Origin of the sequence: Mycobacterium saskatchewanense, from assembly GCF_010729105.1 — a bacterium.
Classification (GTDB): domain Bacteria; phylum Actinomycetota; class Actinomycetes; order Mycobacteriales; family Mycobacteriaceae; genus Mycobacterium; species Mycobacterium saskatchewanense.
The window spans coordinates 1191295-1421980 of record NZ_AP022573.1 but is presented as its reverse complement, the minus strand read 5'-3'; the positions used below and the strand labels follow the sequence as shown (position 1 = coordinate 1421980).

219 protein-coding genes, 1 tRNA gene, 1 other RNA gene and 3 pseudogenes (2 of these 224 running past the window's edge) are annotated in these 230686 nt (G+C 69.1%); 116 read left to right on the top strand and 108 right to left on the bottom strand.

Translation table 11 applies throughout. The features are described 5' to 3' along the window. The 3 genes in view from dmpG to G6N56_RS06605 are tightly spaced (each overlapping or abutting the next) and all read right to left on the bottom strand, a layout consistent with a single transcriptional unit that may run on beyond the window. Positions 1-986, bottom strand: the 5' portion of a protein-coding gene (gene dmpG / locus G6N56_RS06615) for a 4-hydroxy-2-oxovalerate aldolase (RefSeq protein WP_085258537.1). Its footprint begins 25 nt before the window's first position; only the first 986 of its 1011 coding nucleotides appear in the window; the start codon lies at positions 984-986; the stop codon falls past the left edge of the window. Then, positions 983-1939 carry an acetaldehyde dehydrogenase (acetylating) gene (locus G6N56_RS06610; protein WP_085258538.1) on the bottom strand — a complete coding sequence of 319 codons (957 nt, stop codon included), beginning with the start codon at positions 1937-1939 and terminating at the stop codon, positions 983-985. Before G6N56_RS06610 ends, dmpG begins: the two co-directional genes overlap by 4 nt. Continuing rightward, positions 1936-2562 carry a TetR/AcrR family transcriptional regulator gene (locus tag G6N56_RS06605; protein ID WP_085258539.1) on the bottom strand — a complete coding sequence of 209 codons (627 nt, stop codon included), beginning with the start codon at positions 2560-2562 and terminating at the stop codon, positions 1936-1938. Before G6N56_RS06605 ends, G6N56_RS06610 begins: the two co-directional genes overlap by 4 nt. A gap of 46 nt (positions 2563-2608) precedes the next feature. Here G6N56_RS06605 and G6N56_RS06600 point away from each other — a divergent pair, with 46 nt between their 5' ends. From G6N56_RS06600 to G6N56_RS06585, 4 genes are read left to right on the top strand one after another with little or no spacing between them, the layout of a single operon-like run. Continuing rightward, positions 2609-4237, top strand: a complete 1629-nt coding sequence (locus G6N56_RS06600; RefSeq protein ID WP_085258540.1) for a bifunctional 3-(3-hydroxy-phenyl)propionate/3-hydroxycinnamic acid hydroxylase — start codon at positions 2609-2611, stop codon at positions 4235-4237. Beyond that, a complete protein-coding gene (locus tag G6N56_RS06595) occupies positions 4234-5106 on the top strand; it encodes an alpha/beta fold hydrolase (RefSeq protein WP_085258541.1) in 873 nt (290 codons plus the stop codon). The genes G6N56_RS06600 and G6N56_RS06595 overlap by 4 nt, the downstream gene beginning before the upstream one ends. Next, positions 5103-6104, top strand: coding sequence for a VOC family protein (locus tag G6N56_RS06590; RefSeq protein ID WP_085258542.1), 1002 nt, complete (start codon positions 5103-5105; stop codon positions 6102-6104). Before G6N56_RS06595 ends, G6N56_RS06590 begins: the two co-directional genes overlap by 4 nt. A 17-nt stretch (positions 6105-6121) precedes the next feature. Next, entirely contained in the window at positions 6122-7150 is a 1029-nt protein-coding gene (locus G6N56_RS06585; RefSeq protein ID WP_085258543.1) for an amidohydrolase family protein, read from the top strand. Positions 7151-7156: 6 nt separating this feature from the next. Here the strand turns inward: G6N56_RS06585 and G6N56_RS06580 are convergent, their stop codons facing one another. From G6N56_RS06580 to G6N56_RS06555, 6 genes are all read right to left on the bottom strand, one after another. Then, positions 7157-8062, bottom strand: coding sequence for a haloalkane dehalogenase (locus tag G6N56_RS06580; protein ID WP_085258544.1), 906 nt, complete (start codon positions 8060-8062; stop codon positions 7157-7159). A 145-nt stretch (positions 8063-8207) separates the two neighbouring features. After that, positions 8208-9410 carry a MalY/PatB family protein gene (locus tag G6N56_RS06575; protein ID WP_085258545.1) on the bottom strand — a complete coding sequence of 401 codons (1203 nt, stop codon included), beginning with the start codon at positions 9408-9410 and terminating at the stop codon, positions 8208-8210. Positions 9411-9546: 136 nt separating this feature from the next. Then, positions 9547-10536, bottom strand: coding sequence for an alpha/beta fold hydrolase (locus G6N56_RS06570; RefSeq protein WP_085258546.1), 990 nt, complete (start codon positions 10534-10536; stop codon positions 9547-9549). Between the two features lie 136 nt (positions 10537-10672). Further along, positions 10673-11188 (bottom strand): lipoprotein LpqH, encoded by a 516-nt coding sequence (locus G6N56_RS06565; protein ID WP_085258547.1) that lies wholly within the window; start codon positions 11186-11188, stop codon positions 10673-10675. Between the two features lie 99 nt (positions 11189-11287). Beyond that, entirely contained in the window at positions 11288-12013 is a 726-nt protein-coding gene (locus G6N56_RS06560) for a hypothetical protein (RefSeq protein ID WP_085258630.1), read from the bottom strand. A 5-nt stretch (positions 12014-12018) separates the two neighbouring features. Continuing rightward, a complete protein-coding gene (locus tag G6N56_RS06555; protein ID WP_085258548.1) occupies positions 12019-12801 on the bottom strand; it encodes an SDR family NAD(P)-dependent oxidoreductase in 783 nt (260 codons plus the stop codon). An 89-nt stretch (positions 12802-12890) separates the two neighbouring features. On the opposite strand from G6N56_RS06555, the gene G6N56_RS06550 reads away from it, so the two are divergent. Together G6N56_RS06550 and G6N56_RS06545 are read left to right on the top strand one after the other, a co-directional pair. Next, positions 12891-13490 carry a TetR family transcriptional regulator gene (locus tag G6N56_RS06550; protein WP_232069225.1) on the top strand — a complete coding sequence of 200 codons (600 nt, stop codon included), beginning with the start codon at positions 12891-12893 and terminating at the stop codon, positions 13488-13490. An 11-nt stretch (positions 13491-13501) separates the two neighbouring features. Beyond that, positions 13502-14761, top strand: a complete 1260-nt coding sequence (locus G6N56_RS06545) for a cytochrome P450 (RefSeq protein WP_085258632.1) — start codon at positions 13502-13504, stop codon at positions 14759-14761. Here G6N56_RS06545 and G6N56_RS06540 read toward each other — a convergent pair. Next, a complete protein-coding gene (locus G6N56_RS06540) occupies positions 14758-15558 on the bottom strand; it encodes an alpha/beta hydrolase (protein WP_085258549.1) in 801 nt (266 codons plus the stop codon). The genes G6N56_RS06545 and G6N56_RS06540 overlap by 4 nt on opposite strands. Before the next feature lie 247 nt (positions 15559-15805). Here G6N56_RS06540 and G6N56_RS06535 point away from each other — a divergent pair, with 247 nt between their 5' ends. Beyond that, positions 15806-16141 carry a DUF732 domain-containing protein gene (locus G6N56_RS06535; RefSeq protein ID WP_085258550.1) on the top strand — a complete coding sequence of 112 codons (336 nt, stop codon included), beginning with the start codon at positions 15806-15808 and terminating at the stop codon, positions 16139-16141. Here G6N56_RS06535 and G6N56_RS06530 read toward each other — a convergent pair whose 3' ends face one another. Then, on the bottom strand, positions 16142-16996 hold the full coding sequence (locus tag G6N56_RS06530; protein ID WP_142280859.1) for a sulfurtransferase: 855 nt from the start codon (positions 16994-16996) through the stop codon (positions 16142-16144). A 208-nt stretch (positions 16997-17204) separates the two neighbouring features. On the opposite strand from G6N56_RS06530, the gene G6N56_RS06525 reads away from it, so the two are divergent. Further along, positions 17205-17528 (top strand): DUF732 domain-containing protein, encoded by a 324-nt coding sequence (locus tag G6N56_RS06525; RefSeq protein ID WP_158090771.1) that lies wholly within the window; start codon positions 17205-17207, stop codon positions 17526-17528. Positions 17529-17545: 17 nt separating this feature from the next. Here the strand turns inward: G6N56_RS06525 and G6N56_RS06520 are convergent, their stop codons facing one another. Beyond that, positions 17546-18685 (bottom strand): glycosyltransferase, encoded by a 1140-nt coding sequence (locus G6N56_RS06520; protein ID WP_085258552.1) that lies wholly within the window; start codon positions 18683-18685, stop codon positions 17546-17548. Between the two features lie 115 nt (positions 18686-18800). Here G6N56_RS06520 and G6N56_RS06515 point away from each other — a divergent pair, with 115 nt between their 5' ends. After that, the gene (locus G6N56_RS06515) at positions 18801-19253 is read left to right on the top strand and encodes a DUF4190 domain-containing protein (protein WP_142280860.1); all 453 of its coding nucleotides are present in this window, start codon (positions 18801-18803) and stop codon (positions 19251-19253) included. 7 nt (positions 19254-19260) lie between these two features. On the opposite strand, the gene budA is transcribed toward G6N56_RS06515, so the two are convergent. From budA to G6N56_RS06480, 7 genes are all read right to left on the bottom strand, one after another. Continuing rightward, positions 19261-19980, bottom strand: a complete 720-nt coding sequence (gene budA, locus G6N56_RS06510; RefSeq protein ID WP_232069224.1) for an acetolactate decarboxylase — start codon at positions 19978-19980, stop codon at positions 19261-19263. Positions 19981-20063: 83 nt separating this feature from the next. After that, positions 20064-21746 carry an acetolactate synthase AlsS gene (gene alsS / locus G6N56_RS06505; RefSeq protein ID WP_085258554.1) on the bottom strand — a complete coding sequence of 561 codons (1683 nt, stop codon included), beginning with the start codon at positions 21744-21746 and terminating at the stop codon, positions 20064-20066. Positions 21747-21771: 25 nt separating this feature from the next. Beyond that, the gene (locus G6N56_RS06500) at positions 21772-23295 is read right to left on the bottom strand and encodes an FAD-dependent monooxygenase (protein ID WP_085258635.1); all 1524 of its coding nucleotides are present in this window, start codon (positions 23293-23295) and stop codon (positions 21772-21774) included. Next, the gene (locus G6N56_RS06495; protein WP_085258555.1) at positions 23288-23935 is read right to left on the bottom strand and encodes a TetR/AcrR family transcriptional regulator; all 648 of its coding nucleotides are present in this window, start codon (positions 23933-23935) and stop codon (positions 23288-23290) included. Before G6N56_RS06495 ends, G6N56_RS06500 begins: the two co-directional genes overlap by 8 nt. A 56-nt stretch (positions 23936-23991) precedes the next feature. After that, positions 23992-25152, bottom strand: coding sequence for an AAA family ATPase (locus G6N56_RS06490; protein WP_085258556.1), 1161 nt, complete (start codon positions 25150-25152; stop codon positions 23992-23994). A 13-nt stretch (positions 25153-25165) separates the two neighbouring features. Then, entirely contained in the window at positions 25166-26758 is a 1593-nt protein-coding gene (locus G6N56_RS06485; RefSeq protein ID WP_085258636.1) for a Na+/H+ antiporter, read from the bottom strand. Positions 26759-26900: 142 nt separating this feature from the next. Next, positions 26901-27989 (bottom strand): DUF5685 family protein, encoded by a 1089-nt coding sequence (locus tag G6N56_RS06480; RefSeq protein ID WP_085258557.1) that lies wholly within the window; start codon positions 27987-27989, stop codon positions 26901-26903. Between the two features lie 108 nt (positions 27990-28097). Here G6N56_RS06480 and G6N56_RS06475 point away from each other — a divergent pair, with 108 nt between their 5' ends. Beyond that, positions 28098-28532, top strand: coding sequence for a protease inhibitor I42 family protein (locus G6N56_RS06475; protein WP_085258558.1), 435 nt, complete (start codon positions 28098-28100; stop codon positions 28530-28532). Positions 28533-28551: 19 nt separating this feature from the next. Here G6N56_RS06475 and G6N56_RS06470 read toward each other — a convergent pair whose 3' ends face one another. Then, positions 28552-29820: an alpha/beta hydrolase gene (locus G6N56_RS06470; RefSeq protein ID WP_085258559.1), complete on the bottom strand. Its 1269-nt coding sequence runs from the start codon at positions 29818-29820 to the stop codon at positions 28552-28554. Positions 29821-30163: 343 nt separating this feature from the next. On the opposite strand from G6N56_RS06470, the gene G6N56_RS06465 reads away from it, so the two are divergent. Genes G6N56_RS06465 through atzF form a run of 4 tightly spaced genes read left to right on the top strand, consistent with a single transcriptional unit; the run spans position 30164 to position 37126 of the window. Next, positions 30164-31039, top strand: a complete 876-nt coding sequence (locus G6N56_RS06465; protein ID WP_180150496.1) for an urea amidolyase associated protein UAAP1 — start codon at positions 30164-30166, stop codon at positions 31037-31039. Further along, positions 31036-31695, top strand: a complete 660-nt coding sequence (locus tag G6N56_RS06460) for an urea amidolyase associated protein UAAP2 (RefSeq protein ID WP_085258560.1) — start codon at positions 31036-31038, stop codon at positions 31693-31695. Before G6N56_RS06465 ends, G6N56_RS06460 begins: the two co-directional genes overlap by 4 nt. Beyond that, positions 31692-35366 (top strand): urea carboxylase, encoded by a 3675-nt coding sequence (gene uca, locus G6N56_RS06455; RefSeq protein ID WP_085258561.1) that lies wholly within the window; start codon positions 31692-31694, stop codon positions 35364-35366. The genes G6N56_RS06460 and uca overlap by 4 nt, the downstream gene beginning before the upstream one ends. Further along, complete coding sequence (gene atzF / locus G6N56_RS06450; protein WP_085258562.1) at positions 35363-37126, top strand: allophanate hydrolase; 1764 nt, start codon at positions 35363-35365, stop codon at positions 37124-37126. Before uca ends, atzF begins: the two co-directional genes overlap by 4 nt. A 26-nt stretch (positions 37127-37152) precedes the next feature. Here atzF and G6N56_RS29415 read toward each other — a convergent pair whose 3' ends face one another. The 4 genes from G6N56_RS29415 to G6N56_RS06430 form a co-directional block, all read right to left on the bottom strand. Further along, on the bottom strand, positions 37153-37860 hold the full coding sequence (locus G6N56_RS29415; protein ID WP_085258563.1) for a TetR/AcrR family transcriptional regulator: 708 nt from the start codon (positions 37858-37860) through the stop codon (positions 37153-37155). Between the two features lie 34 nt (positions 37861-37894). After that, positions 37895-38470 carry a TetR/AcrR family transcriptional regulator gene (locus G6N56_RS06440; protein ID WP_158090772.1) on the bottom strand — a complete coding sequence of 192 codons (576 nt, stop codon included), beginning with the start codon at positions 38468-38470 and terminating at the stop codon, positions 37895-37897. Positions 38471-38534: 64 nt separating this feature from the next. After that, positions 38535-39917, bottom strand: a complete 1383-nt coding sequence (locus G6N56_RS06435; protein ID WP_085258565.1) for a hypothetical protein — start codon at positions 39915-39917, stop codon at positions 38535-38537. Next, complete coding sequence (locus tag G6N56_RS06430; protein ID WP_085258566.1) at positions 39917-40702, bottom strand: creatininase family protein; 786 nt, start codon at positions 40700-40702, stop codon at positions 39917-39919. The genes G6N56_RS06435 and G6N56_RS06430 overlap by 1 nt, the downstream gene beginning before the upstream one ends. Before the next feature lie 394 nt (positions 40703-41096). Here G6N56_RS06430 and G6N56_RS06425 point away from each other — a divergent pair, with 394 nt between their 5' ends. After that, the gene (locus G6N56_RS06425) at positions 41097-42371 is read left to right on the top strand and encodes a M24 family metallopeptidase (RefSeq protein WP_085258567.1); all 1275 of its coding nucleotides are present in this window, start codon (positions 41097-41099) and stop codon (positions 42369-42371) included. Positions 42372-42381: 10 nt separating this feature from the next. Then, entirely contained in the window at positions 42382-43185 is an 804-nt protein-coding gene (locus G6N56_RS06420) for a carbon-nitrogen hydrolase family protein (protein ID WP_232069223.1), read from the top strand. Here G6N56_RS06420 and G6N56_RS28605 read toward each other — a convergent pair. From G6N56_RS28605 to G6N56_RS06400, 4 genes are all read right to left on the bottom strand, one after another. Further along, complete coding sequence (locus tag G6N56_RS28605; protein ID WP_264020082.1) at positions 43167-44141, bottom strand: LacI family DNA-binding transcriptional regulator; 975 nt, start codon at positions 44139-44141, stop codon at positions 43167-43169. The two genes, G6N56_RS06420 and G6N56_RS28605, sit on opposite strands and share 19 nt — an antisense overlap. A gap of 134 nt (positions 44142-44275) precedes the next feature. Then, positions 44276-45826 carry an amino acid permease gene (locus G6N56_RS06410; protein ID WP_085258569.1) on the bottom strand — a complete coding sequence of 517 codons (1551 nt, stop codon included), beginning with the start codon at positions 45824-45826 and terminating at the stop codon, positions 44276-44278. 11 nt (positions 45827-45837) lie between these two features. Next, positions 45838-46857, bottom strand: coding sequence for an isopenicillin N synthase family dioxygenase (locus tag G6N56_RS06405; protein ID WP_085258570.1), 1020 nt, complete (start codon positions 46855-46857; stop codon positions 45838-45840). Positions 46858-46859: 2 nt separating this feature from the next. Beyond that, the gene (locus G6N56_RS06400) at positions 46860-47618 is read right to left on the bottom strand and encodes a hypothetical protein (protein ID WP_142280862.1); all 759 of its coding nucleotides are present in this window, start codon (positions 47616-47618) and stop codon (positions 46860-46862) included. A 129-nt stretch (positions 47619-47747) separates the two neighbouring features. On the opposite strand from G6N56_RS06400, the gene G6N56_RS06395 reads away from it, so the two are divergent. The 10 genes from G6N56_RS06395 (at position 47748) to G6N56_RS06350 (ending at position 59096) form a co-directional block, all read left to right on the top strand. Continuing rightward, a complete protein-coding gene (locus G6N56_RS06395; protein ID WP_142280863.1) occupies positions 47748-48716 on the top strand; it encodes a helix-turn-helix domain-containing protein in 969 nt (322 codons plus the stop codon). A 317-nt stretch (positions 48717-49033) separates the two neighbouring features. Continuing rightward, complete coding sequence (locus tag G6N56_RS06390; protein ID WP_085258573.1) at positions 49034-50485, top strand: purine-cytosine permease family protein; 1452 nt, start codon at positions 49034-49036, stop codon at positions 50483-50485. A 32-nt stretch (positions 50486-50517) separates the two neighbouring features. Further along, positions 50518-50988 carry a RidA family protein gene (locus G6N56_RS06385; RefSeq protein WP_085258574.1) on the top strand — a complete coding sequence of 157 codons (471 nt, stop codon included), beginning with the start codon at positions 50518-50520 and terminating at the stop codon, positions 50986-50988. Then, positions 50972-52462, top strand: coding sequence for a 4-hydroxyphenylacetate 3-hydroxylase N-terminal domain-containing protein (locus G6N56_RS06380; RefSeq protein ID WP_085258575.1), 1491 nt, complete (start codon positions 50972-50974; stop codon positions 52460-52462). The genes G6N56_RS06385 and G6N56_RS06380 overlap by 17 nt, the downstream gene beginning before the upstream one ends. 98 nt (positions 52463-52560) lie before the next feature. Beyond that, positions 52561-53022, top strand: coding sequence for a flavin reductase family protein (locus G6N56_RS06375; protein WP_158090773.1), 462 nt, complete (start codon positions 52561-52563; stop codon positions 53020-53022). 13 nt (positions 53023-53035) lie between these two features. Next, positions 53036-53869: a cyclase family protein gene (locus tag G6N56_RS06370; protein WP_197746657.1), complete on the top strand. Its 834-nt coding sequence runs from the start codon at positions 53036-53038 to the stop codon at positions 53867-53869. Positions 53870-54320: 451 nt separating this feature from the next. Beyond that, entirely contained in the window at positions 54321-55724 is a 1404-nt protein-coding gene (locus G6N56_RS06365) for a PPE family protein (protein ID WP_085258640.1), read from the top strand. Further along, the gene (locus G6N56_RS06360; RefSeq protein WP_264020079.1) at positions 55721-57106 is read left to right on the top strand and encodes a PPE family protein; all 1386 of its coding nucleotides are present in this window, start codon (positions 55721-55723) and stop codon (positions 57104-57106) included. The genes G6N56_RS06365 and G6N56_RS06360 overlap by 4 nt, the downstream gene beginning before the upstream one ends. A gap of 134 nt (positions 57107-57240) precedes the next feature. Further along, positions 57241-57888, top strand: a complete 648-nt coding sequence (locus G6N56_RS06355) for a VOC family protein (RefSeq protein ID WP_085258577.1) — start codon at positions 57241-57243, stop codon at positions 57886-57888. Beyond that, on the top strand, positions 57885-59096 hold the full coding sequence (locus tag G6N56_RS06350; RefSeq protein ID WP_197746656.1) for a M20 metallopeptidase family protein: 1212 nt from the start codon (positions 57885-57887) through the stop codon (positions 59094-59096). The genes G6N56_RS06355 and G6N56_RS06350 overlap by 4 nt, the downstream gene beginning before the upstream one ends. An 18-nt stretch (positions 59097-59114) precedes the next feature. Here the strand turns inward: G6N56_RS06350 and G6N56_RS06345 are convergent, their stop codons facing one another. The 7 genes from G6N56_RS06345 to G6N56_RS06315 form a co-directional block, all read right to left on the bottom strand. Continuing rightward, on the bottom strand, positions 59115-59762 hold the full coding sequence (locus G6N56_RS06345) for a helix-turn-helix domain-containing protein (protein WP_085258579.1): 648 nt from the start codon (positions 59760-59762) through the stop codon (positions 59115-59117). Between the two features lie 11 nt (positions 59763-59773). After that, a complete protein-coding gene (locus tag G6N56_RS06340; protein WP_085258580.1) occupies positions 59774-60958 on the bottom strand; it encodes an NAD(P)/FAD-dependent oxidoreductase in 1185 nt (394 codons plus the stop codon). Further along, positions 60955-62283, bottom strand: a complete 1329-nt coding sequence (locus tag G6N56_RS06335; RefSeq protein ID WP_085258581.1) for an FMN-binding glutamate synthase family protein — start codon at positions 62281-62283, stop codon at positions 60955-60957. The genes G6N56_RS06340 and G6N56_RS06335 overlap by 4 nt, the downstream gene beginning before the upstream one ends. Then, entirely contained in the window at positions 62283-62978 is a 696-nt protein-coding gene (locus G6N56_RS06330) for a protein glxC (RefSeq protein ID WP_085258582.1), read from the bottom strand. The genes G6N56_RS06335 and G6N56_RS06330 overlap by 1 nt, the downstream gene beginning before the upstream one ends. Then, positions 62966-63838, bottom strand: a complete 873-nt coding sequence (locus tag G6N56_RS06325) for a class II glutamine amidotransferase domain-containing protein (protein ID WP_085258583.1) — start codon at positions 63836-63838, stop codon at positions 62966-62968. The genes G6N56_RS06330 and G6N56_RS06325 overlap by 13 nt, the downstream gene beginning before the upstream one ends. A 20-nt stretch (positions 63839-63858) precedes the next feature. Then, positions 63859-65160 (bottom strand): type III glutamate--ammonia ligase, encoded by a 1302-nt coding sequence (glnT, locus tag G6N56_RS06320; RefSeq protein WP_085258584.1) that lies wholly within the window; start codon positions 65158-65160, stop codon positions 63859-63861. A gap of 82 nt (positions 65161-65242) precedes the next feature. After that, the gene (locus tag G6N56_RS06315) at positions 65243-66496 is read right to left on the bottom strand and encodes an ammonium transporter (RefSeq protein ID WP_085258585.1); all 1254 of its coding nucleotides are present in this window, start codon (positions 66494-66496) and stop codon (positions 65243-65245) included. A gap of 277 nt (positions 66497-66773) precedes the next feature. Between G6N56_RS06315 and G6N56_RS06310 the strand changes: the two genes are divergently transcribed. From G6N56_RS06310 to G6N56_RS06270, 9 genes are read left to right on the top strand one after another with little or no spacing between them, the layout of a single operon-like run. Next, positions 66774-67910, top strand: a complete 1137-nt coding sequence (locus G6N56_RS06310) for an FAD-dependent oxidoreductase (protein WP_085258586.1) — start codon at positions 66774-66776, stop codon at positions 67908-67910. A gap of 55 nt (positions 67911-67965) precedes the next feature. Beyond that, the gene (locus tag G6N56_RS06305) at positions 67966-68847 is read left to right on the top strand and encodes a fumarylacetoacetate hydrolase family protein (RefSeq protein WP_085258587.1); all 882 of its coding nucleotides are present in this window, start codon (positions 67966-67968) and stop codon (positions 68845-68847) included. Beyond that, complete coding sequence (locus tag G6N56_RS06300) at positions 68848-69543, top strand: GntR family transcriptional regulator (RefSeq protein ID WP_085258588.1); 696 nt, start codon at positions 68848-68850, stop codon at positions 69541-69543. A 33-nt stretch (positions 69544-69576) separates the two neighbouring features. After that, on the top strand, positions 69577-69969 hold the full coding sequence (locus tag G6N56_RS06295) for a RidA family protein (RefSeq protein WP_085258589.1): 393 nt from the start codon (positions 69577-69579) through the stop codon (positions 69967-69969). Next, positions 69966-70838: an alpha/beta fold hydrolase gene (locus G6N56_RS06290; RefSeq protein WP_085258590.1), complete on the top strand. Its 873-nt coding sequence runs from the start codon at positions 69966-69968 to the stop codon at positions 70836-70838. Before G6N56_RS06295 ends, G6N56_RS06290 begins: the two co-directional genes overlap by 4 nt. Beyond that, positions 70835-72277: a metal-dependent hydrolase family protein gene (locus G6N56_RS06285; RefSeq protein ID WP_232069221.1), complete on the top strand. Its 1443-nt coding sequence runs from the start codon at positions 70835-70837 to the stop codon at positions 72275-72277. The genes G6N56_RS06290 and G6N56_RS06285 overlap by 4 nt, the downstream gene beginning before the upstream one ends. Next, positions 72274-73818: a sugar ABC transporter ATP-binding protein gene (locus tag G6N56_RS06280; protein WP_085258591.1), complete on the top strand. Its 1545-nt coding sequence runs from the start codon at positions 72274-72276 to the stop codon at positions 73816-73818. The genes G6N56_RS06285 and G6N56_RS06280 overlap by 4 nt, the downstream gene beginning before the upstream one ends. Beyond that, positions 73815-74864 carry an ABC transporter permease gene (locus G6N56_RS06275; protein ID WP_085258592.1) on the top strand — a complete coding sequence of 350 codons (1050 nt, stop codon included), beginning with the start codon at positions 73815-73817 and terminating at the stop codon, positions 74862-74864. The genes G6N56_RS06280 and G6N56_RS06275 overlap by 4 nt, the downstream gene beginning before the upstream one ends. Positions 74865-74910: 46 nt before the next feature. After that, on the top strand, positions 74911-75924 hold the full coding sequence (locus tag G6N56_RS06270; RefSeq protein WP_158090774.1) for a sugar ABC transporter substrate-binding protein: 1014 nt from the start codon (positions 74911-74913) through the stop codon (positions 75922-75924). A gap of 16 nt (positions 75925-75940) precedes the next feature. On the opposite strand, the gene G6N56_RS06265 is transcribed toward G6N56_RS06270, so the two are convergent. Continuing rightward, positions 75941-76825: a LysR family transcriptional regulator gene (locus tag G6N56_RS06265; protein WP_085258594.1), complete on the bottom strand. Its 885-nt coding sequence runs from the start codon at positions 76823-76825 to the stop codon at positions 75941-75943. 118 nt (positions 76826-76943) lie between these two features. Here G6N56_RS06265 and G6N56_RS06260 point away from each other — a divergent pair, with 118 nt between their 5' ends. The 4 genes from G6N56_RS06260 to G6N56_RS06245 are packed head-to-tail and all read left to right on the top strand — an operon-like array spanning position 76944 to position 79903. Further along, positions 76944-77906, top strand: coding sequence for a quinone oxidoreductase family protein (locus G6N56_RS06260; protein ID WP_085258595.1), 963 nt, complete (start codon positions 76944-76946; stop codon positions 77904-77906). A gap of 15 nt (positions 77907-77921) precedes the next feature. Next, positions 77922-78800, top strand: coding sequence for a dioxygenase family protein (locus tag G6N56_RS06255; RefSeq protein ID WP_085258596.1), 879 nt, complete (start codon positions 77922-77924; stop codon positions 78798-78800). Next, positions 78800-79342, top strand: a complete 543-nt coding sequence (locus tag G6N56_RS06250; protein WP_085258597.1) for a carboxymuconolactone decarboxylase family protein — start codon at positions 78800-78802, stop codon at positions 79340-79342. Before G6N56_RS06255 ends, G6N56_RS06250 begins: the two co-directional genes overlap by 1 nt. A 15-nt stretch (positions 79343-79357) precedes the next feature. Then, positions 79358-79903 (top strand): carboxymuconolactone decarboxylase family protein, encoded by a 546-nt coding sequence (locus tag G6N56_RS06245; protein ID WP_085258598.1) that lies wholly within the window; start codon positions 79358-79360, stop codon positions 79901-79903. A 14-nt stretch (positions 79904-79917) separates the two neighbouring features. Here G6N56_RS06245 and G6N56_RS06240 read toward each other — a convergent pair whose 3' ends face one another. After that, positions 79918-80934 (bottom strand): TIGR03617 family F420-dependent LLM class oxidoreductase, encoded by a 1017-nt coding sequence (locus G6N56_RS06240; protein WP_085258599.1) that lies wholly within the window; start codon positions 80932-80934, stop codon positions 79918-79920. Positions 80935-81014: 80 nt separating this feature from the next. Between G6N56_RS06240 and G6N56_RS06235 the strand changes: the two genes are divergently transcribed. Continuing rightward, the gene (locus G6N56_RS06235) at positions 81015-82433 is read left to right on the top strand and encodes a serine/threonine-protein kinase (protein ID WP_085258600.1); all 1419 of its coding nucleotides are present in this window, start codon (positions 81015-81017) and stop codon (positions 82431-82433) included. 117 nt (positions 82434-82550) lie between these two features. Here the strand turns inward: G6N56_RS06235 and G6N56_RS06230 are convergent, their stop codons facing one another. Continuing rightward, positions 82551-83930 (bottom strand): FAD-binding oxidoreductase, encoded by a 1380-nt coding sequence (locus G6N56_RS06230; RefSeq protein ID WP_085258601.1) that lies wholly within the window; start codon positions 83928-83930, stop codon positions 82551-82553. A 93-nt stretch (positions 83931-84023) separates the two neighbouring features. Between G6N56_RS06230 and G6N56_RS06225 the strand changes: the two genes are divergently transcribed. Next, the gene (locus G6N56_RS06225) at positions 84024-84374 is read left to right on the top strand and encodes a hypothetical protein (RefSeq protein WP_085258602.1); all 351 of its coding nucleotides are present in this window, start codon (positions 84024-84026) and stop codon (positions 84372-84374) included. 1 nt (position 84375) lies between these two features. Here the strand turns inward: G6N56_RS06225 and G6N56_RS06220 are convergent, their stop codons facing one another. From G6N56_RS06220 to G6N56_RS06205, 4 genes are read right to left on the bottom strand one after another with little or no spacing between them, the layout of a single operon-like run. Then, the gene (locus tag G6N56_RS06220; RefSeq protein ID WP_085258603.1) at positions 84376-85230 is read right to left on the bottom strand and encodes a phytanoyl-CoA dioxygenase family protein; all 855 of its coding nucleotides are present in this window, start codon (positions 85228-85230) and stop codon (positions 84376-84378) included. Between the two features lie 32 nt (positions 85231-85262). Continuing rightward, positions 85263-85724: an SRPBCC family protein gene (locus tag G6N56_RS06215; RefSeq protein WP_085258604.1), complete on the bottom strand. Its 462-nt coding sequence runs from the start codon at positions 85722-85724 to the stop codon at positions 85263-85265. Then, positions 85721-86512, bottom strand: coding sequence for an SDR family NAD(P)-dependent oxidoreductase (locus G6N56_RS06210; protein WP_085258605.1), 792 nt, complete (start codon positions 86510-86512; stop codon positions 85721-85723). Before G6N56_RS06210 ends, G6N56_RS06215 begins: the two co-directional genes overlap by 4 nt. A 13-nt stretch (positions 86513-86525) precedes the next feature. After that, positions 86526-86954 carry a DUF1707 domain-containing protein gene (locus G6N56_RS06205; protein ID WP_085258606.1) on the bottom strand — a complete coding sequence of 143 codons (429 nt, stop codon included), beginning with the start codon at positions 86952-86954 and terminating at the stop codon, positions 86526-86528. A gap of 63 nt (positions 86955-87017) precedes the next feature. Between G6N56_RS06205 and G6N56_RS06200 the strand changes: the two genes are divergently transcribed. Next, entirely contained in the window at positions 87018-87626 is a 609-nt protein-coding gene (locus tag G6N56_RS06200) for a TetR/AcrR family transcriptional regulator (protein WP_085258607.1), read from the top strand. Positions 87627-87756: 130 nt separating this feature from the next. Then, positions 87757-89172 carry a CehA/McbA family metallohydrolase gene (locus G6N56_RS06195; protein WP_142280864.1) on the top strand — a complete coding sequence of 472 codons (1416 nt, stop codon included), beginning with the start codon at positions 87757-87759 and terminating at the stop codon, positions 89170-89172. 45 nt (positions 89173-89217) lie between these two features. Here G6N56_RS06195 and G6N56_RS06190 read toward each other — a convergent pair whose 3' ends face one another. Then, on the bottom strand, positions 89218-90471 hold the full coding sequence (locus G6N56_RS06190; RefSeq protein WP_085258609.1) for a cytochrome P450: 1254 nt from the start codon (positions 90469-90471) through the stop codon (positions 89218-89220). Positions 90472-90559: 88 nt separating this feature from the next. On the opposite strand from G6N56_RS06190, the gene G6N56_RS06185 reads away from it, so the two are divergent. Then, entirely contained in the window at positions 90560-91012 is a 453-nt protein-coding gene (locus G6N56_RS06185; protein ID WP_085258610.1) for a VOC family protein, read from the top strand. 154 nt (positions 91013-91166) lie between these two features. Beyond that, positions 91167-93026 (top strand): cellulose binding domain-containing protein, encoded by a 1860-nt coding sequence (locus G6N56_RS29715; protein ID WP_085258611.1) that lies wholly within the window; start codon positions 91167-91169, stop codon positions 93024-93026. 46 nt (positions 93027-93072) lie between these two features. On the opposite strand, the gene G6N56_RS06175 is transcribed toward G6N56_RS29715, so the two are convergent. Next, positions 93073-94359 carry a hypothetical protein gene (locus G6N56_RS06175; RefSeq protein WP_085258643.1) on the bottom strand — a complete coding sequence of 429 codons (1287 nt, stop codon included), beginning with the start codon at positions 94357-94359 and terminating at the stop codon, positions 93073-93075. Positions 94360-94616: 257 nt separating this feature from the next. On the opposite strand from G6N56_RS06175, the gene G6N56_RS06170 reads away from it, so the two are divergent. After that, complete coding sequence (locus G6N56_RS06170; protein ID WP_085258612.1) at positions 94617-95258, top strand: TetR/AcrR family transcriptional regulator; 642 nt, start codon at positions 94617-94619, stop codon at positions 95256-95258. Continuing rightward, complete coding sequence (locus G6N56_RS06165; protein WP_085258613.1) at positions 95255-95920, top strand: enoyl-CoA hydratase-related protein; 666 nt, start codon at positions 95255-95257, stop codon at positions 95918-95920. The genes G6N56_RS06170 and G6N56_RS06165 overlap by 4 nt, the downstream gene beginning before the upstream one ends. Before the next feature lie 22 nt (positions 95921-95942). Here G6N56_RS06165 and G6N56_RS06160 read toward each other — a convergent pair whose 3' ends face one another. After that, positions 95943-96356, bottom strand: a complete 414-nt coding sequence (locus tag G6N56_RS06160) for a DUF6636 domain-containing protein (protein ID WP_085258614.1) — start codon at positions 96354-96356, stop codon at positions 95943-95945. Between the two features lie 126 nt (positions 96357-96482). Here G6N56_RS06160 and G6N56_RS06155 point away from each other — a divergent pair, with 126 nt between their 5' ends. From G6N56_RS06155 to kasB (G6N56_RS06145), 3 genes are all read left to right on the top strand, one after another. Next, positions 96483-97748 carry a condensation domain-containing protein gene (locus G6N56_RS06155; RefSeq protein WP_232069220.1) on the top strand — a complete coding sequence of 422 codons (1266 nt, stop codon included), beginning with the start codon at positions 96483-96485 and terminating at the stop codon, positions 97746-97748. A 35-nt stretch (positions 97749-97783) separates the two neighbouring features. Next, complete coding sequence (locus tag G6N56_RS06150) at positions 97784-98542, top strand: Rv3717 family N-acetylmuramoyl-L-alanine amidase (protein WP_085258615.1); 759 nt, start codon at positions 97784-97786, stop codon at positions 98540-98542. 315 nt (positions 98543-98857) lie between these two features. Beyond that, positions 98858-100117: a 3-oxoacyl-ACP synthase KasB gene (gene kasB, locus G6N56_RS06145; protein WP_163645089.1), complete on the top strand. Its 1260-nt coding sequence runs from the start codon at positions 98858-98860 to the stop codon at positions 100115-100117. 195 nt (positions 100118-100312) lie between these two features. Here kasB (G6N56_RS06145) and G6N56_RS06140 read toward each other — a convergent pair whose 3' ends face one another. Next, entirely contained in the window at positions 100313-101068 is a 756-nt protein-coding gene (locus G6N56_RS06140) for a cutinase family protein (RefSeq protein WP_085254577.1), read from the bottom strand. A gap of 414 nt (positions 101069-101482) precedes the next feature. Here G6N56_RS06140 and G6N56_RS06135 point away from each other — a divergent pair, with 414 nt between their 5' ends. Beyond that, complete coding sequence (locus G6N56_RS06135; protein ID WP_085254578.1) at positions 101483-101719, top strand: acyl carrier protein; 237 nt, start codon at positions 101483-101485, stop codon at positions 101717-101719. 177 nt (positions 101720-101896) lie between these two features. Further along, the gene (locus tag G6N56_RS06130; protein WP_085254579.1) at positions 101897-102652 is read left to right on the top strand and encodes a potassium channel family protein; all 756 of its coding nucleotides are present in this window, start codon (positions 101897-101899) and stop codon (positions 102650-102652) included. Here G6N56_RS06130 and G6N56_RS06125 read toward each other — a convergent pair. Both G6N56_RS06125 and G6N56_RS06120 read right to left on the bottom strand, forming a co-directional pair. Continuing rightward, positions 102618-102917: a DUF202 domain-containing protein gene (locus tag G6N56_RS06125; protein WP_085254580.1), complete on the bottom strand. Its 300-nt coding sequence runs from the start codon at positions 102915-102917 to the stop codon at positions 102618-102620. The two genes, G6N56_RS06130 and G6N56_RS06125, sit on opposite strands and share 35 nt — an antisense overlap. Beyond that, entirely contained in the window at positions 102914-103270 is a 357-nt protein-coding gene (locus tag G6N56_RS06120; RefSeq protein ID WP_232069219.1) for a YidH family protein, read from the bottom strand. Before G6N56_RS06120 ends, G6N56_RS06125 begins: the two co-directional genes overlap by 4 nt. Positions 103271-103297: 27 nt before the next feature. Here G6N56_RS06120 and G6N56_RS06115 point away from each other — a divergent pair, with 27 nt between their 5' ends. Then, positions 103298-103993, top strand: a complete 696-nt coding sequence (locus tag G6N56_RS06115; protein ID WP_408632692.1) for a haloacid dehalogenase type II — start codon at positions 103298-103300, stop codon at positions 103991-103993. Here the strand turns inward: G6N56_RS06115 and G6N56_RS06110 are convergent. The 5 genes from G6N56_RS06110 to G6N56_RS06090 are packed head-to-tail and all read right to left on the bottom strand — an operon-like array spanning position 103990 to position 107900. Next, positions 103990-104430: a hypothetical protein gene (locus G6N56_RS06110; RefSeq protein WP_085254583.1), complete on the bottom strand. Its 441-nt coding sequence runs from the start codon at positions 104428-104430 to the stop codon at positions 103990-103992. The genes G6N56_RS06115 and G6N56_RS06110 overlap by 4 nt on opposite strands. Before the next feature lie 9 nt (positions 104431-104439). Further along, complete coding sequence (locus tag G6N56_RS06105; protein ID WP_085254584.1) at positions 104440-104979, bottom strand: ester cyclase; 540 nt, start codon at positions 104977-104979, stop codon at positions 104440-104442. Between the two features lie 17 nt (positions 104980-104996). Continuing rightward, the gene (locus G6N56_RS06100; protein ID WP_085254585.1) at positions 104997-106298 is read right to left on the bottom strand and encodes a cytochrome P450; all 1302 of its coding nucleotides are present in this window, start codon (positions 106296-106298) and stop codon (positions 104997-104999) included. 59 nt (positions 106299-106357) lie between these two features. Beyond that, entirely contained in the window at positions 106358-106705 is a 348-nt protein-coding gene (locus G6N56_RS06095; RefSeq protein ID WP_180150494.1) for an MmpS family transport accessory protein, read from the bottom strand. Positions 106706-106718: 13 nt separating this feature from the next. Beyond that, the gene (locus tag G6N56_RS06090) at positions 106719-107900 is read right to left on the bottom strand and encodes an MFS transporter (protein ID WP_142280487.1); all 1182 of its coding nucleotides are present in this window, start codon (positions 107898-107900) and stop codon (positions 106719-106721) included. 69 nt (positions 107901-107969) lie between these two features. Between G6N56_RS06090 and G6N56_RS06085 the strand changes: the two genes are divergently transcribed. Continuing rightward, complete coding sequence (locus G6N56_RS06085) at positions 107970-109046, top strand: NAD(P)H-dependent amine dehydrogenase family protein (protein ID WP_085254588.1); 1077 nt, start codon at positions 107970-107972, stop codon at positions 109044-109046. Between the two features lie 103 nt (positions 109047-109149). Further along, positions 109150-110874 (top strand): Hsp70 family protein, encoded by a 1725-nt coding sequence (locus G6N56_RS06080; RefSeq protein WP_085254589.1) that lies wholly within the window; start codon positions 109150-109152, stop codon positions 110872-110874. Between the two features lie 11 nt (positions 110875-110885). Here G6N56_RS06080 and G6N56_RS06075 read toward each other — a convergent pair whose 3' ends face one another. The 3 genes from G6N56_RS06075 to G6N56_RS06065 all read right to left on the bottom strand — a co-directional run bounded on the left by G6N56_RS06075 (position 110886) and on the right by G6N56_RS06065 (position 113434). Then, positions 110886-111284, bottom strand: coding sequence for a hypothetical protein (locus G6N56_RS06075; protein WP_085254590.1), 399 nt, complete (start codon positions 111282-111284; stop codon positions 110886-110888). Between the two features lie 73 nt (positions 111285-111357). After that, entirely contained in the window at positions 111358-112467 is a 1110-nt protein-coding gene (locus tag G6N56_RS06070; protein WP_085254591.1) for a class I SAM-dependent methyltransferase, read from the bottom strand. A gap of 13 nt (positions 112468-112480) precedes the next feature. After that, a complete protein-coding gene (locus G6N56_RS06065; RefSeq protein ID WP_085254592.1) occupies positions 112481-113434 on the bottom strand; it encodes an SDR family oxidoreductase in 954 nt (317 codons plus the stop codon). A gap of 46 nt (positions 113435-113480) precedes the next feature. Here G6N56_RS06065 and lnt point away from each other — a divergent pair, with 46 nt between their 5' ends. Together lnt and G6N56_RS06055 are read left to right on the top strand one after the other, a co-directional pair. Next, positions 113481-114965, top strand: coding sequence for an apolipoprotein N-acyltransferase (lnt, locus tag G6N56_RS06060; RefSeq protein WP_085254593.1), 1485 nt, complete (start codon positions 113481-113483; stop codon positions 114963-114965). Then, positions 114962-115678, top strand: coding sequence for an SHOCT domain-containing protein (locus G6N56_RS06055; protein ID WP_085254594.1), 717 nt, complete (start codon positions 114962-114964; stop codon positions 115676-115678). Before lnt ends, G6N56_RS06055 begins: the two co-directional genes overlap by 4 nt. 498 nt (positions 115679-116176) lie before the next feature. On the opposite strand, the gene G6N56_RS06050 is transcribed toward G6N56_RS06055, so the two are convergent. Further along, entirely contained in the window at positions 116177-116800 is a 624-nt protein-coding gene (locus G6N56_RS06050) for an MBL fold metallo-hydrolase (protein WP_085254595.1), read from the bottom strand. After that, positions 116800-117885: an S-(hydroxymethyl)mycothiol dehydrogenase gene (locus G6N56_RS06045; RefSeq protein ID WP_085254596.1), complete on the bottom strand. Its 1086-nt coding sequence runs from the start codon at positions 117883-117885 to the stop codon at positions 116800-116802. Before G6N56_RS06045 ends, G6N56_RS06050 begins: the two co-directional genes overlap by 1 nt. 132 nt (positions 117886-118017) lie before the next feature. On the opposite strand from G6N56_RS06045, the gene G6N56_RS06040 reads away from it, so the two are divergent. The 3 genes from G6N56_RS06040 to G6N56_RS06030 all read left to right on the top strand — a co-directional run bounded on the left by G6N56_RS06040 (position 118018) and on the right by G6N56_RS06030 (position 120509). Continuing rightward, positions 118018-119037 carry a class I SAM-dependent methyltransferase gene (locus G6N56_RS06040; RefSeq protein ID WP_142280489.1) on the top strand — a complete coding sequence of 340 codons (1020 nt, stop codon included), beginning with the start codon at positions 118018-118020 and terminating at the stop codon, positions 119035-119037. Continuing rightward, a complete protein-coding gene (locus tag G6N56_RS06035; protein ID WP_085254598.1) occupies positions 119034-119858 on the top strand; it encodes a serine hydrolase domain-containing protein in 825 nt (274 codons plus the stop codon). Before G6N56_RS06040 ends, G6N56_RS06035 begins: the two co-directional genes overlap by 4 nt. A gap of 138 nt (positions 119859-119996) precedes the next feature. Beyond that, positions 119997-120509: a DUF3145 domain-containing protein gene (locus G6N56_RS06030; RefSeq protein WP_085254599.1), complete on the top strand. Its 513-nt coding sequence runs from the start codon at positions 119997-119999 to the stop codon at positions 120507-120509. Between the two features lie 63 nt (positions 120510-120572). Here G6N56_RS06030 and G6N56_RS06025 read toward each other — a convergent pair whose 3' ends face one another. Then, positions 120573-121505: a diacylglycerol kinase gene (locus G6N56_RS06025; RefSeq protein ID WP_085254600.1), complete on the bottom strand. Its 933-nt coding sequence runs from the start codon at positions 121503-121505 to the stop codon at positions 120573-120575. After that, a complete protein-coding gene (locus G6N56_RS06020) occupies positions 121502-123082 on the bottom strand; it encodes an FAD-binding oxidoreductase (RefSeq protein WP_142280490.1) in 1581 nt (526 codons plus the stop codon). Before G6N56_RS06020 ends, G6N56_RS06025 begins: the two co-directional genes overlap by 4 nt. A gap of 47 nt (positions 123083-123129) precedes the next feature. Between G6N56_RS06020 and G6N56_RS06015 the strand changes: the two genes are divergently transcribed. The 3 genes from G6N56_RS06015 to G6N56_RS06005 are packed head-to-tail and all read left to right on the top strand — an operon-like array spanning position 123130 to position 126829. Next, entirely contained in the window at positions 123130-123693 is a 564-nt protein-coding gene (locus G6N56_RS06015; protein WP_085254602.1) for a TetR/AcrR family transcriptional regulator, read from the top strand. Then, positions 123690-125219, top strand: a complete 1530-nt coding sequence (locus G6N56_RS06010; protein WP_408632664.1) for a glycerol-3-phosphate dehydrogenase/oxidase — start codon at positions 123690-123692, stop codon at positions 125217-125219. Before G6N56_RS06015 ends, G6N56_RS06010 begins: the two co-directional genes overlap by 4 nt. A gap of 47 nt (positions 125220-125266) precedes the next feature. Beyond that, on the top strand, positions 125267-126829 hold the full coding sequence (locus G6N56_RS06005; protein ID WP_085254604.1) for an FAD-dependent monooxygenase: 1563 nt from the start codon (positions 125267-125269) through the stop codon (positions 126827-126829). 81 nt (positions 126830-126910) lie between these two features. Here the strand turns inward: G6N56_RS06005 and G6N56_RS06000 are convergent, their stop codons facing one another. The 7 genes from G6N56_RS06000 to aceE form a co-directional block, all read right to left on the bottom strand. Beyond that, on the bottom strand, positions 126911-128344 hold the full coding sequence (locus tag G6N56_RS06000; protein WP_085254605.1) for an acyl-CoA carboxylase subunit beta: 1434 nt from the start codon (positions 128342-128344) through the stop codon (positions 126911-126913). Between the two features lie 65 nt (positions 128345-128409). Next, on the bottom strand, positions 128410-129669 hold the full coding sequence (kasB, locus tag G6N56_RS05995; RefSeq protein WP_180150492.1) for a 3-oxoacyl-ACP synthase KasB: 1260 nt from the start codon (positions 129667-129669) through the stop codon (positions 128410-128412). 119 nt (positions 129670-129788) lie between these two features. Then, positions 129789-131039: a 3-oxoacyl-ACP synthase KasA gene (gene kasA, locus G6N56_RS05990; protein ID WP_085255628.1), complete on the bottom strand. Its 1251-nt coding sequence runs from the start codon at positions 131037-131039 to the stop codon at positions 129789-129791. Next, the gene (acpM, locus tag G6N56_RS05985) at positions 131036-131383 is read right to left on the bottom strand and encodes a meromycolate extension acyl carrier protein AcpM (RefSeq protein WP_085255629.1); all 348 of its coding nucleotides are present in this window, start codon (positions 131381-131383) and stop codon (positions 131036-131038) included. Before acpM ends, kasA begins: the two co-directional genes overlap by 4 nt. Positions 131384-131462: 79 nt before the next feature. Further along, the gene (locus G6N56_RS05980; protein ID WP_085255630.1) at positions 131463-132371 is read right to left on the bottom strand and encodes an ACP S-malonyltransferase; all 909 of its coding nucleotides are present in this window, start codon (positions 132369-132371) and stop codon (positions 131463-131465) included. 137 nt (positions 132372-132508) lie between these two features. After that, a complete protein-coding gene (locus tag G6N56_RS05975) occupies positions 132509-133837 on the bottom strand; it encodes a PucR family transcriptional regulator (protein ID WP_085255631.1) in 1329 nt (442 codons plus the stop codon). Positions 133838-134106: 269 nt separating this feature from the next. Next, entirely contained in the window at positions 134107-136899 is a 2793-nt protein-coding gene (aceE, locus tag G6N56_RS05970; protein ID WP_085255632.1) for a pyruvate dehydrogenase (acetyl-transferring), homodimeric type, read from the bottom strand. A gap of 160 nt (positions 136900-137059) precedes the next feature. Here aceE and G6N56_RS05965 point away from each other — a divergent pair, with 160 nt between their 5' ends. The 4 genes from G6N56_RS05965 (at position 137060) to G6N56_RS05950 (ending at position 138728) form a co-directional block, all read left to right on the top strand. Next, positions 137060-137641, top strand: a complete 582-nt coding sequence (locus G6N56_RS05965) for an Rv2240c family protein (protein WP_085255633.1) — start codon at positions 137060-137062, stop codon at positions 137639-137641. A gap of 81 nt (positions 137642-137722) precedes the next feature. Beyond that, positions 137723-138145, top strand: coding sequence for a DUF3052 domain-containing protein (locus G6N56_RS05960; RefSeq protein ID WP_085255634.1), 423 nt, complete (start codon positions 137723-137725; stop codon positions 138143-138145). Then, positions 138145-138606, top strand: coding sequence for a peroxiredoxin (locus G6N56_RS05955; protein ID WP_085255635.1), 462 nt, complete (start codon positions 138145-138147; stop codon positions 138604-138606). Before G6N56_RS05960 ends, G6N56_RS05955 begins: the two co-directional genes overlap by 1 nt. Positions 138607-138653: 47 nt before the next feature. After that, positions 138654-138728 (top strand) — tRNA-Val (locus tag G6N56_RS05950). Positions 138729-138845: 117 nt separating this feature from the next. Here the strand turns inward: G6N56_RS05950 and G6N56_RS05945 are convergent. The 3 genes from G6N56_RS05945 to G6N56_RS05935 form a co-directional block, all read right to left on the bottom strand. Beyond that, the gene (locus G6N56_RS05945; RefSeq protein WP_085255636.1) at positions 138846-139691 is read right to left on the bottom strand and encodes an SDR family NAD(P)-dependent oxidoreductase; all 846 of its coding nucleotides are present in this window, start codon (positions 139689-139691) and stop codon (positions 138846-138848) included. Then, positions 139691-140131, bottom strand: a complete 441-nt coding sequence (locus G6N56_RS05940) for an SDR family NAD(P)-dependent oxidoreductase (RefSeq protein WP_085255637.1) — start codon at positions 140129-140131, stop codon at positions 139691-139693. Before G6N56_RS05940 ends, G6N56_RS05945 begins: the two co-directional genes overlap by 1 nt. A 156-nt stretch (positions 140132-140287) precedes the next feature. Then, positions 140288-141208, bottom strand: coding sequence for a LysR family transcriptional regulator (locus tag G6N56_RS05935; RefSeq protein WP_085255638.1), 921 nt, complete (start codon positions 141206-141208; stop codon positions 140288-140290). A gap of 203 nt (positions 141209-141411) precedes the next feature. Between G6N56_RS05935 and G6N56_RS05930 the strand changes: the two genes are divergently transcribed. Beyond that, the gene (locus tag G6N56_RS05930) at positions 141412-142020 is read left to right on the top strand and encodes an FAD-dependent monooxygenase family protein (protein ID WP_085255639.1); all 609 of its coding nucleotides are present in this window, start codon (positions 141412-141414) and stop codon (positions 142018-142020) included. A gap of 31 nt (positions 142021-142051) precedes the next feature. Here the strand turns inward: G6N56_RS05930 and G6N56_RS05925 are convergent, their stop codons facing one another. Beyond that, positions 142052-142933 (bottom strand): SDR family oxidoreductase, encoded by an 882-nt coding sequence (locus G6N56_RS05925; RefSeq protein ID WP_085255640.1) that lies wholly within the window; start codon positions 142931-142933, stop codon positions 142052-142054. Between the two features lie 140 nt (positions 142934-143073). On the opposite strand from G6N56_RS05925, the gene G6N56_RS05920 reads away from it, so the two are divergent. After that, the gene (locus G6N56_RS05920; RefSeq protein WP_085255641.1) at positions 143074-144192 is read left to right on the top strand and encodes an epoxide hydrolase family protein; all 1119 of its coding nucleotides are present in this window, start codon (positions 143074-143076) and stop codon (positions 144190-144192) included. A gap of 15 nt (positions 144193-144207) precedes the next feature. Here G6N56_RS05920 and G6N56_RS05915 read toward each other — a convergent pair whose 3' ends face one another. Next, complete coding sequence (locus G6N56_RS05915; RefSeq protein WP_085255642.1) at positions 144208-144603, bottom strand: VOC family protein; 396 nt, start codon at positions 144601-144603, stop codon at positions 144208-144210. Between the two features lie 207 nt (positions 144604-144810). Between G6N56_RS05915 and G6N56_RS05910 the strand changes: the two genes are divergently transcribed. Further along, positions 144811-145737, top strand: coding sequence for a cobalamin biosynthesis protein (locus tag G6N56_RS05910; RefSeq protein ID WP_169717523.1), 927 nt, complete (start codon positions 144811-144813; stop codon positions 145735-145737). On the opposite strand, the gene G6N56_RS05905 is transcribed toward G6N56_RS05910, so the two are convergent. Genes G6N56_RS05905 through G6N56_RS05890 form a run of 4 tightly spaced genes read right to left on the bottom strand, consistent with a single transcriptional unit; the run spans position 145719 to position 148597 of the window. Then, a complete protein-coding gene (locus G6N56_RS05905) occupies positions 145719-146534 on the bottom strand; it encodes an SURF1 family cytochrome oxidase biogenesis protein (protein WP_085255644.1) in 816 nt (271 codons plus the stop codon). The genes G6N56_RS05910 and G6N56_RS05905 overlap by 19 nt on opposite strands. Continuing rightward, complete coding sequence (locus G6N56_RS05900) at positions 146534-147031, bottom strand: low molecular weight protein-tyrosine-phosphatase (RefSeq protein ID WP_085255645.1); 498 nt, start codon at positions 147029-147031, stop codon at positions 146534-146536. Before G6N56_RS05900 ends, G6N56_RS05905 begins: the two co-directional genes overlap by 1 nt. Next, a complete protein-coding gene (locus G6N56_RS05895) occupies positions 147024-147686 on the bottom strand; it encodes an HAD-IA family hydrolase (protein ID WP_180150489.1) in 663 nt (220 codons plus the stop codon). The genes G6N56_RS05900 and G6N56_RS05895 overlap by 8 nt, the downstream gene beginning before the upstream one ends. Positions 147687-147733: 47 nt before the next feature. Continuing rightward, positions 147734-148597, bottom strand: coding sequence for a fumarylacetoacetate hydrolase family protein (locus tag G6N56_RS05890; protein ID WP_085255646.1), 864 nt, complete (start codon positions 148595-148597; stop codon positions 147734-147736). 236 nt (positions 148598-148833) lie between these two features. Between G6N56_RS05890 and cobC the strand changes: the two genes are divergently transcribed. The 5 genes from cobC to G6N56_RS28525 are packed head-to-tail and all read left to right on the top strand — an operon-like array spanning position 148834 to position 153083. Continuing rightward, positions 148834-149862 carry an Rv2231c family histidinol phosphate aminotransferase CobC gene (gene cobC, locus G6N56_RS05885; protein ID WP_085255674.1) on the top strand — a complete coding sequence of 343 codons (1029 nt, stop codon included), beginning with the start codon at positions 148834-148836 and terminating at the stop codon, positions 149860-149862. Then, positions 149859-150998, top strand: coding sequence for a Nif3-like dinuclear metal center hexameric protein (locus tag G6N56_RS05880; protein ID WP_085255647.1), 1140 nt, complete (start codon positions 149859-149861; stop codon positions 150996-150998). Before cobC ends, G6N56_RS05880 begins: the two co-directional genes overlap by 4 nt. After that, entirely contained in the window at positions 150995-151732 is a 738-nt protein-coding gene (locus tag G6N56_RS05875) for a zinc ribbon domain-containing protein (RefSeq protein ID WP_085255648.1), read from the top strand. Before G6N56_RS05880 ends, G6N56_RS05875 begins: the two co-directional genes overlap by 4 nt. Beyond that, entirely contained in the window at positions 151729-152829 is a 1101-nt protein-coding gene (locus G6N56_RS05870; protein WP_085255649.1) for a bifunctional RNase H/acid phosphatase, read from the top strand. The genes G6N56_RS05875 and G6N56_RS05870 overlap by 4 nt, the downstream gene beginning before the upstream one ends. A gap of 11 nt (positions 152830-152840) precedes the next feature. Further along, positions 152841-153083, top strand: coding sequence for a hypothetical protein (locus G6N56_RS28525; protein ID WP_180150487.1), 243 nt, complete (start codon positions 152841-152843; stop codon positions 153081-153083). A gap of 131 nt (positions 153084-153214) precedes the next feature. Here the strand turns inward: G6N56_RS28525 and G6N56_RS05860 are convergent, their stop codons facing one another. The 3 genes from G6N56_RS05860 to G6N56_RS05850 all read right to left on the bottom strand — a co-directional run bounded on the left by G6N56_RS05860 (position 153215) and on the right by G6N56_RS05850 (position 155222). Continuing rightward, the gene (locus G6N56_RS05860) at positions 153215-153409 is read right to left on the bottom strand and encodes a ferredoxin (RefSeq protein WP_085255651.1); all 195 of its coding nucleotides are present in this window, start codon (positions 153407-153409) and stop codon (positions 153215-153217) included. Continuing rightward, a complete protein-coding gene (locus G6N56_RS05855) occupies positions 153406-154572 on the bottom strand; it encodes a cytochrome P450 (RefSeq protein ID WP_085255675.1) in 1167 nt (388 codons plus the stop codon). The genes G6N56_RS05860 and G6N56_RS05855 overlap by 4 nt, the downstream gene beginning before the upstream one ends. A gap of 74 nt (positions 154573-154646) precedes the next feature. Continuing rightward, the gene (locus G6N56_RS05850) at positions 154647-155222 is read right to left on the bottom strand and encodes a helix-turn-helix domain-containing protein (protein ID WP_085255652.1); all 576 of its coding nucleotides are present in this window, start codon (positions 155220-155222) and stop codon (positions 154647-154649) included. Positions 155223-155269: 47 nt separating this feature from the next. Between G6N56_RS05850 and G6N56_RS05845 the strand changes: the two genes are divergently transcribed. Beyond that, positions 155270-155899 carry a class I SAM-dependent methyltransferase gene (locus tag G6N56_RS05845; protein WP_085255653.1) on the top strand — a complete coding sequence of 210 codons (630 nt, stop codon included), beginning with the start codon at positions 155270-155272 and terminating at the stop codon, positions 155897-155899. Between the two features lie 62 nt (positions 155900-155961). After that, an RNA gene (gene rnpB / locus G6N56_RS05840) (RNase P RNA component class A) lies at positions 155962-156364 on the top strand. 20 nt (positions 156365-156384) lie between these two features. On the opposite strand, the gene G6N56_RS05835 is transcribed toward rnpB, so the two are convergent. The 3 genes from G6N56_RS05835 to panB form a co-directional block, all read right to left on the bottom strand. Next, positions 156385-157920: a CYTH and CHAD domain-containing protein gene (locus G6N56_RS05835; RefSeq protein ID WP_085255654.1), complete on the bottom strand. Its 1536-nt coding sequence runs from the start codon at positions 157918-157920 to the stop codon at positions 156385-156387. Positions 157921-157994: 74 nt separating this feature from the next. Next, positions 157995-159179, bottom strand: a complete 1185-nt coding sequence (locus tag G6N56_RS05830; RefSeq protein WP_085255676.1) for a glycoside hydrolase 5 family protein — start codon at positions 159177-159179, stop codon at positions 157995-157997. 175 nt (positions 159180-159354) lie between these two features. After that, entirely contained in the window at positions 159355-160200 is an 846-nt protein-coding gene (gene panB / locus G6N56_RS05825) for a 3-methyl-2-oxobutanoate hydroxymethyltransferase (RefSeq protein WP_085255677.1), read from the bottom strand. Positions 160201-160345: 145 nt separating this feature from the next. Here panB and G6N56_RS05820 point away from each other — a divergent pair, with 145 nt between their 5' ends. From G6N56_RS05820 to G6N56_RS05790, 7 genes are all read left to right on the top strand, one after another. After that, positions 160346-161746, top strand: coding sequence for a WS/DGAT/MGAT family O-acyltransferase (locus G6N56_RS05820; RefSeq protein ID WP_408632663.1), 1401 nt, complete (start codon positions 160346-160348; stop codon positions 161744-161746). A gap of 50 nt (positions 161747-161796) precedes the next feature. Further along, positions 161797-163362, top strand: coding sequence for an alpha/beta hydrolase (locus G6N56_RS05815; protein WP_142280593.1), 1566 nt, complete (start codon positions 161797-161799; stop codon positions 163360-163362). A 197-nt stretch (positions 163363-163559) separates the two neighbouring features. Further along, positions 163560-165113 carry an alpha/beta hydrolase gene (locus G6N56_RS05810; RefSeq protein ID WP_085255657.1) on the top strand — a complete coding sequence of 518 codons (1554 nt, stop codon included), beginning with the start codon at positions 163560-163562 and terminating at the stop codon, positions 165111-165113. Between the two features lie 91 nt (positions 165114-165204). After that, positions 165205-166545, top strand: a complete 1341-nt coding sequence (gene glnA / locus G6N56_RS05805) for a type I glutamate--ammonia ligase (protein WP_085255658.1) — start codon at positions 165205-165207, stop codon at positions 166543-166545. 60 nt (positions 166546-166605) lie between these two features. Then, positions 166606-169590, top strand: coding sequence for a bifunctional [glutamine synthetase] adenylyltransferase/[glutamine synthetase]-adenylyl-L-tyrosine phosphorylase (locus tag G6N56_RS05800; protein ID WP_085255659.1), 2985 nt, complete (start codon positions 166606-166608; stop codon positions 169588-169590). Continuing rightward, complete coding sequence (locus tag G6N56_RS05795) at positions 169587-170231, top strand: PaaI family thioesterase (protein ID WP_085255660.1); 645 nt, start codon at positions 169587-169589, stop codon at positions 170229-170231. The genes G6N56_RS05800 and G6N56_RS05795 overlap by 4 nt, the downstream gene beginning before the upstream one ends. Then, entirely contained in the window at positions 170228-171088 is an 861-nt protein-coding gene (locus G6N56_RS05790) for a TIGR03619 family F420-dependent LLM class oxidoreductase (protein ID WP_085255678.1), read from the top strand. The genes G6N56_RS05795 and G6N56_RS05790 overlap by 4 nt, the downstream gene beginning before the upstream one ends. 148 nt (positions 171089-171236) lie before the next feature. On the opposite strand, the gene G6N56_RS05785 is transcribed toward G6N56_RS05790, so the two are convergent. Both G6N56_RS05785 and G6N56_RS05780 read right to left on the bottom strand, forming a co-directional pair. Continuing rightward, positions 171237-171941: a cache domain-containing protein gene (locus G6N56_RS05785; RefSeq protein ID WP_085255661.1), complete on the bottom strand. Its 705-nt coding sequence runs from the start codon at positions 171939-171941 to the stop codon at positions 171237-171239. A 2-nt stretch (positions 171942-171943) separates the two neighbouring features. Beyond that, positions 171944-172690 carry a FadR/GntR family transcriptional regulator gene (locus tag G6N56_RS05780; RefSeq protein ID WP_085255662.1) on the bottom strand — a complete coding sequence of 249 codons (747 nt, stop codon included), beginning with the start codon at positions 172688-172690 and terminating at the stop codon, positions 171944-171946. 75 nt (positions 172691-172765) lie between these two features. Here G6N56_RS05780 and G6N56_RS05775 point away from each other — a divergent pair, with 75 nt between their 5' ends. The 5 genes from G6N56_RS05775 to G6N56_RS05755 are packed head-to-tail and all read left to right on the top strand — an operon-like array spanning position 172766 to position 178111. Continuing rightward, positions 172766-173803 carry an ABC transporter ATP-binding protein gene (locus tag G6N56_RS05775; RefSeq protein ID WP_142280594.1) on the top strand — a complete coding sequence of 346 codons (1038 nt, stop codon included), beginning with the start codon at positions 172766-172768 and terminating at the stop codon, positions 173801-173803. Positions 173804-173845: 42 nt separating this feature from the next. Further along, positions 173846-175045, top strand: coding sequence for an ABC transporter substrate-binding protein (locus tag G6N56_RS05770; protein WP_085255679.1), 1200 nt, complete (start codon positions 173846-173848; stop codon positions 175043-175045). After that, on the top strand, positions 175024-175920 hold the full coding sequence (locus tag G6N56_RS05765) for an ABC transporter permease (RefSeq protein WP_085255664.1): 897 nt from the start codon (positions 175024-175026) through the stop codon (positions 175918-175920). Before G6N56_RS05770 ends, G6N56_RS05765 begins: the two co-directional genes overlap by 22 nt. A gap of 2 nt (positions 175921-175922) precedes the next feature. Next, positions 175923-176717 carry an ABC transporter permease gene (locus G6N56_RS05760; protein WP_456299250.1) on the top strand — a complete coding sequence of 265 codons (795 nt, stop codon included), beginning with the start codon at positions 175923-175925 and terminating at the stop codon, positions 176715-176717. Between the two features lie 41 nt (positions 176718-176758). Beyond that, positions 176759-178111, top strand: coding sequence for an aldehyde dehydrogenase family protein (locus G6N56_RS05755; protein WP_085255666.1), 1353 nt, complete (start codon positions 176759-176761; stop codon positions 178109-178111). Positions 178112-178223: 112 nt separating this feature from the next. On the opposite strand, the gene glnA (G6N56_RS05750) is transcribed toward G6N56_RS05755, so the two are convergent. Next, positions 178224-179660, bottom strand: a complete 1437-nt coding sequence (gene glnA / locus G6N56_RS05750) for a type I glutamate--ammonia ligase (protein ID WP_085255667.1) — start codon at positions 179658-179660, stop codon at positions 178224-178226. A gap of 229 nt (positions 179661-179889) precedes the next feature. Here glnA (G6N56_RS05750) and G6N56_RS05745 point away from each other — a divergent pair, with 229 nt between their 5' ends. Continuing rightward, on the top strand, positions 179890-180312 hold the full coding sequence (locus G6N56_RS05745) for an RDD family protein (RefSeq protein ID WP_085255668.1): 423 nt from the start codon (positions 179890-179892) through the stop codon (positions 180310-180312). A 130-nt stretch (positions 180313-180442) separates the two neighbouring features. Here the strand turns inward: G6N56_RS05745 and G6N56_RS05740 are convergent, their stop codons facing one another. The 5 genes from G6N56_RS05740 to sucB are packed head-to-tail and all read right to left on the bottom strand — an operon-like array spanning position 180443 to position 185643. After that, on the bottom strand, positions 180443-181195 hold the full coding sequence (locus G6N56_RS05740; RefSeq protein ID WP_085255669.1) for a DUF4191 domain-containing protein: 753 nt from the start codon (positions 181193-181195) through the stop codon (positions 180443-180445). Positions 181196-181224: 29 nt separating this feature from the next. After that, complete coding sequence (gene lipA / locus G6N56_RS05735; protein WP_085255670.1) at positions 181225-182157, bottom strand: lipoyl synthase; 933 nt, start codon at positions 182155-182157, stop codon at positions 181225-181227. Further along, positions 182154-182861, bottom strand: coding sequence for a lipoyl(octanoyl) transferase LipB (lipB, locus tag G6N56_RS05730; RefSeq protein ID WP_085255671.1), 708 nt, complete (start codon positions 182859-182861; stop codon positions 182154-182156). The genes lipA and lipB overlap by 4 nt, the downstream gene beginning before the upstream one ends. A 49-nt stretch (positions 182862-182910) precedes the next feature. Next, on the bottom strand, positions 182911-183822 hold the full coding sequence (locus G6N56_RS05725) for a TIGR01777 family oxidoreductase (protein ID WP_085255680.1): 912 nt from the start codon (positions 183820-183822) through the stop codon (positions 182911-182913). Positions 183823-183837: 15 nt separating this feature from the next. After that, positions 183838-185643: a 2-oxoglutarate dehydrogenase, E2 component, dihydrolipoamide succinyltransferase gene (gene sucB, locus G6N56_RS05720; protein WP_163645087.1), complete on the bottom strand. Its 1806-nt coding sequence runs from the start codon at positions 185641-185643 to the stop codon at positions 183838-183840. Between the two features lie 173 nt (positions 185644-185816). Here sucB and G6N56_RS05715 point away from each other — a divergent pair, with 173 nt between their 5' ends. Next, on the top strand, positions 185817-187583 hold the full coding sequence (locus G6N56_RS05715; RefSeq protein WP_085253609.1) for an SDR family oxidoreductase: 1767 nt from the start codon (positions 185817-185819) through the stop codon (positions 187581-187583). A gap of 123 nt (positions 187584-187706) precedes the next feature. On the opposite strand, the gene G6N56_RS05710 is transcribed toward G6N56_RS05715, so the two are convergent. Next, positions 187707-188051, bottom strand: coding sequence for an aminopeptidase (locus G6N56_RS05710; RefSeq protein WP_085253610.1), 345 nt, complete (start codon positions 188049-188051; stop codon positions 187707-187709). A 143-nt stretch (positions 188052-188194) separates the two neighbouring features. Here G6N56_RS05710 and G6N56_RS05705 point away from each other — a divergent pair, with 143 nt between their 5' ends. Continuing rightward, positions 188195-188662 (top strand): SRPBCC family protein, encoded by a 468-nt coding sequence (locus G6N56_RS05705; protein WP_232069217.1) that lies wholly within the window; start codon positions 188195-188197, stop codon positions 188660-188662. A 4-nt stretch (positions 188663-188666) separates the two neighbouring features. Next, positions 188667-190256, top strand: a complete 1590-nt coding sequence (locus tag G6N56_RS05700) for a phytoene desaturase family protein (protein WP_085253612.1) — start codon at positions 188667-188669, stop codon at positions 190254-190256. 8 nt (positions 190257-190264) lie between these two features. On the opposite strand, the gene G6N56_RS05695 is transcribed toward G6N56_RS05700, so the two are convergent. Continuing rightward, positions 190265-191806 (bottom strand): leucyl aminopeptidase, encoded by a 1542-nt coding sequence (locus G6N56_RS05695; RefSeq protein ID WP_085253631.1) that lies wholly within the window; start codon positions 191804-191806, stop codon positions 190265-190267. An 18-nt stretch (positions 191807-191824) separates the two neighbouring features. After that, a pseudogene (locus G6N56_RS05690) lies at positions 191825-192560 on the bottom strand (adenylate/guanylate cyclase domain-containing protein); the annotation flags it as partial. Between the two features lie 41 nt (positions 192561-192601). Here G6N56_RS05690 and gcvT point away from each other — a divergent pair. Both gcvT and G6N56_RS05680 read left to right on the top strand, forming a co-directional pair. Continuing rightward, entirely contained in the window at positions 192602-193699 is a 1098-nt protein-coding gene (gcvT, locus tag G6N56_RS05685) for a glycine cleavage system aminomethyltransferase GcvT (RefSeq protein ID WP_085253613.1), read from the top strand. A gap of 23 nt (positions 193700-193722) precedes the next feature. Continuing rightward, complete coding sequence (locus tag G6N56_RS05680; protein WP_085253632.1) at positions 193723-194829, top strand: branched-chain amino acid aminotransferase; 1107 nt, start codon at positions 193723-193725, stop codon at positions 194827-194829. A gap of 64 nt (positions 194830-194893) precedes the next feature. On the opposite strand, the gene G6N56_RS05675 is transcribed toward G6N56_RS05680, so the two are convergent. The 4 genes from G6N56_RS05675 to G6N56_RS05660 are packed head-to-tail and all read right to left on the bottom strand — an operon-like array spanning position 194894 to position 197926. Beyond that, entirely contained in the window at positions 194894-195640 is a 747-nt protein-coding gene (locus G6N56_RS05675; RefSeq protein WP_085253614.1) for an adenosylcobinamide-GDP ribazoletransferase, read from the bottom strand. Then, positions 195637-196686, bottom strand: coding sequence for a nicotinate-nucleotide--dimethylbenzimidazole phosphoribosyltransferase (cobT, locus tag G6N56_RS05670; protein ID WP_408632691.1), 1050 nt, complete (start codon positions 196684-196686; stop codon positions 195637-195639). The genes G6N56_RS05675 and cobT overlap by 4 nt, the downstream gene beginning before the upstream one ends. Next, positions 196683-197219: a bifunctional adenosylcobinamide kinase/adenosylcobinamide-phosphate guanylyltransferase gene (locus G6N56_RS05665; RefSeq protein WP_085253616.1), complete on the bottom strand. Its 537-nt coding sequence runs from the start codon at positions 197217-197219 to the stop codon at positions 196683-196685. Before G6N56_RS05665 ends, cobT begins: the two co-directional genes overlap by 4 nt. Positions 197220-197245: 26 nt before the next feature. Next, positions 197246-197926, bottom strand: a complete 681-nt coding sequence (locus G6N56_RS05660; RefSeq protein WP_085253617.1) for a DUF3043 domain-containing protein — start codon at positions 197924-197926, stop codon at positions 197246-197248. 181 nt (positions 197927-198107) lie between these two features. On the opposite strand from G6N56_RS05660, the gene G6N56_RS05655 reads away from it, so the two are divergent. Together G6N56_RS05655 and G6N56_RS05650 are read left to right on the top strand one after the other, a co-directional pair. Continuing rightward, positions 198108-199184, top strand: coding sequence for a glycerate kinase family protein (locus G6N56_RS05655; protein WP_085253633.1), 1077 nt, complete (start codon positions 198108-198110; stop codon positions 199182-199184). A gap of 69 nt (positions 199185-199253) precedes the next feature. Beyond that, complete coding sequence (locus tag G6N56_RS05650) at positions 199254-199610, top strand: HesB/IscA family protein (protein ID WP_085253618.1); 357 nt, start codon at positions 199254-199256, stop codon at positions 199608-199610. A gap of 16 nt (positions 199611-199626) precedes the next feature. On the opposite strand, the gene G6N56_RS05645 is transcribed toward G6N56_RS05650, so the two are convergent. Further along, entirely contained in the window at positions 199627-200295 is a 669-nt protein-coding gene (locus G6N56_RS05645) for an Rv0361 family membrane protein (protein ID WP_085253619.1), read from the bottom strand. A 180-nt stretch (positions 200296-200475) separates the two neighbouring features. Here G6N56_RS05645 and G6N56_RS05640 point away from each other — a divergent pair, with 180 nt between their 5' ends. After that, positions 200476-201450: a carbohydrate kinase family protein gene (locus G6N56_RS05640; protein WP_085253620.1), complete on the top strand. Its 975-nt coding sequence runs from the start codon at positions 200476-200478 to the stop codon at positions 201448-201450. Between the two features lie 67 nt (positions 201451-201517). On the opposite strand, the gene asnB is transcribed toward G6N56_RS05640, so the two are convergent. Then, positions 201518-203452, bottom strand: a complete 1935-nt coding sequence (gene asnB, locus G6N56_RS05635; RefSeq protein ID WP_085253621.1) for an asparagine synthase (glutamine-hydrolyzing) — start codon at positions 203450-203452, stop codon at positions 201518-201520. Between the two features lie 156 nt (positions 203453-203608). On the opposite strand from asnB, the pseudogene ctaC reads away from it, so the two are divergent. The 4 genes and pseudogenes from ctaC to G6N56_RS05610 form a co-directional block, all read left to right on the top strand. After that, positions 203609-204720: pseudogene (gene ctaC / locus G6N56_RS05625) on the top strand (aa3-type cytochrome oxidase subunit II); the annotation flags it as partial. 11 nt (positions 204721-204731) lie between these two features. Then, positions 204732-205151 (top strand): cytochrome c oxidase subunit 4, encoded by a 420-nt coding sequence (locus tag G6N56_RS05620; protein WP_085253624.1) that lies wholly within the window; start codon positions 204732-204734, stop codon positions 205149-205151. A 182-nt stretch (positions 205152-205333) separates the two neighbouring features. After that, complete coding sequence (locus G6N56_RS05615) at positions 205334-206290, top strand: MmpS family transport accessory protein (RefSeq protein WP_085253625.1); 957 nt, start codon at positions 205334-205336, stop codon at positions 206288-206290. Next, entirely contained in the window at positions 206290-206931 is a 642-nt protein-coding gene (locus G6N56_RS05610; RefSeq protein ID WP_085253626.1) for a DUF2561 family protein, read from the top strand. The genes G6N56_RS05615 and G6N56_RS05610 overlap by 1 nt, the downstream gene beginning before the upstream one ends. 355 nt (positions 206932-207286) lie before the next feature. Here G6N56_RS05610 and qcrB read toward each other — a convergent pair whose 3' ends face one another. Genes qcrB through ctaE form a run of 4 tightly spaced genes read right to left on the bottom strand, consistent with a single transcriptional unit; the run spans position 207287 to position 211746 of the window. Then, positions 207287-208981: a cytochrome bc1 complex cytochrome b subunit gene (qcrB, locus tag G6N56_RS05605; protein WP_085253627.1), complete on the bottom strand. Its 1695-nt coding sequence runs from the start codon at positions 208979-208981 to the stop codon at positions 207287-207289. Further along, positions 208978-210183 (bottom strand): cytochrome bc1 complex Rieske iron-sulfur subunit, encoded by a 1206-nt coding sequence (gene qcrA / locus G6N56_RS05600; RefSeq protein ID WP_085253628.1) that lies wholly within the window; start codon positions 210181-210183, stop codon positions 208978-208980. The genes qcrB and qcrA overlap by 4 nt, the downstream gene beginning before the upstream one ends. Positions 210184-210232: 49 nt before the next feature. Beyond that, a complete protein-coding gene (gene qcrC / locus G6N56_RS05595; RefSeq protein ID WP_408632662.1) occupies positions 210233-211105 on the bottom strand; it encodes a cytochrome bc1 complex diheme cytochrome c subunit in 873 nt (290 codons plus the stop codon). A 29-nt stretch (positions 211106-211134) separates the two neighbouring features. Beyond that, a complete protein-coding gene (gene ctaE, locus G6N56_RS05590; RefSeq protein WP_085253630.1) occupies positions 211135-211746 on the bottom strand; it encodes an aa3-type cytochrome oxidase subunit III in 612 nt (203 codons plus the stop codon). A 138-nt stretch (positions 211747-211884) separates the two neighbouring features. Here ctaE and trpD point away from each other — a divergent pair, with 138 nt between their 5' ends. After that, positions 211885-212964, top strand: coding sequence for an anthranilate phosphoribosyltransferase (trpD, locus tag G6N56_RS28855; protein ID WP_158090739.1), 1080 nt, complete (start codon positions 211885-211887; stop codon positions 212962-212964). On the opposite strand, the pseudogene G6N56_RS05580 reads toward trpD, so the two are convergent. Next, positions 212902-214734, bottom strand: a pseudogene (locus tag G6N56_RS05580) (DEDD exonuclease domain-containing protein); the annotation flags it as partial. The gene trpD and the pseudogene G6N56_RS05580 overlap by 63 nt on opposite strands. A gap of 158 nt (positions 214735-214892) precedes the next feature. Between G6N56_RS05580 and G6N56_RS05575 the strand changes: the two are divergent. From G6N56_RS05575 to pimB, 4 genes are all read left to right on the top strand, one after another. Then, entirely contained in the window at positions 214893-215138 is a 246-nt protein-coding gene (locus G6N56_RS05575; protein WP_232069216.1) for a hypothetical protein, read from the top strand. A gap of 168 nt (positions 215139-215306) precedes the next feature. Then, positions 215307-216440, top strand: a complete 1134-nt coding sequence (ripC, locus tag G6N56_RS05570) for a peptidoglycan hydrolase RipC (protein WP_085257110.1) — start codon at positions 215307-215309, stop codon at positions 216438-216440. 34 nt (positions 216441-216474) lie between these two features. Further along, the gene (locus G6N56_RS05565) at positions 216475-217320 is read left to right on the top strand and encodes an eCIS core domain-containing protein (protein WP_232069308.1); all 846 of its coding nucleotides are present in this window, start codon (positions 216475-216477) and stop codon (positions 217318-217320) included. Positions 217321-217329: 9 nt separating this feature from the next. Next, positions 217330-218463 (top strand): GDP-mannose-dependent alpha-(1-6)-phosphatidylinositol monomannoside mannosyltransferase, encoded by a 1134-nt coding sequence (gene pimB / locus G6N56_RS05560; RefSeq protein ID WP_085257111.1) that lies wholly within the window; start codon positions 217330-217332, stop codon positions 218461-218463. Between the two features lie 105 nt (positions 218464-218568). Here the strand turns inward: pimB and G6N56_RS05555 are convergent, their stop codons facing one another. Continuing rightward, the gene (locus tag G6N56_RS05555) at positions 218569-220374 is read right to left on the bottom strand and encodes an AMP-dependent synthetase/ligase (RefSeq protein WP_085257112.1); all 1806 of its coding nucleotides are present in this window, start codon (positions 220372-220374) and stop codon (positions 218569-218571) included. Positions 220375-220523: 149 nt separating this feature from the next. Between G6N56_RS05555 and G6N56_RS05550 the strand changes: the two genes are divergently transcribed. The 5 genes from G6N56_RS05550 to G6N56_RS05530 all read left to right on the top strand — a co-directional run bounded on the left by G6N56_RS05550 (position 220524) and on the right by G6N56_RS05530 (position 223936). Then, positions 220524-220913, top strand: coding sequence for a polyketide cyclase / dehydrase and lipid transport (locus G6N56_RS05550; RefSeq protein WP_085257113.1), 390 nt, complete (start codon positions 220524-220526; stop codon positions 220911-220913). 114 nt (positions 220914-221027) lie between these two features. After that, positions 221028-221462, top strand: coding sequence for an SRPBCC family protein (locus G6N56_RS05545; protein ID WP_085257114.1), 435 nt, complete (start codon positions 221028-221030; stop codon positions 221460-221462). Beyond that, positions 221459-222739, top strand: coding sequence for an ArsA family ATPase (locus G6N56_RS05540; protein WP_085257115.1), 1281 nt, complete (start codon positions 221459-221461; stop codon positions 222737-222739). The genes G6N56_RS05545 and G6N56_RS05540 overlap by 4 nt, the downstream gene beginning before the upstream one ends. Next, positions 222736-223122, top strand: a complete 387-nt coding sequence (locus G6N56_RS05535) for a hypothetical protein (protein ID WP_085257116.1) — start codon at positions 222736-222738, stop codon at positions 223120-223122. The genes G6N56_RS05540 and G6N56_RS05535 overlap by 4 nt, the downstream gene beginning before the upstream one ends. Positions 223123-223207: 85 nt before the next feature. Then, positions 223208-223936, top strand: a complete 729-nt coding sequence (locus G6N56_RS05530; RefSeq protein WP_085257117.1) for a lysophospholipid acyltransferase family protein — start codon at positions 223208-223210, stop codon at positions 223934-223936. Here the strand turns inward: G6N56_RS05530 and G6N56_RS05525 are convergent. After that, complete coding sequence (locus G6N56_RS05525) at positions 223933-225246, bottom strand: glycosyltransferase 87 family protein (protein WP_085257118.1); 1314 nt, start codon at positions 225244-225246, stop codon at positions 223933-223935. The genes G6N56_RS05530 and G6N56_RS05525 overlap by 4 nt on opposite strands. Positions 225247-225361: 115 nt before the next feature. Here G6N56_RS05525 and G6N56_RS05520 point away from each other — a divergent pair, with 115 nt between their 5' ends. The 3 genes from G6N56_RS05520 to G6N56_RS05510 are packed head-to-tail and all read left to right on the top strand — an operon-like array spanning position 225362 to position 228171. After that, positions 225362-226228: a hypothetical protein gene (locus tag G6N56_RS05520; protein ID WP_180150551.1), complete on the top strand. Its 867-nt coding sequence runs from the start codon at positions 225362-225364 to the stop codon at positions 226226-226228. A gap of 10 nt (positions 226229-226238) precedes the next feature. After that, positions 226239-226724, top strand: a complete 486-nt coding sequence (locus tag G6N56_RS05515; RefSeq protein ID WP_085257120.1) for a polyadenylate-specific 3'-exoribonuclease AS — start codon at positions 226239-226241, stop codon at positions 226722-226724. 58 nt (positions 226725-226782) lie between these two features. Then, positions 226783-228171, top strand: coding sequence for a class II 3-deoxy-7-phosphoheptulonate synthase (locus G6N56_RS05510; protein WP_085257121.1), 1389 nt, complete (start codon positions 226783-226785; stop codon positions 228169-228171). Positions 228172-228255: 84 nt separating this feature from the next. Here G6N56_RS05510 and G6N56_RS05505 read toward each other — a convergent pair whose 3' ends face one another. Next, the gene (locus tag G6N56_RS05505; RefSeq protein WP_180150485.1) at positions 228256-229587 is read right to left on the bottom strand and encodes a protein kinase domain-containing protein; all 1332 of its coding nucleotides are present in this window, start codon (positions 229585-229587) and stop codon (positions 228256-228258) included. A 90-nt stretch (positions 229588-229677) separates the two neighbouring features. Here G6N56_RS05505 and G6N56_RS05500 point away from each other — a divergent pair, with 90 nt between their 5' ends. Further along, a complete protein-coding gene (locus G6N56_RS05500) occupies positions 229678-230082 on the top strand; it encodes an Rv2175c family DNA-binding protein (RefSeq protein ID WP_085257122.1) in 405 nt (134 codons plus the stop codon). A 40-nt stretch (positions 230083-230122) separates the two neighbouring features. Here G6N56_RS05500 and G6N56_RS05495 read toward each other — a convergent pair whose 3' ends face one another. After that, positions 230123-230686, bottom strand: partial view of an alpha-(1->6)-mannopyranosyltransferase A gene (locus tag G6N56_RS05495; protein WP_085257123.1) — the 3' end only. The gene runs 963 nt beyond the window's last position; the window shows 564 of its 1527 coding nt (coding positions 964-1527); its start codon lies off the right edge, out of view; it ends in the stop codon at positions 230123-230125.

The following is a 230686-nucleotide window of genomic DNA, read 5'->3' as shown; positions in this document are numbered from 1 at the left end:
GCGATGTCGACGAGCATGTCCTCCTGACCGCCGACCATCCCGCGTCGGCCGGCCTCTTCCAGCAGCGTGCGCGCGTCGATGTCGAAGCGCGCGGCGGCGGTTTCGGCGTGCCGCAGGAAGCTCGAGTACACGCCCGCGTACCCCAGGGTGAGGGTCTCCCGATCGACCCGGACCGGCCGGTCCTGCAGGGGCCGGACGAGATCGTCGGCGGCGTCCTGCAGCCGGTGCAGGTCGCAGCCATGGTCCCAGCCGAGGCGCGAGGCGGCGGCGATGAACACCTCCAGCGGCGCGTTGCCCGCGCCAGCGCCCATGCCGGCGAGGGAGGCGTCGACCCGGTGCGCGCCGTGCTCCACGGCAGTGATCGAGTTCGCGACGCCCAGTGACAGATTGTGATGGGCGTGGATGCCGACTTCCGTTGTTGGAAAGAGCGTTTGGCTCAGGGCATCGACGCGTTCCCCGACGTCGCGCATCGTCATCGCTCCACCGGAATCGACGACATAGACGCACGCCGCCCCGTACCCCTCCATCAATTTGGCTTGGGCGGCCAGCCTGGCCGGGGTGGCGAGGTGGCTCATCATGAGGAAGCCGACGGCCTCCATTCCGAGCTCGCGGGCCGCGGCGAGGTAGGGGGCCGCGATGTCGGCCTCGGTGGAGTGGGTCGCGACGCGCACGACGGCCGCGCCCGCCCGGTGCGCGTCGCGGAGATTGCGCACGGTGCCCAGCCCGGGCAGCAGGAGCGTCGCGACCCGGGAGCCGTGCACCGCACCGGCGACCGTCTCGATCCACTCCAGGTCGGTGTGGGCGCCGAATCCGTACACGCAGCTCGAACCCCCCAGCCCGTCGCCGTGGGCGACCTCGATCGAGTCGACGCCGGCGGCGTCGAGGGCGCGGGCGATCGTGGTCGCTTGCTCGAGGGTGTATTGGTGGCGGACCGCATGCATGCCGTCGCGCAGCGTGACATCGCTGATATAGACGCGCCGGGTCATGTTGCAGCCCCGGCGCGTCTGGCGGCATGAGTGGCGATTCGCTCGGCGGTGGCCTTGGCGGCCGAAGTCATGATGTCCAGGTTTCCGGCGTAGGGGGGAAGGTAGTGCCCCGCACCGGTGATCTCCAGCATCACCGTGACGCGGGTGCCGATGAACTTCCCGGTCTCGGGCAGGTAGAGCGGCTGGTCGGAGCCGAAGGCCTCGAACTGGACGTCCTGCTTGAGGCGGTAGCCGGGCACGTACGCGGCCACCCGGCCGGCCATCTCGTGAATGGCCTCCTCGATCGCGTGCCGGTCCGGGTCACCGTCGACGAGGCAGTACACCGTGTTGCGCATGACGACCGGGGGGTCGGCGGGATTGAGGATCATCACGGCCTTGCCCCGCAGCGCGCCGCCGACGACCCGCAGCGCCGCGGCCGTGGTTTCGACGAACTCGTCGATGTTCGCGCGGGTTCCGGGTCCCGCGGTCCTGGCGGAAATCGACGAAACGATTTCGGCGTAGGAGACGATTCCGGCCTTGCCGACGGCCGCGACGATCGGCACCGTTGCCTGCCCGCCGCAGGTGACCATGTTGAGGTTGGGCGCATCGAGGTGGCCGTCCAGGTTGACCACGGGCACGCAGAACGGGCCGATCGAGGCGGGCGTGAGGTCGAGCATGCGAATCCCGCTGTTGCGCAGGGCCGTCCAGTTCGCCCGGTGCCCGGCGGCGGACGTGGCGTCGAAGGCGAGCCTGATCTCGGGGAAGTCCGGCATCACTAGCAAGCCCGCCACCCCGTCGGCCGTGGTCGGCACGCCCATCCGCCGCGCCCGGGCCAGCCCGTCCGAGTCTGCGTCGATGCCCACCATGGCGGCTACGGTCAGCGGGCCGTCGTCGGCGGCGATCTTCATCATCAGGTCGGTGCCTATGGTGCCGGTTCCGATGATGGCGACCGGCCAGCGCTCGGCGGAGGTCATCGCATCTCCCCATCGGCCGTCATCCGGACGGCGCTGTCGTACAGCGCCGCGGCATGCATCTCGAACAGCGCGGGGAGGTCGATCGAGTCGCCACCGATCTCCTTGGCGATGAACAGCCCGTCGGCGCCGGCGATCGCGTAGGTGGCCAGCCGACGCACCTGCGCGTCGGTCAGTCCAGGGGTGAGAGCACCGATGGCGGGCACCAGGGTCTCGAAGGCGCGGTCGCGGACGGCGAGGAACATCGCGCGGGCCCGCGGCTCGACGGGGCGTCGTTCCAGGGCGAGCATCAACCCCAGCCGCAGGAAGTCGGGGCAGTCCAGCAACGCCTTTGCGATCTGCATGGCAACGACCGAAAGGCGTTCGCGCCCAGTGCCGTCCGCGGGTAGCTGCCACGCCGCCAGCCAGTGGGCGAAGCTGCGCTCGATCACCGCGGCGATCAGATCGTCCTTGTCCTTGAAATGCCAGTAGATGGAGCTGGCGGGCAGCCCGCACTTGGCACTGACCAGCCCGATGCTCGTCCCCTCGTACCCGCGTTCGCTGGCGATCTCGGTGGCGGCGTCGAGGATGCGGATCCGGGATGCCTCACCGTCGACCCGGCGTCGGCGCTTCGGTGTGTCGGCCAACGGAACTCCTGGATCTTGACTCTGTAGTGATCGCTACACTAGCGTAATGATCGCTACAGAACAAGTCCGACACGAAGGCGGGACGGCAGTGAACGGCGATTCGGTTTACGACGTGGCGGTGATCGGTTATGGCCCCACTGGTGCCACCGCGGCCAATCTTCTTGGCGCTCTGGGCCTGAAGGTCGTCGTCGTCGAGCGCGACCTCGACGTGTACGGGCGGGCGCGGGCCATCTCCACCGACGAGGAGGTCATGCGCATCTGGCAGTCCGTCGGACTGGCGGACCGGCTGCAGCAGGACATGCTGCCGGACCGGCCGTTGGCCTGGGTCGATGCCGACGGCGTTCCGTTCATCCAGACCACCATGGCGCCCCGTGGCTGCGGTCATCCGCCACAGCAGTTCCTGTATCAACCCGCGGTCGATCACGTGCTGCGCGAGGGCGTCGCCCGGTTCCCCAACGTCGAGGTGCTGCTCGAACACGAATGCCTGCGGGTGGCCAATGCCGACGGCCGGGCCGACCTGATGTTGGCGGACCTGCGCACCGACACCCTCAAGCGACTGCGCGCCTCGTACGTGATCGCCGCCGACGGCGGATCCTCGCCGACGCGCGGCCAACTCGGGATCGGATACGACGGACGCACCTACGCCGAACGCTGGGTTGTCATCGACACCAAGGTGATTCGCGAATGGGATGGCCACGACCGGTTGCGTTTCCACTGCAACCCGGACCGCCCGACCGTCGACTGCCCCACGCCGCTGGGCCATCATCGCTGGGAGTTCCCGGCACGGGCCGGCGAGGACGAGGCCAGGCTGGTCACCGACGCGGCCATCTGGGAGGTGCTGCACGACCAGGGCGTAACCGAGGACCACGTGAAGATCCTGCGCGCCGTCATCTACAGCCACCACGTGCGCGTCGCCGACCGGTGGCGCGTCGGCCGCGTCTTCCTGGCCGGGGATGCCGCCCACGCCATGCCACCGTGGATCGGCCAGGGCATGTCGGCCGGGGTGCGCGACGTGGCGAACCTGTGCTGGAAGATCGCCGCCGTGGCGCGGGGGCGGGCGCCCGCCTCGCTGCTCGACTCCTACCAGGCCGAGCGGAAACCCCACGTCACCGTGGTCACCCGACGGGCGGTGCGCAACGGCCGGATTATCACCGAACGCCGGAAATCGTTGGCATGGTTGCGAAACCACCTACTGCGTGCGGTTACCCGCCTGCCCGGAGTCCTCGAGGCCGGGCGCAACCTGATCTGGCTTCCCGACGCGCGCTACCCGGAAGGGTTCTTCGCGTCCCGTGACCACGCCGCGGTCGGCTGGCAGCTACCGCAGCCGTGGGTCACCGACGCCGCGGGACAAACCCTGCGCCTGGACGACGCGCTCGGTGGGGGATGGGCGGTCCTGCACCTCGGGGTCGCACCGGCCGGCGCCGACCGATGGGCCCGGCTGGGGGCTCGAACGCTCGCCCTGACGAGCGCCGGCGCGTCGGCGGGGTCGGTCCGCGACGACGACGGCGCGCTCACCCGTTGGCTGAACGGAAAGAAGGCGGCCGCGGTCGTGCTGCGTCCGGACCGCTTTGTCTTCGCGGCCGCCGCGGCCGGCGATCCGTTGCCGGCGCCTCCGGCCGGCCTCGTCGATCTGATGCCGCCCGTTCCCACCGCCCCGATTGGAGTGAACGCATGACCACCACCCGATGCCACGAGCGCACCGTCACCGTGGCCGGCAAGCCAATCTTCTTCTCCGAAAAGGGAAGTGGACCGCCTGTCGTAATGCTGCACGGCGGCGGCCCCGGCGCGTCCGGGGTGTCTAACTACTCGCGCAACATCGACGCCCTCGCCGAGCGTTTCCGGCTGATCGTGCCCGACATGCCCGGCTACGGCAGGTCGGCCAAGGGCGTGGACCACGACGATCCCTTCGGTTACCTCGCGGACGTGATCCGCGGCCTCATCGACGCGCTCGGCATCGACAACGCCCACCTCGTCGGCAACTCGTACGGCGGAGCGGCCGCACTGCGCCTCGCCCTGGACACCCCGCACCGCGTCGGCAAGCTGGTCCTGATGGGTCCCGGCGGGATCGGCACCACCCGGGGACTTCCCACGGCGGGCCTGAGGAGCCTCCTGTCCTACTACGGCGGCGATGGCCCCAGCCGCGAGAAGCTCGCCGCCTTCATCCGCACCTACCTGGTGTACGACGGAGCCGCCGTGCCCGACGAGCTGATCGACACGCGCTATCGCGCATCGATCGACCCCGAGGTGGTCGCGGACCCGCCGCTGCGCCGACCGTCGGGGCCGCGGGCCCTGTGGCGAATGGACCTCACCCGCGACCGCCGGCTCAGGGTCCTCCCGACTCCGACCCTGATCCTGTGGGGCCGCGACGACAAGGTCAACCGGCCGGCCGGTGGGCCGATGCTGCTCAATCTGTTGCCCAACGCCGAGTTGGTCATGACATCGCACACCGGGCACTGGATGCAATGGGAACGCGCCGAGCTTTTCAACCAGTTGGTCACCGACTTCCTCAGCCCCGACTCGGCCCTCGCCGCGGGGCGGCCATGATGCCCTCGGTTTTCGGCAGGGTCCACCTGGGCTATGTCGTCGTCGAAACCGAAAAGTTCGGCGACTGGCGGCGATTCGGGCGCGATGCGATCGGCATGCACCTCGACGACTGGTCCGCGGACGCCATCCGCTTCCGCCTCGATGACCAGGAATGCCGGTTCCTCCTGCAGCGCGGCCCCGCCGAAGACGTCACCACGCTCGGCTGGTCCCTGGACGACGACGAGACGTTCGACACCGTCCTGGCGCGCATCAAGGGCCACGGCGTGCCGGTGAGTGAAGGCACCGACGAGCAGACCGCCCTGCGCGGCGTGGCACGGCTGGCCCGCTTCCCGGGGCCCAACAACCTGGCCCAGGAGGTTTTCACGCGCCCGCGTACCGCCACGGTGCCCTTGCATACCGCGGCCGCCGGCGGCTTCGTGACCGGCACCGCGGGTCTGGGCCACGTCGCCGTCACGACCACCCAGCCGCACCGGACGCGTGGCTACTACGACACCGTCTTCGACGCGCGTCTGTCCGACTTCATCGAAGAGACGATCAACGGGGTCAAGTTCAAGATTCGATTCCTGCGGGTGAACGAGCGCCACCACACGGTGGCGATCGCCGCGGTCCAGCGCCTGCGACTGAACCCGATTCGCACCCGGGTGCAGCACGTCAACGTCCAGGTCGCCGAACTCGACGACATGGCGGCCGCGTACCGGCGCGTGAAGGAACTCGGCTTCCGGATGGCGCTGGGCGTGGGGCAGCACACCAACGACAAGGAGCTGTCGTTCTACGCCGTCACGCCCTCGGGATTCGAGTGGGAATTGGGCTGGAATCCGATCGTCGTCGACGAGACCACCTGGGAACCGGCGACCTACCGGGGCATCAGCATATGGGGCCACCGGCCGGAGGGGCAGACCATCATCGACAAGATCACCCAGTTCAAGACCGGCGCGGCGTCCCTGATACACCATGAGGACGTGGTTCCCGCGCTGGCCGGCGCGGGCATTCCCGACTGACCGGAGGAGCGACGTCCTTGCGGATCGACACCCACCATCACGCGGTTCCACCCTTCTACCGAGATGCGCTGCGCAAGGCCAAGGTTGACGATGCCAGTGGCCGCGCCCTGCCCGACTGGAGCCCCGAGGCGTCGCTGCAGGCGATGGACGAGCTGAACGTCGCCGCCGCGATCCTGTCGGTGTCCACCCCGGGCACGGCCTTCCTGGCCGACGCCCGCGACGCCACCGCCGCAGCCCGCGACCTCAACGACTACCTCGCCGAAGTGGTTGCGGCTCAACCCAATCGGCTCGGGTTCTTCGCGACCGTCCCGATGCCGCATCTCGCCGCATCGGTCGACGAGGTGGCCCGCTCGCTCGACGAACTGCGCGCCGACGGGGTGGTGCTGCTCGCCAACGGCGCGGGCACCTATCTCGGCCAGGCCGACCAGGACGACCTGTTCGCCGCGCTGGACGCCCGGTCGGCGGTGGCGTTCATCCACCCGGCCGAGCTGCCCGGCCCCCCGGTGGACGGGGTCGCGCCGTTCGCCGTCGACTTCCTGCTCGACACCACCCGCGCGGCGTATCTGCTTGTGCGCAACGGGATCTGCCGGAGATATCCCAACATCCGATTCATCCTCAGCCACGCGGGCGGCTTCGTTCCGTACGCCTCGCAGCGGATGGCGATCAGCATCATGAGCGACACCGGGCGCAGCATGCTGGACAGCCTCGATGACTTCGCCGGTTTCTACTTCGACACCGCGTTGTCCTCGAGCGCCGCGGCGTTGCCGAGCCTGCTCGCCTTCGCCAGGCCCGGACACGTCACCTTCGGCTCCGACTGGCCCTTCGCGCCGATCGCCGCCGGGAAGCTGTTCGCCGCCGGCCTCGAGACCTACCCCGGGCTCGACGCGGACGCCCGGGCGGCGATCGATTCGGCCAACGCGCTGACGCTGTTCCCGCGCTTGGGGGCAAGCCGCCCCCCGAGCGCCGGATCGATCCTCGACCGGGCGCGTCACACGGCCAGCAGGGCGGTCATGCGCGGCGTGGCCCGGCTGCTGAGCACGCGGTGATCGCTGTCAGCGGATCGCCTGTTGCCAGGAAACGATGCGGTCGGCGAGTTCGGGACCGCTGTCCTCCTGGATGAAGTGGCCGGCGTTGATCCGGGCGTGCGGTTGGCCGGCCGCGCCGGGGACGTGCTTGATCAGGGGGCGGTCCGCGCGCCCGAGGATCGGATCGCGAGAACCGAAGATGGCCAAAAAGGGCTTTTCCCATCGGCCCAGCGCGTCCCACGCCGCCCGGTTGGCGCGGATCGCCGGATCGTGCGGTGAGGTGGGCACCAGTTGCGGGAACGCCCGCGCCCCGGCCTGGTACGTCTTGTCCGGGAACGGCGCGTCATAGCCGGCCCGCACTTTGGGCGGGACCCTGCGGACGGTGGCCGTGGCGACGATGCGGCCGGCGGGCAGCACGGGGGAGTAGCGGGCGAAGGCCCGCCAGAGGTAGAAGGCCGGCGGGGTGGGCCGCTGCGCGGTGGGCAGGAAGCCGTTGGCCACCACCAGGCGCGCGATGCGATCGCCCTGTTCGGCGGCGATCCGCAGCCCGATCAGCGCGCCCCAGTCCTGCACGAACAGGGTGAGGCCGGTCAGGTTGAGGCGCTCGAACCACGACGTGACCCATTGGACGTGCCGCAGGTACGTGTAGTCCTCGGGACGGGTGGGTTTGTCCGAGCGGCCGAAACCGATGAGGTCGGGCGCGAGGACACGATTGCCGGCGTCGGCCAGCGGCGGGATCATCGTGCGGTAGAGGTAGCTCCAGGTGGGCTCGCCGTGCAGCAGCACGATGGGTGGCCCGTCTTCCGGGCCCTCGTCGAGGTAGTGCATGCGCACCGGCTGGCCGTCGCAGGCCGCCACGGTCAGGTAGTTCGCTACGAACGGGTATCCCTCGAGGTTTTCGAATCGGGAGTCTGGAGTCCGCAGCACATCCATATTCAGCTCCTCAGGTGAGCGGGCACCGTGTAAGCCTCTCTCCCCGTCGCGATTTCGTCTAGGGGCAGATTCGAGCGCATAAGGCGGGCTCGGCGGGGGCCACGGTTCAGGGGCCTGAAAACATGCGATTTCGAGGGGTTTTGGCCTACTGCCGGTCGGCGAGGGCCCGGCCCATGCGAGAGACGGCCTCGGTCAGAATGGCTTTCGAGGTCGCGAAGTTCAGCCGCACGTGACCGGCCCCGCCCATACCGAACACATGGCCGGAACTGAGCGCGACACGCGCATTGTCGAGAAACCAGCGGGCGGGTCCGGACAGGTCGGCGACCACGGCGAGCCCGTCGGTGCAGGCCTCTTCCGCGACGCCGAGCCGCCGGCAGTCCAGCCATGCGAGATAGGTGCCCTGCGGCCGTAGCAATTTCACTTCGGGCAGGTGCTCGTCGACCAGTTCGGCCAGCAGCGTTCGGTTCTCGTCGAGGCCGCTCAGCAGCCCGTCGAGCCAATCCCCGCCGCTCCTGAAGGCTTCGGCGTGCGCGATGACACCCAGGTGACTCGGGCCGTGGCTGACCTCCTCCGGCATCCGGGCCAGGTCAGCCGCCGCCTCGGGACCGGCGATGGCCAGGGCCGCCTTGACGCCGGAGAGATTCCACGCCTTGGACGCCGACGTCAGGGCGAACGCGTCTTCGCCGCCGGGCACGGTCAGATACGGGACGAACCGCGACCCCGACAGGATGACCGGCGCGTGGATTTCGTCCGAGACCACGCGGACGGCGAACCGCCGCGCCAGCTCGGCGACCCCACGCAGCTCCTCGAGGGTGTGCACCGAGCCCGTCGGATTGTGAGGATTGCACAGCAGGTAGGCGACCTTACCGGCCGAGGCGCGGGCTCGGGTGAACGCGTCCTCCAAGGCGCCCAGGTCGATGCGACCCGCCGGCCCGAGCGGTGCCTCGATCACCCGGCGGCCATCGTGCGACACGAACGCGTAGAAGGGGGCGTAGACCGGAGGGTTGACGACGACGGCGTCGCCGCGGTCGGTGACCAGGCGCAGCGTTTCGACGACGCCGAGCATCACGTCCGGGACGACCGCGGTGCGGCCGATGTCCAGGTCGTGCCACTGCCAGCGGCGTGCGGCGAATTCGCTGACGCCCTCGGCGAGCGTGGTGCCGCAGGGATAACCCGTGTCGCCGCGGTCGATCGCCCCGCGCAGCACCCCGGCCACCGTCGGCGGCAAAGGCACGTCCATCTCGGCCACCCACAACGGCAAGACGTCGGCCGGATGCGCGCGCCACTTCATGCTGGTGCGGAGGCGCAGTTGGCTCAGCGTCAGTTCTTCGAGGGGGTTCGGCGTCACCCCGGCAGACTAAGCCGCGCGGGCTGAGCCATGCCGGGCGCGTCTGCGTTCAACGTGGAGTTGTTGCGCCCAAATTGGCGTTTTCCCGCAACAACTCGACGTTGGGCAACGTGGTGGGCGGCAGGCCCGCCGGCAGCTAGGGCGCGCTGATGTCGACCAACACCGCGCCGTCGGGTTGGTTGCCCAGCGTCTGCAGCGCGAGGTCGTTGCCCCGGGCCGTGAGGCGCACGATCTCGGCCAATTGCCCGGGCGCGTCGCACTGCAGGTAGTGGTCGGCACCGGGCACCACCCAATAGCGGTTGCGTCCCGGCTTGTTCTTCAGGTACGTCTGCCACACGTGATTGGGTACGCGCAGCGGCGCGACGTTGTCGTGCAGCCCCCACACCACGGTGGTGTTGACAGGGCTCTCGGAAAGCGCTTCCAGCCAACTGGTTTCGTCGGCGGCGCGCTCGTTGAGGTATTGGATGGTGTCGGGCAGCACGCGGACGCCGTCGTTGTGCGCGAAACACCGTGCCAGCGCCGCAATCTCCGGGTCGTCCAGCGTGCGGCGCGGCATGAAGGTGCTGGCGCCCATGCCGGCCGCCAGCATCTCCGGTGTGGTCGCCGCCGCGGTCGGCCGCGCGGTCGCGGGGTCGAGTAGCGCGGTCTGGAACGCCGTGAGGTTCGAGAGCGGAAGGTAGACGTTGCCGTTGGTCAGGATCAGGTCGAGGGGGGCGGCGGGCGGGTCCAGCGCCGCCAGCAAGCCGAGGGCGATCATCCCGATGCTGCTGCCGCGGTCGTGTGTGAGCATCCGGAAATCGCTGAGCCTCCACACCTGGGCGATGGCGTAGACGAGCAGGCGGGCGTCGTCGTACAGGGAGTACACGTACGGCTCGGGTGGCTTGTCGGACAGGCCGTAGCCGGGGAAGTCGAGCACGTAGACGTCGAACTCGGAATGCAGTTCTTTCGCCAGCGCGAAATAGTCGATGCTCGACGTCGGGAAGCCGTGCACCAGCACGAGCGCGGGCGCCCCGGGGGTGCCGCAGCGGCGGCTGAACACCGCCACCTCCCGACCGTCGTTGGCGGCGGTCGTCGACCGCCACCGAAGTTCGGTGCCGCCGTTTTGCCATTCCGCGAAGATGTCCAAGCCGTCAGCATCGCAGAGAGGGCCGCTATCGGACAACGGGCCCGTCCTCGAGCGTCTTTTCGAGGCGGACAGCCTCCGCGGGGTCGGATGACGGGTGCCACGGACGCCGACTTAACACGCTGCGGGACAGCGACTTTCACGGGCAGTTGACGTGAACGCCGAACGTCACCTGGTGCACGTCGCCCTGATTGGGTGAGACGCCCTGGCCCGTCCCGGTCACCGTGTAGCTCTTGCCGTCCTTGGTTGCCTGCACCTGGGTCGCCGATTGGGGCGCCTGATAGGGCAGCCGGTACTCGCCGGAACTGACCTTGAGCGAAATTGCGAAGCCGTCGACGCTCGGTGGCTTCTCGTCCGATATCGCCATCGACACCGACGCCGAGTCGTCGTGGACGTCGATGCGGGTAGTGAGGTCCCCGGACTCGGCCGGTGTCGCGCTCGGCTGCGCCGCCGCACTGCTGCACTTCACCGGGGCGATCAGCGTGTGCTTGTTCCCGTCGAGCATGACGGTTGCGGTCACCGAGGCCGCCGTCGAGCTGGGGGCGGACGTCGGTGCGCCGCCGTTGCCCGAGCATCCCCCGACGATCGTCAACCCGACGCCGGCCGCCGCGAGGACGATCCGCCTACCTGGCCGGCGATGGTTCGAATTCGTCATCTCACCTCCTCTGGTCGAACGCCGCGTGGACTATAGGTCGTGTTCGTGTCGGGAAGTTGCCATTTCTGCGGCGAGGAATCAAATTGCCGCGTCCGGGACTCACGGCCACGCCTCCCAGGTGACCATGCTGCGCAGCGGCCCGGCGAAGACGGGCCGCACGGCGCCCGATCGCCACCGCTGCTCGACGCGAGCGGCCAGCGCGTCGGTCGTGGTGAGCGGGTCGGCGTCGAGGTAGACAACGGTGATGTACTGGCGATCCGTGCGCCAGCCCCCGGGCAGGTGGGTCCATCCGGCGCTGGAACCGAAGGTCCATGCGCCCGCCGTGCCGGGCGTCGCCAGCAGCGCGGGGTAGTGCTCGGCGTGTAGCCATTGCAGCCACTCGTCGGGCCGGCCGCCGTTCGCCTCCTCGACGATCAGCAGGATCCCGCGGTGCGGCCGGAACGGCACCACCTCCGGGAAGACGAGCGCGCCGGGCGAGGCGTGCCACTGCAGCAGGCGCAGGCCCGCGACTTGCAGCGACGGCCGGGTGACGGGGAAGCGGCCGTTCTCCCGCAGCGCGCGCCCGAGGGCGACGAAGTCGTCGAACGTCCGCTCGACGGGATCCCCGACCAGGTAGTGCACCGCGTTGCCGACCTGTCCCAAGGGCCCGTCGGCGGCCAGCCGGCGGCCGGGACAATCGCCGTCGGCTATCCAGCGCAACCCGTGCACGATGCCCGGCAGCTGGTACTGCTCTGGCATGTGGTCGAGCAGGTGCCAACGCAGATAGCTGCCGTCGTCGAACGGCGCTGCGGCGGTCAGGCTGAAGATGCCCGCCTTGACCCGGATCGTGCTCATCCCTGCATGTACCCCCCGGCGTCGACGGGGATGGATTGTCCCGTGATGGTGCGGCTCTCGTCGCCGGCCAGGAACAGCGCCAGGTTGGCGACGTCCTCTGTCGACGAGATATCCTGCAGCGCAACGCCCTTGAGGAGTTTTGCGCGCAGGGCGCCAAAGTCGACCCCCTGTTCGTCGGCTCTGCGTTGCAACCACCGGCGCCACAGCTCGGTGTCGATGGCGCCGGGCACGATGCAGTTGCAACGGATTCCGTACGGGCCGACCTCCAGCGCGACCGCCTTGGTGAACGCCCGAAGCGAGGCCTTGGCGGTCACGTAGTGCGTCTTGCGGGCCATGCCGGCGTAGCTGGCGGTCGACGAGAAGTTCAGGATGACACCGCGGCGGCGCCGCAGCATCGACCGGTTGAGCACCTCGCGGGTGCACAGCATGGCGGCGGTGACGTCGATGGCCAGGGTCGCGTTCCAGTTGTCCAGGGTCTGCTCCCAGATCCAGCGATCCTCGCCGGGCGCCGCGGCGTTGTTACACAGGATGTCGACGTGACCGAACTCGTCGACCGCGCGGTCGACCATGGCGGCGACGGCGACCTCGTCGGTCACGTCGGCGCGCATCGCGATCGCGTCCGGTCCCGCCCTGACGGCGGCTTCGCGCACCAGCTCCTCGCGCCGCGCGGCCAGCAGCACCTTGGCACCCTCGCGCGCGAACACCGCACCGAGTACGGGCCCCAGGCCGGTACTCGCGCCGGTGATGATGGCGACCTTGCCGTCGAGCCGGCCCGTCATTGCGGCAATGCTACCGGGGCCGACCCGCCGATCCGGGCAGGATCGCCCGGGGGTAGATTCGAACAACGCTCGAATCTACGACCCCGGGGGTGGCCTTGCCCGCCGCGAACAAACGAATCGCCCTGCAGGCGGGAGCCCGACGCGCCTACGGCGAGCTGGACGGCGCCGAAGTGGTGACGGCCCTGCGCAACCTGGCGCGCCGCATCGGCGTACACGGCGTGACGATGCGGGCGCTGGCCGCCGAGCTTGGCGCCGCGGTGCCGTCGGTGTACTACCACGTGCCCGGGAAGCGTGCGGCTCTCGAACTGCTGGGCGCGTCGGTGCTGGACGACGTTCCCGAACCCCGTGGCGATGGTTGGGACGTGCGGCTGACGAACCTCTATTGCGACGCGAGGGAAGTCATCCTGGGAGTGCCGGGCGTGGCGGGCATCCTGCAGACCAGCGGCGGGACGGAGGCCGCGCGTCGACTCGACGGCCTCAGCCGCGCCCTGCTTGCCGAGGCGGGACTCGCCAAGTCCGATGTGGCCGCGGCGCATACGGTCTTGTACACATATCTGCTGGGCTCGGTCAGTCTCGAGGAATCGCGCCGGGCCGCCGGGGCCGTCCTCAAAAAGCGGCAGGAGGCCAACCGGTTTCGATCCGGACTCCACGTGATCGTCGCCGGGGTCAAGTCATTCGTGGAAGCGTGAGCGGAGAACCGATGAACATTCCCAAGCCGACGCTGGTGGGATCGCTGGTCGCGGAGAACCAGACCAGCGACGTCGACCGCGCCGCCGCGGCGGTGCTGGATCCGGACACCTTCGTCAGCGGTGCCCCGTTCGAGGCGCTGACCCGGCTGCGGGCGACCTCGCCGGTGCACCCCGTGCACCTTCCCGGACTACCCAGAGCGTGGCTGTTGACCAAGCACGCCGACGTCCGATCGGTCAGCCGCGACACCGAGACCTTCACCAGCAGTAGGGGTAACACCCTCGTAGAGGTCGAGGCGGCGCCGAATTCGGCGATGCTGCCCGGCATCGACCCGCCCCGCCACGTGCACTACCGCAAGCTGATCAACCAGGGCTTCACGGTCCGCAACGTGCAGCGCCTCGAATCGTCGATGCGGGCGGTCGCCCGCGGCATCGTCGACAGCATCATGGACAAGGGTGAATTCGACGCCGTCACCGAGATTTCCGCCGAGATGTCGCTACAGGTGATCGCCGACGTGCTCGGGGTGCCGGCCGCGGATCGCATGGACGTGTTCCGATGGAGCAACGCCATCGGAAGTCTCGGCATCGAGGATCCCGACTACGCGCCCACGCCGCAGGCCCTGGGTCAGGCCGCTGCCGAAATGTTTTCCTACTGTGCCGAATTGGTGGAACACCGGCGCAAGCACGGACTCACCGACGACATCTTGTCGGCGTTGCTGGCGGCCGAGGTCGACGGCGAGAAGCTCAACCCCGATCAGCTCAACGAGTTCTTCCTGCTGCTGGCAATCGCCGGGAACGAAACCACCCGCAACACGCTCAGTCACGGCATCCTGGCGCTCGCCGAGCACCCTGACCAGCGGGCCCTGCTGGCAAGCCAGCCCGACGCGATCAAGCCCGCCGTGGAGGAATTGCTGCGCTGGGCGACCCCGGTGATGCACTTTCGCCGCACGGTCACCCGCGACGTCGAGATCCGCGGTCAGCGGATTCCCGCCGGCGACTGGGTGCTGATGCACTACCTGTCGGCCAACCGGGACGAGGAGGTGTTCGACGCCGCCGACCGATTCGACGTCACGCGCCCGGACGCGGGCCACGCCGCATTCGGCGGCGGCGGAGTGCATTTCTGCCTCGGGGCGCAGCTGGCCCGTCTCGAACTGCGCGTGATGCTCGAAGAGCTGTATGCGAACGTACCGGGCCTGACGGTCACCGGACCGCCGGACCGGTTGCGCTCCTCGTTCTTCCACGGCATCAAACGTCTACCGTGCAGCACGGGTTAGTTCCTGGCCGGATCGCGCGCTTCCAGCCACGCGTGGATGCGTTCGGCGACGGCCGACCACCCGGGCTCGAGCATCATGTCGTGGCCCATGTCCGGGACGATTTCCGCCTCGGTCCGGTAGGCGGCCGCGGTCTTGTGGATCTCGCGCGCCGAGAAACAGGTGTCGTGCTCGGCGCCCAGGACGAGCAGCGGGGCGGTGACGAGATGTGGCTTGGGAAGGTCGAGCATGAGCATGTCGAGCACGTGTCTGCCCACATATTCTTCGCCGAGGTACGTGGTGAACCGCGCGACTTCGGACTCGGGGGTCGCACCCGAGAAAAAGGCCTCGCGGGCCAGGTCGGGCGTGCCGCACACGCTGCGTTGCGATCTACCCCGGGCGAGGTCGAGGGTGAAGCGCCAGGGGTGCATTCGGAATCGGCGGGCAAGGAACGATGTGATTCCGCTCGGGGGGACCGCCGCCAGTAGCACGGCCGCCGGGGCGTCGTGGGACTCCAGATATTTCTGCACAACGAAGCCGCCCATCGAGTGGCCGACAACGACGGGCCGCCGGGGCAGGCCGTCGGCGACCGACGCGACGTCCTCGACCAGGTCGGCCATCGAACAGAGGCGCAGCGGCTTCGGCGCGGCGCTCTTTCCGTGGCCGCGAAGGCTCACGGCCACCGACCGATAGCCCCGTTCGGCGAAGAAATCGAGGAAGTGCTCGTCCCAGCACCAGGCGCCGTGCCAGGCACCGTGTACGAAAAGCAGCGGCGTCTTTTCACAGTCGGTGTGGGGTGCTTTGTCGATGACTTCGAGCATGCGACCGGCTCCTTTGGGGGTCACGTGTACCGCCGCTGAGACTAGCCCCCCAAGCGCCAATCGCCGAGATTGCTGTGCGGGTCGTGCTTTCGCCGTGGATCGCGACCGCCGCAGCGATCTCGGCGTTGAATAAGTTGGACAAGCAGACCAGCCGCGGACCCGGCCGGGATTGGTCGGGACCTCGGGCTCTGCGGCGTGTTACTTCCGGCCCTCGTCGCCAGCGTCGGCGCGGTGTGAGACTTCGACCGTGATCGGCAGATCGGTGGAACGGTTCTTCACGTACGCGTTCAGCACGCTGGCGGCCGCAATGTTCCTGACCGCGGCCCTGGCCCACGCCGACGACAGAGATGCGGACTTCACGAACTACCTTGCGGAGCACGGGATCCACCTCGGCACGGCGTCCCAGACCGGGAACATGGCGCGCACCATGTGCCAGGACCTCGAGGCGGGATACAACCAGTCCGACGAGGTGAAGCAGTTGACGGAACACCAACTGAGCCAGGCCCAGGCGGAGTTCTTCGTCGGCGCCGCCACCGCGGAGTACTGCCCGAAGTACCACAGCCCCGGCCGCGGCGGCTCCTAACTATTCCGTTCCCCGGCTCACCGGTCGGCTGGTGTCCGCGCACCACTCGGACCATGACCCCGGATACAGCGCGGCGTCCCGACCCGCGGCCGCGAGGGCGGCGATCGCGATGGCCGCGGTGACGCCCGATCCGCAGTAGACACCCACCTCGCCGCCGCTGTCGATACCGCGATCGGACAACAGCTTGCCGATCACGCCGTCGGCGACGAACGTGCCGTCGTCGGCCAGGACCGCGCCGCTCGGCAGGTTCCGCGCGCCCGGGATGTGCCCGGCGACCGGGTCGATGGGTTCGACGTCACCACGGAAGCGCTCGGGCGCCCGGGCATCGAGCAGGACCGCGCCGCCGGCGCCAATCCGCGCCGCCGTCAACGTCGCTCGTCCTCCCGAATACAGGTCATCATGCGGCACAACGACATTGCCTGGTTGCGGGTCGACCGGACCCGCCTCGAGCCGCCGTCCGGCCGACCGCCAGGCGGGCAATCCGCCGTCCAGGATGCGCACGTTCTCGAGGCCCGCGGCCGTCAGCACCCACCAGGCGCGCGCGGAACCGGCCCGGTTCCAGTCGTCGTAGACCACTACCAGCTCGCCCTGCCGGACACCCCACCTGCGCGCCGCGGCCTCCAGGCTGCGGCCCGAGGGCAGCGGATGGCGGCCGCGGCCTTTCAGCGTGTGGTCGCTGAGTTCGTCCTCGAGCGACACGTACACCGCGCCCGGAAGGTGGCCGTCCAGGTAGGCCGCGCGCCCGTCGGGCTGGTCGAGCCGCCAGCGGACGTCGAGAACGGTCAGCGGGCGGCCGAAGTCGATGAGGGCGGCCAGCTCCGTGGCCGAGATCAGCACCCGATCGCGAACGTTCACCGTCGAGACCTCCCGGAGAAAGAAGTTAAACTCCAACCGAACCAAACGTTAACGGCATGTGCAGCTTTGGGTTTCCCCGACCATGCCGCGAGCGGGCTATTGACCGTCGACCCGCTAGCACGGAAGTATTACCCACATCCGGGGGTAATACCTCGGACTTTCGTGTTGGGTCCGAGCTGACGTGGAGCTTCGGGGAGTGATGAGCGAAATGACCAAGAAACTTGCAGCGTTCGCCGTTGGCGTGGCTCTGGCGGCCATGGTGACCCCCTCGACTGTGGCGCGCGCCGACACGACGGACTCCGACTTCGTCTCGTACCTGGAGTCGCACGGCATCCACCTCGGGAACCCGGTGAACATGGCGCACGTGATGTGCCAGGATCTCGACGCCGGCTACACCCAGAAGGACGAGGTCGACCAGCTGACGGGCTCGGCCAAGCTGAGCCAGGCGCAGGCCGAGACGTTCATCGGCGCGGCCACCGCGGACTACTGCCCGGGCAAGCACAGCCCGAGCAAGCCCAGCGGCAACGGCTGACCGTCCCGTCGCTCGGGCTACGCGGTGTGTTCGGAACCGTCAGGCTGATCGCCCGGCGCTCCCAGTGAGGCCAGCATCCCGGTCGCGGCCCGGTGCCAGGTGAAGTCCTCGGCGCGGCGCCTTGCAGACGTGCGGCGGTGATATTCGGGTCGGCTGACGATGGCGCCGACGGCGTGCGCGATGGCGGCCGGGTGGTTGTCGGCCAGCTCGCCGCTGTCCGGGGTGACGATCTCACTCAATGCCGACGTGCGCGAAACCACCGCGGGCGTCCCGCAGGCGAGTGACTCGAGGGCGGCCAGCCCGAAGGTCTCGTGTGGGCCGGGCGCGAGCGTGACGTCGGCCGAGGCGAGCAGGCCGGCCACGGTGTGCCGGTCGTTGATGAAGCCGGTGAAGTCGATCGGGAGCCGCGCGGCCTGGCGCTCCAGTCTGGCCCGCAGCGGCCCCTCACCCACCACGACGAGCCGGGCGTCGACGCCGGCGTGGTAGAGCGCCCCGAGCGCGTCGATGCTCCGGTCGACGCGCTTTTCGACGGAGAGCCGGCCGCAGTGCACCAGCAGCATCTGCGTCGGCGCGGCCCAGCGCCGCCGGACCAGATAAGAGTGCCGCCGTGGATGGAAGGTCTGTAGGTCGACGCCCAGTGGCACGGTGACGGTGTTGGTGGCGCCGATGCGGTCGAATTCCTCGCGCGCGAATGCGGTGGTGCACACGACGGTGTCGTAGTCTGCGGCCGTGCGCGCGTTGGCGAAGTCGGCGAACTTCTGTGCCGGACGACGCGGAAGGATTTGGCCCACAAGGCGATCCAGCCGCTCGTGGGAGATCATGACTGTGGTTGCGCCATATTCGCGACCCCACCTGCCCAGTGAGCGCAGCGTGAGCCGGTCGGACACCTCCAGGGCGTCGGGTTGCAGCGCTTCGAGCAGCGCCTTCACCGGCCCTGGCAGCACCGCTCGGTAACCGCCCGTGAAAGGAATCAGCCTTGCGGGCAACGTAATTCGCACCACACCGCTGTGCAGGCGGACGCGATCCGTGCGCTGGCCCGGGACGATGAGGAAGACCTCGTGCCCGTTGGCGCAGTATTCGGCGCCGAGTCGGTCCACCGCCGTGCGAAGCCCCCCGGAACGGGGGCCGTAGAAGTTGGCGACCTGCACTACACGCATACTCGTGAGGACACGCGGCGCGCATGTGCAGTCAACGATGGTGGATCGACGCGTGCCTGAACACTCCATTAAATTTCGCCCGCCCACGCTCGGAACGCCCGATAATCTGTCGTTCATGACAGGGTTGCGCGATTCGCCGCCGAGTTCGCCCAGGCTGGGCATCATCTCGTTGGGGTTGGCGGTCGTTGCCGTCGTGGTGTTCTGGTCAGTCTGGGGCGTGGCCGTCGCGCATGCGGCCAACGTCGCGGACGTTGCCATCGTCGTGGCCGCGGCCGCCAGCGTCGTCCTCGGCGGGGGTGCCGTGGCGACCGGCGCAGTCGCGCGTCGACGGCTGAGGCGCGGCCCCGCCGGCAATGGCGGGATCGCACTCGCCGGCGTGGTTCTCGGGTTTCTGGCAGTGGTGCTGCCGGGCCTCCTGCTGATCTACCTCGCGTTCCTGGCGTATTCGGGATACCAGGGTTTCGAGTCCTGCGTGCGCGGGGCGGGCGCGTCGTACCCGAGCTACATGTGTCTCAAGGAGTGCCCGCCATTCCTGGACTCGTTGTGCCGCAGTCAGGTCCGCTGGTGACGCGGACCTAATTCGAATCTTGGTCGTGGGCACCGCCTTCGGCCTTGTTGATCCGTTCCGTCAGGTCGGGGCCCGACAATTGGGCGCCCAAAAACGCGCCCGAGGTCGGCAGGCTCAGGTGCAATTGGGAGGCTCCGCTGACGGCGACGGTGCCACGGTCGAGCACGAAGTCCAGGATGTGGCCGCCGCCGGTGCGCTCATCGTCGAGGAAGTGCAGATGATAACCGGCCACCGAAATGCCCTGCTCGAAGTCGGGAGTCCGGAATCCGACCACCGTGCCGGACACATCGCTGAACGCGGTTTCGGCCTGCCCCTCGGTCGCCTGCGTCAGGGGAGGATAAGGCTGCTTCTGCGCCATCACCGTGCGGGTGCGTAGCTCGGCGAAGTGCCCGGTGATGCGTACACCGTAAATCAAGTTGGGGCTCTCGATTCGCCGGTCGATCGCCGCGATCACCTCGGCGCGGTCGGTGCGGGAGTTGATGGCGATCTCGAAGTCGCTGTGGAACCTGGTGACCGCCGCGAACGGAGTGCGGTCGCTCGGCGCCGCGCGTCCGGCGCTGCCGTCGGCGCGCAATCGGTAGCAGACCCCGTCGAGGATCACCATTTCGCCGTCGAGATGGTTGAAGGTGCCCAGCCCGAAGTCGCCGTGGCGCAGGATGTCGGCGACGGTGACGTCGCCGTCGTAGACGCCCTCGAGCAGGGCGCCGATCGTCGAGAACTGGAACACCTCGTCTCCATCGTGGTGGCGGAGAAGCGTTGTGGCCCAATGTCGGAACCGCTCGTATGAGTTCGAATGCGAGTCCATGGTCCTCACTCGAAGGGGTCGTCGTGCAGGTGGGCGGCGAGATCGGTGTTGCGGCTGTAGTCGACGGGAACGTCGATCAGCGACGGCCCGTTTTCGGCCAAGGCCCGGCGCAGGGTCGAGCTGAACTCGTCGAGGGTGTTCACCCGGTACCCGCGCGCGCCGAAAGCGGCTGCGTAGGAGACGATGTCGTAGTCGGCGAGTTGCACGCCGGACTTGCGCCCGTACTTGAGGACCTCCTGGAAGCCGACCATGTCGTAGCTGTTGTCACGGAAGATCACGTGGGTGAATGTCAGCCCGAGCCGAGTCGCGGTCTCGAGTTCCTGAGCGGAGAAAAGGAATCCGCCGTCTCCGGAGACGGACACCACCGGGGTGCCGGGGCGCACCAGGCAGGCTGCCATCGCCCAGGGCAGCGCGACGCCCAGGGTCTGTTGGCCATTGGAGAAGAGCAGCCGCCTGGGTTCGTAGACCCGGAAGTGGCGGGCCATGAAGATGTAGACCGAGCCGATGTCACAGGCGATGGTGGCGGTGTCGTCGAGTTCGTCGCGCAGGCGCAACACGACGGCCACCGGGTCGAGGCCCGGACCGTCGAGCGTGTGATCGCGCGCGGTGTTGATCATGTCTGACAATGCATTTCGCTGGATGGCGATCTCGTTGCGGTAGTCGTCGCTGAGGGTGAGCCCGACAAGGGTGTCGGTCAGCGCCGTGAGCGAGGCCGCGACGTTGCCGAGCAATTCCAGCGCCGGCTGGTAGTGGTTGTCGACGTCGGCCGGGAGCGAGTCGATGTGCACGACGGTGCGTTCGGCATCGTTGTTCCACAATTCCGGGTCGTACTCGACGGCGTCGTAGCCGATCGTGACCAGGACGTCGGCCTGACCGACGATGACGTCGCCGGGCTGATTGCGAAAGAGGCCGACCCGGCCCAGGAAGTTGTCCTCCAGCGCGCGGGAGATGACGCCGGCGGCCTGGAAGGTTTCGACCACGGGCAGCCCGGTGGCGGCGACGAGGGAGCGCAGCGCCTGGCAGCTGTCGGGGTCGGCGCCGCGCATGCCGACGAGCAGCGCCGGGCGGCGCGCGGCGCGGACGAGCTCCCCGACCTTGGCGATTGCGGCTGTGGGGGCTGACGCCAGCGGCGGGATCGGCAGCCGGGCCGTGATGCCCGCTGTGGTGGGCGCGGCGAGGACGTCGGCCGGCAGCACCACCGCGGCGGCCCCGCGCGGCTCGCCGGCCGCGGCGCGGAAGGCGGCGACGGTCGCCTCGGCGGCGTTGTCGGGATCGTTGATCTCGCCGGTGAACTTGGTGACCGTCCTGAGCAACGCCGCGGCGTCCATCGACTGATGGGTGCGCTTGAGCCGGTCCACGCGGCGGACGGCCCCGCACAACGCGACCACGGGGTCCTGTTCGGTGTTCGCCGTTAGCAGTCCGGTGGCCAGGTTGGCGGTGCCGGGCCCCGACGTCACCAGCACCACGCCCGGGATGCCGGTCAGGCGACCGACGGCCCCGGCCATGAAGGCGGCGTTCTGCTCCTGGCGGCACACCACCAGCTGCGGACCGGAGTCGGCCAGGGCGTCGTAGACGGCGTCGATCTTGGCGCCGGGCACCCCGAAGATGTACTCGACGCCCTGCGCGGTGAGCACGTCGACAATCTTCTGCGCGCTGCGCACGGGTTCACCGGGGTTGGTGGGGGCCATGCGGACAGTCTTGTCGATGACGGTGCTACGCGCCCGTCTCGGCTCCCCACCAGCGCCGCAGCGCCGTGCGCAGGCCGGCCTCTTGGTCGGGGCCGACGGCGTCGGCCGCCCAGGCGACGTATCCGTCGGGTCGGATCAGCAGCGCCGCGGCGGGCGGGTCGACGGCGCTCGCGCGGACGACGTCGACCCGGTCCGCCCAGCCGCGCGCCGCTGTCCCGACGCCGCCGCCGAGGTCGAGCAGTACCGGGCGGGCGTCGTGCAGCAGTTCGGCGAGCCGGCGGCCGTCGGCCAGGGTCAGCTCGGGAGCGGGCCATCCGGACAGCCGGTGATCGTCACCGACGTCGTACCGCACGTCGGAACCGGCCAGCAGCGCCGCCATGTGCTTGGCGACGTCGTGGATGTCGAACAGCTCGCCCAGCAGGGCCCGCAGCGCGGCGACCTCGGCGCCCGGCAGCATCAGCGCCGTCTGGGCCTGCGAGTGCATCATCACGCGCTCGCCCACCGGGTGGCGCTCGGACTCGTAGGTGTCGAGAAGGCCGGCCGGTGAATCGCCCTTGAGGTGGGCGGCGAGCTTCCAGCCCAGGTTCATCGCGTCCTGCAGGCCCAGGTTGAGGCCGGGCCCGCCCATGGCGCTGTGGACGTGGGCCGCGTCGCCGAGCAACAGGACCCGACCATCGCGATAATGCGCCGCGTGGCGGGTGTTCTGCCCGTTGACCCGCCGGAGCGCATGTGGCCCCGGCCCTTTCGGTTCTCCGAATGGGACGTCGACGCCGAGCACGCGGCGTGCGCTGGCGAACACTTCGGCCAGGCTCATCGGGGTCTCCTCGACCGGCGGGCCGAACTCCATGGTGCCGAACAGCGACTGCCCCGGTTCGAACTCCGCGTAGATCACCCCGCCGGTGTCCAACCTCGTGTGGCCGAAAGGAAGTGGCCCGAACCCCGGGATGTCGATGCCACCGTCGGCGCGGCGCAGTTCGGCGGGGACGTGGACGTGGGCGAGCCGTCCGACGACGTCCAGGGTGGTACCGGGAAAGTCGATGCCCACCGCCTTGCGGACGGGGCTGCGTCCGCCGTCGGCGCCCACCAGGTGGCCGGCCGTGATGCGGTAGTCGCTGCCCGGGGATGACACCGTCAGCCCGACGGATTCCGGGTCATGTCGCAAGGCGGTGAGCTCGTTGCCCCATCGCAGGTCCACGCCGAGATCGCGGGCTCGCTTCTCCAGCAGCCGCACCAATCTCGGCTGCGGGATGGCCATCGCGTACATCGGATTGTCGGGCACCGACTGAAAGTTGAGCGTCATGGCCGCGAAGATCCATCCGCCGGCGGGTTGCGGATGGGTCGGGTCGCCCGTAAACGCCCGGTACAGGCCCCGCATGTCCAGCATCCGAACCACCTGCCCCACAAGGCCATTGGCCTTGGGCTCCGGGCTGGGGCCGGGAAGCTTGTCGAGCACGACGGGCCTGACGCCGGCCAGCGCGAGCTCGCACGCCAGCATCAATCCGTTGGGTCCGGCGCCGGAGATGACGATGTCGGCATGTTCCTCAGTCATGTTGCGCCGCCTCACTTCTGGTGGGTTCGGGTAACCCCGCGCTGACCGCGGCGAAGCCCGAGCGAATTAATTCGGTGATCGGCACGGGCGGATCCGCCCGCACATAAGTTTCCGCCGCCGCGTCACCGACCGCGCGCACTACGGCCGCCACCAGCCGCGGGTACAGGTCGCGCTCGGGGTCGGTGCCGGTGCGTTCAGCGATCGCCCGGAGCCATCCGTCGGAAAGGTCCTGCGGCAATGCGTTCCGCACCCGAGGATTCATCAGCAACTTGCGGATTTCCACGAGTTCCTCGCGGCTCGGCACCAGGTTCTCCTCGCCGCGGACGTCACCGAAATCGGCTTCCAGGGCCTCGAGCACCACGTGAGCGATCGACGTCCACAGCGGTTCTTCGGAGGGTCGCTCTCGAAGGGCGGCGATCGCGCGCCGCGTGCGCTCGGCCTGCCGGTAGGCGAGGGCTTCATACTTGCCGGTGAAGTAGTTGTTGAACGTGCGCAACGACACCCCGGCCAGGTTCGCGATGTCGTCGCGCGTCACGCGCTCCATCCCGCGCTCGAATGCCAGCTGCAGCGCGGCGTCGCTCAGCGCGCGCCGGGTGTCCGCCTTCTTGCGCTCCCGCAGTCCGTGCGGTCGTTCGGGCATGCCGCCACGGTAAGCGAAAGTTGCACGATGGGCAAGATTGCCCATCGTGCAATTGTCTAGCGTTTGCCCCAGTCCCACGGAGGCGTGCTCAGCAGCTCCTGCCCCGCGACGCGGGTCTCGCCCCACTCCTTGAAGAGCTCGATCTCGGCGGCGTCGCTCGTCGCGGTCCCGGTCAACAGGGCGCGGGAATGGGTGACCACCACGACCTGAGTCTGCTCGGCGGCGGTGCGGATCAGCGAGGCCAGCGGACGCACGAGGCTCGGGTGCAGGGAGGTCTCGGGTTCGTTGAGGACCATCAGCGAGGGGGGTTGCGGGCTCAGCAGCGCGGCGGCCCAGAGCAGGAAACGCATTGTGCCGTCGGACAATTCCGCCGACCGGAGCGGACGCAGCATGCCGCGCTGCCGCAGCTGGAGGTCGAACAGGCCGTCGCTGACGGCGACCGAGACTGTCGCGCCGTCGAACGCGTCGGCGACGATGCGGTGCAGGTCATCGAGACCCGCTTCGACGATCGTCTGGATGGCGGCGGCGACGTCGCTGCCGTCGTCGGCGAGCACCGGGGTCCGCGTACCGATCTGCGGCCGCCGCGCGGGCGCGCCCGCGTCGACGCGGAAGCCGTCGTAAAACCGCCACCCGCGCAGTCGTTCGCGCACGGCCGCCAGCTCGGGGAGGGCCTGCGGATGCGCGTACTCGGTGAGGACGCTGCGATAGGACGGCAAGTTGCGGCACAACTCGTCGAAGCCGCGGCCGGATTCGGCGCTCACTTCGGCGTAATCGCGAGTTCGGCGCACCAGTGTGGTGGCGTTGCGCAACACCGGCCCGGCGAACAGCGCCTCCCGCTTGATCTCCGGGTCGCGGGCGAATTCCGATCCGGGCCCGGCCATCTGCGGCATGCCGAGATCCACCAGATACCCGAAATCGTCCGCGGCGAAGCCCAATTCGAGGGACACCGGCCGGGTCCGGGCGGTTCCCTCGGTCGTGCCGGTCCGCCGGGCGCCGCTCGTCTGCTCGGGCCCCGCCCACAGCACCGACTGCAGGCCGCCCTCGCGCGCCAGTGAGCCGATCACTTCGCCGCGGCCGCAATCGGCCAGCAGCCGCAGCGCCCGGTACAGCGACGACTTGCCGGCGCCGTTGGCGCCCGTGATGAGCGACAGCCGACCCAGCGGCAGGACCACCTCTCGAAGGGAGCGGTAGCCGCGGATAGCGACCGTCTGCAACACGCCTTAGCCGCTGTCAGTCACTGTCGGCCGCGTTGAGGAGCTGGACTTCCTCCAGGTCCATCTCTTCCTGCAGCTCGCGCAGCACGATGTCGTCGATGAGGTTCTGGTTACGCAGGGCGGTGATCTCCCGGCGCTTGTGTTCGAGCACGCCGAGCCGCACCTGGCGCACCTTCTCCTTGCCCTTGAGCAGGCGGTTGTCCGGCGAATCGTTCTCGGTGGCGATGGCCACCGCGGCTTTCTCCTCGTATTCCTTCTGCAGCCGTCGGCGCAGCTCGTCGCTGATGCCCACTTCGTCGGCGACCATCGGCAGCGCGTCGAGCGCGGCCTGAACGCCCCTCGTCCGCGCGAGCTGCAGCTCCTCGGTGTGGGCCACGTCGTCGGGGATGCGGGCCCAGCGGACCACGGCCGGCAGCGAGCTGCCCTGCACCAGCACGGTCACCAGGATCACGAATACGACGATGAAGATGAGCAGGCTGCGGTCCGGGAAGGGCGCGCCGCTGAGGGTGGTCATCGGCACGGCCAGCGCCGCGGCCAGCGAAACCGCCCCGCGGAAGCCCGCCCAGACGGTGACGAACCGCATCCGCCAGTCGACGCGACGGGCGCGCTGAACCTCGCGTCGGTCGATGACGCGCAGCAGGACGGTCGTGATCTCGCCCCAGAAGATGCGGGAGAGGATCACGACGCCGGTGACGGCGAGCGCGATGAATGCGGCGTGGGGCAGGCCGCCATCGATGTTGGACACCCCGCGCAGCGCGCCCGGGATCTGAACCCCGACGAACACCCACAGCGAGCCGTTCAGCAAGAACGTCGTGATGTCCCAGAACCCGTAGGCCTGCAGGCGGGAGCGGGCACGGATCACGATCGGCCCGGCGTAGGCGAGCACCAGGGCCGCCACCATGACCGCGACGACGCCGCTGCAGTCGACCGCCTGCGCCAGCAGGAACGCCGCGAACGGTGTCAGCAGGCTCAGCGCGCCCTCCTCCTGCGGCGCGTCGATGCGCTTGCGCACCAGGGTGGCGAGTCCGCCGACGAGCAGCCCGGCGGCGATCCCACCGAGATAGGAGACGATGAACCGGACGGTCAGGTCGAACGGGGTGATCGCGGCCCCGCCGATTGCGACGTGGACGCTCACGGCGAATAGCACCAGCGCGGTGCCGTCGTTGATGAGACTCTCGGCCTTGAGCACGGTCAGCGACCGGCGGGGCAGCTTCTTGGCGAGGCCGGCCACGGCCGCGGCGTCGGTGGGGGAGAGCACGGCGCCCAGGACGGCCGCCGCGTGCGACTCCATGCCCAGCGCCCGCGCCGTCCACGACACCGCAAACGCGGTGACGATGACGAGGGCCACGCTCAGGAAGACGATGATGCGCAGGTTCTTGCGGATCTCGCGGATGCTGATGCCCAAGCCCTCCCAATAAAGGATGGCCGGCAGGAACAGCAGCAGGACGATCTCACCGTTGACCTGGACGTGGGCGAACGCAGGAATCAGGCCCAGCAACGTGCCGAGCAGGATGAGCAGCACCGGGGGGCCGACGCGGTAGCGCCGGCCGATGACCGTCCCCACGATGACGGTGGACACGAGCGAGACGATGAGGACGAGGCCAAACACCGAACCCATCCTGCCGGACCGGCTCGACTTGCGCGCCGTGGGGTTTCGATCACGTCGGTGAGCGCAGCGGCCACACGGGCCCCATTGGTACCAACCTGGAGTGCGACACGTGACCGGTTAGAGCGATGGGGATGCGCTATCGCTACGTGCAGTCGCAGCAGTCCCCGCACTCGCAACAGGCGTCGTCGCAGCAGCAGCAGTCGCAGCTGTCGCAGCAGCAGATGCAGGTGCTCCCCCCGTCTCCGCCCCGCCTGCGGCCGCGCGGGCCGGGGTCGGGCGTCTCGGGTGCCGCACCCGGCTCGTTGGCGAAGTTGATGGGCTCCTGCTGGCCGCGGCGGGACTTGCGCGGATTGGGGTCCTCGACTCCGCCCGGGTAGCCGACCCGCGTGAACGTGCGCGACACGGCCCGACGGATTTCGCCCGTCAGCAACCGGTGGACGAGGCGCCGGTCGGTGAACTCCACGTCGGACAGGGCCAACTCGATGCCCAGCGCCGCGTCGTCACACAGCGCGCGGACGGCCTCGAAGGGCGTCGCCGTCGCGGCCATGGGGTTCCACCTGCGGCGCGCCGCGTCCTCGCGGTAGTCCTCGACCGCGTCGAGCAGGTGCGCCACCCGGCCGAACAGCCGGCCGACCTCGCCCAGCGGCTCCTGGTTGCCCGGGCGGCCGGCCAGCACGGCGGTGTGCGCGAAGGCGGCGGCGACGGCGGTCTCGGTGGGCTCGGTCACCGCCAGCAGGGGGCTGCCGGGGCCGGCCGCCGCCTCCAGGTCGGCCTGCCGGCCCATCGCGGCGACCAGCACGCCGGTGTTGAACCCCAGGGTGGGGCCGGCGTCGGCGCCCTGGCGCACCCAGCGCTCGGCGAGGCGGCGCGCCGCGGGCCGCACCGCGGCCACGCCGGCGATGCCGTCGCGGTCTTCGGCGTGGTCGCGCACCTTCGCTGCGGCCAGCGCCAGCGACACCACCGCGGCCAGCCGCACGCACTCGCCGGTCGCGACGTCGGCCCGGCGCATCGCGCGCAGCGGGCACGGCCCGGCCCTGCGGCGGGTGGGTTGCGAGGTTGACTGCGCCTCGACCAGCAAGGAGACGACGAGCCCGTCGTAGTTGGTGGCCACCCGCGCCACCTGGCCGTAGTCGTCGCGCAGGGCCAGGCACAATCCGCACAATTGGGCTGTCCAGGCCGCCGCGAGCTCAGCGCCGAGCCGGCGCCGGCAGGGCCGGATGATGCCGAACATGCACAGAAGCTACCCGACCGTCAGCAAACGCGACGCCCAAACGGTGGCCTCTTGTCCGCCCGCCGGCCTGGAATATTAAGTTCTGAGCCGAACCGAAGGGGGATTCGCGTGAAGATCAGGCTGCTGGTGGCAGTCGCCCTACTCGCCTCGTCGACGGTGGCGGGCTGTCACTTCGCGTCCCGGAATCCGCCGTCGGCCAAGATCCTGCAGGTCCCGATGGACGATGTTCTCAAGCAGAGCGCCATCACCCAGAGTATCGATCTGGCCGTCGGCAACACGCTGACCGTCAAGCTGGGCTCCAATTACACGACGCCGTACCGCTGGAAACCCGACATGAAGATCGGTGAGCCGTCGGTCCTTAAGCAGGAGAGCCACGCGTTCGTGCAGCCGACCACCGACGCGCTGGGCGCCCCCGGCACCGAGGTGTGGACGTTCACCGCGCAGAAGCCCGGCACGACGACGATCACCACCTCCTACGCCAGCATCGTCGGCAAGGATCCCAAGCCGACGTGCACCTACACGGCGACCGTGACGGTCCGATAGCAGACGCGTGGCGGCGGGCCTACGCCGTGGCCGTCTTGCCCGCGTAGACCTCGGCCAGGAACTGCTCGACGGCGACCGCCGTGTGCGCCGCGCGCGCCGAGCCGAAGATGTCGAAAGCGTGCTGCGTGTAGGGCAATTCGGCGTAAGCGACGGGCTGCTTGCTGACTTCCCGCAGCTCGTGGACGAAGGCGCGGGCCTGCTCCACGGGGACCAGCGAGTCGTTCTGGCCGTGCAGCACGAAGAACGGCGGAGCGTCCTCGGACACATGGTCGATCGGCGACGCGTCGCGGTAGACCTGCAGGTTGGTCGAGGGCCGTTGCTTCATCACCGATTTCACCAGCAGGCCTGGCATCATCGGGTGCATGGCGTCGTTGAAGCGCGTGAAGTCGTAGACGCCGTAGAACGGCACCGCGGCCTGCACCCGGGTGTCGGCGCCCTCGAATCCCGGCTGGAACTGCGCCACGTTGGGGGTCAGCGCCGCCAGCGACGACAGGTGGCCGCCGGCCGAACCGCCGGTAATCGCGATGAATTCGGTGTCGCCCCCGTAGTCGGCGATGTGTTCCTTGACCCACGCGAGGGAGCGCTTGACGTCGACGATGTGGTCGGGCCAGGTGTTGCGCGGGCTGTGCCGGTAGTTGATTGCAACACAGATCCATCCCAGCTCGGCGAGGTGGCTCATCAGCGGATGTGCTTGCCCGCGTTTGTTTCCCGTGGTCCAAGCCCCGCCCGGGATCTGGAAGAGGACCGGCGCCTGACCGTTGGGGTCGAGGTCGGGGCGCCGCCAGATGTCCAGGTGGTTGGCCCTGCCGAATTCGCCGTAGCTGATGTTCGAGTCGTGGGCGTAGTCGCCGTAGACCCGCAGCATTCGCAGCAGCCCCGGCGTCTTGGCGGTGCCGGCGCCCTCCGGCCGGCGCCAGAGGTCCCCCGACTCGGTGCGGCGGTCGGGTCCGAGCGCGTCGTCGAGGGCCTGGTTGAGCGGAATGTTGGCCCGGTGGCCGGAGCGGCTGAAGTTCATGAGTCCCAGCGCCGACACACCGGCGACCAGCCAGGCCAGCGCCCGCACCGGCCGAGTCAGCCGGCGTGCCGTCAGCGCGAGCCCACCGAGCTGGCTCACCAAGGTCTGCAGGGGCAGTTCGGTGACCACCATGCCGAAGATCCACGAGAAGAGCGACAGGTACCCGCGGCGGGCCAGGGGTCGGTAGGCGTTCAGCGTCGACATGGCGGTGACCGCCGTGACGCCGAGCGACCCGATCTGCCGGGCGAGGTGAAGGGTTCGAGCTCTCTGCATGCGGTCACCTTACGAGGCGGGGCAAACGCGGTTGGCTCGGCCACGTCGATCCGGCCGGTAGCCGAGCGGGTGGCCGCCTTTTCGCGTGCTCGGTGGCGCTCCTGTCGTCCACCTCACAGCGAGGGATGTCCGCCGCGCCGCCAGGGAGTAGCGGTGGGGCGGGCACTTCGGGGCAGCCAACCCATTCTGGCCGGATGTTACGTTCGCGTAAGCAAATTCGCACGCGGGCCCTCTGCTGTTGATCTCGAGGCCACCGGGCGCGCTAGTCTGGTGCAGACAAAACTGTCACTTGATAGATATTGGCCGGGGGCGGCGCCGCCCGCGAGAGATCGAGGGATTGCCCGTGACCGCTGACACGACCGAGGCCCACGGCGCGTCGTCGACCGCCACGACGGCGGGCGCCCGCGCTCACGCGCGGGCGCAGCACGGGCGGACCGCGGACTTCATGCGTCACGTCCCGGCCGGCGAAAGCCCGACCCGTCCGCTGGACGTCCCGGCCGAGCGGTTGGTGTGGTCGGAGACGGTGGCGCCCGGCGGCTACACCACCGCCGTCCTGTCGCGTGGCACCCGTGTCCGCCTGGCCGACCCGGACGGCAACGCGTGCGCGCACCTGTTGCTGCACCGGGCCGACGCCCCGCACGAGCGGCTCAACATCGCCGACACGGTTAAGGTGCCGTGGCAGGCTTACCTCGGCGCCGGACACCCGCTGCTGAGCGGCTTCGGCCGGGTCCTGGCGACGATCGTCGCCGACACGTCGGGTGCCCACGACGCCCTCACGGGCACGACGACGCTCGCGGGCAACGAGGAGAAATACGGATCCGGCGCGCCCGAGTCGGCGTCCCCGGCGGGTCGCCAGCTGTTTTTGCTCGGGGCGCTCAAACACGGTTTGTCCCAACGTGATCTGCCGCCGTCGCTGTCGTTCTTCCAGGGTGTTCGGGTCGGATCGAACGGCACGTTCGATTGGCGGGGATCGTCGGGTCCGGGCACCCACGTCGATTTGCTTCTGCACGTCGACGCGATCGTTCTGGTCGCCAACACCGCTCACCCCCTGGACCCGAGGCCCCGATTCACGTGTTCGCCCTTGCGGCTTCACGCGTGGACCGCGCCGGCCGACCTTGATCGGCTGGTGGCCGGCGACCTGGTCGGCCCTCTGGGCCCCGAGCACCGACAGGCCGTGGCCAACACCGACGCCGACCTAGCCGCCCGAGGAGTGCTGTGACCACGAGCTGCTCGACCGCTGCGCTCGTGAACGGAGCGGTGATCCTCGACCAGACCGTCGCCCCGCGCGCGGCGTGGTCGGCGGTGGTCGCCGCCGGCGACGCGCTGACCATCGTCGACCTCGCCGGCAACCAGGCCGTGGACTGCCTACTCTATTCCGCCGTCGACACGTCGGTCCGCTACTCGGCGCCGGAAACCATTGCGCGGCAAGGGCGCATCACCCTGACCACCGGATCGGTGCTGCGCGCGGACACCGGTGCCGCACTGATGACGGTGGTCGCCGACGAGGTGGGTGCCCACGACACCCTCGGCGGCGCTTGCTCCAAGGAGTCCAACACCCTGCGCTACGGTCAGCACACCCGGGCCCAGCACGGCTGCATGGAGAACTTCCTGATCGAGGGCGCGCGCTACGGCCTCGGCGCGCGGGACCTTGCCAGCAACATCAACTGGTTCATGAACGTGCCCGTGGACCCCGACGGCGCGCTCGGCATCGTCGACGGCCTGTCCGCGCCGGGCAAGCGGGTCGCGCTGCGTGCGGACATCGACACGCTGGTCCTGGTGTCGAACTGCCCGCAGATCAACAACCCGTGCAACGCATTCGACCCCACACCAGTCCGCATGATCGTGACCCGGCCGGGTCAGGCGGACGGCGAGTGAGCGCGACGCGGACGGTCCTGATCGCCAATCGGGGGGAGATCGCCGTCCGGCTGGTGCGGTCGGCGCGGCTGCTGGGCCTGCGCACGGTCGCGGTGTTCTCCGACGCCGACCGGGGCGCGCCGCACGTCCGAATGGCCGATGCCGCGGTGCGGCTCGGCCCCGCCGCGCCCGGTGAAAGCTACCTGCGCGTCGACGCGATCCTTGCCGCCGCCGACCAGACCGGCGCCGACATGGTCCACCCCGGGTACGGGTTTCTGTCCGAGGACGCCGATTTCGCTGCTGCCGTCGAAGACGCCGGCATGTCCTTCGTCGGCCCGACCCCGCATCAACTGCGGGTGTTCGGCACCAAACACACGGCCCGCGCGGCGGCCGTGGCGTCGGGCGTGCCGGTGTTTCCCGGGTCCGATCTGCTCGACGGCGCGGCCGCGGCGACCCGGGCGGCCGACGACATCGGGTATCCCGTCATCCTCAAGGCCACCGGCGGTGGCGGCGGGATCGGCATGCAGGTGTGCCGCGACCGCACCGATGTGCGCACGGCATTCGACCGCGTGTCCCGGCTCGCGGAGCGCAGCTTCGGATCGGCGGGCGTATTCGTGGAGCGCTTCGTCGACGACGCGCGCCACGTCGAGGTGCAGATCTTCGGCGACGGCACCGGTCGGGTACTGTCGCTGGGCGACCGAGACTGTTCGCTGCAGCGCCGCAACCAGAAGGTGATCGAAGAGGCGCCGGCGCCCGCCCTGCCCGATGACCTGCGCGAGCTGTTGCATTCCTCGTCGCGCGCGCTGGCCGCGTCGGTGAACTACCGGTCGGCGGGCACCGTCGAATTCGTCTACGACCCGCGGCGCAAGCAGGCGTCGTTCCTCGAGGTGAACGCGCGCCTGCAAGTGGAGCACCCCGTCACCGAGGCGGTGACCGGGATCGACCTGCCGGGTTGGATGTTTCGGCTGGCCCGCGGCGAACGGGAGATGCTGTCCGAACACCTGGCACCCGGCGCCACCACCGGTGCCGTCGCCGTGGTGGGACACGCGGTGGAGGCGCGGGTGTATGCCGAAAACCCGTGGCGCGACTACCGCCCCAGCACCGGAATTCTCACTGCGGTCACCTTCCCCGACCGGCTCGCCGACGGGAGCGACGTCCGCGTCGACACCTGGGTCGAGGCGGGCACCGACGTCACGGCGTCATACGACCCACTGCTGGCCAAAGTCATTGTCGCGGCCTCCGACCGCGACACCGCCCTGGATCGGCTCGGCGCCGCCCTGGACGCCACCGACGTGCGGGGCATCGAGGTCAACATCGGCGCGGCGCGCGCGGCGTTGGATCACCGCGACGTGCGGGCCGCCACGCACAGCACCGCCACCTTCGCCGGCGTCGAGGATCCGCGCCCCAGCGTCACAGTCGAGCGCCCGGGCCTGCTGACCACGGTTCAGGACCTGCCCGGGCGGCTGGGCAGGTGGGACGTCGGGGTGCCGCCGAGCGGGCCGATGGACGACCTGTCGTTTCGCCTCGGCAACCGCGCCCTCGGCAACGCCGACGGGGCACCGGGGCTCGAGTGTACGTCGACGGGCCCGGCGCTGCGCGTGACGCACCCGACGACGGTGTGCGTCACGGGGGCCGAATGCCCGGTGACGGTGGACGGGGCGCCCGTGCGGATGTGGGAGCCTGTCGAGGTTCCGGCGGGCGGCGTGCTCGACGTCGGGGCCGCCGAGAAAGGTTTGCGCACATACGTGCTCATCGCCGGTGGGTTCGATGTGCCGGATTATCTCGGCAGCGCGTCCACCTTCACGCTCGGGCGGTTCGGCGGTCACGGCGGGCGTGCACTGGTGACCGGCGACGTGCTGCGCGCCAACCCCACAGTGCGCCAGGGGGCTACGGCGGCGGTGCCGCCCGTGGAGCGCCCGGCGATGCGGTCCGACTGGGAACTCGCCGTCACCGAGGGCCCGCACGGCGCGCCGGAATTCTTCACCCGCGCCGACATCGACAGCATTTGTCACAGCCGGTACCGCGTGCACTTCAACTCGGCGCGCACCGGCGTGCGCCTCGAAGGCCCCAAGCCGGAATGGGCGCGACCCGACGGCGGGGCAGCCGGATTGCACCCGTCGAACATCCACGACAACGCCTATTCCGTGGGTGCGCTGGATTTCACCGGTGACACCCCGATCCTGCTCGGCCCCGATGGCCCGAGCCTGGGTGGCTTCGTTTGCCCCCTCACCGTCACCTCGGCCGATCGGTGGAAACTGGGGCAACTGCGCCCGGGCGACACCGTCCGGTTCGTCCCCGTCCGCGCCGCTGACGTGCCGTCGCGCCGCGATGTGGGGAAAGCCCGCGGCGCAGCGGGTTTCGTGCCCCGCACCGGCGGCGACGGCGACGACGGAGTGCTCGCCCGCCGAGCCCTGGACGGCGGTCCTTCGGTCACCTACCGCCGCAGCGGCGACGACAACGTCCTGGTCGAGTACGGCGAGATGGTCCTCGATCTCGCGCTGCGCGTCCGCGTTCATGCCCTGCATCGCAGACTGGACGAGCTGCGCCGGGACGGCGGCGTGTCCGGAATCATCGACCTGACACCGGGAATCCGGTCGCTGCAGGTGCATGTGGACCCGGACGAGCTGTCGGTCAACAGCTTGCTCGGGTTGCTGTCGGACGTGGAAGAAACGCTGCCGGCGACGTCGGATATCGTCGTCCCGAGCAGGTCGGTCCGGCTGCCCTTGAGCTGGGACGACCCCGCGACCCGTGAGGCCATCGCGCGGTACATGTCGGGGGTGCGTGACGACGCGCCGTGGTGCCCGTCGAACATCGAGTTCATCAGGCGGGTCAACGGTTTGGCGTCGCGCGACGAAGTCATGGGGATCGTGTTCTCGGCGGAGTACCTGACGCTGGGCCTCGGCGACGTGTACCTCGGCGCGCCCGTGGCGACACCGCTCGATCCCCGGCACCGGTTGGTGACTACCAAGTACAACCCCGCACGCACCTGGACGGCCGAGAACTCGGTCGGCATCGGCGGCGCGTATCTGTGCATCTACGGGATGGAGGGGCCGGGCGGCTATCAGTTCGTAGGACGGACCACGCAGGTGTGGAGCAGCTATCGGCACACCGCGCCGTTCGAGCCCGAAAACCCTTGCCTGCTCAGATTCTTCGACCGCATCAGCTGGTACCCGGTTTCGGCGGAGGAGTTGCTGGACCTGCGCGCCGACCTGGCCGCGGGCCGGGGCACCGTCGAGATCACCCCGGGTTCCTTCTCGCTCGCCGACCACGAGCGGTTCCTGTCCGACCATGCGGAATCGATCGCGGAGTTCCGCGCGCGCCAGAGCGTCGCGTTCGCCGCCGAACGCGACGCGTGGGCTGCGGCGGGGGAGTTCGACCGCGCGCAACGGGCCGAATCCCGTTCTGCGGCCGCCAGCGTCGACCTGGTGCTTGACCGCGACGAGCAGCGGGTGGACGCGCCGTTCTCCTCGAACGTGTGGAGGGTGGACGTCGCGGTCGGCGACGATGTGGTCGCGGGTCAGGCGCTGCTTGCGCTCGAGGCGATGAAGATGGAGACGGTATTGACCGCCCCCGTCGACGGTGTCGTCACAAGGGTATTGGTGGAGGCGGGCCACCAGGTCGACCCGGGCACCCCGTTGGTGGTCGTGGCCCCGCCCCTATCGGAAAGGGACGTCATGGAGGTGTCGGCATGAGCGCCGTCGACCGGGTGCGCGCGGCGTACGCGGCCATCGAGGCCGTCGACCGCCCGGAGATCTGGGTCTTCCTGCGGCCCATGGCAGACGCGCTGGCCGAGGCGGCGGCCGTCGACGACTCCGTCGCGAACGGCGAGGACCGGCCGCTTGCCGGACTCGTCGCCGCCGTCAAGAACAACGTCGACGTTGCCGGGCTGGCGACCACCGCAGGATGTCCCGCTTTCGCGACCGCACCGGCGGCCGCCGACGCCCCCGTGGTGGCGCGGTTACGCGACGCGGGCGCTGTCGTCCTGGGCGCGACCAACCTCGACCAGTTCGCGACCGGTCTGGTCGGCACGCGCAGCCCGCACGGAGCGGTGCGGGATGCCCGTCGCCCCGAGTACATCTCGGGCGGCTCGAGCTCCGGTTCGGCGGTCGCTGTCGCCCTCGGGCTAGCCGATGTCGCGGTTGGCACCGATACCGCGGGATCCGGCCGGGTGCCCGCGGCGCTGCAGGGTGTCGTGGGCATCAAACCCACGCCCGGCCTGGTGCCGATCGACGGTGTCGTTCCCGCGTGCCGCTCCTACGACTGCGTGACGGTGCTGGCGCGCGACATCGACACGGCCGACGTCGCGATGGGGGTAATGGCCGGTGGCGCCCGCCCATTTCCGCCCGACGCGCCGCTGGCCGTGCCGTCGAGGGCCACCGTGGCGGTCCCGCGGGAGCTGCCGGGATTGTCCGGATCGTGGCGGTCGGCGTTCCGCGATGCCTGCGACCGCCTCGCGAAACGCGGTGTAGCGCTGCGGGAAATCGACCTAGCCCCCTTCCTTGATGCGGCTCGGTTGCTCTACGACGGCGGCCTGGTGGCCGAAAGGCACGAAGCCGTAGGGGCTTTCGTCGACGCCCACCCGGCCGAGGTGGATCCGACGGTCGGGGCGATCGTGTCGGCCGCGGGGACGGTGCGCGCCACCGACCTGCTCGCCGACCGCGTCCGGCTCGCCGAGCTCACCGCGTCCGCGCTCGCCGAATTGGGCGGCTGTGACGCGTTGCTGGTTCCCACCACGACACACCACCCGACGATCGCGCAGGTCGCCGCCGACCCCGTGGCCGTCAACTCCGCGCTCGGCGTCTACACCAACTTCTGCAATTTGATGGATCTCTGCGCGGTCGCGGTGCCGGCGGGCACGGCCGACGGTTCCCAATTCGGCGTCACTGTGGTGGCCAGGTCGGGGGCCGACGCGGTCGCACTGGACCTGGCGCGCCTAGCCGTCGTCCCGACGCCGCCGGTGGCCCGGCCCGGCGCGGTCTCACTGCCGCAGAAGGAACCTCAACAGGCCCCCGCCCCATGGCCGGTACGAGCCGGCTTTGCCGCGACCCAACTTTTCGTCGTCGGTGCGCATCTGCGCGACCAGCCCCTGGCGCATCAACTCACCGGTCGCGGGGCCCGCTGGGTGGGGCCCGCCGCCACCGCGCCGCTCTACCGCCTCGCTCGCCTCGACACTGCGCCGGCCAAGCCGGGGCTGGTCCGGGTCGGCGCCCGGGCCGGCGTGCCGATCCGAGGCGAACTGTGGCTCGTCGGCACGGCCATGTTGGGCGAATTCCTCGCGGCCCTGCCCGCGCCGATGGCGCTGGGGCCCATCACCCTGGCAAACGGGGATGAGGTGGTCGGCTTCGGCTGCGCCCTCGACGCTTGGCAGGAAGGCGAGGACATCTCCCAGTACGGGGACTGGCCGACCTATCTGCGGGCAGTGCAGTCCGCCGCGGAGGCGACATCGGCCTGAGCTCATCGCCTTTCGGGCGATGCCGGTCATTCCTCCGGAGGTGCCGTCAACTCGCCGAGTATGCGATGCGCCTGCGCCTTCAGTCTCGTCCCGCTGGTGGCGGTCAGTGCGCGCAAGCAGGAGTCGGCGATGCCCGTGGCGATGCACTGCGCCCCCACCTTGCCCAACCACCCCGGGGTATCGAGCCTGATCTGAATCGCCGTCTCGACGAAGTGGAACGGCAGCTCCGTCGCGACGGTCGTCTCGATTTTCGGTCGCCGCTGCCAGGCGCTGGACTCGGAGCAGGTCTGGCGCGCGAGTTGACGATAGCCCTTTCGGAGGTACTCGCGACGCGACTCGAAGCGGGGGAACTTGGTACCCCGGCTCTCCGGCAACTGATACAGGGCACCCAGATTCCAGCGACTGGCCAGCAACTGGTGGGAGTCGTACCAGACCATGACGTAGAGGCGGCTGGCCGCCGAGCCCGGGTGGTCGAGGAGCTGTCGCGCCAGTGTCGCCGACGCGTCAACCGTACGCACCAGCAGGTTGTCGAGGATGTCGTCCTTGGTCTCGAAGTGGTGATAGATGCTGCTCTGCCTGATGCCGACGGCGTCGGCGATGGCCCGCGTCGATGTCGCGGTGTACCCGCATTCGGTGAACAGCTCGGCGGCGGCGTCGAGAATCTCCTCCCGGGGCGTGTCGCCAGGCCTGCGCTGATCGATGATCCTGGGGCGTCCGCGGCGGGGTTGGGTCATTCCACAGAGGATGCCATCCTCCGCCGCGGGATTCTCATCGGGTTTGGCGATCGCCTGGGGGCGCGCAGAGTTGCGGTATCGCGAATTCGAGCATCTGAATCGCCCGGGGCACGGGATTTTCCCCGGCCGCGAGTTCATAGATCACGGTTCCGTCCGCGACCGCCAGGACGGCACGGCACACCCGGGGGCTGGCGTGCCGGCCGTTGCGTGCCAGCACATGGCCGACCAGGTCGGCCAGCACGTCGTTGTACGCACTGATCAACGAGGTCAGTTCGGCGTGCTTGCCCGCCTGCAGGTACCGCTCGTAAACACCGGAGATTGTTGCGCGGGTGAAGGACTCGTCCTCGGCGGCATGCACCGTGGCGACCTCGATGATGAGGCGGGCCGTCTCCTCGAGATCGAGACTCGTGGGAAGGCGCTTGATGAAGTCGTTGGCCTGCTCGATCCACCCGTTGAGCATGAACTTGAGCCCGGCGGCGCGCAGATCGTCGCGAGAGGGATAGTAGGCCCGCACGGTCTGTTCCGGCAGGCCACCCTCCGCGGCGACGGACCGGCTCGTGACCGCGTCGAATCCCCGCCGGCGCAACACGGCGGCCGTCGAACGGAGCACCGCTCGCCTGCGGTGGTGCGACCGTGTCGACGGGGCTCGGGACTGCGTCAAAACTGATGCCTCCTCACAGCGCAAACAGGTAGCGATCCCGCTCCCAGTCGCTCACCGTGCTGTGGTACGAATGCCATTCCGAGTATTTCATGTCGACGTATTCGGCGACGAAACGCTTGGGAAAGACTCGGCCGGCCAGCTCGCTGCGGGCGAAGGCGTCGGTCGCCTCGAGCAAGTTGCGCGGCAGCCGAACGGCGTTCAGGGTCGGGTCCGCCTGCGTGTCGACCAGCGCGACGTCCACCGGGTCCCCGGGATCCAGCCCGCGTTCGATTCCGTCGAGCCCGGCGGCCAGCGAAAACGCCGCTGCCAGGTAGGTGTTCGCCGCCGAGTCGACGACGCGGTTCTCCACCGCCGGGCGGTTCTTGGGCAACCGCAGCATGCACGATCGATTTTGTTCACCATAGGCCGACCACACCGGTGCCCATGAGGGCGTGCCGTCGGCCAGCTTGGGGTTGAGCCGCTTGTAGGAATTGACCGTCGGCGTCACGATCGCGGCAAGGGCGTCCGCATGCCGCATGAGGCCCGCGACGAAGGCGTACGCCGTTGCGCTCCAGCCCATCCCTCGCGGGTCAGCGGGATCGCGCATGAGGTTCGCGCCGGTCTCGGACGACACCAGGCTCATGTTGTAGTGGTGGCCGGATCCCCACGCTTCGGTGTACGGCTTGGGCATGAAGGTGACCGCGAGGCCGTGCCGCTTGGCGATCTGGCGGATCATCAGGCGGAAGAAGGTTATCCGGTCGGCCATCTCGAGCGCACCGTCGTACTCGAAGTCGAATTCGTACTGCCCGTCACCGCCCTCGTGGTCGAAGCTGAAGACGCCGAAGTCGTTGTCGCGCAGGGCTGTCACGAAATCGTCGAGGAACTCCGACGCATCCAGCGTGGCTTCGGCATCATAGGCCGGGCAGGGTTTGAGACCGCCGCTGGCGGCGAGCGGTGTCAGGTAGCCGGTCGCGTCCCGCGGCTCGGCCGGGTTGAACACGAAAACCTCGGTCTCGACACCGAGTTTGAACTCGAATCCCAGTTCGCGCGCCCTGTTCAGCTGTGCTTTGAGAATGCTGCGCGGACACTGATCGAGGGGCTCGGTCCCGCCGAACATGATGTCGGCGGCCATCCAGACAAACCGTTTGTCCCAGGACAGCTGCCGCAACGTGGTGAGGTCCGGTATCGCGACGGACTCCTCTTCCTGCGGGTCCATCGCGCCGAATCCGGTGATGCCCCGGGGAGTGAAGCGCTCCGAGCCGGCCAGCATGTTGGGAAGGTGATCGATGGGCACCGCCTTCGTCTTGGGTCTGCCGTGCACATCGATCCACGAACCCAGTGCATACTTCACGCCACGGCGCGCGAGCGATTCCGCGAGCTCCCGGTGGTTGGGTTCGACGACGTTGACCGTATCCATCAACTGCCTCCTGAAAATTCGATGAGTTCGGGGGTTCGGCCGTGCGGCCGGGGTAGCGGTGGCTCTTCGGCGATCCCGGCAAGGGCCTTGCCGGCAACGACATCCACGATCGCTTCGAAGAGCGTTTCGCCGAGCGCCGCCGTGGCCTGCGACGGACAGCCCGTGACGCCGTTGCCCGACAACACTTCTGCTGTATAGCGAAAGGTCAGGCCGCCGGTGCGGTCCGGGTCGTCGGCGCCGGTCATCGCGGAGAGATCGACCAGTTCAGGGAACACATGCAGCGCGAGTGAAGTCTCCGCTCGGTTGGCGTGGATGTCCTCACCGTCGGCCAGCACCTCAGCGGTGATCTCGCGGCTGGCGTTCCACCAGTCGACCCAGTTGGACTTGAGGCCGGGTCGGGAGAACCGCAGCCGATCGGTCGCCGCACCCAGCGCCGCGACGTTGCCCATGTGCCCGTTGACGAAGATCAGGCGAGTGAGGCCGCTCAGGGCCGACCACTCGGCGACACGAATCAGGAGTCGGGACAGCTCTTCGGGGAACAGTGACAGCGTCCCCGGGAAGGCCGTCCCATGGCCCAGGCTGCACCCCACCGATAGGGCCGGCAGCACGATCGCGGCAGCACATCGCGCGGCGGCTCCGTCACATATCGCCTGCGCGAGTCTGGTGTCGGTGTCGGTCGGTAGATGCGGACCGTGTTGCTCGATGGCTCCCACCGGGACCAGCCCGACCCGATCCGCCAAGTTGAGCCGGCCGAGCTGCGGCGAGGTGCATTCGCCCCACCTCACGACGAAACCGTTTCGGGGATGCGCGGACGGCGCGCCGATTGCCCACCGCTGACCAGAGGCATTGCTGCCCTCCGATGACTTCGGAGCGAAGGCTCCGCAATCCTTCCGGGCTTTTGTCCCCTGGTGTGCCCGCAGGCGGTGCGGGTGCGCCCCTCGGTCCAGGCCTCGTGCGAGCGGAACCCTAGGCACAGATTCCCGTCGGGAACCTGGCAGAAACGCTAAGCGGCGCACGTGTCGCCGCCATTTCTGCCAGATGTCGGCAATGTAACCGACGGCTTGCGCTAGGCGCCAACACTTTTCGCGCTGGCTCCGGCGGCTGACGGTAGACATGAAGGAACGTTTCTGCAATCATGGCCTCAACCCCGCCGTACATCGCGGGTAGGCGCTTCGACTGGTGAAGAAACGTTTCTGCACGCAGGCCGTCGGCACCGTCGCCGCGTTTGTCGCTCGTCCCGTCCACGCGATCGCCCCCGCGATCTGCGCTCAGCCCCAAGAGGAGTCCGTCATGTACGACTGGTCCGCCGTCGATGTCGATCGGCTGCGAAACGATCGCCGCGAAGCAGTCGCCGATCTGATGAGGCGACAAGGCCTGTCGCACCTATTGCTGACCGGCTTCGACCACATCCGGTATGCGACCGACTACCGCACGCAAATCATTTCGGAGGCATTCGACTGGTTCGCCGCCGTGGTCGACCAGGATGGCCGGGCCGAGATCTTTGCGCCGTGGGTCGACCAAACCCAGGTCGATCCGCTCGCGGAACTGCCGTGGATCAGCGCGATCCATCCGATGCCGTCCTGGGCACCGATGGTCGGGCACCCCGAGACGTGGACGGCGGGACTGGTCGGTGCACTCGGCGGCGCCAAGAAGGTCGGGATCGAACTGATCGATCCCGCCGTGCTGCGACGGCTCGAATCTGCGTTGCCCGGTGCAGAATTCGTTCCGGTTGGCTGCGAGCTCTACGACGTGCGCATCCGCAAGACTCCGGACGAGATCCGGTTGCTCGAAGATGCCAGCATCGTCAATTCGCGCGGCGCCGAGGCCGGTTTCAAGGCCGCCGAAGCCGGTATGACCGACCACGACGTGCTGGCCGCGGTCATGGCGAGCCTGCAGGAAAGCGGTCCGGAGTTTCTGAGTCACTCGTTGTGCAACCACAGCCGCGGAGACGGCGGCTGGTTCGCCGAGGGCACGGTGCTCGCGGAAGGCGATCCCTACTTCTTCGACATCGGTCTCTACGGCCGGCACGGCTATGCCTCCGACATCGCGCGTACCGGCTTCGTGGGCGGCGACACCCGCGCGGAGATCAAGTCGGTGTACGCCAAACTGCTCAAGGCGCACGAGGTCGCCGCCGACGCCGCCAAACCGGGTGTCCGCGTATCGCAAATCGATGACGTCGTGAACGAATACCTGCGGTCGGAGGGGCTGCCCACCACCCCGTATGCCATCGGACACGGGGTGGGTTTGCGCGCCTGCGAACTGCCCACGATCTACCGGGAATCGATGACCGACCGCGACCAGGTGCTGGTGGAGAACAGCGTCATCGCCCTGGAGCCGGAGACCGGCCTCGAGGTCGACGGACGCTTCCTGCTGCTCAAGCTGGAAGACAACTATGTCGTCGAACATGATGGCGTTCGCAGGCTTTCGCCCGCGGGCTACGGCCTGGACGGCTGACGATCGGACGATGACCGGTGCCCGACCGGACCGGCTGCTCACCCTGATGGTGCAGGAGAGCCCGGCCCCGCGCGACGTCGACGCCAACGTCGAGCGGGTCCGGGTCCTCCTCGGCGAGCGGCCCGGCGTCGACATCGCGGTCTTTCCCGAGCTCTTCCTGACGGGCTACCAGTTGGACCGCCTCGGGGGGCTGGCCATGGGACTCGATGCGGCCGCGATATCCGCGATCCGCCGGGTATCCGCCGAATTTCAGACCGCCTTTGTCGGTGGCTATCTCGAGCGCGGCGACGACGGGGCCGTGTACAACTCGATGCTGGTCATCGACTCCGCGGGCTCGATCGCCGGAAACTACCGCAAGACTCACCTGTTCGGGACCGAAGGGTCCGTCTTCGGCGCGGGTGACCGATTGGCCTGCGTCGATGTCGGCACGGTGCGCATCGGCCCGATGATCTGCTTCGACCTGGAGATCGCCGAAGTGGCGCGTGCCCTTGCCTTTCAGAACCCCGACGTCTTCATCGGTATCGCGGCCAACATGGCGCCCTTCCACGGCGATCACCTGGTGGCGTCGTGCGCGCGGGCGTTGGACAACCGGACCCCGCTGATCTACGTGAACCGCGTCGGTTCGGAGTCGGGCTTCGAATTTGTCGGCGGCTCCCGGGTCGTGGGCTCGGACGGGCAGATCCTGGAGGACTTTGGGTGCCGGCGGCGCGTCGCGGTCGTCGAGGTGCCGCTGCGGCGGGACACGCCGTCCGATGTCGACTACCTGAGGCACCTGCGGCCGGAGTTATACCGCGATCATGACGAGCCGCGCTGACGGTCGGTGCTCGCCCGGAGCCGAAGATGGCCGGGCACAACCTGATTCGGCACGGCCACGCGTCCGGTGATGCGCGCGATCAACGAATCGACCGCGGCCGTTCCGATCTGCTGTGGCATCAGGTCTACTGCGGTGATCGGCACTCGCGAGTGCTTGATCGTCGCGCTGTCACCGAGTGCGGCGACCAAGACGTCCTCGGGAACCGACAACCCGACCTCTTCGACGGCGGCCGTGACGCCCAGCGCGAGGCGGTCGAGCGTTGCCAACACGGCGTCCGAGCGCACGCGGCGCGACAGCAATCGCTTCGCGGCGGCCCGCCCGGACTCTTCGGTGATGCCGTCGTCGACATAGGCGATGCGGGTGGCGCAACGGTGGGCCGCGCACCATTGCGTGTACTGCTCGACCGTGTCGCGGACGTACGAGGTTGCCGGGTCGCCCGCCAACAACGCCGGACGGCGCGCGCCCGCAGCCCGAAAGTGGTCCATGATCGCGGGGACGAGGGTCGGGTAGTCGTTGTCCACCCACGGGTGCCCCGCCGGTGTCCGGCCCACGGTGACGAGCGGGACCCGGTCGCGAGCAACCTGCACCAGCAGGCCGTCGTCCGCGGCGGTGGGGTCGACGATGATCACGCCGTCGTAAGACAAGTTCGGCGGCACCGATGCCGGCGACAGCGCCAACGCGAAGCCCCGCTCCGCCGATCGGATTGCCGCCGCCGTCATGAGATTGGCGAAGAAGTCGATGTTCCACAGCGACGAGGGTTCGGTCCCCGGCGCGCTCACCGACATCAGCAGGAGCCCGGTGCGCGCGCCCACCAGGCTGCGGGCGGCCGCGCTCGGCCGGTAGCCGAGGTCGTCGGCGATCTTGCGCACCCGCTCGCGCGTCCCGGCAGTCAGCCGGCCGTTGCCGGACAGGGCATCCGACACCGTCGTGACCGAGACACCGGCGACGCGCGCGATGTCCTTGATGGTGACCCGGCCACGGGTGGCTGCCCGCGCAGCGTTGACCTCGGGGCGCTTCAGCCGGGCCTCCCCAAAGACTGCAGGAACGTTTCAGCGATTCAGGCTACACGAACCCTGCTGTGGGACGCGGCTCAGTCGACGGACGGTGCGAGCGTCCATTGCCGGAGCTTCAGGGTGTTTGGTGTCCCGTGGACGGCGGCGTAGATCACCGCGCCCACGACGATCGTTCCGGCGGTGAACATCAGCGGAAAATACTGGAGATACCAGTGACCGCCCTGGGGGTCGTAGATCGATTGGCGGGGCCAGATCAGGTTGACGAACATGGCGGCGCCGTAGGCGACCGCCGCGGCATTCAGCCACAGGCCCGCTCGTCCCATGCTGAAGGCGCGTCGGCCGTCGTCGTCGAAGGCGTCGGCGTTGAACACTCGTTCGCCGCGTAGGCGCTTCACCAGCATTGCGCCGGTGACCATCAGGTAGGCGAGGTAAATGATGATGATGCAGGTCGATTCCATTGCGACGAAGGCGGCCTGGGGTCCGAGGTTGAGCATCAGCACCGCGGTGGCGCTGATTCCGATCGCGATCGCGGCGGCCGCGGGGGTGCCGGTGCGTTGGGGAACATGGGAAAGCACGCCATGGAACAGGGTGCGTCTGTCGCGGGCCATGGAGAACAGCATGCGCGAGCCTGCGGTCTGTATCGCCAGTGTCGCGACGCAGATCGCGATGGCGACCATGGTCAGCAAGATCTTCCCGGTCGTCCCCGACAGCACGGTCGCGACCACGTAGGCGGGTCCCTCGTCGGCGAGCTTGCCGTCGGTGAGGCTGGGGGCGGCGAGGACCATCGCCACGATGATCCCGAATCCGAGTATCCCCGCCGCCGACAGGGCGCGCAGGGTGGTGCGCGGCGCGATTCGGCGCGCGTTGCGGGTTTCCTCCGACATCTCACTGGCGCTGTCGAATCCGACCAGGACGTAGGCGGCGGTGAAGGAAGCGCACAGCAGGGCGCCGAAGTAGCCCGCGTGGCTGACGGTACCGGTCGTGACCAGGACGCCGCCCGAGCGTCCGCCGTGTGCGATGAGCAGGATGATGATGGCGGTGGCGCCGCTGATCTCCGACACCACACCGATGTTGTTGATCAGGGCCATCAGCCTGATGCCGATGATGTTGATGATGGTGGTCAGCGCCATCAGGATGCCCGCCAACAGGATTGCGTTGTGCACGCCTGTCGTGGTGGTGGGGGAGGGGTCGCCGCCGATCAGTTGAAAGCCACTCCAGATCTGCGGCAGCACCACTTGCAGGGCGATGGCCGCGCTGGTCATGACGACGATCTGGCCGACGATCATGATCCAGCCCGCGAACCAGCCGAATGTCGGGTTGGCCAGGCGGCTGGACCACTGGTAGATCGCGCCCGAAAGAGGGTAGCGGGCGGCGAGTTCGGCGAAACACAGCGCGACGAGGAGTTGGCCCCCGAGCACCACCGGCCACGTCCACACGAATGCCGGGCCGCCGAAGGAGAAGCCGAGTCCGGCCAGCTGGAAGACGGCGGTCAGCACCGAGATGAACGAGAAGCCTGCCGCGAAGGAGGCGAACCGGCCCATCTTGCGATGCAGCTGTTGTTTGTAGCCGAATGTCGCGAGGTCGCGGCCTTCGTCGACGATGGGTGGTTCGATCACGTCGGTTGCCATGGGATTTCCCTTCAGGGTGCGGTTTCGGAATGACCAAAAGACGACAGCGCCAGAGACCCTGCCGGCAGGGATAGCTCGCCGGCGTCGATGCGGGCGCGCAGATAGACGAAGCTCTGTGCCGTTTGCGCGAAGAGATGATCGCCCGCCCGGAGCCCTTCACGAGGGGGCTGACCGGGGGACCGCAGCTTCGGCAGCGGTTCGACGACGGTGTCGTAATCGACACTGAAAAACAGCGGGTAAGAATACCTTTCGTCGACCACCTTACGCACGCGGTGAGTGGTCGCAACGAACAGTCCGTTGGTCCACAGCTCTAACATGTCGCCGATGTTGACCACGAAACAGCCTGGCCTGGGCGGCACGTCGATCCACTGACCGGCGCCGTTGAGCACCTCGAGGCCGGGCTGCGTGGCCTTCAACAGGGTGATGCACTCGTAGTCGGTGTGTGCGCCGATGCCGGGGCGGTCGACGGCGCTCTCATCCACCGGATAGTGAATGAGCCGCAGTTGGCTTGGCGGATCTGTCAGTACGCGGTCGAAGAAGTCCTCCGGTTCCGAGAGATAAAGCGCGAATCCTCGCATGATCGCCCGTCCCGCTTCGAACACCGCCTCGTAATACTCACTGACAGCGTCGGCAAATCCCGGTAGCTCCGGCCACTGGTTCGGCCCGCTCAGCGCCGTGGCGCCGGCGCGATCGGGGCGGTGCCGCGCGCAGTCGTAGGCCTCCTTCTTGTCGGCCGTTCCACCCGCGAACACCTCTCCGCCTTCGGGCACATATCCGCGGTGATTGGTCGAATTCCCGATATAGACGGCCATTTTCGCGTCCATGGGTTGGTCGAAGAATGCCTGTGATGCATTGTGCATGCGGTCGAAGACCGCATCTGGCACCCCGCTCCCGCTGACGTACATGAACCCGACGCGGTGCGCGGCCTCGCCGAGCTCCTGCGCGACGGCGGCTCGCACCGCGGGATCCCGGGAAGAGAGGCCCGAGATGTTGATCTCGGGCACCGTATCGAAGGATGTTGGACTGGGCATGTTCACTCCTGGTGTGTCTGAAGCAGGGTCGGGTCTCCCGTGAGACCGCTGATCTGCCAGCTGCCGGCCAGCAGGCAGCGGTGATCAGCGGGTGCGGCGATGGTGGTCTGGGCTCGTCGTCCCCGGATCCGGACCGAGATCGGCGTGCCTTCCGTTTCGGTTCGTGTGGAAGACCTTATGCGCCAACGGCTGTCGCTGATCGTGCCGATCGCTATCTCGCAATCCGAGCCCATGCCGGCGGTCCGGGTGTCTGCCTTCGACGGACGCCCGACCGCGAATCCGAAGAACCCGGCCGAGCGCAGCAGGACGGCGTCGCGGCCGGCGTCATCCCGGAGTAGCACGGTGGCCGAGTCGTCCGGACTGTGCCGCTCCGTGCGGACCCACACCTCCCGGTAGGGCTGCAGGACACCCTCCTCGATCAGGGTGTCGCCGTCCCAGTTCAGCCTGCCGACGTCCGGGGGGCTCTGCGGTGACCAGTCGACCGTGCGCTGCCACGTGAATTCCGCCGGCGCCTGGCAGGTCTGCACCAGCCGACCGGCGAACGCCTCCAGGGCGGGCGGTCGTGTCGTGCCAACCGGAACGTCCGCGTTGACCCCCGGCCACGCCGCGGGGCGGCGCAGATCGACAAACCATTGCCAACCTTGCAACCACGTAACGCGGGTGGTGGTGTCGGAGCGGCCGTCCGGCCACTCCACCGAACGACGCACCCAGACTCCGCACAGGTCTTCAACTGTCGGTGCCGAGCAGTGCTTCAACTTCACCTACTTTTCTATCGACTGATCGAAAAGTAGCGAGAGTTTGGATCGGCCCGATGATCTTTGTGTTTCGAACACGTTTCGACGTTCGCTCCTGGCGCGCACCAAACATGATGGGCCGCAGCGGCATACGAGTTGCTGGATGGCCGCGACCGCCACGCGCGGGCAGCCGTGTTTCGGTCGGCCGCCGCAGCCGGGATGTTGCTACGAGAACCGCCCACCGCGTCACCGCCCGCGCAAGGCGCCACCGGCTGCGCGAAGTTAGGCTGTGCGAGTCCCATATTTTTCAATCCCTTCGAAGAGCAGCGTCAAATGTCCGTCGAAAGACCCCGGTACGTCGGGGAGGTTGCCAAGCTGGTCGGCACGTCACCGAGCCGCATCCGCATGTGGGAAAGGGACGGTTTGCTCAACCCGCGACGCACGTCGTCGGGCCACCGGTTGTATTCGGCGGCCGATGTCGATCGATTGCGGGAACTCAAGCGCCTGGTCGACCAGGAAGGGTGGTCGGCCACCGCGATCAAGGCCAACCTTAATGCGCACTTCCCGGATAAGGTCTCGCCGGCAAACGCAATCGGCCAACGTATCCGCGAATTACGGGGCGAAGCAGGATGGTCGTTGCGGGACCTGGCAAACGGATCCGGTTTGGCGGTGTCGACGATCAACAGCCTGGAACGCGGGCAATCGATGCCTTCGGTGGGGACGCTGCACAAGCTCGCCCGCGCATTCGGGATGACGCTGGCAAGCATGCTGGAGGCCGATGAACCCAGCGCGTCGCTCGTGGTGCGCAAGAGCGAGCGGGTGCTTCTGCCCATGCGCACGCCGGGTATCGCCTGGGAGAAGCTGTATACCGGCGACTCCGTGCTCGAGTCCCTGATGGTGACCGTCCAACCCGGAGCCGGGACCGAAGGAACCCTGCAACACGACGGCGAAGAGTTCCTTTACGTCATCAGAGGCGCGATCGAATTGATTCTCGACGGAAATCAGGTGTACGACCTGGAGGCCGGAGACGCCATGACATTCGACAGCATGCGCGAGCACTCTTATAGCAATCGTGGTTCCAAGGTGGCTCAGATCGTGTGGGTCAACACGCCGCCGACGATCTGAAACGGTGCCAACGGCAGTTTCGACCGCTGAGCACTCGCCGAGCAAATATGAACGGCGTTGTGTCGGTTGTTTACGTCTTGTTACAGGGCTTGCATCCGGATTATGCAGGCTTTCCCAGTTGACCGGACAAAATTAACCTTGGCCGTACACGCCGGGAACCCGTTAAGGCAGTGTGGTCATGCGGGTTTCGATGCGCCCGACCTGCACGCTCACAGAATGATATGCGGCTGGGGCGGAACGGCTTTGCCCGCTTCACACAGTGATTCACCCCTCGGTTTCGCTGTGTCACTTCATCTTCTGCGCAGAAGGGCAGTCCGATGGAACCGACCACCCGCACCGTGCACGTCGAACAGGTAACCATTGCTCCCATTCCGCAGGCCGCACGTCGCGGGCGCGCCCGCGCCCTATTTCCGATCTGGTTCGGCGTGCAGATCATGCCGCTCACTGTGGTGACGGGTGTGCTGGGGACAACCGTCTACGGTTTGTCCGCGGCATGGACGATCGTGGCCGTAGCCATCGGCAACATGATCGGGGCCATCTTCGTCGCTCTGCACTCGGTTCAGGGCCCCAGGCTCGGCGTACCGCAGATGGTGCAGAGCCGTGGCCAATTCGGGCTACGCGGCTCACTGCTCGTGCTTGCCGTCGTGGTCTTGATGTACGTCGGGTTTCTGGCGTCGATCCTCGTCTTGGCCGCCTCTTCGCTGCAGGTGATATTCCCGAGGTTGGGATCGACGCCGGCGCTGATCATCAGCGGCGCCATCACGTTGCTACTGGTCGTCTTCGGCTACGAAATGATCCACAAGGTGAACCGGCTCCTCATGCCGTCATTCGCGATTGCGTCGATCATCAGCCTCGCATACCTACTCGCGCACGGCGTATCCAATTCGCCCGCAGCCACATCGGGGCAGTTCACCGTCCACGGATTCATGGGCATGCTTTCGGTAGCCGCCATCTGGCAGCTGGCGTATGCACCCTATGTCTCGGACTACTCGCGTTACCTTCCTGTCGGCGTATCGTCGTCGGCCGCATTCTGGGCGACTTACCTCGGGTCCGTCGGCGGCGCGATCCCGATGATGGTCATCGGGGCGTTACTCGGCCAGATATCCGACGGCAGCCTCAAGAGCTTGAATGCCCTGCTGCCGAGCGGCGTCGGAGTGTTCGTCATAGCGGTCTTCTTCCTCGGAGCGGTGGACGCGTGCACCGTCAATCTCTATGGGCCCGCGCTGTGCGTGGCCACCACCATCCAGACGTTCAAGACCAGCTGGCTGCCCGGGGCGGGCAGTCGGATCACGATCGCCGGCATCGTGACGCTTTTGTCGGTGTACATCGCTGCCGGGTTCTCCGACGATTTCCTGGTCAGCTACAGCAACTTCATCCAGATCTTGCTGTACTTCCTCATCCCGTGGAGCGTAATAAATCTCGTTGACTATTACCTGATCAGGAAAGCGGATTACGACGTCGAGTCGTTCTTCCGGCCCGACGGGGGAATCTACGGGCACTACAACGCCGCGGCCGTCGTCGCCTATGTGATCGGCGTTCTCGTGCAAGTTCCCTTTATGTCCGGAAACCTTTATACCGGGATTGTGGCGCGCCGACTGGACGGTGTCGACATCGCCTGGATTGTCGGGTCTTTTGTGTCCTTCGCGGTGTACTACTTCCTCCTGATGCGCCGCGACGGACCTAGCCAGAGCCGCACTCATCGGCGCCCGGCACCGGAATCGCTGGTGTTGGCTCCGCATTACCGCCCGGCAACCGACACGCCGTCCTGACGACGCCGGCACCCCAACAGAAAGGATTCTCAATGACCCGCATCGACGTCCCGAGCAATGCTGTCCGGCAACGCCTGATGCCCGATGACACGTGGAGCTGGCATATGCCCACGCCGTTCTCTCAGGGATGGAAGATCGGCAATCTGGTCTTCATCGGCGGCCAGTTGTCCGCCGATGCGCGGGGCAATGTCATCGGCGAGGACGATATCGAAGTCCAGACCCGGAATGTATTCGAGAACATCACCAAAACGCTGGCCGCGGCCGGCGCCAACTGGAGCCATGTCGTCAAGCTGAACACCTTCTATTGCTTCGACGGAGACGGCGACGAGGTGCAGGAGAACTGGACGAAAATGACGAACGTCCGCATGCAGTACCTGCCGAATCCCGGACCGTGCGGCACGGCCGTCCGCGTTTCGGGACTCATGTACGACGGCTTCCTCATCGAGGCCGAAGCCATTGCCGTGATCACCGAAGGGAACGACACCGATGCCTGCATCGATTGACGCAGAACGCCTTCGCATCGACAAGGTCGTCGAGGCGCTCAAAGAGAGCCCGGAGCCGCATCTGCTCACCGGGGACCTGTACAAGCAGACGCTGCGCGACGGACGCCGCGTCATTGACTGCCGAGGCGAAGAAGTCGATGACGTCACCGCCCATCGCGACCTGCGCGCGGTGGAGACGACCGCGGCGATCCTGGATGCGCAGTTTGCGCCGGAATCACGTGACATCCTGACCTTCACCGGGGAAGACGGTGGCCGGCGGGGGATCGGCTGGCAGGTGCCGACGACGCGGGATCATCTGTTGGCCAAGAAAGCCGGCACCGAGTTCATCACGAAACGGACCATGGGTGTCTACGGCCGTCCCGTGGACTACGGCGCCATGATGGCGCTGGGATTCCTTTCAACGATCGACCGGATCCAGGCGGAGAACCCCGCATTCGCCCAGAACGTCCGAGACTTCGTGGCGCTGTCCGCAGACCACAACCTGCTGAGCACGGACTTGATTGCCGATCCGCAGTCCGACAAGAACATTCCCCGCAACGAGCGGCCCTCGCAGCTCCGGATCGTTGACGAAAGCCCTGACGGCATCGTGCTCAACGGAGCGAAGGTGGCCGGGAGCATGGGCGCGCTCGGACACTTCTTCACGTTGTCGACGACCTTGGGACCGGGCCTGGGGCCCGACGCCGCGATCTGGGCGGCAATCCCGGTCAACAGTCCGGGAGTCGCTCTGCTGCTGCGTGAGCCCACGGCGAACATGCACTCGGCGCGGCCGGACCATCCTCTCGACCATGCCGGAGAGGAGATGGATCAGATCATCATGTTCGACAACGTCTTTCTGCCACGCGAATACGTTTTCAGCGCTCACAACCTCGAACTGCTGACGCTGTACTACGAAAGCTGCGCCTTCTCACTGTGGTCCGTCATGACACGCCTGGCATTCCGCGCGGACATCTTCGCCGGCGTGGCACAGGTGATCACCGAGATTCTGGGCACCGACAAACTGCCGGGTGTGCAGAACGCCGTCGCCGACGTCACCTTGTACGCGCAAACGCTCAAAGCCTATGCACTGGCCACGATCCACGAATCGGTGGAGTGGAACGGCGTCCAAGTGCCCAATCCGGATCTCGTGACCGCCGGGCGCCTCTACTCGATCGAGAACTACCCGCGCATCACCTATCAGATCCAGGATCTCTGCGGTCAGGCACTGATCGCCCGCTGGCCCGAAAAGGTCTGGGATCACCCAGAATTCGGCCCACGAATGGACCAGTATTTCCCGGGCACCGGCGTCACCGCCCGGGAGAAGAACACCTTCTTCAACTTCGTGTTCGACCTGCTATGCGGTGCCCACGCCGGTCGTGTCGCGCTGTTCGAGAATGTCAACGCCACTCCACCGGCCTTCGTCAAAGGCTTGGTGTACAGCAAGACCGACCGTAGCTCGGCGGCCCGCCTCGTTCGCGACTATGTCGGGATTGCTTGAGGGCGGGAATGAGACACCCACCTCGTACCCAAAGCCGTCGGCCTGCCCCGAGTGCCGCGGTAGGCACAACCGAGCAGACGCCGAACTTCATCGCCGCCATGCGGGTGCTGGCCCGCGCCGTGGTCATCCTCACCGTAGAGGTGGAGGGCCAGCCCTGGGGTGTGACGATCAGTTCGTGCTCGTCCCTGTCGGCAGCTCCGCCCCGGCTGGTGTGCTCCCTGGAGTCGAGAACGGTCGCGGCAGCGGCCATCGCCGAGCACGGCCGGTTCGGGATCAACATCCTGTCCGCCGCTCAGGCCGAACTGGCGGCGACGTCGGCCAAAGCCGGCATACCGAAATTCCTCGACCGGGCACTACTGATCCATCGCGAGGACCCCGAGGTGTCCACACCGCAGATCGCCGATGCGCTGTACAACCTGGACTGCATCGTGGTGTCGCGCTTACGCATCGTCGATCACGACCTCGTGGTCGGCGGGGTGCGGTGGTCAAAGTCAGGCCCCCAGCATGACCCGCTGCTCTATTTCAACCAGTCGTTTCGGGCGCTGGACAGACAGGCATAGGAGGGCCAGTCCCATGACAGTGATCACACGAGCGGAACTGATCGCCGAAGGTCAACGGCGCGCGCTGATGGAATCCCGGGTTCCGACGCCGCCGGCGAGCACTCCGCTGCTCGGTGGCGCATTGCTCGACCGGCCACACAAGATTGTCGATCTGACCCGGCCCCTGTACGAGGGCATGCCGGTATGGTTCGGCCATCAGAAGACGTTCACCCCGGTCAACCAGGACCATGACCGTTTCAAGGAGCTCCACCAAACCGAGATCGGTTTCTACGCCAGAAACCTGATCATCAGTGAGCACGCGGGAACACACTCCGATGCGACTATCGAATATGATCCCGCGGGCATGCCCATCGATCAGCTTCCCCTGGAGATGTATTGGGGGTCGGCGGTCTGTCTGGACATGTCGGAAGCCGAGTTCATCGACCCCGATCCGGACTGCCGGGGCTGGGCAACCGAGGACGTCGTCAGGCGCGCCGAGGCCAAACTCGGGGCCGCGGGTGAGGCGATCAGGCCAGGTGACATCGTGCTGGCTTGGTTCGACTATGGCGATCGTCACTTCCCGACTCCCCAGTACATCCACCACAACCCGGGCTTTTCCTGGGACGGGCTCGAGTACCTGGCAAAAAAGGGCGTGGTCAACATCGGGACGGACTGCAGCGCAATCGATCACAGCGCCGACAGCAGGTTCAGCGGCCACATGGTCTGTAAGAAGTACGGGTTGGTGAATACCGAGCATCTGGCGAACCTGGGGCAGCTGGTCAACACACGGTTCATGTTCTACGGCCTGCCGTTGAATATCATAGGTGGCACTGGCTCTCCGATCCGGGCTGTTGCCGTCCTGCCGTAATACGCAGCAGCGCCGCGCCTCCTGGAGTGCGCAGCGGGGTCCGGACGTCGATCGGCCAGCCGGCCGTTTCGCACACGCTGTGCCGCGAAGTTCCCTGCCGCAGGTATGTGACATGGGCTACCGCGCAGAGCAAATGAGGGCGGCCGCCACCCCGGAGACGCGCCGTCTGATGCCTCGATGATATACAAAATCTATCGGGCGATCGAAAGAATTTCAAGCAACATGAAATATGTTGAGGCAGAACGATATTCAAGGCAGTTGACGGGCTAACGGCGGCGTCGTGAATCAAAGTTAATATGGCCGTTACCGATGGCATCGTCGCTGCAACACGCGAAACATACTGTGGCTGCAACACATTGGTCTAGAGCAAACTCATGTGTGTCCTGAAAATAATTGCGGCCAAACGGTGTAAGCCCGGCGCATGGAATCTAGTCAGATGGGGAAGCTGGTGATGGATTTTGCGGTGTTGCCGCCGGAGATCAATTCGGGGCGAATGTATGCGGGAGCGGGCGCGGGGCCGATGGTCGCCGCCGCGGCGGCCTGGGATGGCTTAGCTGCGGAGTTGAGTTCAGTGGCGAACTCCTACCGGGGCGTCATATCCGAGCTAACCGGCGGACCGTGGGTGGGCCCGTCCTCGATGACGATGGCGGCTGCGGTAGCACCATATATGGCGTGGGTGAACACCACCGCGGTTCAGGCCGAGTTAACGGCCAGCCAGTTGGGGTCGGCCGTTGCGGCCTACGAGGCGGCATTTGCGGCCACAGTCCCCCCGCCTGAGATCGAGGTGAATCGCGCGCTACTGGCGGCGCTGATCGCCACCAACATACTGGGGCAGAACACCCCGGCGATCGCCGCCACCGAGGCGCAATACGCCGAGATGTGGGCCCAGGACGCCATGGCGATGTACGGCTACGCCGGCGCTTCCGCGGCCGCGACGAAGTTAACGGCGTTCACCGCCCCGCCCGAGACCACCGATCAGGCCGGCACCGCAACTCAAGCCGAGGCGGTCAGCCAGGCCGCGGCCTCCGCGGCCGCTCCGAGCGCGGACTCAGGCCTGACCCAGTTTCTCGACTTGGTCCCCAGCGCGCTGCAAAGCCTCGGCCTGGGAGGGGCATTCGACCCAACCGCGTGGTTGGAGACCGTCCTCTCCTCGCCCACCGGCGCGGCCCTCAACGTCTTCAGCACCAACTTGGGTAACTGGAGCCTGGTCGTCAGTGGCCCGTTGTTCACGGCGTCCGGTATCACTCCGCTGCTGGGCGGCCTGTACAGCCTCGCGTTGCCGGCTGCCGCGGCCGCCGATGTGGCACCCGACCTGGGAGCGGTCGCTGCAGCCTCCGATGTCGTACCCGCTGCCGGGCTGGGCACACTGGCCGGCTCGTATACAGGCGCGGGCGCACCGGTTTCGGCGGGCCTGGGGGAGGCGGCCTCGGTCGGCAAATTGTCGGTGCCGGAGTCGTGGGTTTCGTCCCCGGCGATCCGATTGGCCGGCAGCGCATCGCCGCTGGCGACAGCCGGTTTGGAAGGCTTGGCGCCGGCCGCGACCGCCGCGCCGGGCAGCTTCTTCGGGGGAGTCCCGCCGGTGGGCAGTCTGGTCAATGCGCCGCGGGGCGAGCAAACGCGGGCCCGTTCGGGCCAGGCCCAGAAAGTCATCCCGGCGCTGCCCGGGGAGCCCCACACCGGGGAGGGCGTCATGGCGGGTCGGCCAGCACAGCCGTCGCAACCGGCGCGCCGCCATGTCGCCAGCGCGTTGAGCAGCCAGGAACGCGACGAACTCGACAAGCTGCGCAAGGAGATCGCCGATCTGGCGACCGAACGTGACGCGGCGGCCCGACTGATCAAGGAGGCGATGCTGTGACCAGCGCTCTCGATTTCGCGGGGCTGCCGCCCGAAGTCAACTCCGGTCGCATGTACGCCGGCCCGGGGCCGGCGCCGCTGGTAATGGCCGCGACGGCATGGGGCGCGCTGGCCGCGGAGTTGAACTCGGCGGCTAGCTCGTACCAAGGGGTGCTTTCCGCATTGACGAGCGGACCGTGGGTCGGTCCGTCGTCGATGATGATGACGTCGGCGGTCGGGCCCTTCGTGTCGTGGATGAGTGCCACGGCGGCGCAGGCCAAGCAGACGGCGAGTCAGATGGAATCGGCGGTCGCGGCCTACGAGGCGGCGCTCGCGGCGACGGTGCCACCACCGGTGATCGAGGTGAACCGAGCCTTGCTGTCGGCCTTGGTGGCCACGAATGTTCTGGGCCAGAACACTCCGGCGATCGCGGCGACCGAGGCGCAGTACGCCGAGATGTGGGCCCAGGACGCCGCGGCGATGTACGGCTATGCCGGCGCGTCGGCGGCGGCGACGCGATTGGTGCCGTTCAACACGCCGCCGCAGGCCACCAACCCGGCGGGAAGTTCGTCGCAGAGCGCCGCGGTCACCCAAGCCACCGCCGCGGCGGGCGAGTCGAATGCCCAATCCGCGCTTTCAGGTGTTCCCAATCTGCTGCAAGGGCTTTCGTCGGGATTCACCCTGGATAACAACCCGCTTCTGGATCTGTTGAACAGCTCTCCGGTGCAGCTGTTCAACTCGCTGAGCAGCCTGACCGTCGGACCCCAGATCCTCTCCGAGGGGCTGAACTTCGACGCCTCCGGCGCCATGTTGACGTTCGCCCCTCCGGTGGCGACGGCGTGGAACCCGTTGATCTCCGCCCTCACGCCGCCGGCAGCGGCGGCCAGCGCCGCGTCTCAGGTGTCCGGGGGATCGGGCGCGGGGTCGACCCTGGTCGGTTCGTCCAGTCCGATCTCGGCGGGCGTGGGGGAGGCGGCCTCGGTCGGCAAGTTGTCGGTGCCGGCGTCGTGGGGCGGGGCTTCCCCGGCGGTCCGCCTCGCTGCCACCGCACTGCCCATCGCCGACCTCGAAGGCGTGCCGGCGCACCCGCTCGGTGGCCTGTACGGGGGCATGCCGCCGTTGGGTGGACCGGTGGCGAGCGTGGTCAACGCGCCCAGGGACGGGCAGGGACCCCGGACCGGTGCTCGCGCGAAAGTTGTCGCTGCCCTTGACCGGGAGTCGGGACTGAACACCGACCTCGCGGACCGCTGGGTGGCGCAGGACCGCAGGGCCGCCGAGGACGAGGCGGTGAGTGAACGCGACGAGCTCAACCAGCTGCGCCGGGCGATCGCCGACATGACCAAGCAGCGCGACGCGCTCAAGCGCACCGCCTCCCTGCTGATCCAGGAGGCCAACAACAAATAGCTCCTTGCGCCGGTTGTCGTGGCTCCGTCCCTCCTCCCCCCGGGGACGGCAGCCGCGGCAACCGGCGTCTAGGGCCAGCCGCCTATCGCGGTTGCGTCCGGCCCGTCGCAGACCGGCAGAAAGGTACCCCGCCCTTGCGGCTTGACCACGTCATCATTGCCACCAGCGAGCCGGTGCGCTCCGCGCGCCGGCTCGCGAAAAACGCAGGCCTCGCCGCCGTCGAGGGCGGTGTCCATGACGGTCTGGGAACGGCCAACTACATCGTTCCGCTCGGCCGGGGCTACCTCGAACTGGTTACCGCCCACGATCGCAGGCTCGCGGAGCGCAACGCTTTCGGGCGACTCGTTCTTGCCGCATTGCACGAGCGGGACGAGGCGTTCGCCGGGTGGGCGGTCGAGGTCAGCGTGGACTGCCTGGCGACGGCCGCCCAGGCCCGCGGTCTGAGCATCGGTCGGCTCACCCGCCGCGGAATCGGCATCGACCACGCCGGTATGGAGGACGTCCGGGAATCACCCGGCTTGCCATTCCTGTTGGCACGGGAGGCTGGCAGCGGGCATCCGCAAGACCTTCGCGCAGACCACCGCGTGATACCGCACGGCGTGCGGGCACTCACCATCGGCGAGTCGGAAGACGCTCTTAACGATTGGTTTGCGGGCCAGCCAATCGATCAGCCAGTGATGTGTCGCGGTGAGGGATGTGGCATAGCCCAGGTCGAAATCGCGACTGATGCCGGCACCATCGTGTTGAGGGGCGATTCGCCCACCCGGACCGTGCAATCGTGAGTGTCACACTCCGGGCCCTGCGCCGCGAGCTGCATGCGTGTGCCGAGGTCGGCCTCAATCTGCCCCAGACCCAGGCGATCCTGCTGCGCGAACTCAGCGGGCTCGGTGTGGACACGCACACAGGTTCTGCCTTGAGCTCGATAGTTGCCGTCCTCCGGGGCACCCGGCCGGAACGCGACGAACCGCGGCCGGCGGTGTTGGTCCGCTCCGACATGGACGCCCTGCCTATCACGGAGGCCACCGGCTTGCCCTTCGCTTCGAAGGGTGACGCCATGCATGCCTGCGGTCACGACCTCCACATGGCGGCCCTGGTCGGCGCGGCCAGGAAGCTGGCGGCACGACGCGACGAACTGCACGGTGACGTGGTCTTCATGTTCCAGCCCGGTGAAGAAGCCTGCGGCGGTGCGCAATTGATGCTGGACGAGGGTGTCCTCGAAGCCTCCGGCCAACGAGTGAACGCGGCACTGGGGATACATGTCCTGAGTTACGACCTGCCGCTGGGCACCTTCGCTTTTGGTTCAGGTGCGGTGCTGTCAGGATCGAACATCGTCACCGTGTCTTTCCGCGGACGCGGAGGCCATGGCTCGGCCCCGCATCTGGCGGCCGACCCGGTACCCGCGGCGGCGCAATTCGTCTCGTCGGTACAGGTTGCGCTCAGTCGGGCTATTTCCATGTTCGAGCCGGTGACGCTGACTTTCGGGATTCTTGCCGCAGGCAGGCAACACAACGTGATCGCCGAAACCGCCATGGCAGGAGGAACACTGCGGACGTTCTCGGCGGCGGCCGCCGAAAACGCGCTGCGGATCGTGCACGACGTGGCGCACGGCATCGCCACGGCACACGGCGTGCGTGTTGAGATAGGTGTCCGGCAGGACACTATCTCGACCGTGTGTGATGCCGCCGAAACCGGAATCGCACGGTCGGTCGCCGCGGCGGTGGTCGGCGAGCCGCATATCCGAATGCTGGACCGGCCCTATAGCCTTTCCGAGGACTTCTGCTGGGTGCTCGACCAAGTGCCGGGGACCTTCGTGATGGTGGGAGCGGGCCGATCAACGAAGCCTGGTGCGCCCGTGAATCACTCGCCCCGTGCGATATTCGACGATTCGATTCTCGAACGGGCGGCGCAGTTCGAAGCCGCCTGGGCCATCGAGCGGCTGGCTCTCCTTGCCGCCGACCCGGCGACGATGTCGGCAAGCGGAGCAGGATGACGGAAAATCTGAGGGTCGTCAGACCTGGGAGTCGGGGAATGCAATGACCGACAGGAACCGGATCGGCAACTTGACCAGGTCCACCGGTCCGTGCGCGCCTTCGCCGTCGAACTGCAGCGAGTCGCCCGCGTGCAGCCGGTACACCGAGCGGCTGTGGCTGTAATCCATGATGCCCTGCAGCATGTAGATGAACTCCGTGCCCGGGTGCTGGAAGAGCGGATAGGTCTGGCTCTTCTCCGACAGCGTGACGTGCAGGCACTCCAGCCGCTTGTGTTCACCGCGCAGCGATCCCAGGAGCTGGTACTCGTGCCCCTTCATCGTGCCCGTGCGCGCGATGCGGGCGCCGGTCCCGGATTTCACGAAGGCCGCCGGGCGCTCCACGTCGGCGCCGCGGAACAGGCTGGTGACCGGGACGTCCAAACCCTTGGCCAGCAACGCAAGCGTGCCGAGGCTGCACGACGTCTGCGCGTTCTCGATCTTGGACAGCATCGCCTTCGAGATGCCCACCCGTGCGGCCATGTCGGCGACCGTCAGCCCCTGCGCGAGGCGCAGCTGCCGAACGTTCCGGCCGATCGCGGCCTCGAACTCGAGGTCCTCGACCGGCTCCTGGGGGTTGCGGTCGCGGGCCGTGCCTGACTTGTTGCGCAGCAGGGGGACGTCGCTCATCGCTATCCTGTCTAGCGCATCTGGCTGGCGCCGACATAGGGATATGGCGATCTCAATGGTGCGCCTTCGGCGAATCGCGACAGCCGGAAGTCGCCGGCCGGGATGTGTGCGTCGGTGCTGTGGCCATCTACGACGAGGTCGGCGACCAGCCTGCCGACCGCGGGGGCGATCTTGAAACCGTGGCCGCTGAAGCCGGCGGCGACGATCAGGCCGTCCAGGTCGGTGCGGCTGATCACCGGATTCCAGTCCGGCGTGATGTCATAGCAGCCCGCGTAGCTGCCGCTGACCGCCGCGGCCGCGAACCCCGGGAATCGGTCGCCGACCTTGTCCACCGTCAGTTCGACGAACGCCTCGCTGGCCCGGTTCATGTAGCGGTCCGGATCGGCGTCTTCGACCAGGGCGGGATCGCTGTTGCCGAAGAGGATGTCTCCGCCGACCTCCGGTCGCACGTACTGCAACGAGACGAGATCGGAAAACACTGGCACCGGACCGGTTTCGACCCCCGGGGCGATGGTGACGAGCTGTTCGCGCACCACGCGGATCGGCACATCGATGCCGTACGGCGCCAGGAACGGCCGGGTCCACACGCCGGTGGCGACGACGACGGCGCCCGCCGCGATCTCGGTGCCGTCGGCGAGGCGGATGCCGGTGGCTCTGCCGGCGCGAGACGTCAGCCCGGTCACGTTGGCGCCCTGTAGGATTCGCACGCCTGCGGCGCGCGCCGACGCCGCGAAGGCCTGCGCGGTGCGATAGGCGTCGCCGTAGCCGCCGCGGGCCTCCCATCCGAATGCCGCGAACGGTGTCAGGTCGGCGAACGGCCACATCCGCGCCACCTCGGAGCGGTCGATCTCCTCGGTCTGCACCCCGACGGCTTGTTGGGCGGCCAGGCTCTTGCGCAGCGATTCGGCGTCGGGGTCACCGACCCCGACCACGTATCCGGTCTGGTGGAAGCCGATGTCGGTGCCGAAAATCTCCTCGGCGTTCTCGAGGACCTCCACCCCGGCGTTCGCCATCGCCGCCAGTGAGCTGACGCCGTAATGGCACCGGACGATGCCGCTGGACTTACCGGTCATTCCAGACCCGACGGTGCTCCTCTCCGCCACGACGACGTCGGTGATCCCGCGGCGGCTCAGCGCCCACGCGGCGGCGGCTCCCTCGATCCCGCCGCCGACGATCACGACGTCCGCGGTGCTCATCGGCCTGGCACCCAGTCCGTGCCGGCCAGCGGCACGCGCGCCATCGCGGCCGCCTCGATGGTGACGGCGACCAGATCCTCCGGCTCCAGGTGCAGGACATGGGCCTTGCCGCACGCGCGCGCGATGGTCTGCGCCTCCATGGTGAGCACCCGGAGGTAGTTGGCCAGCCGGCGCCCGCCCACCACCGGATCCAGGCGCGCCGACAGCTCCGGGTCCTGCGTGCTGATCCCCGCCGGATCGGTGCCATCCTGGAAGTCGTCGAAGAAACCCGCCGCGCTGCCCAACCTTTCGTAGTCCTCGGCATACTGCGGGCTGTTGTCGCCGAGCGCGATCAGCGCGGCCGTCCCGATGGCGACGGCATCGGCGCCGAGCGCCAGGGCCTTCGCGACGTCCGCCCCGGTACGAATGCCGCCGGAGACGATCAACTGAACCTCGCGGTGCACCCCGAGCTCGGCTAGCGCCCGAACGGCCTGGGGGATGGCGGCCAACGTCGGGATCCCGACGTGTTCGATGAACACCTCCTGGGTTGCCGCGGTGCCACCCTGCATTCCGTCGACCACGACGACGTCCGCGCCCGCGTGCACCGCCAGCTTGACGTCGTAATACGTTCTGCTGGCGCCCATCTTGACGTAGACGGGCTTCTCCCAGTCGGTGATCTCCCGCAATTCGTTGATCTTGATGGCCAGGTCGTCGGGCCCGGTCCAGTCGGGGTGGCGGCAAGCGGAGCGTTGGTCGATGCCTTCGGGCAGGGTGCGCATGCCGGCGACCCGCTCGGAGATCTTCTGCCCGAGGAGCATTCCGCCACCGCCCGGTTTGGCGCCCTGCCCGAGCACCACCTCGATGGCGTCCGCCTTGCGCAGATCGTCGGGATTCATCCCGTAGCGGGACGGGAGGTATTGGTAGACAAGGTGTTTGCTCTGTCCGCGTTCTTCGGGCGTCATGCCGCCATCGCCCGTTGTGGTGGACGTGCCGACCTCGCTGGCTCCGCGTCCCAGCGCCTCTTTGGCCGCCCCGGACAGCGCGCCGAACGACATGCCGGCGATGGTGACCGGAATGTCCAGGTGCAGCGGGTGTTTGGCGAACCGGCCGCCCAGGACGACGTCGGTGCCACAGCGCTCGCGGTAGCCCTCCAACGGGTAACGCGACATCGACGCGCCGAGGAAAAGCAGATCGTCGAAGTGCGGCAGGGGACGCTTGGCGCCCCACCCCCGGATGTCGTAGATGCCCGTTTCGGCGGCGCGCTGAATGGCGGCGATGGCGTGGCGGTCGTAAGTGGCGGACTCGCGAAGGCCGAGGCGGGCGCGATCGTCGGCGGAGTATGTCATCAGTAGCTCGCGGCGTTGTCGACGTGGAAGTGATACAGCTCGCGGGCGGAGCCGTACCGGGTGTAGGCCGCGGTGTCGTCACCGTCGAAACCGGCGGCCTTCAGCAGCTGACCCAGTTCGTGGTGGTGCTCGTCGCGCATTTCCTTGGCGACGCAGTCCGCGCCCAGCGACGCGACGTCGCCGCGGACGTAGATGCGCGCTTCGTAGACAGAGTCGCCGAGCGCCTCGCCGGCGTCGCCCCGCACCACCAATCGTCCCGCCTGGGCCATGAACGCGCTCATGTGCCCGACGTTGCCGCCCACCACGATGTCGACGCCCTTCATCGAGATCCCGCACCGCGCGGCCGCGTTGCCCTCGATCACCAGCAGCCCGCCATGGGCCGTCGCGCCGGCGGACTGCGACGCGTTGCCCCTGACCCAGACGGTCCCGCTCATCATGTTCTCGGCCACCCCGGTGCCCGCGTTGCCCATGATGACGACCTCCGCCTGCTGATTCATGCCGGCGGCGTAGTAGCCGACGTGGCCGTCGATCGTTATCCGCGCCGGCGCGTCGATTCCGACGGCGACGTTGTGGGCACCGTCGGGGTGGGCGATGCTGTACTCCCCGTGCGCGTTCGGGTCGTGCAGGGCCGCGTTCACCTCGCGCAGCGGCGTCGACCGCAGGTCGAAGGTCCGCGCGGACGTCACTTCTGCCATGCGTAGACCACCTCGGGTTCGGGTTCCCAGAGCTTGGCCCGGTCGACCCCGGGAAGCCCTGCCAGGGCCCGGTATTCACTGGCCATCGCCACCCAGTCGTCCGTTTCGGCGAGGACGGCCGGCTTGCACGCGATGGCGTCACGCACGACGGCGAAGGAGTCGCGGTTCGACACGAGCAGCGTGTAGAAGCCGTCGAATCTCGCGCACAATTCCTTGAGCGCGGTCTCGATGTCGCGGCCCTCGGCGAGTTGCTTGGCAACGAAGCGCGCACCGACCTCGGTGTCGTTCTCGCTGTCGAAATGCACGCCGGCGGCACGCAGCTCCCGGCGGATGGTGGCGTGGTTCGCGAAGGAGCCGTTGTGGACCAGGCACTGCTCGGGGCCGACCGCATACGGGTGGCAGCCGCCGGGCGTCACGGCCGATTCGGTCGCCATACGCGTGTGGCCGACCCCTTGCCAGCCGGTCGCGCCGGCGAGGTCCCACTCCCGGACCAATCGGCGCGGATGGCCAACGCCTTTGAGCACGGCCATGTCCGAGCCAAACCCGGCGATCAGGGCCTGCGGGTAGGCGCGGGTCACCGTCTCCAGCAGCGCTTGCGGTGACATGTCGGCGGTGACGAGATGGGTGTCGCCGCGCCGCCGCACGTGGACACCGGGACCCAGGTCGGCGACGTCGGGATCGGCCTGCAGCACCGAGACACAACCGTGTCCCGGTGGCGACAGGACGGGATCGCCGTAGATGGCGACACCTGCCGAATCGCTGCCGCGGTCGCCCATCTCGCACAGCATGCCGCTGAGAAGTTCCCCCAATCGGGGATAAAGTTGCGGGTTGCGCAGATGCAGCCCGACGATTCCACACATCGGATGTCTCCTTGGCGTGCTCAGAAGGCGGTCAGATACTGCTCGATCTCCCACGGCGTGACGCTGCCGTGGTAGGCGAAGAACTCGTCGCGCTTGAGGCCGGCAAAATAGTCGGCCACGCCCTGCCCGGCCGCGTCGAGCACACCGGTGATCACGGGATCGGCTTGGAGATTCTCCAGCGCGTGCAGCAGCGTGGGCGGTAACGCCGGGCGGTTCTGCGCGCCGAGGCCGCCGGGATCGGTGCTGCGCTTGATGCCGTCCAGCCCGGCGCCGAGTGCTGCGGCGATGGCCAGGTATGGGTTGGCGGAACCGTCGGCGCCACGCAGCTCGATGCGCGCGGAATCGGGCACCCGAATGTAATGGGTGCGGTCGTTGCCCCCGTACGTCGGCATCCTGGGCGCCCACGACGCCCCCGAGGCCGTCGTGGTGGCCCCGGTGCGCTTGTAGGAGTTGACCGTTGGAGCCACGACGGCCTGCAACGCGCGGGCATGCTCGAGGATGCCTCCGATGAACGCGTAGGCGGTCTCGGACAGGCCGAGCCCGCGGGAGTCTTCGTCGGCCGGGAACACCGGTGCGCCACCGCTGGTCAGCGAGAGATGCAGATGCATTCCGCTGCCGGTCTTTTCGGCGAATGGTTTGGGCATGAACGTAGCCACCATGCCCCGCTCGGACGCCAACATCGACAGCAGGTAACGCAGCGTGATCACGCGGTCCGCGGTCGTCAACGCGTCGGCGAACTGAAAGTTCTGCTCGAACTGACCGTTGGCGTCCTCGTGATCGTTGGCGTAGTTCGACCACCCCAGCGTGTTCATGGCCGTCGAGATCGCGCTGAGGTGCTCGAACATCCGGGTCAGGCCGCGGGCGTCGTAGCACGGTTGCGCTGATGTGTCGGCGGCATCGGCGACCGACAGGCTGCCGTCGGCGTTACGGTGCACCAGGAAATACTCGACCTCGGCCCCCACCCAGGGTTCGTACCCGGCGTCGGCGGCCCGCGCGATGAGCGCCTTCAGGATGACCCGCGGCGCGTAGGGCCAGGGTTCACCCTCGACGTGCGGGTCGCAGTGCACGATTGCGAGACCCTCTTTGACGAAGGGGATCGGCGTGAACGACGCCGGGTCCGGAATCGCGATCAAGTCAGGGTCTTTGGGCTCCTGGCCCATCGCCCCGACGGCGTATCCCGCGAAGCCGACGCCGTCGGTGGCGAGGACGTCGACGGCCTCGACGGGCACGAGCTTGGCGCACGGCTTGCCCCGCAGGTCGACGAAGAGCGTGAGGATGAACCGGGTCCCCGACTGGTCGGCCAGCGTCGCGAGGTCGGACATGCTTCGTCAATCCTTCTGGGCGTCAATCTCGTTGGAAAGGGCCGGCCGGCGCGGGCGAGTGATCCGCGCCGGCCGGAGTCTGTCAGGCGGGCAGAAGTTCGTACGCCGCGTCGCGGTGGTACTTGGTGTCGATGCCCGTTTCCTCTTCGTCCGCGGAAATGCGGATGCCCATCGTCTTCTTGATGACGAGCGCGATGACGAACGCCACCACGAACGAGTAGGTCATCACCGCGCCGGCGGCGATCGCCTGCTTCCACAGCTGGTCGGCGCCGCCGCCGTAGAACAGCCCGTCGACCTGGTTCGGCATGCTCGCGCTGGCGAAAAACCCGATCAGCAGGGTACCGAGAATGCCGCCGACCAGGTGAACGCCGACGACGTCGAGCGAGTCGTCGTAGCCGAATCGGGCCTTGAGCCCCACGGCCAGAGGGCATATCGCGCCGGCGATCAACCCGAGGAAGATCGAGCCGACCGGCGTGACCGCTCCGCAGGCGGGGGTGATGGCGACCAGACCGGCCACCGCGCCCGACGCGGCGCCGACACCGGTGACGTGGCCGTCCTTGACCTTCTCGACGGCAAGCCACGCCAGGGTCGCCGCGCACGTCGCGGTGAACGTCGTGACCATCACGATCGCGGCCGACGTGCCGGCGGCGAGCGCCGATCCGCCGTTGAACGCATACCAGCCGGCCCACAGTAAGCCCGCGCCGAGCAAGGTCAGCGGCACGTTGTGCGGCTTGCGGAATTTGCCGAAGCCCAACGACTTGCCCAGCACGATGGCGACCGCCAGCGCCGCGGCGCCGGAGTTGATGTGCACGGCCGTTCCGCCGGCGAAGTCAATGGCCTTGAGCTTGTTGGCGATCCATCCGCCCTTGGCGTCCGGTGTGACGACGCCGTCGACGGCGAAGACCCAGTGCGCGACGGGGAAGTAGACGAGGACCGCCCATGCCGTCGCGAACGCCATCCAGGCGCTGAACTTCATCCGGTCGGCCGCGGCGCCGGACACCAGCGCGACGGTGATCGCCGCGAACAGCGCCTGGAAGAGGGCGAACAGGCTGACTGGCAGCCCATTGATCGTCGTCATCGGCTTGGTCAGGTTCTTCATGCCGAGGAATTCGGTGAAGCTCCCGACGAGGCCCCCATACGACGTCCCGAACGACATCGAAAAGCCGAACAGCACCCACAGCACACCGACGACGGCCACCGCGCCGAACGTCATCATCATCATGTTGGTCGAACTCTTGACGGAGACCATGCCGCCGTAGAACAAGGCGAGGCCCGGAATCATCACCGTGAGGCCGATGATGCAACACAACATGAATGCCGTGGTTCCCGTGTCCATGGACACCTCCTGCAGTGGCAGCCCCCCGCGGGCTGTTCACTCACAGTAATCTATGTTTCTGTTACGTAGACAGCCGTCCCGCGTTGCGACCGTGTTAAGTCGTGCCGCAGAGATCGCCGCTGGGCAGTCGCCAAAAGTGAAAGACATTCTGTGCGGCCATGTCTGGGCCCTGGGTCGCGAGTGCGTTCCGGTTGCCGGATCGGCGTGCGGGCGCTATCTTCGGATCCCGTATACAGGATCCGACGACACACGCGCCCATGGGCGGGAGGGAGGCGGGGTGCCCAGAACCGCTGAGGTCGCCGGCGCCGGGCTGTCCGGGCTGCTGCTGGCCACCCGCCTCGCCCAACTCGGCTGGCGTGTGCGCCTGCACGAGCGAAACGCCGAACTCCGGATGTTCGGCGCGGGAATCTGGATCTGGGAAAGCGGGTTACGCGCGCTGGAGGTCGTGGGGGCCTACGACCGGGCGGTGGAAAAGGCGCGCACCATCGCCGAGTGGCGGATCGCGGACCCGCACGGCCGGGTGCTGATGTCACGGCGCACCACCCCGCACGATCGCCTACTGTTGCCGCCGCGCGCCGATCTGTACGAGGCGCTGATCGCCCAGGCCGTGCACTTCGGAGTGGACATCAAGACGTCCTCGACCGTGGTCGACATGACCGCGGACGGGTGCCTGCAGCTGGCCGACGGAACGACGCATGAAGCCGACCTCGTGGTCGCGGCCGACGGCGCGTATTCGAGACTGCGCGAGTCGATCTCGGCGACCTCCTGGATGGATTTCGGTCACGAGGCCGGCATCCGAATGCTCATCGACCGCAAGGACGGCGATCCCGAGGACACCATCATCGAGTACTGGCACGGACGGCGCCGGTTGCTCTACAACCCGTGCACCGACGGTCAGGATTACATCTTCCTCAGTGCCCCGGTTTCGGACGAGCGGGCGAGCAGGATGCCGGTGGACCGTGACTTGTGGCGGACGGCCTTCCCCGAGGCGGCGCCCCTGGTGGAGCGCTTCGCCGAGGCGAGCCGGTGGGACCGGCTGGTCAACGTGCGCTGCCGGCGCTGGCATCACGGCCGGGCCGCGGTGATCGGCGACGCCGCCCACGCCATGCCGCCGAACCTCGGGCAGGCCGCCAACACCGCGTTCATCAATGCGATGGCGCTCGCCATGATCCTCGAGAACGAACGCGATGTCACCGCAGCCCTCGGGCGCTGGGAGAAGGAATGCCGCGCGCTGACCAACCACGTCCAATGGTGGTCCTACCTCTACGGTTTCGCGTTGGCCAAGGTCCCCGAACGGGCCGACGGAGTGCGCGCACGCCTGTTGCGTTCGGTATCGCGAACCCCGCTGTTCCAGAACGGGTTGAACAAAGGCGCCCGCACCATCCCGGCGGGCGCCAGGGCCACGGTTGCCTGATCACGAGGTGGCCGGACATGTCTGAGATTGAAACACCGATGAGGAGGCGCCACCCGTGAAGTACGTGTCGTTCGCAGGTCCGACCGGCGTTGTCGCCGGAGTAGTGCGCGGAACGGATGTCATCCCGTTGCCCGGCGGGGACGCCGTCGACTGGACCGGCGAGCCGGTGGGGTTGCTCTCGCACATCGCCAAGGGCGAGCCCGTGGGGCAACTGGACAGCGCGGGCGCGCTGCCACTCGACGAGGTGACCCTCGTCGCCCCGATTCCGGCCCCCCGGCGCAACATTCTCTGCGTCGGCCTGAATTATGTCGAGCACACCAACGAGTTCGACAAGTCCGGCTACAACGCGACACCGGGCGACGGGCTGCCGGACCGGCCGGTGGTGTTCACCAAGGCACCCGGCTCGGTCATCGGTCCCGGAGATCCGATACCCGCACACCGATCCCTCACCCAATCCCTGGATTACGAAGCGGAACTCGCGGTGATCATCGGCGCGGGCGGTGCCGATATCAGCGCCGATGACGCCATGTCCCATGTCTGGGGCTACACCATCATCAACGACGTCACCGCCCGCGACCGACAGCACGATCACCGGCAGTGGTTCCTCGGCAAGTCCCTCGACGGGCTGTGCCCGATGGGCCCGTTCGCCGTGACCGCCGACGAGATAGACCACCGCGAACTGCTCGTCGAGAGCCGGGTGAATGGGGAGCTGCGACAGAGCGCGAAGACGACCGACCTGATCTTCGATTTGCCCGAACTCATCGCCACGATCAGCGCCGGCATGACGCTGTTGCCGGGCGACATCATCGCCACCGGCACGCCCCCCGGAGTCGGCATCGGATTCGACCCGCCGCGGTTCCTGCGTCCAGGTGACGTGGTCGACGTATCGATCACGGGGCTCGGGACTCTCACCAACACCGTGGCGGGGGAGCAGTAGGTGTCGGCGACCGTCTCCATCGACCGACAGGGCGGGACGGGCATCGCGCCGATAACCCGCAGCGGCACCGTGCGCGACGCCGTGCGCGACGCCCTGCGCGACCTCATCATCGGCGGTAGCCTGCCACCCGATGTCCCGCTGCGGCAGGACGAACTAGCCGCCCGGCTGAATGTGAGCCGCACGCCGCTACGGGAAGCTTTGCACGCCTTGGCCAGTGAGGGACTGGTGACCCTCGACCCCCGCCGCGGGGCGATGGTGTCCAGGCCCACGCCGCAGCAGCTGCTCGACCTCTACCAGATCCGTGAGCAACTCGAGGTGCTCGCCGGGCGCCTCGCCGTCGCGGCGGCACGCACCGAACACGTCGACGACATCGCCGCCCTCAACAACCGGATGGCCGAGGTCACTGATCCCGTGCTGTGGGCCGCGCTGAATCAGCAATTCCACACCCGCCTCTACGAGCCCTGCCCGAACAAGGAGCTGCTCAACATGATCGGCGCACTCGCCGAACGCTCGAAGTTCTACGTGCGCATCCTGGTATCGAGCAGACCGCCCGCAGACAGCGCCCTCCACGAGCACCACATGATGCTGGCCGCATTGCGGGTCCGCGACGGCGACGCCATGGAAACGGCGATCCGAAACCATCTGCGCTCGACCGTGCAGCAGGTGTCACCCGCCCTGTCGAGCGAGTGCCCGTAGCCCGGAAACATCTGGAAGAAGGAGCAAGAGACGATGGCAGTAACTTACGTTCCCACGGTTGAAGGCCTGGGCAAGTTCGGAGATTACTCACCGGTGTCCATCGCCGGTGGGCTGGTTGCCGTGGCCGGCCAGTTCGGCACCGACGGCACCAGCCCCGAGGATCAAGTGCGCGGTGCCTTCGACAACGTCGGCAGGGCGCTGGGCGCCGCCGGGCTCGACTTCGGCGACGTCATCAAGTTCACCACCTACGTCGTCGGCCGGCAGACCATTCCGGCGTTCATGGCCACCCGCAAGGAGGTGTTCAAGCGAATCTACCCCGGCGGGGTGTACCCACCGAACACGCTCCTGGTCGTTGCCGGCCTCGTCGAAGAGCGGTTCGTGGTCGAGATCGAAGCATTGGCGCGCACCCGGGACCTCGTGTTATGAGCCCCGGCCTACCGTTCACCCACGGCCGCGACCAGGTGATCTCCTATCCCGTCACTGCGGCCGGGATCCGGACTCGTGTCGTCGAATCCCTCGACGGAACACACCCGTTAGTGTGCCTGCACGGCGTCGGATCGCGCGCCGACCGCTTCATCCCGGTGGTTCCGGGCTTGGTGAGAGCCGGATTCCACGTCTACGTCATCGACTTTCCGGGCCACGGATTTGCCGACAAGCGACCCGAAATCGACTATCGGGCCCGCGGATTCGCCGAATTCGTCGCCGCGGTGCTGGACACGCTCGGGCTGGCCAATGTGACCGTTGCCGGCACCTCGCTCGGTGGTCACGTGGCCGCCAGGCTGGCCTGCGACCGCCCCGACCTGGTGTCCAACCTGGTGCTGATCGGAACCATGGGAATCTCGAAGCTGGCCGAGGAAGACAAGGTGGCCCCCGGGAACGTCGCGGACGGCAGCGTCGAGGCGGTGCGCCGCAAGCTCGAATTCCTGGTATCCGACCCCGCGGCGGTCACCGATGCGTGGGTCCGTGAAGAATCGATGATCAACTCGTCGCAGGGAGCGCGCGACGCGCTGATGACGGCGGCCGCCGCGCTGAACGCCGAGGCTAACGACGACCGACAGGGCGAGCGACTCCTCCTCGAGCGTCCCGGGCTGCCCACGCTGATCGTCTGGGGCGAGAACGACCGCTGGACGCCGCTGCCGATGGGCTTGGCGGCCCACGAGGAGCTACCCGGGTCGGTGCTGCGCGTGATACCGGGCTGCGGGCACGCACCGTACTTCGAGAACCCCGACGCCTTCGTCACCGTCCTGCGCGAATTCTTCGCTGCGGCAGCGGTAAGGACCACCGGGGGTGCGTGATCGCTGACACCTGGCTGTTGATCGAAAACGGCACCGTCGTCGACGGTGATGCCAGCCCGCCGCTGACCAACTGCGCGGTGCTGGTGCACAACGCGCGCATCGCGAAGATGGGCAGCATCGACCCCGAAACCGACATTCCGCGCGGCGCCAACATGGCGGTCATCGATGCGACCGGCAAGACGGTGATGCCGGGGCTCATCGACATCCACTGCCACATGACCTATGGGCTCGCACGCACCGAGGAAGAGATCTCTATCTACACGCCACCCGAGTTGCGGACGTTGATCGCGGCGGCGAACGTGGAGAAGGTCCTGGCCGCGGGCGTCACCAGTATCTCCCAGCCCGGCGGCAGCTACTTCATCGGCGTCGGGCTGCGCGAGGGGATCCGGCAGGGGCTGGTGCACGGGCCCCGCATGACGACCGCCGGTAGGTATCTGACCACGAGCAACGGCCTGACCGACTGGTTTCCCGACGCCACGGGAAACCCGGAGTCCAGCATTGGCAAGCTGACCAACACTGCCGCGGAGATGGTCGACGAGATCCGCCGGCAGGTCAAAGCCGGGGTGGACCTGATCAAACTGGCCGACAGTCCCTACGGCGACTTCCAGGCTTTCACCAACGACGAGATGAAGGTCTGCGCCGATCTGGCCCACCAGCTGGGCAAGAAGATCACCATCCATGCCCGCGGCGCCGCGGAGGTGCGTGCGGCGGTGGCAGCCGGCTTCGACCACATCATGCACGGCAACTACCTCGACGACCCGACGATCGAAGCGCTTGCGGAAAGCGGAATTCCGCTCGCCCCAACGCAACTGTTCATGCATCACATCGTCGAGTTTGCCGAGATATCCGGGCACCGAAGGTCTATTGTCGACGCGACCGCGCGGATGAACGAGGCCACCATGGACAGCCTGCACCGCGCCTATCGCGGGGGAGTGAAGTTCGCGATGGGGACCGACAGCGGCTTCGCCACCGTTCCTTACGGCCAGTTTCACGCGCGCGAACTCGAGATCCTGATGTTGTACACGGGTATGCCGGCGGTCGAGGCGATCCAGGCGGGCACCAAGCACGGAGCCAACGCGGTCAACCTGCCCGGCGACGTCGGGGTGCTGGCGGAGGGCAAGCTCGCCGACATCCTCGTCGTCGACGGGGACCCGCTCGCCGACATCCGCGTGCTCTACACGCCGGGCAAGATCACACACGTTGTGCTCAATGGCGTTGTGCAGACTTTCCCGGAGGACATCCGGACCCGGTTCATCCGCAACAACTATCTGCCACACGAATACGGCTGGGAACTGTTGACCTACGAACGGGTCTTCGAAGGTGGCGAGTTGCCCAAGACGCAGCTCGACTGGCCCAAGGACATGCGCGCCGACGTCGTCAACGACGTCCGCAAGTATGGCAAGGCCGCCGCCCAAGCGATCGGGCCGGCGGCGGAATGAGCGGTCCGCGAACCGAGCCCGCCACCGCGAACCGGTTCGGTGTCCGGGATCTGACCCAGGCTTATTCGGGCGTGCAGGTGCTGCGCGGCGTCGACTTTCAGCTCACGACCGGCCAGATCGAAGCCCTGATCGGGGAGAACGGATCAGGCAAGTCCACGCTGATCAAGGTGCTCACCGGCGCGATGCGGCCCACCGGCGGAACCCTGTACCTCGACGGCAACCCGGTGTCGTGGTCGTCGCCGCAGGACGCGCATGCCGCGGGTGTCGCCGTTGTTCACCAGAACTACAACCTGTTTCCCGACATGTCGGTGGAACACAACCTGTTGGCGGGAGCGCGTCGTCCCCCGCGCAGCGCGAAGGCGCTCGGTGCCGTGGACCACGTTCGATGGCGCGACCGGGTGCTCCGGGCGTTCGATGCGTTGCAGGTCGATCTTGACCCGCGCATCACCGTCCGGGCGCTGGGGCCCGCCGAGCGCAAGTTCGTCGAGATTGCCCGCGCGATGCTGTTCAACCCGCGGTTCCTGATCCTGGATGAACCGACCGCAGCCATGGAACCCGCTGCGGCGAAACGGGTTCTGCGGATGATGCGGACGCTGCGCGACCGGGGGCTGGGCCTGGCGTTCGTTTCACACCGCCTCGACGAGGTGGTCGCGACGGCCGACGGAATCACCGTGTTACGTGACGGCGCGCGGGTAGCCCGGCGGCCGGCGGTGGGCCTGACGACCAGGGAACTGGCGACGATGATGATCGGCGACCGGTCGGCACAATCGGCGCCGCGTCGCTCCTCGCGCGCCGGCTCCGACGTGCTGGTGGCGTTGCGCGGAGTCCGGGTCGGTAACACCCGCGGTGGTGTCGACCTCGACGTCCACGCGGGCGAGATCCTCGCGGTGACGGGTCTGCCGGGCTCGGGCGCGGAGGCGCTCGTCGCCATGCTCGCCGGTGACGTCCCGCTGCCCGGGACGTGCCGGCTCGGGGGAAAGCCCGTGCGGATCAGCAATGTACGAGACGCCCACCGGCACGGCGTGGGATTGATCCCCGAAGATCGCAAAGGCCGTGGCCTCGTGGTGGGGCAGTCGTGCGCGTTCAACGTCTCGCTGGCGTCGTTCGGGCGGGTCTCCCGTTACGGCTGGCTTTCGCGGCAGCGCCTGCTCCGTCGCGCGGAACACTACCGGGACCTGCTCGGCATCCGAATGGCCGCCCCCGACGTCCCCGTCGCCACCCTGTCGGGCGGCAACCAGCAGAAGGTCATGATCGCCAAGCTGCTGGCCTCCGAGGTGCGGGTGATGGCGATCGAGGAACCGACCCAGGGCGTCGACATCGGTGGCCGCGCCCAAATACACGACTTGCTCGGCGATTTCGCCGACAAGGGCAACGCGGTGCTGCTGTACTCCACCGATTTGGCCGAGGTGCTCGCCCTCGCCGACCGGATCGCCGTCTTCCGCCACGGCCATCTCGCCGAGCTGTGGCCCGCATCCGAACTCGACGAGCGTGATCTGGCCGCGCGAGTCGTCGGCGTGGTGACCGAAGGGACACATCGATGAGCGCGTTACCAACAAATCGGGCACTCGCCTTGGACGACATTCTCGACAGGGCCTTCGTGCCCGTCGTGCTGGTTGCGTTGGTGACCTACCTGGGATCGACGAATTCGGCGTTCCTCTCCCCGGTCAACATCACCAATGTCCTTACGCAGGCATCGATTTTGGCGATCGTGTCGTTCGCCATGACCTTCGTCATCATCGCCGGACAGCTCGACCTGTCGGTGGGTACCGCCTCGGCGCTGATCAGTGTCGTCGGGGCAACGGTCATCGTTCGGACCGGCTCCGCCGTTCTCGGGGTCACCGTGTGCCTGCTCCTGGGGCTCTTGATCGGGTCGGTCAACGGCGTCGTCGTCACGCTGCTTGAGGTGCCATCGTTCATCGCAACCCTGGGCACCATGATCATCGCGTCCGCGGTCGCGCTCGCCCTCACAAATGGGGGAGTCGTCACGGGGCTGCCGGCCGCGTTCTCGGAAGTCTCGACGCTGCGCGTGGCGGATCTGCCCGTCGTGGTGTGGATCGCGGTGATGGTGTTCCTGGTGCTGCATTGGGTGCAGCGCCAAACGGTATTCGGGTATCAGGTGATCGCGGTCGGTGGGAACCGGGAAGCCGCCCGGCTGTCGGGGATCGCCGTCGGTCGGATCACGATGTTGGTCTTCCTGATCTCCGGTCTGGCCGCGGGGCTGGCCGGGATCGCGCTCCTCATTCGTGTCCAGTCGGGCCAGCCCAATGCCAACGCCACTCTGGCGCTGGAGGCGATCGCCGCCGTCGTCGTCGGCGGTACCAGCCTCAGCGGGGGCCGCGGATCGATCGTGCGCACCCTATGGGGTGTGCTGCTCATCGCCGTGCTGCGCAACGGGCTTGAGATCAGCGGCATCAACGAGGATTACAAGAACGTGGTGGTGGGTGTCGTCCTGATCGTGGCGGCCTCGGTCGACTTCCTGCGCCGGCGACTGGTGCGGTCCCGCCGCGGATCGGCGGTGCCCGGTACGGATGCCGCCGCCGAAGATTCGACGGCCGCTCTGTCTCAACCCGTCACCGCCGACGGTTGAGGCTCACACCTCCGCACCGCGCACCCTAATCTGCAAGGAGCGTCACATGGCAACGCCTGGCATCACGAAACGGGCTGCGACGCTGGCCGCGTTGACCTGCCTGCTGGCCGGTTTGACCGCCTGCTCGCACGTGACGGGCACGGGGGCGGGAGCCGTCGTGGGCTCTGGGGCGCCATTGCGGATTGCGATGAACGTGTACTCGCGGACGCTGCCCTATTTCCAGAACATCATCCGCGGCGTCCAGGATGTCGCCCGCGCCGACGGCCACACCACCGTCGACGTCACCTACGGCGACACCGACCCCCAACTGCAATTCGAACAGCTCGAGAACGCGCTGAGCACCCTTCCCAACGGCCTGATCGTGCTGCCGGTCGACCAGTCGGCGCTCATCCCGATGGTCCAACAGGCCGCCGGCAATGGCGTGCCCGTCGTGACTCTGGCCAACGATCTGGACAAGGCGGGCCACAAGTTCCAATTGGCATACGTGGGCCAGAATTATGTCGACGTCGGCCGGCAGAAGGCGCATTTCATCGTCGACGCGCTCAACGGTCGCGGCAGTGTGGGCTACATCCACGGGATCCGCGGCCTGACATTCAGCGAGCAGCAGGCCCAAGGCGCGATGGAGGTGTTCAAGACTGCCCCCGGGATCACCGTCGTCGACGGGCCGTACGCCGGGCAGTTCAGCTCGGATGCCGGTCTGCGGGCGACGGAGAACCTGCTCACCGCCAACCCGGCCATCGACGCGCTGTACTTCGACAACGACGACATCGCGTTGGGGGGCATCCTCGCGGTCCAGCAGCGGGGGCGCCCCATGGACGGCATCGTGATCATCGGCACCGACGGCGGCCAACCCGCGCTGAACGCCATCGGCGCAGGAACGCTCGACATGACGATCAGCTTGTGTGGCTACGCATCAGGCCGCACCGCCGCGGCCGCATTGATCGACGACCTGCGGCACGGCAACAAGCCCAAGGACCACTTCATCCCGGTCGACGCGCTGGAGATCACGAAGTCGAATCTTGAACAGGCGCAAGACGAGATCACGGCGGGCAAGTGCTGACCCCGCGGCAGGCACCTCAGCTGCCGACGTGCCGGGTAATGGTGTCGACCAACGCGCGCACGGCCCGGCTGCCGCTTTGGCCCGAGGCCGATGCCAACGACAGCGTCCACGTCATCGACGGGTGCAGCGGCACCGCGTGCAGGTCGGGAAACCGGTCCGCCGCGCTGGTGGGGAGCACGGTGGTCGCGAGCCGGTGCCGGACGAGTTCGGCCGCGATCGCATAGTCGGCGACCTCGTAGGCGTTGACGGGCCGCGCTCCGGCATCGGCGAAACCGGTGTCGAGGCGCTTACGGATTCCCCAGCCTTGCGGGAAGTGAATGAAGTCCGCGCCGTCGAGATCGGAAAGCTGCACGCGGCGGCGATCCGCCAGCGGATGCTCGGGGTCGCAGACGAAGACCATCGGTTCCTCGGTCAATCTCAGGAGGTTTACCTGACTGGATGGTGGGGACGGGGTCGAAACCAGCGCCAAGTCCATCCGCCCGGCGGCGATCGCCTCCAGATGGCCGGCCGAGCCGGTCAGGCTCTGCCGCAGCCGAACGCTGACCAAGGGGTTGCGGCCGCGGAACTCTTCGAGTGCGGTCGCCAGATCCAATGTGCCCCAAGACATCAGGGTGCCAATGGTGACCGTCCCCGCCAGCTGGCCGCGGTAGTCCTGGGCCGTGGAACGGGCCCGCTGAGTGGCGAGGATGACGTTCCGCGCCTCTTGCAGGAAGGCTTCCCCGGCGGCGGTCAGCGCGATCTGCCGCCTTGCGCGGTCGAACAGCTCGACGCCGAGTTCCTTCTCCAGCTTGGCCACCGCCGCCGAGAGCGCCGACTGGACGACATGGATTCGTTGAGCCGCTCGCGAGTAGCTCAGTTCGGTGGACACGGCGACGAAGTACTCCAACTGTCGCAGCTCCATTACGGCAATCTATCGCAGTGCGCGATACGTGTCATCATGATTGACCGTTGGACGCGATCATAAATCGGGTGTTGCCTTGATGTCATCGACCGGACATCATCGGTGCACAGGAGGCGTCATGCGGGCTCTGCGTTTCGACCAGTTCGGTGACCCCGCCGTCCTGCGGGTCATCGACACACCGGATCCCCTGGGCGAAGCGGTGATTCGGATCCATGCGGCGTCGGTCAACCCCTCGGACGTCAAAAACGTTGCCGGACTGATGGAATGGACGCGGTTACCGCGCACCCCAGGCCGTGACTTTGCCGGTGTGGTTGTCGGCGGCCCGGCGCAGTGGCTCGGCGCCGAGGTGTGGGGCACCGGGGGAGACACCGGGTTTACTCGGGACGGCTCTCATGCCGAACTGATAGCGGTACCGGTAGAGGCACTGGCGCGCAAGCCCGAACGCCTCAGCTTCGACGAGGCTTCGACCGTCGGCGTGAACTTCGTGGTCGCCTGGTACGGCGCCGTGCAGACGGCACTGCTCACCCGGGGGGAAACGATCGCCGTTTTCGGCGTTTCCGGCGGTGTCGGCGGTGCGGTTGCCCAGATAGCCCGGGCTGCGGGCGCCACGGTGATCGGCGTGGATCGGCGCAAGCCCGCTCCGGGCACCGCCGCGGCGGCCGTCATCGACCAGTTCGTCGCCATCGAACCCGGAGTGAACGTCGCCGCCGAAATCCGGCAGCGGACCGGCGGCGCGGGCGCGCAGGTCGTCTACGACGCCGTCGGCGGGATAACCACCCCCGCGGCGCTGGCCGCGGTCGCCCCCCGAGGTCGGCTCATTGTGATCAGCGTCGTCGGCTCCGACACCGTGGACATCGACCTAAGGGCGCTGTACCACAACGAAACCCGGATCCTAGGTGTCGACAGCACGAAACTCGATCTCGTGGAGTCCGCTCGCGTGTTGCGGCAGCTGGCACCCCACTTCGATTCCGGGGATTTTCAGCCCCTTCCCGTCGCCGCCCGATACCCCCTCGGCGAGGCGCGGGAGGCCTACCGTGCCGTCGCCGGCGGCATTGCCGGCCGCGTCGTGATCAACCCGTGAGAAAGGCGTCAACCTATGGCAAGCAACCTGACCGAGGAAACCCTCACCGAGGCGGTGCAGCGGACGTTCGACACGTCCGCCGACGCGCGGTTTCGTCAACTCATGGTCTGTCTGGTGCAACACCTGCACGACTTCGCCCGTGAGGTGCGACTGACGGGGGAGGAGTGGTTTTACGCGATGGACTTCGTCGAACGACTGGGCAAGATCTCCACGCCGACCCGCCAGGAGGTGGTGCTCGCCTCCGACATCCTGGGCCTGTCCATGCTGCTGGACACCATGAACAAGAGCCCGGGTGGATCGGCTACGGACTCGGCCCTGCTCGGGCCGTTCTACGTCGAGGGCCGTCCGAGGGCCGACAACAGCGACGACATCTCCAACGGCGTGGCGGGCACACCGATGTTCGTCACCGGACGGATCCTCGACGAGCGGGGTGAACCGATCGCCGGAGCGCACGTGGACACCTGGCACAGCGACGGCGCGGGCTTCTACGACGTGCAGCAGACCGACAAGCTGCACAACGAATTCGCCATGCGCGCGCTGCTGACTACCGACGACGAGGGCCGATTCTGGTACCGCTCGATCACGCCTCGCTACTACCCGGTCCCCACCGACGGTCCGTGTGGCGAGATCTTGGGGGCCGCAAACCGTTCCATCATGCGACCACAACACGTGCACTTCTGGTTCCACGCCGAGGGGTACCAGCCGCTGATCACCCAGCTGTTCCTCAAGGACGACCCCTATATCGGCCGCGACGCCGTGTTCGCCGACCAGACCTCGCTGCACGCCGACTTCGTGCGGCACGAGCCCGGCACCGCACCCGACGGAACGGCGGTCGACGAACCATTCGTCACCCTGGACTGGACCTTCACCCTTGCAACGACAGGAGCCGAATGATGACCCGAGTTCCCCTCGCCGACCTGCAGCGGCAACCCGAACCCATCCGCGGGTGGGCGGCTCGACACGGCAACATCAACGTGTTTCGGTTACTCGCCAACGCCCCGAACGTTTTCGGCGGATGGACCCAGATGGCTGACGACTTGTTCACCAGTCCGACCTTCGAGGAACGCATGCGGGAACTGATTGTCTTGCGGGTGGCCCACCTGCAGGCCTCACCCTACGAACTCCTCCACCACCTCGGTCGCGCGCGCGCCGCGGGCCTGAGCGACCGTCAGATCAACGCCGTCGCCGGCGGCGCCCCGCTCGATGCCGCAGGGCTGCGCCGGGAAGAGCGCACGGCGCTCGAGGTCACCACCGAGTTGTGCACCACCCACCAGTTGAGCGATGAGACCTTCGCCGCCGCCCACGGCATGTTCGGCGACGAGGCATTCACCGAGTTGCTGATGATCATTGCCTTCTACTACGGGCTGGCCTTGGTGATCAACGCGGTCGACCTCGACCTCGACGCCACCGCCCGCTTCGAGCCTGGAACCCCGTAGGGAGGAAGACGACCCGTGACCCGAATCGCATACCGCAGGCCCGAAGACATGGAGGGGCGGTCCCGCGAATTGACTGAAGAGCGCGGCAATCTCAACGTCTACCGCGCCCTGGCCAATGCGCAACACGCATTCACCGGCTGGATGTTGGCCGGACGCGACGCGCTGGTCAGCCCGGTGATACCACGGCGGTTGCGCGAACTCGTCATCCTGCGCACCGCCTACCTCATGGAGTGCCGTTACGAGCTGGGCCAGCACCGGGACATCGCGCGGACCGCCGGCGTCGAGCGCCGCGAGGTGGAGGCTGTGGCCTCCGAGTCTGATTGGGAAACAGCGGGGTTCGACGTGGTCGAGCTTGGGGTGCTGTATCTGACGACCGAGCTGGTGACCACCCGCGGAGTCGGTGAGCCGCTATTCCGCCGCGTGCACGACGCACTCGGCACCGAGGCCACCGTAGAAGTGTTGATGATCATCAACCGGTACGCCGGGCTCGCGCTGATGCTCAATGCCCTCGACGTCGACCTCGACGCGACCGCCAGGCTGATCACGCCGCGAACCGACTGATGCCGCTTGGAGGGTCAGGCCCGTAACCGGCGCGCGATTTCGCCATACCGCTCGAAACGGTCGTGGTCGCCGCCCAGGGCGTTGTACAGCACGAGCCGTGTAGCGACCCCGGCGTACTTCTCCAACAGCGCGCCGGCCAGGCCGTCCCAGGTCGACTCGGTGGCGAACGCGGCGATGTGCTCGTCGGTGATCTGGGCCGCCATCCCCTTGAAGTCCCCGGCCTTCTGCTTCTCGCGGATGCGGGCGGTGGTGCCCTCGAACCCGGCCTCGTCCCAGATGAACGCGTAGTTGGGGGTGCTGCCGTAGAAGGCCATGCTGGCGCGCACCGACTCCCGTTCGACGGCGCGTTCCTCGTCGCTGTCGCCGACGATCGTCAACGCAGGCACGATCACGGCGATGTCCGAGGCCAAGCGTCCCGCCTTCGCCGCGCCCTCGGCGACGTTCGGCAGGACGTGACGCTTCAGGTAGCCGGTCCAGCCGATCGGGTGCACGTGCACCCCGTCGGCCACCTCGCCCGCCATCCGCAGCATCCACGGATTAACCGCGGCCACATCGACTTTCGGGTCGGGCGCGTCGATGGGTCCTGCGCTCCATTGCGGGGTGATGAAGTCGAGGTCGTAGAACTCGCCGTGGTGGTCGAGCGTGCCGGTGCGGAACGCCGAGAAGCACGCTTTGACCGCACGCACGTAGTCGCGCAGCCGCGGGCCCGGCCGTTCGAATGGCATCCCGTAGCGGCGCACCACGTGGGTGCGGACCTGGGTGCCGAGGCCCAGGCGGAACTTGCCGCCGGTCGCCTCCTGCAGCTCCCACGCCGTCGCCGCGGTGACGAAGGGGCTGCGCGGAAACGCGACCGCGACGCCGGTGGACAACTCGAGCCCCGGTGCGGCCTGCGAGGCCACGGCCGCGCTGAGGTAGGCCGTGCGGCCGGTCTCGGTGAACAACAGCCCGGAATAGCCCGCGGCCAGCGTCCGCTTGGCCAGGTCGCTGACCTGCGTCAGCGGCTGCGGGACCGTCATCGCGTCGACGTGCATCACCGAACGGTACTTCGCCGCGGGTTACCCGAGGCCTCGAGATGGGAACCCATAGTCGAACGCAGCGAAAGGATCGTCATTTGTCGTCGCCGCAGCCCGGTTCCCGTCTCGCCAGCCCGTTCGGACCCTACGAACTGCGGTCGCTGATCGGCGTGGGCGCAACGGGAGAGGTGCATCGAGCGGTTGACACGCGGCACGACCGGGTCGTTGCGCTGAAAGTGCTGCGGCCCGAGCTGGCCGCCGACCCGAGGTTCCGGGACCGCTTCCGCCGCGAGGTCCACGTCACGGCCCGCCTGCGGGAACCGCACGTGCTGCCGGTGTACGACTTCGGCGACATCGACGGCGTGCCGTTCGTCGCGATGCATCCGGTCGACGGTGGCAGCCTCGCGGAGCTGCTCCGCGCGCGTGGCCCGCTCGAACCCAAATGGGCGGCCGCGATGGTCGGGCAGGTGGCGGCGGCGCTGGACTCCGCGCACGCCGCCGGACTGGTGCACGGGGACGTGCGGCCGCAGAACGTGTTGCTCGCTTCCGACGACTTCGCGTACCTCGCGGACTTCGGCATCGGCGCCGGGCCGGGCGCCCACACGGCGCCCGAGCGGTTCAGCGGTGGTCGGGTGGGACCCGAGGCCGACGTGTACTCGCTGACGAGCGTGTTCTATGAATGCTTGACCGGCGCAACGCCTTTCGTGTGTGACGACCTCGCCGAACTGAAAGACGCGCACCTGTATGTGCCGCCGCCGCGGCCGAGCATCATGCGCCGCGGCATCGACCGCGAGTTCGACGGCGTCATCGCCCGGGGCATGGCCAAACCGCCCGGGGCGCGGTACTCGTCGGCGGGCGAGCTGGCAGAAGCGGCCAACGCGGCGGCGTGGTCCGTACCGCCGCCCGCGAGGTCGCCCACTACGCGCCCGTTCACGGCGATGTACCCGAACCCCGACGACACCGGCTACAGCCCGTATCCGGTGATTGCCGCGGAGACCGCCGCGGCACCGTCGACACTCGGCCGCGGCCCCCGGGTCGCGGCCGGGGCGGCCGCGGCGCTGCTGGCGGTGGCGGCCGTCATCGCGGCGGTGGTGATGGTCGTCGGCAACCGGCACGGCCCGCCGCCCGGCACGGTGTCCGCGTCACCCCCGTCGACCGCGCCGGCCTCCGCGACGCCGACGCTGTCACGGCCCGTCTCCGGCGCCGACGGGCTGGGCTTCGTCGGACACACCGCCCGCTGCGACCCCGGCAACCCGCCGGCCGCGGTGCTCCGAACGTCCCTGTCCCTCGTGGTGGTCTGCAGCACCGGACCCAGCAGCTTCTACTACCGCGGCGAACGGATACGCGATGGCGCCCACATCCAATTGGCCGATGTGGTGCGCACTTCCGGCGGATTCGACGCCACCAACCCGTCCGGCGGGGTCCATTACGAGGTGCGCCCCGAACGGCTTCGGATCATCAGCAACGGCCACGTCGATTCGTCGGAGGCGGCGCTGGAGTACGCCTCCGCCGCTTAGGTTCGTCGACGTTCTCGCCGCCGCCCCGAGAGAACCGCCCCGCGCGCACCGAGCGTGGGCGTTATGGACGAGATCTGTCGATTTTTCCTCCATAAGCCCCACGGTCGGCGCTGCCGCTCAGGGTTCGGCGAACAGCACGTCGGGGTTGAGGATGCCCGCGGGGTCGAAGCTGCGCTTGATGCGATGCATGAGCGCGACCTTGGCTGGATCCTCGAGCTTGAGGAAGTACGGCGTCTTGGCGCGTCCGAGGCCGTGTTCACCGGAGATCGCGCCGCCCAATTCGATTGCCAACGCGAAGATGTCGCCCATGAGCTTCTTGCGCTTCTCCGCGTCCTTGCACAAGATGGCCAGGTGCACGTTGCCGTCGCCGGCGTGCCCGCAGCCCGCCGCGGCGCCGCCCGCGGTGGAAGCCAGCTCCCGCACCGCGGCAAGGAATTTCGGCATGGAGCCGCGGGGGACCACGGTGTCGATGATGTCGTCGGCGCCGATCGCCTTGGCCGTCCAGAACGCCTTCTCGCGCGCTTCGATCAGCTTGCGTGCCGAGCCGCCTTCCAGCACGTAGACATCGGCGGCGCCCAGCTCGGCGAGCAGCTCGCCGGCCCGCTCGACGTCTTCGTCCAGTCGCTCCGCGGTCCTGTTTTCCAGTGCAACAACGAGATACGCCTGGCAGCTGTCGCGGATCTGATCGGGGATGCCGAGCTCCAGATCCTGCGTGTGCACGAGGGCGGCCATCGTGATCGTGTCGATGTATTCGAGGATGTACGGCCCGAGCCCGCTGGCAAGCACCCGGGGCACCGCCGCCATCACCTGGTCGAAGTCGGCGAACGGGGCGAGCACGGTGGCGCTGTGTTCAAGGCGCGGGTACAGTTTGACGATCACCTCGGTGGCCAGGGCGAGGGTGCCCTCGGAGCCGACGATGAGCTGGGTGAGGTCGTAACCCGTGGAGACCTTGGCGATCTTGCCGCCGGTGCGGATGATCTCACCGGTGGGCAATACGGCCTGCAGCCCGAGCACGTTGTGGCGGGCGATGCCGTACTTCACCGCGCGCATGCCGCCGGCGTTGGTGCCGACGTTGCCGCCGACGCTGGACGACATCTCGCCGGGGTGGACCATGTAACCGAGGCCGAAAGGAATTGTGGTGGCGTCTAATTCGGTGAGGGTCACTCCGGGCTGGACGACAGCGACCTGATTGGTGGTGTCGACCTCGAGGACGGCGTTCATCCGCTCGAACGAGATCAACAGCCCGTCGGCGCGCGGGATCGCCGCGCCGGAAAGCCCGGTGCCCGAGCCGCGGGCCGTCACCGGCGTGCCCTCCTCGGAGGCGGTCGCGAGCAGCTGTGCGACCTCCTCGGCGGTGGCGGGTCTCGCGACGTACGCCGGTTTCTGCGGCGCCTGCGTCAGCTCCTCGTCGTGGGAGTAGTCGTCGGGGACGGCGTCGCCGCTCAGCAGGTTGCCGGCACCGACGATATCGGCGAACCGCGTGGTGATGTCGCTCATGAGGGCCACTCTAAGACCGCCGGTGGGGAGTATCGCCAGCGGTGCCGGGCCCTAGGATGGCCGGATGGCGAGCGGCGATAGACGCGGCCGGCCGTGATCAGGGCCGAGCTGGTTCCGGGGTTTTACTTCGGCGACGACGCGGTGCTGGTCGCCATGGATACCGCCGGCGCGGAGACGGTCCTTGCGGCGTTGATGCAGGCCTCGCGGGACGGGACGGCGCGGCTGGGCCACGGCAGCAAGGCGCACGAGCTCGTCATCGAAGCGGGCGCCGCCGACATCGAGTTGCGCGACGACGGGATCGTGTGGCGTCTCGACCGAGCCAAGGCCGCGGAGATCATCGAGTTGCTGACGGCGATGGCACGTGCCGGGGGCGCGGGCCACCACTACGTCGAGATCGCGAGACCCGCTGCGACGCTGATTCTTTCGCGCAACGAGTACGTGTAGGTCAGGACTCCTGCAGGAGCCGCAGCGGGTGCAGGCCGTCGACGGCGCCGACGAACGGTGGGTGGATGCTGTAGCCGATCATTCGTTGAATGTCCTCGGACAGTGTGCGGGCGATGTCGCGCGGGACCGAGAGGGTGAAGGCCTCCATCGGACGCAGCCAGGGCTGGCAGTACTGGGCGGTGACGGCCAGGCGTGCGCGGTCGGTCGTGTTGGCGCCGCCGCCATGCCAGAGGGTGCCGACGAAAAACAGGCAGGAGCCCGCGGGCATGACGGCGGGGAGCGCGGGGTCATCGGGCCCGGGCGGGCGCCTTCCCCAACGGTGGCTGCCGGGCAAGACAACGGTCGCGCCGCTGTGGGCGGTAAACTCGTCGATCGCCCAGATGGTCGCGGCGGCCAGGGGCGCCCTGGGCCGCGGGATGGGGTAGAAGCCGTCGTCGTGGTGGGGCAGCTGGGCGGACTCACCGGGCTGAATGTTGATGGCCTGCAACGCCGATAACAAGTAGTTGGGCATCAGCAGTCGGTCCAGCACCGCCAGCACCCGGGGATGATCGACGAGCCGGTCGCAGACCCGCGTGCGGCTCAGCACGCTGTAGATACGCTGCGTGCGCCGCCCCTCGAAGGAGTTGCGCCCGGTGTGTCCGAGCCAGCGGGCGACCTCGTCGCGAATCCGCTCGCACTCGTCGGCGGTGAGCAGGTGCTCCCAGATGAGGTAGCCGTCGCGGTCGAGCTTGTCGAGGTCCGCGTCGACGACGGCAGGGTCCACCGAGGCGCCGCCGCTCGGTGTCCGCTTGTGGCGGCGCGCCAGATCGGTCTTGAGGTCGTCCAGCGTCGTGACCCGCTCGTCGTCGAGGCTCATACAGGTGACCCTGGCGCTGACGGGGGCGGTGGTCAAGTGGCGTGGGCGTTCTCGGCGGCGCGGACCAGGCACCCGGCGATGAAGCGGACCACACCGCGCAGGAAGACCAGCATCATCGGGCCGGTGCCGGGCACGCCCTCGGTAAACGACCCCGTCCAGCGCAGGTCGGTACCTCCCGTCGCGTTCGGGGTGAAGACGAGTTCGGCGCGGTAGTCATGTGCGGGAAGGGGCGGGCCGATCTGGACGTAGGCGTGGCGGCGGTCCGGCTCGTAAACCACCGTCTTCTCCCGCATCAGCATCGGCCACATCCCGACCTTGCGGACGGCGCCGACACCGGCCGGTGCCGGGTCGCCAAGCTTCTCCCAACTCGACTGGACAATAAGCGGTTTAGCCCAGCGCGACCAGGTCGAGCCGTCGGTTTCGAGGCGGAACAGCGTCGCGGCCGGCGCGCTTGTGGTGCGGTTGACCTCGAACGTGAACGTCTTGCGGGTCACGACGCTGCCGCCGTCTCTTTCGTGGGCCGCAGCATGCGCCCGCTCATCAGGGCGGCAAGCCATCCAGGGGTGAGCCGTCCTCCGGTCGCCATGACGCTGTTGCGCCATCCCGGGACCACCACCGCGCGGCCGCGGTCCATGCCGCGCAGCCCGGCGGCGACGACGGGCTCGGGCGCGGCGAGGCGGCGGTAGATGGCGGTGTGGGAGACGTCCGACCCCAGCGCGCCGACGAACCCGGTGCGGGTGGGGCCGGGGCACAATGCGGTCACCGTGACGCCGGTGCCGCGCGTTTCGGCCCAGAGCGCCTGGCTCAGCGACAGTACGAACGCCTTGGAGGCGCCGTAGGTCGCCTGGTAGGTGCCCGGCTGAAAAGCGATGACCGAGGCGACATTCAGGATGCCGCCGCGACCCCGTTCCAGCATTCCGGGCAGCACGGCGTGGGTCAGGCGAACCAGCGCGTCAACGTTGACCGCGACCAGTTCGTGTTCGCGGTCGCCGTCGATTTCGGCGAACGGGCCGTAGGTGCCGAACCCGGCATTGTTGACCAGCACGTCGATCACCCGACCGCCCAGGTGGGCGATGAGGTCGGTGACGCCGGCGTCGGTGCCGAGATCGCCGACGACCAGTTCGACGTTCGGGGCCTTGACCTTCTGCGCGACCGCGCTCAGCCGCGCCTCGTCGCGCCCGGCCAGCACCAGCGACAGGCCGCGCCGGGCCAGCTGTTCGGCGAAGATAGCGCCGAATCCCGAACTGGCGCCGGTGATGAGCGCCCATTTCGTGTTGTCCATCGGTTGCCCTCTCTCAGTGAAGTTGGAGCTTGCTTCGGCACCCCGGCGTGGACCGGGCATGGCCGACGAGCCCGATTGCCCCGCCGAGGAGGGGCCAGATCGGCCAGAAGTAGGTTGCGCCCGTCGTGAGGGCGACGGCGGCCCAGACGGTGAGAACGATGGCGGCCATCGCGAGGTAGCCGCCGAGGTGGATGCGCACCGCGCGGCGCGCCGCGGCAGCGCGTGCGGCACGTCGGCGGGGATCGTGCCGGCGGATGCTTTCGAGTGGCAGGTCCGTGAGGCTTCCGCGCAGATCATGGGCCGTCTGCGCTTGAAAGACAGCTTCGAGCCGTCGCTCGTACTCATCCATCGGCAGATAGCCCTGGGCGAGCGCCTGGCCGAGCAGGTCGGCCGTCTTCTCCCGCTCGCGGTCACCGGCGAGCATCGAAATGGTGTCTGGCATGTCAGCCCCCTCCGGGTTGATGTTTATGGCATTAACATAGTCCGGAATGTTAATGTCGTCAACATGCCAGCGCAGCGATCGGGTGTGAAGCGTCGTGACAGCTATCACCACGGCGACCTCAAGCGCGCGCTGACCAGCGCCGCGCTGGCACTGGTGGCCGAGAAGGGCCCGCGGGGCTTCAGCCTCACCGAGGCGGCGCGCCGTGCCGGTGTCAGCCCCGCCGCCCCGTACCGGCACTTCGCCGACAAGGCCGGGCTGCTGGCCGCCGTGGCCGAGCAGGGATTCCGGGACTTGCACGCCGATCTGGCCGCGGCCGCCGCCCGCGCGTCGGACCCAAGGGGGCGCGTGCTGGAACTCGGCCGGGCTTACGTGCGGTGGGGCGTCAACCATCCCGACCACTATCGGGTGATGTTCGGCGGGGAGTCGCTCAAGGCGGACCACCCAGACCTGGCCGCGGCCGCGGAAGAGGCATTCGGGGACCTGCTCGACGCGATCGTTGCGTGTCAGGAGGCCGGGGTCACCCGCGGGAACGACGCCTTGCAGATCGCCGCGCCGCTCTGGTCGCTGGTGCACGGTATCGCGTCGCTGGCCATCGGCGGTGACCTGCGGGCCGTCGGCATCGAGGGCGCGCCGGAGGATCTGGTAAACGGCGTTGTGGGGCAATTGCTTTGAGCCGTGTGTCTGGCGTCGCCGCCTGCGCACGAACATGACAGTGGCCCGACGGCGCGCGTTCGTGTCGATGTAACGGGTGGTTACTCCCTCGTCCGGGATGCTGGCGGTGTACCCGCAGGGGAGGACAGCCATGAGCGCCGCGACGGTCGCGCCCGACGCCATCACCGAGGGTGAGACGATCCACCTGGCGTTCTCGGGGCGGTTCGGATTCGGGATCGACCAGTGGGCGTACCTGCCCTTCGAGGTGCCCGCGGGTGTGCGGCGGGTCCGGGTCGACACCGCGCACGACGCCTTCGCGGTGGGCGGCCCGGTGCGAAACGTATTGGACCTGGGCGTCTTTGGCCCGGCCGGTCACGGCCTGGGCAATGCCGCCGGATTCCGGGGCTGGTCCGGCGGCGCCCGATCCGGCTTCACGATCTCCGACGGGCACACCACGCCCGGTTACCTGGCCGGCCCGATCGAGCCCGGTGTCTGGGCCGTCGCCCTCGGGCCGGTAGTGCTGAGCCCGTGGGGAATGCCCTGGCGGGCAAGCGTCTTCCTGGATCGCGGCTCGTTCGGTGTCGACCGTGGCGGTCTTCGTTCCGATCCGCCACCGCCCGTCGGCCGTGCCGGCTGGTATCGCGGGGATCTGCACCTTCACACCGTGCACTCCGATGGCCAGCGCGATCCCGACGAGATGGCGGCGGCCGCGCGCGCCGGCCGCCTGGACTTCATCGTGTCCACCGAGCACAACACCAACGCCGCCAACCGCGTGTGGCCTTTGTGCCGCACCGGGTCGCTCGTGGTGATTCCCGGCGAGGAGGTCACCACCAGGCATGGGCACTGGCTCGCCATCGGGCTGCCGCCGGACGCCTGGGTCGACTGGCGCTACGCGCCGCGCGACGCCGTCTTCCCGCGCTTCGCCGCCGAGGTCCGCGACGCGGGTGGCCTCGTGGTCGCCGCCCATCCGGCCGTGCCAATGCCGGGATCTTTGTGGGAGTTCGGCTTTGAGCAGGTCGATGCGCTCGAGGTGTGGAACGGCCGGTGGAATCTCGACGACGAAGTGTCGCTGCGGATCTGGCAGCGGTTGCTGCGGGAAGGGCGGCGTGTCGTTGCGGTCGGCGGCAGCGATTCGCACGGCGAGCACCAGCCGGTCGGTTCGCCGCAGACCGTCGTGCATGCCGGCGGGCCGTCCATACCGGCCCTTCTCGACGGGTTGCGCGGCGGCCGCTGCTACATCGCGCGATCCGCCTCTGTGACAGTCGAATTCACGGCTTCGAGCCTGGACGCCGCCGACGTGGCGGGGCCCGGGCAGACGCTTCGAGTGCCGCCCGGGGCGCCGGTCACCGTCACCGTCATGGTCACCGGAGCACCCGGCGCGACCGCCGCGCTGATCACGGCGGCCGGTTGCGTGGGCCGGGCGCCGGTGGGCGGGCCGGGGCGGATGATGCTGCAATGGTCGGTGGATCCGGTAGCCGCGCGGTTCGTGCGGCTGGAGATCCGAGAAGCGCGGCGGCGGCCGCTAGGCGCGATGATCGCATTGACCAATCCGGTGTGGTTGGCCTGAACGGGACTTCGGCTCTTCCGGCCTGGATGCCGTACGTGGGCGGCGTTATCGGTTGGCTGTTCCGGGCGTGAAGGTGACCGGCAGCGTGGCGAGGCCGGTCATGCTTGGGTTGCCGAGGTACTGGTGGACGTTTCCGGCGTCGACCCGGTAGTCGGGGATGCGGGCGAGGACCGCCCTGACCATGGCCGTGGACATGTGGCGGGCCAGGTGCGAACCGATGCAGCGGTGCGGCCCGAGCCCGAAGGCGACGTGGCGGTTGGGTGCGCGGTCGAGGACGATCTCGTCGGGTCTGTCGAATTCGTTCTCGTCGTGGTTGGCCGACAGCCAGCTGATGACGACCTTGTCGTTTTGTCTCAGGCGTTGGCCGCTGATGTCGATGTCTCTGGTGACCGTGCGGCTGAGGGTCTGGTTGACCGAGAAGTAGCGCAGGAATTCCTCGGTGGCGGTGCGGTAGAGCTCGGGGTGGTCGATGAGTCGCCGTCGGGTGGCCGGGTGGGTACCCAGGTGTTGCAGCGTGAGCGCGGTGTGTGAGGTGGTGGTGTCGACGCCGCCGGCGATGAGATTCCACAGGATGTTGAGCAGCTGCTCGTCGGTGAGGCGCTGGCCGTCGAATTCGAACTGGATGAGGAAGCTGGTCAGGTCGTCTTTGGGTTGGCCTCGTCTGGCCGTCGCGAACTCGATGACTTCTTGCATCATGGTGGGGACTTGCGCGATGGCCTCCGCGTACCCGGTGCTGTCCACCGGGAGGGCCATGACCGAGTGAAAGAGGTTGGCGTACAGGTGCCAGTTGTCGTACGGCAGGCCCATGAGCTTCATGGTGAGGACGGCCGGGACCGGGCCGGCGTAGTCGAGGACGAGGTCCATGCGGCCGTCGGCGATTTTCTGGTCGAGGAAGTGGTGGGCCTGTTGTTCCATGAACGGCTTGAGCTTCTGGACGGCGCCGGGGGAGAAGAACGGGGCCAGGGCGTGTCTGAGGGCCTGGTGGTAGGGGCCGTCGACCTCGCCGATGCCCAGGGCCGGTTGGCCTTCCGGGCGCGGGACGCCCATCTCGCCTTGGTAATCGACGCCATCGTCGGCGTCGGGGTCGTACTTGTGGGCGAACGTGTCGCCGTCCCTGGCCGCCTGGCTGACCGCGGCGTAGCTGCTGAGGAACCAGAAGCCGTCGTAGTTGGTGTTCCAGGCGACGGGGCATCTGCCTCTGAGATTTTTGTTGATGGCCAGTTCGTTGAGGTTGTAGTCGTCGGAGTGGTGGTCGAAGTCGACGACGGCGTCGTCGGTGACGTCCGGGCGGGTTGCCATCTGGGCGGTCCTCCACCGTTACTGGGCGCTGGCTATCTGCACTATCTTTGCATTATTACGCTCATGGGTTCCGTCGAGAAAGGCCGCGATGAGTAGTCACCGGACGACCTTCAACCATGTGGGATTGTGTGTCTCCGATCGTGAGCGGTCGCGGCGGTTCTACGAGAACGTGCTGGGGTTTCAGTTCTGGTGGGAGATCGATCCGCCCGACGACCGGACGGCGCGGCTGGTGGGGCTTCCCGAGCCGCTCGGGGTGCATGCGACGTATCTGGTGCGGGACGGGTTTGTGCTGGAGCTGATCGACTACTCGGAGCGTGATGTGCATGCCGGGCCGGAGCGCGTCATGGATCAGGTCGGGCTGACGCATATCTCGTTGTCGGTGTCCGATCTTCCTCGGGCGTTGGCGAAGGTTGCGGAGTTTGGGGGATCGGTGGTTGACGCGACGGTGACTGACGGCTCGGCGATGATCCGGGATCCGGACGGGCAACTGCTGGAACTGCTTTCAGACCAGTGGCTCTCGTTCCTGCCGGCTCGGACCTAGCGGGGATCGGCGGCAACGGACTTCAGGTTCGTGGATAAGCCCAATATGACGATTTCGGCGTACTGGACGTACGTCAAATGGAAAAATGGCGGCGTGCTTCGCGCGCTCGGGAGTCTCTACACGGAGCCGGTAATGGCTGATCGGAGGATGTGGCGTGTCATCGCTGATAGCTGCTCCGGGAAGTGTGGTGGCCGCCGCGGCCGATCTGGTGGGCGTTCGATCGCAGCTGAGCGCGGCATACTCGGCTTCTGGCGCGACGACGGGGATGGCGGCGGCGGCCTCTGACGAGGTATCGGTGGCGATCGCGGCGCTCTTCGGGGCCTATGCGGAGGACTATCAGGCCCTCGGCGCCCGAGCGGAGGCGTTCTTCGACCAGTTCGTGCAAACGTTGAGCGCGAGCGCGCGGTGGTACGAAGTCGCCGAGGCGGCTGCCGCGGAGCGCTTGCAGAGCCTCGGGCAGGGGGCGGTGAATGTTGTGAACGCCGAACTCTTCGGGGGTAGCGGCGGGAGTTCCGGCGGCGGCAGCACCAACGGTGGAGGGAGCGGTGGCGCCGGTACGGGGGGAAGCGGCGGCAGCACCAGCGGGGGGAGCGGCGGCACCACGGGTGGCGGCAGTACGATCGGCGGCACCACCCCGTCCCCGCTTTCAGCGACCTATGCGGTGACGTCGCAATGGGACAGCGGATTCACCGCCAAATACACCATCACCAACTCCGGAGCCAGTCCGGTCACCAATTGGCAGGCCCAATTCGACTTGCCCGCAAACGAATCCATCACGACCGTGTGGAACGCGAATGTCGCCCAGTCGGGCACGCAGTACACCTTGACGCCCGCCAGCTATGACGGCACTATCGCTTCCGGCGGTTCGGTCACCGTTGGCTTCCAAGCCACGCAGACGGGCACCTACTCGCCCCCGACGCACCTGCTACTGAACGGGCAACCGGTCACCATTACCGATCCGGGCGGCACGGGCACCGGCGGAGCCGGAACGGGGAGCGGCGGAATCGGGTCCGGCGGCAGCGGCTCTGGCGGGACGGGGAGCGGGACCACGTCGTCCGGGGTGTACTCACCCTACGTAGACGTCACCCTCTGGCCCGGGCCGAACGGGTACAACTTCGCGAACGCCGCGACCGCCGGAATCAAAGACGTCACGCTCGCCTTCATCACCGCCGACTCCACGGGTTCACCGGCCTGGGGCGGCTATTCGGCGTACGCGGTCAGCGGCGGTTCCCAGATCTCCTTCATCAACAACCAAATCACCGCCATGCACAATGCGGGCATCACCGGGAGCATTTCGTTCGGCGGCGCGGCCGGCACCGATCTTGCCGTCTACGCCGCGTCGAACCACATGAGCGCCGCCCAGCTGGCTCAGAGCTACGAGCAGGTGGTGAACGCCTACCACATTTACAGCCTCGACTACGACGTCGAAGGCGCCATGCAAAGCAACAATTCGGCGCTGACGCTCCAATCGCAGGCGATCGCCATGATGCAGCAGCAGGAGGCCGCCAACGGCACCCCGGTGACAGTGTCCTACACCCTTCCCGTCCTGCCGTCGGGTCTCGTCGCCGGATCGAACGGGGGGCTCAACGTCCTCAACACCGCCAATGCCAATGGCGTGGCCGTATCACGCGTGAACATCATGGCCATGGACTACTACGACCCGTCGGTGACCAACATGGGCACCGCGGCGATCAACGCGGCTACGACCACGCACAGTCAGCTGCTGGCGATGTACCCATCACTGTCCAGCGAACAGGCGTGGCAGATGCTCGGTGTGACACCGCTGATCGGAATCAACGACGACCCGAGCGAGATCTTCACCCTCGCCAACGCCCAACAGCTGACCGCGTTCGCGCAACAGAACCACATAGGCGAACTGTCCATGTGGGAGCTTCCGCGCGACCTCACGGGCACGTTGGGCGCAGTAGACGCCACCGACGGCAGCGGAATCGCGCAGACCCCCTTTGCGTTCTCTCAGATCTTCGAGCAGATCGGCACCGAATCTCAGATGTGATCCGCGACGCCGGTCAACGTCTATGGCGGAGCGTGATCAAGACCGGCTACCCGGATCCAACATCGCTCGCCCGGCACCGCTCGTTCATGATGTCTGCTGCGCCTTCGGAATTTGCGCTCCGCAACGGCCTCGTCATGTGCTCGCCGACGGAAACGAGCCCTCTGCCGACGGCCACAAACACCCGCCCCGTCGTGCTTCCCACGGTGCCCACCGCCGCCAACGCAGCATCGAAAACGCTCGGAATGTGAAAGTCCTCCCAAACCTCCGCCTGATGCTGCCGGGCCTCCGCGAAGCGGTCGAAATCATCCCGCAGGGCGCCGCGCTGCCTGACCAGCTCACGCACGGCCGAGAACCGGAAGCCGTCGATCGCCTCCGATTTCGCGACCCGGTCCAGGATGTCCTTGGCGTGCCGGTAGATGTCCAGGTCCTCGCGCAAATGGTGCTCGACGAGCTCACGGGCTTCGTCGATCGCCCGCAGTAGATGCTCCGGCTGCGTCGACTCGATGCGCGCGAGACTCAGCCGCTGCCACTTGTGCAGCGACTCCTCGGTGATCACCAGCAGGCTCAGCGCGTCGCCAAGCCGGTTGTCACCCACCGCGCTTCGCAGCTTCCCGGCGCGATGATGCACCGGCAGACTCTGATCGAACGACGCCAGGATGCGCCGGACATGGTCGCGCAACTGCTCGACGGTGACGTTGAGCGCCGGCCCGAGAGCGGCCACGGAATCCCAGTACGCCTCGGGCAGCGATCCGTACTTCTCCAGCGAGTCGACCATCCGCGACAGCGTCAGGTTGTTGCCCAGGACGTCGCCCGCGCGCTGCGCCCGGGCCACGTCGAGCACCGCCTCGACCTTGTCTTCCACGCGCCGGACGGCATCCTCCACCTGGGCGACCGCGGACTTCAGCGCCATCTGCACCGCGATCATCTGCGCCGACATCATCGCTTCGGGGCCGAGCAGTGCCGGTTGCCACTGAAGGCGCTCCAGGAACTGGCCCGGATCGGCGCCCGTCGTCAGCCGAAAGACGCCTTCGCCCAACGGAACCAGGTTGCCGTCCCGCAGCGCGTCCATGCTGTCGCGGTGCAGCTGCACATACGTCCCGGAGTCTGCCAGCAGCGCGGCCAGGCCGGCGAGCCGGCTCGCCGCGCCGGCGAGGGATGCGCCGTCGATCCCGGCGACCCGCATGGCCTGCCCGGCGGCCGCCCTCAGCCGCGCCAGGTAGGACTCGACGGCCGCGGGAGCGCCGCCCAGCAGCAGGGCCGCGTCGTGGAACGCGACCACGACCTCGTCGCCCTTGGTGCTTGCCGACGCCTCGAACACCTCGGTTGGGTTCATCGGCACCCCCTGTTCTTCGGCGCGCACGAATGCCGAGAGTTGGCAGGTATTTGTTAGCCAGCAAGGCGGACGCTACACCCATGTTTCCAAGGCGCCCCTCCGGTTCGCCGTCTGTTCGGTATGAATTCACCCAGAACGACGGGCCGGCAGGCGCCAGGCCGCGGCAAATCGAGGTTCGCCCGCCCGTCACGGACGCTACCCGGGGGCGCTCGGACCCGCCCGCAGTAACAGAGCAAACGCTCTGTTACGATCACCCGGTGCCGCGTCCCCGCCTGTACGACCAGGATCTGATCCTCGACGCCGCCGAACGGCTGGCGGTCGAGTCGGGCCCCGGGTCGGTCACCATCCGCGCAATCAGCTCCGCGACCGGCATGTCCAACGGCGCGGTCTACCACACGTTCGGCTCGCGCGCCGGAGTCGTCGGCCGCGCCTGGCTGCGCGCCGGACGCCGATTTCTCGCTGTCCAAACGGAATCCATCGACGCCGCCGGTGACGGCATCGCCGCCGTGGTGGCGGCGGCCGAGGCGCCGGCTGTCTTCGCCGAGCAATATCCCCACTCCTCGCAGCTGCTGTGGATGGTGCGCCGCGACGAACTCCTCGGCCCGGACACGCCCGCCGACATCGCCGACGAACTACGCGACCTGGACCGGCTGCTCGTGGCGTCCATGATTCGGCTGGCCCGCGCCGTCTGGGACCGCAAGGACGCCGCGGCGGTGGACCTCATCACGACCTGCATCGTCGATCTGCCCACCGCAATTCTGCTGCAGCGCAACAGGATCAACGACCCGGGCGCGCGGGAGCGATTGCGCGCCGCGGTCCGGGCCGTCCTGGACGTCGGCGCCCCGGCCAAGCGACGCACCACAGGGTCCAAGCAGCGCACCACAGAAAGGAAGCTATGACACCCACACTGGACTGGGACGACAAGATCGCCGTCTTGCGCCTCGGTGAGGACGAAAACCGGTTCTCCATGCGGTTTCTCGACGCATTCAACCACCACCTGGACGAGATTGAGGGCGCCGGTGCGCAGGGCCTGATCACTACCGGCGGGCCGAAGTTCTACTCGAACGGGCTGGACCTGGACTGGCTGGCCGCCCACGGCGACCAGATGCAGGAGTACGTCGCCCGGGTGCAGGCCATGCTGGCCCGCGTCCTCACCTTCCCGATGCCGACCGCCGCCGCAATCACCGGGCACGCCTTCGGGGCCGGCGCCATGCTCGCCATAGCTCACGACTTCCGGACGATGCGCGCCGACCGCGGCTACTTCTGCTTCCCCGAGGTGGACATCCGCATCCCGTTCACCGACGGCATGGCCGCGCTGATCCAGGCCAAGCTCACCCCGCAGGCCGCCGTCGCATCGATGACCACGGGCCGGAGATTCGGCGGGGGAGACGCCGCCGGACTCGGGATCGTTGACGCCGCCGCTGCGGAGGACTTGGTGGTCGCCGCGGCCACCGACCTGCTGCGCCCATTGGCCGGCAAAGACCCCGGCACCCTGGGCGCCATCAAGCGGACCATGTTCGGCACGCCCGCGCGGGCCCTGACGAGCGTGGCGGCCGATTGATCGCGGCGCAGGCCAACGGTTTTTAGCCGAGCTCGTACGAGTCCCGCGACACCCGGAAGAAATGGCCGGTGCTGGCGTCGGTGCACCTGATGCCGGCGGGCTCGCTGACGCAGGTGACGGTGCCCGCGGACAGCGACTGACCGTATTCGAGCGTTTGCTCGCCGGGCATGCGCAATGTGTCGCCGTGACACTGCATTTCGGCCGGCCGGCCCTGCGGCAGGCTGAACCGATTGCCCCACGCAATGTGTTGGGCGCAAGCCGGTCCGGGCGGCACCTGGTAGGTGTAGTCGCTGACGTCGCATTCGGCGGCGGTGTTGCCCAGCACGCACGCGATGTTTCCCGACGGGGACTGGAAGGGCAGACTGTCGGCGCGCGCGGTTGCCGGCGCGGCCGCCGTGACCGCCGCAAGCACGAGGTAGAGCGTCGTCCTGGTCACTTGCTGAGCCTAATTGGGTGATCGCCCCCGGGTGACGAATCTGTTAAATGAGCGTCTCGTCGTGAACCAAGCCGTCACGCGATCCGTCAACCCCGGTGTCGCATCCCTACGACATTCGGAGACTTGGTGATTGGACATAGCGCGCGGAAACGCGCAACGACCCTGGTGCGCCCCGTCGACGCCGCGGAGCGGCTCTTTTACCGCTTCAGCGAGCGCAACCCGGCGCATTTCCTGATCGTGGCCGAGTTCGGCGAAGTGCTCACCGCGAGCCGGGTGCGGCCGGCGCTCGACGCCATCCAGCACCGGCACCCGTTGCTGTCTGTACACGTCGAGGACCGACCGGAAACGCGCCTCGGGCTCTACCGGGCGCCCGACGTCGCACCTATCGACCTCGCCGTGCGCCACAGCACCGAACTGTCGTGGGACAGCGTCGCGGCCGAGGAGCTCAGCCGCCCGTTCGACCGCTCGCGTGCGCCGCTGATGCGCGCGTGCCTGGTGCGGGGTCCGGCGTGGAGCGCGTTGTTGCTGACCTTCGACCACACGATCGCCGACGGTATCTCGTCGGTATTCGTACTCAACGACGTGGTGAGCGCACTTAATGGCCGGATATTGCCGGATCTGCCCGCGCCGCAATCCCAAGAACAGCTCATCACGCGCACCTTGGGGGCCATCGAGCCCTTCGGCTCCGCCGAGCTCTCCGACGACCCCCGGATGGGCAAGGCAACGACCTTGCGCCCCTTCGACGGTGCCCCGACCAACGTGCACACCCTCGCCATGACGGAAGTCGACACTGCCAGATTGGCGCAACGGTGCCGGGCGGAACGCACCACCGTGCACGCGGCGATGGTGGTCGCGATGTGCCGCGTGCGCGCCGCCGAGCGGGGCGAGGACTTCGTACGTGTCCTGAATCCGATGAACATCCGGCCCCTGATCGGTGTCAACGGGGACTGCGGCCTCTACATCCAGTCGACGTGGACCGGGTGGTCCCCGTCGGACGCGGCGCCGTTCTGGCAACAGGCGCGCGCGATAACCGCGCACCTCGAAGTCGCGCGGTCGCCGCGCGGCATCCGCACTGCGTCGCTCGCCATCCAGCAGGCGATGACGGTCGACAGCGGACCCGACGACGCCGAGAATCTGTTCAGCCGAGTGTGCCCGTGGGAGATGATGGTCACCAACCTCGGTGTGCAGAACCTGGACGGGACGGGCCCGCTGCGACCCACGGCGGTGTGGGGGCCGGTGGTCCAGAGCCAGACCGACGGCGAGTACGTCAACGGCGTCACCACCTACGAGGGCAGGCTGCGCATCGTCACGTGTGGCTACAGCGTTCCGAACACCTTCCTGAAGAGCGCGGGTGAAGCGTTGGCGGCCGCCGTGGAGGAGGAGCGGGCCTAAATATCGGTGGACGGCCGATTGTTACCATCGCGCGGATGAGTGACCGGCCGCCGAGCGTCTCCAGGCGCGGCATCCTGCGCTACGGTGCCCTGGCGCCGGTGCTGGTCGCCGCCGGCGGACTGCTGCCGGCCCCCCGGGCGGGCGCCGGTGTCGCCGGGGCGTCGGTGTTCCTCGACCCGGGCCACAACGCCGTCAACGACGCCTCGATCGACCAGCAGGTTCCCAACGGGCGGGGCGGCACCAAGCCGTGCCAGACCTCGGGCACCGCCGCGGACGACGGCTACCCCGAGCACGCGTTCGCCTGGGCGGTCGTCGGGCTGATCAGCGCATCGCTTAACCAGATGGGCGTCAGCACCCGGCTGTCCCGGGGTGACGACAACTCCGTCGGTCCGTGCATCGATCAGCGCGTGGCCGAGGCCAACGCGATGCGCCCCGACGCCATCGTGAGTATCCATGCCGACGGCGGGCCCGCCTCCGGCTCGGGCTTTCACGTCAACTATTCCAGCCCGCCGCTGAACGACGTGCAGGCCGGCCCAGCCGTGCAACTGGCCCACGCGATGCGGAACGCCCTGGCCGGAGCGGGCTTTCAGCCGTCCACCTACATCGGGTCCGACGGGCTGTACGGCCGCGACGATCTCGCCGGGCTCAACTTGGCCCAGTACCCCGCCGTCCTGGTCGAGCTCGGCAACATGAAGAACGCCGACGATGCCGCGCGGATGGAAAGCGCGGACGGCCGGGCACGCTACGCTGCGGCCGTCACCCAGGGGATCGTTGCGTTCCTGAATGCCCGGTAGGCGGACGCCGGCGACCCCGGCAACGCTCCCGCGGGTCGTCGTCACCGCTTGGAAAGCGGCAGGTACCGCATGCGGTAGGCTCGAACGATCCGACTTCACTGGATTTGGCCAGCAAACATTGGCCACAAAACTGAACGTTTCGCGGCTCCAAGGGTATGCGGTATGCGGCCCCCGAAATCGCTGCTCCCGTCGTCGGGCACCCGACACCGGCTGCGCAGTTGCCGCCGGAACGCGACGGTGTGTTTGCATGATGGGTAGTGGGTGGGGCTTGCCGGCAAGCCCCACCGATCGTGAGAGGGAGGTTGCGCACAGCTGATGACAGAGATGGTTACCGGGAAAGCGCTCCCGAACGTGGTTGTCACCGGGATCGCCATGACCACCGCGGTGGCGACCGATGTCGAGAACACGTGGAAGTCGTTGCTGGACGGCCGGAGTGGAATCCGCAAGCTCGATGACCCGTTTGTCGAGGAGTTCGACCTGCCGGTTCGCATCGGTGGGCACCTGCTGGAGGAATTCGACACCCAGATGTCCCGTGCCGAGCTGCACCGCATGGGTTACCTGCAGCGGATGTCGACCGTGTTGACCCGCCGGGTGTGGGAGAACGCCGGCTCGCCCGAGGTCGATCCCAACCGCCTGATGGTGTCCATCGGCACCGGGCTGGGCTCCGCTGAAGAGATGGTCTTCAGCTATGACGACATGCGCGCCCGCGGCATCAAGGCCGTCTCCCCGCTGGCGGTCCAGAAGTACATGCCGGACGGCGCGGCGAACGCGATCGGATTGGAAAGGCGCGCCCGAGCCGGAGTCAACACCTTCGTGTCGGCGTGCGCGTCGGGTTCGGAGGGCATCGCGCAGGCGTGGCGCAACATCGTCTTCGGCGAGGCCGACGTCGCCATCTGCGGTGGCGTGGAGACCAAGATCGAGGCGGTGCCGATCGCCGCGTTCGCCCAGATGCGCATCGTGATGTCGACCAAGAACGACGACCCCGAGGGCGCGTGCCGCCCGTTCGACAAGGATCGCACCGGCTTCGTGTTCGGCGAGGCCGGCGCGTTGATGGTGATCGAGACCGAAGAGCACGCCAAGGCCCGCGGCGCCGACATCCTGGCCCGCCTGATGGGGGCGAGCATCACCTCCGACGGCTATCACATGGTGGCCCCGGACCCCAACGGCGAACGCGCCGGATATGCGATGAGCCGCGCCATCCAGCTGGCGGACCTGTCTCCCGGCGACATCGACCACGTCAACGCCCACGCCACCGGCACGTCGATGGGTGACCTGGCCGAGGGCAAGGCCATCAACAACGCGCTCGGCCCCCACGGCGGCAACGCCGTGGTATACGCCCCCAAGGCGGCGTTGGGCCACTCGGTCGGTGCGGTCGGTGCGGTCGAGTCGATCCTGACCGTGCTGGCGCTGCGCGATCAGGTGGTCCCGCCGACGCTGAACCTGGTCAACCTCGACCCGGAGATCGACCTGGACGTGGTGGCGGGCAAGCCGCGACCGGGCAACTACCAGTACGCGATCAACAACTCGTTCGGATTCGGCGGGCACAACGTCGCGCTGGTCTTCGGTCGCCCCTGACGCTGCGCCGTTCAGGCTAGGGGCCTCCGCCTTTTGGCTTCTGCGGCGAAATTGCCGTGGTGGTCGTGGTTTGTGGGGCGCGGCGCGACCCTGTCAGCAATCTGGGCGGCGGTTGGCGCCGGCGGCCGGTTGGCGCCGGTAAGCCAAGCCGCTCAGCGCTACGGCCGGACGAGATCCGTAGCGCTGAGCGGAAGCTCAGCCTCCGAAGCCCTGCCGGGGGGCGGTTGCCATGGTTGCCGGGCTGCCGGGAGCGGCGGGACCGCCCTCGCCAAGCTTGGCTGCCGCGAAGTCCACTCCCTGATTCACGAACTGGGCATCGGTGACATACGTGTCGTGGGCGGCGAAGTTGAGGCCGTCGGAGCAGACCGGGTCCTCGGTGGCGCAGACCTTGATGGTCTTGGGCTGGAACATCGGGCCGATGACGACGGGCGGCTCGCCGAGGAAGTTCATCGCCCGGACGTTGGGCGTCCCGAAGAGCACGACCGAGGAGACGTGGCTGGCGATGTCGGGGTCCAGCGGCTTGGGCACGGTCGCGGGGTCGACCCCGTCGGGCACGGCGGCGGAGGTGACGAAGCCCATCACCGCGGCGCCCTGCGAGTAGCCGCCGAGCACCATCTTGGTCTTGGGGCAGTCGCGGGCCATGTTCACGACGTGGCTGCCCGCGTCGCGGATGCCGTCGAGGCCGGTGGCCCATTCGTTGCTGGCGGGGTAGTTGACCGGGTAGACGTCGAACGACTGCGCGCCGATGCGCGAGCGCAGCCCGTCAACGAAGGCCTGTCCGGTCGGGCCGACGCCGGGGGGCTCACCGGTGCCGCGCGCGAACACCACCTGTACATCGGGACACGGCTCAGCCCCGGCGGAGGGGACGACGGGCGCCACGATTGACCCGGCGAGACCCGCCGCCGCGACGACCGTAGGAGCGAGGGGACGAAGGATGTGACGTGCGATCATGGCGCAATGGTGCCCAAGCACTTTTCCCCCAAACCTGTGTGTTTCCATAGCTTTTGGTGACCATTTCCTGTTAGCACTGCCGTACCGAGCGCGGCCGGCCCGGGCCCCTCGCGGTTTGCAGACGGTTCGAGATCGGCTGCGGTAACGGGGTTGCGGACCAGCCACATCACTAAATGATAACGACTGGCGCAGGGTGCTGCTGACTAATGGCCCTGTACGTTCGGTCAACGGGTCACTATTGTGTTCGGCCCCAAGCCAAGTGCGGCCCGCGTCGGCCCCGAGGCGAAGTGCTCCTCCGCCGATCCGGGGCCCGACTGGCCACGATCCGAAGCACGCCCGGCGACCGTCGTTTTGCTCGGTCCGGGCCGGGTAGCCGAAACCCGACCACCGATAACCGATACGAAGGGCGACGACATGGCCACGGGTGAAACCGGTTTCGACGACGTGACCTTCGACCTCATTTCCGTTCAATATCACTCGTTGAAAGCCGGACATGATTACGGCCAGTATGTTCGCGATGCGAAGAACGCCGGCTTGGACGACATTGCGGCGTTCTTCGCTGACGTGATGGCGCAGGACTCCCAGCGCGCGCACCGCTGCCACGAGCTCCTCATGCAGCTGGAGTCGAAGGCGGGGGCGGCCACCGGCTGAGGGGGCGAGAGCGTGGTGGCGCGTCCGGCCGGCGCGCGGCCATCAGGTCGACGGGCGCGCCGGCACCGTGCGTCCAAGAGCGCCCTTCGGCGTTGGCCCCGAAAGCCCCGGGTTCGCGCGGCGGGCCAGCTAACCTAGAGCGGCCAAAATTCGGCGGACAACCGGAGGCCGTTCTGCATGATCAAGCAAACGTGGGGGCAGCGCTGGGAACAGCGCACGGAGTGGCCGCTCGCGATCGTCGCGCTCATCTTCCTCGCCGTGTACTCGGTGCAGGTGCTCGGCCAACCGCATGGTCGGGAGGCGCACGACCTGGACGTGGCGAGCTGGGTGGCGTGGGGCATGTTCGTCGTCGACTACCTGGTCCGGCTGAGCCTGGCGCCCGACCGGCGGCAATGGTTCGTCCGCCACCTCTTCGATCTGCTTGTGGTCGCGCTTCCGCTAATGCGCCCGCTGCGGCTGCTGCGCCTGGTCGTCCTTGTCGGGGCGCTGCAAAAGGCGATCGGCAACGTGGTCCGCGGGCGCATCCTGCTCTACACGATCTCGGGCGTCATCCTGCTCATCTACGTGGCGTCGCTGGCCATCCTCGACCAGGAGCGCGGTCACCCCGGCGCCAAAATCCAGTCCTTCGGGGAGGCGGTGTGGTGGGCCATCTCCACGGTGACCACTGTCGGCTACGGCGACCAGTACCCGATCACCGTCCCGGGCCGGGTGATTGCCGTCCTGCTGATGGTCGGCGGCATCAGCCTCATCGGCGTCGTGACGGCGTCGCTCGCCTCGTGGATAGTGCAGCGGGTGGCCGAAACGGACACCGCCAATCAGGCCGCCACCGCCTCGCACATCGAGGAACTCCGGGCCGAAATCCAGGCGCTGTCCCAGGAACTGCGCCACGAGCTCCGCGCTAGGTCAGCTGACCAACCGTCGTCACCACGGTGAGCACCAGCACCGCCGTCCCGATGAAGTAGACCTGACGGCGCGGCGTCAGCCGCGCCGGGAGCGGATCCCGTTGCAGCGCGCGCTGGCGCCGGAGCGCGATGACGTAGGTCGTCAACGCGACCGCGGCGGCCAGCAGGGCGGGGATGAACGACTCGGGCCCCACGGGCCCGTGCAGGTACTTGACGGTCAGCAGGGCGCCGTTGGCGAGGAACGCGAACGAGGTCCGCGTCCAGGCGAGCGTCGTCCGAACCGCCGGATCGTTCAATGCGAGACCGCCTTGGCGATCACCAGCCCGAGCGCGACGAGCCCGACGACGCTCAGGCCGACCGCCAGGTAGGCCGGGGTCGGGTGGCGGGGCAGCGGCACGCCGAGTCGCATGGAGCGGTCGGCCTGTCGCCAGCGGAGCAGCCCCATGCCGCTGGTCAAGACGGCCAGCACCGCCAGTCCCACGGCCAGCGCGCGGCGTGCGCCCGGGACCCCGAGCTCCGGAACGAGCTGCACCAACGCGACCGCCGCGGCCAGCAGCCCCAGCGCCGTGCGCTGCCAGGCCAGGAAGGTCCGCTCGTTGGCGAAGGTGAACCGATAGTCGGGTTCGCGCTCGCCGGTGTCTTGCGCCACGAGCCACATCGTAGATTGGCCGTTGTGGTGAAGGCGCTGTTGTTCGACGTGCAGGGGACCGCGACGGATTTCTTTTCAACGGTGTGCTCGGAGGCGGAGCGGATCGGCGGCCGTTTGACGGGCGTCGACTGGGCCGAGGTGGTGCGGCGTTGGCGCGCAGGCTACTTCACCGCGCTGGAGGTGGCGCAGGGGCGGCACAGCGGGTGGATCTCGGTGCGCTCGGTGTACCGCGACGCGCTGGACTCCGTCCTCGACGACTGCGGCGCCCGCGGGTTGTCGGCCGGGGAGCGCGACGAGCTGACGCTGGCATGGCAGCGGCTCAGGCCATGGCCCGACGCGGTGCCGGGGCTGCTACGGCTGAAGGGCTCTTACACGCTGGCGACCCTGTCGAACGCCGACGTGTCGGCGGTCATCAGCATCTCCAAGCTGGCAGGGCTGCCGTGGGACGCCGTCTTCGCCGCCGAGATGGCCGGGGTGTTCAAGCCCGACCCGGCGATCTACCGCATGGCCGCGACGTATCTTGGCCTGGAGCCCGCCGAGATCATGATGGTGGCGAGCCACAAGTACGACATCCGCGCCGCGGGCCAACTCGGCTTCGCGACCGCGTTCGTCGCGCGGCCGCTGGAGTTCGGTCCGGGCGGCGACGCCGACACGGCCTACGCCGACGAGTTCGACGTCAACGCGTCCGACTTCCTGGACCTGGCAACACAACTCGGCTGCTAGCGGCGCGCCGATCCGATCAGGGGCTGGCCGTTGGCCGCCTGTAGCAGGCAGATGACGGTGCTCGGCGTCGGGTTGGCCCCGGTCCGGTCCTGGTTGGAGTCGATGACATAGCTGATCGCGAACGGCCCTCGGTCGACCGGTTGGCCGGTGTAGGGCGTGAGCCCGGCGGCGCAGTCCCGGTTGGCAACGGTGGCGATCGCGGTGTCGACGGCCATCGGCGCGCGCAGGTACACCTCGGCCAGATGCGCTGCCGCACAGTCGACCACCGTCACGGTCACCCGGCTCAGGTCGGGCGGCGGGAGGTCGCTCACGCACTGGCCGACCTGAAGATCGATCCACTTCTCGATCTGCGGATCCCGGGGTGAGGCGGCGGCGGTGGCCTGTGCCGCCAGGAGCGCCGCCGCGATCAGGCCGCACAACGCATGAAGGCCCCGCATGCGGAGAGTTTAGGCACTGAGCAGCGCCGGGTCGGGCTTTTCCGATGACATCGACAGGAAGCCGCGCGCGCAGCGCGCGGCCAGCAGCCAGTTCGCCGGCCTCTTCATGTCCAGGCCGCCGAGCAGCTGCTTGATCATGGTCAGCGTGTCGAAGTAAATGCGTTCGCAGACCAGGGTTTCCGCCTCATCGAAGACGAAGTACGCCGTCATGCGGACCCGGAAACGGCTGCCGGTGGGCGGGACCTTGCCGAGGTAACCCAGATGCGTACCCATCAGCCAGAACTCGACGATCACCGCGTCGGCGGTGTGGCGCAGCGCGATGATCTCGTGATCCTGGTCGGGGAACGCGGTCCGCGTGTAGGCGTAGTAGTCTCGCACCGCCCGGTCGCCGTCGTGAACGATCATCTGCGGGATCAGCTCGTAGCGCGGATGCGGGAAGGTCGCCAGCACGTCGTCCCAGTCCTGGCGGACCTCGTCGTGGAAGTGGTCGAGCACAAGCTTTTCGCGGGCGGCCAGCACGTCGGCCGCGGGAAACTCCGGAATGGTCACGGGGCCCAGCGTATGGCCTAGGAACCGGGCGGGGGAGTCCAGGCGACGGGCAGCCTCTTGATCCCGTGGATGAACTGCGACAGCAGCCGCGACGGCTCCTCGATCGCGACGATGTCAGGGATCTCGCGGCGCAACTCGTCGAAGACCACCCGGATCTCGCGGCGCGCCAGGTTCGCGCCGAGGCAGAAGTGGGCGCCGCCGCCCCCGAAGCCCAGGTGCGGGTTGGGGTTGCGCGCGACGTCAAAGGCCCACGGGGTGGCGAACTTCGACTCGTCGCGGTTCGCGGAGTTGTACCACAGCGTGGCCTTGTCGCCGGCGGCCATCCGCACGCCGCTCAGCTCGAAGTCTTGGGTCAGGGTGCGCCGCATGTAGACGACCGGCGAGGCCCACCGCACGATCTCCTCCACGGCGGTGGGCGCCAGGCCGTCGTAGTCGGACCACCACTTGTCGCGCTGCCGGGGGTAGCGGGACAGGGCCAGCACGCCGTGGCTGATCGCGTTGCGGGTGGTCTCGTTGCCGGCGACCACCAGCAGGATGAAGAAGGACGCGATCTCCGACGACGACAGCCGGTCGCCGTCGACCTCGGCCTCGACCAGGCTGGTGGTGAGGTCGTCGTGGTGGTTGACGCGGCGGTCCTCGGCCAGGGTGGTGGCGTAGGCCCCGATGTCCATCGAGACCTTGAGGAACTCTTCGAAGTCCGTCGTCAGGTCGGGGTCGCCGAAGCCGAGAATCACGTTGGTCCAGTGAAAGATTCGCTGATGGTCGTCCTCGGGGATGCCCATCATGTCGCAGATGATCTGCAGCGGCAGGGGACCGGCGAGCTCGCTCACCAGATCGGCCTCGCCGTCGGGGTGGTTGGCGATGAGGTCGGCGACCAGCCGGTGGGCGCGTTCGCGCACCGATGCCTCGATGCGGGCCACCACCTTCGGGGTGAACGCCCGGCTGACGATCGAGCGCAGCCGCTGGTGCCGCGGGTCGTCGAGCACGATCATCGAGCCGAAGTACTCCGCGATCTCGGGGGCGTTGTCGTTGATTGTGATGTTGGGGCTGGAGCTGAAGATGTCCGGGTGACGGCTGGCGAAGTGCACGTCGTCGTGCCGCGTCAGCGCCCAGTGCCCGTCACCCGCCGTGAACCCCTCCATCTCGATGGCGGGCCAGAACGCGAGCGGGGCTTCGCGACGCAGGGTGGCGAAGGCGCCGTCGCGGTAGTCGTCATCCAGGGCCCAGAACTTTAGCGACCCGAGTTGGACGTCGGAGAGCGGGATCTCGGGCGGGGGCGCCCCGTTGGTCCGCGGTGCGATACCGGTCTTGAGGCTCACGGGGGCCGCTCCTTCGCCGCTGAAGAGAGGTGACGAACGGAGAGCCTAGACCGAGCGGCTCACTGGGTACAGACGGTGCGGGCGGGTGTCCCCGTCGCCGTCGCGTCTTTCACCGATCGGCCGTCGATCAGGATGCGGCACGAGATCGAGCCGGGCGCCTGCGCGCTGAGCACGAACACCTGCCCGCCGAAACCGGTGAACTGCGCCGACCACGGCAGCTTGGCGTTCACCGCCCGCAGCTGGCCGCCGTCAGTCTGGTACGAGATGAATTCGGCGACGGGGGAACTGCCGGTCACCTCGTAGCGGACCTGCGGGAAGTCGTTGGCATGGGCCACGCCGGCCCACGCGGTCGCGACGCCGACGCCGACGGCGAACAGGATCGAGGGGGTCCTGAGGTGACTGGTCATGAGCCTCATCGTGTCACCCGGTGCGCTCGGACGGAAGCCTCGCCGCGGCGCCGAGCAGGACGACGGCGAACACCGCGCCCACCCCGCCCGAGACGAGCAGGGGCAGCCGCCCGTCGGCGCCCCACAGAAAGCCGGCCCACAGCCCCGCGGCGAGCACCGCAAACCCGCTCAGCCCCTGGAAGATCCCCTGCGCGCTGGACTGCAGCTCGGGCCCGACAAGCGTTGAGATCCAAGCCTTCCCGACGCCGTCGTAGCAGGCGGTGAACATGCCGTACGCGGCGATCAGCCCCCAGGCGGCCGCGGTGCTCGTGGTCAGGCCCAGGCCGAGGTAGCCGACGGCGAAGAAGACCAGCCCAGCCCCGTAGGCCACCGGCCGGCCGAACCGATCCGCCAGCAACCCGGCGGGAAAGCTCGTCACCGCGTAGACCGCGTTGTAGCCGACGTAGGCCAGGATGACGCCGACGACCGAGAAGCCAATCTCCTTGAGCCGCAACAACAGCAGCGCATCCGGGAAGTTGGCGACGCTGAACGCGACCAGGAACCAGACGACCTCCCAGTAGCGGCGGGGCAGCCGCCGGGCCCCGGCGAACGGCGATAGCCGCGAGGAGATCGGCACCTCGCGCGGTCGCTCGCGGACCCAGGCGATCAGCAGCACACTGAGCACCGCGGGGATCACCGCCAGATAGAGCACCGGGCCGATCCGGTGCCCGAACAGCTCGTATCCGGCCAGCCCGAGCAGCGGCCCGATGACCGCCCCCAGCGTGTCCATGGTGCGGTGAAACCCGAACACCCGGCCGCGCTGGGCCGGCTCGATGCCGTCCACCAGCAACGCGTCGCGAGGCGCACCGCGCAGCCCTTTGCCCAGCCGGTCGACGACCCGGCCCAGCAAGACACCGGGCCACGCGCCGGCGGCGGCGACGATCACCTTGCCCAGGGCGGCCATGCCGTAGCCCGTCGCGATCAGCCGGCTGCGCGCGAACCGGTCGCCCAGCGGGCCCGACGCCACCTTGGTCAACGACGCCGCGCCCTCCGCGGCGCCCTCCACCGCGCCGACCACCGACGGCGGCGCGCCCAGCACCGTCGTCAGGTAGAGCGGCAGCAGGGGATAGAGCAACTCGCTTGCCGCGTCCTGCAGCAGCGACACCAGCGACAGCACCCACACGTTTCCGGTGAGCCAGGCCGGCCGGTTGCGCACCCGCCAGATGCTAGCTCCCGAACCCGCCGTCCGCTTAGGGTGAAGCGGGGACCGGACGGGAAGGTGACAATGACGTCAAAGCGTGTGGTGGTATGGGGTACCGGCTTCGTCGGCAAGATGGTGATCGCCGAGATCGTCAGGCATCCGCTGTTCGAATTGGTGGGCGTCGGCGTCAGCAACCCCGACAAGGTGGGCCGCGACGTCGCCGATATCTGCGGGCTGCCCGAGCCGACCGGGATCGTCGCCACCGACGACGTCGACGCGCTGATCGCGCTCAAGCCCGACGCGCTGGTGCACTACGGCCCGACGGCCATGCACGCCAAGGACAACATCGAATTGATCACCCGCTTCCTGCGGGCCGGCATCGACGTCTGCTCGACGGCCATGACGCCGTGGGTGTGGCCCACGATGCACCTCAACCCGCCGCAGTGGATCCAGCCCATCACCGAGGCCTGCGAGCTGGGCGAGTCGTCCTGCTTCACCACCGGCATCGACCCCGGCTTCGCCAACGACCTGTTCCCGATGACGCTGATGGGCCTGTGCTCGGAGGTGCGCCGGGTGCGGGCCTCGGAGCTGTTGGACTACACCAACTACGAGGGCGACTACGAGGTCGAGATGGGCATCGGCCGCGAGCCCGAATACACGCCGCTGCTGCAGGATTCCAACATGCTGATCTTCGCCTGGGGCGCGACGGTGCCGATGATCGCCCACGCCGCGGGCATCATGCTCGACGAGATCACCACGACGTGGGACAAGTGGGTGACGCCGACCGAGCGCAAGACCGTCAAGGGCGTCATCCAACCCGGCCACGTCGCGGCCGTCCGGTTCACCATCAACGGGGTCTACCAGGGCGAGACACGCATCCAGCTCGAACACGTCAACCGCATCGGCCACGACGCCGCCCCGGACTGGCCGTCCGGCCACGACGACGACGTCTACCGCGTGGACATCGAGGGCACGCCGAGCATCTTCCAGGAGACGGCGTTCCGGTTCACCGACGGCTCCGGCCGCGACCCGGCCACGGCGGGATGTCTCGCGACCGGGATGCGGGCCCTGAACGCCGTGCCGGCCGTCAACGACCTGCGCCCGGGCTGGGTGACGCCGCTCGACCTGCCGCTGATCGCGGGTGTGGGCACCATCCGCTGACGGCGCCCACAGCCGCGGTCCATGCTCTACACAGCTGGCACCCAGCAATTGCTGAGATTGTCTATGGATTAGGCCGCGGGACGCCGAGGACGGGGGTAGGAACATGGCCGACGGAGCGACACCGGCACTGGGCCTGTCGATCGGTGCCACCAACCTGGCGGTCGTGACCGCCGAGAACGCCGTCCTCCGCAAGCCCGTGCTCACGCTCTACCGGGAGCGCCCACCGGAGGTCGGCGTGCCCTCGGAGAATCCCCGGCTCGACGAGCCCGGCCTGGTGATCACCGACTTCGTGGACCGGGTGGGCGACCCGGCCGGCATCGTGGCGGCCGACGGCTCGGTGCACCGCCCCGAGGCCCTGATCGCCGACGGGTTGCGCGCGCTGGCCTACGCCGCGACCGGTGGCCGCGCCCTGCCCGACAGCGTGGCCGTCACCTATCCCGCGCACTGGGATTCCCGCGTGGTGGACGCCCTGGGCGCCGCGCTGAGTCGGGTGGCCGAGTGGTCGAACCGGGCGGCCCCGCTGGTGCTGATCCCCGATGCCGCGGCGGCCCTCTTCGCGGCGCGCGCCAACCCCGGCCTGCCGGCCATCGGGACGTCAGGGACCCCGGGCACGGTCGCTGTCTGCGACTTCGGCGGCACCGGAACCAGCATCACTCTGATGGACGCCGCGGGCGACTACCGGGCGCTGGCGCCGACGGTGCGCTATCACGACTTCTCCGGCAACCTGATCGACCAGGCGCTGTTGACCGCCGTCATGGGACACCTGCCCGGCACCGGTTCCTTCGATCCGTCGACCACCCTGGCCAGCGGCTCGCTGAGCCGGCTGCGGGCGGAATGCCGCGGCGCCAAAGAGCAGCTGTCGTCCAGCACGTTGGCGACGCTCACCGACGAGCTGCCGGGCATGCACGGCGACTTCCGGCTCACCCGGCACGAACTCGACGAAGTGATCCGCGACTCGCTGGACAACTTCCTGGCCGTGCTCGAACAAACGTTGTCGCGCAACGGCGTTCGGAATCTCGCGGCGGTCGTGACGGTGGGGGGTGTGGCGAACGTCCCGGCGGTCACCAGGGCGCTGGCGGGGCGCCTGCGGGTCCCGGTCGTCTCGCGGGAGCGCCCACAGCTGACGCCGGCCGTCGGCGCCGCCCTGCGCGCGGCGCGCCGCCCGCACGAGGCCGGCGCGACGATGGCGAGGCCCGCCGCGGTGCCGACCGTGGCGGCGCCCGCGTCGCCGGTCCATCCCGAGCCGACCGCGTTGGCGTGGCCGCGCCGCAGCGAACCCCGGGTGCGGCCCGTGCCAGTGGGGGACACGCTAGTCCGCGCGACGCTGCCTCCCGAGGAGTCCGCGCCCCCGGCCCCCGAGCCGACTCCCCAGCCGGACGCGGAGCCGAAGAAGCGGCGCCGGCTTCGGCGCCCGCCCCTGGCGGTCATCGCGGTGGTGCTCGCGCTGCTGGTCGCGGGGGTCGCGATGATCTTCGCCTTGCGCCCGAGCAGCATGTCCACGACCGCGCCGCCCCCGAGAACCACCACGTCGGCACCCTCGGCCCCGTCACAGGCGCCGCCGCCCAGCCCGGCCCCGACGCAGGAGGCCCCGCCGCCCTCGGTCACCGACACCAACCCGCCCGCCGAGACCGAAACCCCGACGACCACGGCACCGCCCGCCACTCCGCAGGCCGAGCCGCCCGCGGTCGCCGCGCCGGCCCCGAGGATCCCGCGTGCCCCGGCGATCCCGGCGCTGCCCCCGATCCCCGGGGTCAACGAGCCGATCCCCGGCCTGGATAAGATCAACCAGATCCTGCAGGAATTCGGAGTCGGCCCGATCGGGCGTTAAGAGCCTCTAGCTCAGGACTTTTCGCCTTTGTTCTCCTCGGCCGCGGCTTCGCGAAGCTTGTCGTTGAGGGCCTTGTCCTCCTCGATCCGCTTCTTGTGCTCTTCGTCGTTCTGCATTTCCTCCGCCTTCGACTTGAGGTCGGAGTCGGCGTCTTCGGGAACTTCGAACTTGGGGTTGCCGTCGTCGTCCAGCCATTCGTTGACGGCGGTACCCGAGACCATGCCACTGGAGCCTGGGAGCACGATGGTCGGCTTCTCCTTATAGGCCTCCATCATTTCGGCGGCCGCTTTTTTGTCGTCCTCGTCGGGCTCGGGTTTTTCGGTCGCCGCCCGCTCGTCCTGGTCTTCTTCGCCTTCGGCTGACTTCCGCTCGTCGTCGTGACCAGCGGTTTTGTCGTCCTGCACGGTCATGCACCTACCCCCTCAGAGTCGCAGTTCCGACACCAGGGCGATTACCCATTGCGGTGTTGTGTCGAAACTCTCGTCAGCGCAACTTGACAAGCGACACCAGGGCCAGCGGGATGCGCATCGGCTCGGGCGCGCCGGCGAGCCGAGCGGCGAGGCCGGTCTCCAGCCGGTCGACGAATTCGACCGCCCGCGGATCGCCGGTCCGGATGTCGAGCGCACGCACCAACGCCGGGAACAGCGCGGCCCGCGCGAACGCGGCCCACTGGGCGGCGAAGGCGTGGGCGTCGTCGTCGACCTGGAATCGCGCCCAGAACCGGTCCTCCGCGATGAACGCCTCGAGATGGTCGATGGTCAATCCCTCGAACCGCCCGCTCGGGGCGAACGGCGCGCGGAATTCCTTCTCGCCGCGCCCGAACGTCGGGATTGTCATGCGCCGCAATTCGTCCCGGTGCAGAAGCCCCTCGGTGGCCAGGTCCTCCAGCGCCGCGAGGATGGCGTCCAGCAAGGTGGCGAAGCCGAAGCTGCCATCCTCGTCGACGCCGAGCGTCAGCACCACCAGCCGCCCGTGCGTGGCGAGCTCGCGGCCGCGGAACGCGACGAAGTTGTGCCAGTCCAGCGCGGCCTGGTCGGCGTAGGCCGAGAACGCGGCGTCGTCGTGGCCGTAGGCGACGTGCACGTGGTCGTCGACCGCGCAGGGGACCCGGCTCAACCACTGCGTCGCCCACGACGACCAGCCGAGGTTGACCGTCTTGGACGGCACGATTTGGCCGTAAAACGACCGGCCGATCGCCGAGGCGAAACTCGCGGTGTCCTTGCTCAGGTAGCTGTCCGGATCTTCCTCCAGGGTCCGGAACAGGGCGCTGAAGTCGTTGTCAGGAATGTCGGTGTGCGCCACCAGGATTGCGTGGTCGTGCCGGGTGCGTCGACGCAGCACCGCGATGGCCTCGGCCATCGGCCGCAACGAGTTGTGCCCGTTGGCGGCGCCGTAGTCGGCGACGATGATCGGCTGCGGGGGTGCGGGCAGCGGCACCTGCTCGGCGGCCCGCTGCAGGAGCGCGATCGCCTGCGCCAATCCGGCGGCCTGCAGCCGCGACGAGTGGGTGTACGTCGCGCTGTGCGTAGGTTCCGGCCGGACCACGATGCTCGATTGGGGGCCCGAATCGGGCAGACGGGGCTCCGGCCGCATGCACCAACGATAGTCAGTCCGACGCCGGGTAGCTGACCTTGGTGAGCCGCTCGGAGAGGTCCCACAGCCGCCGGCAGTCGGCCCCGTTGCGGGCGCGCTTGGGTATGTGGGCGGGCTTCACGCCCCCGCCGGCTGCCTCGAGGAGCCCCAGGGGGCCGTAGAACGCGCCGCCTTCCGCCTGCGGGGTGGCCGCGGCGTACAGCGCGGGCAGGATCCCGTCGTCGATCTCCTGCCACAGGAACGGCGCCCACCGCCACGACGCCTTGTACAGGCGTTCCATCACCGAGGGCCTCCCGAGCCCGTGCGACGGCCCGCTGATCTGCAGGTTGGTCATGGTCAGCCCGGGATGCGCGGCGTTGGAGACGATGCCCCAGCCAGCCTTCCGGCTGCGCCGGTCGAGCTCGAGGGCGAACATCAGCACCGCCAGTTTCGACTGGCCGTAAGCCGCATTGGCCGAGTAGGACTTCTCGAACTGCGGGTCCTCGAAGTGGATGCTGCCGTAGCGGGCCGCCAGGCTGCTCAGGGAGACGACGCGGGCGCGGGTGGCGGCGCGCAGCAGCGGGAGCAGATGGGCGGTCAGCGCGAAGTGCCCGAGATGGTTGCTGCCGAACTGCAATTCGAACCCGTCGGCGGTGGTGTCGCGGTTCGGCGGGGTCATGACGCCGGCGTTGTTGATCAGGATGTCGATCGGGCGGCCCTCGGCGTTGAGCTGCTCACCCAGGGCGGCGACCGACGCCAGCGACGACAGGTCGAGCGATTTGATGGTCAGCTTGGCATCGGGAACGGTTTGGCGGATTTCCTCGATCGCCGCCTCGCCCTTGGCGCGGTTGCGAATCGCCATGACGACGTCGGCGCCCGCGGCCGACAGCCGCCGGGCCAGCCCGAACCCCAGGCCGCTGTTGGCTCCTGTGACGACCACCAGCTTCCCCGACAGGTCGGGCACGGTGGCGACGAGATCGTGGGGCATGCGTATCACTCCTTACCGGTAATGAGCACGTCCTAGTGTGCTCCTTATGCCGCCGTCCGCGAACCCCGAGCGCGTCCGCGGCGCCGTGGCGGCGTTCGTCGCCGGCGCGCTGCCCGCGCTGGCGTTTCCCGCTCCGGCGTGGTGGTTCGTGGCGTGGTTCGGCGTGGTCCCGCTGTTGTGGCTGGTGCGAACCGCGCCCGGGCCGGGGGACGGCGCGGCGCGAGGCTGGCTCGGGGCGACCGCGTTCGTGCTGACCACCCAGTACTGGCTGGCGGGCAGCGCCGGGCTGTTGCTGCCGGTGCTGGCGGCCGGGCTCGGCGCGCTGTGGCTGCCGTGGGGCTGGCTGGCGCACCGGCTGCTGGCCGCCCCGGTCGGCGGCGGGCGGGCAACCGTCGCCCTGGTCGCGCTGCCGAGCGCGTGGGTGGCGGCGGAGGTGGCGCGCTCCTGGCCGCCGCTGGGCGGCTCGTGGGCGCCGCTCGGCGCATCGCAGGCGAGCCAGCCGGTGACGCTGGCGTCGGCGTCGCTGGGTGGGGTGTGGCTGACGAGTTTTCTTGTGGTGGCGGCCAATACCGCCCTTGCCGGCCTGCTGGCCGGTGGTGGCCGCCTGGGCGCGCTGATGTGCCTGGCGATGTCCGTGGCGGTCGGCCCGCTGTGGTACCTGTTGGGGCCCGACCCGGGTGCGGGACCGGTTTTACGCGTGGCGCTGGTGCAGCCCGGCGACATCGCGGACTCGGACGCCCGGCAGGGAGCCGGCGAGTTGTGGACCGCGACGCTGGTGGGCCGGCGGCCCGACCTGGTGGTCTGGGGCGAAAGCAGCGTGGGGCAGGACCTGGACAGTCACCCCGAGGCGCTGGCGCGCCTCGTCGAGCTGTCCCGGCGGGTGGGCGCCGACGTACTGGTCAACGTCGACGCCCGGGCGCCCGACGGGCGGATCCGCAAGTCGTCTGTCCTGATCGGGCCGGATGGGCTGGCGGGTAGCTATCAGAAGACCCGGCTGGTTCCGTTCGGCGAATACGTGCCGCTGCGACCGCTTTTCGGATGGGTCACCCGGGGCAGCAAGGCCGCCGCCGAGGACCGGCAGCCCGGCGCCGGGCCCGTCGTGCTGCGCGCCGGCGCGCTGCCGATCGGGGCGCTGATCAGCTACGAGGCCGTCTTCCCCGACCTGGCCCGCCGCGAGGCGCAACTGGGGGCGGCGCTGCTGGCCTATCAGAGCTCCACGTCGTCGTTCCAGGGCAGTTGGGCGCAGCCGCAGCTGGCCGCCCAGCCCGCGGTGCGCGCCGTCGAGGCCGGCCGGCCGGCCGTGCACGCCGGATTGTCCGGCGACAGTTCGGCTTTCGACGCGCGCGGGCACCGGCTGGCGTGGTGCCCGGCGGGCTTTCGCGGCGCCGTCGTGGTCGACGTGCCGCTGGGGTCGACGACCACCTGGTACCAACGGCTGGGCGACTGGGTGCCGGTGGTGGCGTTCGCGGTGCTCGGCGCCGCGGTCGTTCGCTGGCGCCGCCCCGCCGGCGGTGACACACTGCCTGGATGAGCAGCAGACGGCTCGCCAAGATATCGCTGGCCGTCGCCATCGCGGTCATGGTCGCGGCGCTCGCCGGCTTCATCATCACCCTGGTGCTCAACGCCTTCTTCCTGGACAAGTACAACCAGTACGGGGAGGTGTCGGTGCCGGGGTCGGGCAGCCTTAACCTGCCCGCCGGCGACGTCACCGTCAGCTTCCACACCATCGTGATCGGCAGCCCCAGTGGCGGGGGCCTGCCGGTGCCGCCGCTGGGCGTCACGATCGTCCCGCCCGACGGCGTCGCGCAGCCGGTGATGACCGAAAACATCGGCGGCACAACGACGGTCAACAACGATTCGCACGTGCGGGTGTGGGTGGCCCACATCGCCGCCGCCGGGGTGTACCACGTCACCACCGACGGCCAGGTCAACGGGTACATCGATCCGCGGCTGGCGTTCGGCCACAAGGGTTCCACCGGACATCTGGTGTGGTTGTCCGTGGGCCTGTTCGTCGTGGGCCTGGGCGCCGCGGTGTTGTCGGGCATCTGGCTGGCCCGTGCCCGCCGCAGGGCGGTGCTGTCGACCACGCCGGCGTTTCAGGTCTCACCGGGCGCACCGTACGAGCCCAGCGGAGAGGGCGTGCGCCTGCATCGGCTGAAAACGCTTGCCGCGTTGCGTGATTCGGGCGCTTTGACCGAGGCGGAGTTCGAGGCGGAGAAGCGGCGAATTCTTGACGAGGGCTGAGTCGCTTCGGGTGTGACCCGGGGAGGCCGGGTGCTTGGGGCGTTGAGTGTGCGCCTCGGGCACCGGCCGGGGCTTCCGGTGCGCGTCGACTGCTTTAGGTGTGCCACCAGACATTTGAGTGTGAACCCAGGGCGGGAAATCCGGTGAATGAGCGCGCTGAATTCACACAGGAAGCCGTCAGTGCACACTCGAACGGCGTGGCGCGGTAGCGCCCCCGGCGCGAATGCCGGCGGCGCCAGCCAGCTGCCTGCCACGTTTTCGCTGTGAGGCCGTCGAAGCACAGTGGCCTCGGGCCGCCCACGCCCCGTAGTGCACGATCGAGTGTGCGTCCTGGCATTTCAGTGTGTAGCCAGAGTTGGAAATTCGGGAAGTGTGCGCCCTGGATGCACACGGGAAGCCGTCAGCGCACACTCACGTGGCTCGGCGCGTCGAGCCCAACGCGGCGCCGCAGGCGCCAGCCGGCCATGTGCCGCGTTATCGCTGCCTTACAGCCAAAGCTCAGTGGCCTCGGGCCACCCACTCCTCGTAGTGCACGATCTCGTCGCCGATGGTGGTGCTATCGCCGTGGCCGGTGTACACGACCGTCTCACCGGGCAGCTTGCCGAGCCGGCCGGAGATCGACTCCAGAATCGTCGGGAAGTCGGAGTAGGAGCGTCCGGTCGCGCCGGGGCCGCCGGCGAACAGCGTGTCGCCGCTGAACACCACCCCCAGGTCATGGATGTACCAGCACACCGATCCGGGGGAGTGACCGGGCGTGTGCAGCGCCCGCAGCTCCGTCCCGCCGACGGCGAGCGTCTCACCGTCGGAAATCGGGCGGAAGTCACTGTCCGGGTGCGTCATTCGCCACAGCACCTCGTCGGCCGGATGCAGCAGCACCGGCGCGTCGAGAGTCTTGCCGAGTTCCGGCGCGACGGTGACGTGGTCGTTGTGCCCGTGCGTGCACACGACCGCGACCACATGTCGGCCGGCGACGGCCTCGACGATCGGCGCCGCGTCGTGGGCGGCGTCGAACACCACGACGTTGGAGTTGTCGCCGACCAACCAGATGTTGTTGTCGACTTCCCAACTGCCGCCGTCGAGTTCGAAGGTCCCGTGCGTCACCACCCGCTCGATGTTCACCATCAGAGCAGCACCACCGAGCGCAACACCTTGCCGCCGTGCATCTTGTGGAACGCCTCCTCGACGTCGCCCAGGCCGATGCGCTCGGAGACGAACTGCTCCAAGGGCAGCCGGCCCTGCAGGTAGAGGTCGATGAGGGTGGGAAAGTCGCGCTCGGGCAGGCAGTCGCCGTACCACGACGACTTCAGCGCCCCGCCGTGGCTGAAGAAGTCGATCAGCGGCATTTCGAGCTTCATGTCCGGGGTTGGAACCCCGACCAGCACAACGGTTCCGGCGAGGTCGCGGGCGTAGAACGCCTGCTTCCACGTCTCGGGCCGGCCGACCGCGTCGATCGCCACGTTGACCCCGAAGCCGTCGGTAAGCTCCTGGATGGTCTCGACGACGTCGGCCTCGCGGGCGTTGACGGTGTGGGTGGCGCCGAACTTGCGAGCCAAGTCCAGCTTGGCGTCGTCGGTGTCGACGGCGATGATGCGCCGTGCCCCGACCAGCGCCGCGCCGGCGATCGCGGCATCGCCGACGCCGCCACAGCCGATCACCGCGACCGTGTCGTCGCGGGTGACCCCGCCGGTGTTGATCGCCGCGCCGATGCCGGCCATCACCCCGCAGCCCAGCAGGCCCGCGACGGCCGGGTCGGCGGCGGGATCGACCTTGGTGCACTGGCCGGCGTGCACCAGCGTCTTGTCGGCGAACGCCCCGATGCCCAGCGCCGGCGTCAGCTCCGTGCCGTCCGTCAGCGTCATCTTCTGCGCGGCGTTGAAGGTGTCGAAGCACAGGTGCGGCCGGCCGCGCTTGCACGCCCGGCACTGGCCGCAGACTGCGCGCCAGTTGAGGATCACGAAATCGCCAGGCTCCACCGCGGTGACGCCGGGCCCGACGGCCTCGACCGTCCCGGCGGCCTCGTGGCCCAGCAGGAACGGGTAGTCGTCGTTGATCCCGCCCTCGCGGTAGGTCAGGTCGGTGTGACAGACCCCGCACGCGATGATGTCCACCAGGGCCTCGCCGGGCCCGGGGTCGGGGACGACGATGTCGACCAATTCGACGGGTTCGCCCTTCTTGCGTGAGATCACGCCGCGCACTGTCTGACTCATGCACTCCAACCTATCGTCGGCCGCCGCGCGGTGCTGCGCCGGTGGCGCCGAGCCCGTCCGGCGTGACGGGCGCTCGGTGTAGCGTCGCTGAGCGTGACGGCTCCCGAGAGCGCCTCCGAGTTCACCGAGCGCATGGTCGCGGCCATTGACGCCGCCAGCCTGACGCTGTTGCTGAGCATCGGGCATCAGACCGGCCTTTTCGACACGATGGCCGGCATGCCGCCCGCCACCAGCGCACGCATTGCCGAGGCCGCCGGCCTCGACGAACGCTACGTGCGGGAGTGGCTGGGCGGCATGACCACCGGGCACGTCGTCGACTACGACCCGCACGCCGGCACCTACTCGTTGCCGGGCCACCGGGCGGGCGCGCTCACCCGCGCCGCGGGACCGGACAACCTGGCCATGATGGCCCAGTTCATCTCGCTGCTCGCCGAGGTCGAACAGCAGGTCGTCGGGTGCTTCCACCGCGGGGGCGGCGTGCCCTACAGCGCGTTTCCCCGCTTCCACACGCTGCAGGCCGAGCAGAGCGGCGCGGTATTCGACCGCGCGCTCGTTGACGTCGTGCTGCCGCTGGCCGACGGCCTCGTGGAACGGCTGCGTTCGGGGGCCGACGTGGCCGACTTCGGTTGCGGCAGCGGCCATGCGGTCAACGTGCTGGCGCGGGCCTTTCCGGCGAGCCGGTTCACCGGCGTCGACTTCAGCGACGAGGCCGTCGCGGTCGGGGTCCGCGAGGCGGGGGGCCTGGGGCTGAGCAACGTGCGCTTCGAGAGCCACAACCTGGCGCAGCTCGACAAGCGCGACACCTACGACGTGATCACCGTGTTCGACGCCATCCACGACCAGGCGCAGCCGGACCGGGTGCTGGAGAACATCCACCGCGCCCTGCGCCCCGGCGGCGTCCTGCTGATGGCCGACATCAAGGCGTCCAGCCGGCTCGAGGACAACGTCGGCATGCCGATGGGCATCTACCTCTACACCGTCTCGCTGATGCACTGCATGACGGTGTCGCTGGCGCTGGACGGCGCCGGGCTGGGCGCGGCCTGGGGCGCTCAGCGGGCCATCGCGATGCTGGCCGACGCCGGGTTCGGCGACGTGCGGGTCGCCGAGACCGAGGCGGACCCCTTCAACAACTACTACATCGCCCGTAAATGACGAGCGCGCTGAACGCCGTCGACGAGTGGCCCGTCACCGCCGTCGCGGCCGCGGTTGTCGGGCCGGACGGGATCCTGGACAGCCACGGCGACACCGCGCGGGTATTCGAGCTCGCGTCGGTGACCAAGCCGCTGGTGGCCCGCGCCGTGCACGTCGCCGTCGAGGAGGGCGTCGTCGAACTCGACACCCCCGCCGGGCCCCCCGGCGCCACGATCCGGCACCTGCTCGCCCACGCGTCGGGCCTGGCGATGCACGGCGACAAGGTGCTGGCCAAGCCGGGCACCCGGCGGATGTACTCCAACTACGGGTTCACCGTGCTGGCCCAAGCGGTGGAGCGCGAGTCCGAGATCGAATTCGGCCGGTACCTCACCGAGGCGGTGTGTGAGCCCCTGGCCATGGTCGCCACCCGGCTGAACGGCGGCACCGAGGCCGCCGGATTCGGCGCGACCTCGACGGTGGCGGACCTGGCGGCGTTCGCCGGCGACCTGCTGCGGCCCCTGACGGTGTCGGCGCAGCTGCACGCCGAGGCGACGACCGTGCAATTTCCCGGCCTGGACGGCGTGCTGCCGGGCTACGGCGTCCAACGGCCCAACGACTGGGGGCTGGGTTTCGAGATCCGCAACGGCAAGTCGCCGCACTGGACGGGCGCGCGCAACTCGGCCCGCACGTACGGCCATTTCGGGCAGGCCGGCGGGTTCATCTGGGCGGATCCCGAGGCCGGGCTGGCGTTGGTGGTGCTGACCGACCGTGACTTCGGAGAATGGGCGCTGCGGCCCTGGCCTGCGCTTTCCGACGCGGTCCTCGCCCTATTCAGACGGTGAAAAACGCACACTAGCGCAACATGGGTATCACGAGGCACAATAGACACGCACGACACACAAAATAAGTGAGCAGCATCTGCTTGTCAGGTCCGCCAGGTCGTTGGGGAAGACGTCCCTCGTGGAACTGAAGGAGCAGAAATGCGTGCGTCGAATCAATTCTCCGACGTGACGACCGGCGTGGTTTACATCCACGCCTCGCCGGCGGCGGTGTGCCCACACGTCGAGTGGGCGTTGTCGTCGACGCTGCAATCCAAGGCCAACCTGGTCTGGACCCCGCAGCCGGCGATGCCCGGGCAGCTGCGCGCCGTCACCAACTGGGTCGGGCCCGTCGGGACCGGCGGCCGGCTGGCGAACGCCCTGCGTTCCTGGTCGGTGCTGCGGTTCGAGGTCACCGAGGACCCCAGCCCGGGCGTGGACGGCCATCGATTCAGCCACACCCCGCAGCTCGGCCTGTGGAGCGGGGCGATGAGCGCCAACGGCGACGTCATGGTCGGCGAGATGCGGCTGCGGTCGATGATGGCGCAGGGCGCCGACACGCTGGCCGCCGAGCTGGACTCGGTGCTGGGCACGGCGTGGGACGAGGCGCTCGAGGTGTACCGAGACGGCGGCGACGCGGGCGAGGTGGCCTGGCTGACCCGGGGCGTCGGATAGTCGGATAGCCGGCCGGCGGACTCATCGACAACCGCTGAATGCGATAGCGCATTCGAGCATCGCCTAATGGTGTGCGGAGACCCGGGGCCGTAGCACCTGCAGGGCGCCCGGGACCGCCGTGATCTCGGCGGGCAGCGGGCACGCGAAGTCGCCGTCGGCGTAGACGTTGATCCCCGGACACTCGACGTGGATCGACTTTGCGCGCGCCGTGCTGACCTCGTCGAGGTTGACGTGCGTCCCCTTCATCACCGTCGGGAACAGGCGGACCAGCTTGGTGCGGGACGCCGAGTGGACCATGGTGATGTCGAGCAGGCCGTCGGCGGGATCGGCGCCGGGACAGATCAGCATCCCGCCGCCGTAGCTGCGGGTGTTGCCGAACGCCACCAGCGTCAGGTCGGCCTCGATCACCCGTCCGCCGTCCAGCACCATCCGGAACGGCAGCAGCCGCAGCTGCGAAAGTTCGGCCAGCATGGCGAGGTAGTAGCGCAATCGCCCGTGCGGCCAGGTCATCCGATTGGCGCGATCGGTCACCAGTGAGTCGAATCCGGTGGCCGCGACGGTGTCGAACCACTTCTCGGCGCCGGTGGAGTCGCGGATCCGGCCCAGGTCGATGGTTTCCGTCCAGCCGTCGACGACGACGTCCGCGGCGGCCTCGGGATCGCCCGTGGGGATTCCGAATTCGCGCGCGTGGTCGTTGCCGGTGCCCGCCGGGACGACGCCCAGCGGGACGCCGGTGCCCGCGAGGACCTGCAGGACGTTGGAGACGACGCCGTCGCCCCCGGTTGCCATCACCGCGTCGGCGCCCTTGTCCAGCGCGGCGCCCACCAGGTAGCGCGCGTCTTGCGCGTCGTCGCCGATGATCTCGACGACCTCCACGCCGCGGTGGTGCAGTCGCGCTATCGCGCGTTCGGCCGCGCGGATGGCGGCGCCGTGCCCGGACACCGGATTGGTCAGGGCGATCACCTTGCTTATCTCGCGCGGATGTCGCTCAGTCACGGAATCAGCTTGCCCGGGTTCAGGATTCCGGCGGGATCCAGCGTCGCCTTGACCGCCCGCAGTACCCGCACCCCGAGCTCGCCCACTTCGTCGAGCATCCAGGGCCGGTGGTCGGCGCCGACCGCGTGGTGGTGGGTGATGGTCCCGCCGGCGGCGACGATCGCGTCCGTGGCGGCCCGCTTGGCGGCCCGCCACTGCTCGATCGGATTGCCGCGCTGCCCGGCGACGACGGTGAAATACAGGGACGCGCCGGTGGGGTAGACGTGCGAGATGTGGCACATCACCAGCGCGGGTGTTCCGGTTCCGGCGAGGGTGTCGGTAAGCGCTTGGGTGACGGCGGCTTTGAGCGCGGGGATGTTGGACCAGTCGGTGGCCGTCTCGAGGGTCTCGCAGAGCGCCCCGGCCGCGAGCAGCGAATCGCGCAGGTAGGGCGCGCCGAACCGGCCCCGCTCCCACGCCTGGGCCGGCCCCTCGCCCAGCGACGTGCCGCCCCGCGCGGCGAGGAGGGCGGCGGTCTCGGCCTGCCGGCTCGCGACGTGTTCCGTGGTGCCCTCGAACATGGTGATGGCCAGGCAGCCGCCGGTGACCTGCGTTTCGCCGATCGACTCGGTGGTGGCGAGGTTGACTCCGGTCTCGGCCTCGTCGGACAGCCGGATGACCGTCGGGCCGGTACCGGTCTGGGTGACGGCGCGCAGGGCCGCGGCGCCGGTCTCGAAGTCGGGGAAGGACCACGCCTCGTAGCGGACGGCTTCCGGGGCCCGATGGACGCGCAGCCGCACCCGGGTGATGACGCCGAACACACCCTCCGAGCCGATCGCCAGCTGGCGCAGGTCGGGGCCGGCGGCGGATTCGGGTCCGCGGCCCAGGTCGAGCGTGCCGGTGGGCGTGACCAACCGAAGCCCGCGGACCATGTCGTTGAAGCGGCCGTAGCCCGCCGAGTCCTGCCCGGACGACCGCGTCGCCGCGAACCCGCCGACCGTCGCGTACTCGAAGCTCTGCGGGAAATGCCCGAGCGAAAACCCTTGGGCGCCAAGCAGGCGCTCCGCCTCCGGGCCGGTGACGCCCGCCCCGAAGACGGCCTGGCCGGAGTCCTCGTCGAGCTCGATGAGCTGGTCGAAGCGGCGCAGGTCGAGCGACACCACCGCGGGGAACCCGTCGCGGATCGGGTCCAGGCCACCGACCACGCTGGTGCCGCCCCCGAACGGGACCACGGCAATCGAGTGCTCGGAGCAGTAACGCAGGATGGCCGCGACGGCCTCGTCGTCGGCGGGCAGCAGGATCGCGTCGGGCGCGTCCTGCACCCCGGTGTCCTTGCGGCGCAGCAGGTCGATCGTCGACTTGCCGCCGGCGTGCAGTAACCGATCGAGGTCGTCGGCGCGGCAGTACTCGTCGCCGACGATCGCGGCCAGCGCCCGCCGGTCGTCGTCCAACAGCGCCGACGGGCGCACCCGGACCTGCTCGGGCCGCAGCTCCGGCTCAGTCGAATCCTCCACGCCGACAGCCTGTTTCAGCAGTGACCGGATGCCCTCGGACAGTGGCTTGGCCGCCGCGGGGTCCCCCCATGCGTTCCATTTCATTGGCGGCAGGAGTGCCTCGCGGTTGGTCATGCGTTACAGTATTACACATGCTGTCAATCAGTAACGCAGACACCGCGGACCGGATCCTCGCGGCGGCCGCCAGCTGTGTGGTCGATTTCGGCGTCGACCGGGTGACGCTGGCGGAGATCGCGCGGCGCGCGAGGGTGAGCCGGCCGACCGTGTACCGCCGCTGGCCGGACACGCCGTCGATCGTGGCGGCGCTGCTGACGCGGCACATCACCGACGTGATGCGAGACGCGCCGCTGCTGGGGGAGGACCGGGAATCGCTGGTGCGGCAGATCATCACGGTCGCCGACCTCCTGCGCCGGGACAAGCTGGTGATGTCGGTGCTGCACTCGGAGCTGGCGCCGATCTACATCACCGAGCGCCTCGGGACCAGCCAGCACATGCTCATCGACGCCCTGGCCGAGCGGCTGCGCGTCGCCCAGCGCCACGGCAGCGTCCGCGCCGGCGACCCCCTGCAGATGGCCACCATGGTCCTGCTGATCACCCAGTCGACCATCCAGTCCGAGCGCATCGTCCGGCCGATCCTGGACGCCGGCGCGCTGGACGCCGAACTCGCCCACGCCCTGAACGGATACCTCTCGTGACCGATGCGGCTCTGAACGCCACCCGCCGCGCCGCCGACCTCGCCGCGCTCGCCGACGGCGAGCCCGTCGACGTCGTCGTGATCGGCGGCGGCATCACCGGAACGGGCATCGCGTTGGACGCCGCGTCGCGGGGACTGCGGGTGGTGCTGGTGGAGAAGCACGATCTGGCGTTCGGCACCAGCCGCTGGAGCTCCAAACTCGTGCACGGCGGCCTGCGCTACCTGGCGAGCGGCAACATCGGCATCGCCCGGCGCAGCGCCGTCGAGCGCGGAATCCTGATGTCGCGCAACGCCCCTCATCTCGTGCACGCGATGCCGCAGCTGGTTCCGCTGTTGCCGTCGATGGGCCGCGCCCAGCGCGCGCTGATCCGCGCCGGGTTCGTCGCCGGCGACGCATTGCGGGCGCTGGCCGGGACGTCGTCGTCGACGCTGCCCCGGTCCCGCCGCGTCCCGACGCGACGGGTCGTGGAGATGGCGCCGACCGTTCGCCGCGACGGCCTCGACGGCGGCTTCCTGGCCTACGACGGGCAGTTGATCGACGACGCCCGGCTGGTCACCGCCGTCGCGCGCACCGCGGCGCGCCACGGCGCGCGGATCCTGACGTACGTCGCCGCCTCGCAGGCGACCGGCAGCTCGGTGCGGTTGTCCGACCGGCGCACCGGGGAGTCGTTCGACGTGTCGGCCGCCGCGGTCATCAACGCGACCGGGGTCTGGGCGGCCGAGATCGACGACGCGCTGCGGTTGCGGCCCAGCCGGGGCACCCACCTCGTCTTCGACGCCGCCGCCTTCGGGAATCCGACCGCGGCGCTGACCATTCCGATCCCCGGCGAGCTCAACCGGTTCGTGTTCGCCATGCCCGAGCAACTCGGGCGCGTCTACCTCGGGCTGACCGACGAAGCCGCGCCCGGGCCGATCCCGGACGTACCCGAGCCGTCGGCCGAGGAGACGGCGTTCCTGCTCGACACGGTGAACACCGCGCTGGGCGTGTCGCTGGGGGTCGGCGACGTGATCGGCGCCTACGCCGGGCTGCGGCCCCTGATCGACACCGGCGCCGCCGGTTCCGAGGGCCGCACCGCCGACTTGTCGCGCGACCACGCCGTCGTCGAATCGAACACCGGCGTGATCAGCGTGATCGGCGGCAAGCTGACCGAATACCGCTACATGGCCGAGGACGTCCTGGACCGGACGGTGAGCCTGCGCGGGCTGCGCGCCGGGCCGTGCCGGACCCGCAACCTGCCGCTGATCGGCGCGCGCACGGGGCTGCGCGCGCAACTGCCCGCGTCGGTGGTGGCGCGGTTCGGCGCCGAGGCGGCCAACGTCCTGGCCGTCGCCGCCTGCGAGCGGCCCACCGACCCGGTCGCGGAGGGCATCGATGTGACCCGCGCAGAGTTCGAATATGCGGTGACGCACGAGGGCGCGCTCGAGGTCGGCGACATCGTCGATCGGCGGACGCGGATCGGGCTGGTGGAACGGGATCGCGAACGCGTCGTCGGTGTGGCCGAGGAGTTTTTGGCGCGCTTCGGCTAGTGCTTCGACATTGTGATAGTAACTGCCAAAAAGTAGTATCTATCGCTATGCCGGAAAGAGCCATGAGGGTGCCCGTGCTCATCGTCGGGGCCGGCGTCGGCGGCCTGGCCACGTCCGCGCTGCTCGCCCAGCGCGACGTTCGTTCGCTGCTGGTCGAGAGGCGCCGGGAAGCGTTTCTCTATCCGAAGGCCCGCAACCTGAGCTTCCGCAGCCTCGAGATCCTGCGCGGCCTGGGCCTGAGCGACGCGGTGCACGCGGTGGCCGAGCGGGTCTCGACCATGACGCTCAAGCCGGCGCTGAACAGCCCGTCCGAGGAACTGGCCATCGATGTCAACGCCCTCTTCGCGGGGCTCGACGGGCTGAGCCCCGAGCCCGCGGCCCAGTACTGCCCGCAGAGCAGGCTCGAGCCGATCCTGCTCGCCGAAACGCGCCGGCTCGGCAGCGAGGTGCGCTACGGCGCCGAACTCGTCGGCCTCGAGCAGGAAGACTCGGGCGTCACCGCGGTCGTGCGGGACCGGGATTCGGGGCGATCCGAGACGGTCCACGCCGACTACCTGGTCGCCGCCGACGGCGTGCACAGCCCCGTCCGGAATCGGTTGGGCATCAACACCTCCGGCTACGGCGCACTGCCGATCTACGTCGTGTTCATCTATTTCCGGGCGCCGTGGACGAAATTCGTCTCGCGCCTCGCCGACGGCGATGCCGTCCAAGTCAAGAACGCCGACGTGGACGGCATCTTCCTGGTGGTCGACGGGAAGCTGGGGATGTTCATCACCGTGTACTTCCCGGGCAAGGGCGAGACGGCGGACCAGTTCACCCCGCAGCGGTGCCGCGAGGTGCTCACCCGGGCCGTCGGCGAACCGATCGACATCGACGTCATCGAAGTGGCGGCTTGGCAGCCCTACGAGCAGGTCGCCGACGAGTTCCGTTGCGGGCGAGCATTTCTCGTCGGCGACTCGGCGCACACCATGCCGCCTTTCAAGGCCGGGGGAGCCAACACCGCGATCCAGAGCGCCCACAACCTGGCGTGGAAGCTGGCGGCCGTGCTGGACGCGTCCGCCGGGCCCGCGCTGCTGGACACCTACCACGCCGAGCGCCACCCGGTCGGCCGGTTCGCCGCCCGTCAGTCGCTGACCGGCCCGTCGCTGGCGGTGCTGCCGGCGAGCGGCGACCGCCCGTCGCTGCCGGCCGACGAGGAGTGCTCGATGTTCGAGCTGCTGATCGGCTACCGGTATTGCTCCACGGCCGTGGTCGGCTTCGAGCCCCCCGCCGACCCGGACGCCGTGCAACTCGTGGGGGAGCTGCGCGGCCAGCCCGGGACCCGCGTGCCGCACGCCTGGGTGGGCCAAGGGGTTTCGACGCTGGACCTGGTCGGGTCTGGATTCACCGTGCTGACCGGTGACGACCGGTGGGGGCCCGTCGTGAGGTCGGCGGCGCTTGGGACCCCGCTGGCCGTGCACTGCGTCGGCGATGCGATTGCCGGGCTCGCGCCGGGGGGAGCGCTGCTGGTCCGGCCCGACGATTTCGTGGGCTGGCGTTGCGACGAGTTCCCGGCCGACCCGGACGCAGAGCTGCGCCGGGCGGTTTCGACGATCCTCTGTCGCCGCTGAGCTTCCGCGAGCGTAACGCTGTGGCGATTTTCAGCGCGATTCAGCGCCCTGGCGTTACGCCCGTGGAAGAGGCGCCGGCGATTACAGCGGGATGTTCTTGTGGCGACCGCGGCGCGCCGGCGCCTGGGCCAGCGCCTCGGTGAGCTTGCTGCGGGTGTGCGACGGGTCGATCTTCTCGTCGACGACGCCGATCTCGATGGCGCTGTCCACCCCGCCGGCGATCCGTTCGTGCTCGGCGGCCAGCTGGTCGTGCAGCGCCTCGCGCTCGTGCTCGGGAGCCGCGGCCAGCTTGCGCTTGTGCAGGATGCCGACCGCGGCCTTCGCGCCCATCACCGCGACCTCCGCGTCCGGCCAGGCGAACACCTTGGTGGCGTTCAGCGAACGCGAGTTCATCGCAATGTAGGCCCCGCCGTAGGTCTTTCGGGTCACCAGCGTGACCCGCGGAACGGTGGCCTCGCCGAAGGCATGCAGCAGTTTGGCGCCGCGGCGCACCACGCCGCCCCACTCCTGGTCGACGCCGGGCAGGTAGCCGGGCACATCGACGACCACGATCAGCGGAATTCCGAACGCGTCGCACAACCGCACGAAACGTGCCGCCTTCTCGGCGCTTTCGGAATTCAGGCAGCCGCCCAGCCGCAGCGGGTTGTTGGCGAGCACGCCAACGGTACGGCCGGACAGCCGGCCGAGCCCGACCACCATCGACGGCGCCCAATTGGCCTGGAACTCGTCAAAGGAGGGCGTGCCGTCATCATCCGAGTCCAGGATCGCGGTCACGATCGGGTGCACGTCGTAGGCCCGTCGCGCCGATTCCGGCAGCAGCGCGTGGATGTCGGTGTCACCGGCCTCGGCCTTGCTGCGGTCGAAATGCCCTTGCTGGCAGAACAACCCGACCAGCCGGCGACCGCGCTCGTAGGCGTCGAGCTCGTCGTCGGCGACGATGTGGCACACCCCCGACTTCTTGTGGTGGGTGTCGGGGCCGCCGAGCGAGCACATGTCCACGTCCTCGCCGGTCACGCTGCGCACCACGTCGGGCCCGGTGACGAACACGCGGCTCTCCGGCGCCATGACGATGACGTCGGTCAGCGCCGGCCCGTAGGCGGCGCCGCCTGCGGCGAAACCTACGACCACCGAGACCTGCGGGATGTAGCCGGAGGCCCGGATCATGGCCTCGAACACCAAGCCCACCGCGTGCAGCGCCTTGACGCCCTCGGCCAGCCGGGCACCACCGGAGTGCCAGATGCCCACGATCGGGCTCTGCTCCTCGATGGCGGTGTCGTAAGCGTTGACGATGTGCGTGCAGCCCTCGATGCCCATGGCGCCGCCCATCACGGTCCCGTCGGTGCAGAACGCGATCGTCCGCACACCGTTGACGGTCCCCGCGGCCGCCAGCACCCCGGAGCGGTCCCGCTCGTGCATCAGCTCGACGCTGCCGTCGTCAAAGAAGTTGCTCAAGCGCAACAGCGGGTCGCGGGGGTCTAGCGATTCGCCTACCGACTCGGGGGCCATGGTCGTCATCGCGGGTCTCCTCTTCCGATGTTGCTCGGGGTAGCAGTGCTATGGGCAGCTGGGTGAGAGTTGGTTCAGTACCGTCCAAAGGCGAGTGCGACGTTGTGCCCGCCGAATCCGAACGAGTTGTTGATCGCGTACTGGTAGTTGCCCGGTCGCGGCTTGCCCGCCACCACGTCCAGGTCGATCTCCGGGTCGAGGTTGACCAGGTTCAGCGTCGGGGGCACCACCTGGTCGCGCAGCGCCAGCACGGTCAGGATCGACTCGACCGCACCGACCGCACCGACCGAGTGGCCCAACGCCGCCTTGGGGGCGTACACGGCCGCGTTGCCACCGTGCGCGCCCAGGGCGTTGTTGATGGCCTTGCTCTCGGCCAGGTCACCCACCGAGGTGCCGGTGGCGTGGGCGTTGACGTGGTCGATGTCGCCCGGCGTGAGCCCCGCCAGCTGGATGGCGCGGCTCATCGCGTCGCCGGCGCGTTCGCCGTTGGGGTCCGGGGCCACCATGTGGTAGCCGTCGGACGTGATGCCGGCGCCCATGATCCGGGCCAGGATGTTGGCGCCGCGGGCCTTGGCGTGCTCTTCGGTCTCGATCACCATCAACGCGCCGGCCTCGCCGAACACGAAGCCGGTGCGATCCTTGTCGAACGGGCGGCACGCGCCCTCGGGGTCGTCGTTCTTGGTCGACATCACGATGCGCATCTGGGCGAACGCGGCGATCGGCACCGCCTCGATCTTGGTCTCCACGCCACCGCAGATGGCGATGTCGGCCTCGCCGAAGACGATGTTGCGCCACGCCTGGGCGATACCCTCCGACCCCGACGCGCACGCCGAGACCGGGGTGATGACGCCGGCCTTGGCCTGCCGCTCCAGCCCCACCGCGGCGGCGGCGCCGTTGGGCATGTACTTCTGCACGCCGAGCGGCGAGACCGCCTTCATCCCGCGGGTGCGCATGTCGTCATAGCTGAAGACCATCTCTTCCGACGACCCCAGTCCGGTACCGATGGACACCAGCAATCGGGTGCTGTCGACCTCCGGCGAGCCGGCGTTCTCCCACACCCGGCGGCTCAGCACGGTGGACATCCGCTGCAGGTAGCCCGTCCGGCGCAGCTCGATGCGCGTCAGCTGGCTGTCGAATTCCTCCAGCAGGTGCCCACCGATGCGAACCGGCAGGTCGAACTCCTCGACGAACGGATCGTCGAGGACACGGATCCCGCTTTGGCCGTCGAGCAACAACTTCCAGGTGTTCTCGACATCGGTCGCCACCGCAGTGGTCATGGCAATGCCGGTGACGACTACGTTCGGGAGCGATTTCCCGGTAACCAGCTCTGTCATGGGTCTTGCGAACGTTCCTTTCGTGCTCAGTGGTGACCGGTGAAGCGGGTCACCACCCATCCAGCTCAGTGGTGACCGTGCGCCCGGCTGGGCCGGGTGGAGCGGGTCACCACCATCAGTCAGTAGCGCCCGAAGGCGAGCGCCACGTTGTGCCCGCCGAACCCGAACGAGTTGTTGATCGCATAACGGAAATCGCCATAGCGGGGTTCGCCGGCGACGACGTCCAGGTCGATTTCGGGATCCGGCGTCTCGTAGTTCAGCGTCGGCGGGATGATGCCGTCGCGGAGGGTCAGCACCGTGAGAACCGATTCCAGCGCGCCGACCGCACCGATGGAGTGGCCGAGCGCCGACTTCGGCGCATACACGGCCGCCCGCTCGCAGCCGGCGACGCGGATGGCATTGGCCTCCGCGCTGTCCCCGATCGGCGTAGCCGTCCCGTGCGCGTTGATGTGGTCGACGTCCTTGGCCGACAGGCCCGCCAGCTCCAGCGCGCGCGTCATCGCCCGACCGGCGCGCACACCATCGGCGGCCGGGGCCACCATGTGGAAGGCGTCCGACGTGATGCCGGCACCCAGCAGCCGGGCCAGCGGCTTGGCGCCGCGAGCCTTGGCGTGCTCCTCGGTCTCGATGAGCATCAGGGCCCCGGCCTCGCCGAACACGAAGCCGTCGCGGTCCCTGTCGAACGGCCGCGACGCGCGCTCCGGCTCGTCGTTGCGGGTCGACATGGCCCGCATCATGGAGAACGCCGCGATGGGCAGCGCCTCGATCGGCCCCTCGACCCCGCCGCAGACGGCGACGTCGGCGTCACCCATGACGATCTGGCGCCACGCGTGGGCAATCGCCTCGGAGCCCGAGGAGCAGGCCGACACCGGGGTCATGACCCCGGCGCGAGCCCCCAGCTGCAGCCCGACGGTCGCCGCGGCGCCGTTGGGCATGATCATCTGAACGGCGAGCGGCGACACCTTGCGGGGGCCGCCCTCGTTCATCAGGTCATAGCTCTCCACGATCCGCTCCGCGCCACCGAGGCCGGTGCCGACCACGACCGTGAACCGGTCGGGGTCAACCTCGGGGGCACCCGCGGTCTCCCATAACTGACCGCTCAGCAGTTTGCTCATCCGCTGGACGTACGACATCCGTCGCATGTCGAGCCTGCCCATGTGATTGTCGACGGGCTCCTTGAGGTGTCCACCGATCTTGACGGGCAGGTCCCACTTGGTGATGAAGTCGTCTTCGAGGACGTGGATGCCGCTTTCGCCGGCCAACAAGCCCTTCCACGTGCTCTCGATGTCCGGCGCGATGGATGTCGTCGCCGTGACGGCGGTTACCACAACGCTGGGGTAACCGCCATTAGCAGTGGAAGGCTTGGTCACTTGCTCTCCGCTTCGAGCCTTGCCTGGACGTTGGCAACCGCCTCGGGGTTTTCGGTCTCCAGCTTGGCGCGCAGGGCCTGGGCCGCCTCGGGGTTCTCTTCCTCGAGCTTCTGGATGTAGGCGACGACGTCACCGACGGTGCGCAGGCCGGCGAGGTCCTCGTCGGGGATCTTCACGCCGTACTTGTCCTCGGTCTGCACGGCGATCTCGACCATCGACAGCGAGTCGATGTCCAGGTCGTCGACGAACGACTTCTCCGGGGTGACCTCGGAGGGCTCGATACCGGTCACCTCTTCGATGATCTCGGCGATACCGGCGATGATTTCTTCCTGACTGACGGGCACAGCGTCTTCCCTTCGTAATGTGTTGTGTATCAATCGAACAGATGTGATGAATTTGTGGTTGTACTGGCCGCGGTCGGCGTCAGATTTCCGCCAACGCGTCCAGGTCTGCGGGCGACTTGACGGCGTGGGCCGCAACTCCCCGAAGTTCACGCTTGGCGATGCCGGTGAGAGTCCCCGCGGGGGGGAACTCGACGATCGCCGTGACTTCGTGCTCCCGCATCGTTGCGGTGCACAGGTCCCAGCGCACGGGCTGGATCAGTTGAGCGACAAGCGTTTCCATCGCCTGCGCCGCAGAGGCGACCGGCTTGCCGTCGCGGTTGGACAGCAGTGTGGCGGTGGGCTCGGCGGTCGCGATGGCGGCCGCCGCGGCGGCGTACCGGTCGAGCGCCGGGGCCATGTACTTGGTGTGGAAGGCGCCGGCCACGCCGAGGGCCCGCACCCGGGCCTTGGCCGGCGGGTCCTCGGCCAGCTTGGCCAGGGCGGTCAGCGGGCCGGCCGCGACGATCTGCCCGGCGGCGTTGCGGTTGGCGGGGAACAGGTCGAGTTGCTCGAGGCGGCTCAGCACCTCGGCCTCGTCACCGCCGAGGACCGCCGACATGCCGGTCGGCTCGACGGCGCAGGCTTTGGCCATCTCGGCGCCGCGGGTGGCGGCCAGCGCGACGGCGTCGTCGGCGGCCATGACCCCGGCGATCGCGTAGGCGGCGATCTCGCCGACCGAGTGGCCGGCCACGATCAGGTCCCTGCCGGTCAACAACTCGCGCTTGGTCATCTCCTGGTGAGCCAGCAGCGTGGCGGCGACGACGAGCGGCTGGGTGACCGCCGTGTCGGTGATCTCCTCGGTCGAGGCGGTAGTGCCCAGCCGCGCCAGGTCGAGGCCGCTGGCCTTCGACCACAGGGCGAGCTGGTCCGCGGCGCCCGGCAGGTCGAGCCACGGCGCCAGCATTCCCTCGGTTTGCGAGCCCTGTCCGGGCGCGAGTAATGCGATCACGTGTCTAAGAGAACACTGTGGAAACGGTTTTGGCGGGTGTAACAGATTATGAACCTCGTCTTAGGTTTTTGTGTACTACCTACAAAATAGCTCCGTAAGCTACATGTTTGATACCGTGCCGCGACCTGTGGCGTGGCTCACTGCCTCGCCGACTTGCCCAGCGTGGCCCCGTTGACCGGCAGCGGAACCGCCGTTATCGCACTGTTACCAACACCTGTGGGGGTCTTCGGGTAATTGAGTTGACCTACAGTCGACGCCACACGCAGCACGTATGCATCGCGCGGATCGGTGGGATCGCGGCCGGTGAAGTCGGTGATCCGCTTGAGGCGGTACCGCACCGTATTTGGATGAACGAACAACTTCCTGGCACAAGCCTCAATGGCGCCGCCAGAATCTAAGAAAGCGTCAAGGGTCTCGACGAGCGTGGGGCCGGCTTCGCCGAGCGGCCCCATCACGTCGGTATGCAACGCCACGATCGCGGACGCGTCGCCCATCAGCGCGCGTTCCGGCAGGAGTTCCCGCGCCAGCACGGGCCGCGGCGCGCCGCGCCAGCCGGCGACCGCGTTCATCCCCGAAATCGCCTCGCTGGCACTGTGGTACGCCGCGGTCAACATGGGCGCGGTGGGCCCGATGACCACGGGCCCGTCGGAGAACGCCTGCAACAGATCGCCGAGGAACTTCTCGGTGGGCGACAGCTGGCCGGACACGATCGCCACCAGCCAGGTGCCGTGCACGTCAGTGAGCGCGGCGCGGCCGTGGCGGGCGGCGATGTCGCGGACCTGCTGGCTGGCGCGCAGGTTCCCGCCCTGACCGTTCGAGTCGTCGCGGTCGGGCGCCGGGATGCCGACCACCACCGTCGCCGGGGCCGTGGTGTCCCAGTTCAGCGCGGCCGCCCGCGACAGCAGCTCGGGGCCGGTGTCGCCGCGTACCACCGCGTCGACCACGCTGGCCTCCATCCGGCTGTCCCACGTGCCGCGCGCCTCCGCGGCGTCCGCGTAGGCGGAGGCGGCCGTGAACGCCAGGTCGCGGCTGTACTTCAGGACGCCCACGGTCAGGGCGCTCAACTGCTCCTCGGAGCGGGCCACCAACGGCAGCACCTCCTCGAAGAACTCCATCGTCACGCGCACCATGTCCACGCTGTGCCGCAGCGCGATCCGGCGGGCCAGGTCTTGGGGCACCAATTCGAAGGCCTGCGCGGTGTAGCTGACGTTGCTGTGTGGGTCCTGCATCCACTCGACGAAGTTGTTGATCGACGTCTGCACCACCAACGCGACGCTGGCCCGCTGGGAGGCTTCCAGGTCGGCGAAGAAGGGCAGGCGGTCCTGCAGCGCCGACACGGCCTCCGTCGCCAGCCGCCCGGAATACTGCTTCAGCCGGCGCAGCACCGACTCCGGCACCGTGTCCAGCAGTTCGAGCGGCGACCGCGGCTGCTTTGCGAACGGGCCGGCGAACGGGTTGTCATTCACCCCTAAAACCTACGCCCCTTTTTGGAAGTTCCCGCTAAAGCACTGCGGGGTCGTGGCGGTGTCGAACGCCCGGCTGGCCGGGCGCTCGTCGCCGTATGCCCGGCTGGCCGGGCGCTCGCAGCGGGCTGAGGGCGGCTGGCCGGGCACTCGCAGCGAGCTGAGGGCGGCTGGCCGGGCGCTCGCCACCGCGTAGGCCCGGCTGGCCGGGCGCTCGTCGCCGTATGCCCGGCTGGCCGGGCGCTCGCGGAGTGGGCTGAGGCCCCATCGGCCTATGTCGCGGTCCCGGCGTCGGATGACTGCCCCGAGGCGGCCTGCACGTCGTCGATCCGGTACTGGCGGGCCGCGGCCGTCGGCACCGACGGGTCGATCTCGCCGTCGCGCGCCAGCGCCTCCAGCACCGCGACCACCTGCGATTCGGCGTCGGTGTTGAAGAACCGCCGCGCCGCGGGTCGGGTGTCGGAGAACCCGAACCCGTCGGTGCCCAGCGTGACGTAGGTGCCCGGCACCCAGGGCCGGATCTGCTCCGGGACGGCGCGCATCCAGTCCGACACGGCGACGACCGGCCCGGCCGTCTTCGCCAGCGCCTGCGTGACGTACGGCGTGCCGGCCTGCCGGTCGGGGTGGCGCAGCTTCTCCCTCTCCACGGCCAGGCCGTCGCGGTTCAGCTCGCCCCAACTGGTCACCGACCACACGTCGGCGGCCACGTCCCACTCGGCGGCCAGCAGGTCGGCCGCCTTCAGCGCCGCGGGCATGGCCACCCCGGACGCCAGGATCTGGGCCTTGCTGTTGCGCTGCTCGGTCGCGGCCCGGTAGCGGTAGAGGCCCCGCAGCAGGCCGTCGGGGTCGAAGTTTTCCGGCTCCGGTGGCTGCGGGTACGGCTCGTTGTAGACCGTGATGTAGAAGTACACGTTCTCGGGGTTCTCGCCGAACATGCGGGCCAGCCCGCTCTCGACGATGTAGGCGATCTCGTAGGCGAACGCCGGGTCGTAGGACACCACCGCCGGGTTCGTGGCGGCCAGGAGCAACGAGTGGCCGTCGGCGTGCTGCAGGCCCTCACCCGTCAGCGTGGTGCGCCCGGCCGTGGCCCCCAGCAGGAAGCCGCGGGTCATCTGGTCGCCGGCGGCCCACAGGTCGTCGCCGGTGCGCTGGAACCCGAACATCGAATAGAAGATGTAGATCGGGATCATCGGCTCGTCGTGCGTCGCATACGACGTACCGGCCGCGATGAACGACCCCACCGACCCCGCCTCGTTGATGCCCTCGTGCAGGATCTGCCCGACTTCGCTTTCCTTGTAGGCCAGCATCAGGTCGGCGTCCACCGCGGTGTAAAGCTGGCCCAGGCGGTTGTAGATCTTCAGCGACGGGAACCACGAGTCCATGCCGAAGGTGCGGGCCTCGTCGGGGATGATCGGCACGATGCGCCGGCCAACCTCCTTGTCCCGCATGACCTCCTTGAAGGTGCGGACGGTCGCCATGGTGGTGGCGACCTCCTGGTGTCCCGATCCCTTCTTCAGGGCGGAGTAGGTCTTGGAGTCGGGCAGCTTGAGCGCCCTGGCCTTGGTGCGGCGCTCCGGCACGAAGCCGCCCAGCGTGCGACGGCGGTCGAGCAGGTAGCGGATCTCCGGGGCGTCCGGGCCGGGGTGGTAGTACGGCGGCAGGTAGGGGTCCTCGTCCAGCTGGGCGTCGCTGATCGGGATCCGCATCGAATCCCGGAAGTGCTTAAGGTCTTCCAGCGCAAGCTTTTTCATCTGGTGTGTGGCGTTGCGACCCTGGAAGTGTGCGCCCAGCGAGTAGCCCTTGATGGTCTTGGCCAGGATCACCGTCGGCTGGCCCTTGTGGTCGAGGGCGGCCCGGTAGGCGGCGTACACCTTGCGGTAGTCATGGCCGCCGCGCTTGAGGTTCCAGATCTCGGCGTCCGACATGTCGGCCACCAGCGCCTTGGTGCGCGGGTCGCGGCCGAAGAAGTGGTCGCGCACGTAGGCGCCGTCGTTGGCCTTGTATGTCTGGTAGTCGCCGTCGGGGGTGGTGTTCATCAGGTTCACCAGGGCGCCGTCGCGGTCGGCGTGCAGCAGGGCATCCCACTCGCGACCCCACACCACCTTGATGACGTTCCAGCCCGCCCCCCGGAAGTTCGACTCCAGCTCCTGGATGATCTTGCCGTTACCGCGCACCGGCCCGTCCAGGCGCTGCAGGTTGCAGTTGATCACGAACGTCAGGTTGTCCAGGCCCTCGAGCGCGCCGACGTGCGCGAGCCCGCGGCTTTCCGGCTCGTCCATCTCTCCGTCGCCGAGGAAACACCACACGTGCTGGTCAGAGGTGTCCTTGATGCCGCGGTCGTGCAGGTAGTGGTTGAACCGCGCCTGATAGATGGCGTTCATCGGGCCCAGGCCCATCGACACCGTCGGGAATTCCCAGAAGTCGGGCATCAGCCGCGGGTGCGGGTAGGACGGGAGCCCGCCGCCGGGATGGCTTTGCTCCTGACGGAATCCGTCGAGCCGGTCCGCGGTCAGCCTTCCTTCGAGGAAGGCGCGGGCATAAATCCCGGGGGACGCGTGGCCCTGGATGAACACCTGGTCCCCGCCGCCCGGGTGTGCCTTGCCGCGGAAGAAGTGGTTGAAGCCGACCTCGTAGAGCGCCGCGGAGGAGGCATAGGTCGAAATGTGGCCGCCCACGCCGACTCCCGGGCGCTGGGCCCGGTGCACCATGATGGCCGCGTTCCACCGGATCCATGCCCGGAATCGCCGCTCGACGTCCTCGTCGCCGGGAAACCACGGCTCGAGTTCGGTCGGAATGGTGTTGACGTAGTCGGTCGACGTCAGCGACGGGATGGCGACGCGCTGTTCACCGGCCCGCTCCAGCAGGCGCAGCATCAGGTAGCGCGCGCGGGCGGGGCCCGAGCGCTCCAGCAGTTCGTCGAACGATTCCAGCCACTCCGACGTCTCCTCGGGATCGATGTCGGGCAGGTAGGACGCCACGCCTTCGCGGATCACCCGAACGCGGTCGGGTTCGCTTGCGCTGCTGGGGTTTCTGGCAAGGTCGTGGCGCGCGAATTCGGTTGTCAACGAACTACTCCTGTAGTCGGCGGTGCGTCTGTCCCCCTATCGTGCCGCACCTGAGTCCTGGGCGGGTACCCGCGGTCGCGACGGGAGAGCCGGTTCACCTTGCGGACACCAACCCGGCGTGTGCTGGGACTGCGCCAACCCCACCCGGTAACGTCAAGCCGTGCTCATCGGGTGGCGTGCCGTCCTTGCCGGGAATTCCCCGAAGCGGGTTGCGCTGGCGCTCGGCTGCGTCGCGGTGGCGCTGATCGGCATCGTCGGCTGTACCACCGTCACCAACGGCACGGCCACGCCCGATACCAAGGTGGCGCCGGCCTACCGCCAGTCGGTGTCGGCCTCGGTGTCCGCCTCGTCCGCGACGTCCAGCATCCGGGAATCCCAGCGCCAGCAGTCGCTGACCACCAGGGCGGTGCGTGCGTCCTGTGACTCGCTGGCCACGACGAGCAAGGACGCGATCGACAAGGTGAACGCGTTCGTCGGGGCCTACAACGGGGGACGCAACACCGGCCCCACCGAAGGCCCGGCCATCGATGCGCTGAACAACAGCGCCTCAACGGTTTCCAACAGCTTCAACGATGCGCTGTCGCAGCAGTTGAAGGACGCGTTCAACGCCTACGTCGACGCGGCCCACGGGGTGGCCAACGCCATCGGCACCCACGCGTCGACGGGGGAGTTCAACCGGCGCGTCGATCGACTCAACGACACCAAGACGAAGGCCCTGAAACTGTGCCTGGCTTCGTTCTGAGGCACGGGTGTCGACCGGGTTGCGGCTATGCGACGATATTCCCCATCGCACAGTGCGCGGAAGGTTTAAGGAGGCTCCACGGTGGTCGCGGCGGATCACGACCCGAGCTACGCCCGCAAACTGGGCATCCAACGAGACCAAGTGGTCCAAGAGTGGGGCTGGGACGACGACACCGACGACGACATCCGCGCTGCGGTGGAGGAGGCGTGCGGCGGTGACCTGCTCGACGAGGACAGCGACGAGGTCATCGACGTGGTGCTGTTGTGGTGGCGCGACGGGGACGGCGACTTGGTCGACACCCTGATGGACGCCATCAGCCCGCTGGCCGAGGATGGCGTGATCTGGGTGCTGACGCCCAAGACCGGCAAGCCCGGCCACGTGCTGCCCTCCGACATCGCCGAAGCGGCCCCCACCGCCGGCCTGATGCCGACCTCGTCGGTCAACCTGGGCGACTGGAGCGCCAGCCGATTGGTGCAGCCGAAGTCCAGAACCGGGAAGCGTTGATGCTGGCCGTCGGCACGGCCGCCCCCGACTTCACCCTGCGCGACCAGAACCAGCAGCGGGTCACCCTGAGCTCGTATCGCGGCGCCAAGAACGTGCTGCTGGTGTTCTTCCCGCTGGCGTTCACCGGGATCTGCCAGGGCGAGCTGGATCAGTTGCGGGACCACCTGCCCGTTTTCGAGAACGACGACAGCGCGGCGCTGGCCATCTCGGTCGGCCCCCCGCCCACGCACAAGATCTGGGCGCTGGAGAGCGGCTTCACGTTCCCGGTGCTGTCCGACTTCTGGCCGCACGGCGAGGTCAGTCGGGCCTACGGGGTTTTCAACGAGGCCGCCGGGTACTCCAACCGCGGCACCTTCGTCGTCGATCGGTCCGGGATCATTCGGTTCGCCGAGATGAAGGAGCCCGGCGAGTCGCGCGACCAGCGGATGTGGACCGACGCGCTGGCGGCGCTGAGGGGCTGACGGTTTTGGGGGCCCGGGGTGGGGCGTGTAGCCTGCCCGGGGCGGCGGGGCGCGTAGCTCAGTGGTAGAGCTCTGGTTTTACACACCAGCGGTCGGCGGTTCGATACCGTCCGCGCCCACCAGCAAGCCGACGTGCGGCCCAACCTGCCGGTGAGGTGCCGGTGAGGTTCGGGGCTAGACCTATTACGGCGGATGGCATCAACATCGGCACCCCTCACCGAGGCAGTGCTGCGCGGCGGTCACGGTGGGGGCTTCCACGCCAACACCTCCCCCTGGCGCAGCAGCTGCCCGTACTGCTCGGGTTTGACCGGGTCGAACACCAGGTCGAGGACGGCCACGGCGGCCTGCGCGGGGGTGGGGGCCTCGGTGACATCCCACCACACCGCGGAGGTGGGGGTGTTCATCATCCCAGGGCACACCGCTGCCAGTAGGACACCACGCTCCAGGTCGCTGGATCGCCGGTGACTGGCCAGCGCCCGCACGGCGGCGACCTGCCCAATTTTGGATGGGATGTTGACGAATCCGGGCCACGGCCCGCCACGGGCGCTGCCGTCCTTGACCGCGTAACGCCATGCGGCGACCTGATCGTCGACGTCGTCGAGGGAGCTCAGCCCGTCGAAGTGGTCCCATAGGACGGGCGCGAGGTACTCCAGCGTGCCCAAGGAGCTGGCGACGACCAGGAAGCGGCCGCGGGCGCGCAGCAGCGGCGTGAACGCGCGCAGGCACCGCGTAGTGCCGAAGTTGTTGACCTCGCAGTACTCGTCGATGACGGCCGCCGGGTCGTCGTCCGGACCGACGCGCATGACCGCGTTGTTGACCACGAAGTCCACACCGCCGTGACGGCTCCGTAGTTCGGTGGCCAACTGGGCGGCCGCATCGGGGTGGCCGACGTCGAGCACTTCCCCGCGGACCTGGGCGGTGGTCGACCCGAGTGAGTCGATGGCGTGGCCGATCCGCTCGTAGTTGCGGCCGGTCAGGTAGACGGTGTCCCCGGGATTCATCCGTTGGGCCAGTCCTTGGGCCAGAGCGAAACCCAGGCCCTGGGTGGCGCCGGTAACCAGGGCCACGCGAGATGATGTGCTCATCACCGCATCCCCGCCGGCGTCGAGGAAACCTGCGAGACCAGGGCGTCGGGGATGCTCCACAACCGGGCGGCGTTGCCCCCGACGCAGTAGCGGCGCCCGATTCCGTCCAGCAGCGGCGAGGTGGCCGAGATATGCTGTGGCTCAGACCAATCGGCGACGAAGTCGGCCACCGAGTCCAGGTCGGTGAGGTCCATCGGTGCGACTGTGACGTGCTGGCTGCCGGTGGTCGTGGCGATGTCGACGGCGGCGCGCCGCCCGGTTCCGACGTCGCGCACGGCCAGCACGACCCAGGCGCCGGCCGCGGCGAGTGCGCGTGCGGTTTCGGCCCCGATGCCCGAGGAAGTGCCGGTGACGATGGCCTGCCGGCCGGACAAGTCGACGCCGTCGGCGATTTCCAAGGCGGTGCTGGCGAATCCGAATGGTGTGGTGATCCTGCTCATGAGCGGTCCTTCCCGCGGATCGTGGTGTCGGCGAGTGAGTTAGGCTCGTCGACTCCCCACGCTAGGGACGCCAGCGCCATGTAGATAGCGAGAGAAACGCAACCGGGGTATGCGAGAACGGAATGTCTGGCGTGGACGGTCGGGCTAACGGTCGGGCTAGGTCAGGGTGGCGTCGGTGTCGAGGGCCGCCGCCCGCAGCGCCTCTGCCAGGCGGGCCATCGGCTCGGTGGGCGGTTGCGGTAGCCGGGCCAACTGTATGCGGCGCCGCTCCTGCGGGCCGCCGCGTACGGGCAACACTCGCACTCCGGCCGGCACCGCTGCGCTCAACGCCGCCGGCAGCGTGGTGATGCCCAAGCCCGCGGCCACCATCTGCAGCTTGGCCAGCCAGTCGCGCGCGAAGTGCGCCACCTCGGGCCGCTCGTCCAGGCCCGGCCACACCCCGAACACCCGGTCGTTGCCGATCCCGCCGATCCACCGCTGACCGTGCAGGTCGGCTATATCGATCGAATCACCACGCGCCAGTGCGTGTTCGGCGGGAACCGCAATGCGCAGTGACCGTTCGGTAAGCGTGTCGACCAGTAGCGGCGGGCTCTCGCAGTCCAACGCTCGAAAGGGTGTGCTCGACGCCACGACCGCGAGGTCCACGGTGCCGGCGCGCAGCGCCCGCACCAGCGCCGAGGTGCTGCCCTCGCGGGAGAGCACCGTGATGCCCGGGTGGCTGCGGCTCAGGGCGGCCAGTGCCCGCGGGATCAGCGCCGCGCCGGCGCTGGCGAACCAGCCCAGCCGCACGACGGCGCGTTCCTCGGGCAGACCGCTCAACTCCCGTGCGGTGGCGTCGATCCGATCGATGACCGCGGACGCGGTGCGCAGCACCACCTGCCCCGCGGGGGTCAACCGCACGCCGCTGTGGTGACGCTCGACCAGCGGTGTGCCCGCGGCGCGTTCCAGCGAGGCGATCTGGCGTGACACCGCCGACTGGGTGTAGCCCAGCGATGCCGCCGCGGCACCGAGGGTGCCGCGCTCAGCCACCGCGCGCAGTACCCGCAGCGCGGTCAGCGACGCGTCGGAGATGCTCATGACTGTTACGCATGCTAGGGGTGCGTAATCGTCGGCGCGGACTGGGCCGCCGCGTCGGCCGGCACGGTCCGGACGACCCTGATATTTAAAGTCCTCTTATCTTCATCTTATTGTCCTTAAGATTGTGGTAGCGTTCGTTCGGTCGGGGACCGCAAAGCCGTCCACCCATCGGCCTGCACGCCGCCCATCGGCAAGGAGGCCGCATGACAGGTCGCGCCGTCGTCCTCGGTGCCGGCATCGCAGGCCTGCCAACCGATCTTGCCGACATGCTGGCGTTCGCCGAGGATTTCGTCCCGACGCACATCTGGCCGGCGCTTCGATCCGCACGGCCGCTGACTCCGGTGTCGACATACGGGTCTCCCGGTGGCGTCTGGCGCCGTTACGACCACATCCGCTGCCCGCAGGGCCTGCTGGTGCTCGGCGACGCGCTGTGTTGTCTGGACCCCATCAACGGCCGGGGCATGACCATGGCCGCCCTGCACGCACACGCGTTACGAACCCAGCTCCGTCGCGCCAATCCCGTTGACCCGCAAGCCTTCTATGCCGACGTCGCGACCCTGATCAAGCCGGTTTGGGCCGTCAATCAGCCCTCCGATCGGACCACCGGCCGGTCTCGCAGATCGCTGTCGCAGCGCGCGGTTCGCTGGAGCCGGCGCAATATCCTCGAGGTCGCCGAGCGCGACATCGTCGTGACCGAGCGCCTCAGCCGCGTCGCCAATCCCATCGACCCGCCACGGCGGCTCCTCGAACCGCCCTTCTTGGCACGCGTTGTCGCGCATCACACTCGCGGATCGCTGGCGCTAAAGCGCTGAATTTGAAGCGCCACAACGGGTCCGGTTGTGATCAGGGCCGAATGTTCTCCAGATCCTCGAGGAGGCTGGGGTGAGTGGGCTTCCAGCCGAGGACGCTGCGGGTGTGCGCACTGGTGGCGGGCTGGTCGAGCGCGAAGATCGCGCCGAACGGTCCGAAGGCTTCCTCCGGGACGGTCTCGACCGGCAGGCCCAGCCTGCGCCCGATGACGCTGGCGATGTCGCGCACCGCGTCTCCCTCGTCGCTGACGGCATGCCACGACGTCCCGGCCGGCGCCGATTCGAGGGCCAGCCGGAACAACGCCGCGGCGTCGCGCGCGTGCACCGCCGGCCAGCGCTGCGTGCCGTCGCCCGGATAGCCCACGACCCCGGAACGGCGGGCCGCTTCGGTCAACAGGCCCGCGAAACCGCCCTTGCCCTCGTTGTGGACGGTGCGCGGCATGCGCACCGCCATGCTGCGCACCCCGCGCGTGGCCAGGTTCAGCAGCGCCAGCACAGACCGGCCGCGGCCGCCGACCGGGCCGTCCGTCGCCGGCGGATCGGCCTCGGTGGAGGGCCGCCCCGGCACCCACGGTGTGCCCGAGACCGCGGCGATCGGGCGGTCGCTGCCGACGAGTTCGCCTCCCATCACCTGCAGGGCGCGACTTTCCTCGGCGACGGCCCGGGCGAGCGATTCCACACTGCTGTAGTCGCGTCCGAACGCCAGGTGGATCACGCCGTCGGACCGCGCGGCCCCGGCTCGCAGGGCGTCGAGGTCTGCCAGGTCGCCCGGGAACGCTTCGGCCCCGGCCTGCGCGACGGCCTGCGCGGACGCCTCCGAGCGGGCGAGCGCCAGAACGGTGTGGCCGTGGTCAAGCAGTTCGGTGATGACGGCGGACCCGATGGTGCCGGTACCGCCGGTGACGAAGATTTGCACGGCTGACTCCTGACGTTGTAATGCGACCTTTGTCCTGTCACGGTAGCAGCCTGATAGGACAATTGTCCCGTCGCCAAGTGCGGCCGACCGGGCCGGGGAGGGAGCGACTGACGCCGAAGCCCGCGCGGCAGAATGGACGCGTGAAGCCTTTCCGCATCGATGTCTCCGACGACGTTCTCGACGACCTGCGGGCGCGCCTGGTGCGCACCCGGTGGCCCGACGCCGAATGCGTGGACGACTGGAGCCAGGGCATCCCGCTCGCCTACACCAGGGCGCTCGCCGACTACTGGGCCAACGCGTACGACTGGCGGGCGCGCGAGGCCGCGCTCAACCGGTTCGACCAGTTCGTCACCGAAATCGACGGCCTGGACCTGCATTTCATCCACCAGCGCTCGTCGCACGACGGCGCCTTCCCGCTGGTGATCACCCATGGCTGGCCGGGCTCGGTCGTCGAGTTCCAGAAGGTGATCGAGCCGCTCACCAACCCGCCGTCCGGGCGCGCCGAGGACGCCTTCCACGTCGTATGCCCGTCGCTGCCCGGATACGGGTTCTCCGGCAAGCCCACGCGCACCGGGTGGGGCGTCGAGAAGACCGCCGAGGCGTGGGAGACGCTGATGCTGTGCCTCGGCTACGACCGCTACGGCGCCCAGGGCGGCGACTGGGGTGCGGCCGTCACCACCCAGGTCGGCCGAAATGGCGGCCACTGCGCGGCGATTCACCTGAACATGCCGATCGCCCAGCCGACACCCGAGGCCCTCAAGAATCCCACCCCCGAGGAGCAGCAGGCCCTGCACGCCATGGCCGATCACCGCAAGTGGGGGACCGGCTACTCCAAGCAGCAGTCCACGCGGCCACAGACCCTGGGCTACGGGCTGGTCGACTCGCCCGTCGGTCAGCTGGCCTGGATCGTCGAAAAGTTCTGGGCCTGGATGGATTGCGACGGCAACCCGGAGAACGTGCTGAGCCGCGACGAGCTTCTCGACAACGTGATGGTGTATTGGGTCACCGGCAGTGGCGCTTCCTCGGCCCGCTTGTACTGGGAGAGCTTCCGGACGTTCGGGGGGCAAGGCCGCGTCGAATTACCTACGGGCGTCGCGTCTTTCCCCGTCGAGGTGCTGCGTGCGCCGCGGTCGTGGTGCGAGCCGGTCTACAACATCACGCGCTGGACGACGATGCCGCGCGGCGGGCATTTCGCCGCCTTCGAGCAGCCGGAGCTGTTCGTCGACGACGTGCGCGCGTTCTTCGCGACCGTCCGCTGATGCGCCGGCGCCGAGTCAGCCCGGCAGGGCAAAGAACTCCAGCGCGATGCCGTCGGGGTCGCGGAAGCTCAGCCCCGAGCCGTAGGGCGCGTCCACGATGCCCCCGTGGTCGATGCCCAAGTCGTTGAGGCGGGCCACCCAGTTCTCCAGCTCGGCGCGGTTGGCGCAGCCGAAGCCGACGTGGTCGAGGCCGACCCGGAACTCGCTGAAATCCCCGTCGGGGGCAGGGCGGTCGTGCTGGTGAATGCCGAATATCGTGCCGCCGTCGAGCATCCACACCAAGTGCCGGAACCCGCCATCGGTGACCTCGTCGAGCATCGGGTCCGCGCCGAAGAGATCGCGGTACCACGGCCCGCTGAGCTCGAGGTCACGCACCGTGACCGCGACATGGTTGAGCGCTGGGAATGCCATGGCGCCAACCCTAGTCCCAGCCGATCCGCCGCTTTCTCCGGGCGCGAGACCGCATGTCCCGCAGGTAAAACGGATATCGGGCGATCCCTGCCCGGAACTCGCGCGGCGGGACGCCAGATCCGGCCGAAAGCGGGCAGGGGGTAGATCCCAACCAACGGTCTAACGGCCCGAGGCCCCCGCGTATGAGACGCTGCCGGGGTGTTCGCGATGCAGCCCCGCACCCTCGGCGTGCTTGTCGCATACGCCGCCGACGTCACCCTCGGCGACCCGCGGCGGGGACACCCGGTGGCCGCGTTCGGGCGAGCGGCCGCAGCCCTGGAGCGGCTGACCTACCGCGACGACAGGTTCGCCGGGGCCGCGCACGTCGCGCTGCTGATCGGTTTCGTGACCCTGCTCGGCGCGCTCGCGCAGCGGTCCGCCGGCCGTTTCCGGCTGACGGCGGCCACCGCGTTGGCCACCTGGGTGTCGCTGGGCGGCACCTCGCTAACGCGCACCGGCGAGGCGATGGCCGAGCTGATCGAGCGCGGCGACGTCGGCGCCGCGCGGCTGCTGCTGCCGTCGCTGTGCGGGCGCGACCCGTGGGCGCTGGACCGTGCGGGGCTGACCCGCGCGGCGCTGGAGTCCGTCGCCGAGAACACGTCCGACGCCGAGGTGGCGCCGCTGCTGTGGGCCGCGGCGGGTGGCGTCCCTGGGGTGCTGGGCTACCGGGCCGTCAACACGCTGGACTCGATGATCGGCTACCGTTCGCCGCGCTACGCGCGATTCGGTTGGGCCGCGGCACGTCTCGACGATGCGGCCAACTACGTGGGCGCGCGGGTGACCGCGGTGCTGGTGGTGTTCTGCGCGCCGTTGGTCCGCGGGTCACCGGCGGGCGCGCTGCGGGCCTGGCGGCGTGACGCCGGCCGCCACCCCAGCCCCAATGCCGGCGTCGTCGAGGCGGCCTTCGCCGGAGCATTGGGCGTTCGGCTCGGCGGGCCCACGCAGTATCCCCACGAGCTGGAGATCCGGCCCACCCTGGGCGACGGACGGCAGCCCGCGGTGTCCGACCTGCGCCGTGCGGTGGCGTTGTCCCGGCTGGTGCAGGCGGGGGCGGTGTCGGTCGCCGCGCTGGCGTCTTACCGCCGGCGCCCGTAGCGGTCGGCGAGTTTGTCCTCGACCGTCACCGGCTGCGCCGGGGCGGACGCCCCTTGCTTTTCCCTGCGGCGCGCCTTGATCTCGGAGTAGGCGAAGTAGCTCAGCCCAATGGGTGCCAGGATGCCGAACGAGATCCACTGGATGCCGTACGACAGGAACGGTCCGGCGTCGAGGTGCGGCACTCCAAGCACGCCGAGCCCGCCCGGCTGGTCGTCCACCAGCTGCAGGTACGACCCGGTCAGCGGCACCTTGGTCACCGCCGAGACCTGTGCGGTGTTGATCGAATACACCTGCTGCACCCCGTCCGCGAAGAACGGATCCTTGCCCGGCGCGGTGGGCTCGGAGTCGCGCAGCCGCGCGGTGATGGTCACCGGTTCGGCGGGCGGGCGGGGGATGGCCGGGACGTGCGATCCTTGCTCCGGGCGCACGTAGCCACGGTCGACCAGGACGGTGGGCCCGCCGTCTACGGCGAACGGCGCCAGAACTTCGAACGCCGGGTCGGAGTTGACCACCCGCAGCCGAGCCAGCACCTGCACGTCGGCCAGGTAGTGCCCGGTCGCCGTCACGCGCCGCCACTGGGCGCCGGGCGCTGACGAATCCTGCTGCGGTAAAAACGTTTTCAACGCTACGGGGTCGGTGTTGAGCGAGTACTCGATCTGCTGGTTCTCCCGCGACGTCCGGTTGTGCTTCCCCAGCTGCCAGGGCGCGAGCACCATGAAGCACAGGTAGGTGAAGGCGATCACCACCAGTGCCAGCGCCATCCAGCCCGGCCGCAGCAGGAAAGTGAGCCTGCGCATCAGCCCGATCCGTTCTCCGCGAGCCGCGTGTCCACCCAGTCGTGCAGGCCGGGCAGCGCGGCCTCGATGACGGCGAAGGCCCGCTCGAAATCCCGGTCGTCGCCGTAGTAGGGATCGTCGACGTCGGGGGTATGGGCGCCCGCGCGCGGGTCGAACGAGCGCAGCATCCGGACCCGGTCCTGCTCGACGCCCAAGTGCTGCAACATCCGAAGGTGGTTGCGCGCGAGGGCCACCACCAGGTCGGCCGCGAGGTGATCGTCGTCGACCTGGGCGGCGCGATGGTCGGCGGCATAGCCGTGGGCCTCGAGCACCCGGGCGGCCCGCTCGTCGGCGCAGCTGCCGACGTGCCAGTTGCCGGTGCCCGCGCTGGTCACCCGTACCGCGTCACCCAGGCCGCGCCGGCGCAGCTGATCGGCGAACATCTTCTCGGCCATCACCGAACGGCAGATGTTCCCGGTGCAGACGAAGGTGACGTGCAGCGGCTCTCGGTCAGACACCCAGCGCCCCCCGCAGCTCGTCGATCGTCGCGGCGTGCGTCACCCCGGTGGTGCCGAACCCCTCGGCGAAGTCGTCCCGTCCGTAACCCCAGCCCACCACCACGGTGTCGATGCCGTGGGCCGCCGCGCCGTGGACGTCGTGGCTGCGGTCGCCGACCATGAGCACGCGCTCGGGCAGCGGCCGCAGCTGGTCGAGCGCGTGGGCGAGGACCTCGACCTTGGTCTTGCGGGAGCCGTCCGGGCTGGCGCCGGCGATCACCTCGAAGTGCTGGTCCAGCCCGAAGTGGGCAAGGACGCGCCGCGCCGTGGGTTCCAGCTTGGAGGTGGCCACCGCCAGCCGGACACCGGCGGCCCGCAGGTCGGCCAGCAGTGGCGCGATGCCATCGAACAGTGTGCTCATCGCCCACCCGCGGGCGCCGTACTCGGCCCGGAACGCCGCGATCGCCTCCGCGGCGTCCGCGCCGAGCATGTCCCGGAAGGTGTCGTCCATGGGCGGGCCGACGATCTGCGCCACCAGGTCGCCGTCCGGCACCGGGGCGCCGACGTGGTCGAGCGCGTGCCGGAAGCTGGCGACGATTCCGTCCGCCGAGTCGGTCAGCGTGCCGTCGAGGTCGAAGATCACCAGCTCGGCCGTCAAGATCGTGCCTGTCACCATCCCATTGTCGGTGATGCGGGCGCCCGTTCGAATGTTGGTGTCCGGATTCAGCCGCCGTGACCGGGCTCCGCGATGACGGGGTTCTCCAGGGTCCCGATCCCGTCGATCTCGACTCGCACGACATCGCCCGGTCTTAGGTACATGCCCGGCCGACGCCACGCGATGCCGCTGGGCGTGCCGGTCGACAGGACATCGCCGACTTCAAGGGTGAAAGCGCTGGACAGGTAGGAGACCTGCTCGTAGATGTCGAAGATCATGTCGCCGGTGCGCCCGTCCTGCCGGAGGTCGTCGTTGACGTAAGTGCGCAGACCAAGGTCCAGGGGATCGCCGACTTCGTCGGCAGTCACGATCCAGGGCCCGATCGGACCGTGGGTGTCGAAGGACTTGCTCACGACCATCCCTGGTTCGAGCGCTTGCCAGTCGCGGACACTCACGTCGTTGACGATCGTGAAACCAGCCACGACGTCCAGAACCGCCGATTTGTCGTTCGGGACGTTCTTGCACCGCCGGCCGATCACCACCGCCAGCTCGCCCTCGTAATCGATCTCGTCGGGAGCGATGCGGGGGACCCAAACGGCGTCGCCCGGACCGACAATGCAGCTCTGCTGCTTGTTGAACCAGACCTGCCGGGTCGGCCGAGGCGTATTCGTCTCCTCGAGATGTTGAGGATTGTTGTAGCCGATCGCCAAGAACTTGGGCGGGCGGGGCACCGGTGCGGCGAGCTTCACGCTCGAGCGCGGCAGGCGCGGCGCCGACGCGGAGCTCCTCGACGCCGCTTGGGCGGCCCCACGTTCGAAGAGATCGATCATGGTTGCCAACGAGGGATCCGCAGCCGTCAGGTCGATGATTTCGTCGCCCTCGACTATGCCCACATGACGCCCCGCGGGCACATCGAACGTCGCAAGCTTCATTTCGGTCCGTTCCGTTGAAGAAGTGACGTGCGTTCGCGAACCGCAGCCGCGATCATCATCGCGCACTCTGCGGTGCGGCGCCGGTCCGCTTGTGCTCAACGGGGGTTACACGCGGTCGCGGCGGCGGTTGGCGTTTTCGTCACGGTCCATGACCCCGCGCGAAGCGCGATCTGTTGATAGCGGCCGTGTGATCGGCCCTGGCTCGGCCAACTAGTGTTTCACGGATGGCTTCCCCGATGGCCGGCGTGGGCGAGAGCCCGCCGGCGGCGCGTTATCACGGCGATCAGGCCGTCGCGCCCGGGATGCTCGACTTCGCCGTCAACGTCCGGCACGCGCGGCCGCCGGAGTGGCTGACGCGGCAGCTGGCGGCCCGGCTGACAGACCTGGCGCGGTACCCGAGCCTCGAGGACGAACGGTGCGCGCAGGACGCGGCCGCCGCGCGCCACGGCCGCGCCCGCGAGGAGGTCCTGCCGCTGGCGGGCGCCGCGGAGGGTTTCGCGTTGCTGGGCAACCTGCGCCCCGCGCGAGCCGCGATCGTCGCGCCGTCGTTCACCGAACCGGCCGTGGCGCTGACCGCGGCCGGGGTGCCCGTGCACCACGTCGTGCTCGAGCCGCCGTTCCGACTGCACGGTGCGGCGATCCCCGAGGACGCCGACCTGGTCGTGGTGGGCAATCCGACCAACCCCACGTCCGTGCTGCACCCACGCGGGGACCTGCTGAGGCTGCGCCGGCCCGGGCGCATCCTGGTGGTCGACGAGGCGTTCGCCGATTCGGTCCCCGGCGAGCCGGAGTCGCTGGCCGGCGACGCGCTACCGGACGTGCTGGTGCTGCGCAGCTTGACCAAGACGTGGGCGCTGGCCGGCTTGCGGGTGGGCTACGCGCTCGGCGCGCCGGAGTTGTTGGCGCGGTTGACCACCCAGCGTGCCCACTGGCCGGTTGGGACGCTGCAGCTGACGGCCATCGCGGCCTGTTGCGCCGCCGAGGCGGTCGCGGACGCGGCGGCGGACGCGGTGCGGCTCGGTGAGTTGCGTGCCGAGATGGTGGCCGGCCTGGCGTCGGTGGGCGCCGACGTGGTCGACGGCCGCGCGCCGTTCGTGCTGTTCCGCAGACCGGACGCCGAGCGAATACGAAACAGGTTGCACCGCAGCGGCATTGCCATCCGCCGCTGTGATACGTTCGTCGGCTTGGACGGGCGGTACCTGCGCGCCGCGGTGCGTCGTGAATGGCCGCTGCTGGTGCAGGCGATTTCGGAGGTGACGCGATGAGCGTGCGCTTGGCCGACGTCATCGAGGTGCTGGACGCGGCCTACCCACCGCGCCTCGCGGAGTCGTGGGATTCGGTCGGTCTGGTGTGCGGCGACCCCGGCGACGCGGTGGACTCGGTGACCGTCGCGGTGGACGCGACGGCGGCGGTCGTCGACGAGGTTCCTGACGGCGGGCTCCTCCTGGCGCATCACCCGTTGCTCTTGCGGGGGGTCGACACGGTGGCGGCGAGCACGCCGAAAGGCGCACTGGTGCACCGGCTGATCAGGACCGGGCGTTCGCTGTTCACCGCGCACACCAACGCCGACTCGGCCGCGCCGGGCGTGTCCGACGCGCTGGCCGAGGCGCTCGGACTGACCGTGGAAGCCGTACTCGAACCGCACACGCCCACCGCCGATCTCGACAAGTGGGTCGTCTACGTGCCGCGTGAGAACACCGAAGCGGTGCAGGCGGCGGTGTTCGAGGCCGGGGCCGGCCACATCGGCGACTATTCGCACTGCAGCTGGAGCGTCGCGGGCATCGGCCAGTTCCTGCCACACGAAGGGGCCTCACCCGCGGTGGGCAGCGTCGGCACCGTCGAGAAGGTTGAGGAGGACCGGTTCGAGGTCGTCGCACCCGCGCGCATTCGCGGCGCGGTGCTGGCCGCCATGCGCGCCGCCCATCCCTACGAGGAACCCGCGTTCGATATCTTCGCGATGGCGCCGCCGCCGGCGGACACCGGCCTGGGCCGTGTCGGCGCGCTGGCAAAGCCGGAACCGCTGCGCGCCTTCGTATCCCGCGTCGAGGCCGCGCTGCCGCGGACGTCGTGGGGCGTGCGCGCGGCGGGCGACGCGCACGCGCCCGTGTCGCGGGTGGCGGTGTGCGGGGGCGCCGGCGACTCACTGCTCGCGACCGCCGCCCGCGCGCACGTCCAGGCCTACGTCACGGCGGACCTGCGGCATCACCCCGCCGACGAGCACCGGCGGGCCTCGGGCGTGGCGCTGATCGACGTGGCGCACTGGGCGAGCGAATTCCCCTGGTGCGCACAGGCGGCCGGCCTGCTGCGGTCCCGGTTCGGCGCCGCGCTGGACGTCCGCGTCTGCGCCCTGCGCACCGATCCTTGGAACCTGGGCAACGTAGCTGAGGGAGATCATCGATGAAAGCCGAAGTGGCGCAGCAACGTTCGCTGCTCGAGCTGTCGAAGATCGACGCCGAACTGTCGCGTCTGGCGCACCGGGCCTCCCACCTGCCGGAGCGGAAGGCCTACGAGCAGCTGCAGGCCGACCACGGCGCGGCCGGCGATCGGCTGGCCGCGACGCGCATCGCCCTGGAGGACCTGGACACCGAGGTATTGCGGTTCGAGGCGGACATCGAGGCGGTGCGCCAGCGCGAAGACCGCGACCGGGTGCTGCTGCAGTCGGGTGCGTCCGACGCCAAGCGGCAGTCGGACCTGCAGCACGAGCTGGAGACCCTGCAGCGGCGGCAGGCCAGCCTGGAGGACTCCCTGCTGGAGGTCATGGAGCGCCGCGAGGGGCTGCAGGCGCAGCTGACGGCGGAACAGGACGCCGTGGCGGCGCTGGAGTCGGAGCTCGCCGGGGCGGGTCAGGCCGTCGGGGACGCCGTCGCGGAGATCGACCAAGCGCGCCAGTCATATTCGTCCCAACGGGAAGTCCTGGCCGCGACGCTGGACCCCGCCCTGTCCGCGCTCTACGAACGGCAGCGGGCCGGGGGAGGGCCCGGCGCCGCGCCGTTGCTCGGGCGTCGGTGTGGTGCCTGCCGGCTGGAGATTGACCGCGGGGAACTCGCGCGCATCTCGGCAGCCGCCGACGACGAGGTGGTGCGGTGCCCCGAGTGCGGCGCGATCCTGCTGCGCGTCACGGGATCCGGGCAATGAAGGCCGTGATCGAGGCCGACGGGGGGTCGCGAGGCAACCCGGGGCCGGCCGGGTATGGCGCGGTGGTGCTCAGCGCCGATCGGTCGACCGTCCTGGCCGAGGCCAAGCAGGCCATCGGCCGGGCGACCAACAATGTCGCCGAATACCACGGCCTGATAGCCGGCCTGGAGCACGCCCTGGAGCTCGGGGCGACCGAGGCCGCGGTTTTCCTGGATTCCAAGCTGCTCGTCGAGCAGATGTCCGGGCGGTGGAAGGTCAAGCACCCGGACCTGATCGCGCTGCACGCGCAGGCCCGCACGCTCGCGTCGAGGTTCGAGCGGGTCAGCTACACCTGGATCCCGCGCGACCGCAACACGCACGCCGATCGATTGGCCAACGAGGCGATGGACGCCGCGGCAGGGCGGAGTGGTCCGACGGAGCGCGCCGATTCCTCGAAAAGTGCAGCGGCACAGGAGAAGACCGGGCCGGGCTGGACCGGTGCGCGCGGCACGCCGACCAGATTGCTGCTGCTGCGGCACGGCCAGACCGAGCTGTCGGCCCAGCGCCGGTATTCCGGACGCGGTAATCCCGCGCTGACCGACGTCGGCCGCCAGCAGGCCGCCGCCGCGGCGCGATACGTTGCCGAGCGCGGCGGGATCGCCGAGGTCTTCTCCTCGCCGCTGCAGCGGGCCTACGACACCGCGGCGGCCGCCGCCAAGGCGCTGGGACTGGATGTCACCGTCGACGACGACCTGATCGAGACCGACTTCGGCGCCTGGGAGGGGCTGACATTCAACGAGGCCGCACAGCGCGACCCGGAATTGCACGGCCGCTGGCTGCGCGACACCGGCGTCACGCCGCCGGGGGGCGAAAGCTTCGACAGCGTGCTCGACCGGGTGCTCAGGGTCCGCGAACGGATCGTCGCCAACCACGAGGGCTCGACGGTGCTGGTGGTCTCGCACGTGACCCCGATCAAGATGCTGCTGCGGCTGGCTCTGGAAGCCGGCCCGGGCATCCTGTACCGGCTGCACCTCGACCTGGCGTCGCTGAGCATCGCCGAGTTCTATTCCGACGGTGTCTCATCCGTGCGGCTGGTGAATCAAACGGCCTACCTCTGAGCAATGTGACCGTGGCGACTTCCGCCGCCCGGGATTTCTGGTTAAGAAACCACGCATGCCGCCTGCCGAGGCGCCCGCAGTTTCTGCGGTGCCTGTACCGGCTCGACGAGCTGGCCCGCTGGGGCGTCGAGCGGTTCAGCGTCGAGGCGATGGCCGAGCGGCACCACCTCGACGTGGCGATGATCTACCGGCATTGGGCTGATCGTCGGCCGCTGATCGTCGGCGCGGCCGGCGGTGTGGCTGCCGGCGATTGAGTGTGCGTTCAGGTATTCGACTGTGCATTCAGGATGGGGAATCCGCGGATTTTGCGCTCTGAATGCACACTCGACGGCCTGAGTGCAGACTCGATGGCCTGGGCGCCGCGGAATCCGCACCGCGGCCCGCCTCAGCGCGACAGCGTGATCGCGCCCTCCGGGCAGTTCTGCTCGGCGGTGACGGCCTGAGCCTCGAGCTCGCCGGCTACGTCACCGACGAGCGCGACGCAATGGCCCACCTCGTCGGCGTCGAAGACGTCGGGCGCCAAGGTGTAACAGCGCCCGTGCCCGGTGCAGCGGTCGGCGTCTACGAGGACGCGGGTCATGCCACCGGGAAGATCAGCGGCAGCGATTCCACCGACCGCAGCGCGGCGGTATAGGTCAGCTGAGCGCCGGGCTTGATCTCGTATTCCGGGATGCGCCGGTGGAATTCGCGCAACGCCACCCGCAGCTCCATGCGGGCCAGGTGCGATCCGAGGCAGCGGTGCGGGCCTCCGCCGAACGCTCGGTGCCGGTTGGGGTTGCGACGAAAATCCACCAGCTCCGGCTCGGCGAACTCGGCGGGGTCGGTGTTGGCCGCGCCGAGCAGCGGGCTGACCCGTTCCCCCTTGCTGATGGGGCAACCGCCCACCTCGACGTCCTGCATCGCCACGCGCACCACTCCGGGCACCGGCGTCTCCCAGCGCAACAGCTCCTCGACGGCGCCGGGAAGCACGTCGGGCTGCGCGACGAGCTGGCGGCGGTGCTCCGGATGCCGCGCAAGGTACACGAAAAAGCAGTCCAGCGAGTCGGTGACGGTGTCGAGCCCCGCAATGAGGAACAGGAAGCAGATGTCGAGTAACTCCTCGCGCGACAGCGGTTGCCCCGCGATGTCGGCCGCGATCATCGCCGTCAGCACGTCATCGCGGGGGCTGGCGATGTGGTCGTCGATGGCGCGCTCGAAGTAGTCGTAGATCTGCTGCGCGACGTCCGCGCCGGCCTCGTGGCGACCGTCGTACCCGGCGCCCTCCGGGCGGATGATGCCGTCCTTCCAGACCAGGAACTGGTCCAGGTCCTCCAGCGGCAGGCCCAGCAGCTGCAGGAACACCGTGCACGGCAGGGGAACCGCGAACTCCTCGTGGAAATCGCACTCGCCCCGGCCGGCGAAGCGGTCGATCATCTCATTGACCAGCGCCGTCACGCCCGGCTCGCGCCGGGCCATCTCCCGCGGCGTGAACAGCGGATCGAGGATGCGCCGGTACTTCGCGTGCTCGGGCGGGTCGATCTGCAACGGGATCATCGGCCGGATGTTGCCGAGATCGACGGCGTCCATGTTCGACGAGAACAGCTCGGTGCGCTTGAGAGCCATCTCGATGTCGGACAGGCGGCTGAGCACCACCGCCTGCGGCGACCGGAAGACCGGGCTCGATTCGCGCAACGCCTTGTACATCGGCTGCGGCTCCGCCAGACCCGTCACCGCCTGGTCGACGAACCCTTCCGTATCTGTCATGAGGGTCAGCCTGGCACCAACGTCCACGCTGGGCAATGGTCAATGCTAAGCGGGTGCACAATCGGCGCTGGCGGTCAACTGTGCAGGTGAAGCCGCTCGCCGTGCGGCCCGAAGATCACGATGGCCTCCGCCGGGCCGTCGACGACCCCGAACCAATGCGGGGTCCACGTGGAGAATTCGACCGCCTCACCCGGGGCGATCGTGAAGTCGCGATCGTCCAGCACCAGCCTCAACCGGCCGGCGAGGACGTACATCCAGTCCCGCCCCTCGTGCACCGGCAGTTCCGCGGGCGGGGTCCGGCGACGGGGGCTGACCCGAATCTTGAAGGCGTGTAAACCGCCGGCCGGGCCCTGGCGCGTCAGCGGCCAATAGGTCACCCCGTGGTGGGTATGCGCGGCTCCGCGCACCCGCGGATCGGGGGCCTCCGAGGGCTGCAACAGCTCGTCGGTGCTGACCGACAGGGCCCGCGCCAGGCGCGGCAGGTGGTCGAGCGCGAGCCGGCGCTTCCCCGACTCGAGGCGGCTGAGCGTCGAGACGTCGATTCCGGCGCCCTCACCCACCTCCTGCAGCGTCATGCCGCGCTGGATGCGCAGCTCGCGCAGCCGCCGGCGCACCCGGAGGTCGATGTCCGGCGCGGTCTTTGCCTGCATGGCAAATCAGCTTGGCAATTCCGACGCGGCTGGGCAAGCTCGGCGGCATGGAAACCTCTTGCAAATCCGATGACGCCCGGCGGTTCTGGGAGGAGCGCTACCGCTCGGCGGAGCGGGTGTGGAGCGGACGGGTCAATGCGCGTCTTGCCGAGGTGGCCGCCGACCTGCCACCCGGCCGGGCCCTCGACCTGGGCTGCGGGGAGGGCGCCGACGCGCTCTGGCTCGCCGAGCGCGGCTGGCGCGTGGTGGCCGTTGACGTCTCGGCCACCGCGCTGCAGCGCGCGGCCGAGGCCGCGTCGACGCGAAACCTAGCTGGCTGCATCAACTCTCAGCGCCACGACCTCAACGAGACGTTCCCCGACGGGACATTCGACCTGGTGTCGGCCCAGTATTTTCATTCCCCGGCCCGGCTGGACCGCGAGGCGGTGCTGCGGCGGGCGGCCGGGCGGGTCAACCCCGGCGGCGCGCTGCTGATCGTGGACCATGGGGCCGTTCCGCCGTGGGCGCCGCAACACGACCACTCCTTCCTCGGGATCGAGCAGGTGATCGCGGCGCTGGGGCTCGACGCGGGCGCCTGGACGCGCGTGCGAACCGAGTCCGTCGACCGCGAGATGGTGTTCGACGGCCAAACGGCCACCGTTGCCGACAACGTCATCGCGTTGCGGCGGGCCGAGTAGCGCCGACCCGCGATCGTTGCTGGCCCCGGCATCGCGCAGGTAGTACCGTAGATCGTCGCGGACGAGTTGGCCGGGCGGCCGCGGACCGCCGAAAGGCGGTTCGAGGAAAGTCCGGACTTCACAGAGCAGGGTGATTGCTAACGGCAATCCGAGGTGACTCGCGGGACAGTGCCACAGAAAACAAACCGCCACCCGCGCGGGTGGTAAGGGTGAAACGGTGCGGTAAGAGCGCACCAGCACGCCGGGTGACCGGCGTGGCTAGGCAAACCCCACCCGAAGCAAGGCCAAGAAGGCCGCACGCGAGTGCGGCTGCGCAGGCGCCCGAGGGCTGCTCGCCCGAGCCTGCGGGTAGGCCGCTCGAGGCACCCGGCGACGGTGTGCCCAGATGGATGGTCGCCGCTCCGCCGCCGTTGCTCAACGCACGGCGGCGGGGAACAGAATCCGGCTTACAGGCCAACTCGCCCGCCCCCTTCGGGAGGCCCGCGTCAGGCTTTGCGCACCGACTTGGCCAGCTTGCGCAGCGCGTCGTCCAGCTGCAGGCGGCAGCGCTCGGCGAGGTCCGACTCCTGCTGGTACAGCAGCCCGTAGGTGAACGTGTCCTCCCCGGCGGCGTGCGCGACCTCGGCCTCGTGACTCAAATGCTCCCGGCTGACCACGCTGTCCTGGTGGTCGCCCAGCAGCGACTGGATGGCCTTGGCCTGCTCGGACACCTTGCTCGCTCCGGTCGCGGCGGCGGTGTAGCGAAGACGCTTGGCGCGCTTGCGGATCCGATGCAGGGACTCGTCGCGTGCGTGCTCGTCGTCCAGGCTGCCGGAGGCGACCTGCGCGGCGGCCTTCGCGGCCTTGCGGACCTTCTTGTAGGCGGCGTCGATGGTGACCGGCGCGTGCTCCTCGCCCGTGACTTCGGCCGGGCTCTGCGCGACCAGGGCGTCGAGCGCGTCGAGCAGCCGGAAGTACCGCTGCGACCGCATGGCGATCAGCGACCGGCGCAGCCCGGTCTGGTAGCGGCGCAGGGCGCCGTCGACAAGGCGCTCGCGGACGGGTCCGCGGATCAACTCCGGTGCCAGGCTGCCCAATTCGCGCTCGTAGCGCTCCGCGAGCACCTCGGCATCGCGCGCGATGCCCAGGATGCCGGCCAGCTCGCGCAGTTCGTCCATGATCCAGGTGTCCTCGGGCAAGCCGAACGACTCCTGGTAGTCGCGCAGCAGGCCGCGGATCTTGCGGGTGGTCACCCGCATCTGATGGATGGAGTCGGGGGCGTCGGCGCGCACGGCCCGGTCCCACACCAGCAGTTCGCCGAGTTGCTCGATCAGCGCCCGCCGCAACGGTTCCTCGGCTTGGGGCGCGCCGCCCGGGCGCTGCGTCGCGCCGAGCACCCGGGCCAGTTTCGAGGCGTGGCCGGCCGGCGCGGCGCCCGCGTCGAGCAGTCGATTGCTCAACCGGTCCAGCAACGCGGTGTCGGCTGCCCCGTCACCCTCGACGAGCTCGAGTTCCCACTCGCGCCATTCCTGTTCGGCCGGAGCGGATTCGCCGTTCCCAGGGTCGTTCGCCGCCCACGCGGTGACGTGGTCGTTGCTGAACTCCGCCAGCGGCGTGCCGTCGGCGCGGTACAGCAGCTGGCTTTCGCGCCGGGTGGTGATGCGGGCGACCGGTTGCAGGGGGCGGTCACGGACGATCGCGAGCACGACGTCGCGCAGCTCGTCCGGCACGCTGTCGTTTCCGTCAGGCCCGTCGGTCAGTGGCGCGTGGATCTCGGTGCGGGTGTCGGCGGCGCCGCCCGGCAGCTTGAGGTGCCAGCCCGCGTCGTGGCCGCCGGTGCGTCGCCGCAGGGTGATCTTGTTGCGGGCCAGGTCCTGCGCAGGCGTGTCGAAGTATGTCGCGTCCAGCGATTGCGTCGGCGACTTCTCCACGCGGGCCACCGCGGCGATGCCTTCGAACGACGGGGACACGGTGGACTCGACGACGTCGAACTTGCGCTCCACCTCGAGATGCTGCGAGGTCTTCGGCGCTTTTGCAGGCATATTGGCTCCGTAGGGGGGATGGGCACTCATAGCGTGCCATACCTGGGTGGTGGGTCCGCCCGCGACACCGGCGGCTACGACGGCGGCGGTCCGCCGTCGTCGCGCAGGTGCATGGCCAGGCCACTGAGTTCCCGGATGATCTGCACCTCGGCGTCCTGGAACGGCCGCCCGTCCGGTGCCAACAGGTCGTGAAACCAAACGTCCGGCATCGCGGTGTAGGGATGCTCCCATGAGTCCCACGGGAAGAACGTCTGAGTCTTGCCCACCACCAGCCCCCAGTTGAACGCGCCAACGTTGTGGCGCTTGGCGATTGGCAGGATGTCGAGAACCGTGCTGCCCAGCGGCCGCGCCATGTACTCGGTGCACAGGATCGGGCGGCCCTGCGGGGCGAGCTCGGTGATCCGGCCCTCGAACTCCGACGAGTCGCCGTAGTTGTGGAAGGTGATCACGTCGGAGTTATCGAGCTGGATGCCGGCGATTGCACTGCGTCCTCCCGGATCCGCCCATTCGCCGTCCCAGACGCCGCTCGTCAGGGGTTGGCTGGGATCGACCGACCGGGCCCAGGCGAACACCTGGGGAAGCAGATCGGCCACGCGGTCCAGCTTGTCCGGCCGCTCGACCTGGCGATAGTAGCGGGAGGGATTGTCGGGCTCGTTCCACAGGTCCCACCCCAGAACCCGGTCGTCGCTGCGGAATTGGGTCAGCACCCCGGTGACGTACCCCTGCAGGGTACGGGCGTAGCCACGGTCGTCGAGGCGTGTGGCACCGGGGCTTTGCACCCAACCGGAGTTGTGGACACCGGGCCTTGGGGCGCGCTGCGGGCCGGCCTGCGGGAATGGGTCCCAGCACGAGTCGAAGAGCACGAACAGGGGCTTGATGCCGCGGGCGGCCGCGATGTCGACGAACTGCGCGAGCCGGGCCTGGAAGCCGCGGCGATCCTGCGCCCAGAGCAAGTCGTGCAGGAAGACCCGCACCGTGTTGAATCCGTTGGATCGCGCCCAGCCCAGCTCGGTGTCGATGCGGCGGGGGTCGTAGCTGTCGGACTGGAACATCTCCAACTGGTTGACGGCGTTGGACGTGACGTAATTCGCGCCGACCAGCCAACCCTGCTGCTGATACCAGCGGTTGGCCCGCTCGGCCGACCACCGTCCCCCGTCGGGCCGGGTGCCCGGCGGTTGCGCGGTGGCGCGGGGCGCTTGCATCGCCGCCGTGCCCGCGGCAAGTGATAGCAGCGACTTCAGCACCGTTCGACGGGGCAGCAAGCCGCCGCAGTTCGCCCGGTTGATGTGTTCACCCTGCTCTCGGAGTCGAGATGGCCTCTGACGTCGATCGTACACTCTTGACGCACAACGGTTTTCGGTCCGGGCGCCGGGATCGTGTTTACGCAGGCGGCCCGGGGGAAATCGGTGACAGACCAGCAGCCGGGCGGGCGGATCAGAAGCAGTGCTCGTCGGCGGGGAAGACCCCTCCGGCCACCTCTTGGGCGTATTGCATTGCGGCCCGGCGCAATTCGGCGCCGACATCGGCGAACCGCTTGACGAAGCGGGCGGCCTTGCCGCCGCTCATCCCGGCCATGTCCTGCCAGACGAGCACCTGGGCGTCGCAATTGGGCCCGGCGCCGATGCCGATCGTCGGAATGGTCAACTTGCCGGTGATCTGGGTGGCCAGGTCGGCGGGCACCATCTCCATGACGACCGAGAACGCCCCGGCTTCGGCGACGGCGATCGCGTCGGCGATGGTCTGCTCCGCCGCGTCGCCGCGGCCCTGTACGCGGAAGCCGCCCAAACCGTTCACGCTCTGCGGGGTGAAGCCGATGTGCGCCATCACGGGAATGCCCGCCGCGGTCAGGCAGGCGATCTGCTCGGCGACCCGCTCACCGCCCTCGAGCTTGACGGCGTGCGCACCGCCCTCCTTCATAAACCGGGTGGCCGAGGCGAGCGCCGCGGCCGGTCCGGCCTCGTAACTGCCGAACGGAAGGTCGGCGACGACCAGAGCGTGCGGGGCGCCGCGCACCACGCCGCGCACCAACGGGATCAGCTCGTCGATCGAGACGGGCACCGTCGTGTCGTAGCCGTAGACGACGTTGGCCGCCGAGTCGCCGACCAACAAGACGGGAATGCCGGCCTCGTCGAACACGCGGGCGGTGGAGTAGTCGTAGGCCGTGAGCATGGCCCACTTGTGGCCCTCGGCCTTCATCTTCTGCAGGTGGTGGGTGCGGATCTTGGTGAGCGGCTGCGAGTGTGCAGGCGAGTCGGCACCATAGACGTTCTGCTCAGACATCATTGTCCTCAAATCGGTCGGGTCGTCGCTCCTCGTGGCCCTATCAGGTGAGCGAAATCCTGGCCGGGTCCCCGGGTTCGTCTGACCCCGTCATTCTGCCACCTCTTTTGCGCAGTTGCACCGCCGCCCTCGTGTGAGACATACCATGCAGCCCATGCAGCGGCTCAGTGGACTCGACGCCAGCTTCCTCTATCTCGAGACGCCCGATCAGCCCATGCATGTGTGCTCGATCCTCGACGTGGACACGTCCACGATGCCCGGCGGCTACACGTTCGACCGGTTGCGCGACGCGTTGTCGTTGCGCATCAAGGCGATGCCCGAGTTCCGCGAGAAGCTCGCCAACAATCCGCTCAACCTCGACCATCCGGTGTGGGTGGACGACGACACCTTCGACATCAACCGCCACCTGCACCGCATCGGGCTGCCGCCCCCGGGCGGGCGCACCGAACTCGCCGAAATCTGCGGCCACATCGCCTCGCTGCAATTGGACCGCCGCCGGCCCCTATGGGAGATGTGGGTCATCGAGGGCGTGGCGGGCACCGACTGCCATCGGGATGGCCGGCTGGCGATCATGACCAAGGTGCACCACGCCGGCGTCGACGGGGTCACCGGCGCCAACCTGATGTCGCAGCTGTGCAGCACCGAGGCCGACGCGCCGGCGCCCGACCCGGTCGACGGCGTCGGCGGCGGCACCGGGTGGCAGATCGCCGCCGGCGGGTTGCTCAGGTTCGCCGCCCGCCCGTTGCGGCTGGCCAACATGGTGCCCGACACCGTCTCCTCGGTGGTGGGCACCCTGCTGCGCGCCCGGCAGGGTCTGACCATGGCGCGCCCGTTCACGGCGCCCCCGACCGTCTTCAACGCCAAGATCACCGGTCGCCGCAACATCGCCTACGCCCAGCTGGATCTCGAGGACGTCAAGGCGGTGAAGAACCACTTCGGCGTCAAGGTCAACGACGTGGTGATGGCCCTGGTGGCCGGGGTGCTGCGGCAGTACCTGGCCGAGCGGAACGCCCTGCCGGGCTCGTCGCTGGTGGCGTCGGTCCCGGTCTCGGTGCACGGCCAGTCGGACCGCCCCGGCCGCAACCAGGTGTCGGCGATGTTCTCCACCCTGCACACCGAGATCGCCGATCCCGTTGCCCGCCTGGAGGCCATCGCCGAGGCCAATTCGATTGCCAAGGAACACAGTTCGGCCATCGGAGCCACGCTGCTGCAGGACTGGTCACAGTTTGCCGCGCCCGCCGTCTTCGGGGTGGCGATGCGGGTCTACGCGAGGAGCCGGTTGACGAACAGCATCCCGGTGCACAACCTGGTGGTCTCCAACGTCCCCGGCCCGCAGGTTCCGCTGTACCTGCTGGGCTGCGAGGTGAAGGCGATGTACCCGCTGGGCCCGATCTTTCACGGCTCCGGCCTCAACATCACCGCGATGTCGCTCAACGGCAAACTCGACGTCGGGCTGATCTCGTGCCCGGAGCTGCTCCCGGACCTGTGGGAGCTGGCCGACGAGTTCCCGATCGTCCTGGAGGAGCTGCTCGCAGCTACCGCGTAGCCAACGGTGGTGGCGCTCATCAGAATCTCAGGTTGGCTCTGGCAGCATAGGTGGGCATGGGCCCGACTCGCCGCGACAGGATCGCGCGCACGCTGCTGATCTGGACGGTGTTGGCTATCGTGGCCCTGCTCATCGGGGGCTGCGTCCGGGTGGTCGGCGGCCGGGCCGTCATGTTCGGGCCCAAGCTGGGCCAGCCGATCGAGTGGACGCCGTGCCGTTCGTCCAACCCCAAGGCCAAGATCCCGGCCGGGGCGATGTGCGGGAAGCTGGCCGTCCCCGTCGATTACGACCACACCGACGATGGTGATGTGGCCGTCCTGGCCTTGATCCGCTTCCCGGCGACCGGCGACAAGATCGGCTCGCTGGTGATCAACCCCGGCGGCCCGGGCGAGTCCGGGATCGACGCCGCCCTGGGCGTCGTCCAGACGCTGCCCAAGCGGGTGCGCGAACGCTTCGACCTGGTGGGCTTCGATCCGCGCGGGGTGGGCTCGTCGCGGCCGGCCATCTGGTGCAACTCCGACGCCGACAACGACCGGCTGCGCACCGAGCCCAACGTCGACTACAGCCCGGCCGGGGTCGCTCACATCGAGGACGAGACCAAGGAGTTCGTCGGTCGCTGCGTCGACAAGATGGGCAAGAGCTTCCTCGCCAACGTCGGGACGGTCAGCGTCGCCAAGGACCTGGACGCTATCCGCGCCGCGCTGGGCGACGACAAGCTGACCTACCTCGGCTACTCGTACGGCACCCGGATCGGCTCGGCCTACGCGGAGGCCTACCCGACAAAGGTGCGGGCGATGATCCTCGACGGCGCCGTCGACCCCAACGCCGACCAGATCGAGGCGGACCTGCGGCAGGCCAAGGGCTTTCAGGACGCGTTCAACGACTACGCCACCGACTGCGCCAAGCAGGCGAACTGCCCCCTGGGGACGGACCCGGCCAAAGCGGTCGACGTCTACCACAGCCTGGTCGACCCGCTGGTCGATCCGAACAACCTGATGGTCGGCAGGCCCGCCCATACCAACGACCCGCGGGGCCTGAGCTACAGCGACGCCATCGTGGGCACCATCATGGCCCTGTATTCGCCGACCCTGTGGCGCCACCTGACCGACGGCCTGAGCGAGCTGGTCGACCACCGCGGCGACACCATGCTGGCGCTGGCCGACATGTACATGCGCCGCGACGCGCACGGCCACTACAGCAACGCCACCGACGCCCGGGTGGCCGTCAATTGCGTTGACCAGCCCCCGATCACGGACCGCGCCAAGGTCATCGACGAGGATCGCCGCTCCCGAGAGATCGCCCCGTTCATGAGCTACGGGACCTTCACCGGGGACGCGCCGCTGGGCACCTGCGCGTTCTGGCCGGTGCCGCCCACCAGCAAGCCGCACACCATCACGGCGCCCGGCCTGGCACCCACTGTGGTCGTGTCGACCACCCACGACCCGGCCACCCCGTACAAGGCGGGCGTCGACCTGGCGAACGAGCTGCGCGGATCGCTGCTGACGTTCGACGGCACCCAGCACACGGTGGTCTTCCAGGGCGACAGCTGCATCGACGACTACGTGACGACGTATCTCATCGGCGGCAACACCCCGCCGAGCGGCGCCAAGTGCTGATGGGCTGCTGACCCTTCTCCCGGCGAGCGTGCGTGTCGGCACGACGACACGCTGGGCAGGCTGGCACTTCGCGCACGCTCGCTCGGCTCGAACGGGGCGGTCGGACGCGCGAAAAGCTCGACGACACGCGGAGGCGAGACCAAGGCGTAATCGTTTCGCGCTGTCACGGGTACGCACGGCTGCAACGATCTAGACCCATGCCGCGCCTGAGACCGCTGAGTTCGGCGCTGCTGTCGTTCGGGATGCTGGCCGCGGCGCAGGCACCGGTGGTGGGGGCGACCCCGGAACCGGGTGCCGGGCAGACCCCGGCCCCCACGCCGGCGCAAGCCGCGGTGTCGGGGCCCAGTTGGGGCAGTTGCAGCCAGATCCTGACCGACACCAGCGACCTCCCGACCACCGCCCGCTGCACCACCGTGTCGGTCCCGGTGGACTACAACAATCCGGGTGCGGCCCAGGCCAAACTGGCCGTCATCCGCGTGCCCGCGACCGGCAAGCGGATCGGATCGCTGCTGATCAATCCGGGGGGCCCGGGGGCGTCCGCGGTGGACATGGTCGCCGGGATGGCGTCGGGCCTGGAGAATTCCGACATCCGGCGCGACTTCGACCTGGTGGGCTTCGACCCGCGGGGCGTAGGTCACTCCACGCCGTCGCTGCGGTGCCGCACCGACGCCGAGTTCGACGCCTACCGGCGCGAACCCATGGTGGACTACAGCCCCGCCGGTGTGGCGCACATCGAACAGCTCTACCGGCAGCTGGCCCAGCAGTGCGTCAACCGAATGGGCGCCGCGTTCCTGGCCAACGTGGGCACCGCGTCCGTCGCCCGCGACATGGACCTCGTTCGCCAGGCGCTCGGCGAGGACCAGATCAACTACCTCGGCTACAGCTACGGCACCGAGCTGGGCACCGCCTACCTGGAGAAGTTCAGCACCCACGTGCGCGCGATGGTGCTCGACGGCGCGATCGACCCCACGGTCGGGCCGGTGGACGAAAACGTCACGCAGATGGCGGGATTCCAGACGGCGTTCAACGACTACGCCACCGACTGTGCCCGATCGGCGGGCTGCCCGCTGGGCACCAACCCGGCCCAATTCGTCGCCCGGTACCACGCCCTGGTCGACCCGCTCGTGGCGCGGCCGGGTCGGACGTCGGACCCGCGAGGTCTGAGCTACGCGGACGCGACCACCGGCACCATCAACGCGCTTTACACGCCGGAGCGGTGGAAATACCTGACGAGCGGACTGCTGGGGCTGGCGCGCGGCACTGACGCCGGGGACCTGCTGATGCTCGCCGACGACTACGAGGGCCGCGACAAGACGGGGCACTACAACAACGACCAGGACGCGTTCAACGGCGTGCGGTGCGTGGACGCGCCTGCACCGACGGACTCGGCGAGCTGGGTGTCGGCCGATCAGCGGATTCGCCAGGCGGCGCCGTTCCTGAGCTACGGGCAGTTCACCGGAAATGCGCCGCGTGATTTGTGCGGGCTGTGGCCGCTGCCCGCCACGCTGACGCCGCACCCTGCGCCGCGCGTCGCGCCCGGCAAGGTCGTCGTGGTCTCCACCACTCACGACCCGGCCACGCCGTATCAGTCCGGCGTCGACCTGGCGCGCCAGCTGGGCGCCCCGCTGATCACCTACGACGGAACCCAGCACACCGCGGTTTTCAACGGCGACCAGTGCGTGGACACGACGGTGGTGCGCTACTTGGTCAACCTGACGGTGCCCCCGGCGTCGCTGCGCTGCCAGCCCTGAGCTGCGCGCCCGGGGCGGCGCAACGGTTCTGAGCGGGCTATTTAATACTAGGGGTAACACGGATTTAACAGGCGCCGCATACTGTCGGGTCATGGATCGACAGAAGGAATTCGTCCTCCGCACGCTGGAGGAACGAGACATCCGCTTCGTTCGGCTCTGGTTCACAGATGTGCTCGGTTACCTCAAGTCGGTCGCCATCGCCCCGGCGGAACTCGAGGGCGCGTTCGAGGAAGGTATCGGCTTTGACGGGTCCTCCATCGAGGGCTTCGCGCGCGTTTCCGAATCCGACACAGTGGCCAACCCGGATCCGTCGACGTTCCAGGTGCTGCCCTGGGCAACCTCGTCCGGCCACCATCATTCCGCGCGGATGTTCTGCGACATCACCATGCCGGACGGCTCGCCGTCATGGGCCGACCCGCGGCACGTGTTGCGCCGCCAGCTGCAGAAGGCCAACGACCTCGGGTTCTCCTGCTACGTGCACCCGGAGATCGAGTTCTTCCTGCTGAAGCCCGGCCCCGACGACGGGTCGAGGCCGGTGCCCGTGGACACGGCGGGTTACTTCGACCAGGCCGTGCACGACTCGGCATCGAACTTCCGTCGACACGCCATCGAGGCGCTCGAATTCATGGGCATCTCGGTCGAATTCAGCCACCACGAGGGCGCGCCGGGCCAGCAGGAGATCGACCTGCGCTTCGCCGACGCCCTGTCGATGGCCGACAACGTGATGACGTTCCGCTACGTCATCAAGGAGGTGGCGATCGAGAACGGCGCGCGAGCGTCGTTCATGCCCAAGCCCTTTGGCGAGCACCCCGGCTCGGCCATGCACACCCACATGAGCCTGTTCGAGGGCGACGTCAACGCGTTCCACAGCACCGACGACCCGCTGCAGCTGTCGGACGTGGGCAAGTCGTTCATCGCGGGGATCATCGAGCACGCCTCGGAGATCAGCGCGGTCACCAACCAGTGGGTGAACTCCTACAAGCGCCTGGTGCAGGGGGGCGAGGCGCCCACGAACGCGTCGTGGGGGGCGGCCAACCGGTCGGCGCTGGTCCGGGTGCCGATGTACACGCCCCACAAGACGTCGTCGCGGCGGATCGAGGTGCGCAGCCCCGACTCGGCCTGCAACCCCTACCTGGCGTTCGCCGTGCTGCTCGCCGCCGGGCTGCGCGGGGTGGAGAAGGGCTACGTGCTGGGGCCGCAGGCCGAGGACAACGTGTGGGACCTGACCCCCGAGGAACGCCTCACGATGGGCTACCGCGAGCTGCCCACCAGCCTCGACAGCGCGCTCAGGGCGATGGAGGCCTCCGAACTGGTCGCGGAGACGTTGGGGGAGCACGTCTTTGACTTCTTCCTGCGCAACAAGCGCACCGAGTGGGCCAACTACCGCAGCCACGTCACGCCCTACGAGCTGAGCACCTACCTCTCGCTGTAGCCCGTCCTCGCCCCGCGGCGTGCCGTCTCGGCTGAGAGACGAACGCGTTGCGCTACCGTCGTGGGCGTGACGAAACCCGAGACGCAGCGCCCCAGGTTGCCCAGCGTCGGACGGCTCGGGTTGGTGGACCCCCCGGCGAGCGACCGCCTCACGGAGCTGGGCTGGTACGGCCGCGACGACCGCGCCTACGTGGACCGACTGTGGTCGCTGTCGCGCGCGCCGGACCCCGACGCGGCGCTGCGGGCCCTGGTGCGGATGTCCGAGAATCCCGACACCGGGTGGGACGAGCTCGACGCCGCCCTGCTCGCCGAACGCCCCCTGCGCGGCCGGCTGTTCGCCGTGCTGGGCGCGTCGCTGGCCCTCGGCGATCACCTGGTGGCCAATCCGCAGTCGTGGAAGCTGCTGCGCGGCAGCGTCAAACTCCCCACGCGCGACCAGCTGCTGGAAATGTTCACCCAGTGCGTCGACGAGGCGCTGGCCGGACCGGGTTCGGCGCTCACCCGGCTGCGCACGCTGTACCGCGACCAGTTGATGGTGCTGGCCGCGCTGGACGTGGCCGCGACCGTCGAAGACGAGCCCGTCGTGCCGTTCACCGTGGTGGCCGCCCAGCTGTCGGACCTGGCGGACGCCGCGCTGGCGGCCGCGCTGCGGGTCGCCGAGGTCAGCGTGTGCGGGAACCGCACACCGCCGCGGCTGGCGGTCATCGCGATGGGCAAATGCGGTGCGCGCGAACTCAACTACGTCAGCGACGTCGACGTCATCTTCGTCGCCGAACGCGCCGACGCGCTGAGCGCCCGCGTGGCCGGCGAGATGATGAAGGTGGCGTCGGAGGCCTTCTTCCAGGTGGACGCCGGGCTGCGGCCGGAAGGCCGCAGTGGCGAGTTGGTCCGCACGCTCGAGTCGCACGTGGCCTACTACCAGCGCTGGGCCAAGACCTGGGAGTTCCAAGCGCTGCTCAAAGCCCGAATGGCGGTGGGGGACAAGGATCTTGGTGAGCAATACCTGGCCGCGTTGATGCCGATGGTGTGGGTCGCCTGCGAGCGCGAGGATTTCGTGGGCGAGGTGCAGGCCATGCGCCGCCGCGTCGAGCAACTGGTGCCCGCCGACGTCCGCGCCCGCGAGATCAAGCTGGGCAGCGGCGGATTGCGGGACGTCGAATTCGCCGTGCAGCTGCTACAGCTGGTACACGGCCGCAGCGACGAGTCGTTGCACGTGGCGTCGACCGTGGATGCCCTGGCCGCGCTGGGGCAGCGCGGCTACATCGGGCGGGAGGACGCCGCGAACCTCACCGCCTCGTACGAGTTCCTGCGGCTGCTCGAGCACCGCCTGCAGCTGCAGCGGCTCAAGCGCACCCACCTGCTGCCCGAGGCGGACGACGAGGAGGCCGTGCGGTGGCTGGCGCGCGCGGCCCACATCCGGCCCGACGGGCGGCACGACGCGGCGGGTGTGCTGCGCGAGGAACTGCGCCACCAGAACGTGCGCGTCTCCCAGCTGCACGCCAAGCTCTTCTATCAGCCGCTGCTGGAATCGATCGGGCCGACCGGCCTGGAGATCTCCAACGGCATGACGTCGGAGGCCGCCGAGCGGCAGCTGGCCGCGCTGGGTTACGAGGGGCCGCAGACGGCGCTGAAGCACATGTCCGCCCTGGTCAACCAGAGCGGCCGCCGCGGCCGGGTGCAGGCGGTGCTGCTGCCCAGGCTGCTGAACTGGCTGTCGTACGCGCCGGACCCGGACGCCGGGCTGCTGTCCTACCGGCGGCTGTCCGAGGCGCTGGCGGGGGAGCGCTGGTACCTTTCGACGCTTCGGGACAAGCCCGCAGTGGCCAAGCGGCTCATGCACGTGCTCGGTACCTCGGCGTACGTCCCCGACCTGCTGCTGCGCGCGTCCAGCGTCATCCAGGATTACGGCGACGGCCCGCACGGCCCCAAACTGCTCGGAACCGAGCCCGAGGCCGTGGCCCGAGGCCTGATCACGTCGGCCGCGCGCCATCGCGATCCCGTGCGGGCCATCGCCGCCGCGCGGACGCTGCGCCGCCGCGAGCTGGCGCGCATCGGGTCTGCGGACCTGCTGGGACTTCTGGAAGTCCGGGAGGTGTGCCGGGCGCTGACCTCGGTGTGGGTGGCCGTCCTGCAGGCCGCGCTGGACGCGATGATTTCGGCCAACCTGCCGGCCGGCGGCCAGGTGCCGGCGAAGATCGCGGTGATCGGGATGGGACGCCTCGGCGGCGCCGAGCTGGGCTACGGCTCCGACGCCGACGTCATGTTCGTCTGCGAACCCTCTCGCGGTGTCGAGGACTCTCAGGCCATCCGTTGGTCGGCGACGGTCGCCGAGCAGGTGCGCGCGCTCTTGGGCACCCCGAGCGTGGATCCCCCGCTGGAGGTCGACGCGAACCTGCGGCCCGAGGGCCGCAGCGGTCCGCTGGTCCGCACGCTGGGTGCCTATGCCGCCTACTACGAGCAGTGGGCGCAGCCGTGGGAGGTTCAGGCCCTGCTGCGCGCGCACGCGGTGGCCGGCGACGCGGACCTGGGGGAGCGGTTCCTGCTGATGGCCGACAAGACCCGCTACCCGCCCGACGGCGTCTCGGCCGAGGCGGTGCAGGAGATCCGCCGCATGAAGGCCCGCGTCGAGTCCGAGCGGCTGCCCCGGGGCGCCGACCCCAACACCCACACCAAGCTGGGCCGCGGCGGCCTGGCCGACGTCGAGTGGACCGTCCAGCTCATGCAACTGCGGCACGCGCACGAAATCCCGGCGCTGCACAACACCTCGACGCTGGAATCTCTGGACGCGATCGCCGCGGCGGAGCTGGTGCCGGCCGAGGAGGTAGACCTGCTTCGGCAGGCCTGGCTGACCGCGACGCGGGCCCGCAACGCGCTGGTGCTGGTGCGCGGCAAGCCGACCGATCAGCTGCCCGGGCCCGGCCGCCAGCTCAACGCGGTCGCCGTCGCGGCGGGTTGGCCGACCGACGACGGCGGGGAATTCCTGGACAACTATCTTCGGGTGACGCGCCGGGCAAAGGCCGTGGTGCGGAAGGTGTTCGGTAGTTGAGTCGGGAGGTCGGCGCGTTGGATGCCATATTCGAGGTGCTCAGCGCGGCGGAGGCGGATCGGGTGAAGGCGCTGTACGCCCCGTTGGCCGACGCCGTCCGCGAACTCATCGACGCCACCATTCGGACGGAGGCCGACGACGACGTCATCGCCGAGGCGCGGTCCGCGGTCGAGGCCGTCACCGCCTCGTTGCGGCAGCGCACGCGGCCGGTCGGGGTGAGCTACCGCGTCGACGGCCGCGCGCTGCCCCTGGGCAACGCGGCGGTCGGCGTGTGCAACCCGATCGCCCCGCCCATCGTCGTGCACCACGAGGGCGGCGGCCGCTGCTGGAGCGAGTTCGTCCTCGGGTCGGCCTACGAGGGTCCGCCCAGCCTGGTGCACGGCGGTGTGAGCGCCTTGGTGCTCGACCACATGCTCGGGGAGGCGGCCAGCGAGGGGCTGGCCAAGCCACGTTTCACCGGAACCATCACCGTGAAATACCTGCGCGGAACGCCGCTGGGACCGCTTCGTTGCGATGCGTGGATCGACCGCAAGGAGGGCGTGAAAGCCTTTGCGCGCGGCACTATTTCGGACGCCGCGGGTGTCACCGTCGAGGCCGACGGCGTCTTCATCGAGCCGTCGTGGGCGCGGGAGTCGCGTTGAAGTTCTACGTCAGCAGCGCCTTCCTGAACACCCGGGAGATCGTCGAGATCGCCAGGGCCGCGGACGAACTGGGCTACGACGGCATCGGGATCCCAGACCACGTCGTCAACCTGGAGACCCTGGACACCCCGTACCCCTACACCAAGGACGGGCAACGGCGCTGGCAGCCGTTCACCGATTGGCCCGATCCCTGGGTGCTCGCCGGCGCGCTGGCACAGGTCACCAGCCGGCTGCGGTTCGTCACCACCGTGTACATCCCGGCGATGCGCAACCCGTACTCGGCGGCGAAAGCCATTGGCACGGCCGCGGTTCTGGCCTCGGGCCGCGTGGAGCTCGGCATCGGCGTCGGCTGGTGCCGGGAGGAATTCGCCTTGATGGGCGAGCGATTCGACGCGCGCGGCAAACGCACCGACGAGATGATCGCCCTGATGCGGGCACTGTGGCAGCCCGGCTGGACGGAGTTCGACGGAGAGTTCTACCGGGCGCCGCGGCTGGAGATGCAACCGACGCCGCCGCCCATCCCCGTCTACGTCGGCGGGCTCAGTGACGCCGCGCTGCGCCGAGCGGCCCGTAACGACGGCTGGATCGGCGACCTGATCAAGACCGATCGCGCGATCGAGGCGGTGGGCCGCTTGCGCGAACTGCGGGCCGAAAGCGGTTTGTCGCTGGACGATTTCACCGTTCTGACGCCGCTCACCGACGCCTTCACCACCGCCGACTACCGGCGCGCCGCCGACGCGGGCATCACGGGGATCATCACGATGCCGTGGATGTTCTATGCGGGCCCGGATGCCAGCCTGGACGACAAGATCGACGGCATGCGGCGGTTCCGCAAGGATCTGGCGCTCGACGGCTAGGCCGGTCGATCAGGCGCGCGGTGTCAGTGCCGACGGTCAATCGTGGGGCGCACGGTGGGTGGCTGGATCCTCCGGCGAGCGTGACACTGCTGTCACGCTCGGACGTCAACGTGACTGCAGTGTCACGGGGGGCCGAGGCGAACCGGCGTCAGCGACGCTCGTCGAGCGCGACCACGTGTAGGGGTATCCCCGGTAGCGAGAGGGCGCTGAGTTCATCCACAGGTCTCCCGACAAGTTCGCCGCACAGGAGCGCGCCTGTGTTGCTGATCAGTGTGCGTCCCTGTGAATTGACGACGGCCACGGGCGATGCGATGGAACGAAGAATCGGGAGCAGGGTCCGCTCGGCTGCGCGAACCGTGATGTCGGCTCCGGAGACGCCGAGGAACGTGCCATTCACCGTCATGGGCTGGGTGAATGTAAGCATGTAATCCTCACTGCACAGGCTGTCGAGGTACGGGCCGGTCACGTGGCGCGCACGGCTAGTGCGCGGAACGGCGTACCAGGGGAGTTGCTCGTAGTCCTGCAGACCCGTATCCAGCGGGTCCGGGTGGACTTCAAGTCGGCTCGCGCGCCCGTGCCTGTCACGCACGAACCACTCGAGCCAGAGTCGGGCTTCCGGCATTAGGCCCGCCGCGACCACGAACCCGACACCTTCGATGTTGGACTCGGCAGCAGTGAGCACTTCGGTGGCCACGGGCTCGACGAGGGCGAGATCGTCGCGAGTGGGTCGCAGGCCGTCCCCGAGCTGGGCGCCGACCGCCGCTTGGATGCGATCGGCCGCGGAGAAGGCTTCCCCCGCCAGGCGGGCCAGGCCGTCCAGGACGGCATCGAGTTGCTGTCGCGTTGCAGTCAATCTCACTGATGTTCCCGGTCGATCCGCAATTCGATCAGTCGGGCGGTCGCCTCACGCACTCGCTGCTCGGCGGCCTGCCGGGCCCGCGTCTCGTCGGAATCGCGAAGCGCAGCGCACAACTCCGTCACAAGTGCCACGTCGCGGCGGTAAGAATCGTCCAGCTCGAGAGTCAGCCGGAGCAGCGTGCCGATCTCGGCCTGCAATTCGACCTCGGCGGTGTAGAGCCGGGGCGACTGTGCGGTGGCGGCGATCAGCAGGCGTAAGCGCGCGTCGGCCTGGCGCCTGGCGCCCACGTCGGAAGCGGCGGCGAACTGGTCGCCCGCGAGGCAGATCTGGTCGACTTCGTCCGTCGTACCGCGTCGAGCCGCGTAGGCCGCGGTCGCTCCGGACACTGCCGTGTAAAAGTCCCCCAGGTCGCGGAGGTCGAGCAGGCTCAGGTCGTGGAGCCGGCGGCGGATGATCGTGGTGGCACCACCCGGCGGCAGCACAACGAAGCTCCCGCCGCCGCGTCCCCGTCGCGTTTCCAGCAGCCTGTCGTTACGCAGCGCGGCAAGCGCTTCACGCACCGTCACGGTCGACACACCGAGGGACGCCGCGAGGTCTGCTTCGCCCGGCAGTTGGGTTCCGTCCGGAAGCAGACCCAGAGCGATGGCGTCGCGAAGTCGCCGGACCACGAATTCGGCGCGAAACGTCGGCTTCAGCGGGGCGAAAACCGCCGCTGTCGCGTGCCCGTAGTAGTGCCGTGCCATCGCATCCTCTCTGACGCCCGGTGTCATTCTGCCGTACCGGTTGCGATATAAAAACTAAGGTTATAGATTTTCGCCGTGAGCAGCCGGGCCACCTGCCAGACACCGGCAATTTCCCTGCGGGATGTCCGCAAGACCTTTGGATCCACGACGGCCGTCGCCGGCGTCGACCTCGATATCTTCGCCGGCGAGCTCTTCGCGATGCTCGGCCCTTCGGGGTCGGGCAAGACGACAGTGCTGCGGATGATCGCCGGGTTCGAGCAGCCGACCCGCGGCGTCGTCGCGCTCGGTGGCACCGACGCGACCGGCCTGCCACCGTTTCGTCGCGACGTCAACACCGTCTTCCAGGACTACGCCTTGTTCCCGCACCTGAACGTCGGGGAGAACGTCGCCTACGGCCTGAGAGTCAAGAAGGTGCCCAAGGCCGAGCGCGCCAAGCGAGTAGCCGACGCGCTGGAGATGGTCCGGCTGGGGGGCCGCGGCAAGCAGAAGCCGCACCAGCTGTCGGGTGGCCAGCGCCAGCGGGTCGCGCTCGCCCGCGCGCTGGTATGCCGCCCGGCGATCTTGTTGCTCGACGAGCCGCTTGGCGCACTCGACCTCAAGCTGCGCGAGCAGATGCAGGTCGAGCTCAAGGCGATTCAACGCGAAGTCGGCATCACCTTCGTGTTCGTCACCCACGACCAGGACGAGGCGCTCACGCTCTGCGATCGGTTGGCCGTGTTCAACGAGGGACGGATCGAGCAGGTGGGACCCGCGCGTGAGGTTTACGAGGCCCCCGCCAACCGCTTCGTCGCAGGATTCGTCGGCACATCGAACGTGCTGTCGGACACGACCGCCGAGCAGGTGCTGGGGCGTCGCGGCACCTGGGCGCTGCGCCCGGAGAAGATCGCGATCGTCCCTGACGGTCAGGACGTCCCCATCGGACGCACCGCCCGCACCGCCACGGTGGCAGAGGTCGTATACGCCGGCGCCAGCACACGGTTCCTGGCCGACGTGGGTGCCACGACGCTGACGGTCACCAACCTCAACACCGCCGGCAATGCCGATCCGGTGCGCCGTGGCGACAAGGTCACGCTCGCCTGGTCGGAGGACGCCCTGCACCCGCTCGCCGGCTGACCGGCCGGGGCCGGAACCAAGCAGAGGAGACAACAGTTGAACATCAGGCTCAAAGCCGCCGCCGCGCTCGGCTCCGCTCTTGTGGCGCTCGCCTCGGCGGTGGGCGGTTGCTCGTCATCGAAACCGGCGACACAGGGCACCGGCGGCACCAAGCCGCCCACTATCGCCCAGCTGCAGACGCTGGGCAACGGCGAGGGACAGCTCAGCATCATCGCCTGGGCCGGCTACGCCGAGGACGGCTCCAACAACAAGTCCGACGACTGGGTGCACCCGTTCGCCACCCAGACCGGCTGCCAGGTGAACGTCAAGGTCGCCAACACCTCCGACGAGATGGTGCAGTTGATGCGCACGGGCCAGTACGACGGCGTCTCCGCCTCCGGCGACGCCTCGCTGCGAATGATCTACGGCGGTGCGGTCGCACCCGTCAACACCGCCCTGGTGCCCAACTACGCGACCATCGCGCCGTTCCTCAAGCAGAAGCCGTGGAACTCCGTCGACGGTCAGATGTACGGCATCCCGCACGGCTGGGGTGCCAACCTGCTGATGTACAACGTCGACGTGGTGCGTGACGCACCCAATTCATGGGCGGCGGTATTCGACGACGCCGGCAAGTACAAGGGCAAGGTCACGGCCTACGACTCACCGATCTACATCGCCGATGCGGCGCTCTACCTGTCGAAGACCAAGCCGGAGCTGGGGATCAAGGACCCGTATTCGCTGACTTCCCGACAGCTCGACGCCGCGGTCGACTTGCTCAAAAAGCAACGCGAAAACATCGGTGAGTACTGGTCGGACTACACCAAGGAAGTTCAGGCGTTCGAGTCCGGTACCTCGGTGATCGGCACGGCCTGGCAGGTCATCGCCAACACCATAGGGTCCGACAACAAGGTGCGGGTGAACACCGTGCTGCCGACCCAGGGCGCCACGGGATGGTCGGACACCTGGATGGTCTCGGCGAAAGCCGCACACCCCAACTGCATGTACAAGTGGATGAACTGGATCTCGTCGCCGGAGATCAACGCGCAGGTCGCCGAATACTTCGGCGAGGCTCCCGCGCAGACCAAGGCGTGTGAACACACTGCTCAAAAGGACTTCTGCGACGTCTACCACGCGACCGACGAGAAGTTCGCCGCCGACATCCACTACTGGACGTCGCCGCAGAAACAGTGCGTCGACGGCAGCGGCGACAACTGCACGGCCTACAACGAATGGGTCGACAAATGGCAGCAGATCAAGGGTTGACACGCCTGCCCCGGGCTGCCGCCGGCGCCCAATCGGCGTTGCTCGCCGGACGGTCGCGGCTGCGTCTGACGCTGCTACTGCTGCCTCCGCTCGGATGGCTGACGGTGGCCTACCTGGCCTCGATGGCGGTGCTGTTGGTCAGCGCGTTCTGGTCGGTGAACGACTTCACCGGGGAAGTCTCGCGCGTCTACACCCTGGCGAACTTCCAGGCCGTGTTCAGCGATCCCCTCTTCCGCACCGTGACGGTCCGCACCATCCTGGTTGCGCTCGCGGTCACCGTGATCGACGCGCTGCTGGCGGTCCCCGTCGCGCTGTTCATGGCCAAGATCGCGCCACCGCGGGCGCGCGTCGGCCTCGTCGTCGCCGTGACGACGCCGCTGTGGGCGAACTATCTGGTGAAGGCCTACGCCTGGCGGGGCCTGCTTGCGCCGTCCGGCCCGCTCGACTGGCTGACCGGCGGGCACGCCGTGGGCTACGGGCTGCCGGCCACCATCATCACGTTGTCCTACCTGTGGTTGCCGTACATGATCCTCCCGGTCTTCACGGCATTCGACCGTGTTCCGGACTCCTTGTGGGAGGCGAGCTCCGACCTGGGCGCCGGGGGCGGCACAACCCTTCGCCGGATCGCGGCGCCGTTGATGTTTCCGGGCATCGCGGCGGGGTCGATCTTCACTTTCTCGTTGTCGCTGGGCGACTACATCGCCGTGCAGATCGTCGGCGGCAAGGCGCAGCTGCTCGGCAACGTGATCTACGGGCAGCTGGTCACCGCGAACAACCAACCGCTTGCGGCGGCGCTGTGCTACGTGCCCCTCGCCGCGGTGCTGATGTATCTGTTCGCGCTGCGTGCCACCGGGGTTCTCGAGGAGGGGTCGTAATGGTGCTGTCGCGGGGTCTGCGACGGTTCACAGCGGCATGGGCCGTATCGGTTCTGGTACTTCTCTACCTCCCGCTGATCTTCGTGGTCGTGAATTCCTTCAACGTCTCGCGGACGTTCGCCTTTCCGCCCTCCGGTCTCACGCTGCAATGGTGGCGGGCGGCCGCCCACAGCAGCGGGGCGTGGCAGGCCTTGGCGGCCAGCCTGCTCGTCGGTGCCTGCGCCGCAGCGATCGCACTGGCCCTGGGGACCATGGCGGCCTTCGCGCTGCAGCGCTACCAATTCTTCGGGCGTCAGGGTGTCAGCCTGCTGCTCACGATGCCCATCACCCTTCCGGGCATCGTCACGGGCATCGCGCTGAGCACGACGTTCACCTCGGTGCTCGGTGTCCGGCTGACCCTTGCGACCGTCATCGTCGCCCACGCCACCTTTTGCATCGTGGTGGTGTTCAACAACGTCCAGGCGCGCCTGCGTCGGATGGGGTCCAGCCTCGAAGATGCATCGTCAGACCTTGGCGCCACCGCCTGGCAGACCTTTCGATGGGTGACGTTCCCGCAGTTGCGCGGCGCGCTGGTCGCCGGCGGGCTGTTGGCTTTCGCGCTGAGCTTCGACGAGATCGTCGTCACCACGTTCACTGCCGGGTCGACGAAGACGCTGCCGCTGTGGATCTTCGACAACCTCTTCCGCCCCAACCAGGCGCCCGTGATCAACGTCGCCGCCGCGGTGCTCACCGTTGTCGCTGCCATCCCGGTGTGGCTCGCGCAGCGCGTGGGTGGCGACGTCACGGCGGCTCGGTAGGCCCGTGGTTGGGGTATTTCACACCATCAGAAAGGAATCCAGTGAGTAGCTACGTGGTCACCGATCCAGCGACGGGGGAGATCGTGGAGACTTTCCCCGAGGCGACCGACGGACAGATCGAGTCCGCCCTGCAAGCGGCGGCCTCGGCTGCCACGTCGTGGGGACGGTCGACGGCGCCGGCTGAGCGCGCATCCCTCCTGCGCGCCGTCGCCGAACTGCACCGCGAACGCCGCGACGAGCTCGCACGCATCATCGTCACCGAGATGGGCAAGCCCTTCGCCGACTCTGCGGCAGAGGTCGACTTCAGCGCCGACATCTATACGTACTACGCCCAACATGGTGAGGCGCTGTTAGCCGACGAGCCCGTGAACTTGGGGCCTGACGCCGAGGGAACCGCCGTGGTGAAGCGCGCGCCACTGGGTCCGCTACTCGGGATCATGCCGTGGAACTTCCCCTACTATCAGGTCGCCCGGTTCGCGGCCCCGAACCTCATGATCGGCAACACGATCGTGCTGAAGCATGCACCTCAGTGCCCAAGCTCGGCGGCCGCGATCCAGAAGATCTATGACGACGTCGGCTTCCCCTCCGGCTGTTACGTGAATGTCTACGCCACCAACGAACAGGCCGCCGCCATGATCGCCGACCCGCGGATCACCGGTGTCTCGCTGACCGGGTCCGAACGCGCCGGTGCGGCCGTCGCAGAGGTCGCCGGCCGAAATCTCAAGAAGGTTGTATTGGAGCTCGGCGGATCCGACCCGTTCATCCTGTTGAGCACCGGCGACCTGGACGCTGTTGTGGACGCCGCGGTGGCTGCGCGCCTGGACAACACCGGTCAGTCGTGCAACGCGGCGAAGAGGTTCATCGTGATCGATGAGCTCTACGACGAGTTCCTCGAGCGCTTCACGGCCAAGATGCTCGCAGCGGGCAGCGACGACCTCGCGCCGCTGTCCTCGGTGGCGGCGGCCAGCCGGCTCGCGGCCCAAATCCGTCAGGCGGTTGACGCGGGTGCACAGTTCGTCGCCGCCGGCGAACGGCACGGCGCGTTCTTTCCGCCCGGCGTACTGACGGGCGTCACCGCCGACAGCGATGCTTACCTGCAGGAATTCTTCGGTCCCGTCGCCATGGTGTTCAGGGTCGGAAGCGAGAAGGAGGCGATTTCGGTCGCAAACGACACTCCCTACGGTCTGGGCTCGTACGTCTTCACCACAGACCGTGAGCAGGCGTACCGGGTAGCCGACCGCATCGACGCCGGCATGGTGTACATCAACGGCGTATCGCTCGACCAGGCCGAGACCCCGTTCGGTGGGGTGAAGCGGTCCGGCTTCGGTCGTGAGCTGGGCCGCTACGGCATGGACGAATTCGTCAACAAGAAGCTGGTGCGCTCACTCATCTAGCGACTGGCGCGACCCGCGCTCCGAGGCCGGCGCCGCTGCGGGACCCGGACGGCTTACTGGTGGGTGCGGACCTCACCGACCGGGTTCCCGCAGCTGGCAGAGATTTGCCGGCTTAGACGTCGTAGTAGAGCGCGAACTCGTACGGGTGCGGGCGGATCTGGACCGGCAGGATCTCGTTCTCCCGCTTGAAGCTGATCCACGTCTCGATCAGGTCGGGCGTGAAGACGCCACCCTCGGTGAGGTACTCGTGGTCCTCTTCGAGGCGGTCGATCACCGCGGACAGCTGGGTGGGCGCCTGCGGGATGTTGGCGGCCTCCTCGGGCGGGAGCTCGTAGAGGTCCTTGTCGACCGGCGCCTGCGGCTCGATCTTGTTCTTGATGCCGTCCAGGCCCGCCATCAGCATGGCGGCGAAGGCCAGGTACGGGTTGCCCGACGAGTCGGGGCAACGGAACTCCAGCCGCTTGGCCTTCGGGTTGCTGCCGGTGATCGGGATGCGCACGCACGCCGAGCGGTTGCGCTGGCTGTAGACCAGGTTGATCGGCGCCTCGAAGCCGGGGACCAGGCGCTTGTACGAGTTCACCGTCGGGTTGGTGAAGGCCAGCAGCGACGGGGCGTGGTGCAGCAGGCCGCCGATGTAGTGGCGGGCGATGTCCGACAGGCCGGCGTAGCCGGTCTCGTCGTACATCAGCGGGTTGCCGTCCTTCCACAGCGACTGGTGGGTGTGCATCCCGGAGCCGTTGTCGCCGAACAGCGGCTTCGGCATGAAGGTGACCGTCTTGCCGTTCTGCCACGCGGTGTTCTTGACGATGTACTTGTACAGCTGCATGTCGTCGGCAGCGTGCAGCAGCGTGTTGAACTTGTAGTTGATCTCGGCCTGGCCGCCGGTGCCCACCTCGTGGTGGCCCTTCTCCAGGCTGAAGCCCGCCTTGATCAGGTTCTGCAGCATCTTGCCGCGGAGGTCGACGTAGTGGTCGACGGGGGCGACGGGGAAGTAGCCACCCTTGGGGCGCACCTTGTAGCCGCGGTTCGGGCTGCCGTCGAGTTCGGTCGGCGAGCCGGTGTTCCACCACCCCGAGATCGCGTCGATCTCGTAGAACGAGCCGTTGGTGCGCGAGTCGAAGCTGATCGAGTCGAAGATGTAGAACTCCGCCTCGGCGCCGAAGTAGGCGGTGTCGGCGACGCCGGTGCTGACCAAGTAGTTCTCGGCCTTGCGGGCGATGTTGCGGGGGTCGCGCGAATACGGCTCGAGGGTGAACGGGTCGTGCACGAAGAAGTTGAGGTTCAGCGTCGGGGCTTCGGTGAACAGATCGATCTGCGCGGTGGCCGGGTCGGGAAGCAGCAACATGTCGGATTCATGGATCGACTGGAACCCGCGGATCGACGACCCGTCGAAGGCCAGGCCGTCCTCGAAGACGCTTTCGTCGAAAAACGAAACCGGAATTGTGAAGTGCTGCATGATGCCCGGCAAGTCACAGAACCGGACGTCGACAAACTCGATGCCTTGGTCTTTTACGAGTTTGAAGACGTCGTCGGGCGTCGTTTCCGTCACAGAATGCTCCTTTTCTTGGTGAGATCCGCGGCCTGACGCTATGGAGCAGATGTTGCCCGCCAGTCAAACCCGTGTTGCGCGCAGGTTACGCGGCCAGGCTGTCCGCAACAGAGGCCGGGTCTACGGCGGGTTCTATTGTGGGGGGCATGGACCGCAAGATCGTATCTGGTCCGGTGCCCGGACGCACCGTTTGCCCGGGGCATCGCTCTCTGCGGGGCGTGGCCCGCCGATGACCCAGGGGGCACGGTCGGCGTACCCCGGCGAGCGGCTCGGGCTGCCCGAGCGCGGGCCCGGATCGCTGGCCCCGATGGGACGGCGGTTGGCCGCCCTGATGATCGACTGGCTGATCGCCTACGGCCTCGCGGCGCTGGCCGAGCGGTTCGGCGCGCTCTCGGAGCACATGTTGTCGACGGCGGTGCTGGTGATCTGGCTGGTGCTCGGCGTGGTCGCGGTGCGGCTCTTCAGCTTCACGCCGGGGCAGCTGGCGCTGCGGCTGCAGGTGGTGGCGGTCGACGGCAGGGCGCCGGTGGGGGTCGGGCGGCTGGTGGTGCGGGGGCTGCTCCTCGCGCTGGTCGTCCCGGCGCTGTTCACCGACTGGGATGGGCGCGGCATCCACGATCGGGTGAGCGGAACCGCCGTGGTGCGGCGCTAAGAGTGGCGCCGCTTGTCGCGCGGCGAGATTGCCGCGTTGGTCGCGATCCCTTGAAACCGCCCGGCAAAGCGCGACCCTCACAGCGATTTCGGCGGTAAGAGCCCGAAGGGCTTGTCAAGAGCCCCGAGTATCAGCGCCGGCGGACCGTGCGCTGCACACCGCGCATCTTGCCGGCATTGGGCATCGGCCCCTTCGGCATGACCGCGGCGCCGGCCCGTGACCCCAGCGCCGCCAGTCGCGACTCCAGCGAGTCCAGCTGCTTGGTGGTGATGTTGTGCGGCAAGCGGGTGAGGTGGCGCTCCAGCTTGGCCAGGGGCACCTCGCCGTCGCCGTTGCCGACGACGATGTCGTAGATCGGCACCTCGCCGATGAGCCGGGCGGTCCGCTTCTTCTCCTGGGCCAGCAGCGGTTTGACCCGGGCCGCCGACCCCTCGCCGACCAGGATGACGCCGGGCCGGCCGAGCACCCGGTGCACGGCGTCGAAGTGGCCGGTGGCGGCTACCCCGGGGGTTACCCGCCACTTGCCGCGCAGGTTGTCGAGCACCCAGGCCGCTGCGCCGGTCTGGCCCTCGGCCTTCTTGAAGATCGACCGCTGGGCCCGGCGGCTGAAGATGATGAACGTCACCAGGCCGCCCAGAAGCACGCCGAACGGGATCACGGTGAGCATGGTGAGTCCGCCGGCCCACACCCCGACGGCCACCGAGACGCCGACGATCAGCACGAACGCGCCGATCATGAACGGCAGGAGGAGCTTGTCCTCCTGGCGCTGCATGTTGAACGCCTGCCACAGCTGGGCGCGGCGCTCCTTCGCGGCGGCCTTGCGGGCGGCCGTTGCCTGCGCCCTCGCGGCTTTGTTCTCAGCGACGTTGCGGGGTTTCGCCATAGGTCAAAGGATACGTACGCGCCTTGCGCCTACGGCGCCGAGCCGCGTTCGACCGCGGCCTGCTGGTACAGGCGTCCGGCCCGATAGGACGAACGCACCAACGGCCCGGCCAGCACGCCCGCGAAGCCGAGACCTTCGGCGTGCTGCGCGAACTCGACGAACTCCTCGGGAGTGACCCAGCGCTCCACGGGGTGATGCCGGGTCGACGGGCGCAGGTACTGGGTGATGGTGACGATGTCGCAGCCGGCGGCGCGCAGGTCGGCCAGGGCGGTGCGCACCTCGTCGGGGGTTTCCCCGAGGCCGAGGATCAGGTTGCTCTTGGTGACCAGCCCGGCGTCGCGCGCCGCGGTGATGACGTCGAGGCTGCGCCGGTAGCTGAAGGCGGGCCGGATCCGCTTGAAGATGCGGGGCACGGTTTCGACGTTGTGCGCCAGAACTTCGGGGCGGGGTGCGAACACCTCGGCGAGCCGCGCGGGCTCGCCGTTGAAGTCAGGGATCAACAGTTCGACGCCGGTCGACGGGTTGAGTTGCTTGATGGCGCGCACCGTCTCGGCGTAGAGCCAGGCCCCGCCGTCGGGCAGGTCGTCGCGGGCCACGCCGGTGACCGTCGCGTACCGCAATCCCATGGTCTGGACGCTTTCGGCGACGCGCCGCGGTTCGTCGCGGTCCAGGGCCGCGGGCTTGCCGGTGTCGATCTGGCAGAAGTCGCAGCGGCGGGTGCACTGATCGCCACCGATCAGGAAGGTGGCCTCCCGGTCTTCCCAGCACTCGAAGATGTTGGGGCAGCCGGCCTCTTCACAGACCGTGTGCAGACCCTCCCGCTGGACCAGGCCCTTGAGTTGGGTGTACTCCGGCCCCATCCGGGCGCGGACCCGGATCCACGGCGGCTTGCGCTCGATCGGAGTCTGCGCATTGCGCACCTCGAGCCGCAGCAAGCGCCGGCCTTCGGGTGCGACAGTCACCCCGCCGATGTTACGCGGGCGCCGGGATGCTCCCGTACCGGCAGGACGCCGTCCAGGGCGTCGCAGACCGCGGCGGCGACCGGCGCCCGGACGTCGTCGACGGTCACCGCTCGCTGCAGTTCGGCGGACAGGGACGTCACCCCGGCGTCGCTGATGCCGCACGGCACGATGGCGCCGTAGGCGCCCAGGTCGCAATCGCAGTTCAGCGCGAACCCGTGCAGGGTGGTCGCGCGCGACACGCGAACACCGATCGCGGCGATCTTGCGTGCGGGCCGACCCCCGCCGGCCGGCACCCACACCCCGGACCGGCCGTCGACGCGGACGGTGTCCAGCCCCAGGTGGCCGCACACCTCGATCAACGCCTCCTCGAGGCGCCGAACGTAATTCACCACATCGAGCGGTTCGGCCAGCCCGATGATCGGATAGCCGACCAGCTGGCCGGGACCGTGCCAGGTGATCTTGCCGCCGCGGTCGGTGTCGACCACCGGGGTGCCGCCGGTGCCTTCCGGGGGTCGCTCGTGCGGTTCCGTGCGCCGGCCCGCGGTGTAGACCGCCGGGTGCTCGAGCAGCAGCAGCGTGTCGGCGCCGCCGGTGACCCGGGCGTCGGCCAGGTCGCGCTGCAACTGCCAGGCCGTGCGGTAGTCGACCACCCCCAACTGGCGGACGTCGATCGCGGTCGACTGCGACCGGATGGAACTGCTCACGCTCGTGACGCTACTCGCCCCACCCGGACCGCGGCCCGCCGAGCGGGTTTCAGTCGCGGTCGCGGCGGGCGGTGGCGTAGGACAGCGCCTCGCCGATCGTGTTGTGGTGGAACTGGAACCCGGCGCTTTCGAGCGCGGATGGGATGGCGCGTTGCCCGATCAGCAGCCCCTCGTCGGCGAACTCCCCGAGGGCGGCGCGAATCGCGAACCCGGGCACCATGAGCGGCGTCGGCCGGTTGAGCGCGCGCCCGAACGCGGTGGTGAATTCGGCGTTGGTCACGGGCGCCGGCCCGGTCATGTTGACCGGGCCCGACAGCGTCGGATTGTCGATCGCGAACAGCAGCGCCCGCACCTCGTCTTCGAGGCTGACCCACGACATGTACTGGCGGCCGTTGCCCAGCCGGGCGCCTAGGCCCGTCGAGAACACCGGCCGCATCATGCGCAGCACGCCGCCCGCCGGGGACAGCACCAGGCCGGTGCGCGCGAGCACCACCCGGGCGCCGCCGTACTGGGCCGGCAGCGTCGCCGCCTCCCAGTCTTCGCACAGCTGGGCCAGGAAGCCGTCGCCGGCTCGGGCGTTCTCGTCGACCACCCGGTCCTTGGTGTTGCCGTAGTAGCCGACGGCGCTGGCGTTGACGAAAGTTTCGACGCCCGCATCGGCGACGGCGTTGGCGAGCACCTCGGTGGGGGCGATGCGGCTGTCCCGCAGGCTCTGCTTGAACGCCCCCGACCACCGGCGTCGCCCGATGTTGACGCCGCAGAGGTTGACGACGGCGTCGACGCCGCTCAGCGCCTCGGCGTAGAACTCGCCGCTCTCCGGATTCCAGTGCACCTCATCGGAATTCGCCGGCGTGCGGCGCACGATCCGCAGCACCCGGTGATCGGCGGCGCGGAGCGCGGCGGCCAGCGCGGAGCCGATCAGGCCGGACGAACCCGCTATCGCTACGACGGGCTTGGGCACGTTCACCAAGCCTTTCTAAAGCCCCAAATCGGCCTCGAACGCTCCCTCTTCGAGCCGGTGCTTGATCGTCGTCAGGAAGCGGCCCGCGTCGGCGCCGTCGATCAGGCGGTGGTCGTAGGTCAGCGGGAGGTAGCAGACCGACCGGACCCCGATCGATTCGTTGCCGAACTCGTCGGCGATCACCCGTGGCCGCTTCACGATCGCGCCGGTGCCCAGCATGGCCGCCTGCGGCGGCACCAGGATCGGGGTGTCGAACAACGCGCCCTGGCTGCCGATGTTGGTGATGGTGAATGTGCCGCCGGACAACTCGTCGGGCTTGAGGTTGCCCGAGCGGGCGCGCGCGGCGATGTCCGCGATCGCCCGGGCCAGCCCCGCCAGCGACAGATCGCCGGCGTTGTGGATCACGGGGGACAGCAGGCCCTGGTCGGTGTCGACCGCGAAGCCTAGGTGCTCGGCGTCGTAGTAGGTGATCTCCTTGGTGTCCTCGTTGTAGCTGGCGTTGATGTTCGGGTGCGTCTTCAGCGCGTCGATGACGGCCCGCGCGATGAACGGCAGGAACGTCAGGTTGACGCCCTCGCGCTCGGCGAACGCCGCCTTCGCCCTGGCCCGCAGCCCGACGATCCGGGTCATGTCGACCTCGTGCGTCTGGGTCAGCTGCGCCGTGGCCTGCAGCGACTCCCGGGTCTTGGCCGCCGTGATCTGGCGGATCCGGCTGGCCTTCTGCGTGGTGCCGCGCAGGTGGCCCAGGGCCGGTGCCGGGGGTGGGGCCGCCGGCGCCGAGGGGACGGCGGGGGCCGTGGGTGCGGTGGGGGCGGTGGGTGCTGCCGCCGGGGCCTGCTGCGCGCGCTGCTTCTGCTCCGCCGCGGCGAGCACGTCCTGCTTGCGGATGCGGCCGCCCACCCCCGTGCCGGTGACCTCGTTGAGGTCGATGCCGTTCTCCACGGCCAGCTTTCGCACGAGCGGCGTCACGTAGGGGGTGCCGTCCGAGCCGCTTGGCTCGGCGGCCGGCTGGGCCGGCGCCGGCTGAGGCTTGGGCGCCGGCTCGGGCGCGGGTTGCGGCTTCGGCTCGGGTTTCGCCTCGGCCTGGGGCCTGGGCTCCGGCTTCGGTTCGGTTTTCGGCTCCGGCTTCGGTTCGGGTTGCGGGGTGGGGGAGCCGCCGGACTCGGCGCCGGCACCGATTCGCGCCAACTCGCCGCCCACCGCGACGATGTCGTCCTCTTGGGCGGTGATGCTGACCAGGACGCCGGCCACCGGCGACGGGATCTCGGTGTCCACCTTGTCGGTGGACACCTCCACCAGCGGGTCGTCCACCTGAACCGAGTCGCCCACCTTTTTCAGCCAGCGGGTCACCGTGCCCTCGGCCACCGACTCGCCCAGCTCGGGCATCAGCACCGGCGTCGTGTCGCCGGATCCCCCGCCCGACTGCTGCTGCGCCGGTGCGGCCGGTTCGGGCGCCGCTTGCGGCTTCGGCTCGGGTGGGGCCTCCGCCTGGGGCTCGGCCTCCGCCCGGGGCTCGGCCTCTGCCTGGGGCTCGGGTTGGCCCGCGGCCGGGGCCGGCTCCGACGAACCGCTGCCGCCTTCCGCGGAATCGCCGATGATGGCCAGCTCGCCACCCACCTCGACCGTGTCGTCCTCCTGCGCGACGATCTTGGTCAACACCCCCGCCGCCGGCGACGGGATCTCCGTGTCGACCTTGTCGGTCGAGACCTCGACGAGGGGCTCGTCGACCTCGACGGTGTCGCCCTCCTGCTTGAGCCAGCGGGTGACCGTCCCCTCGGTGACGCTTTCACCGAGTGCCGGCATCTGGACGGAGAAGGCCATGTCTTTTGACTCCTCGATCGCTCGTGGGTCGGGGTTCGTCGTACGGAGTTATCCGGCACCATCCTGTCATTGCGGATTGGTCGCCACACAGTCAGGGCAGGCGCTCTCAAACGCCGTGCCCGCGCGGACCCGCTTGCTACGGTGTGCCGACGTGGCGAGACGCGGAGGTCCCTATGCCGGCAGCACACCAGCAGTTCGTCGAGAGCGCGGACGGGGCGCGCATCGCGGTCTATGAGGAGGGCAACAGCGAGGGCCCGACGGTCGTCCTGGTCCACGGGTTCCCCGACTCCCACGTGCTGTGGGACGGCGTCGTTCCCCTGCTGGCCGAGCGGTTTCGGATCATCCGTTACGACAACCGCGGTGTCGGTGAGTCCACGGTGCCCAAGGCGGTGTCCGCCTACGGCATGGAGCGCTACGCGGACGACTTCGCCGCGGTGGCCGGCGAGCTGAGCCCCGGCGCGCCAGTGCACGTGCTCGCCCACGACTGGGGTTCGGTGGGCATCTGGGAGTACCTCACCCGGCCCGGCGCCGATGACGGGGTCGCGTCGTTCACGTCGGTGTCCGGTCCGAGCCAGGACCAACTCGTCGACTACATCGTCGGCGGCCTGCGCCGGCCCTGGCGGCCGCGAAGGTTTGCGCGGGCCCTCAGTCAGGCCCTGCGGCTGACCTACATGGTGCTCTTCTCGTTACCGGTGCTGACGCCGCTGGTGCTGCGGCTGACGCTGTCGAGTGCGGCGGTTCGGCGCAACATGGTCGACAACATCCCCGCCGACCGCATCCATCACTCGGACAAGCTGGCCCGGGATGCCGCTCATTCGGTGAAGACCTATCCCGCCAACTATTTTCGGGCGTTCTCCCGGAGGCGGCCGGTCCCCGTCGTCGACGTGCCGGTGCAGCTCGTCGTCAATACGGCGGACCCCTACGTGCGTCCCTACGGTTACGACGAGACCGCTCGCTGGGTGCCGCGGCTGTGGCGCCGCGACATCAAGGCCGGCCACTTCTCGCCGATGTCGCACCCGCAGGTGATGGCCGCCGCCGTGCACGACTTCGCCGATCTGGCGGAAGGCAAGCGGCCGAGCCGGGAGCTGCTGCGCGCGCAGGTCGGGCGTCCGCGCGACGAGTTCGGCGACACCCTGGTCGCCGTGACCGGCGCCGGCAGCGGAATCGGCCGGGAGACCGCGTTCGCGTTCGCGCGCAAGGGCGCCGAGGTGGTGGTCAGCGACATCGACGAGGCCGCCGCGAAGGAGACCGCTGCCGAGATCGCCGCCCGCGGCGGCGTGGCCCACGCCTATGTGCTCGACGTGTCCGACGGCGACGCGGTCGAGGCGTTCGCCGAGCGGGTCAGCGCCGAACACGGCGTGCCCGACATCGTGGTCAACAACGCCGGCATCGGCCAGGCGGGCGCGTTCCTGGATACCCCCGCCGAGCAGTTCGGCCGGGTGCTCGACGTCAACTTCGGCGGCGTCGTCAACGGCTGCCGATCGTTCGGGCGGCGCCTGGTCGACCGCGGTACCGGCGGCCACATCGTCAACGTGGCGTCGATGGCCGCCTACACGCCCTTGCAGTCGCTGAGCGCCTACTGCAGCTCCAAGGCCGCGACGTTCATGTTCTCGGACTGCCTGCGGGCCGAACTCGACGCCGCCGGGGTCGGCCTGACGACGATCTGCCCCGGCGTCATCAACACCAACATCATCAACACCACGAGCTTCCACGCCCCGACGGGCAGGGGGGAGGAGGACGTCGAGGGGCGGCACGGGCAGCTCAAGCGGGCGTTCGCGCTGCGCCACTACGGGCCGGAGAAGGTCGCCGCGGCCATCACGTCGTCGGTGGCGAAGAACAAGCCGATCCGCCCGGTCGCGCCGGAAGCTTATGCGATGTACGGACTTTCGCGCCTCGCGCCGCAGGCGCTGCGCAGCACCGCGCGCGTGCGGGTGATCTAGTCGGCATTGCAACCTCCAAAATCAGGGATGATGCATTGACCGTATGAATCCACCGGGGTGATGTGCGACCGTCACCGCAGTTTCGGTTCGGCGCGGGCGCGGCGGCCGCGCAGGCCATCCCCTCTAGACGCCCGTTCGCGGCGCCCCTTGCCGGCTCATCAGCAGCGGGCCGGCGATCGCGATGATCCCCAGGACCGCCAGCGGGATCGTCCAGGTTCGCCGGCTGCCCACCGCCGACTGGCACTGCGCGACGTAGTCGGTGTGCGGCACGATCTGGTTCAGGATCGGCACGTTCGCCACGCCCGTGTTGTTGGCGTTTCTGGCTTCGGAGAGGTCCTCGGCGACCGCGTTGCCGCAACCGACGGAATGGCCGTTGGGATCCGACACCGACACCGGGACCAGCAGCCCGATCACACCCGCCAGCAAGAGCACGGCGCCCACCGCGATGATCAACCGTCGCACCGTCATGATTCGCCTCCAGATCGCAGCCCGTTCGTAACGGCCTAATAGCCACTGGCTCCGACGGCTAAACCGCCCGGGGGTGGCGCCCGCGCATTATTCGCGCCGACACGGGTACCCGTAGGCATCATGCCGGTGCGAAAGGATGGTCGATGACAACGACCCGACAGATGGCCACGACACGAGAGGTGAGGGCTTCCCGCCAGCAGATCTGGGACGCGATGGCCAACGGATGGACGTACGCGCAGTGGGTGGTGGGCAACAGCCGCACCCGGGCCGTGGACCCGAAATGGCCCGAGCCGGGCTCGGCGATCAAGCACTCGGTGGGGGTGTGGCCGCTGGTCATCAGCGACCAGACCGTGGTCGAAAGCTGCACGCCCGGTGAGGAACTCGTGCTGCGCGCGGGCATCGGACCGCTCGGCGCCATGCTGATCACGCTGCGCCTCGAGGACCTGCCGGACGGCGGGTGCCGGATCGAAATGATCGAGACACCGGCCGAGGGACCGGTCAACCTCATCCCGGACCGCCTGGTGCTGGCCGCCGTGTACCCGCGCAACCGCGAGTGTCTGTGGCGGCTGACCGCGCTCGCCGAGCGCCTCGAGCCGAGCCAGGTCAAATAGGCGCGTGGCCGAGACCGTCGACGCCGTCGTCATCGGAGCCGGACACCACGGACTGGTCGCCGCGGCGATGCTCGCCGACGCGGGCTGGGACGTGCTGGTGCTCGAAGCCCAGCCGGAACCGGGCGGCGCGGTGCGCAGCGCCGAGCTGACGCCGGGCTACATCACCGACCTGTTCAGCTCCTACTACCCGATGACGGTGGCCTCGCCCGCGATGGCGGCGCTGCAACTGGAAGACCACGGGCTGCGTTGGTCGCACGCGCCCGCGGTGCTCGGGCATCCCCGCGACCCGGACGACGACGACCCGCCGATGGTCTACCACGACCCCGCCCGCACCGCGGCCGAACTGGCCCGGCGCGAGCCCGCCGACGGCGACAACTGGTGGCGCGTCGTCGAGCTGTGGCAGAAGATCAAGGCGCCGCTGCTGGACGCCATGCTGGCGCCGTTCCCGCCGGTGCGCCCGATGATCCGGCTGCTGCGCAGGCTTGGCACGTCGGATGCGCTGCGGCTGGCGCGCCTGCTGGTGCAGCCCGCCGACGCGATGGCCGACCAGTTGTTCGACGGAAACGCGCCGCGAGTGTTGTTGATGGGCAACGCAATGCACGCCGACGTCCCGCCCGATGCCCCGATCAGCGGCGCCATGGGCTTCCTGATGACGATGCTGGCCCAGGACGGCGGGTGGCCGGTGCCGGTCGGCGGATCCGGTCAGCTGACGGCCGCGCTGGTCAACCGGGCCCGGTCGGCAGGCGCGCGAATCGACTGCAATCACAACGTTTCTCGCATCGAGGTGAGCGGCGGCCGCGCGGTGGGTGTGACAACGACGGACGGGCGCGCGGTGCGGGCGCGCCGTGCGGTCGTGGCGGACGTGACGGCGCCGCGGCTGTTCTGCGAGATGCTGCCCGCGGACGCGGTGCCGGCCAAGCTGCGTCGGGATTTCGAGAACTACATCTGGGACCCGTCGGTGGTGAAGGTGAACTATGCCCTGAACGGGCGCATCCCGTGGCGGGGCAGGGCCCTGCAAGGCGCGGGGACCGTGCACCTCGGGGCCGACGGCGACGGGCTGGTGCGCTGGATGGCCGACCTGAACACCAAGGTGGTGCCCGAGCGCCCGTTCATGCTGCTCGGCCAGACCACCACCGCCGACCCGACCAGGTCCCCGCCGGGCACCGAAAGCGTCTGGGCCTACACGCATTTGCCACGCAACATCAACGACGACGCTTCGGCCGAGCAACTCGCCAAGTCGATGGACCAGGTCATCGAAGAACACGCGCCGGGGTTCGGTGCTGCGGTGATCGACCGGTTCGTGCAGCGTCCGTCGGACCTGGAGGCCAGCGACGCGAACCTGCATCTCGGCGCCCTCAACGGCGGAACCGCGCAACTGCCGCAGATGCTGATCTTCCGGCCGGCGCCCGGGCTGGGCCGGGCCGAAACCCCGGTGGAACGGCTCTATCTGGGCAGCGCGTCGGCCACCCCGGGCGGCTCGGTGCACGGCGCCTGTGGGCGTAACGCGGCGAGGGCCGCGCTGGCCGCCGACGGTGTGACGGGCTGGCCGCGCCGCCGGGTCAACCGCGCGGTGCTGTCGCTGCTGACGAAGTAGCGCCGGCCTCAGCCGTTCTGGGCGATGTCCTCGATCACGGCGAACATGGTCCGCGTCGGCACGCCGGTGGCGCCCTTCGGCGAATACCCCCAGGGGCTGCCGGTGTTGTACGCCGGACCGGCCACATCGATGTGTGCCCAGTCCACCCCGTCGGCCACGAACTCGCGCAGGAACACCCCGGCGACCAGCATGCCGGCGAAGCGCTGACCGCTGATGTTCGACAGGTCGGCGACGGTCGATTTCAGCTCGTCCTTGAGCTCGTCGGGCAGCGGCATCGGCCAGCCGTTCTCGCCGACCCGCTGCGAGATCGCGGCGACCCGATCGCGGAACTCGTCGCTGCCCATCACCCCGGGGATCCGGGCGCCCAGCGCCACCGTCTGCGCGCCAGTCAGGGTGGACGTCTCGATCAGGTAATCCGGGTTGTCCTCGCACGCGCGGACGATCGCGTCGGCCAGGATCAGCCGGCCCTCGGCGTCGGTGTTCTGCACCTCGACCGTGATGCCGCCGTACTGGGTCAGCACGTCGCCGGGCCGCTGCGCCGTGCCCGACGGCATGTTCTCGGCCATCGGCACCGTGGCGATCACGTCGATCGGCAGCTGCAGCTGCGCGGCCAGGACGACTGTCGCGATCACCGCGGCGGCGCCGCCCATGTCGGAAGTCATGTGCTGCATTCCCGCCGCCGGCTTGATCGAGATGCCGCCGGTGTCGAAGGTGACGCCCTTGCCGACCAGCGCGACCCGCTTGGCCTTGCCCCGCCTGCCCTTGGCGCCCCGGTGGGTGAGGCGCACCAGCCGCGGCGGCCGCGAGGAGCCCTGGCCGACGCCGATCACCCCGCCGTAACCCGCCCTCTGCAGCGCCTTCTCGTCGAGCACCTGCACCTCGAGGCCGGCGGCCTCACCCAAAGCCTTTGCCCGGGCGGCGAACTCGGCAGGGAACAGGTGGCTGGGGGGAGTGTTGACGAAGTCGCGCGCGGTGGCGACCGCGGTCGCGACGGCCGCCGCGTGCGCCGCCTCCTTCTTGGCATCCCTGCCGGTGGCGAGCACGGTGATCTTGCGCAGCCCCTTGTCCTTCGGCGCCGTCTTCGGGCTGCGGAAGTCGGTGAACCGGTAGCTGCCGAGGATCAGGCCCTCGACGGCGGCCTCGCAGACGCCCTCGCCGGGCAACTCGGCCAGCGTGGTGAGTACCGCCTCGGCGCCGCCGAGCGACCGGGCGGCGACCCCGGCGGCCCGGCGAATGGTGTCGGCCGGCCACGCCGATCTCGGCTTGCCCAGGCCGACGGCCAGCACGCTGGCCACCGGCAGCGACGGCACCACCAGGCGGTGCACCTGTTCGCTGCCGCCCGTGGCGTCCAGCGCCCGCAGCCCGGCCTCGATCTCGGCGATCGCGTCGGCGGAGAGGAACGGTCCGGCCGACGCCACGGCGGCGCCGGGGCGCTCGTCGTCGCCGGTCGAGACGACCGGCACGATCAGGACGGCGGAACCCACGCCCCGCTTGGGCAGCGATGTCGCGACGGTGACGGCAGGAGACTGATAACCCGGTTCGGTGGACACGGAAAACACCCTAGTCACCGCGGGCGCCGCTCGGCTCGGCGCGTCCCGGGCCCGCAGCTCGAAGGCGGGCACGGGGGCGTCAAAACCTTTGAGGCTCAACGGCCCATGGGCCACTACGGGCCAGGCCGGCAATTCCTCGTGCAACTGCGACGAGGCCAGGACCTGGCCGGGCGCCGCGGCCGCCACCAAACGCGTGGCCAGGATGACGGGGGTGCCGAAGTAGTCCCCGTTGATGGTCAGGACGGTGCCGAACGCGAGACCGGCGCGCACCTGCAGGCCCGCCTCCCGGGCCCGCGGATGTTCGACGAGGTCGATCGCCGCCCGGGCGAGCCGCTGGGGGCGACGCACTCACCCACATCACCTCGTCGCCGAGCACTCGCAGCAGGCCGAACGCGCCGTCCTCGCCGACGATGCCCTTGAGCGCGACCCACGTCGACAGGGCGTCGACGTCGGCCTGGCTCAGCGCGGGAACGTCCGGTCCGGCGACGGTCAGGCCGGGCAGCCCCCACGCGTGTGCCACGTCGGCAGCCGACAGGCCGAGCCGCTCGGCCGCGGTCTGCAGCGTGTAGATCGGGGCGCCCGACCACTGCAGCACGTCACCGGCCAGGCCGAAGAGCCGGCCGCGGCGTTCGGCCTCGACCATCTCGGCGACCGTGAACCCGAGCCCGGCCAGGCACTTGATCAGGTCGGTGCGCTCGCGCGGATCGGCGATCCCGGCGGCCGCCAGCGCCGCGAAGTCCGGGGAATCGGCCACCCGCCCAAGTGTGCCGGCATGGGCGATTAGGGTGAATCGTCGTGACCGACGAGCTGCAGCACGGACCCCTGGAAGATCGCCACCGCGACCTGGGCGCCGCCTTCGCCGAATTCGGCGGCTGGCTGATGCCGGTGTCCTACGCCGGCACCGTCAGCGAGCACAACGCGACCCGCAACGCCGTCGGCCTGTTCGACGTCAGTCACCTCGGCAAGGCGTTGGTCCGCGGACCGGGCGCCGCCGGCTTCGTCAACTCCGCGCTCACCAACGACCTCGGCCGCATCGGGCCCGGCAAGGCGCAATACACGTTGTGCTGCAATGACTCCGGGGGCGTGATCGACGACCTGATCGCCTACTACGTCGACGACGACGAGATCTTCCTGGTGCCCAACGCCGCCAACACCGCCGCGGTGGTCGAGGCGCTGCGGGCCGCCGCCCCGGCGGGCGTGACCGTCACCAACCAGCACCGCTCCTACGCGGTCCTGGCCGTCCAGGGGCCGCGGTCGCCGGGCGTGCTCACCGAGCTCGGCCTGCCCGCCGACATGGACTACATGGCCTACGTCGACGCCTCCTACGCGGGTGTCCCGGTGCGGGTGTGCCGCACCGGATACACGGGCGAGCACGGCTACGAGCTGCTCCCGCCGTGGGACTCCGCGGGTGTCGTGTTCGACGCGCTCGCCGCGGCGGTGAGCGCCGCCGGCGGCGAGCCGGCCGGCCTGGGCGCGCGCGACACCCTGCGCACCGAGATGGGTTACCCGTTGCACGGGCACGAACTTTCGCTCGACATCTCGCCGCTGCAGGCCCGCTGCGGCTGGGCGATCGGCTGGAAGAAGGACGCGTTCTTCGGCCGGGACGCGCTGCTGGCCGAGAAGGCCGCGGGTCCGCGGCGGCTGCTGCGCGGCCTGCGGATGGTCGGCCGCGGCGTGCTGCGGCCCGGTCTGACCGTGCTCGCCGGGGACACGCCGGTCGGGGTCACCACGTCCGGCACGTTTTCGCCGACGCTGCAGGTCGGGATCGGGCTGGCGTTGATCGACACCGACGCCGGCGTCGACGACGGTCAGCGCGTCACCGTCGACGTCCGCGGCCGGGCCGTCGAGTGCGAAGTGGTGCGCCCGCCGTTCGTCGACACCAAAACCCGGTAGCAGACGCATATAGAATCATGCCCATGACCAGCGGCTCCCTCGAGTTCACGGTGTCGCGCTCGGCCCATCCCGCGACGGACGCCGAGCGCGAATCCATCCTGGCTGAGCCGGGTTTCGGGAAATATTTCACCGACCACATGGTGTCGATCGACTACGCGGAGGGCCGGGGCTGGCACAACGCGCGGGTGATTCCGTACGGTCCGATCGAGCTGGATCCGTCGGCCATCGTCCTGCACTACGCGCAGGAGGTCTTCGAGGGGCTGAAGGCCTACCGCTGGGCCGACGGTTCGATCGTGTCGTTTCGCGCCGAGGCCAACGCGGCCCGGATGCGGGGGTCGGCGCGGCGGCTCGCCATGCCCGAGCTGCCCGACGAGCTGTTCATGGGGTCGCTGTGCCAGCTGGTCGCGGTGGACAGCGCCTGGGTGCCCGCGGTCGGCGGGGAGGAGGCGCTCTACCTGCGGCCGTTCATGATCGCCACCGAGCCGGGGTTGGGGGTGCGTCCGTCCAAGCAGTACCGCTACCTGCTGATCGCCTCGCCGGCTGGGGCGTATTTCAAGGGCGGCGTCAGCCCGGTGACCGTGTGGGTCTCGACGGACTACGTGCGGGCGAGCCCCGGCGGCACGGGCGCGGCCAAGTTTGGCGGCAATTACGCCGCCTCGCTGCTGGCTCAGGCCGAGGCCGCGGACAACGGGTGCGACCAGGTGGTGTGGCTGGACGCCGTCGAACGGCGGTACGTCGAGGAGATGGGCGGGATGAACATCTTCTTCGTGTTCGGCAGCGGCGGCTCCGCGCGGCTGGTCACCCCCGAGCTGTCCGGTTCGCTGTTGCCCGGCATCACCCGGGATTCCTTGCTGCAGTTGGCCATCGACGCCGGGTTCTCCGTCGAGGAACGCAAGATCGACATCGACGAATGGCAGAAGAAGGCCGCCGCCGGCGAGATCACCGAGGTGTTCGCCTGCGGCACGGCCGCGGTCATCACTCCCGTGTCGCGGGTGAAGTACGGCGACAGCGACTTCACCGTCGCCGACGGCCAGCCGGGTGAGGTGACGATGGCGCTGCGCGACACGCTCACCGGCATCCAGCGCGGCACCTTCGCCGACACCCACGGCTGGATGGCCCGGCTTGGCTAACTAGCGCGAGCAGACGCAAAAGCCCCCTCGTGCGCGGCGTGTCGGGGGCTTTTGCGTCTGCTCGTCAGTGAAAAGCGGCCAGCGCCACCGCGCACACCGTCGTCGTCAGTTCGATCGCGGCGCCCAGCACGTCGCCGGTGATGCCGCCGAACCGGTGCACGCAATGAGCGACCAGCCCCGCCCCGCAGCCCAGCGCCACGAGCACCGCGACCGGTCCCTGCCACGGCCGCGGGCCCGCCACCAGCGCGAAGGCGAGCAGTACCGCCACCCAGGCCGCCGCGATGGGCAGCGGTTGACTGCCGGCCACCCGCACGCCCAGGGCGCTGCCCTCGGCCGAGGGGATTGACCGGCGGCAGGCCAGCACCGACGCAACGCGCCCGGCGGCCACGGCGATGACGATCGCCGCCGGCCGCCCCGCCGCCCCGAGCGCCGCGAACGCAAGCCCTTGCAGCAGGATCACCATCGCGACGGCCGCCACCCCGAACGGCCCGGTCGACCCGTCGCGCATCACCGCCAGCGCACGCGGCGGGGGGCCGTAGCAACCCAGCCCGTCGGCCGTGTCGGCCACGCCGTCGATGTGCAGGCCGCGGGTCGCAAGTAGCAGGGCGGCCACGGCCAGCAGCCCGGGCAGCGCGCTGGGCGGGCCGAAGGCCAGCCCGCCGCCCCACGTCACGGCCGCGGCCAGCGCCCCCAGGGCGGCGCCCACGGCCGGCAGCGCGGTCATCGCGCCGCGGCCCATCGGCGCGTCGCCGCCGCGCGGGACCGGCAGGACCGTTCCGAACGCGAACGCCGTTGCCAGTGAGCGGATCACGACGCCGACGGGCCGGAGACGCCGGCGCCCGTGAACGTCGCCATCGACGAGAGCGTGGCCACCGCCGCGCGCAGCACCGGCAGCGCGAGCGCGGCCCCGGTTCCTTCTCCGAGGCGCATGCGCAGGTCGAGGATCGGGTCCAGGTGGAGTGCGGCCAGGGCCAGTGCGTGTGCGGGCTCGGTGGACCGGTGACCGGCCTGCCACCACTGGCGGGCGCCGGGCGCCAGGTGCTCCGCAACCAGCGCGGCGGCCGTCACCGCCAACCCGTCGAGCAGCAACGGGGTGCGCCGCACCGCCGCCTGGGCGCAGAACCCCGCCAGCGCGGCGAGGTCCGCGCCGCCGCAGGAACGCAGCAGCGCGACGGGATCCGGCAGGACCGGACGCGCGCGGAACAGCGCGTCCCGGATCGCGGCCGTCTTGCGCGCCCAGCCCGCGTCGTCGATCCCGGTGCCGAAACCGACGACCGCGACGGGCTCGGCGTTGGTCAGCGCGGCCACCAGCACCGCCGCCGCGGTGGTGTTCCCGATCCCCATGTCGCCGGCGATGAGCAGGTCGGCGCCCGAATCCACCTCGTCGTCGGCGATCGCCCGGCCGGCCGCGATCGCGGCGGCGGTCTCCTCGTCGGTGAGCGCGTCGTGCGCCGTGATGTCGCCGCTGCCGCGCCGCACCTTGTGGGCGCCGATCTGCGGCGACAGTGGGTCGGAGTCGACCGCGAGATCCGCGATCCGCACCGTCGCGCCGGCGATGCCGGCCAACACGTTGATCGCGGCGCCGCCGGCGTCGATGTTGGCGACCATCTGGGCGGTCACCTCGGCCGGATAGGCCGAGACCCCGGACCGCGCAACGCCGTGGTCACCGGCGAACACCACCACCCGGGCGCGTTCGAATTGCCTTGGCGGACAATGTCCCTGGCACGCCGCGACCCACACCGACAGGTCCTCCAGCCGGCCGAGGGCGCCGCGGGGCTTGGTCAGCGTGTCCTGTCGCGCGCGGGCGGCCGCGGCGGTCCCCTCGTCCGGCGGTGACACCGGTGGGAAGTCCATCAGCCGCCCGCCCGCTTGATCGGCAGCGCCTGCCCGGCGACCACCAGCACCACCTCGTCGCACAGCGCGGCCATGCGCTGGTTGAGGCTGCCCAGCTCGTCGGCGAACCGGCGTCCCGACTCGGTCGCGGGCACGACGGTCAGGCCCACCTCCGGGCTGACCAGCACGAGCGCCGCCGCGTAAGCGTCGACGGCAGACAGCAAATCGTCGACCGGCCCGGCGACGGAACCGCCCGCCCACGCGTTGTCGCGGTCCAGCGCGCAGGTCAGCCACCCGCCCAGGTCGTCGACGAGCGTCGGGAGCTTCCGGGCGTCGCGCAACTGCCCAGCGACGTCGGCGGTCTCGACCGTGGACCAGTGTGTGGGCCGGCGGCCGCGGTGTGTCTCGACCCGCCGCGCCCAGGCCGCGTCGTCGCCCACGGCCGGACCGGGGGCCAGGTAGCGCACCGGCCCGTCCGGCGGCACCGACCGGGCGATGGCGCCCTCCGCCCACCGGGATTTGCCCGACCTGATTCCGCCGAGCACCAGCGTGCGCACCGGGTCAGAAGGCGCCGGCACGCCGGTCAGTCGACACGGCTGCCGCGCTCCACCTGGGGCTTGGGCGCGCGCATCCGCCGCATCTGCGAAGCGCGCCCGGCGGCGTAAAGACCTAGCTTCCAACGGCTTTCGGTGTTGTCGGGGAACTTCTCGTCGACCATCCTGCTCACCTTGCGGCCCAGGATGAGCCCGTCGGCACCCATCACGGCCATGAGCACCAGCATCGCCGGGGAGACGTAGAGCTGCAGCTGCGGGAGGGCGAACATGACGAACAGCAGCGCGAGCGTCGACGGCATGAACAACCCGAGGGCGTTGCGCCGGGAGTCGACGATGTCGCGCGCATAGCGCCGCACGGGCCCCTGATCGCGCGGCAGCAGGTAGGCCTCTTCGCCGGCCATCATCCGCTCGCGCCGCTCGGTCATGCGGGCGCGGCTGGCGGTGCGGTCGGCCCTGCGCTCCGCGCGGCTGAGCTTGGGGCCGGACAGCGCCTTGCGGCGGGCCCGCGCCTCGGCGGAGGTCATCGGCGCGGGCGCGACCGGCTTACGCCGGATGTCGTTTCGCTTGGGCGTCGGCCGCCCCTTCGGTCCGGTCCTGCGCGAGCCGCCAAGTGCGGCGTCCGGCGAACCGGCGGCGTCGGCCACGCCCTGGGCGGCGCCCGCAGCCTCGGCGTCTTCTTCCTGGCCCTTCTTGCGGCCCATCAGCTTCACAGTCGCCAGGTTACTGTGCAGTTGTTCGGTACCGAAATTGTCTCGACTGCGTATCTATTAGGCATGCGCCAGCCGACTCGTTGGCCCTACCCTTATCTCTAATGAACGGCTACCTGTGATGAATGGCACCATGGCCCCGGATGACGTCGGCCCCGCGCCCGGCCGCCTCCAGTTACCGGCCATGTTGGTGTTGGTGGCCCCCGATTGCTACGGCGACACCCTGTCGGCCGTGGAGGCCGCCGCCGCCATCGCCACCGGGTGGACCCGCTCCCGCCCGGCCGATAGGTTCATCGTCGCCCCGCAGTCCGACGGGGGCCCCGGCTTCGTCGAGGTGCTGGCCGAGCGGCTAGGGGGGAAGCGGCGGTTGCGGGTATCCGGGCCGCTCGACGACGCGGTGACCGCCGAGTGGGTGTACGACCACGCTTCCATGACGGCCTACCTGGAGTGTGCGCAGGCGTGCGGACTGGCCCTGCTGGACGGTCCGCCCACCGCGGAAACCGCGCTGGCGGCCCACAGCAGGGGCGTCGGGCAGCTCATCGCCGAGGCGCTGCGCATCGGGGCCAGACGGATCGTGGTCGGCCTCGGCGGCAGCGCGTGCAGTGACGGCGGCCAGGGCATGATCACCGAACTCGGCGGCCTCGCCGCGGCCCGCGAAAAGCTGGCCGACGTCGACCTGATCGCCGCCTCGGACACCGAATACCCGCTGGTCGGGCCGTGGGGCGCGGCCAGGGTGTTCGGGCCGCAGAAGGGCGCGGACACGGCCGCGGTCGCGGCCATGGAGGTCCGGCTGGAGGCGTGGGCGCTCGAATTGGAGGCCTTCGCCGGACGCGACGTCAGCTCGGAGCCCGGGGCGGCCGCCGCGGGCGGCATCGGCGCGGGACTGCTCGCGCTCGGCGGCCGCTGCGAGTCCGGCGCGGCGATCATCGCCGAGCACACGCACCTGGCCGACGACCTCGAGACCGCCGACATGATCCTCACCGGCGAGGGCCGGTTCGACGAGCAGTCCCTGCACGGAAAGGTGGTCGGCTCGCTCGTCGGCGCCGCCACGCCGCTGGGAATCCCGGTGATCGTGCTGGCCGGCCAGGTCGGGCTGGAGAACTCGGTGGTGCGCTCGTCGGGCATCATGTCGGCCCTGTCGATCGCCGACTACGCCGGATCCGTGCGGTTGGCGCAGGCCGACGCGGCCAATCAGCTCATGGGATTGGCGTCACAGGTGGCCGCGAGGCTCGGGAATAGCGGTCCTGCAAGGTACCGTTGAGGATGTGGGTTCTGCCCTGATTGCGCACCCGCGGAGACCCACCAAACAATTAGGCATGTAGGAGAAGCAATGACGGTGCAAAACGAGTCGACCGCCAAGACCCACGGCGTGATCCTGACCGAGGCCGCCGCCTCCAAGGCGAAGTCCCTGCTCGACCAGGAGGGGCGCGACGACCTGGCGCTGCGCATCGCGGTCCAGCCGGGCGGGTGCGCCGGGCTGCGCTACAACCTCTTCTTCGACGACCGGGCGCTGGACGGCGATCTGACAGCGGAGTTCGGCGGTGTGACCCTGACGGTGGACCGGATGAGCGCGCCGTACGTTGAGGGCGCCTCCATCGACTTCGTCGACACCATCGAGAAGCAGGGCTTCACGATCGACAACCCCAACGCCACGGGCTCCTGCGCCTGCGGCGACTCGTTCAACTGACCCGGTAGGGGTCCCGCTAGTACGTTCCGCCGGTGCGCAGCACGTAAGAGCACACCGTGATCTGGCCGCGCTGAAACAGCATCTGCGCGATGCCCTGAACCTGATCGCGCGTCGGTCCGCCCGTGGCCGGCCTGACGCGCATGGTGAACAGCGCCTGCGCCTGGTACTGCGACAGGTACACGATCTTGTCGATCGAGGTCACGTCGACCTCGGAGAACTGCTTGCGGAACGCGTCGCTGCTCAGGCGCGCCAAGGCCTGGTCGGAGCGCTTGTCTCGGACGCCGTCGTACATGCCGCACAGGGCGTTACGGACGATCTCGTCTACGTCGCGACGCTCGAGCGCCGTCAGGTAGCCCTGGATCGCGGATTTGGTCGCCCCTTCGGAGAACGCGCCGCCGGTGCCGGCCCCGTTGGTGCGGACCCCGTACACGATCGCCATCGTCAGCGCCGCCACCACCGCGAGGGCCAGCGCGATGCCGATGACCAACCGCCGCTTGGATCGCCGTACCGGGTACGGCACCGGCGCCTGACCGGGATAATTGGCCGGTGGGGGTCCCGGGTCGCCGCCGGCGGGATTGAAGGGCGGGGCGCCGGGGTCGGGGGGATACTCGAGTGGACGGGTCTCCCCGGGGGGTTGATGTCCGGAGCTGCCGACAGCGTCGTTCGGCGGGTGCGGACCGGCCATCGAAGGTCTCCTACGGTGGTAGACGGGACCACGAGCGGGCTTAGCGCCCGCGTTCGGGTTCCAGCGACGTGGTTGCTCTAGGGCAGGCTAGCGCACGCGTTTCCGCCGACCGCGGAAACAACGGTGGTAGATGGGGCGTGAGTAAGCTAGGCAGCCTTACTAACGAAGGGTGGAATTTTCGTGACGATCGTGGTGACAGGTTCGATAGCGACGGACCATCTGATGCGGTTTCCGGGCAAGTTTTCCGAGCAGCTGCTGCCCGAGCACCTGCACAAGGTGTCGCTCAGCTTCCTGGTCGACGACCTGGTGATCCACCGGGGCGGGGTAGCCGGGAACATCGCGTTCGCCATCGGTGTGCTGGGCGGTGACGTCGCGCTGGTCGGCGCGGCCGGCAAGGACTTCGCCAACTACCGCGAATGGCTGCAGGCCCACGGCGTCAACTGCGATAGCGTCCTGATCTCTGACGCGGCGCACACGGCACGCTTCACCTGCACCACCGACGTCGACATGGCCCAGATCGCGTCGTTCTACCCCGGCGCCATGTCCGAGGCCCGCAACATCAAGCTGGCCGACGTGGTGTCGGCCATCGGCGCGCCGGATCTGGTGATCGTCGGCGCCAACGACCCCGACGCCATGCGGGTGCACACCGACGAGTGCCGCAAGCTCGGGCTGCCCTTCGCCGCCGACCCCTCCCAGCAGCTGGCCCGGCTGTCCGGGGACGAGATTCGCACGCTGGTGGACGGTGCCAAGTACCTGTTCACCAACGACTACGAATGGGACCTGATGCTGTCCAAGACCGGCTGGACCGAGGCCGACGTGATGGCGCAGGTCGAGCTGCGGGTGACCACGCTCGGCCCCAAGGGCGTCGACATCGTCGAGCCCGACGGGACCATCACGCACGTCGACGTGGTCCCCGAGACCAGCCAGGTGGACCCCACCGGCGTCGGTGACGCCTTCCGGGCCGGCTTCCTGACCGGGCGCAGCGCGGGGCTGAGCCTGGAGCGTTCCGCGCAGCTCGGCTCGCTGGTCGCCGTGCTGGTGCTGGAGTCGACCGGGACCCAGGAGTGGAAGTGGGACCACGAGGTCGCGGCCACCCGGCTGGCCGGGGCCTACGGCGACGACGCCGCCGCCGAGATCACCGCGGTGCTCGCCTAAGCCCGGCCAGCAGACGCAAAAACACCCGTGAATCGGCGTGTCGCGGTGCTTTTGCGTCTGCTCGGCGCTAGAGCTGAACGGGGTAGACGGGCTCGCTGATCTGCGGAGTCACGCTGTGCTCGACGAAGATCGCGTGCCACAGCATGAAGATCAGCAGCGTCCATAGCCGGCGGCTGTGATCGCTGACGCCGTTGCGGTGCTCGTCGAGCATGCGCCGCACGGCGTCCAGGTCCACCAGGTGACCGGCTTGCGACGCCGCCACTAGCGCGTGGGCCCACTCGAGCAGTTCGCCCGCGCGCAGCCAATGCCGGATCGGCACCGGGAAGCCGAGCTTGGGCCGGTGCAGCACATGCGCCGGGACGATCGGCTCCAGCGCGCGCCGCAGCGCGTACTTCGTGGTGGTGCGGGTGATCTTGGCGTCGACGGGCAACCGGGAGGCGACGGCGAACACCTCCGGGTCCAGGAACGGGACGCGGAGTTCCAGCGAGTTGGCCATCGTCATCTTGTCGGCCTTGACCAGGATGTCGCCGCGCAGCCAGGTGAACAGGTCGACGTGCTGCATGCGGGCCACCGGGTCCCAGCCCGCCGACTCGGCGTACACCGGCGCGGTCACGTCGGTGTGCGTCCAGTCGGGACGGAACCCCGGGAGCACGTCGCGCAGCTGGGCGTCGGAGAAGCTGCGCGCGTTGCCGTAGTACCGCTCCTCGAGCGTCAGGGACCCGCGGTGCAGCAGGCTCTTGCCGCGCAGGCCCTCCGGCAGCGGCTTGGACACCTTGCCCATCGAGCGCCGCAGCGGCCGGGGCAGGTAGTCGAACGGCTTGAGCGACAGCGGCTCCCGGTAGATCGTGTAGCCGCCGAACAGCTCGTCGGCGCCCTCCCCGGACAGCACCACCTTGACGTGCTTGCGGGCCTCGCGAGCGACGAAGAACAGGGGCACCAGCGCGGGGTCGGCGACCGGCTCGTCGAGGTACCAGACGATTTCGGGCAGGGCGGCGACGAACTCCTCCGGGTGGACCACCTTGGCGATGTGGCGCGCGCCGATCGCCTCCGCCGACGCCACCGCCACGTCGATCTCGGAGAACCCCTCCCGCTCGAAACCGGTGGTGAACGTGATCAGCCGCGGGTTGTGCCGGATGGCCAGCGCCGCGATGGCCGTCGAGTCGATCCCTCCGGACAGGAACGCCCCCACCGTGACGTCGGCGCGCATGTGCTTGGCGACCGAATCCTCGAGTACCGCGGTGATCTCGTCGTACCGGGCCTGCTCGGTGTCGCGGGTGATCGGCGTGGCCGCGAATCGCGGCGTGAAGTACCGGGTGACCTGGGGGAGTTGCCCCGGCCGGATGCGGGCGTAGCAACCCGATTCCAGCCGGCGCACGCCGCGGTGCAGCGTCTCGGGTTCCGGCACGTATTGCAGCACCGTGTAGTGCTGCACCGCGCGCTCGTCGATGCGGGTGTCGAAGCCGATCAGCTCGGCCAGGTCCAACAGACACTTCTTCTCGCTGGCCACGGCCGTGCCCCCGGCGCCCGTCGCCACGAACAGCGGCTTGATGCCGAAAGGGTCACGCGCGCACAACAACTCGTTGGCGACGGTGTCCCACAGCGCGAAGGCGAACATGCCGCGCAGCCGCGTCAGCACCTCGGTGCCCCAGTGGTGGTAGCCGGCGACGATCGCCTCGCCGTCGCCGTCGGTGGCAAAGGCCGCGCCGTACTGGGCGGTCAGCTCCTCGCGCAGCTCGAGGTAGTTGTAGATCTCGCCGTTGAACACCAACACGTAGCGATCGGGCGCGTCCGGGGGACCCCAGCGCAGCGGCTGGTGCGAGTGGGCGATGTCGATGATGGAGAGCCGGTTGAACCCGAAGACGACGGATCCGTCGCCGTCGGACCAGGTTCCCGGCTCGTCGGGCCCGCGGTGGCGCATCAGGTGCGACGAGCGCGCGATGGCGTCGTCGGCATCGTTGACCGAACCGGCCGGGCCCGCGACGAACGCCAACAGTCCACACACGGCGCCCCAGTATGCCGCACTTCGGCGGCGTGTGTGGCCGGCGCACCCGGGAGGTCGCGAAGCGCCCATCCGGCCGACCCGCCGGGGTTTCTTCGCCCGCGTCAGCGGCGTGGTCTACGCTGCGTAGTATTCGATATCCGAGCAGGAGGCGCCGACGTGACACCTCGCGGGCAGGTCCGTTCGCAACGTATGTCGCAGGGCAGGTTAAGGGGCCTTTTGCGCGACCGTTCCCGACGCGCTGACCGGACCCTCGGCCGTCGTCTTCGGCCGCTCGCGCTGGCCGGGACCCTGGGCGTGCTGGCCGTCAGCCTGAGCGGCTGCAGCTGGACGCACGTGCTGGCGATGGGCTGGCCCGAGGGTGTCACTCCGCAGGCCCACTGGAACCGGGAACTGTGGATCGGATCGGTGATCGCGGCCCTGGCCGTCGGCGTCATCGTGTGGGGCCTGATGTTCTGGTCGTCGGCCTTTCACCGGAAGAAGGCCACCGACACCGAGCTGCCCCGGCAGTTCGGCTACAACATGCCCCTGGAACTGGTGCTCACGGTCACCCCGTTCCTCATCATCTCGGTGCTCTTCTACTTCACCGTGGTGGTGCAGGAGAAGATGCTGCACGTCGACAAGGACCCCGAGGTGGTGATCGACGTCACGGCCTTCCAGTGGAACTGGAAGTTCGGTTACCAGCGCGTCGACTTCAAGGACGGCACGCTGACATACGACGGCACCGACCTGGCCCGGAAGAACGCCATGGTGTCCAAGCCGGAAGGCAAGGACGCCCACGGGGAGGAGCGCGTCGGGCCCATTCGCGGGCTCAACACCTCGGACCGGACGTACCTGAACTTCGACAAGGTGGAGACCCTCGGGACGCCCACCGAAATCCCCGTTTTGGTGTTGCCCACCGGCAAACGCATTCAGTTCCGGCTGGCGTCGGCGGACGTCGTTCACACGTTCTGGGTGCCCGAATTCCTGTTCAAGCGCGACGTCATTCCCAACGCGGAGGCAAACAACTCCGTCAACGTCTTCCAGGTCGACGAGATCACCAAGCCCGGTGCGTTTGTGGGGCACTGCGCCGAATTCTGCGGCACCTACCACTCCATGATGAACTTCGAGGTGCGTGCGGTGGCGCCCAACGATTTCAAGGCGTACATGCAGCAGCGGATGGGCGGAAAGAACAACGCCGAGGCTTTGCAGGCGATCGCGCAGCCGCCGCTGGCGGTGACCACCCACCCGTTTGACACGCGTCGCGGCGAACTGACCCAAAGCCAGTAGGTGAGGACCCCCAATGCATATCGAAGCCAGGCTATTCGAATTCGTCGCCGGGTTTTTCGTCTTCGCGGCGGTGCTGTACACGGTGCTGACCGCGCTCTTCGCCACCGGCGGCACTGAGTGGGCCGGCGCCACCGCGCTGGCGCTGACCGGCGGCCTCGCCTTGATCGTGGCGACCTTCTTCCGGTTCGTCGCGCGCCGGATCGACACCCGGCCCGAGGACTACGAGGGCGCCGAGATCAGTGATGGCGCAGGCGAATTGGGATTTTTCAGCCCGCACAGCTGGTGGCCGATCCTCATTGCGCTGTCCGGCTCGGTGGCCGCGGTGGGCATCGCGCTCTGGTTGCCTTGGCTGATCGCCGCCGGGGTGGCCTTCATCCTCGCGTCCGTCGCCGGCCTGGTGTTCGAGTACTACATCGGGCCCGAGAAGCACTGACTTGCGCCTCGAAGGTCACAATCAGGGCACCAGTTGATCGGTGGGCCTTCGCCGGGAGGTCTTTGCTCCACACCGTTCGGTAGGGTTTGCCCAAGCACCATGAGGAATTCCCAAGCGCGCGCGCAACGAGGTAACCGCGGGGCCCCGCGCGCTGGTGAAGCAGTCGGACAGGGCAGGCAAGAATGAGCGGGCCGAATCCCCCGGAATGGGAGCCGGAAGAAGCGAATTCCGCGGGCGACCTCGGCGCGGGCCCGGATTCCGGCGGCCGGCCCCACGACCAATGGGAGCCCCACGACGATTCGGATTCCGCCGGCGACCTGGAACCATTCGACGACAGCACCGAGATTCCGGCGGCGGATCAGACGGGCCAGACGGACGCGTATTCCCGGGCCTACTCGGCGCCGGAATCGGAACATTTCGTCACCGGGCCCTACGTGCCGGCGGACCCGCGGCTCTACGACTACGAGGGATACGACGACTCGTCGGATTTCGACGACGAGCACCGCGCCCCGCGCTGGCCCTGGGTGGTCGGGGTCGCCGCGATCGTGGCCGCGATCGCGCTCGTGGTGTCGGTGTCCCTGCTGGTCGCCGGGACCGACACCAACAAGCTGGCCACCCCCGGCACCACCACCCCGTCCATGCCGCCGATGCAAGACGAGATAACCACCACCAAGGCGCCGCCCCCGCCGCCTCCGAGCACCCCGCCACCACCGCCCAGCCCCGAGACCCCGACAGCCACGGAGACCCAGACAGTGACGGTGACACCCAGCCCTCCGCCGCCACCGCCGCCGCCCGCGACGTCCACCGCGGCGCCGCCGCCGGTGACCACGACCGCGGCTCCGCCGCCGACGACCACCACCCCGGCAGGCCCGCGACAGGTGACGTACTCGGTGACGGGCACGAAAGCGCCGGGCGACATCATCTCCGTGACCTACGTCGACGCCTCGGGGCGGCGGCGCACGCAGCACAACGTGTACATCCCATGGTCCATCACGGTCACCCCGATATCGCAGTCCGATGTCGGCTCGGTCGAGGCGTCCAGCCTGTTCCGGGTGAGCAAACTCAACTGCTCGATCACCACAAGTGACGGAACGGTGCTCTCGTCGAACACCAACGACGGACCGCAGACGAACTGCTGATGGTCAGCAGATACGCCGCATACCGGCGCGGCGACGACAGCATTCCGCCGGAAGTCATCGACCGGATCCTGATCGCGTCGTGCGCCGCCGTCTGGCTGGTCTGGCTGGGCGTCAGCGTGGCCGCCGTGGTCGCGCTGGTGGATCTGGGCCGGGGGTTCCACAAGGCTTCCAGCAGCCCACACACCACCTGGGTGCTGTACGCCGTGATCATCGTGTCCGCACTGATCATTGCCGGTGCAGTTCCGGTCCTGATTCGGGCTCGTCGCATGTCGCAGGCCGAGCCGGCCGCTCAGGCGATGACCGCCCCTGGAGGCCCCGGCAGGCCTCCCGTGCGGCTGGGGGGAGCGGGGTTGCGTCCCAGGCCCGAACGGGCCCATCAGGCGCGGGTGCAATCCACCGGTGTGGCCGGGGAATGGTCGGGGACCGCGGTGGATCGGATCTGGTTGCGCGGCACCGTCTTGCTGGCGGGCACCATGGGCGTTGCCCTGATCGCGGTCGCGGCCGCGACGTATCTGATGGCCGTGGGTCACGACGGCGCGTCCTGGGTGGGTTACGGGCTCGCCGGCGCCGTCGCCGCGGGGTTGCCGGCCGTCGAGTGGGTGCACATTCGGCAGCTCAGGCGCGTGGTCGCCGAGGGCTGACGGGCCGTCGCCGCACACTCGAAGTTGTTGCGGCTGGCGTCTTGGGCGTGTGGCTGGGTAGGCGACACGCCGAGTGGGGCCGCCGCCAGCGCACGCTCGAGGCCCTGAGCGCACACTCGAAGTTGTTGCGGGATAGTTGAAGTCGTTGAGGGTGACTGGAACGCCACGGGCATTTGAGTGTGCGTTCAAGGCGTTGACTGTGCGCCTGGGTAGGCGACATGCCGACGAGCGCCGCCCTCAGCGCACACTGGAAGCCCACAACGCACATAGGACACCAGTTAACCGCCCTTCGGACGGGCATGTGCCCCAACGCAACGGGGGCCGCGCAATCGCGCGGCCCCCGTGGTCGATCCGGCTAATGCTCCCCGTCTGACCCATTCGAGCCGACGCTGCTTTCCTGGTGTTCGCGCAGCGCGGTGAGCAGACGGTGCTCCGAGGTGTGCGCCGCCTCGCGCAACGCCGCATCCTCCGACGCCGGGTCGGCGCGCAGGAAGCTACCGCTACCGGGCGATCCACCCGAGCCCAGCTTGTTCATCCGCTTGGGCAGGGCGGCACCCTGGTAGGCCAGCGGCAACGGGTGACCGTGATCGTCGACGGGGCCGAGCGGCTGGTGCAGCTCGACGTACGCCCCGTGCGGCAACCGCTTGATGATCCCGGTCTCGATGCCGTGCTCCAGCACCTCACGGTCGCTGCGCTGCAACCCGATGCACCACCGGTAGGTGATGAAGTAGACGAACGGCGGCAGGATCACCATCCCGATGCGCCCGATCCACGTGGTCGCGTTCAGCGAGATCTCGAACTTGAACGCGATGATGTCGTTCATCGCCGCCAGCGTCAGCAGCATGTAGAACGAGATCGCCATCGCGCCGATCGACGTGCGCACCGGAACGTCCCGGGGCCGCTGCAGCAGGTTGTGGTGCGCCTTGTCGCCGCTGAACCGCTTTTCCAGGAACGGGTAGATGATCAGCAGGATGAAGATCAGGCCCATGATGAGCGCCACCCAGACCGCTGCCGGAATGGTGTGGTGCCAGAAGTAAAACTCCCATGGCGGCCAGATGCGCGCCAGGCCTTCGGTCCACATCATGTAGAAGTCGGGCTGCGAGCCGGCCGAGACGTGAGATGGCTTGTAGGGGCCCAGGTTCCAGATCGGGTTGATCTGCAGCAGGCCGCCCATCAGGCCGAGCACGCCGACGATCGCCGCGAAGAACGCGCCGGACTTGACCGCGAAGATCGGCATGACCCGCACGCCGACCACGTTGTGCTCCGTGCGGCCCGGGCCGGGGAACTGGGTGTGCTTCTGGAACCACACCATCGCCAGGTGCAGCCCGATGAGCGCCAGGATGATCCCCGGCAGCAGCAGGATGTGCAGGGCGTACATGCGCGGGATGATGTAGCCCGCCGTCGCGCACTCGTTGCCCACGCCCCCACAGGGGAAGTCGCCGCCGAACAGCGCCCAGTGCAGCCAGGTGCCGATCACCGGCATCCCCAACGTGATCGAGGACAGGGCGGCGCGCAGCCCGATGCCGGACAGCAGGTCGTCGGGCAGCGAGTAGCCGAAGTAACCCTCGAACATGGCCAGGATCAGCAGCAGCGAGCCGATGACCCAGTTGGCCTCACGCGGCCGCCGGAAGGCACCGGTGAAGAAGATGCGGGCCAGGTGCACCATGATCGACGCGGCGAAGATCAGCGCCGCCCAGTGGTGAACCTGGCGGACGAACAGGCCGCCCCGCACCTCGAAGGAGATGTCGAGCGTCGAGGCGAAGGCCTTCGACATATCGACGCCGCGCAGCGGTTGGTAGGCGCCGTTGTACGTGACCTCGGCCATCGATGGGTCGAAGAACAGGGTCAGGTAGACGCCGGTGAGCAGCAACACGATGAAGCTGTACATCGCGATCTCACCCAGCAGGAACGACCAGTGCGTCGGGAAGACCTTGTTGAGCTGCCTGCGGACGGCCGCCGCCGGGTGATAGCGGGTGTCGATTTCCTCACCCTGGCGGGCCAGCACATCGCCGATCTTGGGCGGCTTGGGGGGACTCAGTTTTGGACTCATGATGTCGTGCGCTCCCAGAATGCCGGTCCGACGGGCTCGACGAAGTCACCGTTGGCAACCAGATACCCGTTGGAGTCGATCGTGATGGGCAGTTGCGCCAACGCGCGCGCCGCCGGGCCGAAGATCGGCTTGGCGAAGTGCAGGGCGTCGAACTGCGACTGGTGGCAAGGGCACAGGATTCGGTAGGACTGCTCTTCGTAAAGCGATGCCGGGCACCCCAGATGCGAGCACACCTTGGTGTAGGCGAACAGCTCGCCGAAGTTGAAGCTCTCCTGGCCCTGCCGCTTGACCACGCGCGACATGTCGGTGGGCCGGATCCGGATGAGCATGACGGGGTTGCGGACGCCCTGGTTGATCGCGCGGAGCTTCTCCTGCGATTCCGGGGTGGTCCCGTCGCCGTCGGATTCGCGCCACGGGAAGACCGTCTCCATGCCGCCGGCGTCGATGTCCTCGGGGCGCATCTTGATGAACGGCGAGTTGGTGGCAGAGCCGGTGGCCCGGGCGAGGTAAATGGTCTCGCCCTTGTACTTCGGGGTCCAGCCCGACGTCCACAGGACCGCCTTCTTGCCGTCGGCGGTGGGCACGACCGGCTTCCACGGGTTCTTGATCAGGCCGCCCGCAAACGCCACCAGGGTGGACAGCCCGAAGGCGCCCATGCCCACACCGAGCGACAACCCGATGAGCTTGCGCCGCCCGACCGTGGAGCCCTCGAACGCGTCGGTCAGGTTGGCCACCACGGTCTTGCGGTCGATGTCGCGGGACACCCCGTCGTGGCGCTGCTGGATCGAGATCTCTTCGGGGATAAAGCGTTTCTGGTAGAGGATCGTGCCGATGGCGATCGACAGGATCGACATCCCGAAGGTCAGCCCGTACAGCGGCGTGGCCAGGTCATACAGCAGGCTGCCCGGGGCGCTCTTCGGCTTGTACTCCCACGGCCAGAACAGGAAGACCAGCAGCAGCGCCAGCCCGAAGCCGCCACCCAGCAGCAACCACCGCGCAACCGAGCGCTCGGCACGCTTCTCGGCCTTCGTGCCCTCGACGGGCCAGCGCGGGACCTTGAAGACGGTCTCGACGCCGTCGAGCTTGCCGCCCAACGCGACCAGCTCGTCGTGCGACATCGCGGCCAGGGCCGCCTCGTCGGGTTCCTGGGGTCCGCCCGTGCCCTTGTCGGTGTCAGAGCCCACGGCGTTCGCGTCGCTCATTTTGCGCCGTTCCTCCACATCGCTTCGTTTCGCATCGTCTCGGCGCGGGTCACGATGCTCGTGCCCCGATCCACAGCGCGAGGCCGATGGCCGCGACCATGCCGATGATCCAGGCCGCCATGCCCTCGGGTGCCGGCCCGAAGCCGCCGAGGCCGTAGCCGCCGGGCTGACGCTCCTCGCTCACGGCCTTGACGTAGCCGATGATGTCCTTCTTCGCGTCCAGCGACAGCTGGCGGTCGGAGAACTTCGGCATGTTCTGCGGACCGGTCCGCATCGCCGCCAGGATCTGCTGCTCGTTGGCCGGGTCCAGCGTGGGCGCGTACTTGCCCGACGACAGCGCCCCGCCCCGTCCGGTGAAGTTGTGGCAGGACGAGCAGTTCAGGCGGAACAGGTCACCGCCGCGGCCCAGGTCGTCGCCCCGCAGCGATCGCATCGCCAGGCTGCCGTCGGGGTTGCGCTCCACCGTGGGACCGCCGCCGTTGGCCTGCACGTACGCACCGATCGCGTCGATCTGCGCCTCGTCGAAGATCGGCTCCTTACGGGGCGCCTGTGCCTCCCCGCGCATCGCCGGCATCCGGCCCGTCGACACCTGGAAGTAGATCGCCGCCTCGCCGACACCGATCAGGCTGGGCCCGTGGTCGGGCACGCCCTGCAGGTTGGCGCCGTGGCACGACACGCACGAGGTGTCGAACAGCTGCTTGCCGGTGCGCAGCATCGCCGAGGAGGACTCGTCGGCGACGGCCACCTGCGGCCTCGGCGTCAGGATGGCCGCCAGGCCGCCCGCGATCGTCAGGGCGATCAGCAGCAGCAAACCGCCCGACATGCGGCGGCGGAGCCGCCGGCGCGAGCGATCCGACCCGCCTTTGCGGGGGCTGCGTTCCACCGAGTCGCGGCCGGATCTCTTAGACCCCAATTTCTTCAACCGAGCACTCCTGTTCGTCCAGCGCCTGCTCATCGAATGAAATAGATCACGGCGAACAGCGCGATCCACACGATGTCGACGAAATGCCAGTAATAGGAGACGACGATGCTGGCCGTAGCCTGCGCCGGGGTGAATTTGGTCATCGCGGTGCGGGCTAGCAGGAAGATGAAGGCGATCAGGCCGCCGGTGACGTGCAGGCCGTGGAAGCCGGTGGCCAGATAGAACACGCTGCCGTAGGCGCTGCCATGGATGGTCGTGCCGTGGGTGGCCAGGTGGTAGTACTCGTAGCCCTGGCCGAGGATGAAGAACAGCCCCATCAGGAAGGTGATCACGTACCACCGGCGCAGGCCGAAGACGTCGCCCCGCTCCGCGGCAAAGACGCCCATCTGGCAGGTGAACGACGACGCGATCAGCACGAGCGTCACCGGCACGGCCTGATAAAGGTTCAGCTCGGTCGGCGGCGGCGGCCACTTCCCGCCGGCCTGCGAGCGCGCGGTGAAGTACATCGCGAACAGACCAGCAAAGAACATGAGCTCGCTGGAAAGCCACACTATCGTGCCGACACTGACCATATTCGGCCGGTTCAGCGAATGAACTCGCGACGTGATCGCAGTACCCGAGGTCCCTACAGCGCTGGTCACATCCGCAAGTATGACGCTTTGTAGTTGTCGAACTCTACCCGGGTGGCCAATTGGTGTTCCCGCGTCGCGCCGGGGCGGGTGCGGGCGGGGGTTCGGCAACGGTTGGGGGGTGGTCGGGCCGCGTGCGACCATCGGCGCGTGACTCAAGCATCCGCCGCTCCCGCGCCGGGCCCGGTTCCGTCGTGGCCGCAGGTCCTGGGGCGTCTGATCGGGGGGCGGGAACTGGCGCGCGGCCAGGCCGCCTGGGCGATGGACCAGATCATGACGGGGAGCGCGCAGCCGGCCCAGATCGCGGCCTTCGCGGTGGCGATGCAGATGAAGGTCCCGACGGCGGCCGAGATCGGCGAACTGGCCGAGGTCATGCTGACCCACGCGCGCCGGCTGCCCGCCGACGCGATCCCCGGCGACGCCGTCGACATCGTCGGCACCGGCGGGGACGGCGTCAACACCGTCAACCTGTCCACGATGGCGGCGATCGTGGTGGCGGCCGCCGGCGTGCCGGTGGTCAAGCACGGCAATCGGGCGTCGTCGTCGCTGTCCGGCGGCGCGGACACGCTCGAGGCGCTCGGGGTGCGCATCGACCTCGGGCCCGACCAGGTCGCGCAGAGCCTCGCCGAGGTCGGTATCGGGTTCTGCTTCGCGCCGCTGTTTCACCCGTCGTACCGGCACGCGTCCGTGGTGCGCCGGGAGATCGGGGTGCCGACCGTGTTCAATCTCCTTGGGCCGCTGACCAATCCGGCGCGGCCGCGCGCAGGGTTGATCGGCTGCGCGTTCGCCGACCTGGCCGAGGTGATGGCGGGCGTGTTCGCGGCGCGCCGGGCCAGCGTGCTGGTGGTGCACGGCGACGACGGGCTCGACGAGTTGACGACGACGACCACGAGCACGATCTGGCGGGTGCAGGCAGGCACGGTGGACCGGCTGACCTTCGACCCGGCCGGGTTCGGTTTCGCCCGGGCCGACCTCGCCGACCTGTTGGGCGGCGACGCCGAGGCCAACGCGGCGGAGGTGCGTGCGGTGTTCTCCGGCGCGACGGGGCCGGTCCGGGACGCCGTCGTGCTCAACGCGGCCGGGGCGATTGTCGCGCACGCCGGGCTATCCAGCCGCGCCGAATGGTTGCCGGCGTGGGAGGACGGGCTGCAGCGCGCCGCCGCGGCCATCGACTCCGGGGCTGCCGAACAGCTGCTCGCGCGATGGGTGCGGTTCGGCCAGCAGGTCTGAGTCCCGCAGCTGCTCGCCCGCCAGCCGGGCCGACCGCGCCGCCGCCGCCCAGGCCGCCCAGGCGCCGGCCGACCGCAGCGGGGAGGCCCAGCCCTCGTCCGAGGCGTCGGCGACCCGCACGATGCGCACGCCCGGGCCGGCCAGCCATCGCGCGATGAGCGCGGTCTCCTCGACGAGCGCGCCGCCGAGGGGGGACGCCGCCGGCAGGATCGCTTGCGCCCCTGCATGAATCGCGTCGATCACCGGCATCGGGGGCACACCGCGTCTGGCGGTGCCGGCCGCGGCGAGCTGACCGTGGCGGATCACGGCGAGCTGGTATCCGCCCTGGCCGTCGGGTGCGGCGGCGGTCAGCTCGGGCATCGCGGCCAGGGCGCGCAGCCGCTGACCCCGCCACAGGGCCTCGACGGCGACGGCGGTGCGGTCGCGCAGCCGCGCGGCGCTCTCGAAATGATGGTGCTCGGCGAGCGCGGTCACCTGCTGTACGGCCTCGGCCAGGGCCGAGTTGTCCGATCCGTCGATCAGGGCCGCGGCGCGGGCCACGGCGGCGGCGTACTGGATGGCCGTCGCCTCGCGGACGGCGGGGCAGGGCGACACCTCCAGCGGGGGACAGGCCGGGCCGTGCAACCCCGAGCGCGCCAGCCGCGCCGTGCACGTCCGCAGCCCGGTGAACCGGGCGAACAGGGCGGCCGTATCGGCGGCGTCGGCGCGGGACCGGAACGGGCCGATCGCACGGTCGTGCCGCGGCGCCCGCATCACCGACAGGCGGGGAAACGCCTCGTCGGTCAGCGTCACCCACCACCACCGGTGCGGAAACCTCGACCGGCGGTTGTACGGCGGGGCGTGCGCGGCCAGCAGCCGCAACTCACGCACCCCCGCCTCGAGCGCGTGCGCGCACTCGACGTGGTCGACCGCGGTGGCGAGGTTGACCATCTCCTTCATCCGGCCGCGGGGATCGGCGCCGGTGAAGTACTGGTTCACCCGGCGTCGCAGGTCGACCGCGGTGCCGATATAGAGCACCTCGCCGGACGGCCCGCGGAACAGATAGACGCCCGGCCGGCGGGGCAGCCCCTCGGCGAGGACGCGCTTGCGTCGCTGGGCGGGCGTCACGTCCGGCAGATACGAGCGCAGGTCGGCGTAGGTGGACACGCCCTGGTTGCCCACCCGCTCGATGAGGGCGTGCAGCACCTCGACGGTGGCCCGGGCGTCGTCGAGGGCGCGGTGGGTGGGCTGCGCGGCGACGGCGAACAGCCGCGCCAGGGCGGCAAGCCGCACGCTGGGTGCTTCCTCACGGCTCAGCACCCGGCGGGCCAGCCGGACCGTGCACAGCACCCGGGGCCGCGGCCAGGGCATCCCGCACCGCTCGGCCGCTGCGCGCAGGAACCCGTGGTCGAACCCGGCGTTGTGCGCGACCAGCACGGTCCCGTGCTCGAAGCCGGCGAACTCCATGAACATCGGCAGCACGGCGTCGATGGTCGGGGCGTCGCACACCATTGCCGTGGTGATGCCGGTCAGCTGCACGATCTGGGGCGGGATGGTGCGCTGCGGGTCGACCAGGGTGGCGAACTCGCCGAGCACGACGCCGCCGCGGACCTTGACCGCCCCGATCTCGGTGATGGCATCGGCCACCGCCGCGTCGGTGCTCTTGGTGCGCCCACCGGTGGTTTCCAAGTCGACCACGACGAAAGTCATTTCGCGCAAGGAGATCTCGTCGGCCACGAGCGGCGGCCCCAGATCGGCGAAACTCAGCTGAGCGGCCCCGCCTGCACCCATGGCCGAGACGTTAGGCACACCCACCGACACCGCGGGGTTCCCACGCCGCGGTTCGGGGCCGAACGATTTGCGGCACCGAAGACTTGTCGGTGCCCGCGGTTAGCGTTCGGACAGCCCCACTTCGCATTCGTCAGGGCCCCACCGAGAGGACTCATCCCATGGCACACGATCCGATGGCACCCGGCAGGACCCCTGACGTCAGGGGACCGGTGGTGATCGACTGCGACGAGTGCGCGGTGCGCGGCCCCGGATGCCGCGACTGTGTGGTCAGCGTGTTACTCGGGGTCCCGGAGACGTTAATGCAGGACGAACGCGCCGCATTGGAAGTCCTCGCCGATGTCGGCTTGGCGCCGAGGTTGCGGCTGGTGCCGATTCGCCGCGACCGCGGTTCTGGTGTAGCCTAAACGCCTTGTGCGCCAAGGAGGCTCAACTCTCACACCGAAATGACAGAATTCTTTCTAATTTCTTAATCCCCCGCTTTGGACAAACGTCGATATCGTTTCGTAACCTGTTTGAGACCTAAACCCAGCTCGACGCCATGTCCGTCGAACGGCCGTTTAAGGAAGCAAATCTTGAGGCTCGGTTCTAAGTACCGGATTGTGCGTGTCCCCACACGAATCGTCGTCGGTACGTTAGCGAGCTTGACCGTCTTCTCCGGAGTGTTGGCCGCCAACGCGGTGGCCGACCCGGCCGACGATGCGCTCGCCAAGCTCAGCGAGCTGTCTCGCCAGGCCGAGCAGACCACCGAGGCCATGCACAGCGCGCAACTCGACCTGGACGCGAAGCTGGCCGCCCAGCGTGCCGCCGACAAGAAGCACGACGACGACCAGGCCGCCGTCGACGCGGCCAAGGCGCGCCTGGCCTCGTTCCAGGGCGCGGTCAACAAGCTGGCCGCCGCGACGTACATGGGCGGCAGCGTCGACGGCATGCAGGCCATCCTCACGGCGGGATCGCCGCAGGGGCTGATCGACAAGCTGGCCGTGCAGCGGGTGATGGCGCGACAGATGGCCACCCAGATGGCCAATTTCCGGGCCGCCGGCGAGGAGGCCGCCAGGGCCGAGCGCGATTCCGCCAAGTCCGCCGCCGACGCGCGGACCGCGGCCGAGCAGGCGGCCGCGGTCCGGTCGAGCCTCCAGTCCAAGGAGAGCCAGCTGCAGGTGCAGATCGCAGTGGTCAAGTCGCAGTACGTGGCCTTGACGCCGCAGCAGCGCACCGCACTCGCCGACCCCGGCCCCGTCCCGGCGGCGGCGCCGGGCGCGCCGGCGCCCGAGGCGGCCCCGCCCGGGGTTCCCCAGCCCGGCGGTCCGGCTTTCGGTGAAGCCCCGCCGCCCGGCGGGATGTTCGCACCCCCCGGGGGTGGCGACCGCGGGACCGTCGTACAGGCGGCGTTGACTCAGGTCGGTTCGCCCTATGTGTGGGGCGGTGCCGCGCCGGGCGGATTCGACTGCTCCGGGCTGGTGATGTGGGCGTTCCAGCAGGCGGGTATCCAGTTGCCGCATTCCAGCCAGGCGCTGGCCCACGGCGGCCAGCCGGTGTCGCTGTCGGACCTGCAGCCCGGCGACGTGCTGACGTTCTACTCGGACGCCTCGCACACCGGCATCTACGTTGGTGACGGGATGATGATCCATTCCTCTACCTATGGACAGCCGGTGCGGGTGGTGCCGATGGGTGCCGGCGGCCCGATCTACGACGCCCGCCGTTACTGAGCGCCCTCGCGCGCGACGGCGGCGGCTCGCGATCCTGCTGGCCTGGGTCTTCGTCGTCGAGCTGATCGCGGCCGCGGCCGTCCCGTTCGACGCCACGATCGATCGCCGGGCGCGCCCCGCGCAGGTCGTCACGCCCGCGCGCGGCCAGGTCGGCTCGGCGACGAAGACCATCGCCGCCGGCGACCGCACGGTCCGCCTCGTCAGCCCCGGCGGCCTGCCCGCCGACCGACTGCTGTCCCGGGTGGCGTCGGACATCGGCGCCGCGGTCAGCGCGGTGGAGGCCTTCTGGGGAGTGGACTGGTCCCGCGAAATCTCGGTGGTCGCGGCGCGCACCGACGAGGAGTTCCGCGCGGCCGCCGGCGGGGGACCGGCGTCGCAGTGGGCCGACATCGCGGCCGTGACGGTGGCCGACCGCGTCGACCCCGCGCGCCGGCTGGCCGTCGGGCAGCGGATCGTATTCGCCCCGGGCGCGGCCGGCATGAGCGCGCCGGCGCTCCGAATAGTGTTGGCGCACGAGCTTTTTCACTACGCCGCGCGCGTCGACACCGCCGCGGACGCGCCCCGCTGGCTCACCGAGGGGGTGGCCGACTTCGTCGCCCGACCGCGCACCCCGGTGCCGCGCGACGCGGTGCCGGTACCGCTCACGCTGCCGTCGGATGCCGAGCTGGACCAGCCCGGGTCGCAGCGGTCGCTCGGCTACGACCGGGCCTGGTGGTTCGCCCGTTTCGTCGCCGACACATACGGGGCGCCGAAGCTGCGTGAGCTATACCTGGCCGCATGCGGCATCCGGCACCCCGACGTCCCCACCGCCGTCCACGACGTCCTGGGCGTCGACCCTTCCGGGTTGCTGGTGCGCTGGCGCCAGTGGCTGACCGGCTAGCCTTTCCCGGTGAGCCGGGTCCTGCTCGTCACCAATGACTTTCCGCCCCGGCCGGGCGGCATCCAGTCCTATCTGGGCGAATTCGTCGGCCGGTTGGTCCGCTCCGGGTCCCACTCGGTGACGGTGTACGCCCCGCAGTGGAAGGGCGCCGACACTTACGACGCGGCGGCCGGCTACCGCGTGGTGCGCCATCCGGGCACGCTGATGCTGCCGGTGCCGACCGTCGACGCCCGGATGCGCCGCCTGATCGCCGACGACGGCGTCGACACCGTCTGGTTCGGCGCGGCCGCCCCGCTGGCGCTGCTCGCGGGGCGCGCCCGGCGGGCCGGCGCCCGGCGGGTCGTGGCGAGCACGCACGGGCACGAGGTCGGCTGGTCGATGCTGCCGGTCGCCCGCTCGGTGCTGCGCCGCATCGGCGACGACACCGACGTCGTCACCTTCGTCAGCCGCTACACCCGCTCCCGGTTCGCCCCGGCCTTCGGGCCCAAGGCGCGGCTCGAATACCTGCCGCCCGGCGTGGACACCGACCGCTTCCGCCCCGATCCGCTTGCGCGCGCCGAGCTGCGCGACCGCTACGGGCTGGGCGGGCGGCCGACCGTGGTGTGCGTGTCCCGGCTCGTGCCGCGCAAGGGTCAGGACACGTTGATCAGGGCGCTGCCGTCGATCCGGCGACGCGTCGACGGGGCCGCCCTGGTCATCGTCGGGGGCGGCCCCTATCTGGACACGCTGCGCAAGCTGGCTCGCGAGTGCGGGGTCGCCGACGACGTGACGTTCACCGGCGGCGTGCCGGCCGCCGAACTGCCCGCCCACCACGCGCTGGCCGACGTGTTCGCGATGCCGTGCCGCACCCGCGGCGGGGGCATGGACGTCGAGGGCCTGGGCATCGTCTTCCTGGAGGCCTCGGCGACTGGCGTGCCGGTGATCGCCGGCAGGTCGGGCGGCGCTCCGGAAACCGTGCGGCACAACGAGACTGGCTTGGTGGTCGATGGGCGCTCGGTGCACGACGTCGCCGACGCCGTCGCCGGGGTGCTCGGCGATCGCGACCGGGCCGCCGCGATGGGCGCGGCCGGGCGCCGCTGGGTCACCGAGCAGTGGCGCTGGGACACGCTGGCCACCCGGCTGGGCGAACTGCTGCGCGCCTAGCGTGTGCCCGCGCTTTGCCGCCGAAATTGCCGGGGTGGTCGCGGTCCGCGACAAAGCGCGACCCGTGCCGCTATCTATCTCGGCGATCGGGTGGCGCCCGAAGAACTAGTCCTTCTCGTAGATCGCTTCGATGTCGGTGGCGAACTTCTCGGCCACCACCTTGCGCTTCACCTTCATCGTCGGGGTCAGCTCCCCGCTGTCCTCGGTGAAGTCCACGGGCAGAATCCGGAATTTGCGGATCGATTCCGCATGCGAGACAGCCAGATTGGCGTTCTTGACGGCCGCGTCCACCTCGGCGACCAGGTCGGGATCGGTCGCCAGATCGCCCACCGAGGCGCCGGACGGCTTGTGGTTGCGCTGCTTCCAGCCCTCGAACGCCTCGGGGTCGATGGTGATCAGCGCGCCGATGAACGGCTTGGCGTCCCCGACGACCATCGCCTGACTGATCAACGGGTGTGCCCGCAGCTGATCCTCGAGCACCGCGGGGGCGACGTTCTTGCCGCCGGCGGTCACGATGATCTCCTTCTTGCGGCCGGTGATCGTGAGGAAGCCGTCGTCGTCGACCGCGCCGAGGTCGCCCGTCCTGAACCAGCCGTCGGTGAAGGCCTCGGCGGTGGCCTGTTCGTTGTGCCAGTAACCGCTGAACACCACGCCGCCGCGCACCAGCAGCTCGCCGTCCTCGGCGATGCGCAGGCTGTTGCCGGGGACCAGCGTTCCAACCGTGCCGATCTTGACATCACCGACCCGGTTGACGGTGATCGCCGCGCTGGTCTCGGTCAGCCCGTAGCCCTCGTGGATCGTCAGGCCCACGCCGCGGTAGAAGTGGCCCAGCCGCGCCCCCAGCGGTGCGCCGCCGGAGACGGACGCGTGGCACTCGCCGCCCAGCGCCGCGCGCAGCTTGTGGTAGACCAGCCGGTCGAACAGGGCATGCTTGGCGCGCAGCGCCAGCCCGGGCCTGCCGCCGCCCTCGTGGGCCTGGCTCCAATCCACCGCGGTCTGCGCGGCGAGCGCGAAGATCCGGCCCTTGCCGTCGTTGGCCGCGTTCTGCTCGGCGGTGTTGTACACCTTCTCGAAGACTCGCGGCACCGACACCACCACCGTCGGCTTGAACACCGCGAACATCGGCAGCAGGTTCTTGATGTCGCTGGTGAACCCGACGGTGACCTTGTTGGCGAACGCGGCCAGGGTGAGCGCCCGGGCCAGGACGTGGGCCAGCGGCAGGAAGATCAGCAGTCGCTGGCCCTCGTGCAGCAGGGTGGGCAGGCTCTCCTTCGTGCCGCGGATCTCGTGCAGCAGGTTGGAGTGGGTGAGCTGGCAGCCCTTGGGGCGCCCGGTGGTTCCCGAGGTGTAGATCAGCGTCGCCGGATGGTCGGCGCGCAGCGCGTCCTGGCGGGCGGTCAGCTCGGCGGCGTCGACCGACGCCCCGGCCTCGACGAGCTGGTCGAGCGCCTTCGGGCCGGACCCGTTGATGTGCAGCACCCGCCGCAGGGCCGGCAGCTCGGTGCTGAGCTCGGTGACGATCGCCGCATGCGCGTCCGTCTCGGCGAACGCCAGCACCGCTTCGGAGTCCTGCAGCACCCAGCGGACCTGCTCGGCCGACGACGTCTCGTAAATCGGCACGGTGACGGCGCCGACGGACAGGATCGCCAGGTCCAGGATCGCCCACTCGTAGCAGGTGGCCGAGAAGATCGACACCCGGTCGCCGGCCTGCACCCCCATCGAGATCAAACCCAATGCGGCGAAACGGATTTGGCAAGCGGCCTCGGCGCACGTGACGTCGGTCCACTCGCCCTCGACCTGGCGGCGGTAGATGACGAAATCGGGGTTCTCGCGCTCGTGGGCGAAGACCGTCGCCGCGATGTGGTCCTGCTCGCCGACGGAAAAGTGGGCGGGGACACTGTACTGACGCACGTTATGACCTCGTTTGACTCGTTCTGCGGGGGCATCCCTGCAGCCGGGGTTGCTGCACCCAGCCTAATCCGAGCGTTCACCCAGCTGCGGCCGCGCTGTCGGCCTGCCCCGTCCCGGGCGCGGGGTGACCGATGTGTGAAGCTGGGGCGGTGAACAGCATCCAGATCGCCGACGAGACGTTTGTCGCGGCTGACGGGGCACGGGTCGGCGCCGCGATCGCCGACAGGTCGAGCTGGCGGCGGTGGTGGCCCGACCTGCGGCTGCAGGTGGTCGAGGACCGCGGCGACAAGGGCATCCGCTGGACGGTCACCGGCGCACTGACCGGCACCATGGAGATCTGGCTGGAGCCCTCGCTCGACGGTGTGGTGCTGCACTACTTCCTGCACGCCGAGCCCACCGGCCTGGCGGCGTGGCAGCTGGCCAAGCTGAACCTGCCGAAATTGACGCACCGCCGGCGCGTGGCGGGGAAGAAAATGGCGTTCGAGGTCAAGACGACGCTGGAACGTCTCCGTCCGGTAGGGGTTTCTCCGGTAGTTTAGCCAGGTCCGGTGTGCGTGGAGAGTACCGTTTCGGACCGTAGGCCAGGGGTAGTCAGGCACTCGGTTTCCCCGCAGCCGGGTCGACCCGCGGGCGGGAGAGAGGGCAGCAACCAGGTGGCGGAGAAGACGACGCAGACCATCTACATCGAGGCCGACCCCGGCACCGTGATGGACGTGATCGCGGACATCGATTCCTATCCGGAGTGGATCTCGGAATACAAGGAAGCCGAGGTGCAGGAGAAGGACGCCGACGGCTATCCGAAGCTCGCCCGGTTCGTGCTGGATGCGGCCGTCCTCAAGGACACGATGGTCATGTCCTACCAGTGGCCCGCGGACCGGAAGTCGGTGAGCTGGACACTCGTCTCGGGCTCGCTGCTGCGCTCCCTCGAGGGGTCATACCGCTTGGCGCCCAAGGGTTCCGGCACCGAGGTGACCTACGAGCTGTCGGTGGACCTGGCCGTCCCGATGATCGGATTGCTCAAGCGCAAGGCTGAGCGCCGATTGACCGACACCGCGCTGAAAGACCTGAAGAAACGAGTCGAGGGCTGAGTGAGTCCACCGAATCTCGGGCTCCTGCCCCGGCCCGGATCAGCCTCTTCGTCGGCAAAGGTGGGGTAGGCAAGTCCACGCTCGCGTGCGCCACCGCGGTCAGCGACGCGAACGCAGGGGGCCGCGTGCTGCTGGTGTCCACCGACCAGGCGCACTCGCTGGGCGACGTGCTCGGGGCGCCGGTGCCGGCGAGCGGCGGGGACGGGCTGGTCCGGGTGCTGGCCGACCTGGACGCCGGGCCGGCCGAGGGCGGCGGCTTTCTCGACGCGCTGGCGTTGGACACCCTGGCCCTGCTCGAGAGCCGGTGGCAGGGGGTGGTCGACGCGCTGGATCGGCAGTTCCCCAACTCCGAGTTCGGTACCGTTGCGCCCCAAGAGCTTTCCGCTTTGCCCGGGGTTCAGGAGGTGCTCGGCCTGCACGCCGTCGGCGAGCTGGCCGCGTCCGGACGATGGGATCGCGTCGTCGTCGACTGCGCCTCGACCGCGGACGCCCTGAGGATGCTGACGCTGCCCGCCACCGTCGGGCTCTATGTCGAGCGGGCGTGGCCCCGCCATCGCCGGTTGTCCGCCACCGGCGACGACGCTCACTCGGCGGCGCTCATCGAGCTGCTGGAGCGCATCAGCGGCAGCGTCGAACGCCTCGGCGCGTTGCTCGCCGACGGTGAGCTGGTCGACGCCCACCTGGTGCTGACCCCGGAACGGGTGGTCGCCGCCGAAGCGGTCCGGACGCTCGGTTCCCTCGCGCTGATGGGCGTGCGCGTCGAGGAGCTGATCGTCAACCAGATGCTCGTCGAGGACCAGTCCTACGAGTACCGCAACCTGCCCGACCACCCCGCGTTCGAGTGGTACGCCGAACGCATTGCCGAACAACGTGCCGTCCTCGACGAGCTCGACGCCACGATCGGCGACGTGGCACTCGTGCTGACCCCCCACCTGTCCGGCGAGCCGATCGGCCCCAAGGCACTGGGCGCGCTGCTCGACGCCGCCCGTCGTCGCGGCGGAGCGGCCCCGCCGGGACCGCTGCGGCCGATCGTCGACCTCGAATCCGGATCCGGTCTTGGGTCGACATACCGGATGCGGCTAGCGTTGCCCCAACTCGATCCCGCGACCCTGACCCTCGGCCGCGTCGACGACGATCTGATCGTCAGCGTCGGCGGGCTGCGGCGCCGGGTTCGATTGGCGTCGGTGCTGCGCCGGTGCACGATAGTGGACGCCAAAATTCGGGGTAGTGAGCTGACAGTTCGTTTTCGACCGGATCCGGAGGTGTGGCCTAAGTGAGTGGGGCTCATCCCGACATCGGTCCCGAATTGCGCCGGCTCGCCCAGGCGATCGTCGACGGGATCGATCCGGCCGTGCGCGCGGCGGCGGCGCTGACGGCCGGCGCGGGCGTCGGGACCGGCAAGTGCCAGCAGGTTTGGTGTCCCGTGTGCGCCCTGGCCGCCCTCGCGACCGGCGAGCAGCACCCGTTGCTCACGGTGATCGCCGACCACAGCGTGGCCCTGCTGGAGGTGATCCGCGGCATCGTCGACGGTGTCGACGGGTCCCCGGAGCCGCCGGAGGGCGGCGGCCCCCCGACCGGCGGGCCGCCGGGCGGCCCCAGCGACGGCGACGGCGACAGCCGGACCCGGTATCAGCCCATCCCGATCACAGTCGAGGACTGACCGGCCGCGTCGAAGGTGGTCCCTCCTGCCGCGGGTCGGTACAGTTGGCGCAGAACAGGGTCGGTGCGGGGCGAAAGGGAGGGCCATGTACTACTGGCTATTCAAGTACATCCTGCTGGGCCCGCTGCTCGCGTTGCTCGGTCGCCCGAAAGTCGAAGGGCTGGAACATGTTCCGAGTTCCGGCCCGGCGATACTCGCCAGCAATCACCTCGCGGTGATGGACAGCTTCTATCTGCCGCTGGTGGTGCGCCGCCGGATCACCTTCCTGGCGAAGTCGGAGTACTTCACCGGAACCGGCCTGAAGGGCTGGTTCAAGCGCTGGTTCTTCACCGCCGTCGGCCAGGTGCCGATCGACCGCACCAACGCCGACGCCGCGCAGGCCGCGCTGGAAACCGCCGAGCGCCTGCTGCGCCAGGGCAAGCTGCTGGGCATGTATCCGGAGGGCACCCGCTCTCCCGACGGCCGGCTGTACAAGGGCAAGACCGGGCTGGCCCGGCTCGCGCTGCACACCAACGTCCCGGTGATCCCGGTCGCGATGATCGGCACGAACGTCGTCAACCCGCCCGGCACGGGCATGTTGCGGTTCGGCCGGGTGACGGTCCGCTTCGGCAAGCCGATGGACTTCTCCCGTTTCGAGGGCCTGGCCGGTAACCGCTTCATCGAGCGCGCCGTCACCGACGAGGTGATCTACGAGCTGATGCGGCTCTCCGGGCAGGAGTACGTCGACATCTACGCCGCCAGCGTCAAGGATCGCGGCAACGGCGACGCGCCGACCAGCGCGTCCGCGCGGATCCCCGAGAGCGCCGTCGGCTAGCCCCCGACGTCGCTGAGCTGCCGGCGTTCGTCGGCGTCCGCGGCCGGATCGTCGGCGTCCCGCGACGGCGTGCGGGCGGTGACCGCGAGTCCCGCCACGACGAGGACCGCCAGCGCCCACCACACGTACGACATCCCGACGAGCTGTCGCCACCAGGACGCCGCCGTCTCGTGGTGCTTGGGCATCAGGTCGATCGGTGACCAGCGCATCAGCGCCACCCCGGCGGCGGCGACCGCCCCCAGCGCCAGGCTGCGCCGCCGCCAGGCCAACACGCCGGTCACCAGCACGGCCGGCAGCGCCCACACCCAGTGGTGCGACCACGACACCGGCGACACCACCAGCCCGAACAGCGCCACGCAGACGATCGCCAGCACCGGCTCACCGGCCCGCAGCACCCGTCGCATCGCCCAGACCGTCAGGCCCAGCACCAGCAGCGACGCCGCCACCCACAGCAGGAAGCGTTGCTGCTCCGCGATTCCCGTGCGGGCGAGGGCGCCCGCGATGTTCTGGTCGGTGTTGAGCGCCGCGGCGCCGATCCGGTCGGTGTGGTGCACGGTGCGGGTCCAGTACTCCCACGAGTCGTCCCACGCCAGCGCGAAGCCGATCAGCGTGGCCGCCGCGAACGAGCCCACCGCCGTCAGCGCCGCGCGGTTGTCGCGCCGGAGCAGGAAGTAGAGCAGAAACACCGCCGGGGTCAGCTTGAGCGCGATGCCCAGGCCGAGCAGCACGCCTCGGGGCCACGGGGTGCGCCGCGGCACGCAGTCGGCGATCACCACGGTCATCAGCACGACGTTGATCTGACCGAAGGCGAAGTTCGACGCGATCGGTTCCAGCCAGATCGTCGCGGGCGCCGCGATGGCCACGGCCAGCCACAGCCGGCGCAGCCACGCCGGCCCGGGCAGCACGGCGGAGGTGTTCCACACGTCGAGCCGCGCCAGCACGACGGCGGTCGAGACGATCAGCAGCATCAGCGTCAGCGCCGTGATCGCGACGCTCGCGGCCGGCATGTGCAGCCAGGCGAACGGGCAGAACACGATCGCCGCCAGTGGGGGATAGGTGAACGGCAGGTCGATCCCGATTGGGGTGTGGAACATCACGTCGCCGTGGTACAGCGGGCGGCCGTTCAGCCACGCCTGGCCGCCCATCTGATAGACGTCGATGTCGATCCGGTAGGGCGTGTGGCCGAACAACTGCCAGGCGGCGTAGCCGAGCCCCGCCAGGGCCAGCAGCCAGAGCGGACACCAGATCAGCGCCCGCCGGGAGCCACGTCTGGTTGGGAGGCCCGCGCCGGGCGCCTGCGTTCCACTCATGTCGCAGAACAGCGTAACGGTGTCCGACCCCGCGATGCGGCCACAGCGCGGCTCGCGCGGTGTGGGCGGCCGCAGGCGTAGCTTGTGAGAAGTGCTGCACTGGTTCGCGCCGAGGGTGGCCCGGTGGTTTTCGCATGACATCGTCGCCGCCGGCCGGCTGCCGTTGCTGTGCTGCCTGGTCGCCTTCATCCTGACCTTCTTCGTGACGCGCAGCTTCGTCCGGTTCATCCGCCACCGGGCCGCGTGCGGCCACCCGACCAGGTGGTGGCATCCGCGCAACGTCCACATCGGGGACGTGCACATCCACCACGTGACGTTCGGGGTGGTGCTGGTATTGCTGTCCGGGCTGACCCTGGTGACGCTGTCGATCAACGGTCGCGAGCCCGAATTCACTTTGAGCGCAATCTGTTTCGGGATCGGGGCGGCCCTCGTACTCGACGAGTACGCGCTGATCCTGCATCTGTCCGACGTGTACTGGTCGGAAGACGGCCGCACCTCGGTGGATGCGGTGTTCGCCGCCGTCGGGGTGGCCGGGTTGCTCATCATGGGCCTGCACCCGCTGATGTTCTTCCTGCCCATCTGGGAGGGCACCGACTCGGTGCCGCTGCGCGCCGCGGTGGCCGGCGCCCTCGTGCTGACGCTGCCACTGGCGGTGGTGGTGGTGCTCAAGGGCAAGGTGTGGACCGGCCTGCTCGGCATGTTCATCGTGGTGTTGCTGGTGATCGGCGCCGTCCGCCTGTCGCGCCCGCACGCTCCGTGGGCCCGGTGGCGGTACACCGGCCGCCCGGAGAAGATGCGACGGGCCCTGCAACGCGAACGGATGCTGCGCCGCCCGGTGGTGCGCGCCAAGCTGTACATCCAGGGCGCGATCGCCGGGACGCCCGGGCTGCCCGACGAGCGCGTCGTCGACGCCTGTCTGGACGACGAGGTGCATCCCGCACCGCCGCCCGAGGGGACGGAGCCCATCCTGATCGCCCGCTAGGCTGCGGCGTGTGCGGTATTTCTACGACACCGAGTTCATCGAGGACGGCCGCACCATCGAACTGATCTCCATCGGCGTCGTCGCCGAGGACGGCCGCGAGTACTACGCGGTGTCCACGGAGTTCGATCCCGAGCGCGCCGGCAGCTGGGTCCGCGCCAACGTGCTGCCCAAGCTGCCGCCGCCGTCGTCGCAGGTGTGGCGCTCGCGCCGGCAGATCCGGGCGGACCTCGAGGAGTTCTTTCGGATCGACGACACCGACGGGGTCGAGCTGTGGGCGTGGATCGCGGCCTACGACCATGTGGCGTTGTGCCAGCTGTGGGGCACGATGCCGGAATTGCCGCGGGCGCTGCCCCGCTTCACCCGGGAGCTTCGCCAGCTGTGGGAGGACCGGGGATCCCCCCGGCTGCCGCCGCGGCCACCGGACGCCCACGACGCGCTGGTCGACGCGCGCGAGCAGTTGCGCCGATTCCGGCTCATCACCTCCGACGGCCGGTGAAGTCCGCCGGGCCGTTCGCCCTGATCAGCCGTCTCCTCATGCCGGTTACCATAGACCGATGAACTGGACCGTCGACATACCGATCGACCAGCTGCCGTCGCTGCCGCCGCTGCCGGGTGACCTGCGGGCCCGGCTCGACGCCGCCCTGGCCCTACCGGCCGCCCAGCAACCCAGTTGGCCCGCCGAACAGGCGTCGGCGATGCGCACGGTCCTCGAGAGCGTCCCGCCGGTGACCGTGCCCTCGGAGATCGTCCGGCTGCAGGACCACCTGGCCCAGGTCGCGCGCGGCGAGGCGTTCCTGTTGCAGGGCGGCGACTGCGCGGAAACGTTCGTCGACAACACCGAACCCCACATCCGCGGCAACATTCGTACGTTGCTGCAGATGGCGGTGGTGCTGACCTACGGGGCCAGCATGCCGGTGGTCAAGGTGGCCCGCATCGCCGGTCAGTACGCCAAGCCCCGGTCGGCCGACATCGACGCGCTGGGCCTGCGGTCCTACCGCGGTGACATGATCAACGGCTTCGCCCCGGACGCCGCGGCCCGCGAGCACGACCCGTCGCGGCTGGTGCGCGCCTACGCCAACGCCAGCGCGGCGATGAACCTGGTGCGCGCGCTGACCTCGTCGGGGCTGGCGTCGCTGCACCTCGTGCACGACTGGAACCGGGAGTTCGTCCGCACCTCGCCGGCCGGGGCACGGTACGAGGCGCTGGCCAGCGAGATCGACCGGGGCCTGAAGTTCATGAGCGCCTGCGGGGTGGCCGACCGCAACCTGCAGACCGCCGAGATCTACGCCAGCCACGAGGCTTTGGTGCTCGACTACGAGCGGGCCATGCTGCGGTTGTCGGACGTCGAGGACGGGGAACCGCAACTTTACGACCTGTCGGCGCACACCGTGTGGATCGGCGAGCGCACCCGTCAGCTCGACGGCGCGCACGTCGCGTTCGCCGAGGTGATCGCCAACCCGATCGGCGTGAAGATCGGGCCGACCATGACCCCCGAGCTCGCCGTCGAGTACGTGGAGCGACTCGACCCGCACAACAAGCCCGGCCGGCTGACGCTGGTGAGCCGGCTGGGCAACGGCAAGGTGCGCGACGTGCTGCCGCCGATCATCGAGAAGGTCCAGGCCACCGGCCATCAGGTGATCTGGCAGTGCGACCCGATGCACGGCAACACCCACGAATCGTCCAACGGTTACAAGACGCGGCACTTCGACCGCATCGTCGACGAGGTGCAGGGCTTTTTCGAGGTGCACCGCGCGCTGGGCACCCACCCCGGCGGCATCCACGTCGAGATCACCGGCGAGAACGTCACCGAATGTCTCGGTGGCGCGCAGGACATTTCGGACACCGATCTGGCGGGCCGCTACGAGACCGCGTGTGACCCGCGGCTGAACACCCAGCAGTCGCTGGAGCTCGCGTTCCTCGTGGCCGAGATGCTGCGCGACTGACTTTCACCACCGCGAGCGACCGTGTCTGTACGGCGACACGCCGATACGGTTGTGCATTTGCGGACGCTCGCGCGGTGGGGCTAGCTACAAAAGCCCGCTGAGGTTGCTGCCGATGGTCCACGCGGCCGTGGCGACCAGCCCGGTGAGTGCCAGGATCACCGCCACCCAGATCAGCACCATGCGCCGGCCGCGCTGTCGGGCCCACACGAATTCGCTCATCGCGATGCCGGCGAATTCGCCTGAGACGGGCTCGTATTCGTAGTCATCGTCTTCGTCTTCGTCTTCGTCTTCGTCGTTGTCGTAGTAGTCGTTGTCGTAGTAGTCGTTGTCGTAGTAGTCGTCGTCGGCGTAGTCGCCGCGATCGGGACGCGGTTCGGGCTGCTCGACGGGCGCCGGCTCGGCCCAGTCGCCGGGCCCGCGGGTCAGCTGCCGGGTGGGCTGGCGAGCCGGCGCCGGGGCCGCCGGCCGCGGCGGCCCGGCCGGCCGCTGGCCCATCCGGCTGTGGTGCAGCGCCGCCGAGCGGTGCTGGGCGGAGTTGCGGGGCGCCGGGACCCGGAAGTCGGGCAGCTGCAGCTCCTCGGCGATCGCGTCCAGGTCGGCGCCCATCTCGATGGCGTCGGCGTAGCGCCGCGCGGGGTCGCGGGCGGTCGCACGCTCGACGAACTCGTCGAATTGCGGCGGCACCCCCTCGATCGCCGCGCTCGGCGGCGGCACATCGGTGTCCAGTCGCTGGTAGGCGATCGAAAGCGCCGAGTCGCCGGTGAACGGGGTCCGCCCGGTGAGCAGTTCGTAGGCCAGGATCCCGGTCGAGTAGACGTCGCTGCGGGGACCGGCGTTGCCGTCCCGCACCTGCTCGGGCGACAGGTAGGCCGCGGTGCCCAGAATGACGCTGGTGGAGGTGATTCCGGCGGCCGCGACGGCGCGGACCAACCCGAAGTCGGCGATCTTCACGTCGCCGTCGTCGGAGATCAGCACGTTCTCGGGCTTGACGTCGCGGTGCACCAGGCCGGCGCGGTGCGCCGCCGCCAGCCCGCCGAGCACCGGACGCAACACCGATGCCACCGCGTGCGGCGGCATCGGACCGCGTTCGGCGAGCAGCTCGCGCAAGGTGCCGCCCTCGATCAGCTCCATCACCAGGAACGGGTGGCGGTCGTCCATGCCCTGGTCGTAGACCGCGACCAGCCCCGGGTTCTTCAGCCGGGCCACGGTTCGGGCCTCGAGCCGGAAGCGGGTGAGGAATTGCTCGTCGCCGGCGTACCGCGCGTCCATCACCTTGACCGCGACGGGCCGGTCGAGCCGAACGTCGACGCCGCGATAGACCGTCGAGGTGCCGCCACTGGCGATCCGGCACTCCACCAGATAGCGGCCGTCGAGCAACGTGCCCTCCAACGGGTCCCCGGCACCGGTCGCGGCCACGGGGCCAGCTTAGGGGCGGCGCGGACGTCGCCGTGCAAACGGTCGGCGGAACACCGCTCCAAGCTGCGGAGCGGGGCCTACACTGGCGCCGTGGGCAGCATTCCGGCCGGCGACGACGTTCTGGATCCCGACGAACCGACCTACGACCTGACCCGGGTCGCCGAACTGCTCGGCGTGCCGATCAGCAAGGTCCATCAGCGGTTGCGGGAAGGGCACCTGGTCGCGGTGCGCCGCGACGGCGGCGTGGCGGTACCCCAGGTCTTCTTCACCCATTCCGGTGAGGTCGTCAAGAGCCTCCCGGGGTTGCTGACGATCCTGCGCGACGGCGGCTACCACGAAACCGAGATCTTGCGGTGGCTGTTCACGCCGGATCCGTCGCTGACCGTCACCCGCGACGGCGCCCGCGAATCGCTGAGCAATGCGCGTCCCGTCGACGCCCTGCACGCCCACCAGGCCCGGGAGGTCCTGCGCCGCGCGCAGGCGATGGCCTACTGAGGGCCTACTAAAGGCCGACCGAGGGCCGACCGATGGGGGCCTAGGCGGCCTCGGGCGACGAAGCAGGGGCGCGATGCAGGGCGTACCAGGCGACCAGCGCGCAGGCCGTGGCGATGAAAACGTGTATCCACGAGTACATTCCGTGCGACCCGTCGGGCTTGAAGATCACCATGACCCAGGTCGACAGGCCGGCGATCAGCGCGACCGCCCGCCGGGACTGGGCCAGCGGGGCCGCGACCGCCAGCGGCCAGGAGTAATACCAGGGCAGGGCGGCGGGCACGAACAGCACGACGATCAGCATCGACCACGCGATGCCGGTCAGCGCCGCCCGGTCGTCTCGCCGAAACCGCCACCACAGCAGCGGGAGCGACACCGCGATGATCGCGATGCCGACGTAGCGGGTGACCCGCAGCGTGGCGTAGAAGTCGACCGGGAACAGCCCGCTGCCCAGCGCGTGAATGAGGTTGGCGGCCGCCGTCGGCACGGTCAGCCAGTTGATGATCTTCACCGATCCCGCCAGCGCCGTCAGCCACCCGAGGCCGACACCGGCGACCGCGGACAGCACGCCGAACACCACGCCGAAGATCAGCACCGTCACCGCGGT

Excerpts from the sequence above, each read along its gene's own strand:
- G6N56_RS05905 (WP_085255644.1), bottom strand. The coding sequence starts at position 146,534 with ATGCGCAGGCTCACTTTCCTGCTGCGGCCGGGCTGGATGGCGCTGGCA.
- G6N56_RS05870 (WP_085255649.1), top strand. The coding sequence starts at position 151,729 with ATGAAGGCCGTGATCGAGGCCGACGGGGGGTCGCGAGGCAACCCGGGG.
- G6N56_RS06315 (WP_085258585.1), bottom strand. The coding sequence starts at position 66,496 with ATGGACACGGGAACCACGGCATTCATGTTGTGTTGCATCATCGGCCTC.
- G6N56_RS06495 (WP_085258555.1), bottom strand. The coding sequence starts at position 23,935 with ATGCCCGAACGACCGCACGGACTGCGGGAGCGCAAGAAGGCGGACACC.
- G6N56_RS06345 (WP_085258579.1), bottom strand. The coding sequence starts at position 59,762 with ATGAGCGACGTCCCCCTGCTGCGCAACAAGTCAGGCACGGCCCGCGAC.
- G6N56_RS05890 (WP_085255646.1), bottom strand. The coding sequence starts at position 148,597 with ATGAAGCTTGCGACGTTCGATGTGCCCGCGGGGCGTCATGTGGGCATA.
- G6N56_RS06165 (WP_085258613.1), top strand. The coding sequence starts at position 95,255 with ATGACACCCACACTGGACTGGGACGACAAGATCGCCGTCTTGCGCCTC.
- G6N56_RS06095 (WP_180150494.1), bottom strand. The coding sequence starts at position 106,705 with ATGACCAGTCACCTCAGGACCCCCTCGATCCTGTTCGCCGTCGGCGTC.
- G6N56_RS06195 (WP_142280864.1), top strand. The coding sequence starts at position 87,757 with ATGAGCGCCGCGACGGTCGCGCCCGACGCCATCACCGAGGGTGAGACG.
- G6N56_RS29415 (WP_085258563.1), bottom strand. The coding sequence starts at position 37,860 with ATGACCCAACCCCGCCGCGGACGCCCCAGGATCATCGATCAGCGCAGG.
- G6N56_RS06260 (WP_085258595.1), top strand. The coding sequence starts at position 76,944 with ATGCGGGCTCTGCGTTTCGACCAGTTCGGTGACCCCGCCGTCCTGCGG.
- sucB (WP_163645087.1), bottom strand. The coding sequence starts at position 185,643 with ATGGCCTTCTCCGTCCAGATGCCGGCACTCGGTGAAAGCGTCACCGAG.
- qcrA (WP_085253628.1), bottom strand. The coding sequence starts at position 210,183 with ATGAGCGACGCGAACGCCGTGGGCTCTGACACCGACAAGGGCACGGGC.
- atzF (WP_085258562.1), top strand. The coding sequence starts at position 35,363 with ATGAGCGCCGTCGACCGGGTGCGCGCGGCGTACGCGGCCATCGAGGCC.
- G6N56_RS06525 (WP_158090771.1), top strand. The coding sequence starts at position 17,205 with ATGACCAAGAAACTTGCAGCGTTCGCCGTTGGCGTGGCTCTGGCGGCC.
- G6N56_RS06205 (WP_085258606.1), bottom strand. The coding sequence starts at position 86,954 with ATGCCAGACACCATTTCGATGCTCGCCGGTGACCGCGAGCGGGAGAAG.
- G6N56_RS05935 (WP_085255638.1), bottom strand. The coding sequence starts at position 141,208 with ATGAGCATCTCCGACGCGTCGCTGACCGCGCTGCGGGTACTGCGCGCG.
- G6N56_RS06020 (WP_142280490.1), bottom strand. The coding sequence starts at position 123,082 with ATGAAATGGAACGCATGGGGGGACCCCGCGGCGGCCAAGCCACTGTCC.
- G6N56_RS06130 (WP_085254579.1), top strand. The coding sequence starts at position 101,897 with ATGATCAAGCAAACGTGGGGGCAGCGCTGGGAACAGCGCACGGAGTGG.
- G6N56_RS06200 (WP_085258607.1), top strand. The coding sequence starts at position 87,018 with ATGCCAGCGCAGCGATCGGGTGTGAAGCGTCGTGACAGCTATCACCAC.
- G6N56_RS06515 (WP_142280860.1), top strand. The coding sequence starts at position 18,801 with ATGACAGGGTTGCGCGATTCGCCGCCGAGTTCGCCCAGGCTGGGCATC.
- G6N56_RS06040 (WP_142280489.1), top strand. The coding sequence starts at position 118,018 with ATGGTCGCGGCCATTGACGCCGCCAGCCTGACGCTGTTGCTGAGCATC.
- G6N56_RS06390 (WP_085258573.1), top strand. The coding sequence starts at position 49,034 with ATGGAACCGACCACCCGCACCGTGCACGTCGAACAGGTAACCATTGCT.
- G6N56_RS06140 (WP_085254577.1), bottom strand. The coding sequence starts at position 101,068 with ATGATCGCACGTCACATCCTTCGTCCCCTCGCTCCTACGGTCGTCGCG.
- G6N56_RS06470 (WP_085258559.1), bottom strand. The coding sequence starts at position 29,820 with ATGCAGAGAGCTCGAACCCTTCACCTCGCCCGGCAGATCGGGTCGCTC.
- G6N56_RS06280 (WP_085258591.1), top strand. The coding sequence starts at position 72,274 with ATGAGCGGTCCGCGAACCGAGCCCGCCACCGCGAACCGGTTCGGTGTC.
- G6N56_RS06295 (WP_085258589.1), top strand. The coding sequence starts at position 69,577 with ATGGCAGTAACTTACGTTCCCACGGTTGAAGGCCTGGGCAAGTTCGGA.
- G6N56_RS05715 (WP_085253609.1), top strand. The coding sequence starts at position 185,817 with ATGCCGGCAGCACACCAGCAGTTCGTCGAGAGCGCGGACGGGGCGCGC.
- G6N56_RS05845 (WP_085255653.1), top strand. The coding sequence starts at position 155,270 with ATGGAAACCTCTTGCAAATCCGATGACGCCCGGCGGTTCTGGGAGGAG.
- G6N56_RS06015 (WP_085254602.1), top strand. The coding sequence starts at position 123,130 with ATGCTGTCAATCAGTAACGCAGACACCGCGGACCGGATCCTCGCGGCG.
- kasB (WP_163645089.1), top strand. The coding sequence starts at position 98,858 with ATGACAGAGATGGTTACCGGGAAAGCGCTCCCGAACGTGGTTGTCACC.
- G6N56_RS05915 (WP_085255642.1), bottom strand. The coding sequence starts at position 144,603 with ATGGCATTCCCAGCGCTCAACCATGTCGCGGTCACGGTGCGTGACCTC.
- G6N56_RS06050 (WP_085254595.1), bottom strand. The coding sequence starts at position 116,800 with ATGGTGAACATCGAGCGGGTGGTGACGCACGGGACCTTCGAACTCGAC.
- G6N56_RS05930 (WP_085255639.1), top strand. The coding sequence starts at position 141,412 with ATGACAGGTCGCGCCGTCGTCCTCGGTGCCGGCATCGCAGGCCTGCCA.
- G6N56_RS06610 (WP_085258538.1), bottom strand. The coding sequence starts at position 1,939 with ATGACCTCCGCCGAGCGCTGGCCGGTCGCCATCATCGGAACCGGCACC.
- G6N56_RS06555 (WP_085258548.1), bottom strand. The coding sequence starts at position 12,801 with ATGACGGGCCGGCTCGACGGCAAGGTCGCCATCATCACCGGCGCGAGT.
- glnA (WP_085255658.1), top strand. The coding sequence starts at position 165,205 with ATGGATCGACAGAAGGAATTCGTCCTCCGCACGCTGGAGGAACGAGAC.
- G6N56_RS06080 (WP_085254589.1), top strand. The coding sequence starts at position 109,150 with ATGGCCGACGGAGCGACACCGGCACTGGGCCTGTCGATCGGTGCCACC.
- G6N56_RS05910 (WP_169717523.1), top strand. The coding sequence starts at position 144,811 with ATGCAGCCCCGCACCCTCGGCGTGCTTGTCGCATACGCCGCCGACGTC.
- G6N56_RS05525 (WP_085257118.1), bottom strand. The coding sequence starts at position 225,246 with ATGAGTGGAACGCAGGCGCCCGGCGCGGGCCTCCCAACCAGACGTGGC.
- G6N56_RS06085 (WP_085254588.1), top strand. The coding sequence starts at position 107,970 with ATGACGTCAAAGCGTGTGGTGGTATGGGGTACCGGCTTCGTCGGCAAG.
- G6N56_RS06600 (WP_085258540.1), top strand. The coding sequence starts at position 2,609 with ATGATCGCTACAGAACAAGTCCGACACGAAGGCGGGACGGCAGTGAAC.
- G6N56_RS05745 (WP_085255668.1), top strand. The coding sequence starts at position 179,890 with ATGACCCAGGGGGCACGGTCGGCGTACCCCGGCGAGCGGCTCGGGCTG.
- G6N56_RS06420 (WP_232069223.1), top strand. The coding sequence starts at position 42,382 with ATGACCGGTGCCCGACCGGACCGGCTGCTCACCCTGATGGTGCAGGAG.
- G6N56_RS05940 (WP_085255637.1), bottom strand. The coding sequence starts at position 140,131 with ATGAGCAGGATCACCACACCATTCGGATTCGCCAGCACCGCCTTGGAA.
- G6N56_RS06005 (WP_085254604.1), top strand. The coding sequence starts at position 125,267 with ATGCCGGAAAGAGCCATGAGGGTGCCCGTGCTCATCGTCGGGGCCGGC.
- G6N56_RS06035 (WP_085254598.1), top strand. The coding sequence starts at position 119,034 with ATGACGAGCGCGCTGAACGCCGTCGACGAGTGGCCCGTCACCGCCGTC.
- G6N56_RS05810 (WP_085255657.1), top strand. The coding sequence starts at position 163,560 with ATGCCGCGCCTGAGACCGCTGAGTTCGGCGCTGCTGTCGTTCGGGATG.
- G6N56_RS05895 (WP_180150489.1), bottom strand. The coding sequence starts at position 147,686 with ATGGTGACAGGCACGATCTTGACGGCCGAGCTGGTGATCTTCGACCTC.
- G6N56_RS06540 (WP_085258549.1), bottom strand. The coding sequence starts at position 15,558 with ATGCTCGAAGTCATCGACAAAGCACCCCACACCGACTGTGAAAAGACG.
- qcrB (WP_085253627.1), bottom strand. The coding sequence starts at position 208,981 with ATGAGTCCAAAACTGAGTCCCCCCAAGCCGCCCAAGATCGGCGATGTG.
- G6N56_RS05650 (WP_085253618.1), top strand. The coding sequence starts at position 199,254 with ATGACGGTGCAAAACGAGTCGACCGCCAAGACCCACGGCGTGATCCTG.
- G6N56_RS06370 (WP_197746657.1), top strand. The coding sequence starts at position 53,036 with ATGACAGTGATCACACGAGCGGAACTGATCGCCGAAGGTCAACGGCGC.
- G6N56_RS05655 (WP_085253633.1), top strand. The coding sequence starts at position 198,108 with ATGTTGGTGTTGGTGGCCCCCGATTGCTACGGCGACACCCTGTCGGCC.
- G6N56_RS06410 (WP_085258569.1), bottom strand. The coding sequence starts at position 45,826 with ATGGCAACCGACGTGATCGAACCACCCATCGTCGACGAAGGCCGCGAC.
- G6N56_RS05875 (WP_085255648.1), top strand. The coding sequence starts at position 150,995 with ATGAAAGCCGAAGTGGCGCAGCAACGTTCGCTGCTCGAGCTGTCGAAG.
- G6N56_RS06210 (WP_085258605.1), bottom strand. The coding sequence starts at position 86,512 with ATGGACAACACGAAATGGGCGCTCATCACCGGCGCCAGTTCGGGATTC.
- G6N56_RS06500 (WP_085258635.1), bottom strand. The coding sequence starts at position 23,295 with ATGACTGAGGAACATGCCGACATCGTCATCTCCGGCGCCGGACCCAAC.
- G6N56_RS05850 (WP_085255652.1), bottom strand. The coding sequence starts at position 155,222 with ATGCAGGCAAAGACCGCGCCGGACATCGACCTCCGGGTGCGCCGGCGG.
- G6N56_RS06590 (WP_085258542.1), top strand. The coding sequence starts at position 5,103 with ATGATGCCCTCGGTTTTCGGCAGGGTCCACCTGGGCTATGTCGTCGTC.
- G6N56_RS06065 (WP_085254592.1), bottom strand. The coding sequence starts at position 113,434 with ATGCCCCACGATCTCGTCGCCACCGTGCCCGACCTGTCGGGGAAGCTG.
- G6N56_RS06580 (WP_085258544.1), bottom strand. The coding sequence starts at position 8,062 with ATGGATGTGCTGCGGACTCCAGACTCCCGATTCGAAAACCTCGAGGGA.
- G6N56_RS06220 (WP_085258603.1), bottom strand. The coding sequence starts at position 85,230 with ATGAGCCTCGACGACGAGCGGGTCACGACGCTGGACGACCTCAAGACC.
- G6N56_RS05615 (WP_085253625.1), top strand. The coding sequence starts at position 205,334 with ATGAGCGGGCCGAATCCCCCGGAATGGGAGCCGGAAGAAGCGAATTCC.
- G6N56_RS05820 (WP_408632663.1), top strand. The coding sequence starts at position 160,346 with ATGCAGCCCATGCAGCGGCTCAGTGGACTCGACGCCAGCTTCCTCTAT.
- G6N56_RS06385 (WP_085258574.1), top strand. The coding sequence starts at position 50,518 with ATGACCCGCATCGACGTCCCGAGCAATGCTGTCCGGCAACGCCTGATG.
- G6N56_RS06365 (WP_085258640.1), top strand. The coding sequence starts at position 54,321 with ATGGATTTTGCGGTGTTGCCGCCGGAGATCAATTCGGGGCGAATGTAT.
- G6N56_RS06175 (WP_085258643.1), bottom strand. The coding sequence starts at position 94,359 with ATGAACCCAACCGAGGTGTTCGAGGCGTCGGCAAGCACCAAGGGCGAC.
- cobC (WP_085255674.1), top strand. The coding sequence starts at position 148,834 with ATGGCCGGCGTGGGCGAGAGCCCGCCGGCGGCGCGTTATCACGGCGAT.
- G6N56_RS06325 (WP_085258583.1), bottom strand. The coding sequence starts at position 63,838 with ATGTGTGGAATCGTCGGGCTGCATCTGCGCAACCCGCAACTTTATCCC.
- lnt (WP_085254593.1), top strand. The coding sequence starts at position 113,481 with ATGCCGCCGTCCGCGAACCCCGAGCGCGTCCGCGGCGCCGTGGCGGCG.
- G6N56_RS06380 (WP_085258575.1), top strand. The coding sequence starts at position 50,972 with ATGCCTGCATCGATTGACGCAGAACGCCTTCGCATCGACAAGGTCGTC.
- G6N56_RS05740 (WP_085255669.1), bottom strand. The coding sequence starts at position 181,195 with ATGGCGAAACCCCGCAACGTCGCTGAGAACAAAGCCGCGAGGGCGCAG.
- G6N56_RS05510 (WP_085257121.1), top strand. The coding sequence starts at position 226,783 with ATGAACTGGACCGTCGACATACCGATCGACCAGCTGCCGTCGCTGCCG.
- G6N56_RS06185 (WP_085258610.1), top strand. The coding sequence starts at position 90,560 with ATGAGTAGTCACCGGACGACCTTCAACCATGTGGGATTGTGTGTCTCC.
- G6N56_RS06070 (WP_085254591.1), bottom strand. The coding sequence starts at position 112,467 with ATGCGGCCGGAGCCCCGTCTGCCCGATTCGGGCCCCCAATCGAGCATC.
- G6N56_RS06045 (WP_085254596.1), bottom strand. The coding sequence starts at position 117,885 with ATGAGTCAGACAGTGCGCGGCGTGATCTCACGCAAGAAGGGCGAACCC.
- G6N56_RS06255 (WP_085258596.1), top strand. The coding sequence starts at position 77,922 with ATGGCAAGCAACCTGACCGAGGAAACCCTCACCGAGGCGGTGCAGCGG.
- G6N56_RS06000 (WP_085254605.1), bottom strand. The coding sequence starts at position 128,344 with ATGACGACCATGGCCCCCGAGTCGGTAGGCGAATCGCTAGACCCCCGC.
- G6N56_RS06520 (WP_085258552.1), bottom strand. The coding sequence starts at position 18,685 with ATGCGTGTAGTGCAGGTCGCCAACTTCTACGGCCCCCGTTCCGGGGGG.
- G6N56_RS05610 (WP_085253626.1), top strand. The coding sequence starts at position 206,290 with ATGGTCAGCAGATACGCCGCATACCGGCGCGGCGACGACAGCATTCCG.
- G6N56_RS05680 (WP_085253632.1), top strand. The coding sequence starts at position 193,723 with ATGACCAGCGGCTCCCTCGAGTTCACGGTGTCGCGCTCGGCCCATCCC.
- G6N56_RS05710 (WP_085253610.1), bottom strand. The coding sequence starts at position 188,051 with ATGACGGTGCGACGGTTGATCATCGCGGTGGGCGCCGTGCTCTTGCTG.
- G6N56_RS06375 (WP_158090773.1), top strand. The coding sequence starts at position 52,561 with ATGCGGGTGCTGGCCCGCGCCGTGGTCATCCTCACCGTAGAGGTGGAG.
- G6N56_RS06405 (WP_085258570.1), bottom strand. The coding sequence starts at position 46,857 with ATGCCCAGTCCAACATCCTTCGATACGGTGCCCGAGATCAACATCTCG.
- G6N56_RS06250 (WP_085258597.1), top strand. The coding sequence starts at position 78,800 with ATGACCCGAGTTCCCCTCGCCGACCTGCAGCGGCAACCCGAACCCATC.
- G6N56_RS06265 (WP_085258594.1), bottom strand. The coding sequence starts at position 76,825 with ATGGAGCTGCGACAGTTGGAGTACTTCGTCGCCGTGTCCACCGAACTG.
- G6N56_RS06565 (WP_085258547.1), bottom strand. The coding sequence starts at position 11,188 with ATGACGAATTCGAACCATCGCCGGCCAGGTAGGCGGATCGTCCTCGCG.
- G6N56_RS06275 (WP_085258592.1), top strand. The coding sequence starts at position 73,815 with ATGAGCGCGTTACCAACAAATCGGGCACTCGCCTTGGACGACATTCTC.
- G6N56_RS05765 (WP_085255664.1), top strand. The coding sequence starts at position 175,024 with ATGGCAGCAGATCAAGGGTTGACACGCCTGCCCCGGGCTGCCGCCGGC.
- G6N56_RS06595 (WP_085258541.1), top strand. The coding sequence starts at position 4,234 with ATGACCACCACCCGATGCCACGAGCGCACCGTCACCGTGGCCGGCAAG.
- G6N56_RS05835 (WP_085255654.1), bottom strand. The coding sequence starts at position 157,920 with ATGCCTGCAAAAGCGCCGAAGACCTCGCAGCATCTCGAGGTGGAGCGC.
- kasB (WP_180150492.1), bottom strand. The coding sequence starts at position 129,669 with ATGACAGAGCTGGTTACCGGGAAATCGCTCCCGAACGTAGTCGTCACC.
- G6N56_RS06545 (WP_085258632.1), top strand. The coding sequence starts at position 13,502 with ATGAACATTCCCAAGCCGACGCTGGTGGGATCGCTGGTCGCGGAGAAC.
- G6N56_RS05780 (WP_085255662.1), bottom strand. The coding sequence starts at position 172,690 with ATGGCACGGCACTACTACGGGCACGCGACAGCGGCGGTTTTCGCCCCG.
- G6N56_RS06335 (WP_085258581.1), bottom strand. The coding sequence starts at position 62,283 with ATGACATACTCCGCCGACGATCGCGCCCGCCTCGGCCTTCGCGAGTCC.
- G6N56_RS05620 (WP_085253624.1), top strand. The coding sequence starts at position 204,732 with ATGCATATCGAAGCCAGGCTATTCGAATTCGTCGCCGGGTTTTTCGTC.
- G6N56_RS06190 (WP_085258609.1), bottom strand. The coding sequence starts at position 90,471 with ATGGCAACCCGCCCGGACGTCACCGACGACGCCGTCGTCGACTTCGAC.
- G6N56_RS06230 (WP_085258601.1), bottom strand. The coding sequence starts at position 83,930 with ATGAGCGACATCACCACGCGGTTCGCCGATATCGTCGGTGCCGGCAAC.
- panB (WP_085255677.1), bottom strand. The coding sequence starts at position 160,200 with ATGTCTGAGCAGAACGTCTATGGTGCCGACTCGCCTGCACACTCGCAG.
- G6N56_RS06240 (WP_085258599.1), bottom strand. The coding sequence starts at position 80,934 with ATGCACGTCGACGCGATGACGGTCCCGCAGCCGCTGACGCAGGTCAGC.
- G6N56_RS05855 (WP_085255675.1), bottom strand. The coding sequence starts at position 154,572 with ATGACAGATACGGAAGGGTTCGTCGACCAGGCGGTGACGGGTCTGGCG.
- G6N56_RS05705 (WP_232069217.1), top strand. The coding sequence starts at position 188,195 with ATGACAACGACCCGACAGATGGCCACGACACGAGAGGTGAGGGCTTCC.
- G6N56_RS06150 (WP_085258615.1), top strand. The coding sequence starts at position 97,784 with ATGAGTGACCGGCCGCCGAGCGTCTCCAGGCGCGGCATCCTGCGCTAC.
- G6N56_RS06435 (WP_085258565.1), bottom strand. The coding sequence starts at position 39,917 with ATGGATACGGTCAACGTCGTCGAACCCAACCACCGGGAGCTCGCGGAA.
- alsS (WP_085258554.1), bottom strand. The coding sequence starts at position 21,746 with ATGGCCCCCACCAACCCCGGTGAACCCGTGCGCAGCGCGCAGAAGATT.
- G6N56_RS05645 (WP_085253619.1), bottom strand. The coding sequence starts at position 200,295 with ATGGCCGGTCCGCACCCGCCGAACGACGCTGTCGGCAGCTCCGGACAT.
- G6N56_RS06135 (WP_085254578.1), top strand. The coding sequence starts at position 101,483 with ATGGCCACGGGTGAAACCGGTTTCGACGACGTGACCTTCGACCTCATT.
- G6N56_RS06075 (WP_085254590.1), bottom strand. The coding sequence starts at position 111,284 with ATGACCGTGCAGGACGACAAAACCGCTGGTCACGACGACGAGCGGAAG.
- G6N56_RS05860 (WP_085255651.1), bottom strand. The coding sequence starts at position 153,409 with ATGACCCGCGTCCTCGTAGACGCCGACCGCTGCACCGGGCACGGGCGC.
- G6N56_RS06340 (WP_085258580.1), bottom strand. The coding sequence starts at position 60,958 with ATGAGCACCGCGGACGTCGTGATCGTCGGCGGCGGGATCGAGGGAGCC.
- G6N56_RS06270 (WP_158090774.1), top strand. The coding sequence starts at position 74,911 with ATGGCAACGCCTGGCATCACGAAACGGGCTGCGACGCTGGCCGCGTTG.
- G6N56_RS06330 (WP_085258582.1), bottom strand. The coding sequence starts at position 62,978 with ATGGCAGAAGTGACGTCCGCGCGGACCTTCGACCTGCGGTCGACGCCG.
- G6N56_RS06030 (WP_085254599.1), top strand. The coding sequence starts at position 119,997 with ATGCGTGCGTCGAATCAATTCTCCGACGTGACGACCGGCGTGGTTTAC.
- glnT (WP_085258584.1), bottom strand. The coding sequence starts at position 65,160 with ATGTCCGACCTCGCGACGCTGGCCGACCAGTCGGGGACCCGGTTCATC.
- G6N56_RS06110 (WP_085254583.1), bottom strand. The coding sequence starts at position 104,430 with ATGCGGGGCCTTCATGCGTTGTGCGGCCTGATCGCGGCGGCGCTCCTG.
- G6N56_RS06290 (WP_085258590.1), top strand. The coding sequence starts at position 69,966 with ATGAGCCCCGGCCTACCGTTCACCCACGGCCGCGACCAGGTGATCTCC.
- G6N56_RS05880 (WP_085255647.1), top strand. The coding sequence starts at position 149,859 with ATGAGCGTGCGCTTGGCCGACGTCATCGAGGTGCTGGACGCGGCCTAC.
- G6N56_RS05945 (WP_085255636.1), bottom strand. The coding sequence starts at position 139,691 with ATGAGCACATCATCTCGCGTGGCCCTGGTTACCGGCGCCACCCAGGGC.
- G6N56_RS05955 (WP_085255635.1), top strand. The coding sequence starts at position 138,145 with ATGCTGGCCGTCGGCACGGCCGCCCCCGACTTCACCCTGCGCGACCAG.
- G6N56_RS06480 (WP_085258557.1), bottom strand. The coding sequence starts at position 27,989 with ATGTTCGGCATCATCCGGCCCTGCCGGCGCCGGCTCGGCGCTGAGCTC.
- G6N56_RS05530 (WP_085257117.1), top strand. The coding sequence starts at position 223,208 with ATGTACTACTGGCTATTCAAGTACATCCTGCTGGGCCCGCTGCTCGCG.
- G6N56_RS05575 (WP_232069216.1), top strand. The coding sequence starts at position 214,893 with ATGGCACACGATCCGATGGCACCCGGCAGGACCCCTGACGTCAGGGGA.
- G6N56_RS06055 (WP_085254594.1), top strand. The coding sequence starts at position 114,962 with ATGAGCAGCAGACGGCTCGCCAAGATATCGCTGGCCGTCGCCATCGCG.